Annotated in this window: 224 protein-coding genes, 1 tRNA gene, 3 pseudogenes and 3 riboswitches (1 of these 231 only partly in view); of the genes and pseudogenes, 116 read left to right on the top strand and 112 right to left on the bottom strand. The window is 67.5% G+C overall.

Annotated features, from left to right (window positions below; genetic code table 11):
• On the top strand, window positions 1–1209 hold the 3' portion of the coding sequence (locus ACOI2T_RS16700) for a cytochrome P450 (protein WP_409505727.1). Its footprint begins 60 nt before the window's first position; the window shows 1209 of its 1269 coding nt (coding positions 61–1269); the start codon falls outside the window, past its left edge; its stop codon occupies window positions 1207–1209.
• Here ACOI2T_RS16700 and ACOI2T_RS16695 read toward each other — a convergent pair.
• Window positions 1148–1504, bottom strand: a complete 357-nt coding sequence (locus tag ACOI2T_RS16695) for a hypothetical protein (RefSeq protein WP_084356910.1) — start codon at window positions 1502–1504, stop codon at window positions 1148–1150. The genes ACOI2T_RS16700 and ACOI2T_RS16695 overlap by 62 nt on opposite strands.
• A gap of 92 nt (window positions 1505–1596) precedes the next feature.
• Between ACOI2T_RS16695 and ACOI2T_RS16690 the strand changes: the two genes are divergently transcribed.
• From ACOI2T_RS16690 to ACOI2T_RS16680, 3 genes are all read left to right on the top strand, one after another.
• Window positions 1597–2388, top strand: coding sequence for a helix-turn-helix domain-containing protein (locus ACOI2T_RS16690; RefSeq protein ID WP_409505726.1), 792 nt, complete (start codon window positions 1597–1599; stop codon window positions 2386–2388).
• 64 nt (window positions 2389–2452) lie between these two features.
• Window positions 2453–3175 (top strand): FadR/GntR family transcriptional regulator, encoded by a 723-nt coding sequence (locus ACOI2T_RS16685; RefSeq protein WP_409505725.1) that lies wholly within the window; start codon window positions 2453–2455, stop codon window positions 3173–3175.
• Window positions 3172–3828: a sterol desaturase family protein gene (locus ACOI2T_RS16680; protein WP_409505724.1), complete on the top strand. Its 657-nt coding sequence runs from the start codon at window positions 3172–3174 to the stop codon at window positions 3826–3828. Before ACOI2T_RS16685 ends, ACOI2T_RS16680 begins: the two co-directional genes overlap by 4 nt.
• Here the strand turns inward: ACOI2T_RS16680 and ACOI2T_RS16675 are convergent.
• The 4 genes from ACOI2T_RS16675 to ACOI2T_RS16660 all read right to left on the bottom strand — a co-directional run bounded on the left by ACOI2T_RS16675 (window position 3812) and on the right by ACOI2T_RS16660 (window position 6706).
• A complete protein-coding gene (locus ACOI2T_RS16675; protein ID WP_409505723.1) occupies window positions 3812–4591 on the bottom strand; it encodes a L,D-transpeptidase in 780 nt (259 codons plus the stop codon). The genes ACOI2T_RS16680 and ACOI2T_RS16675 overlap by 17 nt on opposite strands.
• A 126-nt stretch (window positions 4592–4717) precedes the next feature.
• On the bottom strand, window positions 4718–5320 hold the full coding sequence (locus ACOI2T_RS16670) for a Pr6Pr family membrane protein (RefSeq protein WP_409505722.1): 603 nt from the start codon (window positions 5318–5320) through the stop codon (window positions 4718–4720).
• A 22-nt stretch (window positions 5321–5342) separates the two neighbouring features.
• Complete coding sequence (locus ACOI2T_RS16665; RefSeq protein WP_421877055.1) at window positions 5343–5855, bottom strand: hypothetical protein; 513 nt, start codon at window positions 5853–5855, stop codon at window positions 5343–5345.
• A complete protein-coding gene (locus ACOI2T_RS16660) occupies window positions 5801–6706 on the bottom strand; it encodes a DUF7159 family protein (protein ID WP_421877052.1) in 906 nt (301 codons plus the stop codon). The genes ACOI2T_RS16665 and ACOI2T_RS16660 overlap by 55 nt, the downstream gene beginning before the upstream one ends.
• Before the next feature lie 258 nt (window positions 6707–6964).
• On the opposite strand from ACOI2T_RS16660, the gene ACOI2T_RS16655 reads away from it, so the two are divergent.
• Complete coding sequence (locus tag ACOI2T_RS16655; RefSeq protein ID WP_409505720.1) at window positions 6965–8422, top strand: peptide MFS transporter; 1458 nt, start codon at window positions 6965–6967, stop codon at window positions 8420–8422.
• Here the strand turns inward: ACOI2T_RS16655 and ACOI2T_RS16650 are convergent.
• Window positions 8419–9366: a threonine ammonia-lyase gene (locus tag ACOI2T_RS16650; protein ID WP_409505719.1), complete on the bottom strand. Its 948-nt coding sequence runs from the start codon at window positions 9364–9366 to the stop codon at window positions 8419–8421. The genes ACOI2T_RS16655 and ACOI2T_RS16650 overlap by 4 nt on opposite strands.
• Window positions 9367–9465: 99 nt before the next feature.
• Here ACOI2T_RS16650 and ACOI2T_RS16645 point away from each other — a divergent pair, with 99 nt between their 5' ends.
• Complete coding sequence (locus ACOI2T_RS16645; protein WP_067855890.1) at window positions 9466–9888, top strand: acyl-CoA thioesterase; 423 nt, start codon at window positions 9466–9468, stop codon at window positions 9886–9888.
• Between the two features lie 56 nt (window positions 9889–9944).
• Window positions 9945–10982: an agmatinase gene (gene speB / locus ACOI2T_RS16640; RefSeq protein WP_409505718.1), complete on the top strand. Its 1038-nt coding sequence runs from the start codon at window positions 9945–9947 to the stop codon at window positions 10980–10982.
• 19 nt (window positions 10983–11001) lie between these two features.
• On the opposite strand, the gene ACOI2T_RS16635 is transcribed toward speB (ACOI2T_RS16640), so the two are convergent.
• Window positions 11002–11889 (bottom strand): cyclopropane mycolic acid synthase family methyltransferase, encoded by an 888-nt coding sequence (locus ACOI2T_RS16635; RefSeq protein ID WP_409505717.1) that lies wholly within the window; start codon window positions 11887–11889, stop codon window positions 11002–11004.
• A gap of 174 nt (window positions 11890–12063) precedes the next feature.
• Between ACOI2T_RS16635 and ACOI2T_RS16630 the strand changes: the two genes are divergently transcribed.
• Window positions 12064–12276 (top strand): Rv3202a family protein, encoded by a 213-nt coding sequence (locus ACOI2T_RS16630; protein ID WP_409505716.1) that lies wholly within the window; start codon window positions 12064–12066, stop codon window positions 12274–12276.
• Between the two features lie 16 nt (window positions 12277–12292).
• Complete coding sequence (locus ACOI2T_RS16625) at window positions 12293–12619, top strand: hypothetical protein (RefSeq protein WP_110775435.1); 327 nt, start codon at window positions 12293–12295, stop codon at window positions 12617–12619.
• Here ACOI2T_RS16625 and ACOI2T_RS16620 read toward each other — a convergent pair.
• The 3 genes from ACOI2T_RS16620 to ACOI2T_RS16610 all read right to left on the bottom strand — a co-directional run bounded on the left by ACOI2T_RS16620 (window position 12561) and on the right by ACOI2T_RS16610 (window position 14972).
• Entirely contained in the window at window positions 12561–13460 is a 900-nt protein-coding gene (locus ACOI2T_RS16620; protein ID WP_409505715.1) for a cytochrome c biogenesis CcdA family protein, read from the bottom strand. The two genes, ACOI2T_RS16625 and ACOI2T_RS16620, sit on opposite strands and share 59 nt — an antisense overlap.
• A 7-nt stretch (window positions 13461–13467) precedes the next feature.
• Window positions 13468–13986 (bottom strand): disulfide bond-forming protein DsbE, encoded by a 519-nt coding sequence (gene dsbE / locus ACOI2T_RS16615; RefSeq protein ID WP_409505714.1) that lies wholly within the window; start codon window positions 13984–13986, stop codon window positions 13468–13470.
• A 104-nt stretch (window positions 13987–14090) separates the two neighbouring features.
• Window positions 14091–14972 (bottom strand): TIGR03854 family LLM class F420-dependent oxidoreductase, encoded by an 882-nt coding sequence (locus tag ACOI2T_RS16610; RefSeq protein WP_409505713.1) that lies wholly within the window; start codon window positions 14970–14972, stop codon window positions 14091–14093.
• Between the two features lie 87 nt (window positions 14973–15059).
• Here ACOI2T_RS16610 and ACOI2T_RS16605 point away from each other — a divergent pair, with 87 nt between their 5' ends.
• Window positions 15060–15491, top strand: a complete 432-nt coding sequence (locus tag ACOI2T_RS16605) for a DUF6188 family protein (protein WP_067855911.1) — start codon at window positions 15060–15062, stop codon at window positions 15489–15491.
• Between the two features lie 49 nt (window positions 15492–15540).
• Window positions 15541–16002 carry an SRPBCC family protein gene (locus tag ACOI2T_RS16600; RefSeq protein ID WP_067855914.1) on the top strand — a complete coding sequence of 154 codons (462 nt, stop codon included), beginning with the start codon at window positions 15541–15543 and terminating at the stop codon, window positions 16000–16002.
• Here the strand turns inward: ACOI2T_RS16600 and ACOI2T_RS16595 are convergent.
• Window positions 15999–16451, bottom strand: coding sequence for a hypothetical protein (locus ACOI2T_RS16595; protein ID WP_067855917.1), 453 nt, complete (start codon window positions 16449–16451; stop codon window positions 15999–16001). The genes ACOI2T_RS16600 and ACOI2T_RS16595 overlap by 4 nt on opposite strands.
• 169 nt (window positions 16452–16620) lie before the next feature.
• On the opposite strand from ACOI2T_RS16595, the gene ACOI2T_RS16590 reads away from it, so the two are divergent.
• Window positions 16621–18075: a glycosyltransferase family 39 protein gene (locus ACOI2T_RS16590; RefSeq protein ID WP_409505712.1), complete on the top strand. Its 1455-nt coding sequence runs from the start codon at window positions 16621–16623 to the stop codon at window positions 18073–18075.
• 39 nt (window positions 18076–18114) lie between these two features.
• Window positions 18115–19389, top strand: coding sequence for a cytochrome P450 (locus ACOI2T_RS16585; RefSeq protein WP_409505711.1), 1275 nt, complete (start codon window positions 18115–18117; stop codon window positions 19387–19389).
• On the opposite strand, the gene ACOI2T_RS16580 is transcribed toward ACOI2T_RS16585, so the two are convergent.
• A complete protein-coding gene (locus ACOI2T_RS16580) occupies window positions 19386–20699 on the bottom strand; it encodes an FAD-dependent oxidoreductase (RefSeq protein WP_409505710.1) in 1314 nt (437 codons plus the stop codon). The genes ACOI2T_RS16585 and ACOI2T_RS16580 overlap by 4 nt on opposite strands.
• Before the next feature lie 53 nt (window positions 20700–20752).
• On the opposite strand from ACOI2T_RS16580, the gene ACOI2T_RS16575 reads away from it, so the two are divergent.
• The gene (locus tag ACOI2T_RS16575) at window positions 20753–21394 is read left to right on the top strand and encodes a TetR/AcrR family transcriptional regulator (RefSeq protein WP_421877042.1); all 642 of its coding nucleotides are present in this window, start codon (window positions 20753–20755) and stop codon (window positions 21392–21394) included.
• Window positions 21395–21460: 66 nt separating this feature from the next.
• Window positions 21461–22579, top strand: a complete 1119-nt coding sequence (locus tag ACOI2T_RS16570) for an Rv2629 family ribosome hibernation factor (RefSeq protein ID WP_409505708.1) — start codon at window positions 21461–21463, stop codon at window positions 22577–22579.
• Here ACOI2T_RS16570 and ACOI2T_RS16565 read toward each other — a convergent pair.
• Together ACOI2T_RS16565 and ACOI2T_RS16560 are read right to left on the bottom strand one after the other, a co-directional pair.
• Window positions 22572–22955, bottom strand: coding sequence for a cupredoxin domain-containing protein (locus tag ACOI2T_RS16565; RefSeq protein WP_409505707.1), 384 nt, complete (start codon window positions 22953–22955; stop codon window positions 22572–22574). The two genes, ACOI2T_RS16570 and ACOI2T_RS16565, sit on opposite strands and share 8 nt — an antisense overlap.
• Before the next feature lie 105 nt (window positions 22956–23060).
• Window positions 23061–24485: an APC family permease gene (locus ACOI2T_RS16560; RefSeq protein WP_409505706.1), complete on the bottom strand. Its 1425-nt coding sequence runs from the start codon at window positions 24483–24485 to the stop codon at window positions 23061–23063.
• A gap of 141 nt (window positions 24486–24626) precedes the next feature.
• Between ACOI2T_RS16560 and ACOI2T_RS16555 the strand changes: the two genes are divergently transcribed.
• Window positions 24627–24956 (top strand): MmcQ/YjbR family DNA-binding protein, encoded by a 330-nt coding sequence (locus ACOI2T_RS16555; protein ID WP_409505705.1) that lies wholly within the window; start codon window positions 24627–24629, stop codon window positions 24954–24956.
• Between the two features lie 3 nt (window positions 24957–24959).
• Here the strand turns inward: ACOI2T_RS16555 and ACOI2T_RS16550 are convergent, their stop codons facing one another.
• A complete protein-coding gene (locus ACOI2T_RS16550) occupies window positions 24960–26084 on the bottom strand; it encodes a glycosyltransferase (RefSeq protein ID WP_409505704.1) in 1125 nt (374 codons plus the stop codon).
• 221 nt (window positions 26085–26305) lie between these two features.
• On the opposite strand from ACOI2T_RS16550, the gene ACOI2T_RS16545 reads away from it, so the two are divergent.
• On the top strand, window positions 26306–27391 hold the full coding sequence (locus ACOI2T_RS16545) for an IS110 family RNA-guided transposase (RefSeq protein ID WP_479681027.1): 1086 nt from the start codon (window positions 26306–26308) through the stop codon (window positions 27389–27391).
• 518 nt (window positions 27392–27909) lie between these two features.
• On the opposite strand, the gene ACOI2T_RS16540 is transcribed toward ACOI2T_RS16545, so the two are convergent.
• Window positions 27910–28830, bottom strand: a complete 921-nt coding sequence (locus tag ACOI2T_RS16540; protein WP_409505417.1) for a dienelactone hydrolase family protein — start codon at window positions 28828–28830, stop codon at window positions 27910–27912.
• Window positions 28831–28897: 67 nt separating this feature from the next.
• On the opposite strand from ACOI2T_RS16540, the gene ACOI2T_RS16535 reads away from it, so the two are divergent.
• The 3 genes from ACOI2T_RS16535 (at window position 28898) to ACOI2T_RS16525 (ending at window position 32145) form a co-directional block, all read left to right on the top strand.
• A complete protein-coding gene (locus ACOI2T_RS16535; RefSeq protein WP_067859442.1) occupies window positions 28898–29824 on the top strand; it encodes an SDR family oxidoreductase in 927 nt (308 codons plus the stop codon).
• 100 nt (window positions 29825–29924) lie between these two features.
• The gene (locus tag ACOI2T_RS16530; RefSeq protein ID WP_409505416.1) at window positions 29925–31712 is read left to right on the top strand and encodes an N-acyl-D-amino-acid deacylase family protein; all 1788 of its coding nucleotides are present in this window, start codon (window positions 29925–29927) and stop codon (window positions 31710–31712) included.
• Window positions 31702–32145 (top strand): nuclear transport factor 2 family protein, encoded by a 444-nt coding sequence (locus tag ACOI2T_RS16525; RefSeq protein ID WP_409505415.1) that lies wholly within the window; start codon window positions 31702–31704, stop codon window positions 32143–32145. Before ACOI2T_RS16530 ends, ACOI2T_RS16525 begins: the two co-directional genes overlap by 11 nt.
• Window positions 32146–32157: 12 nt before the next feature.
• Here ACOI2T_RS16525 and ACOI2T_RS16520 read toward each other — a convergent pair whose 3' ends face one another.
• The 5 genes from ACOI2T_RS16520 to bfr form a co-directional block, all read right to left on the bottom strand.
• Window positions 32158–32523: a VOC family protein gene (locus ACOI2T_RS16520; RefSeq protein WP_409505414.1), complete on the bottom strand. Its 366-nt coding sequence runs from the start codon at window positions 32521–32523 to the stop codon at window positions 32158–32160.
• A 40-nt stretch (window positions 32524–32563) separates the two neighbouring features.
• Complete coding sequence (locus tag ACOI2T_RS16515) at window positions 32564–33934, bottom strand: type I glutamate--ammonia ligase (protein WP_067859455.1); 1371 nt, start codon at window positions 33932–33934, stop codon at window positions 32564–32566.
• Window positions 33935–33963: 29 nt separating this feature from the next.
• Window positions 33964–34446 (bottom strand): carboxymuconolactone decarboxylase family protein, encoded by a 483-nt coding sequence (locus tag ACOI2T_RS16510; RefSeq protein WP_409505413.1) that lies wholly within the window; start codon window positions 34444–34446, stop codon window positions 33964–33966.
• Between the two features lie 41 nt (window positions 34447–34487).
• On the bottom strand, window positions 34488–36545 hold the full coding sequence (locus ACOI2T_RS16505) for an MFS transporter (RefSeq protein WP_409505412.1): 2058 nt from the start codon (window positions 36543–36545) through the stop codon (window positions 34488–34490).
• Window positions 36546–36702: 157 nt separating this feature from the next.
• Window positions 36703–37182, bottom strand: a complete 480-nt coding sequence (gene bfr / locus ACOI2T_RS16500) for a bacterioferritin (RefSeq protein ID WP_067859523.1) — start codon at window positions 37180–37182, stop codon at window positions 36703–36705.
• A 240-nt stretch (window positions 37183–37422) separates the two neighbouring features.
• Between bfr and ACOI2T_RS16495 the strand changes: the two genes are divergently transcribed.
• Window positions 37423–38055, top strand: a complete 633-nt coding sequence (locus ACOI2T_RS16495; RefSeq protein ID WP_067859461.1) for a fatty-acid--CoA ligase — start codon at window positions 37423–37425, stop codon at window positions 38053–38055.
• A gap of 12 nt (window positions 38056–38067) precedes the next feature.
• On the top strand, window positions 38068–38286 hold the full coding sequence (locus ACOI2T_RS16490; protein WP_067859463.1) for a (2Fe-2S)-binding protein: 219 nt from the start codon (window positions 38068–38070) through the stop codon (window positions 38284–38286).
• Here the strand turns inward: ACOI2T_RS16490 and ACOI2T_RS16485 are convergent.
• Together ACOI2T_RS16485 and ACOI2T_RS16480 are read right to left on the bottom strand one after the other, a co-directional pair.
• Window positions 38283–39047 carry an enoyl-CoA hydratase/isomerase family protein gene (locus ACOI2T_RS16485; protein WP_409505411.1) on the bottom strand — a complete coding sequence of 255 codons (765 nt, stop codon included), beginning with the start codon at window positions 39045–39047 and terminating at the stop codon, window positions 38283–38285. The genes ACOI2T_RS16490 and ACOI2T_RS16485 overlap by 4 nt on opposite strands.
• A gap of 25 nt (window positions 39048–39072) precedes the next feature.
• Window positions 39073–39813 (bottom strand): hypothetical protein, encoded by a 741-nt coding sequence (locus tag ACOI2T_RS16480; RefSeq protein ID WP_409505410.1) that lies wholly within the window; start codon window positions 39811–39813, stop codon window positions 39073–39075.
• A 115-nt stretch (window positions 39814–39928) separates the two neighbouring features.
• On the opposite strand from ACOI2T_RS16480, the pseudogene ACOI2T_RS16475 reads away from it, so the two are divergent.
• Window positions 39929–41925 (top strand): annotated as a pseudogene (locus ACOI2T_RS16475) (FUSC family protein).
• 3 nt (window positions 41926–41928) lie between these two features.
• Here the strand turns inward: ACOI2T_RS16475 and ACOI2T_RS16470 are convergent.
• A complete protein-coding gene (locus ACOI2T_RS16470) occupies window positions 41929–42558 on the bottom strand; it encodes a PaaI family thioesterase (protein WP_067859472.1) in 630 nt (209 codons plus the stop codon).
• 19 nt (window positions 42559–42577) lie between these two features.
• Window positions 42578–43276, bottom strand: coding sequence for a DUF5701 family protein (locus ACOI2T_RS16465; protein WP_409505409.1), 699 nt, complete (start codon window positions 43274–43276; stop codon window positions 42578–42580).
• A gap of 201 nt (window positions 43277–43477) precedes the next feature.
• Here ACOI2T_RS16465 and ACOI2T_RS16460 point away from each other — a divergent pair, with 201 nt between their 5' ends.
• Genes ACOI2T_RS16460 through ACOI2T_RS16450 form a run of 3 tightly spaced genes read left to right on the top strand, consistent with a single transcriptional unit; the run spans window position 43478 to window position 46907 of the window.
• On the top strand, window positions 43478–45079 hold the full coding sequence (locus ACOI2T_RS16460) for a tetratricopeptide repeat protein (RefSeq protein ID WP_421877326.1): 1602 nt from the start codon (window positions 43478–43480) through the stop codon (window positions 45077–45079).
• A 26-nt stretch (window positions 45080–45105) separates the two neighbouring features.
• On the top strand, window positions 45106–45588 hold the full coding sequence (locus tag ACOI2T_RS16455) for a nucleoside deaminase (protein WP_409505407.1): 483 nt from the start codon (window positions 45106–45108) through the stop codon (window positions 45586–45588).
• Window positions 45585–46907, top strand: a complete 1323-nt coding sequence (locus tag ACOI2T_RS16450; RefSeq protein WP_409505406.1) for an alpha-amylase family protein — start codon at window positions 45585–45587, stop codon at window positions 46905–46907. Before ACOI2T_RS16455 ends, ACOI2T_RS16450 begins: the two co-directional genes overlap by 4 nt.
• 4 nt (window positions 46908–46911) lie before the next feature.
• Here ACOI2T_RS16450 and ACOI2T_RS16445 read toward each other — a convergent pair whose 3' ends face one another.
• Window positions 46912–47355 (bottom strand): DUF1810 domain-containing protein, encoded by a 444-nt coding sequence (locus tag ACOI2T_RS16445; RefSeq protein WP_409505405.1) that lies wholly within the window; start codon window positions 47353–47355, stop codon window positions 46912–46914.
• Window positions 47356–47445: 90 nt separating this feature from the next.
• Between ACOI2T_RS16445 and ACOI2T_RS16440 the strand changes: the two genes are divergently transcribed.
• From ACOI2T_RS16440 to ACOI2T_RS16430, 3 genes are all read left to right on the top strand, one after another.
• Complete coding sequence (locus ACOI2T_RS16440; RefSeq protein ID WP_409505404.1) at window positions 47446–49614, top strand: adenylate/guanylate cyclase domain-containing protein; 2169 nt, start codon at window positions 47446–47448, stop codon at window positions 49612–49614.
• Window positions 49611–51011 (top strand): mechanosensitive ion channel domain-containing protein, encoded by a 1401-nt coding sequence (locus ACOI2T_RS16435; RefSeq protein ID WP_409505403.1) that lies wholly within the window; start codon window positions 49611–49613, stop codon window positions 51009–51011. The genes ACOI2T_RS16440 and ACOI2T_RS16435 overlap by 4 nt, the downstream gene beginning before the upstream one ends.
• A gap of 159 nt (window positions 51012–51170) precedes the next feature.
• Window positions 51171–52190: an esterase family protein gene (locus ACOI2T_RS16430; protein WP_409505402.1), complete on the top strand. Its 1020-nt coding sequence runs from the start codon at window positions 51171–51173 to the stop codon at window positions 52188–52190.
• Between the two features lie 74 nt (window positions 52191–52264).
• Here ACOI2T_RS16430 and ACOI2T_RS16425 read toward each other — a convergent pair whose 3' ends face one another.
• Both ACOI2T_RS16425 and ACOI2T_RS16420 read right to left on the bottom strand, forming a co-directional pair.
• Entirely contained in the window at window positions 52265–53008 is a 744-nt protein-coding gene (locus tag ACOI2T_RS16425; RefSeq protein WP_409505401.1) for an SDR family oxidoreductase, read from the bottom strand.
• Window positions 53005–53931, bottom strand: coding sequence for an NADP-dependent oxidoreductase (locus tag ACOI2T_RS16420; protein ID WP_409505400.1), 927 nt, complete (start codon window positions 53929–53931; stop codon window positions 53005–53007). Before ACOI2T_RS16420 ends, ACOI2T_RS16425 begins: the two co-directional genes overlap by 4 nt.
• 178 nt (window positions 53932–54109) lie before the next feature.
• Between ACOI2T_RS16420 and lon the strand changes: the two genes are divergently transcribed.
• Window positions 54110–56434: an endopeptidase La gene (gene lon, locus ACOI2T_RS16415; protein WP_409505399.1), complete on the top strand. Its 2325-nt coding sequence runs from the start codon at window positions 54110–54112 to the stop codon at window positions 56432–56434.
• 10 nt (window positions 56435–56444) lie between these two features.
• On the opposite strand, the gene ACOI2T_RS16410 is transcribed toward lon, so the two are convergent.
• Window positions 56445–58061, bottom strand: a complete 1617-nt coding sequence (locus ACOI2T_RS16410; protein WP_409505398.1) for a PucR family transcriptional regulator — start codon at window positions 58059–58061, stop codon at window positions 56445–56447.
• 90 nt (window positions 58062–58151) lie between these two features.
• Between ACOI2T_RS16410 and ACOI2T_RS16405 the strand changes: the two genes are divergently transcribed.
• From ACOI2T_RS16405 to ACOI2T_RS16300, 22 genes are all read left to right on the top strand, one after another.
• Entirely contained in the window at window positions 58152–59513 is a 1362-nt protein-coding gene (locus ACOI2T_RS16405) for an MFS transporter (protein WP_409505397.1), read from the top strand.
• Window positions 59514–59555: 42 nt separating this feature from the next.
• Entirely contained in the window at window positions 59556–60587 is a 1032-nt protein-coding gene (gene speB, locus ACOI2T_RS16400; RefSeq protein WP_409505396.1) for an agmatinase, read from the top strand.
• 87 nt (window positions 60588–60674) lie between these two features.
• Window positions 60675–60773, top strand: a riboswitch (glycine riboswitch).
• A gap of 160 nt (window positions 60774–60933) precedes the next feature.
• Window positions 60934–62397, top strand: coding sequence for a D-serine/D-alanine/glycine transporter (cycA, locus tag ACOI2T_RS16395; protein ID WP_409505395.1), 1464 nt, complete (start codon window positions 60934–60936; stop codon window positions 62395–62397).
• A 134-nt stretch (window positions 62398–62531) separates the two neighbouring features.
• Window positions 62532–62623, top strand: a riboswitch (glycine riboswitch).
• A gap of 198 nt (window positions 62624–62821) precedes the next feature.
• Window positions 62822–65617: an aminomethyl-transferring glycine dehydrogenase gene (gene gcvP / locus ACOI2T_RS16390; protein WP_421877323.1), complete on the top strand. Its 2796-nt coding sequence runs from the start codon at window positions 62822–62824 to the stop codon at window positions 65615–65617.
• Complete coding sequence (gcvT, locus tag ACOI2T_RS16385; RefSeq protein WP_409505393.1) at window positions 65614–66729, top strand: glycine cleavage system aminomethyltransferase GcvT; 1116 nt, start codon at window positions 65614–65616, stop codon at window positions 66727–66729. The genes gcvP (ACOI2T_RS16390) and gcvT overlap by 4 nt, the downstream gene beginning before the upstream one ends.
• Before the next feature lie 14 nt (window positions 66730–66743).
• The gene (gcvH, locus tag ACOI2T_RS16380; protein WP_409505392.1) at window positions 66744–67148 is read left to right on the top strand and encodes a glycine cleavage system protein GcvH; all 405 of its coding nucleotides are present in this window, start codon (window positions 66744–66746) and stop codon (window positions 67146–67148) included.
• A complete protein-coding gene (glyA, locus tag ACOI2T_RS16375) occupies window positions 67145–68413 on the top strand; it encodes a serine hydroxymethyltransferase (protein WP_409505391.1) in 1269 nt (422 codons plus the stop codon). Before gcvH (ACOI2T_RS16380) ends, glyA begins: the two co-directional genes overlap by 4 nt.
• Before the next feature lie 2 nt (window positions 68414–68415).
• Window positions 68416–69798 carry an L-serine ammonia-lyase gene (locus ACOI2T_RS16370; protein WP_409505390.1) on the top strand — a complete coding sequence of 461 codons (1383 nt, stop codon included), beginning with the start codon at window positions 68416–68418 and terminating at the stop codon, window positions 69796–69798.
• Between the two features lie 61 nt (window positions 69799–69859).
• Window positions 69860–70708 carry a pyridoxal 5'-phosphate synthase lyase subunit PdxS gene (gene pdxS, locus ACOI2T_RS16365; RefSeq protein WP_421874179.1) on the top strand — a complete coding sequence of 283 codons (849 nt, stop codon included), beginning with the start codon at window positions 69860–69862 and terminating at the stop codon, window positions 70706–70708.
• Between the two features lie 3 nt (window positions 70709–70711).
• On the top strand, window positions 70712–71635 hold the full coding sequence (gene lipA, locus ACOI2T_RS16360; protein WP_409505388.1) for a lipoyl synthase: 924 nt from the start codon (window positions 70712–70714) through the stop codon (window positions 71633–71635).
• Window positions 71632–72999 carry a dihydrolipoyl dehydrogenase gene (lpdA, locus tag ACOI2T_RS16355; protein WP_409505387.1) on the top strand — a complete coding sequence of 456 codons (1368 nt, stop codon included), beginning with the start codon at window positions 71632–71634 and terminating at the stop codon, window positions 72997–72999. The genes lipA and lpdA overlap by 4 nt, the downstream gene beginning before the upstream one ends.
• A gap of 19 nt (window positions 73000–73018) precedes the next feature.
• Complete coding sequence (locus ACOI2T_RS16350; protein ID WP_409505386.1) at window positions 73019–73408, top strand: nitroreductase/quinone reductase family protein; 390 nt, start codon at window positions 73019–73021, stop codon at window positions 73406–73408.
• Window position 73409: 1 nt separating this feature from the next.
• Complete coding sequence (locus tag ACOI2T_RS16345; RefSeq protein WP_085150574.1) at window positions 73410–73742, top strand: TfoX/Sxy family protein; 333 nt, start codon at window positions 73410–73412, stop codon at window positions 73740–73742.
• Between the two features lie 40 nt (window positions 73743–73782).
• Complete coding sequence (locus tag ACOI2T_RS16340) at window positions 73783–74442, top strand: endonuclease (protein WP_409505385.1); 660 nt, start codon at window positions 73783–73785, stop codon at window positions 74440–74442.
• A gap of 76 nt (window positions 74443–74518) precedes the next feature.
• Window positions 74519–74743: a hypothetical protein gene (locus ACOI2T_RS16335; RefSeq protein ID WP_409505384.1), complete on the top strand. Its 225-nt coding sequence runs from the start codon at window positions 74519–74521 to the stop codon at window positions 74741–74743.
• A 15-nt stretch (window positions 74744–74758) separates the two neighbouring features.
• Window positions 74759–75634 (top strand): oxygenase MpaB family protein, encoded by an 876-nt coding sequence (locus ACOI2T_RS16330; protein ID WP_409505383.1) that lies wholly within the window; start codon window positions 74759–74761, stop codon window positions 75632–75634.
• A gap of 53 nt (window positions 75635–75687) precedes the next feature.
• Window positions 75688–75894 (top strand): hypothetical protein, encoded by a 207-nt coding sequence (locus ACOI2T_RS16325; protein ID WP_409505382.1) that lies wholly within the window; start codon window positions 75688–75690, stop codon window positions 75892–75894.
• 104 nt (window positions 75895–75998) lie between these two features.
• Window positions 75999–76568 carry a hypothetical protein gene (locus ACOI2T_RS16320; RefSeq protein WP_409505381.1) on the top strand — a complete coding sequence of 190 codons (570 nt, stop codon included), beginning with the start codon at window positions 75999–76001 and terminating at the stop codon, window positions 76566–76568.
• An 8-nt stretch (window positions 76569–76576) separates the two neighbouring features.
• Entirely contained in the window at window positions 76577–77305 is a 729-nt protein-coding gene (locus ACOI2T_RS16315) for a DUF72 domain-containing protein (protein WP_409505380.1), read from the top strand.
• Window positions 77306–77316: 11 nt separating this feature from the next.
• Window positions 77317–78543: an NAD(P)/FAD-dependent oxidoreductase gene (locus ACOI2T_RS16310; protein ID WP_409505379.1), complete on the top strand. Its 1227-nt coding sequence runs from the start codon at window positions 77317–77319 to the stop codon at window positions 78541–78543.
• Window positions 78544–78700: 157 nt separating this feature from the next.
• Window positions 78701–79309 carry a hypothetical protein gene (locus ACOI2T_RS16305; protein ID WP_409505378.1) on the top strand — a complete coding sequence of 203 codons (609 nt, stop codon included), beginning with the start codon at window positions 78701–78703 and terminating at the stop codon, window positions 79307–79309.
• Window positions 79309–82446: a helicase HerA domain-containing protein gene (locus ACOI2T_RS16300; RefSeq protein WP_409505377.1), complete on the top strand. Its 3138-nt coding sequence runs from the start codon at window positions 79309–79311 to the stop codon at window positions 82444–82446. The genes ACOI2T_RS16305 and ACOI2T_RS16300 overlap by 1 nt, the downstream gene beginning before the upstream one ends.
• 80 nt (window positions 82447–82526) lie before the next feature.
• Here the strand turns inward: ACOI2T_RS16300 and xypA are convergent, their stop codons facing one another.
• The 10 genes from xypA to ACOI2T_RS16250 are packed head-to-tail and all read right to left on the bottom strand — an operon-like array spanning window position 82527 to window position 92941.
• Complete coding sequence (gene xypA / locus ACOI2T_RS16295; protein ID WP_409505376.1) at window positions 82527–83576, bottom strand: sugar ABC transporter xylitol/L-sorbitol-binding protein XypA; 1050 nt, start codon at window positions 83574–83576, stop codon at window positions 82527–82529.
• A 42-nt stretch (window positions 83577–83618) separates the two neighbouring features.
• A complete protein-coding gene (gene thpA / locus ACOI2T_RS16290) occupies window positions 83619–84668 on the bottom strand; it encodes a sugar ABC transporter xylitol/D-threitol-binding protein ThpA (protein ID WP_409505375.1) in 1050 nt (349 codons plus the stop codon).
• Window positions 84669–84726: 58 nt separating this feature from the next.
• A complete protein-coding gene (locus tag ACOI2T_RS16285; RefSeq protein ID WP_409505374.1) occupies window positions 84727–85764 on the bottom strand; it encodes an ABC transporter permease in 1038 nt (345 codons plus the stop codon).
• Entirely contained in the window at window positions 85761–87293 is a 1533-nt protein-coding gene (locus ACOI2T_RS16280) for a sugar ABC transporter ATP-binding protein (protein WP_067851840.1), read from the bottom strand. The genes ACOI2T_RS16285 and ACOI2T_RS16280 overlap by 4 nt, the downstream gene beginning before the upstream one ends.
• Entirely contained in the window at window positions 87290–88354 is a 1065-nt protein-coding gene (locus tag ACOI2T_RS16275; protein WP_409505373.1) for a zinc-dependent alcohol dehydrogenase, read from the bottom strand. The genes ACOI2T_RS16280 and ACOI2T_RS16275 overlap by 4 nt, the downstream gene beginning before the upstream one ends.
• Entirely contained in the window at window positions 88348–89139 is a 792-nt protein-coding gene (locus ACOI2T_RS16270; protein WP_085150598.1) for an SDR family NAD(P)-dependent oxidoreductase, read from the bottom strand. The genes ACOI2T_RS16275 and ACOI2T_RS16270 overlap by 7 nt, the downstream gene beginning before the upstream one ends.
• Window positions 89136–90176 carry an NAD(P)-dependent alcohol dehydrogenase gene (locus ACOI2T_RS16265; RefSeq protein ID WP_409505372.1) on the bottom strand — a complete coding sequence of 347 codons (1041 nt, stop codon included), beginning with the start codon at window positions 90174–90176 and terminating at the stop codon, window positions 89136–89138. The genes ACOI2T_RS16270 and ACOI2T_RS16265 overlap by 4 nt, the downstream gene beginning before the upstream one ends.
• Before the next feature lies 1 nt (window position 90177).
• The gene (locus ACOI2T_RS16260) at window positions 90178–90822 is read right to left on the bottom strand and encodes a beta/alpha barrel domain-containing protein (RefSeq protein ID WP_409505371.1); all 645 of its coding nucleotides are present in this window, start codon (window positions 90820–90822) and stop codon (window positions 90178–90180) included.
• Entirely contained in the window at window positions 90819–92312 is a 1494-nt protein-coding gene (locus ACOI2T_RS16255) for an FGGY family carbohydrate kinase (RefSeq protein ID WP_409505370.1), read from the bottom strand. Before ACOI2T_RS16255 ends, ACOI2T_RS16260 begins: the two co-directional genes overlap by 4 nt.
• Window positions 92309–92941 (bottom strand): SIS domain-containing protein, encoded by a 633-nt coding sequence (locus ACOI2T_RS16250; RefSeq protein ID WP_409505369.1) that lies wholly within the window; start codon window positions 92939–92941, stop codon window positions 92309–92311. Before ACOI2T_RS16250 ends, ACOI2T_RS16255 begins: the two co-directional genes overlap by 4 nt.
• Window positions 92942–93095: 154 nt before the next feature.
• Here ACOI2T_RS16250 and ACOI2T_RS16245 point away from each other — a divergent pair, with 154 nt between their 5' ends.
• A complete protein-coding gene (locus ACOI2T_RS16245; RefSeq protein WP_409505368.1) occupies window positions 93096–94043 on the top strand; it encodes a sugar-binding transcriptional regulator in 948 nt (315 codons plus the stop codon).
• Window positions 94044–94069: 26 nt separating this feature from the next.
• A complete protein-coding gene (gene dthD / locus ACOI2T_RS16240) occupies window positions 94070–94843 on the top strand; it encodes a D-threitol dehydrogenase (protein WP_409505367.1) in 774 nt (257 codons plus the stop codon).
• Here dthD and ACOI2T_RS16235 read toward each other — a convergent pair whose 3' ends face one another.
• Complete coding sequence (locus ACOI2T_RS16235; protein ID WP_409505366.1) at window positions 94844–96319, bottom strand: acetyl-CoA acetyltransferase; 1476 nt, start codon at window positions 96317–96319, stop codon at window positions 94844–94846. It abuts the gene before it with no gap.
• Window positions 96320–96513: 194 nt separating this feature from the next.
• Here ACOI2T_RS16235 and ACOI2T_RS16230 point away from each other — a divergent pair, with 194 nt between their 5' ends.
• Entirely contained in the window at window positions 96514–98895 is a 2382-nt protein-coding gene (locus tag ACOI2T_RS16230; RefSeq protein WP_409505365.1) for a phosphoketolase family protein, read from the top strand.
• Window positions 98896–98933: 38 nt separating this feature from the next.
• On the top strand, window positions 98934–99698 hold the full coding sequence (locus ACOI2T_RS16225; protein WP_409505364.1) for a CPBP family intramembrane glutamic endopeptidase: 765 nt from the start codon (window positions 98934–98936) through the stop codon (window positions 99696–99698).
• A 1-nt stretch (window position 99699) separates the two neighbouring features.
• On the opposite strand, the gene ACOI2T_RS16220 is transcribed toward ACOI2T_RS16225, so the two are convergent.
• Complete coding sequence (locus tag ACOI2T_RS16220; protein WP_409505363.1) at window positions 99700–100290, bottom strand: CGNR zinc finger domain-containing protein; 591 nt, start codon at window positions 100288–100290, stop codon at window positions 99700–99702.
• A gap of 120 nt (window positions 100291–100410) precedes the next feature.
• On the opposite strand from ACOI2T_RS16220, the gene ACOI2T_RS16215 reads away from it, so the two are divergent.
• On the top strand, window positions 100411–100893 hold the full coding sequence (locus ACOI2T_RS16215) for a hypothetical protein (RefSeq protein WP_409505362.1): 483 nt from the start codon (window positions 100411–100413) through the stop codon (window positions 100891–100893).
• Window positions 100894–100989: 96 nt separating this feature from the next.
• On the opposite strand, the gene ACOI2T_RS16210 is transcribed toward ACOI2T_RS16215, so the two are convergent.
• Together ACOI2T_RS16210 and ACOI2T_RS16205 are read right to left on the bottom strand one after the other, a co-directional pair.
• Complete coding sequence (locus tag ACOI2T_RS16210; RefSeq protein WP_409505361.1) at window positions 100990–102003, bottom strand: zinc-binding alcohol dehydrogenase family protein; 1014 nt, start codon at window positions 102001–102003, stop codon at window positions 100990–100992.
• A gap of 13 nt (window positions 102004–102016) precedes the next feature.
• Window positions 102017–102319, bottom strand: a complete 303-nt coding sequence (locus tag ACOI2T_RS16205) for a GlsB/YeaQ/YmgE family stress response membrane protein (protein ID WP_409505360.1) — start codon at window positions 102317–102319, stop codon at window positions 102017–102019.
• 448 nt (window positions 102320–102767) lie between these two features.
• Between ACOI2T_RS16205 and ACOI2T_RS16200 the strand changes: the two genes are divergently transcribed.
• Window positions 102768–103025, top strand: coding sequence for a CDGP domain-containing protein (locus ACOI2T_RS16200; protein WP_067851853.1), 258 nt, complete (start codon window positions 102768–102770; stop codon window positions 103023–103025).
• Between the two features lie 12 nt (window positions 103026–103037).
• Here ACOI2T_RS16200 and ACOI2T_RS16195 read toward each other — a convergent pair whose 3' ends face one another.
• The 3 genes from ACOI2T_RS16195 to ACOI2T_RS16185 form a co-directional block, all read right to left on the bottom strand.
• A complete protein-coding gene (locus tag ACOI2T_RS16195) occupies window positions 103038–104027 on the bottom strand; it encodes an alanine and proline-rich secreted protein Apa (protein WP_409505359.1) in 990 nt (329 codons plus the stop codon).
• Window positions 104028–104261: 234 nt separating this feature from the next.
• The gene (locus ACOI2T_RS16190; RefSeq protein WP_409505358.1) at window positions 104262–105347 is read right to left on the bottom strand and encodes a sulfate/molybdate ABC transporter ATP-binding protein; all 1086 of its coding nucleotides are present in this window, start codon (window positions 105345–105347) and stop codon (window positions 104262–104264) included.
• On the bottom strand, window positions 105344–106138 hold the full coding sequence (locus ACOI2T_RS16185; protein ID WP_409505357.1) for an ABC transporter permease: 795 nt from the start codon (window positions 106136–106138) through the stop codon (window positions 105344–105346). Before ACOI2T_RS16185 ends, ACOI2T_RS16190 begins: the two co-directional genes overlap by 4 nt.
• Before the next feature lie 196 nt (window positions 106139–106334).
• On the opposite strand from ACOI2T_RS16185, the gene ACOI2T_RS16180 reads away from it, so the two are divergent.
• The 3 genes from ACOI2T_RS16180 to ACOI2T_RS16170 all read left to right on the top strand — a co-directional run bounded on the left by ACOI2T_RS16180 (window position 106335) and on the right by ACOI2T_RS16170 (window position 109425).
• Entirely contained in the window at window positions 106335–107009 is a 675-nt protein-coding gene (locus ACOI2T_RS16180; protein WP_409505356.1) for an SDR family oxidoreductase, read from the top strand.
• A gap of 18 nt (window positions 107010–107027) precedes the next feature.
• Entirely contained in the window at window positions 107028–107954 is a 927-nt protein-coding gene (locus ACOI2T_RS16175; protein ID WP_085145557.1) for an LLM class F420-dependent oxidoreductase, read from the top strand.
• 97 nt (window positions 107955–108051) lie between these two features.
• On the top strand, window positions 108052–109425 hold the full coding sequence (locus ACOI2T_RS16170; RefSeq protein ID WP_067851859.1) for a type II NADH:quinone oxidoreductase Ndh: 1374 nt from the start codon (window positions 108052–108054) through the stop codon (window positions 109423–109425).
• Here the strand turns inward: ACOI2T_RS16170 and ACOI2T_RS16165 are convergent.
• The 8 genes from ACOI2T_RS16165 to ACOI2T_RS16130 all read right to left on the bottom strand — a co-directional run bounded on the left by ACOI2T_RS16165 (window position 109422) and on the right by ACOI2T_RS16130 (window position 115182).
• A complete protein-coding gene (locus ACOI2T_RS16165) occupies window positions 109422–110075 on the bottom strand; it encodes an urease accessory protein UreD (RefSeq protein ID WP_409505355.1) in 654 nt (217 codons plus the stop codon). The genes ACOI2T_RS16170 and ACOI2T_RS16165 overlap by 4 nt on opposite strands.
• Window positions 110075–110761 (bottom strand): urease accessory protein UreG, encoded by a 687-nt coding sequence (gene ureG / locus ACOI2T_RS16160; protein WP_067851861.1) that lies wholly within the window; start codon window positions 110759–110761, stop codon window positions 110075–110077. Before ureG ends, ACOI2T_RS16165 begins: the two co-directional genes overlap by 1 nt.
• 18 nt (window positions 110762–110779) lie before the next feature.
• Window positions 110780–111415, bottom strand: coding sequence for an urease accessory protein UreF (locus ACOI2T_RS16155; protein WP_085145555.1), 636 nt, complete (start codon window positions 111413–111415; stop codon window positions 110780–110782).
• Window positions 111416–113137 (bottom strand): urease subunit alpha, encoded by a 1722-nt coding sequence (locus ACOI2T_RS16150; protein WP_409505354.1) that lies wholly within the window; start codon window positions 113135–113137, stop codon window positions 111416–111418.
• Window positions 113134–113448 (bottom strand): urease subunit beta, encoded by a 315-nt coding sequence (locus tag ACOI2T_RS16145; protein ID WP_409505353.1) that lies wholly within the window; start codon window positions 113446–113448, stop codon window positions 113134–113136. Before ACOI2T_RS16145 ends, ACOI2T_RS16150 begins: the two co-directional genes overlap by 4 nt.
• 47 nt (window positions 113449–113495) lie before the next feature.
• Window positions 113496–113798 carry an urease subunit gamma gene (locus ACOI2T_RS16140; RefSeq protein ID WP_067851865.1) on the bottom strand — a complete coding sequence of 101 codons (303 nt, stop codon included), beginning with the start codon at window positions 113796–113798 and terminating at the stop codon, window positions 113496–113498.
• A gap of 52 nt (window positions 113799–113850) precedes the next feature.
• Window positions 113851–114255 carry a PaaI family thioesterase gene (locus tag ACOI2T_RS16135; RefSeq protein ID WP_409505352.1) on the bottom strand — a complete coding sequence of 135 codons (405 nt, stop codon included), beginning with the start codon at window positions 114253–114255 and terminating at the stop codon, window positions 113851–113853.
• Window positions 114256–114411: 156 nt separating this feature from the next.
• Window positions 114412–115182 (bottom strand): iron reductase, encoded by a 771-nt coding sequence (locus ACOI2T_RS16130; RefSeq protein WP_067851867.1) that lies wholly within the window; start codon window positions 115180–115182, stop codon window positions 114412–114414.
• A 224-nt stretch (window positions 115183–115406) separates the two neighbouring features.
• Between ACOI2T_RS16130 and ACOI2T_RS16125 the strand changes: the two are divergent.
• The 4 genes and pseudogenes from ACOI2T_RS16125 to ACOI2T_RS16110 all read left to right on the top strand — a co-directional run bounded on the left by ACOI2T_RS16125 (window position 115407) and on the right by ACOI2T_RS16110 (window position 119829).
• Window positions 115407–115824, top strand: a pseudogene (locus ACOI2T_RS16125) (BlaI/MecI/CopY family transcriptional regulator).
• A gap of 14 nt (window positions 115825–115838) precedes the next feature.
• On the top strand, window positions 115839–116795 hold the full coding sequence (locus tag ACOI2T_RS16120) for a M56 family metallopeptidase (RefSeq protein WP_067851869.1): 957 nt from the start codon (window positions 115839–115841) through the stop codon (window positions 116793–116795).
• 51 nt (window positions 116796–116846) lie between these two features.
• Window positions 116847–118301: an NADP-dependent phosphogluconate dehydrogenase gene (gene gndA, locus ACOI2T_RS16115; protein WP_409505351.1), complete on the top strand. Its 1455-nt coding sequence runs from the start codon at window positions 116847–116849 to the stop codon at window positions 118299–118301.
• Window positions 118302–118392: 91 nt separating this feature from the next.
• Entirely contained in the window at window positions 118393–119829 is a 1437-nt protein-coding gene (locus ACOI2T_RS16110) for a GuaB1 family IMP dehydrogenase-related protein (RefSeq protein WP_409505350.1), read from the top strand.
• On the opposite strand, the gene ACOI2T_RS16105 is transcribed toward ACOI2T_RS16110, so the two are convergent.
• From ACOI2T_RS16105 to ACOI2T_RS16095, 3 genes are read right to left on the bottom strand one after another with little or no spacing between them, the layout of a single operon-like run.
• Window positions 119812–120864 (bottom strand): ABC transporter ATP-binding protein, encoded by a 1053-nt coding sequence (locus tag ACOI2T_RS16105; protein WP_421877003.1) that lies wholly within the window; start codon window positions 120862–120864, stop codon window positions 119812–119814. The genes ACOI2T_RS16110 and ACOI2T_RS16105 overlap by 18 nt on opposite strands.
• Window positions 120857–122392 (bottom strand): ABC transporter permease, encoded by a 1536-nt coding sequence (locus ACOI2T_RS16100; protein WP_409505348.1) that lies wholly within the window; start codon window positions 122390–122392, stop codon window positions 120857–120859. Before ACOI2T_RS16100 ends, ACOI2T_RS16105 begins: the two co-directional genes overlap by 8 nt.
• Before the next feature lie 4 nt (window positions 122393–122396).
• Window positions 122397–123440: an iron ABC transporter substrate-binding protein gene (locus ACOI2T_RS16095; RefSeq protein WP_409505347.1), complete on the bottom strand. Its 1044-nt coding sequence runs from the start codon at window positions 123438–123440 to the stop codon at window positions 122397–122399.
• A gap of 348 nt (window positions 123441–123788) precedes the next feature.
• Between ACOI2T_RS16095 and ACOI2T_RS16090 the strand changes: the two genes are divergently transcribed.
• Genes ACOI2T_RS16090 through ACOI2T_RS16070 form a run of 5 tightly spaced genes read left to right on the top strand, consistent with a single transcriptional unit; the run spans window position 123789 to window position 131765 of the window.
• Complete coding sequence (locus ACOI2T_RS16090; RefSeq protein ID WP_409505346.1) at window positions 123789–125162, top strand: hemolysin family protein; 1374 nt, start codon at window positions 123789–123791, stop codon at window positions 125160–125162.
• Window positions 125155–126207, top strand: coding sequence for a hemolysin family protein (locus ACOI2T_RS16085; RefSeq protein WP_067851876.1), 1053 nt, complete (start codon window positions 125155–125157; stop codon window positions 126205–126207). The genes ACOI2T_RS16090 and ACOI2T_RS16085 overlap by 8 nt, the downstream gene beginning before the upstream one ends.
• 19 nt (window positions 126208–126226) lie before the next feature.
• Complete coding sequence (locus ACOI2T_RS16080) at window positions 126227–127123, top strand: 3-methyladenine DNA glycosylase (RefSeq protein WP_409505422.1); 897 nt, start codon at window positions 126227–126229, stop codon at window positions 127121–127123.
• Window positions 127124–127174: 51 nt separating this feature from the next.
• Window positions 127175–129403, top strand: coding sequence for a malate synthase G (locus tag ACOI2T_RS16075; RefSeq protein ID WP_409505345.1), 2229 nt, complete (start codon window positions 127175–127177; stop codon window positions 129401–129403).
• A gap of 46 nt (window positions 129404–129449) precedes the next feature.
• Complete coding sequence (locus tag ACOI2T_RS16070; RefSeq protein ID WP_409505344.1) at window positions 129450–131765, top strand: substrate-binding domain-containing protein; 2316 nt, start codon at window positions 129450–129452, stop codon at window positions 131763–131765.
• A 68-nt stretch (window positions 131766–131833) separates the two neighbouring features.
• On the opposite strand, the gene gcvP (ACOI2T_RS16065) is transcribed toward ACOI2T_RS16070, so the two are convergent.
• From gcvP (ACOI2T_RS16065) to secA2, 11 genes are all read right to left on the bottom strand, one after another.
• The gene (gene gcvP / locus ACOI2T_RS16065; protein WP_409505343.1) at window positions 131834–134665 is read right to left on the bottom strand and encodes an aminomethyl-transferring glycine dehydrogenase; all 2832 of its coding nucleotides are present in this window, start codon (window positions 134663–134665) and stop codon (window positions 131834–131836) included.
• A gap of 155 nt (window positions 134666–134820) precedes the next feature.
• Window positions 134821–134919: riboswitch (glycine riboswitch) on the bottom strand.
• A 92-nt stretch (window positions 134920–135011) separates the two neighbouring features.
• Window positions 135012–135632 carry a MerR family transcriptional regulator gene (locus ACOI2T_RS16060; RefSeq protein ID WP_067851881.1) on the bottom strand — a complete coding sequence of 207 codons (621 nt, stop codon included), beginning with the start codon at window positions 135630–135632 and terminating at the stop codon, window positions 135012–135014.
• A gap of 249 nt (window positions 135633–135881) precedes the next feature.
• Window positions 135882–136376 carry a bifunctional nuclease family protein gene (locus ACOI2T_RS16055; protein WP_036439829.1) on the bottom strand — a complete coding sequence of 165 codons (495 nt, stop codon included), beginning with the start codon at window positions 136374–136376 and terminating at the stop codon, window positions 135882–135884.
• A 96-nt stretch (window positions 136377–136472) separates the two neighbouring features.
• Window positions 136473–137216, bottom strand: a complete 744-nt coding sequence (gene ftsR / locus ACOI2T_RS16050; protein ID WP_409505342.1) for a transcriptional regulator FtsR — start codon at window positions 137214–137216, stop codon at window positions 136473–136475.
• 5 nt (window positions 137217–137221) lie between these two features.
• Window positions 137222–137704, bottom strand: coding sequence for a glycogen accumulation regulator GarA (garA, locus tag ACOI2T_RS16045; RefSeq protein ID WP_067851884.1), 483 nt, complete (start codon window positions 137702–137704; stop codon window positions 137222–137224).
• A 186-nt stretch (window positions 137705–137890) separates the two neighbouring features.
• On the bottom strand, window positions 137891–138286 hold the full coding sequence (gene gcvH, locus ACOI2T_RS16040) for a glycine cleavage system protein GcvH (protein ID WP_067851885.1): 396 nt from the start codon (window positions 138284–138286) through the stop codon (window positions 137891–137893).
• 44 nt (window positions 138287–138330) lie between these two features.
• Window positions 138331–139077: a DUF881 domain-containing protein gene (locus ACOI2T_RS16035; RefSeq protein WP_409505421.1), complete on the bottom strand. Its 747-nt coding sequence runs from the start codon at window positions 139075–139077 to the stop codon at window positions 138331–138333.
• A 142-nt stretch (window positions 139078–139219) separates the two neighbouring features.
• Entirely contained in the window at window positions 139220–139552 is a 333-nt protein-coding gene (locus tag ACOI2T_RS16030; protein WP_036439818.1) for a small basic family protein, read from the bottom strand.
• Window positions 139553–139581: 29 nt separating this feature from the next.
• On the bottom strand, window positions 139582–140481 hold the full coding sequence (locus tag ACOI2T_RS16025; protein WP_409505341.1) for a DUF881 domain-containing protein: 900 nt from the start codon (window positions 140479–140481) through the stop codon (window positions 139582–139584).
• A gap of 28 nt (window positions 140482–140509) precedes the next feature.
• Complete coding sequence (locus ACOI2T_RS16020) at window positions 140510–141139, bottom strand: CDP-alcohol phosphatidyltransferase family protein (protein WP_085145538.1); 630 nt, start codon at window positions 141137–141139, stop codon at window positions 140510–140512.
• 11 nt (window positions 141140–141150) lie between these two features.
• Complete coding sequence (secA2, locus tag ACOI2T_RS16015; protein ID WP_409505340.1) at window positions 141151–143496, bottom strand: accessory Sec system translocase SecA2; 2346 nt, start codon at window positions 143494–143496, stop codon at window positions 141151–141153.
• A gap of 97 nt (window positions 143497–143593) precedes the next feature.
• On the opposite strand from secA2, the gene ACOI2T_RS16010 reads away from it, so the two are divergent.
• Entirely contained in the window at window positions 143594–145525 is a 1932-nt protein-coding gene (locus ACOI2T_RS16010; RefSeq protein ID WP_409505339.1) for an ABC transporter ATP-binding protein/permease, read from the top strand.
• Window positions 145526–145549: 24 nt separating this feature from the next.
• The gene (locus ACOI2T_RS16005) at window positions 145550–147460 is read left to right on the top strand and encodes an ABC transporter ATP-binding protein/permease (protein ID WP_409505338.1); all 1911 of its coding nucleotides are present in this window, start codon (window positions 145550–145552) and stop codon (window positions 147458–147460) included.
• On the opposite strand, the gene ACOI2T_RS16000 is transcribed toward ACOI2T_RS16005, so the two are convergent.
• The 5 genes from ACOI2T_RS16000 to ACOI2T_RS15980 are packed head-to-tail and all read right to left on the bottom strand — an operon-like array spanning window position 147457 to window position 151168.
• Window positions 147457–148932, bottom strand: coding sequence for an FAD-binding protein (locus ACOI2T_RS16000; RefSeq protein WP_409505337.1), 1476 nt, complete (start codon window positions 148930–148932; stop codon window positions 147457–147459). The genes ACOI2T_RS16005 and ACOI2T_RS16000 overlap by 4 nt on opposite strands.
• Window positions 148929–149423, bottom strand: a complete 495-nt coding sequence (locus ACOI2T_RS15995) for a VOC family protein (RefSeq protein WP_409505336.1) — start codon at window positions 149421–149423, stop codon at window positions 148929–148931. The genes ACOI2T_RS16000 and ACOI2T_RS15995 overlap by 4 nt, the downstream gene beginning before the upstream one ends.
• Window positions 149424–149467: 44 nt before the next feature.
• Window positions 149468–150106 carry an SRPBCC family protein gene (locus ACOI2T_RS15990; RefSeq protein ID WP_409505335.1) on the bottom strand — a complete coding sequence of 213 codons (639 nt, stop codon included), beginning with the start codon at window positions 150104–150106 and terminating at the stop codon, window positions 149468–149470.
• Window positions 150099–150446: an ArsR/SmtB family transcription factor gene (locus ACOI2T_RS15985; protein WP_409505334.1), complete on the bottom strand. Its 348-nt coding sequence runs from the start codon at window positions 150444–150446 to the stop codon at window positions 150099–150101. Before ACOI2T_RS15985 ends, ACOI2T_RS15990 begins: the two co-directional genes overlap by 8 nt.
• 38 nt (window positions 150447–150484) lie before the next feature.
• The gene (locus ACOI2T_RS15980; protein WP_409505333.1) at window positions 150485–151168 is read right to left on the bottom strand and encodes a TetR/AcrR family transcriptional regulator; all 684 of its coding nucleotides are present in this window, start codon (window positions 151166–151168) and stop codon (window positions 150485–150487) included.
• A 109-nt stretch (window positions 151169–151277) separates the two neighbouring features.
• On the opposite strand from ACOI2T_RS15980, the gene ACOI2T_RS15975 reads away from it, so the two are divergent.
• Entirely contained in the window at window positions 151278–151718 is a 441-nt protein-coding gene (locus ACOI2T_RS15975; protein ID WP_409505332.1) for a nitroreductase/quinone reductase family protein, read from the top strand.
• On the opposite strand, the gene ACOI2T_RS15970 is transcribed toward ACOI2T_RS15975, so the two are convergent.
• The 6 genes from ACOI2T_RS15970 to ACOI2T_RS15945 form a co-directional block, all read right to left on the bottom strand.
• Entirely contained in the window at window positions 151715–152419 is a 705-nt protein-coding gene (locus tag ACOI2T_RS15970; RefSeq protein ID WP_409505331.1) for an Rv1815 family serine proteinase, read from the bottom strand. The genes ACOI2T_RS15975 and ACOI2T_RS15970 overlap by 4 nt on opposite strands.
• Window positions 152420–152595: 176 nt before the next feature.
• Window positions 152596–153222: a LysM peptidoglycan-binding domain-containing protein gene (locus tag ACOI2T_RS15965; RefSeq protein ID WP_409505330.1), complete on the bottom strand. Its 627-nt coding sequence runs from the start codon at window positions 153220–153222 to the stop codon at window positions 152596–152598.
• A gap of 109 nt (window positions 153223–153331) precedes the next feature.
• Window positions 153332–154738, bottom strand: a complete 1407-nt coding sequence (locus ACOI2T_RS15960) for an NAD(P)/FAD-dependent oxidoreductase (protein WP_409505329.1) — start codon at window positions 154736–154738, stop codon at window positions 153332–153334.
• A gap of 59 nt (window positions 154739–154797) precedes the next feature.
• Window positions 154798–155943: a cation:proton antiporter gene (locus ACOI2T_RS15955; protein WP_067851901.1), complete on the bottom strand. Its 1146-nt coding sequence runs from the start codon at window positions 155941–155943 to the stop codon at window positions 154798–154800.
• A gap of 4 nt (window positions 155944–155947) precedes the next feature.
• A complete protein-coding gene (locus tag ACOI2T_RS15950; RefSeq protein WP_409505328.1) occupies window positions 155948–156457 on the bottom strand; it encodes a cation:proton antiporter regulatory subunit in 510 nt (169 codons plus the stop codon).
• Window positions 156458–156531: 74 nt separating this feature from the next.
• Window positions 156532–158085 carry a carboxylesterase/lipase family protein gene (locus tag ACOI2T_RS15945; protein ID WP_409505327.1) on the bottom strand — a complete coding sequence of 518 codons (1554 nt, stop codon included), beginning with the start codon at window positions 158083–158085 and terminating at the stop codon, window positions 156532–156534.
• 170 nt (window positions 158086–158255) lie between these two features.
• On the opposite strand from ACOI2T_RS15945, the gene ACOI2T_RS15940 reads away from it, so the two are divergent.
• Window positions 158256–158591, top strand: coding sequence for a DMT family transporter (locus ACOI2T_RS15940; protein WP_085145766.1), 336 nt, complete (start codon window positions 158256–158258; stop codon window positions 158589–158591).
• The gene (locus ACOI2T_RS15935; protein ID WP_067851905.1) at window positions 158591–158914 is read left to right on the top strand and encodes a DMT family transporter; all 324 of its coding nucleotides are present in this window, start codon (window positions 158591–158593) and stop codon (window positions 158912–158914) included. The genes ACOI2T_RS15940 and ACOI2T_RS15935 overlap by 1 nt, the downstream gene beginning before the upstream one ends.
• Here the strand turns inward: ACOI2T_RS15935 and ACOI2T_RS15930 are convergent.
• The 3 genes from ACOI2T_RS15930 to ACOI2T_RS15920 are packed head-to-tail and all read right to left on the bottom strand — an operon-like array spanning window position 158864 to window position 161636.
• A complete protein-coding gene (locus tag ACOI2T_RS15930) occupies window positions 158864–160102 on the bottom strand; it encodes an MFS transporter (RefSeq protein ID WP_409505326.1) in 1239 nt (412 codons plus the stop codon). The two genes, ACOI2T_RS15935 and ACOI2T_RS15930, sit on opposite strands and share 51 nt — an antisense overlap.
• Window positions 160103–160122: 20 nt before the next feature.
• Window positions 160123–161031, bottom strand: coding sequence for an SDR family NAD(P)-dependent oxidoreductase (locus ACOI2T_RS15925; RefSeq protein ID WP_421876985.1), 909 nt, complete (start codon window positions 161029–161031; stop codon window positions 160123–160125).
• Window positions 161028–161636 (bottom strand): TetR/AcrR family transcriptional regulator, encoded by a 609-nt coding sequence (locus ACOI2T_RS15920; protein ID WP_409505324.1) that lies wholly within the window; start codon window positions 161634–161636, stop codon window positions 161028–161030. Before ACOI2T_RS15920 ends, ACOI2T_RS15925 begins: the two co-directional genes overlap by 4 nt.
• Before the next feature lie 82 nt (window positions 161637–161718).
• Between ACOI2T_RS15920 and lysA the strand changes: the two genes are divergently transcribed.
• The 7 genes and pseudogenes from lysA to ACOI2T_RS15885 all read left to right on the top strand — a co-directional run.
• Window positions 161719–162984 (top strand): diaminopimelate decarboxylase, encoded by a 1266-nt coding sequence (lysA, locus tag ACOI2T_RS15915; protein ID WP_421876982.1) that lies wholly within the window; start codon window positions 161719–161721, stop codon window positions 162982–162984.
• A 33-nt stretch (window positions 162985–163017) separates the two neighbouring features.
• Window positions 163018–165168, top strand: a complete 2151-nt coding sequence (gene malQ / locus ACOI2T_RS15910) for a 4-alpha-glucanotransferase (RefSeq protein WP_409505322.1) — start codon at window positions 163018–163020, stop codon at window positions 165166–165168.
• A 79-nt stretch (window positions 165169–165247) separates the two neighbouring features.
• Window positions 165248–165658, top strand: a complete 411-nt coding sequence (locus tag ACOI2T_RS15905; RefSeq protein ID WP_067851980.1) for a hypothetical protein — start codon at window positions 165248–165250, stop codon at window positions 165656–165658.
• A 140-nt stretch (window positions 165659–165798) separates the two neighbouring features.
• The gene (locus tag ACOI2T_RS15900; RefSeq protein ID WP_085145760.1) at window positions 165799–166698 is read left to right on the top strand and encodes a metal-dependent hydrolase; all 900 of its coding nucleotides are present in this window, start codon (window positions 165799–165801) and stop codon (window positions 166696–166698) included.
• Window positions 166699–166703: 5 nt separating this feature from the next.
• Window positions 166704–167810, top strand: a complete 1107-nt coding sequence (locus ACOI2T_RS15895) for a PDR/VanB family oxidoreductase (protein ID WP_409505321.1) — start codon at window positions 166704–166706, stop codon at window positions 167808–167810.
• Between the two features lie 79 nt (window positions 167811–167889).
• The gene (locus ACOI2T_RS15890) at window positions 167890–168765 is read left to right on the top strand and encodes an LLM class F420-dependent oxidoreductase (protein WP_409505320.1); all 876 of its coding nucleotides are present in this window, start codon (window positions 167890–167892) and stop codon (window positions 168763–168765) included.
• Window positions 168762–169106, top strand: a pseudogene (locus ACOI2T_RS15885) (nuclear transport factor 2 family protein); the annotation flags it as partial. The gene ACOI2T_RS15890 and the pseudogene ACOI2T_RS15885, both read left to right, overlap by 4 nt.
• Window positions 169107–169176: 70 nt before the next feature.
• Here the strand turns inward: ACOI2T_RS15885 and ACOI2T_RS15880 are convergent.
• Window positions 169177–169698 carry an NUDIX hydrolase gene (locus ACOI2T_RS15880; protein WP_409505319.1) on the bottom strand — a complete coding sequence of 174 codons (522 nt, stop codon included), beginning with the start codon at window positions 169696–169698 and terminating at the stop codon, window positions 169177–169179.
• A 73-nt stretch (window positions 169699–169771) separates the two neighbouring features.
• Between ACOI2T_RS15880 and ACOI2T_RS15875 the strand changes: the two genes are divergently transcribed.
• The 3 genes from ACOI2T_RS15875 (at window position 169772) to ACOI2T_RS15865 (ending at window position 171839) form a co-directional block, all read left to right on the top strand.
• Complete coding sequence (locus ACOI2T_RS15875; RefSeq protein ID WP_409505318.1) at window positions 169772–170392, top strand: LmeA family phospholipid-binding protein; 621 nt, start codon at window positions 169772–169774, stop codon at window positions 170390–170392.
• Window positions 170393–170655: 263 nt separating this feature from the next.
• On the top strand, window positions 170656–170955 hold the full coding sequence (locus ACOI2T_RS15870) for a hypothetical protein (RefSeq protein ID WP_067851916.1): 300 nt from the start codon (window positions 170656–170658) through the stop codon (window positions 170953–170955).
• Window positions 170956–171068: 113 nt separating this feature from the next.
• Entirely contained in the window at window positions 171069–171839 is a 771-nt protein-coding gene (locus ACOI2T_RS15865) for an SGNH/GDSL hydrolase family protein (protein ID WP_409505317.1), read from the top strand.
• Here ACOI2T_RS15865 and ACOI2T_RS15860 read toward each other — a convergent pair.
• Genes ACOI2T_RS15860 through ACOI2T_RS15850 form a run of 3 tightly spaced genes read right to left on the bottom strand, consistent with a single transcriptional unit; the run spans window position 171836 to window position 173667 of the window.
• Window positions 171836–172222: a DUF732 domain-containing protein gene (locus ACOI2T_RS15860; protein WP_067851918.1), complete on the bottom strand. Its 387-nt coding sequence runs from the start codon at window positions 172220–172222 to the stop codon at window positions 171836–171838. The two genes, ACOI2T_RS15865 and ACOI2T_RS15860, sit on opposite strands and share 4 nt — an antisense overlap.
• Before the next feature lie 26 nt (window positions 172223–172248).
• On the bottom strand, window positions 172249–172812 hold the full coding sequence (locus ACOI2T_RS15855) for a hypothetical protein (RefSeq protein WP_067851919.1): 564 nt from the start codon (window positions 172810–172812) through the stop codon (window positions 172249–172251).
• A 60-nt stretch (window positions 172813–172872) separates the two neighbouring features.
• Complete coding sequence (locus ACOI2T_RS15850) at window positions 172873–173667, bottom strand: nuclear transport factor 2 family protein (protein ID WP_409505316.1); 795 nt, start codon at window positions 173665–173667, stop codon at window positions 172873–172875.
• 77 nt (window positions 173668–173744) lie between these two features.
• Here ACOI2T_RS15850 and ACOI2T_RS15845 point away from each other — a divergent pair, with 77 nt between their 5' ends.
• The 3 genes from ACOI2T_RS15845 (at window position 173745) to ACOI2T_RS15835 (ending at window position 176414) form a co-directional block, all read left to right on the top strand.
• Window positions 173745–174158, top strand: coding sequence for an Rv0313 family protein (locus ACOI2T_RS15845; RefSeq protein ID WP_409505315.1), 414 nt, complete (start codon window positions 173745–173747; stop codon window positions 174156–174158).
• A gap of 92 nt (window positions 174159–174250) precedes the next feature.
• On the top strand, window positions 174251–174670 hold the full coding sequence (locus ACOI2T_RS15840) for a hypothetical protein (RefSeq protein WP_085150786.1): 420 nt from the start codon (window positions 174251–174253) through the stop codon (window positions 174668–174670).
• A 79-nt stretch (window positions 174671–174749) separates the two neighbouring features.
• Window positions 174750–176414 (top strand): acyl-CoA synthetase, encoded by a 1665-nt coding sequence (locus ACOI2T_RS15835; RefSeq protein ID WP_409505314.1) that lies wholly within the window; start codon window positions 174750–174752, stop codon window positions 176412–176414.
• 72 nt (window positions 176415–176486) lie between these two features.
• Here the strand turns inward: ACOI2T_RS15835 and ACOI2T_RS15830 are convergent, their stop codons facing one another.
• Together ACOI2T_RS15830 and ACOI2T_RS15825 are read right to left on the bottom strand one after the other, a co-directional pair.
• Entirely contained in the window at window positions 176487–176765 is a 279-nt protein-coding gene (locus tag ACOI2T_RS15830; protein ID WP_409505313.1) for a hypothetical protein, read from the bottom strand.
• A gap of 13 nt (window positions 176766–176778) precedes the next feature.
• Window positions 176779–178500: a sodium:solute symporter family protein gene (locus ACOI2T_RS15825; protein WP_409505312.1), complete on the bottom strand. Its 1722-nt coding sequence runs from the start codon at window positions 178498–178500 to the stop codon at window positions 176779–176781.
• 139 nt (window positions 178501–178639) lie between these two features.
• Between ACOI2T_RS15825 and ACOI2T_RS15820 the strand changes: the two genes are divergently transcribed.
• From ACOI2T_RS15820 to ACOI2T_RS15805, 4 genes are all read left to right on the top strand, one after another.
• The gene (locus ACOI2T_RS15820) at window positions 178640–179431 is read left to right on the top strand and encodes a DeoR/GlpR family DNA-binding transcription regulator (protein WP_409505311.1); all 792 of its coding nucleotides are present in this window, start codon (window positions 178640–178642) and stop codon (window positions 179429–179431) included.
• The gene (gene galT, locus ACOI2T_RS15815) at window positions 179428–180510 is read left to right on the top strand and encodes a galactose-1-phosphate uridylyltransferase (protein ID WP_409505310.1); all 1083 of its coding nucleotides are present in this window, start codon (window positions 179428–179430) and stop codon (window positions 180508–180510) included. The genes ACOI2T_RS15820 and galT overlap by 4 nt, the downstream gene beginning before the upstream one ends.
• The gene (locus tag ACOI2T_RS15810; protein ID WP_409505309.1) at window positions 180507–181595 is read left to right on the top strand and encodes a galactokinase; all 1089 of its coding nucleotides are present in this window, start codon (window positions 180507–180509) and stop codon (window positions 181593–181595) included. The genes galT and ACOI2T_RS15810 overlap by 4 nt, the downstream gene beginning before the upstream one ends.
• Window positions 181596–181736: 141 nt before the next feature.
• Window positions 181737–183239, top strand: coding sequence for an AMP-binding protein (locus tag ACOI2T_RS15805; RefSeq protein ID WP_409505308.1), 1503 nt, complete (start codon window positions 181737–181739; stop codon window positions 183237–183239).
• On the opposite strand, the gene ACOI2T_RS15800 is transcribed toward ACOI2T_RS15805, so the two are convergent.
• Window positions 183162–184187 (bottom strand): esterase family protein, encoded by a 1026-nt coding sequence (locus ACOI2T_RS15800; RefSeq protein WP_409505307.1) that lies wholly within the window; start codon window positions 184185–184187, stop codon window positions 183162–183164. The genes ACOI2T_RS15805 and ACOI2T_RS15800 overlap by 78 nt on opposite strands.
• A gap of 130 nt (window positions 184188–184317) precedes the next feature.
• Entirely contained in the window at window positions 184318–185358 is a 1041-nt protein-coding gene (locus tag ACOI2T_RS15795; protein WP_421876971.1) for a DUF7159 family protein, read from the bottom strand.
• A 299-nt stretch (window positions 185359–185657) separates the two neighbouring features.
• Here ACOI2T_RS15795 and ACOI2T_RS15790 point away from each other — a divergent pair, with 299 nt between their 5' ends.
• The 6 genes from ACOI2T_RS15790 (at window position 185658) to ACOI2T_RS15765 (ending at window position 192134) form a co-directional block, all read left to right on the top strand.
• Complete coding sequence (locus ACOI2T_RS15790) at window positions 185658–186575, top strand: LysR family transcriptional regulator (RefSeq protein WP_409505305.1); 918 nt, start codon at window positions 185658–185660, stop codon at window positions 186573–186575.
• 136 nt (window positions 186576–186711) lie between these two features.
• Window positions 186712–188043: an MFS transporter gene (locus ACOI2T_RS15785; protein WP_421876965.1), complete on the top strand. Its 1332-nt coding sequence runs from the start codon at window positions 186712–186714 to the stop codon at window positions 188041–188043.
• Window positions 188044–188070: 27 nt separating this feature from the next.
• Window positions 188071–189315: a M20 family metallo-hydrolase gene (locus tag ACOI2T_RS15780; protein ID WP_409505303.1), complete on the top strand. Its 1245-nt coding sequence runs from the start codon at window positions 188071–188073 to the stop codon at window positions 189313–189315.
• A complete protein-coding gene (locus tag ACOI2T_RS15775; protein ID WP_421876963.1) occupies window positions 189273–190583 on the top strand; it encodes an amidase in 1311 nt (436 codons plus the stop codon). The genes ACOI2T_RS15780 and ACOI2T_RS15775 overlap by 43 nt, the downstream gene beginning before the upstream one ends.
• Window positions 190580–190771, top strand: a complete 192-nt coding sequence (locus tag ACOI2T_RS15770; protein ID WP_421876959.1) for a hypothetical protein — start codon at window positions 190580–190582, stop codon at window positions 190769–190771. The genes ACOI2T_RS15775 and ACOI2T_RS15770 overlap by 4 nt, the downstream gene beginning before the upstream one ends.
• A gap of 55 nt (window positions 190772–190826) precedes the next feature.
• Window positions 190827–192134 carry a spinster family MFS transporter gene (locus tag ACOI2T_RS15765; RefSeq protein ID WP_409505302.1) on the top strand — a complete coding sequence of 436 codons (1308 nt, stop codon included), beginning with the start codon at window positions 190827–190829 and terminating at the stop codon, window positions 192132–192134.
• Here ACOI2T_RS15765 and ACOI2T_RS15760 read toward each other — a convergent pair.
• Entirely contained in the window at window positions 192097–192501 is a 405-nt protein-coding gene (locus ACOI2T_RS15760) for a DUF4267 domain-containing protein (RefSeq protein ID WP_085150761.1), read from the bottom strand. The two genes, ACOI2T_RS15765 and ACOI2T_RS15760, sit on opposite strands and share 38 nt — an antisense overlap.
• 124 nt (window positions 192502–192625) lie before the next feature.
• Between ACOI2T_RS15760 and aceA the strand changes: the two genes are divergently transcribed.
• Genes aceA through ACOI2T_RS15740 form a run of 4 tightly spaced genes read left to right on the top strand, consistent with a single transcriptional unit; the run spans window position 192626 to window position 197248 of the window.
• Window positions 192626–194923 carry an isocitrate lyase ICL2 gene (gene aceA / locus ACOI2T_RS15755; protein WP_409505301.1) on the top strand — a complete coding sequence of 766 codons (2298 nt, stop codon included), beginning with the start codon at window positions 192626–192628 and terminating at the stop codon, window positions 194921–194923.
• Window positions 194924–194931: 8 nt separating this feature from the next.
• Complete coding sequence (locus ACOI2T_RS15750; RefSeq protein ID WP_409505300.1) at window positions 194932–195546, top strand: hypothetical protein; 615 nt, start codon at window positions 194932–194934, stop codon at window positions 195544–195546.
• Window positions 195547–195593: 47 nt separating this feature from the next.
• Complete coding sequence (locus ACOI2T_RS15745) at window positions 195594–196664, top strand: catalase family peroxidase (RefSeq protein ID WP_409505299.1); 1071 nt, start codon at window positions 195594–195596, stop codon at window positions 196662–196664.
• On the top strand, window positions 196661–197248 hold the full coding sequence (locus tag ACOI2T_RS15740) for a cytochrome b (RefSeq protein ID WP_409505298.1): 588 nt from the start codon (window positions 196661–196663) through the stop codon (window positions 197246–197248). The genes ACOI2T_RS15745 and ACOI2T_RS15740 overlap by 4 nt, the downstream gene beginning before the upstream one ends.
• Here ACOI2T_RS15740 and ACOI2T_RS15735 read toward each other — a convergent pair.
• Complete coding sequence (locus tag ACOI2T_RS15735; protein WP_409505297.1) at window positions 197171–198478, bottom strand: acyltransferase family protein; 1308 nt, start codon at window positions 198476–198478, stop codon at window positions 197171–197173. The two genes, ACOI2T_RS15740 and ACOI2T_RS15735, sit on opposite strands and share 78 nt — an antisense overlap.
• A gap of 115 nt (window positions 198479–198593) precedes the next feature.
• Between ACOI2T_RS15735 and ACOI2T_RS15730 the strand changes: the two genes are divergently transcribed.
• The 6 genes from ACOI2T_RS15730 to ACOI2T_RS15705 all read left to right on the top strand — a co-directional run bounded on the left by ACOI2T_RS15730 (window position 198594) and on the right by ACOI2T_RS15705 (window position 202881).
• Window positions 198594–199199, top strand: a complete 606-nt coding sequence (locus ACOI2T_RS15730; protein WP_409505296.1) for a hypothetical protein — start codon at window positions 198594–198596, stop codon at window positions 199197–199199.
• 90 nt (window positions 199200–199289) lie between these two features.
• Window positions 199290–199865: a VldE C-terminal domain-containing protein gene (locus ACOI2T_RS15725; RefSeq protein WP_409505419.1), complete on the top strand. Its 576-nt coding sequence runs from the start codon at window positions 199290–199292 to the stop codon at window positions 199863–199865.
• Between the two features lie 313 nt (window positions 199866–200178).
• Window positions 200179–200823 carry a VldE C-terminal domain-containing protein gene (locus tag ACOI2T_RS15720; RefSeq protein ID WP_409505295.1) on the top strand — a complete coding sequence of 215 codons (645 nt, stop codon included), beginning with the start codon at window positions 200179–200181 and terminating at the stop codon, window positions 200821–200823.
• A gap of 95 nt (window positions 200824–200918) precedes the next feature.
• Window positions 200919–201827 (top strand): TIGR04222 domain-containing membrane protein, encoded by a 909-nt coding sequence (locus ACOI2T_RS15715; RefSeq protein WP_409505294.1) that lies wholly within the window; start codon window positions 200919–200921, stop codon window positions 201825–201827.
• On the top strand, window positions 201824–202690 hold the full coding sequence (locus ACOI2T_RS15710) for an MbnB/TglH/ChrH family RiPP precursor modification enzyme (RefSeq protein WP_409505293.1): 867 nt from the start codon (window positions 201824–201826) through the stop codon (window positions 202688–202690). Before ACOI2T_RS15715 ends, ACOI2T_RS15710 begins: the two co-directional genes overlap by 4 nt.
• Window positions 202687–202881, top strand: a complete 195-nt coding sequence (locus ACOI2T_RS15705; protein ID WP_409505292.1) for an SCO6045 C-terminal-like domain-containing protein — start codon at window positions 202687–202689, stop codon at window positions 202879–202881. Before ACOI2T_RS15710 ends, ACOI2T_RS15705 begins: the two co-directional genes overlap by 4 nt.
• 7 nt (window positions 202882–202888) lie before the next feature.
• Here ACOI2T_RS15705 and ACOI2T_RS15700 read toward each other — a convergent pair whose 3' ends face one another.
• Window positions 202889–203575: a TetR/AcrR family transcriptional regulator gene (locus ACOI2T_RS15700; RefSeq protein WP_421876952.1), complete on the bottom strand. Its 687-nt coding sequence runs from the start codon at window positions 203573–203575 to the stop codon at window positions 202889–202891.
• An 86-nt stretch (window positions 203576–203661) separates the two neighbouring features.
• Here ACOI2T_RS15700 and ACOI2T_RS15695 point away from each other — a divergent pair, with 86 nt between their 5' ends.
• The 6 genes from ACOI2T_RS15695 (at window position 203662) to ACOI2T_RS15670 (ending at window position 208331) form a co-directional block, all read left to right on the top strand.
• A complete protein-coding gene (locus tag ACOI2T_RS15695) occupies window positions 203662–205119 on the top strand; it encodes a cytochrome P450 (RefSeq protein ID WP_409505290.1) in 1458 nt (485 codons plus the stop codon).
• A 76-nt stretch (window positions 205120–205195) separates the two neighbouring features.
• The gene (locus ACOI2T_RS15690) at window positions 205196–205624 is read left to right on the top strand and encodes a VOC family protein (protein WP_409505289.1); all 429 of its coding nucleotides are present in this window, start codon (window positions 205196–205198) and stop codon (window positions 205622–205624) included.
• A gap of 4 nt (window positions 205625–205628) precedes the next feature.
• The gene (locus ACOI2T_RS15685; protein ID WP_409505288.1) at window positions 205629–206012 is read left to right on the top strand and encodes a hypothetical protein; all 384 of its coding nucleotides are present in this window, start codon (window positions 205629–205631) and stop codon (window positions 206010–206012) included.
• Between the two features lie 12 nt (window positions 206013–206024).
• Entirely contained in the window at window positions 206025–206750 is a 726-nt protein-coding gene (locus ACOI2T_RS15680) for a hypothetical protein (protein WP_409505287.1), read from the top strand.
• 600 nt (window positions 206751–207350) lie between these two features.
• Window positions 207351–207794 carry a DUF2971 domain-containing protein gene (locus ACOI2T_RS15675; protein ID WP_409505286.1) on the top strand — a complete coding sequence of 148 codons (444 nt, stop codon included), beginning with the start codon at window positions 207351–207353 and terminating at the stop codon, window positions 207792–207794.
• 108 nt (window positions 207795–207902) lie between these two features.
• Window positions 207903–208331 (top strand): hypothetical protein, encoded by a 429-nt coding sequence (locus ACOI2T_RS15670; protein WP_409505285.1) that lies wholly within the window; start codon window positions 207903–207905, stop codon window positions 208329–208331.
• Between the two features lie 230 nt (window positions 208332–208561).
• Here ACOI2T_RS15670 and ACOI2T_RS15665 read toward each other — a convergent pair whose 3' ends face one another.
• The 4 genes from ACOI2T_RS15665 to ACOI2T_RS15650 all read right to left on the bottom strand — a co-directional run bounded on the left by ACOI2T_RS15665 (window position 208562) and on the right by ACOI2T_RS15650 (window position 212153).
• A complete protein-coding gene (locus ACOI2T_RS15665) occupies window positions 208562–208951 on the bottom strand; it encodes a DUF4352 domain-containing protein (protein ID WP_409505284.1) in 390 nt (129 codons plus the stop codon).
• A gap of 1089 nt (window positions 208952–210040) precedes the next feature.
• Window positions 210041–210117: transfer RNA gene (locus ACOI2T_RS15660), tRNA-Pro, on the bottom strand.
• Between the two features lie 80 nt (window positions 210118–210197).
• Window positions 210198–211139, bottom strand: a complete 942-nt coding sequence (locus ACOI2T_RS15655) for a sulfite exporter TauE/SafE family protein (protein ID WP_409505283.1) — start codon at window positions 211137–211139, stop codon at window positions 210198–210200.
• 246 nt (window positions 211140–211385) lie between these two features.
• Entirely contained in the window at window positions 211386–212153 is a 768-nt protein-coding gene (locus ACOI2T_RS15650; protein ID WP_084357042.1) for a sulfite exporter TauE/SafE family protein, read from the bottom strand.
• A gap of 72 nt (window positions 212154–212225) precedes the next feature.
• Here ACOI2T_RS15650 and ACOI2T_RS15645 point away from each other — a divergent pair, with 72 nt between their 5' ends.
• Entirely contained in the window at window positions 212226–213212 is a 987-nt protein-coding gene (locus tag ACOI2T_RS15645) for a threonine ammonia-lyase (RefSeq protein WP_409505282.1), read from the top strand.
• Here the strand turns inward: ACOI2T_RS15645 and der are convergent.
• Genes der through ACOI2T_RS15615 form a run of 6 tightly spaced genes read right to left on the bottom strand, consistent with a single transcriptional unit; the run spans window position 213178 to window position 218514 of the window.
• Window positions 213178–214578, bottom strand: a complete 1401-nt coding sequence (der, locus tag ACOI2T_RS15640; protein ID WP_085150708.1) for a ribosome biogenesis GTPase Der — start codon at window positions 214576–214578, stop codon at window positions 213178–213180. The two genes, ACOI2T_RS15645 and der, sit on opposite strands and share 35 nt — an antisense overlap.
• A complete protein-coding gene (cmk, locus tag ACOI2T_RS15635) occupies window positions 214575–215261 on the bottom strand; it encodes a (d)CMP kinase (RefSeq protein ID WP_409505281.1) in 687 nt (228 codons plus the stop codon). The genes der and cmk overlap by 4 nt, the downstream gene beginning before the upstream one ends.
• Window positions 215258–215998 (bottom strand): pseudouridine synthase, encoded by a 741-nt coding sequence (locus ACOI2T_RS15630; protein WP_067859234.1) that lies wholly within the window; start codon window positions 215996–215998, stop codon window positions 215258–215260. Before ACOI2T_RS15630 ends, cmk begins: the two co-directional genes overlap by 4 nt.
• A 1-nt stretch (window position 215999) precedes the next feature.
• A complete protein-coding gene (scpB, locus tag ACOI2T_RS15625) occupies window positions 216000–216746 on the bottom strand; it encodes an SMC-Scp complex subunit ScpB (RefSeq protein ID WP_409505280.1) in 747 nt (248 codons plus the stop codon).
• 8 nt (window positions 216747–216754) lie between these two features.
• A complete protein-coding gene (locus ACOI2T_RS15620) occupies window positions 216755–217576 on the bottom strand; it encodes a segregation/condensation protein A (protein WP_409505418.1) in 822 nt (273 codons plus the stop codon).
• 32 nt (window positions 217577–217608) lie between these two features.
• Window positions 217609–218514 carry a ParA family protein gene (locus ACOI2T_RS15615; RefSeq protein ID WP_234791057.1) on the bottom strand — a complete coding sequence of 302 codons (906 nt, stop codon included), beginning with the start codon at window positions 218512–218514 and terminating at the stop codon, window positions 217609–217611.
• Between the two features lie 95 nt (window positions 218515–218609).
• Between ACOI2T_RS15615 and ACOI2T_RS15610 the strand changes: the two genes are divergently transcribed.
• Window positions 218610–219362 carry an O-methyltransferase gene (locus ACOI2T_RS15610; protein WP_409505279.1) on the top strand — a complete coding sequence of 251 codons (753 nt, stop codon included), beginning with the start codon at window positions 218610–218612 and terminating at the stop codon, window positions 219360–219362.
• A gap of 18 nt (window positions 219363–219380) precedes the next feature.
• On the opposite strand, the gene xerD is transcribed toward ACOI2T_RS15610, so the two are convergent.
• The 9 genes from xerD to ACOI2T_RS15565 all read right to left on the bottom strand — a co-directional run bounded on the left by xerD (window position 219381) and on the right by ACOI2T_RS15565 (window position 228784).
• Window positions 219381–220337, bottom strand: a complete 957-nt coding sequence (gene xerD, locus ACOI2T_RS15605) for a site-specific tyrosine recombinase XerD (RefSeq protein ID WP_085150700.1) — start codon at window positions 220335–220337, stop codon at window positions 219381–219383.
• Window positions 220334–220954: an NUDIX domain-containing protein gene (locus ACOI2T_RS15600; RefSeq protein ID WP_409505278.1), complete on the bottom strand. Its 621-nt coding sequence runs from the start codon at window positions 220952–220954 to the stop codon at window positions 220334–220336. The genes xerD and ACOI2T_RS15600 overlap by 4 nt, the downstream gene beginning before the upstream one ends.
• A complete protein-coding gene (locus tag ACOI2T_RS15595) occupies window positions 220947–222713 on the bottom strand; it encodes a CTP synthase (protein WP_067859290.1) in 1767 nt (588 codons plus the stop codon). The genes ACOI2T_RS15600 and ACOI2T_RS15595 overlap by 8 nt, the downstream gene beginning before the upstream one ends.
• Before the next feature lie 143 nt (window positions 222714–222856).
• Window positions 222857–223798, bottom strand: a complete 942-nt coding sequence (locus ACOI2T_RS15590; protein WP_409505277.1) for a copper transporter — start codon at window positions 223796–223798, stop codon at window positions 222857–222859.
• 15 nt (window positions 223799–223813) lie between these two features.
• Complete coding sequence (gene steA, locus ACOI2T_RS15585) at window positions 223814–224998, bottom strand: putative cytokinetic ring protein SteA (RefSeq protein WP_409505276.1); 1185 nt, start codon at window positions 224996–224998, stop codon at window positions 223814–223816.
• A 103-nt stretch (window positions 224999–225101) separates the two neighbouring features.
• On the bottom strand, window positions 225102–226865 hold the full coding sequence (recN, locus tag ACOI2T_RS15580; RefSeq protein WP_409505275.1) for a DNA repair protein RecN: 1764 nt from the start codon (window positions 226863–226865) through the stop codon (window positions 225102–225104).
• Window positions 226866–226871: 6 nt separating this feature from the next.
• Entirely contained in the window at window positions 226872–227795 is a 924-nt protein-coding gene (locus ACOI2T_RS15575; protein WP_067859260.1) for an NAD kinase, read from the bottom strand.
• Entirely contained in the window at window positions 227792–228601 is an 810-nt protein-coding gene (locus tag ACOI2T_RS15570; protein WP_409505274.1) for a TlyA family RNA methyltransferase, read from the bottom strand. Before ACOI2T_RS15570 ends, ACOI2T_RS15575 begins: the two co-directional genes overlap by 4 nt.
• 6 nt (window positions 228602–228607) lie before the next feature.
• On the bottom strand, window positions 228608–228784 hold the full coding sequence (locus ACOI2T_RS15565; RefSeq protein WP_110775447.1) for a hypothetical protein: 177 nt from the start codon (window positions 228782–228784) through the stop codon (window positions 228608–228610).
• Window positions 228785–228812: the final 28 nt, after the last annotated feature.

Here is a 228812-nt window from a genome sequence, read left to right as displayed (position 1 = left end):
GCCGAACGGTTGCCCGTCGAGGAACTCGCCGAGATGCGCAAGCTCGCACCGATCTGGTGGAACGAACAACCCCTGGGAACCGGCGGTTTCGACGACGGTGGGTTCTGGGTCGTGACGAAACACAAGGACGTGAAGGAGGTGTCGCTGCGCAGCGACGTGTTCTCGAGCCTCGAGAAGACCGCACTTCCCCGCTACCGCGAGGGCACCATCCCGCAGCAGATAGACCAGGGCAAGTTCGTGCTGCTCAACATGGACGCTCCGCACCACACCCATCTGCGCAAGATCATCTCGCGCGCCTTCACACCCCGAGCGGTCGAACGCCTGCGCGATGACCTTGCCGAGCGGGCACGCACCATCGTCCGGACCGCGGCTGCCGAGGGCAGCGGAGATTTTGTCGAACAGGTGTCGTGCGAACTGCCACTGCAAGCGATCGCGGGACTGATGGGTGTCCCTCAGGAGGACCGCAAGAAGTTGTTCGACTGGTCCAACCAGATGGTCGGCGACCAGGATCCGGAGTTCGCGAGCAACGACGCCATGAGCGCATCGGTCGAATTGATCATGTACGGCATGAACATGGCGGCCGAGCGGGCGAAGAATCCCGGTGACGACCTCGTCACCAAGCTCGTGCAGGCCGACGTCGAGGGCCACAAGCTGTCAGACGACGAGTTCGGATTCTTCGTCATCCTGCTCGCGGTGGCCGGGAACGAGACGACGCGCAACTCGATCACCCAGGGCATGATGGCGTTCACCGACCATCCCGATCAATGGGAACTGTTCAAGCGCGAGCGGCCCGCCACGGCGGCCGACGAGATCGTGCGATGGGCGACGCCGGTGACATCGTTTCAGCGCACCGCACTCGAGGACACCGAACTGTCCGGAGTACCCATCAAGAAGGGCCAGCGGGTGGTCATGTTCTACCGCTCGGCGAATTTCGACGAGGACGTCTTCGAAGATCCGTTCTCCTTCAACATCTTGCGGGACCCGAATCCCCACGTCGGCTTCGGCGGCACGGGCGCGCACTACTGCATCGGCGCGAACCTCGCGCGGATGACGATCGACCTGATGTTCAACGCGATCGCCGATGAGATGCCCGACCTCACGCCGCTGTCGCCCCCGGAACGGCTGCGGTCGGGCTGGCTCAACGGCATCAAACATTGGCAGGTCGACTACCGGGGCGAGGCCGGCGCGAAATGTCCTGTCGCACACTAGTGCTCGGATAGTCGATGATGGATCGCCAGTAGTCTTCCGGGATTTCGGTGTTCGACCGGAGCACCATCGCGAGCCCGGTCGCCATCGCGATGCCGAGCAACCCGAGCCACAGGCCGGCCAGGGCGATCACGATCCACAAGACCGTCGTCAGCGTCGGCCACGGCGATACCACCGCGAGAACCGGTGCGAAGAAGAACCCGGTGCCCACGTACCACGCCGAGCCGGACCGATCCGCGGCCATCACGAACCGAAGCCAGCGGGGAATCGGACGTGTGGATTGCTGTGCCGCTTGCATCGTCGCCTCCTCATATTCGTCGACGACTCCACCGTCCCGCTCCGGGGTAATCAGCACAATTACCCGAGAGGTAGTGGCAGCCCCGACCGCGGATGGGTGACACTCAGCTGGTGACCACCATCGCCCCCCAGACACCGATCGGTCCGCTCATGCGCGAGTGGCGGCAGCGCCGCCGGATCAGTCAGCTCGACCTGGCAATCGAGGCAGACGTCTCGGCGCGGCATGTCAGCTTCATCGAGACCGGTCGGTCCGTCCCGAGCCGCGCGATGGTGCTGCGTCTCGCCGAAGTGCTCGAAGTGCCGTTGCGCGAACAAAATCAACTGCTGCTGGCGGCGGGCTTGGCACCGGTGTACACCGAGCGGACACTCGACGACCCCGACATGGCCGCCGTGCGGGAAGGCGTCAGTCGCGTGCTGGAGGCCTACAACCCATATCCCTGCGTGGTGATCGATCGCGGATGGAATCTGTTGCAGGCCAACGCCGGTGCCGGGGTCATGCTGGAAGGGGTCGCACAGCACCTGCTGGCCGAGCCGAATGCACTGCGCATCACCTTGCATCCCGAGGGCATGGCACCGCGTATTCGCAACCTTGCCGAATGGCGTCACCATCTCATCACCCGGCTGCGCCGCGAGGTGGCGGTGAGCGGTTCGGCCGAGCTGGCCGACCTTCTGGCCGAAATCGAGTCCTACCCGGGCGGGATGGCGCCGGTGCGCGATCTGGGCGGCGTGGTGGTGCCACTGGAGTTGGCCACACCTGACGGAGACACCCTCACCTTCCTCTCGACTGTGACCACCTTCGGCACCGCGCTCGATCTCACCGCCGCTGAGCTCAGCATCGAGGCGTTCCTGCCCGCCGACGAACAGACCGCTGCCGCGTTGCGCTGATCGGCAGTTCGAATAACTGGTCTGACCACTTGACCTCTTACCGGCAAGGCTGCACCATGAGTCCATGGCCCTGCAACCGGTGAACCGGCGATCCGTCCCCGAGGACGTATTCGACCAGATCATTTCCGAGGTACTGAGTGGCGAGATGCAACCCGGCGAGTCGCTGCCGAGTGAGCGAAAGCTCGCCGAGGTTCTCGGAGTGTCGCGCCCCGCGGTACGCGAGGCCATCAAGCGGCTGACCGCCGCAGGCCTGGTCGAGGTGCGCCAGGGGGACGCCACGACGGTGCGGGACTTTCGCCGGCATGCCGGACTCGACCTTCTACCGCGCCTGCTCTTCCGGGCGGGTGAACTCGACATCTCGGTGGTCCGGAGCATTCTGGAGACTCGGCTGCACAATGGCCCCAAGGTCGCCGAGCTCGCCGCGCAACGCAGGCAGCCCGAGATGCCCGACCTTCTGAACGAGACGCTCGGTGCCCTCGAGTCCGAACCGGACCCCATCGAACAACAACGTCATGCGATGACGTTCTGGGATCACGTGGTCGACGGCGCGGATTCGATCGCATTCCGGTTGATGTTCAACACTCTTCGCGAGACATACGAGCCGGTGCTGCCGGCACTCGCCACGCTGATGGCCGAGGAGGTAGGCCGGCCGGAGGCGTACCGACGCGTCGCTGACGCCATCGCGGCGGGCGACGCCGCCGCGGCCCGGCAAGCCGCCCACGAACTTCTCGAACCGGCTACCGGCGCACTGCTGGGCGCCCTGGAGGCTTTGGAGGAAATCCGATGACACGCAAGGGATTCACGCTGGGCGATGCCGCTCGCGAGTTCATCAGGCACCCCTCCCCCTGGATGATCGGTGGCACGCTGATGGTTTCGGCGACCGCGCGCATCGCTCTCGGCGACTGGCAGTTGACCGACGCCGTCGTGCCCGTGGTGATGCTTGCGGTGTTCCCCCTGTTCGAATGGATCATTCACGTATTCGTATTGCACTGGCGCCCACGGAGATTCGGTCGTATCACGGTTGACTCGATACTCGCGCGCGACCATCGTAGGCACCACGTCGACCCGCGCGACATCCCGTTGATCTTCATCCCGTGGCGAGCCCTGCTGTGGGTGTTGCCGCTTGCGGTGGCGATTGCGGTGCTGGCGTTCCCTCGGCTGGAACTCGGCCTGACATTTCTGACGTTCTTGACGGTTCTAGGGCTGGGATACGAATGGTGCCACTATTTGATCCACAGCGACTACAATCCCAAAACCGCGGTTTACCGGGCGATATGGCGCAATCACCGAAATCACCACTACAAGAACGAGCACTTCTGGTTCACCGTGACGAGCACGGGCACCGCAGACCGGATACTGGGCACCTACCCCGACCCGGCTACCGTGGCCACCTCACCGACAGCCAAGAACCTGCACGCGGCCGCTACGCCCGCACGATGATCGGATCGCCCACGCTGACCGTGTCGAAGTACCAGGCTGCGTTGTCCGGGCTGAGGTTGATGCACCCGTGGCTGACGTTCGCATAGCCCTGCGATCCCACCGACCACGGCGCACCGTGCACATACACCCCGCCCCACGTCACGCGCACCGCGTCGTTGACAGTGAGTTTGTAGCCCTCGGGATCGCTCAGCGGAATGCCGATGGTCCGTGAATCCATCACCACGACAGGTTCTTTGGACAGCGCGGTGAACGTGCCGGTGGGTGTCGGGAACTTGGGCTTGCCCATGGATGCCGGCATCTCGCGCACCACCTCGTCATCGATACTGACGGTGAAGGTGTGCGCGTCGATGTCGGCGACGCCAACCACCGCGGCACCCGTCTCGAAGCTCGTCTTCGCGCCGCCCGCGGCGACGGAGATGGTCGAATGCGCCGGCCAGAACTGATCGGGTGTCCACTGCATGACATCGTCACTGAGCCAGGTGAACTCCCCGGTCGGGGTGCTCGTCGAGGACACCCGCAGGCTCTTCTCGGCTGCTCGGCGATCGGTCACCGGCGCGGTGAAGGTGACGGTCACGGGGTGTGCGACACCCACGACGTCGCCCGCAGCCGGCTCGATCTTGGCTGCGGTGGCGCCGGTGCTGACACCGGCTTGTGCGACGTTAACCGAGGCTGCGAGAGCGAGGACGGCGACGCCGACCGCCGCAAACACCTTCAGTACCGAGACACGAACTGTCCTCGTCGTGGGCGATGGTGTGCTCAGCATTCCTCCAGTGTAGGTCGTGGCGCGATCGGCACCGGTCAGGCGCGACTCGGCACCGGCCGGCGCGACGTCAGGATCACGGCGGGAGCTGCCCATGGTCACTTCATCGACACGTCCTGCCAGAACGTTTCATCCAAGCTCGACCCGCGCTCGGGCGGCACTGCGGCCGTGCGCCATCAACGCATATCCGAAGCCGACGAAAACCAGCCCGAGCAGGCCGACGTTGGCCAGTACACCGAGGTTGCCGACGGCATCCGGATCGAGGAAGTAGTACGGCACCCGGCGCCCGGCGCTGCTCAACACCAGCAACGCAAGCCCGACGTAGGCGGCGGGATAGAGCAGCCAGATCAATGGTTGCCACCATCGAATACTGCCCTGAGCGTCACCGACCAGAAGCCACTCGGCGACGGCCAGCAGGGGCACCAGGACGTGCAAGAGCAGATTGGCCGGGGTGTATCCCATGCTCGCCTCGGTGAGAAAGAGATTCCAGATGACGCCGGCCACCAACACGTAGACCACGACCGCGCCGCGCAAACCCGCTCTGGCGTCGGCCCGCCGCGAGACCAGCGTCCAGACATAGAACGCGGCCGCAAGCAGATTGGCCTGGTAGGTGAAGGTGATGAGCCGCCACAAAACCCCCGACCGCGTCGTGGTCTCGACCAGCACGATGGCCGCCACCACAGCTGCGACGATGCAGATCCGCAACCCCGTCCGCACCGCAGCTGGATTCACCGAATCGACAATAGCCGCTGTTTCACGGCACGGGCGGCGGCGGCGCCGGCGGTGGCAGCGGTGGGGGCATGGCCTCCGGCGGCGGCATCTCCGCTGGGGGTGGTGGCGGCGGCGGGGCCGGCTCCGGACCGACCGGGGGTGGGGCTTCGACCGGTGGTGGCACGGCCCCGGGCGGAGGCGCGTTCGGCGCCGGTGGCACCGGGCCTATGAAAGGTTGCTGTTCGGGCACATCGGGGCCGCCGCGCAAGCGGTCACGAATTCTGGTGAGCAGCGGCTTCTTGGTCGGGATCGGCGGCGAGAGAACCGGCGGAACAGCCTCCGGCGCAGGCGTCGGGGGAACAACGACCGGCGGCGGGATGTCGGCGGGAACCGCCCCCGCTTCGGGTTCGGTGATGAACTCCGGCGCGGCGGGCTCGACGGCGGCGGGCGGCTCGACGACGACCGGCGCGACCCCCGGGATCGATGTCGGCGCAGGCGGAATCACGGCCGCGGGGATGTGCTGGGTCGCGGCGGGCGCGCCGGAGACATTGACCACCGGACGCGTCTGGCGCGGGCCGGCTTCCGGTTCGGGCGCCGCGACGTGATGACTGATGGCCAACGACAGCGACACCACGAACGTGATGACGCCGACGGCCAGCATGACCGCCGGCGCGAGCTCGCCGGCCCCCAATGTCTGGGTTCGGGGCCTCGCGCGGGTTCGGTGAACATGAAACGGCCACGGCGCGCGGACGCCAGCGCCGCACCGCGGGCCAACGCGACGCCCTCATCGGCCGGCGTGAATACCGGAACCTCAAGGGCGGCTTGGAGTTTCGGCATTACGGCGTCGAAATCGACAGCCGACCCGACCACCACGAGGGCATCCGGCCGTGAGGTGGCTGCCGCGAACAGGCCACACAGCCAATCGGCCAGGCCCTGCACGGTCTCGATGCCATGGACCTGGGTGGTCTGCACCGGCCCGTCACCGGGACTCGCAGTGAGCGCCAGGATCAATTCGGGCTCGATCACGCAGACGACGGTGGTGTCGAAACCCACGACACCGGCGATGCCGCGTGCCAGTGTGTCTGTCGCCTGCGGGAAGCGGATGGGTAACACGTTCGCGAAACCCGCGTCGGACAGCGCCGACAGCAGCTGAGAGGCCTCGATATCGGCGCCGTCGCTCCACGTGACGCCGATGGATTGCAGGCGGTTGCCCCGTCCGGCGGTGACCGCCTCGGCACGGGCGACCGCGGCGACGACGCGGTCGGTGACTTCGGCCAACGCCAACGGTTCGAGGTCACGAATGTCGTAAGTCTCGTGGTTGACGGTGGCCCCATCGGCCTCGTGCCCTTCGACCAGGACGAGACCGACGGTGGACGGAGTCAGAGAGACGCCGAGCACCGCGTCCACACCCACCCCCTCGGAGCTGTGGCCACGAAACGGTGGTCCGCCACCGAAGCATCGGATCGGACCGGAAAGTGTGGCCGTCGTCCACCTTGTTCGGCAGACCTTACCGGTGACCAGGACCTCGAGTACACCTGCGGCCCCCACCCTCGATCACCCGAAATGTGCTGTGCCACAGAACGCGGTGAACACAGCGCAACATCGGTTTGCCGAGGAACCGACGAAAATCCCCGCCGCAGCCCGCCGGAGTGGCAGGGTGACCGCATGGCTGCTGTGCAGGACTCACACACCCGGCGCACGTTCTTCGGCCATCCCGTCGGGTTGGCGAACCTCTTCGGAGTCGAGCTCTGGGAACGGTTCTCCTTCTACGGGATGCTCACGATCCTCGGCTACTACCTGTATTACACGGCCACCGACGGTGGACTCGGTTTACCCAAGGCCACCGCGACCGGCATCGTGGGCGCCTACGGCGGGTTGGTGTACCTGGCGACGGTGCTCGGCGGCTGGATCGCCGACCGTGTCCTCGGCATGGAGCGGACGGTGTTCTACGGCGGAGTCGTGGTCATGGCGGGCCACATCGCGCCGGCGGTGATTCCCGGTTTGACGGGTGTGGGCCTCGGCCTGGTGCTCGTGGCGCTCGGTTCAGGGGCATTGAAAGCCAACGCCTCGTCGCTGCTGGGCACCCTGTACGAAAAGGGTGATGCGCGCTGCGACGGCGGTTTCACGCTGTTCTATCTCGGCATCAATCTGGGCGCCTTTGTCGGCCCGCTGGTCACCGGGTTGCTGCAGACTCGTCTCGGCTTTCATTACGGATTCGGCGCCGCCGCAGTCGGTATGGGGTTGGGGCTGACCCAGTACGTATTGTTCCGGCGCAACCTCGGCACGCACGGACGTATCGTCCCGAACCCGTTGCCGTCCGGTGCAATCGGCAAGGTCGTCGCGGCCGTTGCCGCGCTGGCGCTCGTCGCCGCCGCCTTGTTCCTGTCCGGAGTGGTCACGTTGGCGAACCTGTCGCAGGCCACGACGGTGGTGATCGTCGTCGCCTCGCTGATGTACTTCACGGTGATGTTGACCAGCGCCAAGGTCACGCCCGTCGAGCGCACCCGAGTCCGGGCATTCATACCGCTCTTCATCGCCAACGCGGTGTTCTGGTCGCTGTTCCAGCAGATCTTCACGGTTCTCGCGGTGTACTCCGACGAACGGATGAACTGGTCGATCTTCGGCTGGACCGCGCCGTCGAACTGGATCGGTTCGATCGAGCCGGTCTGGATCATCTTGCTGTCACCGCTTTTCGCGATTCTGTGGACGCGGCTCGGAAATCGTGCGCCGACCACGCCGCGCAAGTTCGCCTACGGCGTGATCGGCATGGGCGCGGCGTTCCTGTTGTTCCTGCCGATGGCGGGGACAACCGGGCGAGCGGTTCCGGCACTGTTGGTGACCGGCATCATGGCGGTGTTCGCGATTTCCGAACTGCTCCTGTCCCCCATCGGCTTGTCGGTGACGACGAAGCTTGCGCCAGAAGCATTCCGGGCGCAGATGATGGCGCTGTACTTCTTCTCGGTGGGCCTGGGAACCGCGATGTCCGGCGTACTCGCACAGCGTTACGATCCCGCGCACGAATTCGCCTACTTCGGCATCCTGGGTGCCGTCGCGATCTTTGCCGGTGTGGTGGTGTTCGCGATGTCGGGATGGATCACCCGCCTGATGGAGGGCGTGCACTAAACCGACAGGATCTCGCGCAACATCGGCGGCTCGACGTTGCCACCGGAGACCACGACGGCGGTCGGGCCGGCCGGCGTGGCCGCCTTTCGGTAGCCGGCAAGCGCCACCGCTCCGCTGGGTTCGGCGATCAGATGGGCACGGTACGCCAATTCCCGCACCGCCGACCGGATCTCGTCTTCGGTGACGACGATGACGTCGTCCAGAACCTGCTGCAGGTGCGCGAAGGTCAACTCGGACGGGGTCGATCGCAGACCGTCCGCGATCGTCCGGTTGCGCTGCGCCACGGGCCACTCGACCCGGCGCCCGAGAGCCAGGCTCTCGGCCGTGTCGGCAGCGAGTTCGGGTTCGACGCCGAACACCTTGGCGCGCGGGCACAACGCCCGGATCGCGGTGCCGATTCCCGATGCCAGGCCGCCACCGCTGATCGGGATCAGAACGGCCGCAACGTCGGTGAGGTCCTGCGCCATCTCCAGTCCGATGGTGCCCTGACCGGCAATGATGTCGGGATGGTCGAACGGCGGTATCAGAACGCCGCCCGTGCGGATGACCAGTTCGTCGGCCACTTGTTCGCGCTGCCCGGCACCGCACAGCACTACCTCGGCCCCGTGTCCGCGGGTCGCCTCGACTTTGACGTTGGGCGTCTCCTCGGGCATCACGATGTGCGCGGTCACGCCGTACGCCGCTGCGGTGTAGGCGACGGCCTGTGCGTGGTTGCCGCTGGAATACGCCACCACTCCCCTGGCCCGGACGTCCGGATCCAACCGCCCGAGCGCGTTGAACGCACCGCGAATCTTGAATGCGCCGATCGGTTGCAGGTTCTCCGGCTTCAGCCACAGTGGCCGGTCCGGATCTCCCCAGCCGGCGGGCAACAACGGGGTGCGGACGATGTCGGCGGCGATTCGTTGCGCGGCGTCACGGATGTCATCGATGGTCACGAGTTTCACGGCGTCAAGTCTCGCGCGTGTCGGCGGACGGTCAAAGTACCGCCGGCCACGCCGGTATTACGGTGGAGCGGCAATGCAGGCGACAACGGAGGCAGTCACGTGGGCGGGTTCACCTTTCCGATCGTTCCGCGCTACGCCGAGATCGATCAGCAGGGTGTCGTGTTCAACGGCCACTACCTCACGTGGTTCGACGAGGCGCTCACCGGGCTGCTCGACCACCTGGAGGTGACCTATCCGGGACTCATCGCCTCGGGGTACGACCTTCAGGTTGTGCACAGCGAGATCGACTTCCTGGCCTCGGTGCGGTGGCGCGACACCGTTCGGGTCGCGGTGTGCTGCGAGCACATCGGGACGACGAGCTTCGCCCTGGGTTTCACGGTGCTGGGTTCCAACCCCGCCACGCCGGAGCGACCGGCGGTGCGCGGCCGCAACGTCTACGTCGTCTTGTCGACAGCAGACTGGGCCAAACGACCGGTCCCCGAACCACTTCGGAGTGCGCTCAGTTCCGTTGCCGCCCAATGAGGTAGCGATTCGACAGACCCGGCCCGGTGTCGCGGCGACGGCGGTAGGGTCGGGCCATGGGCGCGGATCACGAGGACAGGCCGAGCCGCGAGTTGCCGCCGGGCCTCGCCGAACAACTCGACCTGCCGTATTCGGGGATGGTCTCGTTCGGACACCGTCCGTTCCTGACCGAGACGGATCAGCTCGACGCCTGGCGGCCGGACGTGGCGATCGTCGGGGCACCGTTCGACATCGCGACCACCAACCGGCCCGGCGCCCGGTTCGGGCCACGGGCCATTCGCGCCACCGCATACGAACCCGGCACCTATCACCTCGATCTCGGCTTGGAGATCTTCGACTGGCTCGAGGTGGTCGATTTCGGCGACGCCTACTGCCCGCACGGGCAGACCGAGGTCTCACACGCCAACATCCGGGAACGCGTCCACACCGTGGCGTCGCGTGGAATCGTCCCGGTGGTGCTCGGCGGCGACCACTCGATCACGTGGCCATCGGCGACCGCGGTGGCCGATGTACACGGCTACGGCAACGTGGGCATCGTGCATTTCGACGCACATGCCGACACCGCTGACAACATCGAGGGCAATCTCGCCAGCCATGGCACGCCGATGCGCAGGCTGATCGAATCCGGGGCGGTCCCGGGTACCCACTTCGTTCAGGTCGGTCTGCGTGGTTACTGGCCACCGCAGGACACGTTCGAATGGATGCTGGAACAGGGCATGACGTGGCACACCATGCAGGAGATCTGGGACCGGGGTTTCAAGGAAGTGATGGCCGACGCGGTCTCCGAAGCCCTCGCTAAGGCCGAAAAGCTCTATGTCTCAGTGGATATCGATGTGCTCGACCCGGCACATGCACCCGGCACGGGGACGCCGGAACCCGGCGGGATCACGAGCGCCGACCTGCTTCGCATGGTCCGGCAGCTCTGCTACCGCCATGACGTCGCGGGCGTCGACGTGGTCGAGGTCGCGCCGGCCTACGACCACGCCGAACTCACCGTCAACGCCGCACACCGAGTGGTGTTCGAGGCACTGGCCGGGATGGCCGCCCGGCGGCGCGACGCCGCGCAGGAGAAGCCCGGCCCACCGGCCCGCTGAACGGCCTCGGCGCGATCGGTCAGGACGACTTGACCAGGGTGAACTGGCAGACGTCGGTGTAGCCCTCGCGGAACAGTTCGGCACAGCCGGTCAGGTACTTCATGTACCGCTCGTACATCTCTTCGGACTGCAGAGCGATCGCCTCGTCTTTGCGGTCGCGCAACGTGGCCGCCCAGATGTCGAGCGTCTGCGCGTAGTGCGGACGCAGGGACTGAACCCGGTCGACCCGGAAGCCCGCGCGCCGAGCATGCTCCTCGACTTGGGCGACGTACGGAAGCTCACCCCCGGGGAAGATCTCGTCCATGATGAATTTGAAGAACCGCAGCCGGCGCATGGTCAACGCGAGGCCGCGGGCGGCGAACTCTTCGCCGCTGGGCTTGACGATGGTGTGCAGCATCATCACCCCGTCGTCGGGCAGCGCGGTGTAGGCCATCCGGAAGAAATCGTCGTAGCGGTCGGCACCGAAATGCTCGAACGCACCGATCGAAACGATCCGGTCCACGGACTCGTCGAACTTCTCCCAGCCCTCCAACAGAACCCGGCGGGTCCGGTCGGTGGCGAGATCCTCGAAGCTGCGCGCGACGTGCGCCTGCTGATTGCGGCTGAGCGTCAGGCCGACGACGTTGACGTCATAGCGCTCGACCGCGCGCCGCAGTGTGGCTCCCCATCCGCAGCCGACGTCGAGCAGCGTCATCCCCGGCTGCAGCCCCAGTTTGCCGAGCGACAGGTCGATCTTGGCCAGCTGCGCCTCCTCCAGCGTCATGTCGGGACGCTCGAAGTAGGCACAGCTGTAGGTCTGGGTCGGATCCAGAAACAGCCGGAAGAATTCGTCGGACAGGTCGTAATGGGACTGGACGTCCTCGAAGTGCGGCTCGAGAGCCACGAAATGTGTGGTTTTCTCTGGCACGGCAGCCTTTGACAGTTGAAGGTGCTTCTTTAATTGGCGTTCCCCACTACCAGGGAACATCCCCCGTCGATCGTGCAGGTCTCGGACAGTACCCCATGGACCTGAGAACGTTGAATCACCAGATTACAGGTAGGACAATCGGACGGGACGAGCATTGACATACCGGGGGTGATCATGACGCAAGCCGGCGACCGCGCGTTCGACGACGTCGTGTCCGAAGCCGACGCGGTCGAACAGCTGACCCCGGTCGGGGTCGATGACGACGAGTACGCCACGCTCGACGCCGTTCGGGTGCGTATCTCCACCCATGCCGATGCCAGCGAAGCCGATCTCATCGAACAGGCGATGGTGGTTCCGGTTGACGACGAACTCGATTTCGACCGCTGACCGAAAGGACATCTACATGCGGCTGCCCGAGGCGCTCGAGGACCTGCCCGTCGATCCCGAGACGACCCGGGTATTCGGTGACCCGCACCAGACTCCCGACGGGTCGACCGTCATACCCGTGAGCAAGGTGCGCCGCCGCGCCGACGGCCGCGTCTCGGCGCGACCGCTCGGAGTCTTCGTCATACATGGCGGCAAGTCCACCTGGGTACCCGCCGTGGACACGACGCGGATCGCGTTGCTCGGCGAATTCATCGGTTTGGTGGCAGCCACGCTGGCCACCGCCGCTATGGTGCGTCGGCCACCGTGGCCGGATGTGCGCGCCGTCGTCTCTCGGCGTATCTGATCGCCAGTCGCCACGTCAGCCCAAGCACGACGAGCCCGGCCAGGATCAGCATCCACGGCCATGCCCCGTGCTGGTGAACCCAGCCGGCCACCGCGCCCTGGATGCGCCCGGCCGCGGCGATGACCGGGTCCTGCGGATTTCCGGCGGGGGTGAACAGGCGGATCTCGTAAACGCCGTAGTAGCTGACGTACGCGCCGACCGCGACCAGTAGCACACCACTGATCCTGTTGATGTAGGGGACAATTCGGCGCATCCGGTCGACCACGACTGTGCTCGCCAACGCCGCCGCGACCGCCAGCACCCCGACGATCAACGCGAAACCCGCGGCGTAGGCCGCGAACACCGGCACTCCGCGCAGCGGCGTAGCCGATTTCAGCCCGGCACCGGTCACCGCCAGAAACGGGCCGACGGTGCACGACAACGAGGCCAGCGCATAGCCGACGCCGTACCCCAGCATCGAGCCGAGGCGTGCGGTCGGCGCCCATGATCCGTTGCGCGTCAGGGCTTTCGGGACCAGAAGCCCCAGATGCCGACCGGCCAGCAGCCAACAGCCCAGCCCGATCAGGATCAGGCCGATCACCACCGTGATGTAGGGCAGATAGCGTTGCACGGTCGAGGCGGCCGCGATCGTCAGGGCGCCGAAAGTGGCGAACACCGCCACGAAACCGGCCGCCATCGCGACCGTTGCCAGCAGCGCACGCCCCAGCGCCGCGGGCGTTCCCGGCGTGGTTTCGCCGCGCACCACCAGCGCGAGGTAGGCGGGCAGCATCGCGAATCCGCACGGATTCAGTGCGGCCACCAGGCCCGCGCCGAACGCCAACCCGAGCAGATCTTGCTCCACGCCCGGATCAGCCGCCGAGTGCGGCCACCCGGTCGGCCAGTTCCTGTTGCGACATCGCCGACGTCGGGTTGTTGACGAACGTCGAGGATCCGTCGGAGCGGTAGAACACGTAGGCGGGCTGCCACGGCACGTTGTATCGGGCCCAGATCGATCCGTCGGCGTCGTTCAGATTGGGAAAGCCGAGGTTGTATTTGTCGACGAAGCCCTGCATCGCGGCGACATCGGAACGTGCGGCGATGCCGACGAACGCGACCTGCGGATTTGCGGCCGCCACCCGGCTCACCGACGGCGCCTCCGCGTTGCAGAACGGGCACCACGGCGTCCAGAACCACAGCACCGCGGGCTGGCCCGCCAAACTGGCCCCGTCGAACGGCGCACCCGACAGCGTCGTGCCGGTGAACTGCAAGCGGTCGTCGGCAACCGCGGCGGGTGCGGCCATCAGGGCCAACGCGACCGCTGTCGCGGACAACACCCCGGTGAGGCCGATCGTGAACGGTTTGCGCAGCCTCCGGAATCGCATGCTCATGGCACCATCTCCTTTGCTCAGGGCTCGGCGCGCGTGCGGTGTTCGCACTCCCCTGACACGACGTTAGGCACCGTAGGGTTCACCCGTCGCCCGATTGCACACCTTCAGTTCTGCCGAGGCAGGAGTTCCTCGACGAACCGCGCCAGGAACGCGTCGCGATCAGTCGGTCCGGCCGCACGGATGACGAATTTCGTCAGTCCGGCGGCAAGGTAGGCATCGAGTTGGCGGTGCAGTGCCGGCCAGTCCGTGGCGATGAGCTCTGCCGGGTCCACGTCGGGTCTGCGGCGGCGCACCGCCGCGACCGTATCGGCGGGCAGCCGGCCGTCCGCGACCGCGAGGCTGATGCCGTAGTGGTCCGGTTCGACCGCGCGCCCCGCGGCCTCTGCCGCGCGCTCGATCCGCTGTCGTGCCGCGGCCGCTTCGGGCGGCGTGAGGAAGCTGCCGAGCCAGCCGTCGCCGAATCTGCCGATCCGGGTCAGTGCCGACGGTGCCGAGCCGCCCAGCCAGATGTCGAGCGGATGCGCGGGAAGCGGCTGGACATCTGCGGCGGGCACGCTGAAGAACTCGCCCTCGAACGAGACGTCGCGCTGCCGTAGGACCGCCCGCAGCAGCTGCAACGATTCGTCGAACACCGCTGCCCGACGCCCCGGTGGCACCGCGAACACCGCGCGCTCGGCGGTCAGCGCCGACTGGAGTCCGAACACCGGCAGCACGCGCTTGGGCGCGAGCGCCGCAAGGGACGCAAGCTGTTTGGCGACCAGGACGGGATGGCGTCCGGGCAGGATCGCGACCGATGTCCCAACCTTCAACCGGGTGGTGCGGGCCAGCGCGTAGGCCATGCCGATGAACGGGTCCACCGCAGGCGTGTAGACGAGTTCGGAGAACCAGACCGAGTCCACCCCGGCGCTCTCCAGCTCATCGACGATGCCACCCAACGCCTCCGGTCCCGTGTCTGCGCCGAGTCCAACGCCGAACCGGACCTTCATCGAACATCTCCTGTGCGTGCCATACCCAGTGCCAACACCGTCCGGCCGCCTCTTGTGCCCGGTCTGTCAGCGGTTCAGAGTAAGAAAATGACCGAACAATGGATTGAGGGTTGCTTGGTCCAGCGGATCATGTTTCGCGACGGGCTGGTACTCAACCTGAATGACTACAACGAACTCGTCGTCGCGGTGCCCTTCGAGCTGACGTTGCCCGCGACCGAACACGACGATTCGGAGGTGGTGTCGATCGACCCGAGAGCGTTGACCGATGAGGTTCGCCCGCTGTTCGACTTCGCGGGACAACGCTGCACCCACGCCGACTGGGACGACACGGGTGGTCTGCACCTGACGTTCTCCGACGGCCACCGCATCGACGTGCGCCCCGACGATCGCCGAACGTCATGGGAGCTCTACGGGAAACACCACGGCTACGCGGCCTGCCTGCCGCACGGCCGGGTGCGCGTCGTACGCCACGATCTGGACGACGCCGAAGCCGATTACGACAACCGCGAAAGCGGCTGACCCGCACACCACTCTGGGCGGGCACGCACATCACGAATACTGTGACCCCATGCATGCCTCAGTCACGGTGTCGATGGCCGCGCCGGCCGAACGAATCTGGGATCTGGTCGCCGACGTGCGCAACACCGGCCGATTCTCGCCCGAGGTGATGGAGGCCGAATGGCTCGACGGCGCCGCGGGCCCGGCCCTCGGCGCCCGGTTCCGCGGTCATGTGAAGCGCAACGAGATCGGGCCCGTGTACTGGACGACGTGCCGGGTCACGGCCTGCGATCCGGGCCGAGAGTTCGGCTTCGCCGTGCTGCTCGGCGACAAGCCGATCAACAACTGGCACTACCGGTTCACGCAGCGGGCCGACGGCACCGACGTCACAGAATCGTTCCGGCTCAGCGAATCAGTGCCGAACCGGCTGTTCTGGGCGGTGGCCGGCCCGCTGCGCAAACGACGCAACATCCGCGACATGCGCAAGACGCTCGAACGCATCAAGGCCGTCGTGGAGTCGGACGCGGCTTAACGGAAGCCCACCCCGAAGATCGGGACCCAGACTCCGAAGAACCACACGCCCCACTGGCGGAAACCGTTGTCCCAGACGGGATTCAGGTTGTATCCCCAGTAGTTGATCGTCGGCGGCAACGGACCGTTCCAATGCACCGGCGGCGGTGGTCCCCAGCCCCACGGTGGCGGACCCTTACGGTCGTCCCACCAGTCGTGCCGGTTGTTGGCCCACCAGGGTCCCTTGTCGTCCCAGTGGTCGTCCTTCCAGTGGCCGCGATCGAAATCGCGACCTGGCCCGCGGTCACAGAACGGGAAGCAATCGTCGTTGCCGTGTCCTGGCTTGAGCGGAGCCGGCGCGATCGGGCTTGCCGAAGCCACCGGTGAACCGAACGCCGTGACGCCGAATCCGAGCGCACCGACCGTCAGCGTCGCCGCCACGGCCGTGCGCAACGTCTTGCGCGTATTCATCCACTACCTCCTACTGTGGTGACCCTGGCGCCGGCCATCCCCCAATGGCACGGCGCCGCAACGTCTTGCGACACCACGCGGCGAGACGTTCACCCCGATGAGTTATCGGCTGGCGACACCGGCGCGTTACTCGCCGGCGCCTCCGGCGGTCCGGGCTAACCTGGGGCGGATGGCGGACCTACGTGTCGACGAATCGACGCGACCGACACCGGTGTTCGCTGCGGCGACCATTCTGCCGATCGCGGCCTTGACGGCGTTAGCTCATTGCGCCGCAGCGCTGTTGGGAACGGGTTACTGGTTCGACGAGGTGTACATGCTGGCCATCGGCCGCCATCACCTGGACTGGGGCTCGGCCGATCAGCCTCCCGTCACGCCTGCACTGGCCGCGCTGCTCGACGCGGTCGCCCCGGGTTCCGTGTTCGCCATGCGCCTGCCCGCCGTTGTGGCGACGGCGGGCGCAGTGGTGTTGGCCGGCCTGATCGCCCGGGAGCTCGGCGGCGACCGGCGCGCCCAGACGCTGACCGCCGCGGCGCAGGCCACGGCCCTGTGGACGACGCTGACCGGGCACTGGCTGACGCCCTACACCCTCGAGCCCATGCAGTGGCTGCTCATCGTGTGGTTGATGGTCCGGTGGATCCGGGTTCGCGACGACCGGCTTCTGCCGGCATGCGGTGTGGCGGTCGGCGTGGCGGCGATGACGAAGTTTCAAGTGGTGCTGCTGTGTGCGGTGTTACTCGTGTGCGTGGCGGTGCTCGGCCCCCGCGAGCTGCTGCGCCGTCCGGCGCTGTGTGCGGGTGCGCTCATCGCGGCCGTGATCGCGGCGCCGACACTGCTGTGGCAGCACGCGCACGGCTGGCCGCAATTGCAGATGATCACCGTTGTGGCGGGCGAAGCCGACGCCCTCTACGCCGGACGCGCGGGTATAGCGGTGCAGCTGATCGTCTACGCCGGGGTGCTCGGCGTGGTTCTCGGCGGCTATGGCGCGTGGCAACTGCTGCGCGTGGCACAACTGCGCGACTACCGGTTCCTGCTCGCCACCGCCGTGTTGCTGTACGTGCTGTTCGTCGTCACGCAGGGCCGCCCGTACTACCTCGCCGGGCTGTATGCACCGCTCGCGGCCGCCGGGGCGATCGGCCTGCAGCGCCGATGCGAGTCAGGGCAGCCGCGGCGGCGCTGGCTGGGCCGGTCGGTGGTCGGGCTCGCGGTGGCGACAGCGGTCGCGATCCTGGTGTTATCGGTGCAGATCACGCGCTCCGACGTCGGCGAGCAGATCGCACGTCAGACGGCGCAGGCCTATCGGGCGCTGGCGGGCCACCAACGCGACCACACCGCGTTGATGGGCGAGTCCTACATCGTTGCCGCTTACCTCGACGGTTACGCGACCACGTACGGACTGCCTGCCGCCTACAGCCCGAACCGCAGCTACGGCTATTTCGATCCTCCGCCCGACTCCGTCGACTCGGTGCTCTACGTCGGTTCGGAGCCCGACGCGGTTCGTCCCTACTTCACGACTGTCCGCACTGTCGGAGCCGTCGGTGACGACATGCACATATACCTGCTGACCGGTAGGCAGCAACCGTGGCAGTCGATATGGCCGCGGCTTCGGTCGTCGACCGTGTCCTGATCGGGCCCGGCGAAGCGGATTCGCCCCTACCCTGGCGGTGTGGGTATCGCACCGCGGGTCAACGGAGCGCCGCCGCCTGACGTGCCGCTGTCCGACATCAACCTCGGGTCATGGGACTTCTGGGCGCTGGACGACGACATCAGGGACGGGGCGTTCACGACGCTGCGCGCCCAGGCGCCGATCTCGTTTCAACCCGCGTTCGAGCAGGTGGGCTTCCCGCAGGGAAACGGCCACTGGGCGGTCACCCGCTACGACGACGTGTTCTACGCGAGCCGCCATCCCGAGATCTTCAGCTCCGCCGCCGGCATCACCATCGGCGACCAAACCCCGGAACTGGCAGAGTATTTCGGGTCGATGATCGCGATGGACGATCCGCGCCACACGCGCCTGCGCAACATCGTTCGCAGCGCGTTCACGCCCAGAGTGCTTGCCCTGATCGAGGGTTCCGTGCGGGACCGCGCGCGCCGGCTCGTCGCCGATATGGTGTCGCACAACCCCGACGGCCACGCCGAACTGGTGACCGAACTCGCCGGGCCCCTGCCGCTCCAGATCATCTGCGACATGATGGGTATCCCCGAGGACGACCATCAGCGGATCTTCCATTGGACCAATGTGATTCTCGGCTTCGGCGATCCGGATCTGACCACCGACTTCAACGAGTTCATCGCTGTCGCCATGGAGATCGGTGCCTATGCGACCGCGCTGGCGGATGAGCGTCGGGCGGTGCCCGCAGACGACCTCACGACGAGCCTGGTGCAGGCCGAGGTGGATGGCGAGCGGCTGACTTCGGCCGAGGTGGCGTCGTTCTTCATCCTGCTCGTCGTGGCGGGCAACGAGACGACGCGCAACGCCATCAGTCACGGCGTCCTCGCACTCACCCGCTACCCGGATCAGCGCGACGAATGGTGGTCGGCCTATGACGAAGTCGCGCCGACGGCCGTCGAGGAGATCGTGCGGTGGGCCTCGCCGGTGAGCTATATGCGCCGCACCGTGACTCGGGACACCGAACTGGGCGGAGTTCCGCTTGCTGCCGGTGACAAGGTCACCCTCTGGTACGGCTCGGCCAATCGCGATGAGTCGAAGTTCGCCGATCCGTGGCGGTTCGACGTGCGGCGCCATCCCAATCCGCATGTCGGATTCGGTGGCGGCGGAGCGCATTTCTGCCTCGGCGCCAATCTCGCGCGGCGGGAGATCACCGTGGCGTTCGAGGAACTGCACCGCCAACTGCCTGCGATCGCCGTCACCGAGGAACCGGACCGATTGCAATCGGCGTTCATTCACGGCATCAAACGGTTGCCCGTCGCCTGGCGCTAGGCGGCACGCTCGGCGCAGATCGCCGCCAGTTCGTCGCGCGACGGCCCGGGCGGGACATCCGGGCGCCAGCCGCTCGCGTACAGCTGCCTGGCACGTGGTTCGGCCGCGAGCAGGGTGTGCGGCAGTGCGGTCATGTGCGCATATGGCTCGATGATGGCCCACAGGCCCGGATCGGCCGCCGCAGCCGCGACGATCAGATCCGAAGGCAAGCGCCGGCTCACATCGACGTCACCGCCCGACCACCGTCGTATCCGGTCGGCATCGGCGACCACGTGGTCGGCAAACCACGGTTTGATGTTGCCGACGCACCACGCGTCGAACTCGGCTGTGGCACTGGAGATATCGACTCCACACCGCTCGACGGCACTCACCAGCGCGCGGGCCTGCAGCAATCCGAGCGCGACCCCGCGGCCCGCCAACGGCGTGGTGGTACAGACCGCGTCGCCCACCGAGATCAACCCCGGCAGGACGGGCCGTCCGGTCTCGTCGAGCTGGCCGCGATAGCTGTTGTAGAGCCGGCCGCCCGGCAGCACCGGCGTGATGGGGTGCGACCGGTTGGGGTCCACCCATTCCCCGAGCCCGGGAATCGCCAGAACCGAGGTTTCGAAGGCGCCTGCCTCGCGCAGGCCGCGCAGTCGAGGATCGGATCCGTCATGGTTGATGGTGACCGAGAACGTGCCGTTGTCGTGCAGGAAGGCGATCGCGAGATAGCCGGGATAGCTGAGCGACAGCCCGATCGGTGAGTTCACCGGTCCCCGTTGGGCATTGGGATGTAGGCGGTACTGCCGGGTGACGTAGACGGCACCGCAATCGCCTCCCTCGGCCGGGGGTCGCAGGCTCCGGGTGAAGCGACTGGCCCGGCCGGAAGCGTCGACGATCAGGTCGGCGGCGAGCCGGTTGTCACCCGAAGCGACCGCGACGGCACGGCCGTTCTCCATCACGACGCGGTCGACGTGCCCGGCGTGTACGACGACATTCGGATGTGCCGCTGCGGCTGCACGCAATGCGTACTCGAACGTCGACCGCCGACACAGCAACGCGGCGGTCTGTCCGTTCGGGCCCACGGCGACCTCGGCACCACGCACCACGAGATCGTCGAGGACGTCCGGCATCTCGGCGCGGAGCGCATCGACGACCTGGCTGCGAAAAGTGTGTGCGTGATGGAACTGCATCACGCCCTTACGCACCCACGGACCGTGTGGCGGCGGTCCGCCGTCGCGGTCGACGACGGTGATCTGGTGGTTCCGGTCGGCCAGCGCGATGGCACAGAAAAGTCCGACCGGCCCGGCCCCGACGATGACGATCCGCATTCAACCCATTTCAGGTAGATTGTCGTGTAATGACTACACCAAGAGTCACCTGAATGGGCGACACTGTCAAGCGGCCCTACCGGTCGGAGCTGCGCGCGGCGCAGGCGGCCGAGACCCGGCGCGCCGTGGTGGCAGCCGCCGCGCGGCTGTTCGTCGAACACGGCTATCGCGCCACGACCATCGACGCGGTGGCAGCCGCGGCCGGGGTGAGCCGCAAAACCGTGTTCAGTTCGGCCGGCGGAAAGGTCGACCTGTTGAAACTGGCCGTGGACTGGGCGGTCGCGGGCGACGACCAACCCGTCGGCCTCGCCGACCGTGACCCGATCACGCGACTGTTCGACCTCGACGACCCGGTGCGACTTCTTCGCGGCTGGGCGCGGCTGCTCGCCGATATCGACGTACGCACCGCACGACTGTTTCGCGCCGTCGAAATCGCCGCCGACGAGGATCCCGACGCGGCCGGCCTGCTTGCCGAACTGCACCGGCAGCGTTTGAGCGGGGCCCGCCGGGTCGTCAAGCACCTGCGCGAGCGTAACGCGCTGACCGCACACCGCCACCCAGGCGATGCCGTCGACGTCGCCTGGCTCGCGACGGATCCCGTGCTGTTCGATCGCCTGGTGCGGGAGCGCGGCTGGACCGTGCGTCGATTCGCCGACTGGCTCGGCGAGACGCTGATCCGCGAGCTACTCGGGTAGCGGTGGTTTGTCCGGCCGTCGGCGGGGCACTCCATTCAGAGCTGTACATCTAGAGGACGGAGGATCATGCACTCCGAACACTTCCGAACCCTGCTGACGGCAACGGGGCCTTACGGATCGATCTACTTCGACGATTCCCATGACACCGAGGACGCGGCCGCACAGACCGACCTGAAATGGCGCGGGATGGCCGAGGAACTCGCGCGACAGGGCGCCGGGCCGGAATTGATCGACCGGTTGGCCGAGGCCGTCACGGCGAGTCCGGCCCCGGTCGGGCGGGGCGGGCGCGTTGTCGTCGCGAACGCCGACGGCGTGCTGGTCGACGAGCGTGTGAGCCGCGCGGACGGCCCGCCGGTGGTTCGCGTCTCCGAACTGCCCTACATCGTGCCGGTGCTCGCGCACGGCGTTGAGCAACCCACCTACCTCGTGGCCATCGTCGACCACGCGGGCGCCGATATCGAACTGCACCGCGATGGCACGATGACCACACACACCGTCGAAGGCGAGGGCTACCCCGTGCACAAGGCCAGTGGAGCCGAAACACCCGGCTACGGGGACCCCCAACCACGCACCGAGGAAAGCCGCTCGAAGAACATCCGCGCCGCGGCCGACCGCGTCACCGCGATCGTCGACGAGGAGGCGCCCGAACTCGTGTTCGTCGTGGGTGAGGTGCAATCGCGCAGCGACTTCGCCGCCGCCCTGCCCGACCGCGTGTCCGAACGGCTGGTGCAGCTCCAGGTCGGCGCCCGGCACAGCGGATTCGACCGCGAACATTTGCACGATGCGATCGGCGAGCACCTGCAACGACGCCACGCCGACGCGATCAACGCGGCGGCGCAACGCTTTTCGGCAGAGCTCGGGCGCCACTCCGGCATGGCGACCGAGGGTTTGAACGGGGTGTGCGCCGCACTGCGGGAAGGTGCGGTCGAGACGTTGATCGTCGGCAGCATCGGCGATGCGACCGTCGTGGCCTCCGACGACCTGGCGACCGTGGCCCCCAACGCCAATGTGCTGTCCGAGCTGGGCGCCGCGCCGACACACACGCTGCGAGCCGACGAAGCGCTGCCGTTGGCCGCGGTCTCGATCGGCGCGGAACTGATCGGCGCGGCCGAGGGTCAATCGCCTGCCGACGGTGTCGCCGCGGTGTTGCGTTACGCGCCGCGGACCGCGGCGACGGTCAGCTGACCGTCAGCGTCCCGATCATCGCGGGATGGTAGACGCAATAGAACGCGTACTCCCCCGGTTCCGAGGGCGCGGTGAGAGTTGCGCGCTGCTTACCGTCGACATGCACGTCGAACGCATCACCGGTGCGCGCGGTCACCGAGTGCTCGACCTCGTCATTGTTGACGATCGTGATCTGCGTGCCCGGAGCAACGGTGAGCCCGCCGCTGAACCCCATGCCCTCGATCGTGATGGTGGGCCCATCCGGGGCCGGTTCGGTCGTCGGGCTCGCCGTGAGGATCGCGGTTCCGGTGCCGCGAACCGAATCGTCGGACTGTCCGCAGGCCACGAGTACGGTCAGTAAACCGGCCAGCGTGCAGAACACCGCCATCAGCTTCATCCGGGCCCCCTGATCGTCGTCGGTACCCGATGCCGATTATCGATCCGGACGCGTTCACTTTTGGCGGGTTCGGCCGATGTGCCGCTCAGAAGTCTCCGTCGGCGGTCATGAGGCGTTGCGTGTCCGGCTTCCGATCGCGGCGCCCGCGGCGAAGGCGCTCACCAGGACTCCGACGATCACCCAGGCCAGCACGCTGGAGCCACCGACGAGGTCGCTGAGATTGGCGAGGATGAGCACCAGTGCACCGGACAGACCGGCCAGCCCGAGTGCGGGCGCGATCCTGACCCGCCACAGTGAGTAGCCGCGCCGGTCCCGGCTGAAGTACACCAGCACCGCGACGCTGGTCGCGATCATCAGCACGACCACGCCGACCGTCGTCGCACCGGCGAACCACGTATAGAACTGCGTGGCCGGGTCCAGGCCGAACACGACCGCGAGCAGCACGCTCAACGCCACCACCGCGGAGATCCACAACGATGCCCGGTGCGGCGAGCCGTGGCGGCCGTGAGGCCGGCTCAACGCCGGGGGCAGCACGTCGCGTTGCGACAGCGCGAACACATAGCGCGAGGCCACGTTGTGGAAGGCCAGAATGCACGCGAACAGGCTCGTGAGGTACAGCACCGTGATGATGTCGGCGCCCACAGCGCCGAGGTAGCGCTGTGCCGTGTCGCCGAGGAACGTGCTGCCCGAGTCGGTGGCCCGGGCGATGGCGTCGTCGTCACCCCAACCCGAGATCAGCGCCCAGCTGGTCACCGCATAGAACACCCCGATCAGGACGAGCGCGACGTATGTGGCGCGCGGGATGGTGCGCTCCGGATCGCGGGCCTCGTCACGGAAGATGGCCGTCGCCTCGAATCCGACGTAGCTGATGATCGCGAAAAGCAGTCCGATGCCGAGCGATCCGGAGAAGATCGCGGTCGGGTCGACGATGCCCGACGACAGGCCGTGGTCGCCGCCCTGCACGACGATGACCAGATCGAGCACCAGCACGATCGCGATCTCGGCGGTCAGCAGAATGCCCAGAACCCGGCTGGACAACTCGATGTTGCGGTAACCGAGATAGGTCGTCACCGCAAAAGCGAGCGCCGCGAACAGCCACCACGGCAAGGTCGGCCCGCCCACCAACTCGACCACCCCGACACCGGCGGGCCCGAGCAGACCGTAGACGCCTGCCTCCAGCGCGACATAGCTCACCAGCGCGACGAACGCGATACCGATGCCCACCGGAAAGCCCAGCGCCTGGCGCACATACGAGAAGAACGCGCCCGCCTCCTCCACATGCGGGGTCATGGCGGTGAAGCCGACCGCGAACAGCAACAGCACCACCGTGGACACGATGAAGGTGGCCGGAAAGCCGGCCCCGTTGCCCGACGCGATGCCCAGTGGCACCACGCCGCCGATCACGCCGAGCGGTGCGGCAGCGGCGACCACCATGAAGACGATCGACGCGACGCCGAGATTGCCGCGCAGGTGCCTCCCACCCGGCGGCCGACCGTCCAAAGAATCTGGAATCGTGGTGATTTCGGACATGCTCGACCGTCCTTCGGCGACGTGGCTGTTGAGATGACCCGCGGACCATAGGGCCGTCGCGCCACCGGGCACCAGATCTGGCGTCACCATGCGCAAAAGTCGTACGGCTAAACTACGAAATTCCGACCGGAGGTCAACCCTGTGCTCGACGCCGACGATGTGCGCCGCATCGCGCTGTCCTTCCCCGAGACCACGGAGAAGGAACGTTGGAACCACCCCACGTTCGATGTGGCGGGCAAGATGTTCGTCACCGTTCCCGACGACGAGAGCTCATTTGCCGTGCGCTGCCCCAAGTTCGAGCGCGACGAACTGATCGCCGCGGAACCGCACAAGTTCTGGGTGCCTGCGCACGAGGCGCTGTCCGCCTGGGTGCGGGTTCGGTTGGCCGCGTTGGAGGATTCGAACGAACTGCACGATATTCTGCTCGACTCGTGGCGGCAGGCCGCCCCGACGAGGCTCACGGCCGGTTAGGGCTCACGCGCCTGCTGCGCGTCCGGTGTCGCCCAGCACATCGAGCATCCCGGCCGCCGCGCGGGTCCAGGTGAACTGCTCGGCGCGCTGACGGGCGCTGCTACGCCGCTGTGGTTCCGGCCGACTGATCACCGACGTGACGGCGTGTGCGATGGCCTCGGGATCGTTGTCGGCGGTGGCACCGCTTTCGGACGTCAGGATCTCGGCGAGCGCCGACGTGCGCGACACCACCGCGGGAGTTCCGCAGGCAAGCGCCTCAAGCGCCGCGAGACCGAAGGTCTCGTGCGGGCCGGGCGCCAATGCGACATCGGCCGAGGCCAGGATCGTCGCGACGGTGTCGCGACAACCGATGTAGCCGGTGAACGCGACCGGCAGCCGCGATGCCTGACGTTCGAGCCGGGCTCGCAGCGGCCCCTCCCCGACCACCACCAGCCGGGCATCGACTCCCGAATCACGCAGTGCGGCAACGGTATCGATGCTTCGGTGGGCGTGCTTTTCCACCGACAGCCGCCCGCAGTGCACCAGCAGGGTCTGCTGCGGGTCGGCCCAGCGGCTGCGCATCTGCACCGACCGGCGGCTCGGGTGAAACTGGTCCAAGTCCACCCCAAGCGGCACCGTGGCAACGTTCTCGGCGCCGATCCGGTCGAATTCCTCGCGCGCGAACGCCGTCGTGCACACCACCGCGTCGTAGTTCGCCGCGGTACGCCGGTTGGCGAAGTTGGCCACCGCACGCGCCATCGACCGCGGAAGCACCTGCCCCACAAGCCGATCCAGCCGCTCATGCGAGATCATCACGGTGGCCACGTCATGCCTGCGGCCCCACGGTCCGAGTGAACGCAGCGTGAGCCGATCCGACACCTCGAGCGCGTCGGGTTCGAGCCGCCGCAGCAATGACGTCACCGGGCCGGGCAGCACCGCACGGTAGCCACCGGTGAACGGGATCAGTCTGGCCGGCAGCGAAATACGCACCACACCGCTGGGCAGCACATGACGCTCCGGATGGGATCCGGGCACGATCAGGTACACCTCGTGGCCGGCCGAACAGTACTCCGCGCCCAGGCGGTCCACCGCGGTGCGCAGTCCCCCCGAACGCGGGCCGTAGAAGTTCGCGACCTGGACAACCCGCATTGCACGATCAGAACCGGGCCGTGTGTGCGGTCAACAACGCACTCGCAACGGGTGTCTGAACACGCGCTGAACTCCGCGCCGGGACGCTGCGCCGGGTGGTCGGCGCCCGCCGTTGTCACACCAGACGGTATGGGGGGCTGGGGCCTCGCTCACATGTGAACGTGGGTTGCCGACAGGAAACGGGTCCTGGCCGGTAGAGCCACAAGATGTGGGAGGCCCCAGTGATACGTCAGCGTACGAGTGTTGGTTTGGATGTGCACGCACGATCGGTGTTTGGGTGTGGGTTTGACGCTGAGACCGGACAAGTCCTCGAGCGGCGGTTGACCCCTGATCATGGCGAGATCATCGCGTGGATACGGTCGTTGCCACCGCCGGTGATGGTGGCTTATGAGGCGGGTCCGACCGGGTTCGGGTTGGCCCGGGCATTGACCGCGGCCGGGATCGAGGTGGTGGTGGCTGCCCCGTCAAAGCTGCAGCGTCCTGCTGGGGATCGGGTCAAAACCGATGCCCGCGATGCCCGGCATCTGGCCCGCCTGGTGCATCTGGGCGAAGTGGTCGGAGTGGAGGTGCCCAGCCCTGAGCGTGAAGCCGCCCGGGATTTGGTGCGGGCGCGTGAGGATTGCCGTGGTGATTTGATGGCGGCCCGGTTGCGGTTGTCGCACATGTTGTTACGCCACGGCATCGTCTACTACGGCGGCAACGCCTGGACTGGCAAGCATGAACTGTGGCTACGTGCTCAGCGCTTCACCACCCCCGGGCTGCAGGACGCCTACGACAGCGCCTTCGACGCGATGCTGGCCAACGCCGACCGCCGTGACCGGCTTGATGCGGCGATCACCCAGATGGCCGCCGATTCGGAGTTCACCCCGGTGGTGACACGGTTGGGGTGCATTCGCGGGATCTCGACGCTGAGCGCCTTCGGGCTCGCCGTCGAGATCGGCGATTGGCACCGGTTGACCGGCCGCTCGATCGGGGCCTACCTCGGCTTGGTGCCCACCGAATACTCCACAGGCGCCACCCGCTCGCAAGGGTCGATCACCAAGACCGGCAACAGTCACGCCCGACGGTTGTTGATCGAGGCGGCCTGGCATCACCGCAAGCCTTACCGGCCCAGCCAGGTGATGCGGCGACGCTGGGATGCGGCCAGCCCGGCCGCCCGTGCTCGTGGTCAGGCCGCTAACCGGCGCCTGCACACCCGGTGGAAACACTTCGATCAGCGCAAGAAGCGGCCGGTGGTCGCCAACGCCGCCATCGCCCGCGAACTGGCCGGCTGGTCGTGGTCACTGGCCGTCCTCGACGACAACTAAACACCCCTCCCCACGTCCAGGTGGCGTCAGGTCAGTTGCCGGCACACGAAAACACCCGAGTGATCCGCGCCCACTCTGTGAGCAAATCCTTCTGTCCCGCAGGATGATTCACGCTCGTTCTTGCCAGACAAGCGGCCCACTCAGCCGAAAGTACCGTCCTGCTGGTAACCAACCCGCGCATATCAGACTGACCAAACCATTCGCGTCGAGAATCCCCTTCGACACGCCGCAACCCGACCCAATCCTCACCTGGCCGACGAAGCGGCGGGCCGCGACGACGGTTACGGCCCGCCGCTTCACCCTGCTCCCTTGACAAACTGGCCTCCATATCAGAGTGACGCTGGTCTTCGCGAGCCACTCTCGCGTGACAACAGTGGTGGCCGGCGCCGCCGTTGTCACACCAGAGTGACGCCGGCGTTCGCGAGCCACTCTCGTGTGACAAACGTGGGGTCGACACTCGCCGTTGTCACACCAGAGTGACGCTGGCCTTTGCCAGCCACTCTCGCGTGACAAACGTGTCAGGCGAGGTGGGTGGCGAACCAGTCCTGGACCCGGCGCCACGCGTCGGCGGCCGCGGCGGCGTTGTAGCGATCGCCGGTGTCGTTGAAGAACGCGTGGTTGGCGTCGGGCTCGGTGACGAGTTCGTGCACCAGCCCGGCCTTTTCCAGTGCGGCCCGAGCCACGGGTTCGGTGGCGTTCACGCGCTGATCGAGCGCGCCGTAGAAGCCCAGCACCGCCACGTCCTTGGAGCCGGAGAAGTCGGGATTTTCCGGCGTGGGTCCGTAGAACGGCACGGCCGCGGCCAGTTGCGGGGTCCCGCCGGCCAGCAACCGCCACACCAGGCCCCCGCCCATGCAGAATCCGACCGCGGCGATCTTGCGGTCCGGCACGCGCCGCTGCAGTTCGTCGATGCCGGATTTCAGGTTGGCGACGGATTCCTCGGGTGCGATCTTGCTCAGCGCGGCGGTGGCGTCGGCCGGGTCGGCGAACTTCGCGGTTCCGCCTTGCGCCGACAGCAGATCGATCGCGAGTGCGGAGTATCCGATGCCGGCGAACCGGCCCGCGACCGATCTGATGTAGTCGTTGAGGCCTTTGTTCTCGTGGATGACCAGTACTCCGCCCTTGGCGTCCGGCGCCTCGGCCCATGCGCCCTGAAGTTCACCGGCGGGCCCGGCCCAGGTGACGGGTTCGGTCGGCAGCGCGCCCTCGGAACCCGGGGGCGGACCGGAGGCCGCCGGGCCCGAACCGGTCGCGGTCTCGGTCGCCGACGTCTCGGTGGTCGGCTGCTGGGTCGAACTGCATGCGGCAATCAACGAGGTGGCCGCCGCGGTGCTCAGGCCGAGCAGGGCCAGCCTGCGCAGTGCTTCACGGCGCGACAGCAGGCCGTCGAGATGATCGGTGGCGATTTCCTCGGCAATGTACCGCTGCAACGGAGTCACGGTGCCGAGTATGCGCCGAAATGCTGAACTGCAGTGGTCGAACGGCTTGCGGCGCGATACTCGTCGAATGGGGTGGACACCGGAGCCAGATGCCTTGCGGGGGCGTGTCGCGGTGGTTGCCGGCGCGACGCGCGGTGCGGGCCGCGGTATCGCCGCGGCACTGGGCGAAGCGGGCGCGACGGTCATCTGCACCGGCCGCAGCAGCGTCGCCGGAAACCGCACGTCCGACTACGACCGACCCGAAACCATCGAGGAAACCGCAGACCTGGTATCCGATCTCGGCGGGTTCGGGGTGGCGATCCAGGTCGATCACCTCGACGTCGGCCAGGTCCGTGCCCTGGCCGGCCGGATCACCGCCGACCACGGCCGCATCGACATCCTGGTCAACGACCTGTGGGGTGCCGAGATACTCAAGGGCGCGCCACCCACGTGGGGACGGCCGATGTGGCAGCACGACCTCGACGACGGGCTGCGCATCCTGCGCCTCGGCATCGATACCCACCTCATCACCTCACATTGCCTGCTGCCGCTGCTGGCCAGGGAGCCAGGCGGACTGTTGGTCGAGATATCCGACGGGACAACGGCATTCAATATCGACAACTATCGGTTGTCGGTGTTCTACGACCTGGTGAAGAACGCCGTGAACCGATTGGCGTTCAGCCACGGGCACGAACTCGCGACCTTCGGTGCGACCGCGGTGGCCATCACGCCGGGCTGGCTGCGCTCCGAGATGATGCTCGACAACTACGGCGTCACCGAAGCCAATTGGCGTGCGGCGCTCGACCCGGTGCGAACCGACGGTTATCCGATGGCGCCGCCCGGGTTCGCCGAGTCCGAGACACCCCGTTTTGTCGGGCGAGGGGTGGCCGCGATCGCCGCCGACCCGGACCGCGCACGCTGGAATCAGCGGTCGGTGAGCTCGATCGAGCTGGCGAGGGAGTACGGGTTCACCGACCTCGACGGACGGCAACCGGACGCATGGGCGCCGATATAGTCGCAGCTCAGCGTCCCGCCGCGACAGTCAGTAGACATTTTTTCAAATCTGTTCACCGATTTCGTTGACACCTGGACGTCGCCGGTTGTTCTATGACGGGGTGACCTTCGACACAATCATCCGTAACGGCCGCTGGTTCGACGGCACCGGTGGACCGTCCGCTGTGCGTGACATCGGGATTCGCGACGGGCACGTCGTCGAGATCTCGGCGCACGAACTCGACGCGACGGACTGCCCGCAAGTGATCGACGCGACAGGCAAGTGGGTGCTGCCCGGGATGCTCGACATCCACACCCACTATGACGTCGAGGTCCTCAACGGCCCGTCGCTGTCGGAATCGCTGCGCCACGGCGTGACGACGGTGATGCTGGGATCCTGCTCGTTGTCGACCGTGCACGTGGGCGGCGTCGACGCGGGTGACCTGTTCGGACGCGTCGAAGCCATCCCCCGCGAGCACGTGATCGCGGCAGTCGACGCCAACAAGACCTGGACGAACTGCGAGGAGTACATCGCCGCCCTCGAAGGGTTGCCGCTCGGACCCAATCTGGCCGCATTCATCGGGCATTCCGATATGCGTACCGCGGTGATGGGTCTCGACCGCGCCACGCGTAAGGATCAGCGCCCCACCCGGGCCGAGCAGGCCAGGATGGAGCAGATGCTCAAGGCGGCCCTCGATGCCGGGTTTGTCGGAATGTCTTCGCAGCAACTGCTTTTCGACAAGATCGACGGCGAGGTGTGCCGCTCGCGGACGTTGCCGTCGACGTATGCCAAACCACGCGAGTTGCGCCGGCTGAAGTCGTTGCTACGTCGCGCCGGGCGAGTCCTGCAGTCGGGGCCCGACATTCAGAATCCGCTGAATCTGGCCTCGCAGGTCGCACAGTCCCTCGGGATCTTCCGCAACCCGCTCAAAACCAGCCTGCTATCAGCGGCCGACATCAAGGCCAATCCGTACGCGATCCTGATGATGGGGCCGCTGGCCCGGGCCGTGAACGCGCTGGGCGGCAACTTCCGGTGGCAGCATCTGCCGGTTCCGTTCGAGGTGTATGCCGACGGTATCGACCTCGTGGTGTTCGAGGAGTTCGGCTCGGGAGCCGCGGCCCTGCACCTGCGCGACGAGGTGGAGCGCAACGAGTTGTTGCGCGACGAGTCCTATCGTCGCCGTTTCCGAAAGGACTACGACGCCAAGTTCGGTGTGCGGGTGTGGCATCGCGACTTCTTCGACGCCGAGATAGTGGCATGCCCCGACGAATCGGTGATCGGCAAGTCGTTCGGACAGGTCGGCGTCGATCGCGGCGTCCATCCCGTCGACGCGTTCCTCGACCTCGTACTCGAATACGGTACCGCGGTGCGCTGGCACACCACGATCTCCAATCACCGCCCGGAGGTCCTCAAGAAGCTGGCCCGCGATCCGGGTATCCAGATGGGCTTTTCCGACGCGGGCGCGCACCTGCGCAATATGGCGTTCTACAACATGGGCCTGCGCCTGCTGCGCCATGTGCTGGACGCCGAGAAGGCCGGCACGCCGTTCATGTCCGTGGAGCGGGCCGTGCATCGGCTCACCGGCGAACTCGCCGACTGGTACCGCATCGACGCGGGCCATCTGCGCGTCGGGGACCGTGCCGACGTGGTGGTGATCGATCCGGCGCGCCTCGACGATTCACTCGACGAGTACGCCGAAGACACCGTCGAGTCCTACGGCGGGCTGTCCCGGATGGTCAATCGCAACGACGACACCGTCAACGCCGTGCTGGTCGGCGGTCGCGCCGTATACCTCGACGGCACGCTGACCGAGCTCGTCGGGACACAGCGGACCGGCCGGTTCCTGCGGGCCGCGCACCGCTCCCCCGCCCTGCCCTCCGAGAAAGGCGAACTCACAAGTGTCCGTTGAAAATACGATTCTCGGGATGTGGAAGGCGCTGTCCGGCCGGGATTGGGACCTGCTGAAAACCTATCTGGCCGAGGACTGCATCTACCTCGACATGCCGGTCGGCCCGGCCGCTGCCGCCAAGGGTCCCGAAGACATCGTCAAACGCCTCAAGATCGGCCTCGAACCGCTCGCGTCCTACGAGAACTTCGACGGGCTGCTCATCGCCGCCGGCCAGGACGCCATGTACGAGCACCACGAGGAATGGCATTGGCAGACCGGTGAATCCGCGGTGCTGAAGTTCGTCAGCGTGCACCGCGTCGAGGACGGCAAGATCACGCTGTGGAAGGACTACTGGGACATGGGGGCACTCGCCAACCACGCCCCGCCGACCTGGATGGCCGACTTCGCCAACGCGGACATGTCGTGGGTGTACGACGCGACCGGGCAGGTGTGACCGGGCGCCCGATCAGTCGATCCCCCACACCAGACAGAACGGGTGCCCGGCCGGATCGCGGAACACCCGGAACATCCCGTCCTCGACGGCGCCGTCGACCCGCGTGGCGCCAAGGGCAAGCACCTGCTGCTGGGCGGTGTCGGCATCGCCGACCTGGATGTCGAGGTGGAACTGCTGAGATCCGCTCGGATCCGGGAAAGTCGGTGGCTGGTGGCGCGGTGAGTACTGACATGCCAGCCGTCGACCTGCCGGATCGGTGACGACGACCCAGGTGTCGTCTTCTTCGGAGACTTCTCCGCCGAGCACTTCGGCGTAGAACGCGGCCAGCTTGCGCGGATCTTGGCAGTCCAGGACGACAGAACGTAGCTTTCCGATCATGGCATCGGTATTGCCGCCTGCCGTTCGGGGCAAACCGACGTCAGACGCTCCACGCCATTCGGAACCTGTCGGCAAGCGATTCTGGGTCGAGATCACCGAATTTCTCGTGCTCGTAGCGCCGCACCGCAAGAACGGCGTCGACCACCTGATTGCCCAGAATCCCGCGGATCAGTTCCGACTCGTCGAGGGCGGCCAACGCATCGATCTGGCGGCTCGGCAGCAGTGCGACATTCTGCTCGGTGCGCTCGTCGTCGCTCAGACTGCTCGGGTCGACCGACACCTCGGACGGCAACGGCAGGTTCTTCTCGATGCCGTGGTGGGCCAGGCCGAGGATCGTCGCCGTCGCGAGGTACGGGTTGGCCGACGGGTCGATGACTTTGACCTCGACATTGGCGCCATACGGGTTGCTGGGTCCGCCGATGAGGAATCGCACTGCGGCTTCACGGTTTTCGGTGCCCCAGCAGTTGTGCGCGCCCGCCCAGTGGCCGGGCTGGATGCGCAGACCCGACACCACCGAGCCGCACAGCACGCCCTGCGCGGCGGGCAACCCGGCGAGCAGACCGGCCAGGGCCGACTCCCCCTCCGGGGTCATACCGCGCGCCGCCGATCCACCCGAGAACACCGGGACGTCTCCGCGGCCCAGCGAAAAGTGTTGATGCGAGCCGGAACCCACACTGTCGGCGAACGGGACGGGTGACAGGCTCACGCGCATGCCGTATCGCCTGGCGACTCGGCCCACGATGATGCGCATGAGGACCAACTGGTCGGCCGCGGCGACGGGCTGTTGCGGAGACAGCGAGATCTCGAACTGGTTGGCGCCGTACTCGGGATGGAACTGCTCGATCGTCACGCCGGAACTGGTGGCGGCGTTCATGACATCACGCACGAAGCCCTCGAATTCCAGTAACCCGGCCAGCCCGTACTGGGCCCATGACACCGAGGGCAGGCGGCTGCCGTCTTCGCCCACCAGGACGAATTCCAGTTCGTGACCCACGAGTGCGGTGAGGCCGGCAGCGTCGAGCCGGTCGGCCACGCGCTGCAGGACACCGCGGCTGCAGTACGGATCCGGTGTCCCGTCCTGGTTGTAGAAAGCGCCTGGCGCCCAGGCCAATCCGTCACCGAGGATCCGCAGCGCACCGAGGTCGATCCGGATACGCTGATCGCCCACCACACTGATCGCGTCGCCGAACACGATGCCGGTCTGGTCGATGGTGAAGGCGTGGAACACCGGGCTGGCGCCGAGCCCGGGGTCGGCGAATATCCCCATGCGGCGTAGCGGAACGGTTTTCGCGTGCGTCAGCCCGGCCGGATTGACGACCGTGCCGATGAGTGTCGCGACCCCGTCCGATTCGAGCTGGGCGATGGCCGCTGCCGCGAGGGGTTTGCCTGTCCTGGATGTCCCAGCTGTCACAACCTCATTGTGCGCCGCGACAGTGCGGCCTACAGCGTGATCTTGCAGGTTTGGCCGATGTCGAGGGTCCGCAGCATCCGGCCCATTCCGAGCCACATCGCGCACGACAACGCCAGGTCGGTCAGCAGCTCGGCATCGAAGTGCTCGGCGGCGCGCTCCCAGAAATCCTCGTCATCGCGAAGTTCGGTGTGTTCGGTGGCGAACCGGTGCGCGAACTCGGCGGCGATGCGCTCGGCGGGACTGTAGCCCGGCCACGTCTGCCATTCCGCGGCGTGGTCGTAGAGATCCTCGTCGACGCCGGCCGCCGCACCCTCGCCGTCGCGGGTGTTCTGGCACACCATGCATTCGTTGTCGAGCGCGATCACCATCCGGGCGAGTTCGCGGACCCGCAGCGGCAGGCGGCCTTTCGTGTACACCGCGTTGGTGAAGTTCGCCATGGCGGTGCCGATGTCCGGCGATCGCAAAATCCAGCCGGCCACGTCGTCGTCGGGGAAGTCTCCAATGCGGCTCATGGCCGAATCGTACGCGCGCGGGCGAAAATCTGGAACAAGTTCTAGTTTTTCTCTGCCGCCCCGACGGTGGCCAGCTCCTCGCGGTCGTCACCCCAGTCGCGCTGCAGCAGGACGCGATGCGCGATGCGCTCGAGCGCCGCCTCCACCTGGGCGCGATCCGGGCGGCCGTCGAACGACGACGACGCGGCGAGCTTGTCGACGATGCGCCCCACGAGCGCGGCCGACACGGCGTCGACCTGTCGGATACCACTCTGGGTCAGCCACAGTTGATCGCCGGTGCGCAGCGCGTATCCGTCGGTGACGAGTCGGTTGAACGTGGGTTCGAGGACTTCGTACGGGACGCGTAACCCGTCGGCGATCTCGGTTAAGCGGGCGGTCCCGAACACCTGGCTCTGCCGGTATATCCGCAGCAGCGCCCACAGCCCCGCCACGTCGAGTTCGCAGCCAGGGCACCCGGCGACCGTGCGCAGCCGGATCTCGGGCGAATGGCGCATCAAGCGGCTGATCGCGGTCTCCAGCACCTTGTCGGGGGATTCGGTGCTCGGCATGCCGAAACCCTCGCCGAGGTCCATCGCCAGCGCGGCCTCCGTCTCACGCAACGGCACCTCTTTGAGGAACAACGCGACGACGAATCCGATCAGCGCCACCGGCGCGGCACACAGAAACACCAGATCCAGCGCATCGGCATAGGCGTTCACGATCGGCGCGGCGGCCTCGTGCGTGAGTTCGTGCAGCGCCTTGGGTGAGTCCGCCGCGACGGGCGGGGCGCCGCTAGCGGCGAGCGCACCGGGCAACCGGTCCGACAGGAAGCCGGCGAACAACGAGCCGAAGACGGCGGCGCCGAACGAGCTGCCGATGGTCCGGAAGAAGGTCACGCCCGACGTCGCGACACCCAGATCGTTGAAATCCGCGGTGTTCTGCACGATGAGGACGAGCACCTGCATGCACAGGCCGATGCCGGCACCCAGGATGAACAGGTACAGGGACTGCAGCGCAACGGGCGTCGCGGCGTTCATCCGCGACAGCAGCACGAACCCGACCAGCATGATCGCCGTCCCGGCGACCGGGTAGATCTTGTAGCGGCCGGTACGCCCGACGAGGCTGCCGCTCACCGTGGACGTGATCAGCAACCCGATCACCATGGGCATGGTCCGCAGCCCGGATTCGGAAGCCGAGACGCCGCCGACGAACTGCATGAAGGTGGGCATGAACGTCAGCGCACCGAGCATCGCGAAACCGACGACCAACGACAGCACGCAGCACACCGAGAACACCGGGTTGCGGAACAGCCGCATCGGCAGAATCGGTTCGACCGCCTTGTTCTCGGCTCGCACGAACAGCGCCAGGGCGATGACGGATACGACGATCAGCCCGATGAGGGTCGGCGACGTCCACCCCAGCTCGCCGCCCATGCTCGTCGCCAGCGTCAGGCCGGATGCCCCGATCCCGACCCAGGCGATTCCCGCGTAGTCGATCACCGGGCGCGCGGGACGCGACGCCCGCGCCGGAATGGTGGCCGCGGCGACCGCGAGGACGACGATGCCCACCGGGATGCTGAGCCAGAAGGCCCACCGCCAGCCGAGGTGATCGGTGACGAACCCGCCGAGCAGTGGCCCGGCCACGGTCGTGACGCCGAACACCGCACCGAGGGCGCCCTGGTAGCGACCGCGGTCCCGTAACGGGATCACCTCACCGATCAACGCCGTGGAGGTGACCATGATGGCGCCACCGCCGATGCCTTGCAGCGCACGCGCCGCCACGAGCATCGCCATCGACCCCGACAGCCCGCTGAGGACAGAACCGGCAAGAAAGCACAGGACCGCCACCTGGTACACGGCTTTGCGGCCGAAGATGTCGCCGACCTTGCCGACCACGGCCGTCACGACGGTGGACGCGAGGAGATAGCTCGTCACGACCCAGGACTGATGGCCCGCACCACCGAGGTCGGCCACGACAGTGGGAAGCGCGGTCGCGACGATGGTCTGGTTGAGCGACGCCAGGAGCATGCCGAGCAGGACGGCGACGAACACCAGGTTGCGTCTGCGCACGCTCAGCAGCACGCTGTCGGACGACTGTTCGGCAGTCGGTGTGCTCGTCATGACTTCCTTTCGCCGGCCTGTTGATTCCGTGAAAGATATCGTTAGACAAGCTATGAAAGTTACAGCGCGAACGAAACCGCCCCGGGCAACCGGCGTTTGACCGGCTACCCGGGGCAGCGTGAGCCGAAACCCGGCCTAAGGGGCCACTACGAGACCGCTATTGGGGTGGGCGAGAGACGCACTGCGCGGCGTAGAGCTGCTCGCCGAGCTTGTCCATCAGCTCGAGCTGGGTCTCGAGGTAGTCGATGTGACCCTCCTCGTCCTTGAGGATGCCCTCGAACAGATTCGCGCTCACCGCGTCCTGCTTCTCGCGGCACATCAGGATCCCGGGTTTGAGTCGGGCCACGACCTCGTACTCGATCGCGAGGTCGGCCTCGAATTGTTCACGCAGCGTCTGCCCGACCCGCAACGAAAACAGCCGCTGGTAATTCGGCAATCCGTCCAGCAGTAGAATTCGGTCGGTAATTGCCTCGGCATGGCGCATTTCTTCGAACGATTCGGACCGCGTGTGTTCGGCCAGTTCGGTGAATCCCCAGTTATCTTGCATCTTGGAATGAAGGAAATACTGGTTAATCGCCGTGAGTTCGCTCGTCAATTGCTCGTTGAGCAATTTCAGAACCTCCGGGTCGCCTTGCATGGTCACTCCTAAACACCTTGAGGGCTGATCAAGTGTCGCTGTTTGCCGTGCACTTCCAATGTAGTGCAGAAAGTGCTCGGCGGCGCAATAGATAAGCCCATTCTCGGCATGTTCTTGCAGTGTTGTCGGACAGCGGGACCGCCACTGCCCGAACCGTGGCCACGAAGGCTGGACTGCCTGTCCTAACTAAGGTTAGACTGCGCTAACATGTCGCCAAGTCAGCGGGAAAGGCCGGTAAAAATGGGTGAGTACGATTTGCACTCGCTCATTCTTTCCTGCGATTTTCGCGTCGACGATGTCGAACAGATGTGGAAATGGATGAAGAAACATCGTTCGGGATTGTTGTCGATAGGCGCGCACCATGTGGTGCTGTACAAATCGATTTGGGAGCCCGGCCGGGTGCTCGTGACCATCGGCATCCGGCATGCCCGATCCATTCGTGATGTGTTGCGTTCACCGGCGATATTCGAATGGTTCGACATATCCGGGGTCGAGGATATTCCGCCGATATTCGGTGGCGAGGTCGTCGAGAAGATCGACCTGGCCGAGCCGACGCCAGAAGAATATGTCGCTGGCGTCATTGTCGGCGCGGTCGCGGCGGTCGACGACGTACCTACTCTCATGCGGAAGGTGCACGACGGGCTCGGCCGCTTCGAGCACAGCGGCATCCGCAAGATCTGGGTGTACCAGGCGCTCGACGACGGCCGCGAAGTGATGATCTTGCAGGAGATCGAGAACGAGGTCAGCGCGCGGCAATGGATCGATCACCCGGACGCCGCCGCCGAGTGGATGACCAAAGCGGGATTCGGGGCCTATCCGAGCCTGTTCGTCGGCAAGTTGGCCCACATCATGACCGTCGAAGACCAGGAATAGCCGGGTGCGCTGATGTTTGTCTGTTTGTGCACCGGAGCGACGAGTCACGTCGTCAACGAAATCGTGGCGGCCGGTGCCACAACGTCGAAAGAGGTGGCCGAAGCCTGCGGTGCGGGCGCCGACTGCGGCCGGTGCCGGCGCACGATCCGCGCGATCATCGCCGCCGCACAGTCGCAGCCGGTCGGTGGCCGCGCTCAATTCAACGGCTGCCCGTCCCGGACGGGCACCTAGGCGCCGGACCCCTTCCGGTCCGCGAACGCCGCGAGGGCGTCGGCGTTGGCGGCAGCGCCCACCAGTTCCACGAACAGCGCCTTCTCCCGTTCGGTCGCGGCCACGATGGCATCGCGGAGCGGCGCGACCATGGTCTGCTTGACCGCTTGCAGACTCGAAATCGGCTTGGTGGCGAGGATTTCCGCGTGTCGCCGCGCTTCGGTCAACAGGTCGTCGGGTTCGCACACTTTCCACACCAAGCCCATCTCGCGGGCTTCGGCGGCGCTGACCCACTCCGACGACATGAGCAGCCAGGCCGCGTTCTGCCTGCCGAGCAGGCGTGGCATGAGATACGACGAGGCCGCCTCAGGGGCGACGCCGAGGCTCGTGAACGGGCACTTCAAGCGCGCCGTCGCCGACATGAACGCGAGGTCGGCGAACCCGAGGATCGTGGTGCCGATGCCGACCCCGACGCCGTTGACCGCGCAGATCAACGGCTTGTCGAACGCTGTCAGCGTCTCGATCATCCCGTAGAAGCCGTGCTCGCCGGGCGTGAAATCCGGGTTGGTGATACGCGTCTGCATCTCCACGAGGTCGTTGCCCGCGGAGAACGCGCGACCCGCACCGGTCAGCAGGACGACGGCCACCTCGGGATCGTCGGCGGCCGCTCGCAACGCGTTCGTCAGTTCGTCGTACAGCGCCTCGTTGAACGCATTGAGCGCCTCGGGACGATTGAGCGTCAGGGTGCGTACCCGGTGGGCGTCGTGGATCTCGAGCGTCACGCGTGCAGCGTAACTAGAACACGTTTCACTCGGTGCGGCCGGGTGTGGCGAGCGGCGGCACGACTCGGCCGGCGAACGGGCTGGAGTACACGTAGCGACTCGTCGGAACGGTATCGATGTTGCTGCTGGCGCCGAAGGCGTCGGTGCTGGCCACCATCCGCTGCATGCGGTCGGCCAGGTCCGCGTCGTCGGCGGCGCCGAAGAAGGCGTGCAGGTCCGACACGGCAGGCAACGGGAACAGTTCCTCGACGATCGCGGCCAGCACCGGGGCGTCGGGGGTGAGCCCGCGTACGACCGTGTTCTGCGTGTAACCGAACGTCGCCTGGGTCTCGATGGCCACCGGGGTGTGGTCGATGTGCCACCGGTGCAGCCAGGTCCGCTCGTCCAGGTCGCTGGGCCGGCGCAGCAGCGCGATGTTGGCCAGTCCGTCGGTGCGCTCACCCGGCGCGGTCACCGGTGCGGGCAGCGGCACCGACTCGGTGACCAGATAGGCTGCGGCAACGTCACATTCGCCGGCAAGCAGATCGATCGCGGCCCGCGCCTGGGGACCGTAGTACTGCTGGACCCACATGCTGACCACCGCGACGACCGGCGGATCGAGCGTCGTCAGCGTCATCAGGGAATCGCGCACCGCGGCGTCTCGGACGTTGAGCGTCAACCCGGCAGGCCCGATGTCGAGCAGACTGTCCCGCACCCGCGAAAGCAATCGCGCGCACCAGGTTTCGTCGGCCTGTGCGGCCCGCATCGTCACGATGACCTTTTCCACGATCAGAACCTACAACGCGGCCGTTCTTCGCCGTCGCACGCCGGGCGGACGCGCGGATGCGCGCCACGTGGCGTGGTTGGCCACCTACCCGGCCTCGCCGAGCAAGAATGGGCTGGTGCAGACCGGTGGACAGGCAGCCGACGCCCTGCGGCTGAGCACCCCCGATGCCGGTGCGGTGATGCGCAGCCTCATCGGCGTCCTCGTGGTGACGCTGATGGCGTTGACGTGGGCGTCCGGCCCGACTGCCATGTGGACACTGGGTGCGGGTGTGATCGCGGGCGCCATCGCCTTGCAGCGCAGCCCCGGTGGCCGGGTTCCGCTGGTCGTCACCGCGTCACTCGAGCTGTCGGCCGTGGTTCTGCTCGGTGTCCTCACGGGCGGGCACAGCGTGTTGTTCGTCGCGGTCGTCGCGGCGTGGTGCTTCGCCGCGGGCATGCAGTGGTCGCTCGGCGCGAATGCCGGCCTGGTCGCGTCGGCGGCCAGCGCGTTACTGGTCGTCGCCCCGCCCGTCGGACCGACGCTGCGCGACGCGCTGCTGGCTCCGACACTGGTATTCGTCGCCGGCCTGCTGCAGGCCGTGCTCATCGCGGTGTGGCCGCCGCGGCGGTGGCGCGCGCAGCGCGACGGACTCACGCGGGCATACCGGTCGTTGGCCACCGACACCCGCAATCTGGCCGCCGACCGGTCCGCCGATGTCGACGATGCCCCGCTCACCTGGTTGCGAGAGGTGTTCGCCGACACCCAGGTCAGCCAGCGGCCGCGGGCCTATCACGGCGGATACCGGCTGCCCGAACGGCTTTCGGCCACACTGGCATCCTTGCGGTCCACCGCCGAGGACAACCCGGACAGTGGTCTCACGCCGCTGTTGACCGCGGCCGCGGGTCTGCTCGATGCGATCGCCGACCACGGGCATACCGCCCGACGCGATGCCGAACATGCGCTGGCCCGGGTGGAAACCGCCGCGGCCGCGGTGACCGGCACCGAAGCGGCGCTCGCGCAGCGGTTCTCCGAGCAACTGCGCGAGGCGGCAGTGCTGCGGTTCGGCCAGCTGCACCGACCGGATCTCATCGGCTCGCTGGCGTCGGCGCCCGCGGTCGTCCGCTCGCATCTCACCCGGACCTCGCCGATCCTGCGGCACGCCATTCGGTTGTCGGTGACCACCGCGCTCGCGGTGGCAGCAGCGCGGTTCGGCGGGCTGGAGCACGGGTACTGGATGGCGTTGACGGTCGTCGTCGTGCTGCGACCGGAGACCGCGCACACCTACACGCGGTGCGCGGGCCGCATGGCGGGACTCGCCGCCGGAATCGTCCTCGCCTCGCTTGTGACGTTGGTGTGGCAACCGGGTGGTGTCGGCTCGGCGGTGTGTGCGCTGGCATTCGTCGGGCTGGGTTATGCGGTGTCGCGGTTCGGATATCTCACCGTCGGCGTTGCGGTGGGCGCCATGGCGGTGTTCGTGATCGGCGCCGGCGGCACGGCCGACTGGCCGGGTGTCGCCGACCGGTTGTTCGGCGTGCTCATCGGAGGCGGGCTCGCGGTGATGGCCCACGTGGCGTTGCCCGATCATGCGCTGATCCGGCTGCGGCAACGCGCGGGCGAACTGCTGATGACCGAGATCGACTATGCCGCACTGGTCGTGAAGTCATTCGTGCACGAGGTCGACCACACGGCCGAAACCCTGTCGGCGGCCTGGCAGCGGGCGTTTCGGGCCAGGGCCGCGTTCGAGGCGGCGTGGGGGGCCGCTCGGCTCGACTCGCCGACGCTGCGCCGGTGGTTGCGGTCCTATCGCACCGCGTTGAATGCGGTGACCAGCGCCTGCACCACGCTCGAGAACAGCCTGCCGAGTCATCCGTCGTCGGCGCTGCACGATGAGTTCGTCGCTGCGGTGGACGATTACATCGAGGCACTGCGCGGCGCGCCACCCAGCCCAGCCGTTCCGTGGAGCTTGAACACCGCCGAATGTCGGCAGCACTGCAGCGCGTCCACGATGTCGCGACGACGCTGGCTGCCGACAACGGCGCCGCGCGCATCCTGGTCGCAGAACTGTCGACCATCACGCGCAGCCTGGTCGGAATCTCCATCGACCGGATAGAACCGGCCGAAGGTGGCCGTTAGCGATCAGCCGCGCGCCCACTTCGGCAGGATGAACACGCCCTCGGCCTCCGCGGTGATTCCCTCGGCATCCGAAACATGCCCAGCGGCAAAAGCTTTGATGCCGTCCGTCCGGGTGATCCGGCCTTCGGCGTGCAGGTCGCCGAGCGGCGTGGCGCGCAGATAGCGGATCGTCAAGGTGCCGGTGAACCGGGGGCTCGTCGGGTCACTGGCCGCCACCTCGCCCAGCACATGATCGAGCACCATCGCGACGATGCCGCCGTGCACGTGGCCGGGTGGGCCCTCATAGGCCGCACCGAGACGAAAGTCGGTGGAGATGGTGCCCGATCCGTCCTTGACGATGACCAACGGCGGCGAGATCGGGTTCTTGATTCCGATCGCCGGGTTGCCCCATGGCATTCGGGCGCCGTCGGAGGTGTAGCGAACGCCGAACGGCCCGTCGATCTGCTTGGCGCGTAGCCGCGCGGTCGCGGCGTCGATCTCAGCGATCGCCGCGGCCACCTCGGCGGCGTCCACCTCCGAGCGGATCGTGGCGTCGATGAGTTCCCGGACCGATTCGGCCAACGGCTCGTACACCGACCGAAGCCGCTGCACGTCGGCAGCGCTGAGATGCTCGACATGGGTGAAGCCCGCCATGCGGAGAACTAGAACACGTTCAGCTCGCCGGTGTCGAGTTGTCTCCCCCGCCCGCACCGGCGGTCCTGGCCCCGGCCGACGCGAATCCGAGCCACGTGTGCCGATTGCCGGCCCAGCACCAGCCGACCTTCGGGGCGTTGCGGTTACCCGGCCCATCCCGCCCGGTGCCGTTGCTGATCCACAGGGCCGGCGTACGGGCGTCGGTTGTGCCGTCCGGTTTGCGCCGGCGCGAGCCGATCGTCATGAAACAGTGCCCCCGCTGCAGAACGTCCGGTTGCTGCAGCACCCAGTACAAACCCTCGGTGAGCGTCAACGGCGTCCGCCCGGCGGCAACTATCGCGGGCAGCGCCTCATCGGGCGACCAGTTCGCCATCGCGTCCCCGCGGTCGAGTCCGGACATGAGGTAGGCAGGCCGATCCGGCACGGCGACGGAGTCGATCGCGGTGAACTCGTCGACATCGTCCATGTCGCTCACCACGAAGCCCGGCCTGGCGTTGACGGTGAGAAGCGGCGCGAGCGTGCGGACCGATATCAGGTCGGGATGCAGGACCAAAAGCGCCCTCGGGTCGCCGGACGCGCCTGCCGCGGCTCGCAAAGCCGGCGCACCGAGCCCTGCCGCGGTGTGCAGCCCGAGCGATATGAGTCGTTCGGCTTGTTCCAGCGGGCTCGGAAGGATGGCCGTGTCGGTCGACGTGGGGGGTTGCGCAGTGTTCGGCACCCTCCCCCAACGATGCATTCGCGCAGCTTGTTCCGGGGCTCGCGGACTCGGGCGATTCGGCTCAGCGATTTGTGCAACGCTTCGCACCGGTACCGACGCTGAACTATCGTGCGACCCGTGACGGCTGCAGCCTCGACCGAACCGTACTACCGGCTCGGGTCTTACCACCGGACGGTTGACACGCCCGCGCCGCAGGCCCAGATCTGGTTCGACCGCGGCATGGTGTGGGCCTACGCGTTCAATCACGAAGAGGCGATTCGCTGTTTCGAGCGGGCGCTCGAACTCGACCCCGGCCTCGCGATCGCGCGCTGGGGCATCGCGTACGCGGTGGGCCCGAATTACAACAAAGCCTGGGACGCCTTCGATCCCGTCGACTTGGACGCCTCGCTGCGGCGCGCCCGCACCGAACTGGACCTGGCCGCCGACGGCCGGGCCTCGGCAGTCGAGCGTGATCTGATCGCGGCGCTGCGGGAGCGGTTCCCGACCGGCGACCCCGGCGACACCGCGGCCTTGGTCGCCGGGCATGCCGATTACGCCGACACGATGGTGTCACTCGCACGGCGGTATCCCGACGACACCGACGTGCAGACCCTGGCCGCCGACGCGCTGCTCAACGTGACCGCGTGGGCCCTGTGGGACGGCCGTACGGGCGAACCCGCGCCGGGCTCGCGGGTCCGTGCGGCCAAGGAGATTCTCGACGGCGTGCTGGCCACCGCGGCTGGGCGCGAGCATCCCGGGGCGCTGCACCTCTATATCCATGCCATGGAGATGTCGAGCAGCCCGCAGGACGCGCTGCCTGCCGCCGATCTACTGCGCGACCTGGTGCCCGACGCAGGCCACCTGCAGCACATGGCGAGCCACATCGACGTGCTGTGTGGCGACTACCGAAGCTCGGTGACATCGAATCTGGCTGCGGTGCAGGCAGATCGGAAATTCGTCGAGCGGCAGGGCCCGTTGAACTTCTATTCGCTCTACCGCGCACACGACCTGCATTTCGTGGTGTACTCCGCGATGTTCGAGGGAAGCTCACAGATCGCGCTGCGCGCTGCCGACGAACTGTCCCGGCAATTGACCCCGGAACTCCTGTCGGTGGCGTCACCGCCCATGGCGGACTGGCTGGAGGCCTTCGTCCCGCTGCGCGTACATGTGCTGGTGCGGTTCGGCCGCTGGGACGAGCTGATCGCCGAACCGGTGCCGAGTGATCCCGAGCTGTACTGCACCACCACCGCCACCGTCCACTACGGTCGCGGCGTGGCATATGCCGCACTGGGACAGCTCGACAAGGCCCGCGCGGAACGCGACGCGTTCGACGCCGCCTACCGGCGCATCCCGGACAGCCGCTATCTGTTCAACAACACCAGTCTCGACATCCTGGCCATCGCAGGTGAGATGCTCAACGGCGAGATCGCTTACCGCGAAGGCGATTACGACACGGCCTTCGCACACCTGCGGCGGGCGATCGAGCTGGACGACGCCCTGCCCTACGACGAACCGTGGGGCTGGATGCAGCCGACCCGGCATGCGTACGGCGCGCTGCTTCTCGAGCAGGGCCGCGTCGAGGACGCTGCGCAGGTGTATGCCGCCGATCTCGGCCTCGATCCCACGCTGAGCCGGTCGTGCCAGCATCCGAACAACGTGTGGAGCCTGCACGGCTATCACGAATGTCTGCGGCGGCTCGGCCGGGACGCCGAGGCCACGATCATCGGTAAGCAGCTCGAGGTGGCGCTGGCACGCGCCGACGTGCCGATCACGGCCTCGTGTGCGTGCCGCCTCGACGTCGCGGATCCGTGCTGCGGCAGCTGAGCGCCCATCCCGCGTAAACTCCGGCTGTGGCCATCAGCGACGACGATCTATCGCACCTGCGCCGATGTGTTGAGCTAGCGGCGGAAGCCCTCGAAGACGGCGACGAGCCGTTCGGCTCGATTCTCGTCGACGAATTCGGCGCGACGTTGTTCGAGGACCGCAACCGGGTCAAGGACGGTGACGCCACCCAGCATCCCGAATTCGCGATCGCCCGCTGGGCCGTCGACCGGCTCGATCCCCCGCAACGTGCCCGTGCCACGGTCTACACATCAGGCGAGCACTGCCCGATGTGTGCGGCCGCCCATGCCTGGGTTGGCCTGGGCCGCATCGTCTATGCGACCTCGTCGGAGCAACTGACGGGATGGCTGTTGGAGTGGGGTGCACCCCCGGCGCCGGTCGCGGGCCTGCCGATCACCACGGTCGCCCCTGGCGCTCAAGTCGAAGGACCGGTCGACGAATTCGCCGAACCGATGAAGGCCTTGTACGCGGCGAAATTCCAGCCGTCATGACCGAACCGGGATGGGTCGCCCACGCCATCTGGTGGCAGGTCTATCCGTTGGGCTTCGTGGGTGCCTTTCCGGCAGACCCGGCGCCCACCGCCGACGAACACCGGCTGCGCCGGGTCGTCGAATGGCTCGACCACGCAGTGGAACTCGGTGCGTCCGGCATCGCGCTCGGCCCGTTGTTCGATTCACGTACGCACGGCTACGACACCACCGACCACTTCCGCATCGACCCAAGGCTGGGCGACGACGCGGATTTCGATCACCTGACGGCCGAGGCCCATCGGCGCGGGCTGCGAGTGCTCCTCGACGGTGTGTTCAACCATGTGGGAACCGATTTCGAGCGGTATCGCCAAGCCCTCGACGGCGGGCCGGACCACCCGGCGTCGGCCTGGTTCCGCCGGCACGGCGCGCAGTCGGAGTTCGCGACGTTCGAGGGGCACGGCGAGCTGATCGCCCTCAACCATGACAACGCCGACGTCGTCGAGTACGCCGCGACGGTCATGCGGCACTGGCTGGCCCGCGGTGCCGACGGCTGGCGACTGGACGCGGCATACGCCGTACCGGACCGATTCTGGGCCCGGGTGCTGCCCGAGGTCCGCCGCGAGTTTCCCGACGCGTGGTTCGTCGGGGAGGTCATCCACGGTGACTACTCGGCCACCGTGGCTGCGGCGACCTTCGATTCGGTCACGCAGTACGAGCTGTGGAAGGCGATCTGGAGCAGCCTCAACGACGGCAACTTCCACGAACTCGACTGGGCGCTGCAGCGGCACAACGACTTTCTCGGTGCCTTCGTGCCGTTGACGTTCATCGGCAACCATGACGTGACCCGCATCGCAAGCCAACTGGAGAATCCGCGACATCTCGAGCACGCGCTCGTCATCCTGCTCACCACCGGTGGGACCCCGAGCGTGTACGCGGGCGACGAGTCGGCGTATCGCGGTGTCAAAGAGGACCGCCGCGGCGGAGATGACGCGGTGCGCCCGGAGTTCGGCTCGCCGTCCGCTGATCCGACGCAACCGGGCGCCGATGTACTGCGGCTGCACCAGTACCTCATCGGGTTGCGTCGCCGCCACCCGTGGCTGCACACCGCGACGACGTCCGCGCTCAGCCTGACCAACACGCAATACGTCTACCGGGCCGACGGTGACGGCGGGGCGCTCATCGTGGCGCTCAATGTCGACGACGCACCGCTGCGGCTTTCACTGCCCGAGTATGGCGTGCCGTCCGGGCGCGTGGTCGCCGGTTCCGGCGCGCCGCCACCGGACGAGGTCACCCATCCCGAGGTGGCCGGCCACGGATGGCTCATCATCGAGCCGCACTGATCGGTCAGCCCAGCAGGCCGAGGGTGGCCGCGTCGGGCATACCGTCGTAGAGCCGGTCGAGCACGGCCACGAACTCATCGTCCTTCTCGCCGGAGTTGGAAGCCACCTCAGCGAACAAAGTCATCGAGGAACGCACCTTGAGCCAATCGGGCCAGCCGAAGATCTCCTCGGCGGTCCGGTCCTCGATTTGTGCTACCACACCGGCACATTCGCGCAATCGGGGGCCCAGCGTGGGGTGCCGGAGGTAGGCGAGCGCCTCCGCACGCGAGGAGATACCGAAATAGTGTGCGGTCGGGCTTCTGCCCAAGCCACGCAGCTGCGGGAATATGAACCAGATCCAGTGGCTGCGTTTCCGGCCCGTGCGCAATTCCTCGAGTACCGTCGGGTAAATGCGGTCCTGCGCTTCGGTGAAGCGCTGTAGATCAAACGGATCATCCTCGGTGACCACAACGTCAAATATTCCATAAACCGGGCCGCGCACAACGATTTCGCCACAAAGTACTCGGTCAGCGCAATGCCCAGCTAATCTTTGCTTTCGATGACAACGACAAGCGAGCCTGCCGTATCGGTCGAATCGGCGCCGAAGTCGAAGAAACTGCGGCGCCGGATGCTGTCGCGTATCAGCATCCAGTCGAAGTTGTTGGCGATGCTGCTGATCACGAGCGTGTTGTCGGCGGCGGTGGTGGGATTCATCGGTTACCAGTCCGGCCGGAGTTCCCTGCGCGACTCGGTATTCGATCGATTGACCGAAGTGCGTTCCGCGCAGGCCAGGCAGCTGGAATCCGAGTTCCAGTTCCTGCGCAATTCGCTCATCATCTACACCAGGGGCACAACGGCGACCGAGGCGGCCGAGGCGTTCACCGCCGGGTTCGATCAACTCGGCAACGCCACGATCAGCCCGGCACAGCAGAAGTCCATCACCGACTGGTACGAGAACCAATTCGTCAAGCCCGAGGACATTCAGAACGGAAACGAAACCGATGTCGCCGCAGTGCTCCCGACATCGAATGCGCAGAAATATCTGCAAGCCAATTACATGACACCGTTCACCGATTGGGACGAGGCGATCAAGTTCGACGATGCGGGCGACGGCAGCGCATGGTCGGCGGCCAATGCGCGCTTCAATGATTTCTTCCGCGAGATCGTGACCCGGTTCAACTTCGAGGACGCGTTATTGCTCGACACCCGCGGCAACGTGGTCTACAGCGCATACAAGGGCCCCGATCTCGGCACCAACGTCTACACGGGCCCGTACAAGGGCGGCAACCTCACCGAGGGTTACAAGGAGGCCCTCGAATCCAATGCCGTCGACTATGTCGCGATCACCGATTTCGGCCCCTACCAACCGGCGGACACCCCGACGGCCTGGTTGATGTCGCCGATCGGTACCGGCGGCAACATCAAAGGCGTTCTGGCCCTGCAGTTCCCGATCACCGGCATCAACCGGCTGATGACGATGGACCAGAAGTGGGAAGAGGCCGGGATGGGCAAGACCGGCGAGACGTACCTGGTCGGCCCGGACGGTCTCATGCGCTCGGATTCCCGGTTGTTCCTGGAGAATCGGGACCAGTTCAAGCAGGAGGTGATCGACGCGGGCACACCGCCCGATGTCGCCGAGGAATCGATCCGGCAGGGCGGCACCACCCTGGTGCAGCCGGTCAACGACGAGGCGTCGAAAATGGCCCAACGCGGGCAGTCGGGTTCGATCATCGAAGCCGACTATCTCGGCAAGGAAACCCTGCAGGCGTACGCGCCGGTCGATCTGCTCGGGCTCGATTGGGGCGTCGTCGCCAAGATCGACACCGCCGAGGCGTTCGCGCCCGTCACGAAATTCACCCGCACGCTCGTGTTGTCGACGGTCGCGATGATATTCGCGGTCTGCATCGCCGCGATTCTGCTGGCAAGGTTCTTCGTCCGACCGATCCGCCGGTTGGAGGCGGGCGCCCAGCAGATCAGTGCCGGCGACTATGGCATCTCGTTGCCGGTGCTCTCGCGCGACGAATTCGGGGATCTGACCGTCGCTTTCAACGAGATGAGCCGCAACCTGCGAATCAAGGAGGAACTGCTCGAGGAGCAGCGCCGGGAGAACGACCGCTTGTTGCTCTCGATGATGCCCGAGACGGTGGTGCAGCGGTACCGCGAAGGCGAGGAGACCATCGCGCAGGACCACCAGAACGTCACCGTCATATTCGCCGACCTGATCGGGCTCGACGAATTGTCGGCCACAATGAGCTCGGACGAGCATCTGGCCATCGTCAACAAGCTCGTGCGCCAATTCGACGCCGCCGCGGAGAATCTCGGCATCGAGCGCGTCCGCACATTGCACAACGGTTATCTGGCCAGCTGCGGGCTGACCGTGCCCCGGCTCGACAACGTGCGTCGCACCGTGGATTTCGCCGTCGAGATGCAGCGCATCGTGGACCGCTTCCGCGGCGAGACGGGATACGACCTCAAACTGCGGGCCGGCATCGACACCGGCACCGTCAGCAGTGGATTGATCGGGCGGTCCAGCCTCGCCTACGACATGTGGGGCTCCGCGGTCGACCTGGCCTATCAGGTGCAGAGCGGTGCCCCGCAACCCGGCGTGTACGTCACGGATTCGGTGCACGAGGCCACGCGCGACATCCGCCAGTTCACCGCGGCCGGATCGGTCACGGTCGGCAGTGACGACCGGCCCATCTGGCGGTTGGCGGAGCGCCAGGCATGAGGGGCGTTCTCGAAACCGGCTGGTTCTATTGGGCGCTGGCTGTCGCGATCGGGTTGCCGATCGGCCTCGTGCTGCTGACCGAACTGCACAACACGTTGGCTCGACGCGGCAGCTACCTCGCCCGGCCGATCGGCCTCCTGCGCAACTACATCCTGCCTCTCGGTGCACTGCTGATCCTGCTCGTGAAGGGCAGTGAGATATCGGCAGAGGCCACCACGGTGCGGGTCGTCGCCACCGCATTCGGGTTCGTCGTGATGATCCTGTTGCTGTCCGGGCTCAATGCCGCCCTGTTCCAGGGCGCCCCGGAAGGCAGTTGGCGCAAACGTATTCCGTCGATCTTCCTCGACGTCGCCCGGTTCGCGTTGATCGCCATCGGGATCGGCATGATCCTGGCTTACGTGTGGGGCGCCAACGTCGGCGGCCTGTTCACCGCGCTCGGCGTGACCTCGATCGTTCTCGGTCTGGCGCTGCAGAATTCGGTCGGCCAGATCATCTCCGGTCTGCTGTTGTTGTTCGAGCAGCCGTTTCAGCTCGGCGACTGGCTCGACACTCCGTCGGCACGTGGCCGGGTGGTCGAAGTCAACTGGCGGGCAACGCATATCGACACCGGAAGCGGTATGCAGATCATGCCGAACTCGGTCCTGGCGGGTGCGTCGTTCACGAATCTCAGCCGGCCCGAATCGGCGCACTCGCTGTCGATCGTCACCGCGTTCACTTCCGCCGATCCCCCGGACGCGGTGTGTGCGCTACTCGTCCGCATCGCGACCCAACTGCCGCAACGGCGTGCGAACGCCGCACCCAAGGCCGTGCCGGTCGGCGGCGGCGAGTACAAGACGTCGATCCCGCTGCGCACCCCGGCCGACGACACCGCGGCACGGGCGACCTTCTTGCGGTGGCTCTGGTATGCGGCGCGACGCGCCGAACTCCATCTCGACGGGGCCGACGACACGTTCGCCACGCCCGAGCGCATGGACAAGGCCGTGCGGCAGATGGCTCCGACGTTGCGGCTCAGCCATACCGAGCAGCAGGAAGTGCGAAACCACGCCACCTTGACCCGCTACGGCGCCGACGAAGCGATCCAGGTTGCCGGAGAAGTTCCGCCGCGCATGAGTTTCATTGTCTCGGGCCGTGTTTCATTGACGGTGCTCGGCAAGGACGGTGCGGTCATCCCGGTCCGCACCCTCACCGAGGGCGACTTCCTCGGGCAGACCACGTTGACGCGCGAGGGTGCCCTCGCGTCGGCGCATGCCGTTCAGGAGACCACGGTGCTACAGGTCGAGCGCCACTTCCTCGAAGAACTGGTGCTGCGTAATCCGCTGCTGCTGCACGAGCTCGGCCGGATGATCGAAGAGCGCCGGACCGCCGCGCAACAGGCTCTGACGGCCTCCGCGAAGTGATGCGACAGGTCTCAGCGCCGAGTCGTAATCGTTAGCCAACCGCGATCTGCCCCACCGGCGCTGTTACGCGTGTGACTGGTGTGACGCATGATTTGCTAAGCACCACACAGCGACGGCAATTGCTTGTGGCATGCGAAGAAAGGTGGGTTGGTTGCCGTTATGAAGTTCATCAGGAAGTTGCGTGGCACTTCTAACGAGTCGCGAGCATGGAACGGCTTGCGCCGCTTCATGGTCGGGGCGCTTGCGGCATTGGCACTGCCGGGGTTGATCGGGTTCGCCGGGGGGTCGGCGAGCGCGGGGGCCTTCTCCCGGCCGGGTCTGCCCGTCGAGTACCTCGATGTGTTCTCACAAGCCATGAACCGCAACATTCGCGTCCAGTTCCAGGGCGGCGGGCCGCACGCGGTCTATCTGCTCGACGGTCTGCGCGCCCAAGACGATTACAACGGCTGGGACATCAACACGCCCGCGTTCGAGTGGTACTACCAGTCAGGCCTCTCCACCGTGATGCCGGTGGGTGGACAGTCCAGCTTCTACACGGACTGGTACCAGCCATCGAAGGGCAACGGGCAGGACTACACCTACAAATGGGAGACGTTCCTGACCCAGGAGCTGCCGGCGTGGCTGGAGGCCAACCGCGGGGTGTCGCAGACCGGCAACGCCGTCGTCGGCATCTCAATGGCGGGCAGCGCGGCCCTCACCTACTCGATCTACCACCCGCAGAAGTTCATCTACGCCGGCACCCTGTCAGGCTTCCTGAACCCGTCCGAGGGCTGGTGGCCGATGCTCATCGGTCTGGCTATGAACGACGCCGGTGGCTACAACGCCGAGAGCATGTGGGGCCCGTCGACCGATTCGGCCTGGAAGCGAAATGACCCGATGGTCAACATGAATCAGCTGGTCGCCAACAACACGCGGCTTTGGATCTACTGCGGCACCGGAACCCCGTCGGATCTGGACGCCGGATCCTCGGGCGGCAACCTGATGGCGGCGCAGTTCCTCGAAGGGCTCACCCTGCGGACCAACATCACGTTCCGGGACAACTACATCGCGGCCGGTGGCACGAACGCGGTGTTCAACTTCCCGCCGAACGGCACGCACGCCTGGAACTACTGGGGTGCACAGCTGCAGCAGATGAAGCCCGACATCCAGCGGGTGCTGGGCGCACAGTCCGCCACCTGACCGATCCACCCACCCAGGGAGCCTGCCGTTTCCCCCCGACGGCAGGCTCCCTGCTCTATGTCTGGATGTGGGCCTCAGCCCTGGACAGTCGGCCGGATGGTGATGTCTCCGATCTCGACATCGTGCGGCTGCTCTATCGCGAAGGCGACAGCGCGCGCCACTGCGTCGGGGTCGAGGCCGAACGCGTCCATCGTCGAACGGATCTGGGCACGCAGATCGGGGTCGGTGATCGACGATGCCAGCTCGGTGCGGACGTAACCCGGCGATATCGACGTGGTCCTGATGACCCCGTCGGTCGACTCTTGGCGCAACGCCTCCAGCACCGTACGGACCGCGTTCTTCGTGCCCGCGTAGACAGCCATGTCCGGCACGATCTTGAGCCCGGCCGTCGATACCGTCGTCACGAAATGGCCCCGTCCCTGCCGCCGAAATACCGGTGTGGCAGCAGCGATTCCGTACAGAACGCCCCGTAGGTTGACATCGATCATCGCCGACCAGCCGTCCACGTCACCATCGGCGATCGGACCGATCCTGCTGATGCCCGCATTGTTCACCAGAACGTCGAGCCGACCGAATTCGCTTACCGCCGTTTGGACGAGGCGCTCCAGATCCTCGCGGCGCGTGACATCGGTGGGCGCCACGGCCGCCGACGCTCCGTGAGTCCGGACCTCCTCGGCGAGCATGTCCAGTCGCTCGGCGCGGCGTGCACCCAACACCAGCCGGGCGCCGCGCGCGGCAAGCAGACGTGCAGTCGCCTCGCCGATCCCACTGCTTGCCCCGGTGATCGCGACAACGGTGCCCGACAGTCGGCCCGTCACGGGCGCAACACCAATTTGCCTGTGGTGTGGCGCTTTTCCAGCTCGCGGTAGGCGGCCTGCACGTCATCGAGGGCGAATACTCCGGCGATCGGCACCTCGAGTTCGCCGGTGGCAGCGAGGTCGGCCAGCTCCGCGACGACACCGATGTCGGACGCGTCGGCGTTGCCGGCACCCTGCACACCGAACTGTTCGATGGCGGCGAAATCGATGATCGTGTCGACGCGCTCGGGTGCGACACCCAGCTCGTCGACCGCCATCGCCACATATCCGCCGCCGAAGAAATCCAGGAAAGCATCGACACGGCCCGACGGCGATGCCGCGCGCAGCCGCTCGGCGAGCCCGTCACCGTAGTTCACCGGTGTCGCGCCGTGCGTCGTGAGCCATTCGTCGTTGGCCGGCCCGGCGATCCCGAGCACCGTCGCGCCGCTACGGGTGGCGAGCTGCACCGCGATGGAACCGACGCCCCCTGCGGCGCCCGCGATTGCGACGACATCGCCGTCGGTCAGCTTCACCGCACGAACCGCCGCGTAGGCGGTGGTACCGGCCACGTACAGGGATCCGGCGACCTCCCACGGCACGGCGACGGGCTTCGCGGTGACCTGGCGGGCCGGCACCGCGACGTAATCGGCGTGGCTGGACCGGCGCTCGGAGAAACCGATCACCTCGTCGCCGACCTCGAACTCGGTGACACCCGGCCCGACCTCGGCCACCACACCGGCCAAGTCGCTGCCCTGACCGGACGGGAATGTCGCCGGAAATCGGTCGTGCAGTGCGCCGCGACGGATCATGGCCTCGCCCGGGTTGATACCCGCGGCTCTGACCTGCACCAGGACCTCGCCCGACGCGGGCTCGGGCCGCGGCACATCACGCACGCGCAAGACCTCGATGCCGCCGTATTGATCGAAGTGGACTGCTCTGCTCATGGCAGCTACGACCGGGCTCGGACGGACCATATTCCCCTGTCACCGACATTCACAGACGACGCCCAGACCGGCCGCGGCCGATTCCGCTCTCAGCGATGCGGACAGACCGGCAGCCGACGGGGGGAACAAAACGACATGCCACAAGGTTGAGCGCATCAGACTGAACTTTGGAGGGTTGATGTCCGAACCAATTGCTGTGCCGGTCCTGTTTGTCAGTGAGCCGATCGTGCTGCCCGGCATGGTCGTGCCGATCGAACTCGACGATGCGGCCCGCGCCGCGGTCGACGCCGCGCAAGCCACGGAGTCCGGAAAGCTCCTGATCGCCCCGCGGCTCGATGACCGGTATCCCACGTATGGCGTGCTGGCCTCGATCGTGCAGGTCGGCCGGATCGCCGGCGGTGGCGGTGCGGCCGCGGTGATCCGCGGCGAGAACCGCGCACACATCGGAACCGGCACCACCGGGCCGGGTGCGGCGCTGTGGGTCGAAGTGACCGAGGTCACCGAAGCACCGGCCGATGACGACACGAAAGCACTTGCCGCCGAATACAAGAAGCTGCTGCTGGCCATGTTGCAGCGGCGTGAGGCCTGGCAGATCGTCGACGTCGTCAACAAGATCAGCGATCCGTCCGCCCTGGCCGACACTGCCGGTTACGCGTCGTATCTGACCGACGTGCAGCGTCGGCAGCTGCTGGAAACCGAGAACGTCACCGATCGGCTCCGCGTGTTGATCGACTGGACCAGCGAGCATCTGGCCGAGGTCGAGGTCAACGACAAGATCGCCGAGGACGTGCGCTCGGGTATGGAGAAGCAGCAGAAGGAGTTCCTGCTGCGCCAACAGCTGAACGCGATTCGCAAGGAACTGGGTGAAGGCGAACCCGAGGGTTCAGATGACTATCGGGCCCGCATCGAGGCCGCCGACCTGCCCGAGAAAGTGCGGGAGGCCGCGCTGCGCGAAGTCGGCAAGCTGGAGCGGTCCAGTGAGCAGAGCCCCGAGGGCGGCTGGATCCGCACGTGGCTCGACACGGTGCTGGATCTGCCGTGGAACGTGCGGACCGACGATTCGACGGATCTCAAGGGCGCCCGCGAAATTCTGGACGCCGACCACCACGGTCTGGACGACGTGAAGGATCGCATCGTCGAATACCTGGCGGTGCGGGCCAGGCGCGCCCAGCGCGGCATGGCCGTGGTCGGCGGTCGCGGATCCGGTGCGGTGATGGTGCTGGCAGGCCCGCCCGGCGTCGGCAAGACGTCGCTCGGCGAGTCCGTGGCACGCGCACTCGGCCGCAAGTTCGTGCGGGTCGCCCTGGGCGGCGTGCGCGACGAGGCCGAGATCCGCGGCCACCGGCGCACCTACGTCGGCGCGCTGCCCGGCCGGATCGTGCGGGCCATCGGCGAGGCGGGATCGATGAATCCCGTTGTGCTGCTGGACGAGATCGACAAGGTCGGCTCGGATTTCCGCGGCGACCCGTCGGCTGCGCTGCTCGAGGTGCTCGATCCCGCGCAGAACCACACGTTCCGCGACCACTACCTGGACTTGGACCTGGACCTGTCCGACGTGGTGTTCCTCGCGACGGCCAACGTCATCGAGAACATCCCTTCGGCGCTGCTGGACCGCATGGAACTGGTGCAGATCGACGGCTACACCGAGGACGACAAGGTCGCGATCGCACGCGATTACCTGCTCCCCCGGCAGGCCGAACGCGCGGCATTGACCGAGTCCGAGGTGACGGTGACAGACGCCGCGTTGCGCAAGATCGCCGCCGACTACACCCGTGAGCCGGGTGTGCGGCAGTTCGAGCGGTTGCTGGCCAAGGCGCTGCGCAAGGTGACGACCAAATTGGATTCCGCGGCTGCGCCCATCACGATCGATGAGCCGGATCTCGTGGAATACCTGGGTCGTCCGCGGTTCACGCCGGAATCCAGCGAGCGTACGGCGGTGCCGGGCGTCGCGACGGGCCTGGCGGTGACCGGCCTGGGTGGCGACGTGCTCTACATCGAGGCCAACTCGAACGAGGGCGAGCCGGGTCTGCAGCTCACCGGTCAGCTGGGCGACGTGATGAAGGAGTCGGCGCAGATCGCGCTGTCCTACGTGCGTGCACACGCCGAGCAGCTCGGCGTCGACCCCACGGCGCTCGACCGGCGCATCCACGTGCACGTGCCCGCGGGGGCGGTGCCCAAGGACGGCCCGTCGGCCGGCGTCACGATGGTGACGGCGCTGGTGTCGATGGCGACCGGGCGGCAGGTGCGCGGTGACGTCGGTATGACCGGCGAGGTCACGCTGAACGGCCGGGTGTTGCCGATCGGCGGGGTCAAGCAGAAGCTGTTGGCAGCCCAACGAGCCGGACTATCAACGGTTTTCATCCCGCAACGCAACGAGCCCGATCTGGACGATGTCCCTGCCGAGGTGCTGGCGGCACTTGAGGTCAAGCCGATGACCGACGTGGCCGACATCATCGCCCTGGCGCTGGAGCCCGCGGCTCAGGCCGCCACCGCCGCGGCCTGAGCCGCGCGCGTCAGACGCCGGGCAGCCGCCGCGATGCGCTCACGTCGCGGCGGCGCATGTCCTCCTCGGCGTCGAGCAGCTCGACCGCCCGCAGTGCGAGCCACAGCTCGGCCAGCGAATCGGTTTCGGCCAGATCGAGTTTGGTGATCTCGGCGACCCGCCGCATCCGGTACATCACCGTCTGCCGGTGGACGTGCAACGTCTGCGCCGTCTGCTGCCACGACCGTCGGTTTCGCAGAAACGCATCGAGAGTCTCGACGAGATCGGTGTTCTGTTCGCGGTCGTACTCCTGCAGCGGGCGCAGCACGCGGTCGACGAGGGCTTGTGCGTCGCCGACGCTCGACAGTCCCAGCCAGGACGGCCCGCTGCCGTACCGCGACACTGCGACCCCGCGCCGCTGTGCGAGCGAAAAGGCCCACGACGCTTCGCGAATCGATTCCTGAAGGCGGTTGATGGAACCCAGACGCTGGCTGATTCCGATTCGGGCCGTGGGCCCGAGTGCCCGCGCCAGCACGTCGTCGCACGGCGAGTCCTCGGGCACCACGGCGTAGAGAATTCCTTCGCGTGTGGTGCACACGTACGGAATCGCATGGCGCCACAGCGAGTTGTGCACGTGGAGCACGCGGTCGTCGTCGGAGCTGTGCGCGGCGATCAGCACCACGGTCGCGGGATCCAGTCCGAGATCGGCGAGTTGCCCGGCTGCGGTCGGACCGTCGATGCGGCTCTCCAACAGGCGCTCCAGGAACGCCGAACCCTGGCGCCGACCGTGTTCGAGCATCAACTGCGTCTGCGACAACTCCAGGCTGACGACTGTCGCCGCGTGCTGGAGCTGAATGGGGTCGACACGCCCGCCCTCGGCCGTGACGGCCACCAGCGCGGCGCTGGGATGGCGCTGAATGTCGGTGAGCAGGGCCGTGTTTCCGGCGACGGCGGGCAGGCCGAAGGCGCCCGCCGCGACATTCGTGAGGCTGTCGGACAATGCGACGACCGCGTCCCGCGTGGTGGCGTCCAACTCGGCTGCTTGGGGAAACCACGGCTCACCGGTGTGTCGATCGCAGACGTGGAGCCGGCAACCCAGTTCGCGTTCCAGTGCGGCGAACAGCTCCGCCGACGTGGTGGCGCGCGCGATGTGGCGGCGAACCAGGTCGTAGATCCGCACTGTTCGGGTGAGGCGGCTGGATTGATCGAGCAGCGTGGCTTCGGCGACCGCCCGGGAGATGGCCACGAACGGAAGCGGATAGCGGATGTTCAGAATCGGCAGCCCCAGCCGGTCGCTGGCCGAAATCACGTCGTCACTGAGGTCCGGGCAGTACATCTTCTCGCCGATCGCCAGCCCGGACACGCCGGCCTCGTTCAATCGCTCGACGACAAGCACCTGCTCGGCCGGTCCCGCGGGAAACGACAACCCGTTGGTCATCAACAGCTCGCCGCCGGTGACCCAGCGCCACGGTTCGGGGAGGTCCGACGTGTGTGTCCAGGAGATCTCCCGGCTCAGGCCCGATGCCCCGGCGAGGACCTCCAAGCCCAGGTGGGGTATTTCCGCCAGCTCACCGACTGTGATCGCGATGGTGCCGCCTCCGTTCCGGTTTAGCCGATCGCACAAACCATAGGCGCGTGTTTTGCGCATCGTCTACTCGCGGACAGGCCGTGCCTGCCGCCATGCTGTGTCTCGGCTCACACCTCCCCCGTTCGAGAGCCCCGTCACGCAGGAGCTTCCATGTCCCAAGCCGGCCACCTCATCGACGATGCGCCGCTCACGTCGTTCCACAAGAAGTTGACGCTGTTCTCGTCAGGCGGACCGTTCATCGACGGTTACGCGCTGTCCATCATCGGCGTCGCCCTCATCACGCTCGAACCCGCGATGAGCTTGTCGGCCACCGAGATCGGGCTGATCGGCGCCGCCAGCCTCATCGGCATCTTCGTCGGCGGCGGGGTGTTCGGATACGTCACCGACAAGGTCGGTCGCCACCTGATGTACATCGCCGACCTGATCGCGCTCGCCGTGTTCTCCGTGCTCTCGGCATTCGCCACCGAAGCGTGGCAGCTCATCCTGCTGCGGTTTCTCCTCGGCGTCGCGATCGGCGCGGACTACCCCATCGCCACATCGCTGCTGGCCGAATTCCTGCCGAAGAAACAACGCGGCAGGCTCCTCGGGGCGATGTTCGTGGTGTGGGCCGTGGGTGCCGCGGCCGCCTACGTCGTCGGTTTCCTTCTCCGCGATTACGGGCCCGATGCCTGGCGCCTGCTGTTGGCGAGCCCGGCCGTGTTCGCCGTGATCACCCTGCTGGCCCGGATGGGTACCCCAGAATCGCCGCGCTGGCTGCTCAGCAAGGGGCGAGTCACCGAGGCCGACGCCGCGATCAAGCAGGCCTTCGGACCGCAGTTCGGCGTGGGCGACCTGGACCAGAATGACGGCGAAACCGCCAGGACCACTTCGTTCGCACAGGTTTTCAAGCGGCCGTACCTCAACCGCACCATCTTCGTCGCGGTGTTCTGGACCGCCCAGGTCATCCCGCTCTTCGCGGTCTACACGTTCGCACCCGACCTGTTGGCGTCCTTCGGACTCGAGGGCGACGCCAACCTCTACGGCGGATCACTGTTGATCTCACTGCTTTTCGTGGTCGGTGGCATACCGGGCCTGTACCTCGTCGAGAAGATCGGCCGCCGGGCACTGCTGATCGGGTCGTTCGCCGTGATCGCGGTCGCGCTCGCCATACCCGCCCTCATACCGGGGATTCCGCCCGTCGCGTTCTTCCTCGCGCTGGCCGTGTACGCGCTGGCCTCGGGCGCCTCGAGCTTCCTCGAAATCGTCTATCCCAACGAGCTTTTCCCTACCGAGGTCCGCGCGACCGCGGTCGGCGTGGGCACCGCGGTGAGCCGCATCGGCTCCGCGGGCGGCACGTATCTGATGCCGCTTGCCCTCACCGCACTGGGCGCCGGTGGCGCGCTCGGGGTCGGGGCCGCGGTTACCGCAGTGGGTTTGGTGGTCGCGATCTTCATGGCGCCCGAAACCCGCGGCGTCGCACTGACCGAGAGCGCGGCGCCGTCACCTGCCGAAGAACAACTACCCGCGTCCTGAGCCGTCCCCACAATCCCGCACTCAACGAAAGACAGGAAACCAGTGAGCATTCGAAACACCGTTCCAACCGTCGACGCACGTCCCGGCCTCGTCGGGGCGGTGCCCGCCACCGAGGTACCCCGCTACGCGGGCAAGAGCACCTTCGCCCGCATCGCCGATGTGCACGAGGTGAGCGACTACGACATCGCCATCCTCGGAATCCCGTTCGACGGCGGCACGTCGTACCGACCGGGCGCGCGATTCGGTCCGCTCGCCGTCCGCCAGGCCGCGCGCACCATCCGCCCGGGCTATCACGTCGAACTCGGGGTCGCGCCGTTGCAGACCGTTCAGGTCGTCGACGCGGGCGACATCTCGGTCACGCCCTATGACATCGCCGCCGCGTGCCGGCAGATCCAGGACCACACGGCCGACATCCTCGGTGACGGCGATCGCCGCATCGTCGCAATCGGCGGCGACCACACGATCGCGCTACCGAATTTGCGTGCGCTGCACGCCAAGTACGGGCCGGTGGCCCTCGTGCACTTCGACGCCCACCTCGACACGTGGGACACGTATTTCAACGCCCCGGTCACCCACGGCACGATCTTCCGCCGGGCATTCGAGGAAGGACTGTTGATTGAGGACCACTCGATCCATGTGGGTATCCGCGGGCCGATCTACGACCAACTCGACCTGCGGGACGACGCCGACATGGGATTCAAGATCATCCGGGCCGGTGATCTCGACGTGATCGGTACCGACGCCGCGGTCGACATCGTCCGGCGCCGCGTCGGCGACGTGCCGGTGTACCTCTCTATCGACATCGACGTGCTCGACCCGGCGTTCGCACCCGGCACCGGCACCCCGGAAGCAGGCGGTTTCACGTCCCGCGAACTGCTGCGCATGCTGCGCAAGCTGGGCGGGCTGAACATCGTCGGCGCCGATGTCGTCGAGGTCGCCCCGGCTTACGACCACGCCGAGATCACGTCGGTTGCTGCCGCGACCATCGTGTTCGACCTCGTGTCGCTCATGGCCGCGGACCATACGACGCAACCGGAGGTGCAGGCGGACGAGGCCGCGATGGCCCCGTCCTGATCGGGGGGTGCGCAATCTGGATCCGACTGATAACGTGACGCGCGGCACACTCCCAGTTCGGGAGTGGCTCATAACTCAAAACGCCGTTGAGTCGCGGCGGGAGAGCCCCGCCCCATCCAGTTGGCGGGCGCCGCAGGAGCAAATCCTCCCCAGGAATCTCTCAGGCACCGGTACCGCCGCGACTAGGCACCTCTGGAAAGCAGCCGAGCACACCGTGTTCGGCTCACCGAAGGGGCAAGCGATTCGTCGGTGACAGCGGATCGTGAAAACTCTCAGGTTCAAGCGACAGAGTGGGGAGGCGCCCGCAGCCCGCGCTCCCCTTCGCGCCTGAGATCCTTGAGGTGTTATGTCCCAATCCAGTGACCTGACCGCTCCCGAAGCGGCTTCGACTCCGTCATCGGCCGAGCCACGGCTCGACCGGCAGCTGTCCAACCGGCACATTCAGCTCATCGCCATCGGCGGCGCCATCGGCACCGGGCTCTTCATGGGCTCGGGCAAGACGATCTCGCTCGCCGGCCCGTCGGTGATCTTCGTCTACATGATCATCGGCTTCATGTTGTTCTTCGTGATGCGGGCCATGGGCGAGTTGCTCTTGTCCAACCTGCATTACAAGTCGTTCGCCGACTTCGCGGCCGATCTCCTGGGGCCGTGGGCGGGCTTCTTCACGGGCTGGACCTACTGGTTTTGCTGGATCGTCACCGGTGTCGCCGACGTGGTCGCCATCTCGGGTTATGTGAGCTACTGGTGGGGTGACCTGCCGCTGTGGATACCGGCGCTCGTCACGGTCGGCGTGCTGATCGGGTTGAACCTGCCGACGGTCCGCGCGTTCGGCGAGACCGAGTTCTGGTTCGCACTGATCAAGATCGTCGCGATCGTCGCACTCATCGTCATCGGTCTCGTCATGGTGTTCCGCCATTTCGAGGCGCCCAACGGCGAGGTGGCGAGCTTTGCGAACCTGTGGAACGACGGCGGCTTCTTCCCGACCGGTCCGATGGGATTCGTGGCAGGATTCCAGATCGCCACATTCGCGTTCGTCGGTATCGAACTGGTCGGCACGACCGCGGCCGAGGCCAAGAACCCCGAACGCAACCTGCCGAAGGCCATCAACTCGATCCCGGTACGCGTGATGCTGTTCTACGTCGCCGCGCTCGCGGTGATCATCTCGGTGACGCCGTGGCGCGAGATCAGCCCGGACAACAGCCCGTTCGTGGCGATGTTCAGCCTCGCCGGGCTCGGCATCGCGGCATCGGTGGTCAACTTCGTCGTGCTGACGTCGGCGGCGTCGTCGGCCAACTCGGGTATCTACTCGACCTCCCGGATGGTGTACGGCCTGGCCCAGGAAGGTGACGCACCCAGCCGGTTCGGCAAGCTGACGTCACGGCGGGTGCCGGCCAACGCGTTGTTCCTGTCCGGGGTGTTCCTGCTGTCGGGTGTGGTCATGGTCGTCGTGGGCGACTCGATCATCGAGGCCTTCACGATCGTGACGACGATTTCGTCGCTGTGCTTCATGTTCGTCTGGTCGATCATCCTGATCAGCTACCTGACCTACCGCAAGCGCAGGCCCGCACTGCACGAGGCGTCGAAGTTCAAGATGCCCGGCGGCATCGTGATGTGCTACGTGGTGCTGGCCTTCTTCGTCTTCCTGGTTTGGGCATTCACCCAGAAGCAGGACACGCTGCAGGCACTGCTGGTCACGCCGGTCTGGTTCATCGTGCTCGGTGTCGCCTGGACGGTGTTGCGGCGGCGTCCGGGTCACCTGGCCCGTGAAGCCAAGTTCCGCGCCGATCTCGAAGCGGCAGAACAGGACTGATCGCACCAGCGCTGGAGCGGCGTCCCCGCCATCGGGACGCCGCTCCGCCCTGCGTGTTCGAAAGTTGTTGCACGCCAACGGTTTGCAACATCGCGTCGATCATGTAGGGTGTGGTGAACAACTCAATACGCCGTTGACCCGCAGCGGGAGAATCCTCCAATCCGGAGGCGCCGTAGGAGCAACTTCCTCCCCGGGAATCTCTCAGGCTCAATACCGCTGCGTCGAGGCAACTCTGGAGAACAGTGCCGATTTTCCGGCACTTACCGAAGGTGTACAGCGCAACCGCGCCCAGACTCTCAGGTTTCAGGACAGAGCGGGGAGGTGTCCCAGTTGACGTCCGGCCCCCGGACGCTACCGAAACCGGAGTCACCTCGTGAACTTCCCCGCCCGCCATATCGGCCCCGACGCCCGCGAGACAGCTCACATGCTGCGCCGCCTGGGCTACCGCGATCTCGATCAGCTCATCGATGCCGCGGTGCCCGACCAGATCCGCATCACCGAACCGCTGGATCTGCCGGCCGCCCGCGATGAGGACCGCGTCCTGAGCGACCTGCGTACGCTGGCCGACCGCAATCGGCCGCGCGTGCAGATGATCGGCCTGGGCTACTACGACACCGTCACGCCCGCCGTCCTGCGCCGCAACATGCTCGAATCACCGGCCTGGTACACCGCATATACGCCGTACCAGCCGGAGATCTCCCAGGGCCGGCTCGAGGCGCTGCTGACGTTCCAGACGATGATCCAGGACCTCACGGCACTGCCGATCGCCGGCGCATCCCTGCTCGACGAGGCCAGCGCCGTGATGGAAGCGGTGCTGCTCATGCGACGCGCCAACAAGACGAAGTCCAGCCGCGTGATCCTCGACGCCGAGTGCCTGCCGCAGACGATCGCCCTCGTGCGCGGCCGCGCCCGAGCGGTGGGCATCGACGTCGAGGTCGCCGAACTGTCGGACGGCCTACCCGAGGGTGACGCGTTCGGTGTGGTGCTGCAGGCCCCGGGGGCCAGCGGCGTGGTGCGGGACCTGGCGGAGCTCATCGCCGACGCCGCCGCCCGCGGAATGCTGACAACCGTTGCGGCCGATCTGCTTTCGCTGACGCTGTTGCGCGCACCCGGTGAGCTGGGCGCCGACATCGCCGTCGGGTCGGCACAGCGGTTCGGTGTGCCCCTGTTCTTCGGCGGTCCGCACGCCGGTTACCTGTCGGTGCGCGCCGGACTCGAACGCATGCTGCCCGGCCGACTTGTCGGGGTCTCTCTGGATGCCGAAGGCAAGCCGGCCTACCGCTTGGCGCTGCAGACCCGCGAGCAACACATCCGCCGCGACAAGGCCACCAGCAACATCTGCACGGCACAGGCTCTGCTGGCCAACGTCGCCGCGATGTACGCCGCCTACCACGGCCCGGACGGCCTGCGCGCCATCGCCACTCGCATTCACCGGCACGCCTGCGCCATCGCGGCCGGTCTGCGCGCGGCCGGGCACGATGTTGTCCACGAGCGGTTTTTCGACACGGTCCTGGTGCGCACCCGCGGTGCGGCACAACGATTCGTCGCAGCCGCCGAGGCCGACGGCATCAACCTCAGGCTCGTCGACGCCGACCATGTCGGCATCGCGTGCGACGAACGCACGACCGACGACGTCGTGGCCCGGGTGCTCGCGGTGTTCGACGCATCCGTCCAGCCCGCCGTAACCACCGGATTCCCCACGGAACTGCTACGCACCTCGACCTACCTCCACCACCCGGTGTTCCACGAGCACCGGTCCGAGACGGCGATGCTTCGCTTCCTGCGCGAGCTTTCCGACAAGGACCTCGCCCTGGACCGCACCATGATTCCGCTCGGCTCGTGCACGATGAAGCTCAACTCGGCCGTCGAAATGGAGCCGATCAGCTGGCCCGGCTTCGCCGGTATCCACCCATACGCACCGGCCGAGCAGACCGAGGGATACCTGGCGCTGATCGCCGACCTCGAGGGTTGGCTCGCCGAAATCACCGGCTACGACCGGGTTTCGCTGCAGCCCAACGCCGGGTCGCAGGGCGAGCTGGCCGGGCTGCTGGCCATCAAGGCCTATCACTCCGCACGCGGCGAATCCCACCGCGACGTCTGCCTGATCCCCCAATCCGCACACGGCACCAACGCCGCATCGGCAGTGCTCGCGGGCATGCGGGTCGTGGTGGTCGGGACGGCGGCCAACGGCAACATCGACATCGCCGACCTGCGGGCCAAACTCGCCGCCCATGACGGCTCGGTCGGCGCCATCATGCTCACCTACCCGTCCACCCACGGCGTGTACGAGAACGACATCACCACCGTGTGCGATCTGGTCCACGCGGCGGGCGGCCAGGTGTATGTCGACGGGGCCAACCTCAACGCCCTGGTGGGCCTCGCCAAGCCGGGCCGGTTCGGCGGCGACGTGTCACACCTGAACCTGCACAAGACGTTCTGCATCCCACACGGTGGCGGCGGTCCGGGCGTCGGCCCGGTGGCCGTGCGCGCGCACCTGGCGCCGTTCCTTCCGGGCGATCCCCTGTCCGAGGACGGGCCGGCACCCGTCTCGGCCGCGAACTACGGTTCGGCGGGCATTCTTCCGATCACGTGGGCCTACTTGGCGCTCATGGGCCCCGATGGCCTCACCGCTGCCACCAAGTCCGCGGTGCTGGCCGCCAACTACCTGGCCGATGCGCTTACCGAGCACTACCCGGTGCTCTACACCGGTCCGGCCGGACTCGTCGCGCATGAGTGCATCCTCGATCTGCGCGCCCTCACGAAGGCGACCGGAGTGACCGCCGAGGACGTCGCAAAGCGCCTGATCGACTACGGGTTTCACGCACCGACGTTGTCGTTCCCGGTGAACGGCACTCTCATGGTCGAACCGACCGAGTCGGAGAATCTCGCCGAGCTCGACCGGTTCATCGAAGCGATGATCGCGATCCGCCACGAGATCGACCAGGTCGGCTCGGGGGTCTGGCCGCTGGAGCAGAGCCCGCTGCGTCAGGCCCCGCACACCGCCGAACAGGTGACCGCACCCGACTGGGATCTGCCCTACGACAGGCAGTACGCGGTGTACCCGGTTGATGCGGTGCGCCGCAACAAATATTGGCCGCCGGTGCGCCGTATCGACGGCGTGCACGGGGATCGCAACCTGGTGTGTTCGTGCCCGGCCCCGGAAGCCTTCGAGATCACCGACGCCCCAGCCGTATCCGACCGTGAGGAAGTTTTCGCATGACCAGCACCGCACCAACCACCGCGTCACCGCTGCTCGGCGAGCACCGCGAACTCGGCGCGACGTTCACCGACTTCGCGGGCTGGCAGATGCCGCTGAAGTACGGCAGCGAACTGACCGAGCACCACGCGGTCCGCCGCACCGCCGGGTTGTTCGACCTGTCGCACATGGGCGAGATCGAGGTCAGCGGTCCGCAGGCCGGCGCGGCGCTCGACTTCGCGCTCGTGGGCGAGCTGTCCAAGATCGCGGTCGGCCGTGCAAAGTACTCGCTGATGTGTGACGCCGACGGCGGCGTGATCGACGATCTGGTGGTGTACCGTCTGGCCGACGAGCATTTCCTGATCGTCGCCAACGCGGCCAACGCGCCGACCGTAGCTACCGAATTCGCTATGCGGGCACAGGGTTTCGAGGCCACCGTGACGGATCGGTCCGGCGACACCGCGCTGATCGCGGTGCAGGGGCCTGCCTCGGCCTCGATCGTGCAGTCGCTGGCGCCCCAGCAGCTCGCCGACACCATCGCCGCGCTCAAATACTACGCGGTGACCACCGCCGAGGTGGCCGGTCTCGAGGTGCTGCTGGCCCGGACCGGCTACACCGGCGAGGACGGTTTCGAACTGTACGTACCCGCCGGGCACGCCGTGGCGCTGTGGCGGGCCTTGGCCGACGCGACCGCGGGTGCGGACGGGAGCCCAGCCGGCCTGGCGTGCCGTGACACCCTGCGCCTGGAAGCCGGCATGGCGCTGTACGGGCACGAACTGACCTTGGCGACCAACCCGTACGAGGCGGGCCTGGGCAAGGTCGTGCGGTTGACCAAAGACTTCGTCGGCCGCGATGCGCTGCAACGTCTTTCCGAGCAGCCCGCGCAGCGGACCCTGGTCGGGCTCAAAGGCGCCGGGCGGCGGGCCGCGCGCGCCGGATACTCCCTGCATCAGGCCGACAACGCCGAGCCGGTCGGTGTGGTGACCTCCGGTGCGCTCTCCCCCACCCTCGGATACCCGATCGCCCTGGCCTACCTCGACGTCCACCTCGCCGAACCCGGAACCGCGCTCACCGTCGACGTGCGCGGCAAACGGGAACCGTTCGAGGTCACCCCATCCCCCTTCTACCGCCGCTAGCCGAGAGGAAACCGATGTCTGCCACCCCCATTCCCGACGACCGCAGCTACACCGAGGAACACGAGTGGGTACTCATCGCACCCGGTGCCGCCGTGCCCGACGAGCCGGTGCGGATCGGTATCACCGCCGTCGCCGCGCAGGCCCTCGGCGATCTCGTGTACCTCGACCTGCCCGAGGTGGGTGCGACCGTGACGGCCGGCGAGGTCTGCGGCGAGGTCGAATCCACCAAGACGGTCTCCGAGCTCTACCCGCCGGTCAGCGGTGAGGTCACCGAGGTGAACACCGCGGCCATCGACGACCCGAGCCTGGTGACCTCCGATCCCTACGGCCAGGGCTGGCTGTTCGCAGTCGTCCCCACCGACACGGCCGTGCTTCTCACCGCCGCCGAATACGCTGACAAGAACGGAGTTCCGGCATGAGCGTGCTCAATGACCCCCTGGTCGAATTCGATCCCGAGATCGCCGAGGCGATCGACCTCGAACTGCAGCGCCAACGCGTCGGGCTCGAGATGATCGCCTCGGAGAACCATGCCCCGCTTGCGGTGATGCAGGCGCAGGGTTCGGTGCTCACCAACAAGTACGCCGAGGGATATCCGGGGCGGCGCTACTACGGCGGATGCGAGCACATCGACGTCATCGAACGGCTCGCGATCGGCCGGGTCAAGGAGTTGTTCGGCGCCGAATTCGCCAATGTCCAACCGCATTCGGGCGCGCAGGCCAACGCGGCCGTCATGCATGCGCTGATCAAGCCGGGCGACACCATCCTCGGGCTGTCGCTGGACTGCGGCGGCCACCTCACCCACGGCATGCGGCTGAATTTCTCCGGCAAGCTCTACAACGTCGCGGCCTACGGCGTCTCCCCGTCCGACTACCTCATCGACATGGACGAGGTCGCCAGGATCGCACGGGAATGCAAGCCGCAGTTGATCATCGGCGGCTGGTCGGCCTACCCGCGCCAGCTCGACTTCGCGCGCTTCCGGGAGATCGCCGACGAGGTCGGCGCCTACCTGATGGTCGACATGGCCCACTTCGCCGGTTTGGTGGCCGCGGGCCTGTACCCTTCGCCGGTGCCCCACGCGCACGTCGTCACCTCGACGACCCACAAGACACTCGGCGGTCCGCGCGGCGGGATCATCCTGACCAACGAGGCCGAACTGGCCAAGAAGCTCAACTCGGCGGTGTTTCCCGGTCAGCAGGGCGGCCCGCTCGAACACGTCATCGCCGCCAAGGCCGTCGGCTTCAAGATGGCCGCGCAGCCCGAGTTCGCCGAACGTCAGCAGCGCGTCCTGCGGGGCGCCCGGATCCTGGCCGACCGACTGAGCCAGCCCGACGCCAAAGAGGCCGGCATCACCGTGCTGACCGGCGGCACCGATGTGCACCTCGTGCTGGTCGATCTGCGTGACGCGGCGATCGACGGCCAGCAGGCCGAGGACCGGCTCGACGCGATCGGTATCACGGTCAACCGCAACGCCGTGCCGTTCGATCCGCGGCCGCCGATGGTCACCTCGGGCCTGCGGATCGGTACGCCGGCGCTGGCGGCCCGCGGGTTCGGCGATGACGACTTCAGCCGTGTCGCCGACCTCATCGTCCGCGCCCTGGTCGCGGCACCGGGCGCCGACGTCAGCGATCTGGCCGCCGGGGTCCGCGCGCTCGCCGACAAGTACCCGCTCTACCCGGGACTGTAATCATGACCATCAGCGTGTTCGAGCTCTTCTCGGTCGGCATCGGGCCGTCGAGCTCGCACACCGTGGGACCGATGCGGGCGGCCGCGCGATTCGCCGAGGATCTCAGCAGGGACGGGCTGATCGGCGAGGTCGCCGCTGTCGATGTCGATCTGTACGGTTCGCTCGCGGCCACCGGGGGCGGCCACGGCACGATGCCGGCGATCCTGCTGGGTCTCGAGGGGTACCAGCCGGAAACGATCGAAACCGACGAGATGGAACGCCGCCTGCGGGAACTGCGCACCAGTGGGCGCATCAACCTGGGCGGACGCGTGCCGATTGCGTTGGCGGAGGACGACATCCGGCTGCATCCGCACACCGTGCTGCCGCGCCACCCGAACGGGATGACCATCACGGCGTACGACGGCAGCGGGCGCGAGGTGGGATCGGAGACATACTTCTCGGTGGGCGGCGGGTTCGTGGTCAGCGCATCCGAACCCGAACAGAACCGGAGTGCGTCGCACAACGCATGGTCGTTCGGCTCGGCGGCCGAACTGCTCGATCTGGCCGACCGGCACGGCCTGCCGATCAGTGCCGTGATGCTCAATCACGAGATGGTGACGCGGTCTCAGCCCGAAATCCGCGAGCGGCTGCTACACATCCGCGACGTCATGGCGGCCTGCCAGCGTCGCGGTATCACGCGTGACGGCGACCTGCCCGGAAACCTGCGGGTGCGCCGCCGCGCCCGCGACTGGTACGAGCGACTCGACGCCGAAGACCCGAACCGGGACCCGGCGTTCGCCGAGGACTGGGTCAACCTCGTGGCGCTCGCGGTGAACGAGGAAAATGCCTCGGGCGGAAGGATTGTCACGGCACCGACCAACGGCGCCGCCGGCATCATCCCCGCGGTGCTGCACTACGCGCTGCACTACACCGCGGCAGGAAAGTCCGATCCGGACGGCACCGCAGTGGCGTTCCTGCTCACCGCCGGCGCCATCGGCTCGCTCTACAAGGAGCGCGCGTCGATCTCCGGCGCCGAGGTCGGATGTCAAGGCGAGGTCGGCTCGGCCGCGTCGATGGCCGCCGCCGGCCTGGCCGAGATCCTCGGTGGCACACCGCAACAGGTCGAGAACGCCGCCGAGATCGCGATGGAACACAGCCTGGGCTTGACGTGCGACCCGATCGGCGGGCTCGTGCAGATCCCGTGCATCGAACGCAACGCCATCTCGGCGGGCAAGGCCATCAACGCCGCGCGCATGGCTCTGCGCGGTGACGGGACGCACCGGGTGACGCTCGACCAGGTGATCGAAACCATGCGCTGCACCGGGCTGGACATGAGCGCCAAGTACAAGGAGACCTCGACCGGTGGCCTCGCCGTCAACGTGTCGGTGAACCTTGTCGAGTGCTGAATCAGATTGAGGGAGAATCATAGTGAGCAATGAGACGGGTACCGCGCGGGTTAAGCGTGGTATGGCTGAGATGCTCAAGGGCGGCGTGATCATGGACGTCGTCACTCCCGAGCAGGCTCGCATTGCTGAGGGTGCGGGCGCGGTCGCTGTGATGGCGTTGGAGCGGGTGCCTGCCGACATCCGCGCCCAGGGCGGGGTGTCGCGGATGAGCGATCCCGACATGATCGAGGGCATCATCGATGCGGTCACCATCCCGGTGATGGCCAAGGCCCGCATCGGCCATTTCGTGGAGGCCCAGATCCTGCAGAGCTTGGGTGTGGACTATGTCGACGAGTCGGAGGTGTTGACCCCGGCCGACTACACCAACCACATCGACAAGTGGAAATTCACCGTGCCATTCGTGTGCGGGGCGACCAATCTGGGTGAGGCGTTGCGCCGGATCACCGAGGGCGCGGCGATGATCCGTTCCAAGGGCGAGGCCGGCACCGGCGATGTCTCCAACGCGACGACGCACATGCGCAAGATCGGCGGCGAGATCCGCCGGCTGACCTCGATGAGCGAGGACGAGTTGTATGTGGCGGCCAAGGAACTGCAGGCACCCTATGACCTCGTGGTCGAGGTGGCGCGGGCCGGCAAGCTGCCGGTCACGCTGTTCACCGCCGGTGGCATCGCCACCCCGGCCGATGCGGCGATGATGATGCAGCTCGGCGCCGAGGGGGTGTTCGTCGGGTCGGGCATCTTCAAATCCGGCAACCCCGCGCAGCGGGCGGCCGCGATCGTCAAGGCCACCACGTTCTACGACGATCCCGATGTGTTGGCCAAGGTGTCACGCGGTCTGGGCGAGGCCATGGTCGGCATCAACGTCGAAGACATCGCCCAGCCCCACCGCCTCGCCGAACGCGGCTGGTAGCCGATGACCGTCATCCCACCGGGCCGCCGCATGCTGCGGCTGGAGGTCCGTAACGCCGCGACGCCGATCGAACGCAAGCCGCCGTGGCTCAAGACCCGTGTCCGCACCGGCCCCGAGTACCGCGACCTCACCGCGCTCGTCGAGCGGGAGAACCTGCACACGGTGTGCCAGGAAGCCGGTTGTCCCAACATCTTCGAATGCTGGGAGGCCAGGGAGGCCACGTTCCTGATCGGTGGCGACCAATGCACGCGGCGCTGCGACTTCTGCCAGATCGACACGGGACGGCCCGCGCCGCTCGATCGCGACGAGCCGCGCCGCGTCGCCGAATCGGTGGCCACGATGGGATTGCGGTATGCGACCATCACCGGCGTCGCACGTGATGACCTGCCGGACGGCGGCGCGTGGCTGTATGCCGAGACGGTCCGCGAAATCCACCGCCGCTGTCCGGGCACCGGGGTGGAACTGCTCATCCCCGACTTCACCGGCCGCCCTGACCAACTCGCCGAGGTATTCGACTCGCGGCCCCAGGTGCTCGCCCACAACCTCGAAACCGTGCCACGGGTGTTCCGCCGGGTTCGCCCCGGATTCAGCTATGCCCGCTCGCTGCAGGTGATCACCAGTGCTCGGGACGTCGGACTCATCACGAAGTCCAATCTCATCCTGGGTCTGGGCGAAACACCCGACGAGGCCGTACAAGCGCTGCACGACCTCCACGAGGCGGGTTGCCAATTGGTGACCATCACGCAGTACCTGCGCCCGAGCCCGCGCCACCATCCGATCGCGCGATGGGTCGCACCGGACGAGTTCGCCGAGCTCGGCGGCATCGCCCGAGACATCGGATTCGCCGGTGTGCTGTCCGGTCCACTGGTCCGGTCGTCGTACCGCGCCGGCCAGCTCTACGCCCAAGCCCAGAAGGAGATTTCATGACTAGCACGTCGGCAGACGTCGTCGTTCTCGGCGGCGGTCCGGGCGGATATGCCACCGCACTACGCAGCGCCCAGCTGGGGCTGTCGGTGATCCTCATCGAGGAAGGCGAGGTCGGTGGGACGTGCCTGCACCGCGGCTGCATCCCCACCAAGGCCCTGCTGCACGCCGCCGAGATCGCCGACAATGCCCGGGCGGCAGCACAATTCGGGGTGCACGCCACATTCGACGGCGTCGACCCGCAACAGCTGCACGCCTATAAGGACAGCGTGATCGCGCGCCTACACAAGGGGCTGCAGGCCTTGCTGCCCGCGCAGGGTGTCACGGTGGTCAACGGTCACGGCCATCTCACCGGACCGAACACCGTCGACGTCGCCGGCCAGACAGTCACCGGCGGCGCCATCGTGCTCGCGACCGGCTCCGCACCGAAACCGCTACCCGGAATCGAGACCGGTGACCGGGTGATCACCAGCGACGAGGCGCTCGAGCTGCGGTCGATCCCGCAGCGTGCGGTGATCCTCGGCGGTGGTGTCATCGGCGTCGAATTCGCCAGCCTGTGGGCATCATTCGGCACCGCGGTCACCGTCGTCGAAGCCGAGCCCCGGCTGGTCCCGCACGAGGACGAGACCGTCTCCAAGCACCTCGAACGTGCCTTCCGCCGCCGCAAGATCACCGCCAAGACCGGCGCCCGCGTCACCGGTGTCGACCAGACGGACGAGGGCGTGACAGTCACCCTCGAGAACGGCGCTGTGATCGAGGCCGACCTGCTGCTGGTCGCCGTCGGACGCATACCGCGCACCGATGGGCTGGACCAGGCTGGCATCACGCTCGAACGCGGCTTCGTCGTCACCGACGACCGGCTGCGCACGACGGTGCCCACCGTGTACGCCGTCGGTGACATCGTGGCGGGCACCCAACTCGCGCACCGTGCCTTCCAACAGGGCATCTTCGTGGCCGAAGAACTCGCGCAACGCAATCCGGACCCGATCGACGAGACCGGTATTCCCCGCGTCACCTACTCGCGCCCCGAGATCGCCTCCGTCGGCCTCACCGAGGCCCAGGCGCGAACCCGGTTCGGCGACAACGTCGAGACGGCGAGCCACGACCTCGCGGGCAACGGTAAGAGCCAGATCCTCAAGACATCGGGCACGGTGAAACTCGTCCTCGCCCCGTCCGGCGCGGTGGTCGGCATTCATCTGGTCGGCGAACGCGTCGGCGAACTGATCGGTGAAGCCCAGCTGATCTACAACCTGCAGATCAAGCCGGGCGAGGCGGCCAAGTTCGTGCATGCGCACCCGACGCAGAACGAGGCGCTCGGCGAGGCGCTGATGGCTGCTGCCGGAATGCCGCTGCACGGCCACGGCTGACCGCATAGATTGGGGCGGCATGATCGATCTCACGGATCTGAAACGCCGCATCGTGCACGGCACCCAGGGCCGCATCGTCAATCCTGTCGGCAGGCAGCTACCGATCACCATGCTCGAAACGATCGGCCGCAAGTCCGGTCAACCCCGCCACACCGCAGTCGGCGGAAGGGTGATCGACAACCAGTTCTGGATGGTGTCCGAACACGGCGACCGCTCGCACTATGTGCTCAACATCAAGGCGAATCCCGCTGTGCGGGTGCGGGTCAACGGCAAGTGGCGCACCGGTGTCGCCCACCTGCTGCCGGACGACGACGCGGTGGCCCGGTTGAAGGAGCTTCCCACGGTCAACAGCGCGGTGGTCCGGGCCATGGGCAGCAATCTGCTGACCATCCGCGTGGACCTCGACTGACATGGCCTTCGACCCCGAACTCGCCGACCGCATACGCGAATTGATCGCCACCGAACGCGGCGTCGACGAGAAGCGGATGTTCGGCGGGCTCGCGTTTCTGGTCAACGGCAACATGTCGGTGGCCGCGACCCGGGAGGGCGGCCTGATGGTGCGGGTGCCGATCGAGGAATCGGCACAACTGCTGCGCCGGGACCATGTCGAGCCGATGGTGATGGGCGGCCGGGAAATGCGCGGCTGGTTGCGCGTGGGCACCGACGGCCTGAAGACCAAGCGGCAACTACAGGGCTGGGTCACCCGAGGGGTCGGCTTCGCCAAGACGCTGCCGCCCAAGTGAAGAGGTTTCCACCGCAGGACAGCCGGGTAGGCGCAGTGACATGTCGACCACGCAGCGGGATCTGGCTCGCCGGCTGCTGAGCGCCGCCGGGCACACCTACGCCGAGCAGGCAGGCATCCGGATGGCCGACAAGCCCATGCCGCTGTTCGAACTGCTCGTGCTGTGCATGCTGGCGAGCAAACCGATCGACGCCGGCATCGCCACCCAGGCCGGCCGCGAACTGTTCCGCAGTGGGCTGCGCACACCACATGCGGTTCTCGGCGCCGAGCGGCGCGACATGATCCGGGCCTTCGGCCGCGCGCATTACGTGCGGTACGACGAAAGCTCGGCCACCCGACTGACCGAGATCGCCGCGACGGTCGATGACCACTACCGTGGTGACCTGCGGCGGCTCGCCGACGCGGCTGAGCGCGACACCGCCGCCGCGAGACGACTTCTCAAAGAGTTCAAGGGAATCGGTGACACCGGCGCCGACATTTTCCTGCGCGAGGTACAGGACACCTGGACGTGGGTAAGGCCGTTCTTCGACGACCGTGCGCTGGGCGCCGCACGCGACCTCGGGTTGCCCGGCGACCCGGCAGCCTTACAGCGGCTGGCACCTGGCAAGACAGCGCGGCTGGCCGCGGCCCTGGTCCGTGCGTCGCTGGACGACGAGCTGCGTGCCGCACTGTTACGACCACCCGCCCACGCCACCGCCTGAGTTCGACCGTTTACCACCATGCGGGCAGAATCGTCATTAACATAGGGGCGCCTGGCAAGAAGGGTGGCACTGGTACATGCTGACCGCGGTACGAAAAGTTCTGAGCTTCCAGATGACGATCGCCGAATGGATCGGCACGGCGATCATCCTGGCGGTCCCCTATCTGATCATCGGGATGGTCTGGTCGCTGACCCATACCGAGCACCTGCACGGGATGAGCCGGGCCGATGCAGTGGTGTCGTTCCTCGGCTCCATCGTGTCGTGGCCGGTCCTGCTGTTCACCAACGTCTGCATGAGTTGACGGGACGAGCCGCGCATGTCTGTCGGGGACACCACACACGCCAACCGAATCTCGGTCACCAGACGCACCGCACGGTGGGATGACGGCCCCGTCACCGTCGCCGACGCCATGGATTTCTGGGCCTTCGCCGCCGGGGCCGCGAACGTCATCATGCAGCTGTCCCGACCCGGCGTCGGGTACGGCGTCGTCGAGAGCAAGGTCGACTCCGGCAATCTGCTCAAGCACCCGTGGAAACGGGCCCGCACGACCTTCCAGTACCTCGCCGTGGCCATCCTCGGCCGCCCTGAAGACCGGAAAGCCTTCCGCGACGCCGTCGACGTGGCCCACCGCCAGGTGAGGTCGGGTCCGGCAAGTCCGGTGCGGTACAACGCGTTTGACCGCGACCTGCAGATGTGGGTGGCGGCCTGCCTGTTCGTCGGGTTGGAGGACACCTACCAGCTGCTGCGCGGCGCGATGACGGCCGAACAGGCCGAACAGTTCTACGCCTCCGCCGCCACGCTCGGCACCACGTTGCAGGTCAGTGCCGAGCAGTGGCCCGCCACGCGCGCCGAGTTCGACGCCTACTGGAACACCGCATGCGAGCAGGTCGACATCGACGACGTGGTCGCGCGCTACCTGCACGATCTGGTGAACCTCAAGATGATCAACCCACTGCTGGGCCTGCCGTTCCGGCCGCTGCTGAAGTTCCTCACCGCGGGCTTTCTGGCCCCGGTTTTCCGCGATGCGCTGGGCCTCGGCTGGGGCCGCGGCCGTCAACGGCTGTTCGAATGGCTTTTTCTGTTGGTCGCGTTCGGCAACCGGTTCCTGCCGATCTTCATAAGGCAGGGCGGCAGCTTCCTGCTCCTGGCGGACGTGCGCCGCCGGGTGCGCACCGGCAAGCCCCTGATCTGAGCGGCGTCGGCAGCATGCGACGGATCCTGAGCCGGAAAGTCAGCCTCGAGCAGATGATCGAGACAGCGCTGTGGCTCGCGCTCTCCTACATCGTGATCGGCCTGCTGTGGACGTTCTTCCATCCCGAGCAGGTGCAGTTGATCGAATCCGAACTGCTGACCCGCATACCGGCGGGAGCCAACCTTATGGCTTTCGGTCAGGTCACGCTGTTGTGGCCGCTGCTGTTGGTCGGCGGCGACATCTGCGTGGCGGCGGCCTGAGAACCGCAACCTGGCCGCCACGTTCACCGCCAGTCAGAAATTCTGGACGCTACCGTCATCGCGGCAGCCGCGGTTGGCTAGGGTCAGGCGCCGTGAAAGCTTGCATGGCGATACGAACGGCGGTCCTCGTCGCGGCGACGGCGACCCTCGCCGCGTGTACCTCCGGCACGGTCGTCAACACCGGCGACACTCCGCAGCAGACCGCGCCGCCCACGTCGGCGCCGGTGCCGCAGTTCGGCACCGCGAACCTGGTGAACGCCGCCGACTATGCGGCACCGGTGGACGGCCGCACGGCCTATTACTTCAGCACCCCGAGCGGACGCTGGCACTGCGCGATCCTGCCCCGCGACCGCGCCGGTTGCGAGTCGGCGGACGGCTTGAACTCCGGTATCGGCATCACCGGAGCACCCGACGTCATCGTCGACGGCGAGCCCACCACGCCCAACGCGATCGTCGTGGACCGCGATCACGACGCCGCGTTCGTGGTGCTGCCGCAGACGCAGTTCTCGCTGGACACCGCGGCGGTTCTGCCGTTCGGCAAAGTGCTTGCGGTGGCGGGTTTTCGGTGCAATGTGCAGGAGGAGCACGGGGTGTCGTGCGTGCGGGAACTCACCGGCAAAGGTTTCACCTTCTCCGGCGACGGTTACACCCTGCAGTACACCGACGTCCCTTAGCGAGGCTCATGATCCGGATCGGCACCTCGGGGTGGTCCTACGACCACTGGAACGGCGTGCTCTACCCGCCCGGCACGCCGACCGCGAAGCGGCTCGACCGATATACCAATGCCTTCGACACCGTCGAGCTCAACGCGAGCTTCTACCGCTGGCCCAAAGACACGACCTTCGCCGGCTGGCGGCAACGGCTACCCGACGGTTTCACGATGTCGGTCAAAGCGCACCGCGGTTTGACGCACTACCGCCGGTTACGCTCGCCCGAACCCTGGATCGAGCGGTTCGAGCGCTGCTGGACCGAACTCGGTAACCGCGGCGAAGCCCTTCTGGTGCAACTCCATCCCGCCATCGAACGCGACGACGATCTGCTCGCCGGGTTTCTGACGGCGATGCCCGACCGCATCCCGGTGGCGATGGAGCTGCGACACCGATCCTGGAACGATCCGGCCGTGTACGCGCTGTTGCACGCGCATCGGGCCGCGTACGTGGTGATGAGCGGGCCCGGCCTGGTGTGTGAACCGGTCGCCACGAGCGATCTGGTGTATGTCCGCCTGCACGGACCCGAACAGGGCGCGATGTATGCCGGCTCCTATCCGGATGAGCAGTTGCGATGGTGGGCCGAAAAGATCGGGCAGTGGGATGCCGACGGCCGTCGCGTCGTCGTGTACTTCAACAACGACCTCGGCGGTCACGCCGTGCGGAACGCCGGAAAGCTCAAGGAGTTCCTGGCGCGCGAGTAGGCTGAGTCGGCATGACAACTTCGTCCACATTCGCGATCATCGGTGGCGGCCTCGCCGGCGCCAAGGCTGCTGAAGCGCTGCGGGACAACGACTTTGACGGCCATGTCGTGTTGTTCGCCGCGGAGGACAAGCTGCCCTACGAGCGGCCGCCGCTGTCCAAGGAATATCTGGCCGGCAAGAAGAGGCTGGCGGATTTCACCGTCGATCCGGCTGCGTGGTACCGCGACCACAATGTCGAACTCCGGCTGGGCACCGAGGTCACCGCCGTCAACCCCGCCGACCACACCATCACCCTGCCCGACGACAGCACCGTGAGCTACGACAAGTTGCTGCTCGCCACGGGCTCGGCGCCGAAACGCCCGACCATACCCGGCGCCGACGCGGCAGGCGTGCACTATCTGCGCACCATCGACGATGCCGCCGCCCTGAATTCCGCACTGACGGAAGGTTCTTCATTGGCGGTCGTCGGCGCAGGCTGGATCGGCATGGAGGTCGCCGCCAGTGCCCGTCAGCGGGGCGTGAACGTCACGGTCGTCGAAACCGCTCGTCTTCCTCTGCTCGGTGCGCTCGGCGCCGAGGTCGGTGAGGTGTTCGCGCGCCTGCACCGCGAGCACGGCGTCGACCTACGCCTCAACGAGACCGTGCAGGAGATCACGACCAGCGGTGGGACCGCCACCGGACTGCGACTCGGGGACGGGTCCACCGTTCCCGCCGATGCGGTGCTGGTGGCGGTGGGCGCGGCGCCCAACATCGGCCTGGCCGAACGCGCCGGCCTCGCGACCGCCGACGGTGGCGTACTCGTCGACGCCGCGTTGCGCACGAGCGATGCCGACATCTATGCGGTCGGTGACATCGCCGCCGCGCAGCACCCGCTGTTCGGTGTGCGTATCCGCACCGAGCACTGGGCGAACGCGCTCAAGCAGCCCGCCGTGGCCGCCGCCGGAATGATCGGCAGAACGGCCGAATACGACGACCTGCCGTATTTCTTCACCGACCAGTACGACCTCGGCATGGAGTACGTCGGCCACGCCCCCAGCTACGAGCGTGTCGTGTTCCGCGGCGATGTCGCGGGCCGCGAATTCGTCGCGTTCTGGCTCGACGCCGACAATCGGGTGCTCGCCGGCATGAACGTCAATGTGTGGGATGTGCTCGACGACGTCAAAGCCCTGATCCGGTCGCGTGTCGCCGTCGACCCCGAACGTCTCGCCGACACCGGCCAACCACTCGACGCCGGGTAGCTGTGCAGGCAAAACGCACGCACTGCGAATGCGAGTGCGGTTCAACAATATTGTCGTCACCGTAGCGGTCGGCTGTAACGTGCAGGAGGCGCCGTGGCGCGGCGCGCAGAGCGAAGCCGCGCCAGAATGAGCCGACAGTCAGGAAGGTGAGTCTGCAGTGAACGTTGCCCCCGACGAGCTGACCGGCACCGAACAGGCGGTACTCCTGGTGTTGATGGCCGAGTCGCGACCCGTGCCCAACCCGGAACTGGAACGCCTGGGCCCCAAGCTCGACAAGCCGGGTCGGGTTCGGCTCAACGAGCTGCGCTTGATCGAAACGACGACCGGCAGGCCCCTCGTGCACGAGCTGACCGACTCCGGCTGGGCACTGTGCCGCGAATTGCTCGGCGCAGGCGCCCCGGCCCGCTCCTCGGGCCAGGGCAGGGCGCTCTACACCGTGCTGAATTCTCTCGGCCGCTACTTCGACCGAGCCGACCTCGCCCCGGCTGACGTGTTCCTGCCGCCCGCTCAGGCCGAAGAGCAGTTACGGACCGCCTACACCCGGCTGGCCGCCCGGCCCGGTGGCTGGGTAAGCCTTGTCAGCCTGCGTGAAGCAGTGCCCGGACTGGCCCGCGCCGAGGTGGACGCGGCGCTGGTGAATCTGTACCAGCAGCCGGGCGTCAGTCTCATCCCCGAGGAGAACCAGAAGGTGCTGACCGCCGCCGACCGGGCCGCCGCCGTACAGATCGGCGACCAGAACAAACATCTGATGGCGATCGAGTCCTGATGGAACTACAAGAACGCGAAGCACTCAGCGCGCTGCGCCTCACGTGGGCGCCGACCGCCGACGATCTGTGGCATTCACAGGGCGCCCTGCACGTCGGCGGACTGCACGACCGGCCGATGGCCGACGTCATGGCCGCATTCGGCGATGCCGCGCGCGACGCCGATTCCAGCCCGCTCGGCGTCGTGGTGCGCGGGCCCGCCGGCTCGGGCAAGACCCATCTGCTCGGCCAGGTACGCGAACAGGTGCAAACCGCCGGCGGATTCTTCTTCCTGGTCGAACTTCTCGACGCGGCCAGCTTCTGGCAGTCGGCACGCGCCGGGATCCTGGAGAGCCTCGGCAGGCCCGGCTCGGAGCGCGAAACCCAGCTCAAGGATCTGCTGTGGGAGCTGTCGTCGATCGCCCACATCTCCCGGGCCAACCGCAGGGCGATCATCGGCGACGACGAGCTGACACCCGACGTCCTCACCGATTTCGTCAACGCACTGCACAAGGCGCGTCGCCAGACCGTCAAGCGGGCCCACCACACGTTGCGCGCGATGGTGCTGCTCGCGGCAACCGATCTCGACCTGCAGGACATCGGCGAGGCGTTCCTCACTGCCAACGACGACTTCGGCCGCGGCGAACGCGACGTGTGGGGTCTGCCCGCACCGAGTCTCACGCCGCAGGAATCGGTACGCGACATCTCGCGGCTGATCGCATTGGCGGGACCTGCCGTACTGGCGCTCGACCAGATCGACACGCTGTTGGCGCAATCGCCCGAACGCACCGACAACGCCGGAGACCAGTCCGAGTCCGACAACCGCGACCTGGAGCACGTCGCGCACGGGCTGATGTCGGTGCGGCAGACGATGCGCCGCACCGTGCCGGTGGTGGCCTGCCTGCCCGCCGCCTGGGAGGCGATCCAGGACCGGGCGACCGCCACCGTGCAGGACCGGTTCCGGGCCACCGGGCTGTTGCAGGGTTTGCCGACCCCGGACGTCGGCCGCGCGATCCTGGAGCGCCGATTCACCGCCAGCTACAGCGCCGTGGGTTTCACCGCGCCGTACCCGAGCTGGCCGATCCTGCCGTCGGCGTTCGACGAGGCGACGCAGTACACGCCGCGGCAGCTGCTCAAGCGGGCCGACGCGCACGTGCGTCGCTGCCTCGAACGCGACACCATCGAGGAGCTCGCGCGGCTGACCGGTGAGGTCGCCGAGCCGCACGAACCGAACGCGGGTGACACGCCGCGCGGCGACACCGGCGAACTCGACCGCCGGTTCGCCGAGTATCGCCGGCGCGCGGTGCCTGCCGCGGCGCTGGATCCCGACGGTGAGGACACCACGATGCCCGGCCTGTTGTCGGCCGCGCTTGAGGCCTGGATCACCGAACTCGGTGAAGCCGAACAGGCATTCCGCCCCGATCCGCCGCCCGGCCAACGCGTCGTGCTGCACGCCCGGCTCCGGCAGAGCCTCGATGCCGCCACCGACGACGAGCGGCACTGGGCGTTTCGTGCGGTGTCGTCGGGCAACGCCGTCGCGGTCCAGAACCGCATCCGGAAGGCTTGGGAGGCAACGGGTTCCAACCCGGACCGACGCAGGCTGTTCCTGTTACGCAACAACCCATGGCCCAAGGGCGCCAAGACGGCCGCGATGATCGCCGAGTTCGAGTCGGCGGGCGGGCGCGTCCTTCCGATGAGCGACGACGATCTGCGCACGATGACGGCGCTGCGCGACCTGATCGCCGACAACCACCCCGATCTGCCCGAGTGGTTGCGAAAGCGCAGGCCCGGCCACGGGATCGCGCTGCTTCGCGCCGCGCTCGGCGACGTCGCGGGCGACGAGCCGCCTCCGGTGCCCGAAATCGTCGACGTGCCGGTCCATGACGAGGAACCGGCCCCGCTCGTGGTCGACCACTCGCCGACCGCGGTCACCCTTGGCGTCGACGCGACCACCGGGCAACCGGTCTCGGTCGACCTGGCCGCGCTGCGCAAGCACACCGCGATCTTCGCCGGATCTGGCTCAGGCAAGACCGTGCTGATCCGGCGGCTCGTGGAAGAGTGTGCGCTGCGCGGTGTTTCGTCGATCGTGCTCGACCCGAACAACGATCTGTCGCGGTTGGGCAGCCGGTGGCCCGAGCCGCCACCCGGCTGGAATCCTGCCGACGACGCACGGAGCGACGAGTACCTGTCCAACACCGAGGTGGTGGTGTGGACGCCGCGCCGGGCGACGGGGCGGCCGTTGGCGTTCCAGCCGCTGCCCGATTTCGCCAGTGTGCTCGACGACGCCGACGAGTTCTCCGACGCCGTCGAATCCGCGGTCGCTGCGCTGGAACCACGTGCACTCATCGTCGGAAACACCGCCAAGGCCAACCGGTCCCGAGCCGTTCTGCGGGAGGCATTGCGGTTCTACGGCGCCGGGCGTTCGGTGACGTTGAGTGGTTTCATCGATCTGCTGAGCAACCTGCCCGACGGCGTCAGCGCACTGGGCGGTGCGCATAAGCTGGCCGCCGAACTCGGCCAGAACCTGCGTGCCGCAACGGTCAACGACCCGTTGTTCGGCGGCGCCGGCACCGCGGCCGATCCGGGTGTCCTGCTGAGCCCGTCACCGGGTTATCGCGCGCGGGTGTCGGTGATCAGCATGGTCGGCCTGACCAACGAGCAACAACGCGAAGGCTTCGTCAACCAGTTGCAGATGGCGTTGTTCGCATGGGTCAAACGCAACCCGGCGGGCGATCGACCGCTCGGCGGGCTCCTCGTGATGGACGAGGCGCAGAACTTCGCGCCGTCGACCCACATGACTGCCTGTACCCACAGCACGCTGGCGTTGTCATCGCAGGCCCGCAAGTACGGGCTCGGTCTGGTGTTCGCGACACAGGCTCCGCGGGGTCTGCACAACCACATTCCGGGTAATTCGGCCACCCAGTTCTACGGGCTGCTGAACTCCCCCGCCCAGATCGCGGTGGCCAGAGAGATGGCCCGGGTGAAGGGCGGCCTGGTGCCCGACATCAGCCGGCTGCGCTCCGGCCAGTTCTATCTGGCATTGGAGGGCAACGCATTTCACAAAATCCAGACGCCGTGGTGTCTGTCGTTCCACCCGCCGAGCCCACCGACGACCGATGAGGTGCTGACCCTCGCGCAGCGGGAGCTGGCCGCGCGGTAGGGTGCCCGCGACGAGCGTGGGCCCCGTGCACGCAAATCTTCGAAAAAGCGTGCACGAGGCCCACAGTCGTATGCGGCGGGTCAGGGCTGAGTCTGCCCCGGAATGCCCTCGTAGGCGATGTCGCCGGTCTTGAGGTTCTGCTCGGTGAGCTCGACCAGACCGTCGAGGAACTTCTGCCGTTCGGTCACCACGTGCTGGATCGCGACGTCGACGTTGTCCTTGGTGATGGCCGGCATGACGTAGACCGGGTCGGTCTTGACCTGCTCGCCCTTGACCAGCGCGTCGGCCACGGCAAGGCCGGCGGACAGCTCGACGGTGCCGTTCTGCAGTGAGGTGCCGATGAATTCACCGCTCTTGACGGCGTTCAGGCCGTCCTCGATGCCGTCGATCCCGACGATCGGCACGCCGGTGCGGCCGGCCTCCTTGAGCGCCTGCAGTGCGCCCAGCCCCATGTCGTCGTTCTGCGACACGACGCCGTCGATCTGGTTGCCGAACGACGAGATCCAGTTCTTCATCTTGTTGACGGCCTCGTCGCGCTTCCAGTTCGCGGTGTCCTTGGCCAGCACCTTGATGTCGGGGTACTTCGCGAGGACCTGGTCGATACCCTTGCCGCGGTTGATCTCTCCCGATCCGCCGAGCGGGCCCTGCAGGATGACGATGTTGCCCTTGCCGCCGAGGCGATCGGCCATCATCTGCATCTCCTGCGCACCCGCCGCGACATCGTCGGGCTGGACGTTGCCCGCCAGATCGGGTGTCTCCAGTGCGGCGTTCACCGCGAGCAGCGGAATGTTCTTGGCCTTGGCCGATGCGACCTGCGGCCCGAGCGAATCCGCTTGCACCGGAACGACGATGATGGCATCGACACCCTGGTTGATCAACGAATCGACCTGGCTGGCCTGGGTGGACACATCGTTGTTGGCCGAGTTCCACACGAGCTCGATGTTCTTGGCCTTGGCGTAGGCATCCATGCCTTCTTTGCCTTCGGTGATGAACGAGCTCATGTCATACACCGTGACGCCGATACGGGTGGAGTCGCTGTTGGCCTCGGGGTCACCTGCACCGCATGCCGTCATTCCGAGGCCGAGCACCCCGGCCGAGGCAATCGCGGCGACCTTGGTCGTGAATCTCATCTGTCTGGTTCTCGCTCTCATATCGCCAGTGGAAATCAGTGGTTACGGCTGCTTCTGGCCCGGGATGCCCTCGTAGGCGATGTCGCCGGTCTTGAGATTCTGGGCGGTGAGCTCCGAAAGCCCGTCGAGGAACTTCTGCCGTTCGGTCACCACGTGCTGGATCGCGACGTCGACGTTGTCCTTGGTGATGGCGGGCATGATGTAGACCGGTTCGGTGTTGACCTCTTCGCCCTTGGCGAGCGCGTTGGCGACGGCCAGACCCGCGGACAGCTCGACGGTGCCGTTCTGCAGTGAGGTGCCGATGAATTCACCGCTCTTGACGGCGTTCAGGCCGTCCTCGATGCCGTCGATGCCGACGATCGGGACCCCGGTGCGGCCGGATTCCTTGAGGGCCTGCAAAGCGCCGAGGCCCATGTCGTCGTTCTGCGCGACCACGCCGTCGATCTGCGGTCCGAAACCCGAGATCCAGTTCTTCATCTTGTTGACGGCCTCGTCGCGCTTCCAGTTCGCGGTGTCCTTGGCCAGCACCTTGATGTCGGGGTACTTCGCGAGCGTCTGCTCGATACCCTTGCTGCGGTCGAGTTCACCGGACTGTCCGAGCGGGCCCTGCAGGATGACGATGTTGCCCTTGCCGCCGAGACGGTCGGCCATCATCTGCATCTCCTGCGCACCTGCCGCGACATCGTCGGGCTGCACGTTGCCCGCCACATCGGGGCTGTTGAGCGCGGCGTTGACCGGAACCAACGGAATGCCCTTGGCCTTGGCCGATGCCACCTGCGGCCCGAGCGAATCCGCCTGCACCGGAACGACGATGATGGCGTCGACACCCTGGTTGATCATCGAGTCGACCTGGTTCGCCTGGGTGGACACATCGAGATTGGCCGAGTTCCAGACCAGTTCGATGTTGTTGTCCTTGGCGTAGGCCTCCATGCCTTCTTTGCCCGCGGTGATGAACGAGCTCATGTCGTACACCGACACGCCGATGCGGGTGGTGTCACTGTTGGCCTGGGGGTCGCCCGCGCCACACGCTGTCATCCCGAAGCCCAGCACGGTGGCCGAGGCAACCGCGAACATCTTCGTTCCCAGTTTCATGTGCCTTCTTTCCTTTGTTTCCAGTGGTGTCGGATGCGTGATGCCGGATGCTGCGCCGTCAAGTTCGGCGCCGGGACGACCACACGTCGACGGCGACGGCCGCGACGATCAGCACGCCCTTGATGACGTCCTGCCAGTAGGCCGGGACGACGAGAATGTCCAGGCCGTTGTTGAGTGTCTGGATCATCAGCAGGCCCAACGCGGTTCCCCAGATCGTGCCGCGCCCGCCCATGAGGCTCGCGCCGCCGATCACGACCGCCGCGATCGCGTCGAGCTCGTAGCCCTGTCCGAGGTTGGGCGGTCCGGAGATGACGCGCGATGCGAGCATGACACCGGACAGGCCGGCCAGCAGGCCCGAGAACGCGTACACGCTGAACAACACGTTCTTGGCGTTGATCCCGGCGATCTCGGCGGCGTTGCGATTGCCGCCGACGGCATAGACGCGCATGCCGTAGGTGGTGCGTTTCATGATGATGGCGAGCGCGACGATGCCGACGATCATCAGCAGCACCGGAATCTGCAGCCCGAGGATCTTGGTGTTGGCGATCGCGCCGAATTCGGCGGGCAGCCCGTTGATGGGTGCACCGCCGCCGATCACGTACGCCATACCCGAACCCGCGGTCAATGTGCCCAAGGTCGCGATGAAAGGTGGAACGTTGATGCGCGACACCAGGAAACCGTTGATGCAGCCGACGGCGAGCCCGACGAGCATCGCGACCACAACCGTGAGCCAGACCTGGCCGGGGTTGGCCTTGGCGGTCGCCGCGCCTGCCATCGCCGACACCGCGATCACGCTGCCGACCGACAGGTCGATGCCGCCGGTGAGAATGACCAGGGTCTGGCCGAGCGCGATCAGCGCGAACGGGGCCGCCGCGACCAGGATGGTGACCAGGTTGTCGGGTGTGGCGAATCGTGCACTGCGGTAACTGAAGTACGCGATGACGAGCAGCATCACGAAAACCATCGCGTAACGCACCGCGATGCCGGCGAACCAGTCCTTGGAGAACAGGCGGACCGGTTCGCCGGTGGTTGCCGAGACGACCGTGGCTCCGGACGAATCCGGCACCGCGTCTTCGGGTTTGAGTTGTGTGGTCACGATCCGATCTCCTGGCTTGTCTGTTCTTCTTTGGCATCGAGGGCGGTGGCCAAGCGGAACACCGACTCCTGAACCTCGGGATGGTCGAGGGCGTCGCGGTCGAGCTCACCGACGAGCAGCCCGCCCCGCATGACGAACGCGCGGTGCGACAGCCCCACCACCTCCGGCATGTCCGAGGACGCCATCACCACCGCCATGCCTTGTGCGGCGAATTCGGTGATGATGCGGTAGATCTCGCTGCGCGCGCCGACGTCGACGCCGCGGGTGGGCTCGTCGAGCAGCAGGACGTTGACGTCCCCGGTCAGCCAGCGGGCCAACACCACTTTCTGTTGATTGCCGCCGGACAGCGTCCCGACTTCCTGTCCGAGGCCCCGGCTGCGCAGCCGCACCGAGGACATCACGTCCGACACCGCCTGGGTACGGGCCTTGCCGCGCAACCACCCGGCCACGCTGAACGACGACAGTCGCGGCAGCGTGCCGTTGTCGAGCACGCTCATCGACAGCACGGCCCCCGACAGCTTGCGATCCTCGGGCACCATCGCCATACCGGCGGTGATGGCCGCGGCCGGCTGGTTTCGCTTGATCGCGCGGCCCCGCACGATGACGTCGCCCGCCGAGCTGTGGCGTGCCCCGAAGATCGCCTCAAGCAGTTCGGTGCGTCCGGCGCCGACCAGGCCGGCCAGCCCGACGATCTCACCGGCCTTGACGGTGAAGGACACTGGGCCAGAAGCGCCTTCGACCTGAAGGTCGCGCACCTCGAGCACGGTGTCGGTGCCGGGTTTCGGACGTTCGGGGAAAAGCGTGTCGAGTTCGCGGCCGATCATCGCGGTGACGATGTCGTCGTCGGACACGCCGTCGATCGGCTTGTCGAGGATCAGCCCGCCGTCGCGCAGTACCACCACGCGGTCGGCGATCGCGCGGATCTCGGCCATCTTGTGGGTCGTGTACACCATCGCCACGCCGCGGTCCCGCAGCTGGCGCACAATCTTGTAGAGGCCTTCGACCTCGCGCTCGGAGATCGCCGACGTGGGCTCGTCGAGCATCACCACCTTCGCGCCGGTGCGCGCGGCCTTGACGATCTCGACGATCTGGCGCAGACCGACCGGCAGGCTGCCCATCCGCGCGGTCGGCGAGATGCCCACGTCGAACACCGCGAGGGTTTCCTTGGCCTCGGCGATCATCGCCCGCCGGTTGAGGAACGGCCCGCGTTTGAGTTCGCGTCCGACGAAGAGGTTTTCGTAGACGGTCATGTCCTCGATGGAGGCGAGCTCCTGCGGGACGATGGCCACACCGTGTTTGACGGCGTCTCGCGTGTTGCCGGTCGAGAGGTGGTTGCCCTGCACCGAAACCGTGCCGTGGTCGGCGCTGTACTGACCGGAGACGATCTTCATCAGCGTCGACTTGCCTGCCCCGTTCTCGCCGGCCAGCGCGGTCACGGTGCCCGGTTCGAGCTGCAGCGTGATGCCTTTGAGGACCGGGACACCGCCGAAACTCTTCTGAATGTCGGTGCACTCGAGCAGGGCTGTCATGCCGAACTCCCCACGGTGACGAGAACTTTCACGTTCTCCGCATCGGCGGACGCGGTGAACGCCTTGGCGGAATCTTCGAAATCGAACTCGGCGCTGATGATCTCGTCGACCGGCACCGCACCCGAGGACAGGAGCTCGACGGCAGCCGTGAAGTCCTCCCGGACGTACATCAGGTTGCCGATCAGCGCCAGCTCGCGGTCCTGGATCAGCCCGAGCGGCACCGGGGTCGCACCCTCCGCCACCCCGACGATCATGACCGCGCCGCCCTTGTCGACCAATTCGACCGCCTGGGCGACCGAACTCTCGCGGGACACGCAGTCGATCACCACCGCGGCCGGTCCACCGAGTAGCTCCAGCGCCGTGTCGACGGCATCGGGCGCCGCCGGATCGAATGTGCCGATCGCGCCGAGGCGCTGCGCCCTGGCACGTTTGGATTCGAGGAGGTCGGCGACCACGACGCGGGCGCCCGCGTGCCGCGCCGCCAGCAGCGTGAACAGGCCGATGGGGCCGGCGCCGATCACGACGACGGGCCGGTCCCGGAGATCGCCGACAACCTCGGCGGCGCGCCGGACGGTGTGGACGGGCGTGGCCAACGGCTCGATCAGGATCGCGTGACGATCGTCGAGGTCGTCGTTCAGCGCGACCAGACGGTCCGCGCCGATGACAAACGAATCCGCAAGGGCTCCAGGTGTCTGGCAGCCGAACACCAGCAATTCACGGCAGATGTTGTAGCGGCCGGCCAGGCACTGGGTGCAGTGGCCGCAGGCCAGATTCGGCTCGATCGTGACGCGGGCGCCTATCCAGGATTCGTCCACGCCGGGGCCGACGGCCTCGACAACGCCGACCGCCTCATGCCCTGGCCGGTACGGCAGTTCGATGAACGGATGGCGGCCGCAGGCGGCGTGCAGATCGGATCCGCAGATACCGACCACCGTGGTGCGAACCCGCGCCTCCCCTGCGCCGGGTTCGGCTTGTTCGACCGTCTCGATGTCGACGTCGTCGAGCGAGTTGACGACGACTCTTCTGTTGTCGCGACTTGTGTCGATGCCGGTCGCTACCATGCGGTGTACCCGCCATCGGCGACCAGCACCGAACCGGTGATGAACGAGGCCGCGTCGCTGGCGAGGAAGACCACGCTGGGCGCGATCTCCTCGGGCATCGCATACCGCAGCATCGGGGTGTCATCGATCCAGTGCCGCTTGAACTCGGGCTTGTCGACCGGTGCCATCTCGGTTTTGCAGTAGCCCGGTGCCAGCGCGTTGACCCGGATTCCCAGCGGACCCCATTCGGCGGCAAGCGATTTGGTGAGGTGGTGCACCGCGGCCTTGGACGCGTTGTAGGCCGGCTGCATCTGCGGGCGGTTGACGATCATGCCCGACATCGACCCGATGTTGATGATCGATCCGCTGCCGCGTTCCCGCATGTGAGCGCCCACGGCCAACGAACACGCCCACAGTGCCTTCACATTGAGATCGAACACGTCGTCCCACTGCTGCTCGGTGACCGACCAGGATTCGCCGTGATAGCACGTGCCCGCGTTGTTGACGAGGATGTCGAGATGCCCGAGCGCCGAGATCGCGTCGGCAGTCATGTTCTCGACGTCGGCCGCGCGCGTGATGTCGGCGGTGATGGCGTGGAAGGCGAAGCCGGCTGCTGCAGCTTCACTGACGACCTTCTCATTGCGCTCGGCGCTGCGGCCCGCGATGGCGACCTGCGCGCCCGCCTCGGCGAGGCCGAAGGCGAACGCAAGTCCGAGGCCCTGGTTGCCGCCGGTGACGAGGGCGGTGCGGCCGGTGAGATCGAAGGGCGAACTCCGCACGCGTGGAGCATTGGAGATATCTGTCATGACGGATTCACAATCGACTTGAGGCTGGCGGGGTCGGTGTCGCTGTCGAGCGCCTCGGCGACATGGTCGAGGTCATAGCGCCCGGTGACGAGCGCGTCGAGGTCGACGGCGCCGGACGAGACGAGATGGATTGCGGCAGGCCAGGTATCGGTGTACCGGAACACCCCGGTGACGGTGATCTCCCAGTTCTGGATGTAGCCGACGGGCAGCGATACGTCGTCGGCACCCATACCGACGAGCACCACCTTGCCCGCCGGTCCGACGGCTTTGATACCGCTGACCACGGCCGGTGCGGCACCGCTCGCGTCGACGAATGCGTCCACTTTCGGATCGAGTGCGGCGACGTCGTCGACCGTGGGGTCGAGCACCTCGGTCGCGCCGAACTGCAGGACGCGTTCGCGGCGCGATGCCACCAGATCGGACACCACGATGCGCGACGCGCCGAACGCCCGCGCGGCCTGTGCGCAGATCACGCCGATCGGGCCGGCGCCTGCGATCAGGATGGACGAGCCCGGGACGATGCCGGCTTTGCGCATCGTGGCGATCGCCACCGACAGCGGCTCGAGCAGCGCAGCGGCGTCGTCGGACATGGAATCCGGTACGGGGTGGGCCATGTCGTCGTCGATCGTGACGTAGCGGCAGAACGCGCCGTCGACGGGCGGCGTGGCGTAGAACTTCATCTCGGGGCACAGGTTGTAGCGCCCCGCCGTGCACTGCTTGCAGCGACGGCACGGATGCTGCGGTTCGACCGCGACGCGCTGGCCCACGCGGCCGGGGTCGACGCCGTCGCCGACAGCGGCGATGCGCCCGGACAGTTCGTGCCCGAGGATCATCGGGTCCTCGACCACGAAATCGCCGATGCGACCGTGGCGGTAGTAGTGCACATCGGATCCGCACACCCCGACCGCGGCGACCTCGACCAGCACCTCGCGCGGTCCCGGTGTCGGCACCGGACGGTCCTCGACGACGAGCGTTCCCACACCGGTCATCACGCTGGCGCGCATGGTGCCGGGAGAACCGGCTGCGACGGCGTTCATGTCATATCCCTTTCTCTATCCCAGGGGTTTCGGCGAGCAGCGCCCGTCCGACCACCATGGCCTCGACGCCTGCCGTGACGCACAGCGGCGCAATCTCTTCGGTGACTCCTCCATCGACGATCACCGGCAACCACACCGCACACGCCGCGGCGACATCCAGTCGCTCGGTGCGGCACCGGTCCTTGGTCCCTGGCTCGATCAACATCACGAGCGCACCGTCGGGGCTTGCCGGCCACGGCGGCGGCAGCCCGTCGCCCCAGCCCGACCATTCCTCCCAGACCGCGATCCAGGCCGCGCTGCCCGCATCCCGGATGGCGGCCGCACGCTGCTCGGTGAACGCCGCCCATGGCAAAAACACGCGGCCGGGGCGCATGGCGAGCAGTGCGGGCAACATCTCATCGGCGAATTCGGCCGATCCGATCAGATGCACATCGCATCGCGACGGACCCAAGCTGCTCGAAATACCCTCGAATTCAGTGAGACTCACGCCGACCGGCAGACCAGCGCCGGGGTCCATGACGTCGACGTGCACCGCCATGCCGGCGTCGGCGAGTGCGCGCGCGAACGCAGTGCGTTCCGATGGCGGTGCCGCATAGACCGATCCGGTCAGCAGCCCGGGATACCGGGTGTGCCATGACGCGATCACGGTTGCCGCCCGGAATCCAGCAGCGGCGACGACGCCACCGCGGCCCAGCGCTCCCGGACCGCGGACAAATCCCGTCCCGTGCGGCGCGGTCCGATACGCGTGCGAATTTGCGGCTGCCAACGCTTGGCCAGATCGGTCAATCCGGCGATGTCCGACTCCCCCACGACCGCGGCGGCCTGCACGCAGGCGCCGCGCGCGGTCGCCTCGTCGGCGTCGAGCACGCACACCTCGTCGCCCAGCAGATCGGCCAGCAGCTGCAACGTGGCCGTCGAACGCGCCCCACCGCCGACCGCGACGGCGCCGCCGCTGACGTCGACACCGCAGGCGCGCAGGCTGTCTCGGGCGCTCATCAACGACAGCAGCGGACCCTCCACGAACGCGCGGGCCAGTTCCTCGCGCGTGGTGTGGGAGGTGAGGTCGACGAACGCGCCCCGTGCCGACGGGCGATCGGGCTTGCGCTCGCCGTCGAGGAACGGCACCAACACCGGGCCCGGGTTGTCGCCGGCGGTGAGCGCGAGCTCGGCCAGACCGGCGAGATCGGTGCCGAGCAGGCGCGCCGCGACATCGCTCACGCGCGCCGCGTTGAGCGTGCTCACGAGCGGCAGGTAGCCACCGGTGAGGTCGGCTACCCCATCGACCATTCCGCTCGGATCGAAAACCGGTGTGCGGGAAGACGTCGCGACGACACCGGAGGTACCGATCCCGATGTACTGATCGCCGTCGTTGAGGCCCAGCCCGAGATAGGCGGCATGCTGGTCACCGCCGCCAGGGCCGACGATCACGTCGACATCGGGGTCCAGCCCGAGCTCCTGGGCGGCCACCGGCCGCAGCGTCCCGGCCGGCTCGCACGGGCCGAGCACCGTCGGCAACATCTGCGACCAGTTCCGAGGCCCGCCGGCCAGCTCAAGGTATTCGCTGATCCATTGTCCGGCTTCGGTGTTGAAGTAGCCGGTGCCGGAGGCGTCGGAGCGGTCGGTCACCCGGGCGCCGGTCAGCCAGTACGTCAGGTAGTCGTGCGGCAACAGCATCGACGCACTGCGTTCGAGTACGCCGGGCTCGTGTTCGGCGATCCAGGCGAGCTTGGCGATCGTGAACGCCGCCGTCGGCATCGAGCCGATGCTGTTGATCCACTGCTGCGCGCCGATGCGGTCGACGAGCGCGGCCAGCTGGGGCGCGCCGGTGGTGTCGTTCCAGAGCTTGGCTTGCCGCAACGGATTTCCGTGCTCGTCGAGGAGCACCAGACCATGACATTGCGCGGCGACCGAGATCGCCTTGATGACGGGTACCCGTGCGCAGCGGCCCAACGCCGTGCGGGTCGCGGACACGAAGGCCGACACCCACTCAAGCGGATGCTGTTCGCTGCTGGGCGGGAAAGCCGGCGGATGCCCGGCCGAGCCGTATCCCAGCAGGCGGCCGCCGGCGAGCTCCCGGACCTCGACCTTGCACGACTGCGTGGACGAATCCACCCCGAGCACAGCGAATTCCGTCATGTGCGCACCACCGGGGCATCGTCGGCCGCGTGACCGCGGGCTCCGACCCCGCCTGCGGGGTGGCTGTCGACGACATCGCGCATGGTGTGGCCGCGCAACGCCATCGCGACCACCGCAAGCGCGTCGCCCCAGGCGCCGACCGCAAGCGTGCTCGCCATGGCGATCATGTCGCCGGGATCGGCGTCGGGTGCGGTCGGCGGCAGGGCGACGACCGTGCCTGCCGCACCCGCGAAAGGCGACTCGGGACTCTCGGTGATCGCAACCACCGCGACACCTCGGCCGGTCAGCCGCTCGGCCAGCCGGGTCAGCTCGCCGGACTGCCCGGTCTTGGAAATGGCGAGCACGAGGTCGTTTTCGGTGATCGCACCCATACCGCCGTGCAGCGCGTCCATCGAGGGCAGGTAGACAGCGGGAGTGCCGCACACCGAGAGCAGATGAGCGAGCCGCTCGGCCATGATGCCCGAGGTGCCCGAGCCCGTGGTCACGACCTTGCCGGTGATCGCGAGCATGCGTCGAGCGATCGCGACGACGTCCGATTCGACGCGTCCGGTCAGCGCGGCGACCGCGGCAGATTCCCGGGATAACACCACGCCGGCCAGCGTTGCCAGGTCGGTGTCATCGGACTGCATGCGCGTTCTGCCTCCTCCGCGGGGTCGCTCATCTGTCACCCCGCCGACTCATCTGATCGTTTGTGATGTGGATCATGCAATGCTCTATGCTCATATGTCAACGCGACTGCACATATGTGCACACAGCATCGGGGTGGACGGAAGGGGACGCGGCATGGGCCCGGACGAGCTGTTCCAGCGCGCGGTGATCGCGCGGCGCTACTACCTCGAAGGACGCACCCGAATCCAGATCGCCGAGGAGTTCGGGATCTCGCGGTTCAAGGTGGCGCGGATGCTCGACGAGGCGCTCGAATCCGGAATGGTCGAGATCAAGATCCACAACCCCGGCGCGATCGACGTCGACCTGTCCACCGCGCTGCAACGTCGATATGGACTCGAACATGCCTATGCCGTCGTCTGCGGATCCGACAACCAAGCCGGGTCGGCCGAATCGGACAACACCGCGGAACGGGTTGCGGCCGTGGCCAAAGCGATGGCCGAACTGCTGCAATCGATCCTGCGCGACGGCGATGTGGTGGGCGTGGACTGCGGCCGCACCCTGGCCCACATCGCCGACCATCTGACGACGCTGCCGCAGTGCGACGTCGTGCAACTGACCGGTATGGCCGGCGCCATCAACCACAACGGCGCCGACCTCGTGCGCCGCATCAGCGAGGTCAGCGGCGGACGGTCCTGGCCGATGTACGCCCCGCTCGTGGTGTCGGACGCCCGAACCGCCGCGAGCCTGGCCGGCACCCAGCAGATCCAGGAGACGTTCGACCAGCATCCGAAGGTCAGTTGCGCGATCGTGTCGCTCGGCGCGTGGACCGAAGGCGCATCGCAGGTGTACGGCTCACTGACGAGTGAAGAGGTACGCCAGCTCGACGCCGCCGGGGTGTGCGCCGAGACCTGCGCACTGTTGCTCGACTCCGAGGGAAACCGGCTCGCCGGCCTCGACGACCGGCGCATGGGCATCGACGAGGCCACCCTGCGCGCGATCCCGACCGTCATCGCCATCGCGACGGGTCCGGAGAAGATCGCGGCGACCCGCGCCGTGCTGCGATCGGGCATGGTCTCGTCACTGGTCACCGACGTCGATATCGCCGCCGCGGTACTCGACTAGCGACAAACCGAAAGGACCGTTTCTCGATGACGCAAACACAGCCGCGCGCAGTGGATTTCGACTTCCGGCTGGACGGCAAGACGGCGCTGGTGACCGGTGCCGCCTCCGGTATCGGCGCGGCGATCGCCGCGGCCTACGTCAAAAAAGGTGCACGGATCGCCGCTCTTGACCTCAACACGTCGGGCGCCGAGCAGGCCGCTCAGGAACTCGGCGCAGGCAGTCGTGGATTCCACTGTGACGTCGCCGATCCGGACTCGGTGCGCGAGGCCGTCGGGTCGGTTGTCGACGCGTTCGGGCGCATCGACATCCTGGTCAACAGCGCGGGCATCGCGCGTCTGGCGCCTGCCGAGGAACTGTCACTGTCGGACTGGGACACCACGATCGACGTCAACCTGCGCGGCACATTCCTGATGTGCCAGGCGGTGGGCAACCAGATGCTGCAGGCCGGTGGCGGGTCGATCATCAACATGGCCTCGCAGGCCGCCACCGTCGCGCTCGATCAGCACGTGGCCTACTGCGCCTCGAAGTTCGGCGTCGTCGGCGTCTCGAAAGTCCTTGCCGCCGAATGGGGTGGCCGCGGCGTGCGGGTCAACACCATCTCGCCGACCGTGGTGCTCACCGAATTGGGGCACCGCGCCTGGGACGGCCCCAAGGGCGACGCACTCAAGAAGCTGATTCCGACCGGGCGTTTCGCCTACCCCGATGAGATCGCGGCTGCCGCGGTCTTCCTGGCATCCGATGCGGCCGAGATGATCAACGGCGCCGATCTTGTGATCGACGGCGGCTACACGATCAAGTAGCTACAGCAACGACGCGGTGCCGTCGGGGTGCACGCGCACCTGCGCGCCGGCGATGTCTTCCGCCACGGTCGCGGCCGCCTCGGACCCGTCGGTGATGCGCGCGAGCGTGCGCGCATCGTCGGGGGTGCGGACGGCCAGGAAGGCCTTCTCCGGAAGCCCTTCGCGATTGAACGGCGTGGTCCACGATTCCACGGTGCCCGTGCCGGACCACTCGACCGCCAGCTTGCGGACCGGTTCGGCGTCGACCGTGGATTGCACATCCTCCCAACGGAATCCGTGCTGCGGCGGCTCGGTTCCGTACACACCGAAGCTGTGCTTGGTCAGATAGCCGCCGTTGGCGGTGATCAGGCCGCGCGCGCCGGGGTTCGCGACGAGCCTTTCGGCCATGGTGGCGATCGAATGGCTCACATAGTTGTTCCACGGTCCCCCGGCGAAGGTCAGGCCGCCCGTGACGGTGAGCGAACGCGCGGGATCGGACAGCGGCAACCCGAGTTCGTTGGCCGCGACCTGAACGGCCGACGGGAAGCACGAATAGACGTCGATCAGATCGATGTCGTCGACACCGACCTCGGCGAGCTCGAGCACCCGCCGGCCGGCGATCCGGATCGCTGGGGACCGGTGCAACTCGGCCCGTTCGCCGATCGCGTAAGTGTCGTGCGAATCGGTCCCGGCGTACGGGAAAACCCAACGGTCCCTCGGGATCTGAAGGTAGCTCGCCTTCTCCGCGGTGGTCAGGATGAGGACGGCGCCTTGATCGACCATGTTGTTGGAGTTCATCAGCTTGGTGTAGGGCCAACTGATCATCCGGTTGTCCGGGCCCGGCTCGGAAATCTGCTCCGCGGTCAACCGATCCCGGCTCCAGGCGTGGCCGTTCCCGGCCGCGACCGCACTGAATCCCGACCACAACTCGCCGATCCGGCGCCGGTGCTCATCGGGCGTCTCCCCCGCCGCGATGCGCAGCGCCTGCTCGAACATCGGGTAGACGAAGGCCGGGCGGTCCAGGTTGATGCGCAGCTCGGCATCGCCTGCCATCGGCACGCCCTCGTGCGCGCCGGGCGCCTCCGGCACGGAGTCGTCCTGACGCGTCCACTCCGGCCTGGCGCCGCGGGCCCGCAGCCGGCTGCGGGTCCGCCATGTCTCGGCGCCCGCGATCAGCACCACCCCGGCGCGACCGGCGATGAGGTCCAGGCACGCCTCGTTGACCAGCGTCTGCGGCACGTTGCCGCCGACCCCGGTGTAACGGGTGGTGGCATGCTCCGCCCGGATGCGTTGCGCAAGTAGCAGACCCGGATCGCGGTAGTGCCACGACAGCAGATTGACCACGCGCACGGAATCGACCGCCTGCAACACCCGCGGATCGGCCGCCGCCCTGGCCGCCGCGGCCATCAGGTCGACGGGCTCCACATCGGGGTTGTCGTCGTGCTGGTTGATCTGGCCGTAGCCGACCAGCACCGGCGTCGTCGGGTCGATTGACATGCAGTAGAAACTAGCCGACGCGGCACACCGGCGATTGCGCGGTCGAGTGCCGTCGACGGCATTCAACTGCACCATTGCGCCAGAACGTCATTGGCCGCCGAACCCCGACCCCGACCCCGCGAGTTGGTTATCCGGCGTGCGTTCGGGTACTCCGATCGCACGCAGTATTCACCCGCAACCGTCACCATGGAGCTATGAGCGACGCGACCCTATCCCCGGCCCTGACCGACAAGGAACTCGAACTGCTCGATGCGTACTGGCGCGCTGCCAACTACCTGTCGGTCGGCCAGATCTACCTCTTGGACAACCCTCTGTTGTCCGAGCCGCTGTCGCCCGAGCACATCAAGCCGAGACTTCTCGGCCACTGGGGTACGACCCCGGGGCTCAACCTCATCTACGCCCACCTCAACCGCATCATCCGAGATCGGGATTCCAACGTCATCTACATCACCGGACCGGGTCACGGCGGCCCCGGCCTGGTGGCCAACGCCTACCTCGAGGGCACCTACAGCGAGGTCTACTCCGGCATCGGCCAGGATGCCGATGGCATGCGAAAGCTGTTCCGCCAGTTCTCTTTCCCCGGCGGAATCCCCAGCCACGTGGCGGCCGAGACACCGGGGTCGATCCATGAGGGCGGCGAACTCGGGTATGCGCTGGTGCACGCGTATGGTGCGGCGTTCGACAATCCGGATCTGGTGGTGGCCTGCGTCGTCGGCGACGGCGAGGCCGAAACCGGTCCGTTGGCCACGAGCTGGCACTCCAACAAGTTCCTCGATCCGGTCACCGACGGCGCGGTGTTGCCGATCCTGCACCTCAACGGCTACAAGATCGCGAATCCCACGGTGTTGGCCCGCATTCCGCAGGAGGAGCTCGAATCGCTGTTCTACGGCTACGGGTACCGCCCGATCACCGTTGCCGGCGACGACCCGGCAAACGTCCACCAGCAGTTGGCCACCGCGCTGGACGAGGCCTTCGATCAGATCGCGGCGATCCAGCGCGCCGCGCGCCTCGACGGCGAGCAGGGCCGGCCGCTGTGGCCCATGATCATCATGCGCACGCCCAAAGGCTGGACCGGCCCGGCAACGGTGGACGGTAAGAAGGTGGAAGGGACGTGGCGTTCGCATCAGGTGCCGTTGGCGGAAACCCGCACCAACGCCGAGCACCGGGCGGCGCTCGAACAATGGCTGCGCAGTTACCGCCCCGACGAGTTGTTCGACGACACCGGCGTGTTGCGCCAGGAACTGCGGGCGCTCGCCCCCGCGGGTGATCGCCGGATGAGTGCCAACCCTCATGCCAACGGCGGGTTGCTGCTGCGTGATCTCGACCTACCCGACTTCACCAATTACGCGGTCGACGTCGACAAGCCCGCGACCGGCACGGCTGAGGCGACAAAAGTCCTCGGCACGTTCCTTCGGGACGTGATCGCGCGTAACCCCGACCGCTTCCGGCTGATGGGTCCCGACGAGACCGCGTCCAACCGGCTCTCGGCGGTTTTCGAGACCACCGACAAGGCCTGGCAGGCCGAGACCAGTCCGGACGACGAGAACCTCGCGCCGGACGGCCGGGTGATGGAGGTGCTCTCCGAGCACATGTGCCAGGGCTGGCTCGAGGGTTATCTGCTGACCGGGCGCCACGGGCTGTTCAGCTGTTACGAGGCGTTCGTGCACATCGTCGACTCGATGCTCAACCAGCACGCGAAATGGCTTTCGAGCAGCTCGCATCTGTCCTGGCGCCGACCCATCGCCTCGCTGAACTACCTGCTGACGTCGCATGTGTGGCGGCAGGACCACAACGGCGCGTCGCATCAGGACCCGGGCTTCATCGACCACGTGGCCAACAAGCGGCCCGAGGTCGTGCGGGTGTACCTGCCGCCGGACGCCAACACGCTGCTGTCGGTCGCCGACCACTGTCTGCGGAGTCGGCAGTACGTCAATGTGATCGTCGCGGGCAAGCAACCGGCGTTGACCTACCTCACCATGGACGAGGCCGTCGCCCACTGCACGCGCGGCATCGGTATCTGGGAATGGGCGAGCAACACCACCGGGGAGCCCGACGTGGTGCTCGCGTGCGCCGGGGACATTCCGACGTTGGAGACCCTGGCCGCGGCCGACATCCTGCGCCGCCGGCTGCCCGACGTGAAAGTCCGCGTGGTCAACGTCGTCGACATCATGCGGCTGCAGCCCGAGTCCGAGCATCCGCACGGGCTGTCCGACCGCGAGTTCGACTCGATCTTCACGACCGACAAGCCCGTCATCTTCGCCTATCACGGCTATCCGTGGCTGATCCACCGGCTGGCCTACCGGCACGCCAACCATGACCAGCTCCACGTGCGCGGGTTCAAGGAACGCGGCACCACGACCACACCCTTCGACATGGTGATGCTCAACGACCTCGACCGGTTCCATCTGGTCATGGACGTCATCGACCGGGTCGAGGGGCTCGCCGCGAGCGCAGCGACCCTGCGTCAGGAGATGGTCGACGCCCGCCTTGCCGCCCGTAGCTACACCCGCGAGCACGGCGAGGACGATCCCGCGATCTCGGGCTGGACCTGGGATTCACAGTGGAAAGCTGACTGATCTGGGCGGTTGCCGATCACCGGTAGACTGCCGGGGTTATGTCTGACTCGAGCGCCGTGGCCGCGCACCCTCACCCGCTGGTCGCTCAGCTGTCGGCACTGCACCATTTCCGGATCTACGCCGACATCGGCATCGTCGTCGTCATCCTGACGCTCACCAACCTGATCGCCCACTTCACGACGCCATGGGCAAGCGTGGCGACCGTCCCGGCAGCCGCGATCGGCCTGCTGATCCTCGTGCGGGCCCGCGGCCTGGGGTGGGCCGAGCTGGGGCTGGGTCGCGAGCACTGGCGCTCCGGCGTCGGCTATGCGTTGGCGGCGGTGGCACTCGTGGTCTCGGTGATCGCCATCGGCACGATGCTGCCGTGGACGCGGCCGATGTTCATGAACGACAACTACGCGACCATCTCGGGTGCGCTGCTCGCGTCGATGGTCATCATCCCGCTGCAGACCGTGATCCCCGAGGAGTTGGCGTTTCGCGGTGTCCTGCACGGGGCGCTGAACCGGGCCTGGGGTTTCCGCGGGGTCGCGGCAGGCGGATCACTGTTGTTCGGCCTGTGGCATATCGCCAGTTCGCTCGGGTTGACGAGCGAGAACGTCGGCTTCACCCGGCTGTTCGGCGGCGGCGTCTTCGGCATGATCGCCGGGGTGGTGCTGGCCGTGGTCGCCACCGGGGTCGCCGGTTTCGTGTTCACGTGGTTGCGCAAGCGCAGCGGCAGCCTGATCGCGCCGATCGCGCTGCACTGGTCGTTGAATGGCATCGGCGCATTGGCCGCCGCGCTCGTCTGGCATCTGTCGACCTGAGTCAGCCCGCGGCGCGGCGGCTCTCGGCGCGTCTACGAGCCCGGAAATCGCGGTTCTTCAGTTTGTTTCCGCAGTCGGCCATGTCGCACCACGTACCGCCGTGGTTGCGGGACCGGTCATAGAACGCCCAGGCGCATTCGTCGTTCGCACAGGCCTTGAGGCGCGCCCAGGTCCCGTCCCGCTGAGCGTCGCGCATCACGAGCAGCAGCTCCACGAGCCGCTCGCCGACGGTGTCGCCGGCGGCGAAAAGCTCCACCGTGTCGCCGTCGGCGAGCTCGGCGCGGATTGCCCCGCCCGCCGCGACGCGGCGCAGGGTGTCGAGCGACTCGTTGTCCGGCGGCGGCCCGCCGGCATTGTGAACCAGCAACGCGCGCAAGGCCTCCCGAACCTCACGCACTAGGCGCAGTTCGGCGTCCGTCGGGCTTTCACCGTCACCGAGGAGCCCGTTGCCGACCAGCCACGGCGTCGCGTTTGCGGTGTCGATGAGGCGATCGGCACCGTCGGGGCGTTCGACGGTGTTCACGAGGGCTTGGATGCGCGACAGCGGCTCCGGAGCGGGCTTGGTCTCGGAATCGCCTGGCCACTGTGTCATGCGCACAGTTTAGCGCCACGTGACCGCCTAAATCGTTTGACCAGTCACTCATGACCGGCGTAGGGTTTTAGATAGTCACGATCTTCGGATCGGACAACCAGAAAATACGAGGTAACGGCGATGAACGACAACCGAATTTCGGCAACTCCCGCCACCACACACAACCGAGCCATCGACGGACGTATCGACTGCCGCCCCTCGTTGCGATGCCGCGCCATCGCTCGGCTTCGGGCCGGCCAACTCGATGCTCAACTGGCCGTCGGCGCCCCGACACCGCCGGGCAGTCCGATCGCCGTGCGCGCCACCCGCCTCACCTCGATCTCCGAGCGTGAAGCCATCGCACGCACATTGCGCCGAGCTCTACATGACACCGCGGACGGCCGGCTGGTGTTCTCCTCACGAATTCCCTTGCATCGCAAAAACATCGAAGCCGCTGAGCCGGTCATCGACGCCATCACGCTGCGTCTGCATTCACCGCTGCCGGTGAGCGCGCGCGGCATGGCCCGGCTGGTCCGATTGCTGCGCGACGGCACGGGACCGCTGTACGCCTACGGCCGCGGCGACCTGACCGGTCGGCTGGGTGCTGCGCTCGCCGCTTTGTGAAGTGACCTTCCGCCGCGATTGTCACGCTGGAGTGGCTGTCGGCGTCGGCAGCCACTCCAGCGTGACAATCGTGCCCGGGGCGACTGGGCAGAACGGTTAGGGCAACAGCACCGCCGCGCCCGCGATGCGGCCGGCGCTGAGGTCGGCGAGCGCCTGGTCGGCGCGGCCCAAGCCGTACTCGGGCGTGGTGACCTGGACACGATGGTCGGCCACGAACGCCAGGAAATCGCGAGCGTCCGCGCGGGTGTTGGCGGTGACCGACCGGATCTCGCGTTCCTGGAACAGGTGCTTCTGGTAGTTCAGGCTCGGGATGTCGCTGAGATGGATGCCTGCGATCGCCAGCACGCCGCCGCGATCGAGGGCGGCAAGCGCGGGAAGCACCAGATCACCGACGGGTGCGAACAGGATGGCGGCGTCGAGCGGTTCGGGTGGCATGTCCGCACTGCCCTGCGCGGACGCGACGCCGAGCGCGAGCGCGAGTTCGCGAGCCCGCTCGCCGCGCGTCATCACGTGCACTCTCGCGCCCTGCGCCAGGGCGACCTGCGCGGTCAGGTGCGCGCTCCCGCCGAAACCGTAGATTCCCAATCGCCCGCCGCCGGGCAGGTCGGTGCGCGCGAGGGCGCGATAGCCGATGATCCCGGCGCACAGCAGCGGCGCCAGCTCGGTATCGGTGTAGCCCCGCGGCAATCTGTGCGCGAATGCCGCAGGGACGGTGGCGAATTCGGCGTAGCCTCCGTCGGCATCCCAACCCGTGTAGCGGGATCGGGGGCACAGGTTCTCCCGACCGCGGGTGCAGTAGTCACACTCACCGCACGTGTGGCGCAGCCAGGCGATGCCGACCCGGTCACCGGTGCTGAAGCCCTCGGCGTCGGGGCCGACCGCGACCACCTCGCCGACGACCTCGTGCCCCGGTATCACCCGCGGCCGGTGCACGGGCAGATCACCTTCGGCGACGTGCAGATCGGTCCGGCAGACGCCACACGACCGAACCGCGACGAGCAACTCGCCGGCCGCGGGATCCGGCCTGGGGACCGTGACACGTTCCAGCGGCCGCGTCTCGACCGGGCCGGGGCGCACCACCTGCCATGCGGTCATGGTCTCCGTCGTCATGACCGCAACGCGGCTACGTGCGATTGGTCACCAAGCCCACGATCCACAACAGGATCACCGATCCGAGGATCGCGGTGAACAGCGTGAACCACCAGCCTCCGCCCGCGGTGTCGAGGAAGAAGCTGAGCAGAAAACCGCCGATGAGCGCGCCCACGATGCCGATGACGATGTTCATCAGGATCCCGGAGCCGCCGCCTTTGACGATCTTGCCTGCGATCCAGCCCGCGATCGCGCCGATGATGATGTAGCCGATCCAGCCCACACTGGTCAACGTCGTGGAACGGGCGAGGATCTCGGTAGCTGCCATTACATCCATTGCAGGTCTCCTACCTGTCACTGGGTATGCCCAGCAGGGCTCGCTGAGCCACTTCTCAGGTCTACCCGCCGAACGTAACAATTCAGTTGGCGAATTGGGAACGATCAGCGTTCGGCCCAGGTCGTCAGCCGTCAGCGAACAGCGGGCCGGGCAAACCGATATCACATTGTCGCCACGCCGTTACCTAGCTACGCTCGTCAATATCTGGCAACTCGCTGTGGATACGCGCGGCGCCGACCGGGTCTGACGCCGCCGGGTTGGGAAAGGTTGCGATGTGCAGCGCAGACGCACCGGTGGCCGGGACGGCTCCGCAGCCCACATCGGGCCGTCCCGCCGACGCTGATCTGTCGCCGGCTATCTCACATCAGCACCTTTTGCCCCATTGGCCACACCAGCCACAGCAGCCTGCCAGCAAACACAAATAAGGCCTTTGACGCAGGAGGCATCGATGAAGGCACTGATTGGATTGGCGGTCGGCGTACTGGCAGCGAGCGGCATCGCGTTGGCGACCGCGTCACCGGCGAGTGCCGGATGCCAGGGCGGCTGGACGCCGTGGGGCGGCGGCACAACGTGTGACGGCCCGATCGCGCAAGACGGCACGTTCCAGCGCTGCGTGACAGCGGGCGCGATGGGCTTCGGTGGCACCAACTGCTACCTGCTCAACGTCAACAACCTCGCCGGCAACGTGCCGTACGTCGGGCCGTAGGACCCCGGCGGATCAGGCCGGGGGCAACATCTCCGGCGGCGCGTCGGTGACCGGAACCGGGACACCGACGCCGGGCCGAGCCGGCGGCGCGTTCGGGTCGGCGGGCGGCGGTGGCGGCGCGTTCGGATCGGCCGGCGGAGGCGGCGGAGGCGCCCACGGCCGGATCGAATTGGCCAGCGCCACCGCGGCACCCTTGTCGACGGGGTTGGTGGCCGAGCCGAGCCACACCACGAACCACCGCTCGGGCGCGCGCTGACCGCGCGGCGTTCCCGGCGGCGTGGGTGCGCCGACGACGCCGGCCCAGATCTGCCCGTTGGGCTTGTTGGCGTCGGTGAACTTCACCTCGTAATACGAAGCGACGCCGGGCATTCCGTTCGCATCGAGGGGGACCGTCTCCTGGTTCACCCGGGTGCCGGGGAACGGCATGAAGAACTCACCCATGTCGGATGCCAGGCGAACGGCGGCCTTGCTGTTGTCGGACTCCGCGCCGGCGAACAGCTTCAGGTCCAGCCGGCCCAACAGCACGCTGGTGTCGTTGGGCGGTTCCGGCGTGCCCTCCGGCGGAATCTTGGTCAGCAGCGCCTGACCGTAGGACAGCTGGGTCGCGTCCGAGACCTTCCAACCGGCAGGCACGACGTAGCTGAACCCGCCCGCGGCGTTGTCCACCCGACCCGGTTCCGGAGCGGGCGGTGGCGGCGGGGCGTTCGGATCGGCGGGCGCAGGTGCGGGTGCACCGGGAGCGCCGGGCGCGGGGGCAGACGGCGGCGCGGGAGCAGGGGCACCGGGAGCCGCAGGCGCCGGCGGGGCCGCGTTCGGGTCGGCGGGCGGCGGAGCCGGCAGGAAGGTGTTGCCCGGCGCCGGAGGAGGCGGGGGCGGGGCGGGCTCCGCATGCGCCACCGACGGCAGCGCAACGGCCACCGCGGTCGCGCCGGTCATCGCGGCCAGGGTCAGCTTCTTCGACAGGCCTCTGCGTCGATGAGACATCGCGTCCGACTCGTCCATGGGGAAGAAACTACCGTGTTACCGCCGTGACGCAAGTGTGAGTTGCTCTTAGAGTGTTTTTCTGGACGATTGCTGTGGGCGCCAAACCCACACATCAACAGCGATCACCGAAATTGCTGGCACGACAAGGCCTCAGGCGCCACGCCCGAGCCCCGCAACAGTGGCCCGCAACACCTTAACGTCGATGAATCTGCCAGGAACATCGGCGCCCGGCGGCGTCCCGTTACGCACCCCTCAGGGCGCCGGATGGACGGCCACTTCCTGAGCCTTGACCGAGAAGAACACCCGCTCCCCCGGTGCCAGACGCAGCTCGGCGGCCGACTCGGCGGTGATGTCGGCGGCAAGCCCCGGCGCACCGTCCGGCTGCTCATCGGCGCGCACCCGGATGCCCGGGCCGCGGCTGTCGAGTTCCGCGACCGTCACCGCGATGGTGTTCCGCGGACTGCCGTGCGGCTCCTCGCGATACACCGCCACCGCCGACGGTGCGAACACCGCGACCGCACGCGCACCCGCCATCACGTCGTCGGCAGGCGTGCCGTGCCAGTGCGCGTTCCACGCCGTGGTGAGCACACCACCTTCGGCCGCCGTGCCGCCGATCAGGTTGACGCCGGCGAAGCGGGCGGCGAAGTGGCTGCGCGGCGTCGCGAGAACCGTTGCCGTCGTACCGTTTTCAACGATCTTGCCCGACTCGAGGACGAGCACCCGGTCGGCGAGTGTGAGCACGTCGAGCAAATCGTGGGTGATCAGCACCGCGCACCGGGACTCGCGGGTCAGCACCCGGCGCAGCACCTTGCGCATCGCGCTGGCCGCCGCCACGTCCAGCCCCGTCAAGGGTTCGTCGAGCAACAACACGTCGGGATCGGCGGCCAATGCACGGGCCAGCGCCACCCGTTGCGCCTGCCCGCCCGAGAGCTGACGCGGACGGCGCCCGGCCAGCTCGGCGGCGTCCACCTCGGCCAGCCACCGCTGCGCGGAATCGCGAGCGGCGGTTCGCGACGACCGGCGCATGCTGCGGGGGCCGAACGCGACGTTCGCCTCGACGGACAGGTGCGGAAACAGCAGCGGATCCTGCAACAACAGGCCGACCCGGCGGTCATGCGTGGCGATCTGCACACCGGCCGCGGTGTCGGTGAGCACCCGGTCCCCGACTCGGACCCGGCCGGCGTCCGGGTCGATCAGGCCCGCGATCACGTGCAGCGTGGTCGACTTGCCCGCGCCGTTGGCGCCCAGCACCGCCAGCACCTCGCCCGCGGCCACGTCGAAATCGATGTCGAGGCCGCGCTGCTCGACGACGGCACGCACCTGCAGACGCTGGGTCATGTCCAGCCTCCGGCCCGCAAGCGCCTGCTGCCCAGGCCGATCACCACCACGGCCGCGACCGCCACCAGCAGCACCGACAGTGCCACGGCCGCATCGGCATCGCTTTCGCGCTGCAGATAGACCTCCAGCGGAAGCGTCCGGGTGACCCCCGCGCGAGATCCGGCGAACGTGAGTGTGGCGCCGAACTCCCCGAGCGCACGCGCGAACGCCAACACCGCACCCGACACCAACCCCGGTCCGAGCAGCGGCAGCGTCACCCGCCACCACACCGACCCGGGCCGGGCGCCCAGCGTCGCCGCGACGACCTCGAAGTCCGACCCCGCGGTGCGGGCCGCACCCTCGAGCGAGATGACGAGGAACGGCAACGACACGAACGCCTGGGCCAGCACGACGGCCGCCGTCGTGAACGCGATCTGCACACCCGCGGCCTCCAGGTACCGCCCGATCAGCCCGAGCCTGCCGAACGCGTAGAGGAGCGCGATCCCGCCCACGACCGGGGGCAGCACCAACGGCAACAGGATCAGCGGCCGGGTGAGCCGGACCAGCCTGCCGTCGTTGCGCGCCAGCACCAGTGCCAGCGGCACGCCCAGAAGCAGGCACAGCACGGTGCTCGCCGCAGCGGTCTTGAGACTCAGCACCAGCGCCGCGGTGGACGTGTCACTGGAGATCAGTGTCCAGAACCGCGGCCAATCCACCCGGGCGGCCATCGCCACCAGTGGCAGCACCACGAACGCCGCGCCGAGCGCGGCGGGTAGGTAGATCCAGCGCGGCAGGCCGGGCGAAGTCCTCAACGTCCGATTGAGCCGACGACGGCCGTGGTCAGGGCAAGGGTTTGCCTCATTGGACAAACCCTTGCACACGCGCGGGCGAACTCGCCGGACAAGGCAGGGCGCGTCGAATTTCGCGACCTAGCTACTGTCCAGTAACATCGGTCGTTGATCGCTCCCAAACCGGCGCGGCGATCCCGGCAGTACATGGAGGTACATCATGGCGGAGGTGCTTGTCACCGGCGGCGATACCGAACTCGGTCGCGTGATCGCGGCAGGCTTCCGGGACGCCGGCCACAACGTGGTCATCGCAGGCGCCCGCCGTGACGATCTCGAAGTGGCCGCCAAGGAACTCGACGTCGAGTCGATCGTGTTCGACAACACCGACGCGGCGAGCCTCGAAGCCGCCCGCGCCCAGTTCCCGCACCACCTCGACACCCTGGTGAACGTGCCTGCCCCGCTGTGGGAGGCCAAGGATCCCCGCACCTACACGCTGGCCGATCTGGCCTCGGCCTGGCGCAACAACCTCGACGCCACCGTGGTCTCGGCCGCGCTGACGGTGCAGATCGTCGGTGACCATCTGCGCTCGGGCGGCTCGATCATCAACGTCCTGCCCGACAGCCCGCGCGAAGGCAGCGCCGAAGCCGCGGTCAAGGCGGCCCTCTCGGATTGGACCGCCGGACAGGCGAGCTACTTCGGCACCCGTGGCATCACCGTGAACGCGGTCGCCGCCGGACGCAGCGCCGAACCCGGCTACGACGGTCTCGGCACCACCCCGCCGTCGGTCGCCGACGAGTTCGCCCGCCTCGCAATCTTTTTGAGCACGTCGGCGGCACGCCACATCACCGGGCAGACGCTGCACGTCAGCCGCGGTGCGCTCGCGACTTTGGGATAACGCGTTAGGGTCGGAGAAGTGACAATCCGACTCGGACTCCAGATTCCCAATTTCTCCTACGGCACCGGCGTAGCCGAGCTCTTCCCGACGGTCATCGCGCAGGCTCAAGAAGCCGAGAACGCAGGCTTCGATTCCGTCTTCGTGATGGACCACTTCTATCAGTTGCCCGGCCTCGGCACACCCGACCAGCCGATGCTGGAGGCCTACACCGCACTCGGCGGGCTGGCCACCGCGACCCAGAAGGTGCAGCTCGGCACCCTGGTCACCGGCAACACCTACCGCAACCCGACCCTGCTGGCCAAGGCGATCACCACGCTGGACGTGATGAGCCAGGGCCGCGCGATCCTCGGCATCGGCACCGGCTGGTTCGAGCTCGAACACGACAGCCTCGGCTTCGAGTTCAACACGTTCACCGAACGGTTCAAGAAACTCGACGAGGCGCTGCAGATCATCGTGCCGATGCTCAAGGGCGAACGCGTCACGGTCGACGGCGCCTACTACCGCACTCAGGAGGCGTTCGCCGAACCCCGGTTCCGCGAGCACATTCCGTTGATGATCGGCGGCAGCGGCGAGAAGAAGACCATCCCGATGGCGGCGCGGCACTTCGACCACCTCAACATCATCGCCAACTTCGACGAGCTGCCGCGAAAGCTCGACGTCATCCGGCAGCAGTGCGAGCAGATCGACCGGGATCCCGCGACGCTGGAGACCAGCATGCTGGTGATCGCCCTGATCGGCGAGAACTTCACCGCCGACGCCATCCCGCCCGACTTCAAGCAGCGCGCGGTGTTCGGCAGCCCCGAGCAAATCGTCGAGCAACTCAAGACCAAGCTCTTCGACGTCGGCGTGGACGGGGTCATCCTCAGCCCGGTCACCATCGGCGGCTACGTGCCAGGCGGTGTCACCGAGGTGGGCGAAGCGTTGAAACCGCTGATATCCGGGTAAACATTCAGTGCGGTTGCCTACGTCACCGCGCTGACCGGAATCGTGCCGACTAACCTATCGGTTGTATCAAGTGGGAAAACGTCCGCGAGGAGCAGCAATGAGCCATCCCGGAGCTACGGCGTCGGATCGGCATAAAGTCGTCATTATCGGATCGGGTTTCGGTGGTCTGACCGCCGCCAAGACCCTCAAACGCGCCGACGTCGACGTCAAGCTGATCGCCCGCACCACCCATCACCTGTTCCAGCCACTGCTCTACCAGGTGGCGACGGGGATCATCTCCGAAGGCGAGATCGCGCCTGCCACGCGCGTGATCCTGCGCAAGCAGAAGAACGCACAGGTGTTGCTGGGCGACGTCACCCATATCGATCTCGAGAAGCAGACGGTGGATTCGGTCCTGCTGGGTCACACCTACTCGACGCCGTACGACAGCCTGATCATCGCGGCAGGCGCGGGGCAGTCGTACTTCGGCAACGATCACTTCGCCGAGTTCGCGCCCGGCATGAAGTCGATCGACGACGCCCTGGAGCTTCGCGGTCGCATCCTCGGCGCGTTCGAACAGGCCGAGCGGTCGAGCGACCCCGTGCGCCGGGCGAAGCTGCTGACGTTCACCGTCGTCGGTGCCGGCCCCACGGGCGTCGAAATGGCCGGGCAGATCGCCGAATTGGCGGATCAGACGCTGCGGGGCAGCTTCCGCCACATCGATCCGACCGAGGCCAGGGTGATCCTGCTCGACGCCGCACCCGCCGTGCTGCCGCCGATGGGTGAGAAGCTCGGCAAGAAGGCGCAGGCCCGGCTGGAGAAGATGGGCGTCGAGGTGCAGCTCGGCGCCATGGTCACCGACGTGGATCGCAACGGTCTGACGGTCAAGGATTCCGACGGCACGATCCGGCGGATCGAATCGGCCTGCAAGGTGTGGTCGGCCGGCGTGTCGGCGAGCCCGCTCGGCAAGGATCTCGCCGAGCAGTCCGGGGTCGAGCTCGACCGGGCCGGCCGCGTCAAGGTGCAACCCGACCTGACCGTTCCCGGCCACCCGAACGTGTTCGTGGTCGGCGACATGGCGGCGGTCGAGGGGGTTCCCGGCGTGGCCCAGGGCGCGATCCAGGGCGGCCGCTATGCAGCCAAGCTGATCAAGCGCGAGGTCAGCGGCACCAGCCAGAAGATCCGGGCCCCGTTCGAGTACTTCGACAAGGGCTCGATGGCGACGGTGTCGCGGTTCTCGGCAGTGGCCAAGGTCGGCAAGGTCGAGTTCGCGGGTTTCTTCGCCTGGTTGTGCTGGCTGGTGCTGCACCTGGTGTACCTGGTGGGTTTCAAGACCAAGATCGTCACCCTGCTGTCGTGGACCGTGACGTTCCTGAGCACCAAACGCGGCCAGCTCACGATCACCGAACAGCAGGCGTACGCCCGTACCAGGATCGAGGAGCTCGAAGAGATCGCGGCCTCGGTACAGGAAACCGAGAAAGCGGCGTCCTAGCTCGCGTCGTCGGCCGGCAGCCGGTCACCTTGCCAGGTGGCCAGGCTGCCGCCGCGCGCCAGCGCGAGTAGGGTTCCTGCACCGTCGAAAGACGCTGCGGGATAACGCATTTCGCTGATACATGCCCGCGGTGCGGCCAGTTCGTCGTTACCCACTGCCCCGCTGCCGAGCTCGATCCGGTGCCGAAGCAGCGGCACGGGCGTATCCGTGCCGACGTCGGCGTGCAACGCACCCGACCAGAACCCCACCCGCTCCCCCGACCTGCCGATCTGGATGCGTTCGCGTATCCGCACCTCGGCGGTGTCGGCGAGCTGTAACCGCGTAGTGGTCCGGTGATCGGAACCGCCTGCCACGACCGTCGGCTGGGGGTCCAGATCGAGGTGGCCGGCGACTTCGATCGTCCAGCACGCCTGCGATTGCCGCGTGTGCGCACCGGGCAGCACCAATGTCGCAGCGGCAGTCCGGACCCGCAGCGTGGCCCCGGCCTCGACGACCACCCGCACCGCGAGTGTGTCGCCGCCGAGCGGCGTGGCGGCGGTCGACACCAGATGCACGGTGTCGGGCTCGGTGCAGCGGGCCGTGAGGCCGCCGGTGGCCTCGATGCGCGGCAGGTGCCCCGGCCGCGCGACGATGACGAGGTCGGAGTGCATCAGACCGACTGTGCCCGGGCGACCTCCAACTGTTCGCGGACCCAGGCCAGCACCGGCCCCGCCGCCGGGTCCTCGGTGAGTGAGATCAGCACGGTCGGCCGGTCCTGGCGGACTTTGGCCGCATCGCGGCGCATCACGTCGAGATCGGCGCCCACCAGTGGGGCGAGGTCGGTCTTGTTGACCACCAACAGGTCTGAGTACGTCACTCCCGGCCCGCCCTTGCGGGGGACCTTGTCGCCGCCCGCGACGTCGACGACGAAGATCTGTACGTCCACCAGACCCGACGAGAACGTCGCGGTGAGGTTGTCACCGCCGGATTCGACGAGGATCAGATCCAGTGCGGGGTTGCCCTCGATCAGATCGTCGATCGCGTCGAGGTTGGCGGTGATGTCGTCGCGGATCGCGGTGTGCGGGCAGCCGCCGGTCTGCACGGCCGCGATCCGCTCGTCGGGGAGCACGGCGTGCCTGCGCAGGAAGTCCGCGTCCTCGGTGGTGTAGATGTCGTTGGTCAGCACGGCCAGTGACAGTTCGTCACGCAACTGCCGGCACAGTGCGGCCACGAGTGCGGTCTTGCCCGAGCCAACCGGACCGCCGATGCCGATGCGCAACGGCTCGCCCGGTTGCCGTATCCGTTTCGGGCGTTCGGTATGAGCGTGCGGTTCACCGTCGAGGAAATGCGGTGGCATGAGGGGCCTTTCGTGATTTCAGGAAACGAACAGGGGACGTTCGCGTTCGGTGTGGCGCTGGGCCAGCACATCGAGCAGCGGATCGGACAGGTCGGCGAGGCCGGCGGTGGCTTCCCCGGCGACCGAGTCACACAGCGCGGACAGCGCGAAAGTCACTGCGGCGACGTCGCCCGGGTCGAGGGCGAGCAGGCGCTGCGCGGCGGTCGCCGAACCGGTCATCGTCGTGTAGACCACAGAAAGCGCCGTCTGGTCGGCTCGCAACCCGGCGGCGGCACCCGCCGCGCCTGCCGCGACCGCGAGATGAGGTCGCGGGCCCAACGCGGCCCACCGCTCCCCCGGCCACACCCGCCGCGCCAACCGGACCAGGCCCCGGCCCTGCGCCCGCGACGCGTCGCGTGCGGCCGGAGCCGGTGTGCGGGCATCGGTCTCGGCGTCGGCCGCATCGGGAGTCAACGCACCGGAATGCACGGCGACCGCCAGCGAGGCGGCCACGAGGCCGTGACTGCGGATACGCCGGACCAGGTAGGCGTGCAACGTCGGGATATCGGTGAGCAGACCGCTGGTCACGGCCTCCTCTACGCCACCGGAATGGACATGCCCGCCGGTCGGCAATCGCGAGTCGGCCAGGGTGAGAAGTGTTGCGAGACTGCTCATCTAGAACAGGAAGTATCGCTGTGCCATGGGTAGCTCGGCCGCCGGTTGTTCCTGCCACACCTCACCGTCGATGCGCACCGTGAACGTGTCGGGCTCCACCTCGATGTGCGGCAGCGCGTCGTTGAGTGGCATGTGGGCCTTGCCGACCTGCCGAACGTTCTTGGTGGCCACGAGTTTCCGGCGGATATCGAGGCGACCGGCGAGACCGTCGTCGATCGCGTGTTCTGAGACGAAGTGCACCGAGGTCGCGGCCGCCGCCGCGGGTGCCGCGCCGAACATGGGTCGCGGCAGCACGGGCTGCGGCGTGGGGATCGAGGCGTTGGCGTCGCCCATCGCGGCCCACGTGATCATGCCGCCCTTGAGCACGGCATGCGGGCGGACGCCGAAGAACGCCGGTTCCCACAGCACCAGGTCGGCGAGCTTGCCCACCTCGACCGAACCGATCTCGTCGTCGAGCCCGTGCGCGACCGCCGGGCAGATCGTGTACTTCGCGACGTAGCGGCGCACCCGATTGTTGTCCGCGCGGCCGTCGCCCTCCAGCGCACCGCGCCTGCGCTTCATGACATGTGCGGTCTGCCAGGTGCGCAGAACGACCTCCCCGATGCGGCCCATCGCCTGCGCGTCACTGCCGATCATCGAGATCGCGCCGATGTCATGCAGCAGATCCTCGGCGGCGATCGTGGACGGGCGGATCCGGCTCTCGGCGAACGCCAAGTCCTCCGGCACAGCGGGGTTCAGGTGGTGACACACCATCAGCATGTCGAGGTGCTCGTCGAGGGTGTTGACGGTGTGTGGGCGCGTCGGGTTGGTCGAACTCGGTAGCACATTCGGATGGCCGGCCACGGTGATGATGTCGGGCGCGTGGCCGCCGCCGGCTCCCTCGGTGTGATAGGCGTGGATCGCGCGGCCCTTGATGGCGGCCAACGTGTCCTCGACGAAACCGGCCTCGTTGAGGGTGTCGGAGTGCAGATTGACCTGCACGCCCGCCGCGTCGGCGACGGTCAGGCACGCATCGATCGCCGCGGGCGTCGTGCCCCAGTCCTCGTGCAACTTGAATCCCGCTGCGCCGCCTCGCAATTGCTCCCACATCGACTCGGCGCTGACGGTGTTGCCCTTGCCGAGCAGGGCCACGTTCAGCGGCCATGAGTCCAGTGACTCGAGCATCCGGGCCAGGTGCCACGAACCGGGTGTCACCGTGGTGGCCTTGCTGCCCTCGGCGGGGCCGGTGCCGCCGGCGACGATCGTGGTGATGCCACTGCCGAGCGCCTCCTCCATGACCTGCGGACAGATCAGGTGGACATGGCAGTCGATCGCGCCGGCGGTCAGGATGCGGCCGTTGCCTGCGATGATCTCGGTGGACGGGCCGACCACGAGATCGGGATGCACGCCCGCCATGATGTCCGGATTGCCCGCCTTGCCGATGGCGGTGATGCGCCCGTCGCGAATGCCGATGTCGGCCTTGATGATTCCCCAGTGGTCGATGATCACCGCACCGGTGATGACGGTGTCGGGCGCGCCGTCGGCACGCGTCGCCCTCGACTGTCCCATCGATTCCCGCAGCACCTTGCCGCCGCCGAAGACCGCCTCGTCACCGGCCAATGCCGGCCCGCCGCTGCGGTCCTCGGTGATCTCGACGAACAGGTCGGTGTCGGCCAACCTGATCCGGTCACCGGCGGTCGGCCCGAACAACGCGGCATAGCGGGCCCTGGAGAGTTGCGTCATGAGGGGTCCAATCGGCCCGGAGGGTTGAGACTGATGCCGTGCACCTCACGCGCCCCGGCCAACGGCACCAGCGAGACACGATGGGCCACACCGGGTTCGAAGCGAACCGCGGTACCGGCCGGGATGTCGAGCCGGTGGCCATGCGCGGCGGCCCGGTCGAAGTCCAGCGCGGCATTGGCCTGCGGCAGATGCACATGGCTGCCGACCTGCACCGGCCGGTCACCGGTGTTCACGATGTCGAGGGTCAGCCGTGCCGCACCGCGATTGAGTTCGATCACACCGTCCCCGAACAGGATTTCACCTGGAATCATGCGCGATCCGCCTTCGGCTACTCGCTGAGAAATCATGCGCGGCCGCCTCAGGCGATCGGCTGGTGGACGGTCACCAGCTTCGTGCCGTCCGGAAACGTCGCTTCGACCTGGACGTCGGGCAGCATTTCGGGAACCCCCTCCATGACCTCGTCCCGGGTCAGCACACTGCGGCCGCTCACCATCAATTCGGCGACCGTGCGGCCGTCGCGCGCACCTTCGAGTAGATGGTCGGTGATCACCGCGACCGCTTCGGGATGATTGAGCCGCAGCCCGCGAGCCTGCCTGCGGCGCGCCAGCTCTGCGGCATACGAGATCAGCAGCCGGTCCTGTTCATGCGGCGTTAAACGCATAGTGGGCGATACTGCCACGCCACCCGCACCGGCGCGCGCCGTACCGAAGCGGCTAGGCGGCCGGCATGTTCTGCAGGCGCACCTGACCGCGAGCCACCAGCCGGTCGTTCTCGTCGGTGATGGTGATGAGCCACAGCTGCTGACGGCGCCCACGGTGGATCGGCGTGGAAACCGCTGTCACAGTTCCTGATCCGATCGCACGCAAAAAGTCGGTGTTGTTGTTGACGCCCACGACGGTGCCGCCGCCGTTCTCGGACAGCCAGATGTGACCGGACACGCTGGCAAGGCTCTCGACGATCGAGCAGTACACGCCGCCGTGCACGATTCCCCACGGCTGCAAGAGCTTGTCGTGGATCTTGAGCTCGGCGCGCCCACCATCCGGGGTGAGCTCGAGATAGGTCAGGCCGAGTTCGGTGTCGAATCCTTTACCCAGCCCTTCGGGCGCTTCTGTCGTCACAGTCCTCGTGTCTACACGGCGGGCCGCCATAAAGATGCGGGCGGGTCCCGTGCAATTCGCACGGGACCCGCCCTCGAGTGGACCGGGGGTCTCTGCAGCCCTCAGGACTCCGGCGCGGTCCGTTAGCCTCGTACCGAAAGAATAGGCAAGGCTGCCCTAATTTAGCAAGACCTTCCCTGCGCGACTCGCGCCGCGGACCGGCAGACCGAAGCCCACCAGCGCATCCAGCACCGCCTGACCGCGACGCATGCTGACCAATTCACTGCAGCCGGCCAGCAGCGGCACCTGCGTCGCCGCGCTCACGACGGCCGCGCCGACCATGTGCCACATGGCCGCAACGGACATCGCACCGCCGCTGATCTCCACCAAACGGGTGAAGAGCGGCTCCAGCGCACGGTGGCTGCGGTGCGCCACCCACGTCGTCAGCGCGGCCTCGCTCGGCAGCGCGACAATTCCGTCGTGCGCGGCGTCGGCGATGCGAGTCACGCCGGCGCGGAAATGCGGATCGTCGGGCAGGGCGCGCAGAATCGGATCGACGACACCGACCCAGTCGATCGCGCCCTCGGAGTCCACGTGCACCCACAGGTTCTCCAGGCCGGTATCCCAGGCCCGGCCCTCCAGCACCAGCAGTGGCACCACCCGGCCGATGACGACGTGGGCCAGCGTGGCGGCCAACTGCTGGGCCACCGCGGCGCGGTTGTCGGTCTCGGCGATCGCGGTGTCGAACATCAGCTGCAGCCGATCGCCGCTCAGCGCCTCGGCCAGCGGCCACCACCGCCGGCGCGACAGGTCGCCCATGACGGCAACACCGTAGACCCGTGGACACTCCGGATACAGCTCACGCAGGCGCCGACTGGACTCGTGCAGCGGCAGTGCCCGCTTGATGGCCATACCCGCGATCAGGGGGTCCTCGATCAAGACCGTCATGACACCTCCGAAGGCTCCAATGTGACTTAGGTTAGCCTTACTATAGTCACGAGATGATCGAGGGCTATCTGCTGTGACTCGATTCACAACAGACCCGTGAATGGTCGTTGACCTTGAAGTACACGCCCGCCGACAACGGCGGGACACTTGCTCGTTGATGGATACGACACGCGGTAGTAAGCCCGTAGTACGCTGGCCTTACTGCTCAGGAGAGTGAACGGAACATGGCCAAACTGACGCGTCTTGGGGAATTGGAGCGCGAGGTGATGGATCACCTCTGGTCCGCACCGGAACCCCAAACTGTGCGCCAAGTCCACGAGGCGCTGGCCGCCCGCCGCGACTTGGCCTACACCACGATCATGACCGTGCTGCAGCGCCTGGCGAAGAAGAACCTGGTCGTGCAGCACCGCGATGACCGTGCACATCGCTATGCGCCCACGCATGGCCGCGATGAACTGGTCGCCGGCCTCATGGTCGACGCCCTCGACCAGGCCGCCGATTCCGGCAGTCGGCAGGCCGCGCTCGTGCACTTCGTCGAACGTGTCGGCGCCGACGAGGCCGCGGCGCTGCGCCGGGCCCTCGCCGAGCTCGAAGAGCAAGCACCGGATCCCACCACCGACTGGTAATTCCAGCACCGCCTGAGAGAGACTTACGGCGTGTCCGCGCTGGCTTTCACCCTCGTCGCGCTGGCCCTGGTTGGACCAGTGCCGGCGATGCTGGCGCGGGCGTCATGGCCGCTGCGGGCACCGCGCGCCGCGATCGTGCTGTGGCAGTCGATCGCCCTTGCGGCCGTTCTCTCGGCGTTCTCCGCGGGCATCGCGATCGCGAGCCGGCTGTTCGTCCCCGGACCGGACGGGCGGCCCACGGCGACCATCACGAGTGAGATCAAAGTCCTGGGCTGGCCGCTGTGGCTGCTCTATGTCGTGGTCTTCACCCTGACCCTGCTGATCGGCGCGCGGCTGTGCGTCGCGGTGATCCAGGTGGCCGTCGCGACCCGCAGGCGCCGGGCGCATCACCGCATGATGGTCGACCTGCTGAGCAGGTCGCGCGATGCCGTGCCGACCCACCTCTGTACCTCGGCCAGTGGCTTGCGCATCCTGGATGTGGCGCAGCCCCTGGCCTATTGTCTGCCCGGGGTGCGCAGCCGGGTCGTGGTCAGTGAAGGGACACTGAACACGTTGTCCGACAACGAGGTCACCGCGATCCTGACCCATGAGCGAGCCCATCTGCGCGCCCGCCACGACCTCGTCCTCGAGATGTTCACCGCCGTGCACGCCGCCTTCCCGCGGTTCGTCCGCAGCGCCAGTGCGCTCGATGCCGTGCGTCTGCTGATCGAGCTCCTCGCCGACGATGCCGCCGTGCGGACCGCCGGGCCCACTCCCCTGGCCCGGGCGCTGGTCGCATGCGCGGGCGGTCGCACACCGTCCGGAGCGCTGGCCGCCGGCGGGCCCACGACGGTGATCCGCGTGCGACGCCTCGGCGGCAAGCCGAACAGTCTGGTCCTGTCCGCGATCGCCTATCTGGCAGCGGTAGCCGTACTCGTCGTCCCCACTGTCGCGGTCGCCGTGCCCTGGCTCACCGAGTTGCACCGCCTGTTCTCCGGTTTGGGATAAGGCCATACCGGTCGGGCGTTCATCTACAACAAAACAACGAAAGGCTCCTGCATGACCAACACGAGCACTTCCGGCACGGCGCAGATCGGCGTGACCGGCCTGGCGGTGATGGGTTCGAACATCGCGCGTAACTTCGCCCGCCACGGCTACACCGTCGCTCTGCACAACCGGTCAGTGGCCAAGACCGATGCGCTGCTGGCCGAGCACGGGTCAGAAGGAAAGTTCGTGCGCAGCGAGACCATCGCCGAATTCCTCGACGCGCTGGAGAAGCCGCGCCGGGTCCTGATCATGGTCAAGGCCGGCGAGGCCACCGACGCCGTGATCAACGAGCTCGCCGACGCCATGGAAGAAGGCGACATCATCATCGACGGCGGCAACGCCCTCTACACCGACACCATCCGGCGCGAAGCCGCGATGCGTGAGCGTGGGCTGCACTTCGTCGGCGCAGGCATCTCCGGCGGCGAGGAGGGTGCCCTCAACGGGCCCTCGATCATGCCCGGTGGCCCCGCCGAGTCCTACAAGAGCCTCGGCCCGCTGCTCGAAGAGATCTCAGCCCACGTCGACGGAGTGCCCTGCTGCACCCACATCGGCCCCGACGGCGCCGGGCACTTCGTCAAGATGGTGCACAACGGCATCGAATACTCCGACATGCAGTTGATCGGCGAGGCCTACCAACTGCTGCGCGACGGCCTCGGCAAGAGCGCAGGCGAGATCGCCGACGTGTTCGACGAATGGAACAAAGGCGACCTCGACAGCTTCCTGGTCGAGATCACCGCCAAGGTGCTGCGCCAGACCGACGCCAAGACCGGCAAGCCGCTTGTCGACGTGATCGTCGACGAGGCCGAACAGAAGGGCACCGGACGCTGGACGGTGAAGTCCGCACTCGACCTCGGCGTGCCGGTCACCGGCATCGCCGAAGCCGTGTTCGCCAGGGCCCTGTCGGGTTCGGTGCCCCAGCGTAAGGCCACCGTGGGCCTGGCCTCCGGCGACCTCGGCGCCGCACCCGCCGACGCGGCACAGTTCACCGAGGATGTGCGCCAGGCGCTCTACGCCTCCAAGATCGTCGCCTACGCCCAAGGGTTCAACCAGATCCAGGCCGGCAGCGCCGAATACGACTGGAACATCACCCCCGGTGACCTCGCGACCATCTGGCGCGGCGGATGCATCATCCGGGCCAAGTTCCTCAACCGGATCAAAGAGGCCTACGACGTCGAGCCGGACCTGGCCACGCTGATCGCCGCCCCGTACTTCCGCAGCGCCGTCGAGTCGGCGATCGACAGCTGGCGGCGCGTCGTGGTCACCGCCACGCAGCTGGGCATCCCGATCCCCGGATTCTCCTCGGCGCTGTCCTACTACGACGCACTGCGCACCGAGCGGCTGCCAGCGGCATTGACCCAGGGCCTGCGTGACTTCTTCGGCGCACACACCTACGGCCGCATCGACGCCGAACCCGGCCAGAAGTTCCACACCCTGTGGAGCGGCGACCACAGCGAAGTCCCCGCCTGATTTCTCCCCGCGAGCAGACACGGAATCGCGCTACCAGGGCCTGGTTCGTGCGACTCTGTGTCTGCTCGGCGTCCAACTAGACTCGGCAACGATGAGATTTCTTGACGGGCACACACCGCCCTACGACCTGACCTACAACGACGTCTTCGTCGTCCCGGGCCGGTCGGATGTGGCGTCACGCTTCGACGTCGACCTGTCGACCGTCGACGGTTCGGGCACCACGATCCCCGTGGTGGTGGCCAACATGACGGCTGTGGCAGGCCGGCGCATGGCCGAGACCGTCGCGCGGCGCGGCGGCATCGTGGTGCTGCCGCAGGATCTGCCGATCACCGCGGTCAGCGAGACCGTCGAGTTCGTCAAGAGCCGCGACCTGGTGGTCGACACCCCGGTGACCTTGGGCCCCGACGACTCGGTGTCGGACGCCACCGCGCTGTTGCACAAGCGTGCACACGGCGCGGCAGTCGTGGTTTTCGAAGGCCGGCCGATCGGGCTCGTGACCGAGGCCAGCTGTGTCGGGGTGGACCGATTCGCGCGCGTGCGGGACGTGGCGCTGTCCGATTTCGTCACCGCGCCGGTCGGCACCGACCCCCGCGAGGTGTTCGACCTGCTCGAGCACGCGCCGATCGACGTGGCCGTGATGACCGAGCCCGACGGCACCCTGGCCGGGGTGCTCACCCGCACCGCCGCGATCCGCACCGGCATCTACGCGCCCGCGGTCGACGCCGCCGGACGGCTGCGCATCGCCGCCGCCGTCGGCATCAACGGCGATGTCGCGGCCAAGGCCAGGGCACTGGCCGAGGCCGGCGTCGACCTCCTGGTCATCGACACCGCACACGGTCACCAACTCAAGATGCTCGACGCCATCAAGGCCGTGGCGTCACTGGATCTGGGCCTGCCGCTGGCGGCGGGCAACGTGGTGTCGGCCGAGGGCACGCGCGACCTCATCAGTGCCGGCGCCTCGATCGTCAAGGTCGGTGTCGGCCCCGGCGCGATGTGCACGACGCGGATGATGACCGGGGTGGGCCGGCCGCAGTTCTCCGCCGTCGTCGAATGTGCTGCGGCAGCAAGGCAACTCGGCGCGCATGTGTGGGCGGACGGCGGCGTGCGGCACCCGCGCGACGTGGCACTGGCACTCGCCGCGGGCGCATCCAACGTGATGATCGGCTCGTGGTTCGCCGGTACCTACGAATCTCCTGGCGATCTGTTGCACGACCGCGACGACCGGCCGTACAAGGAGAGCTACGGCATGGCGTCCAAGCGTGCGGTCGCAGCCCGCACGGCCGGTGACAGTGCGTTCGACCGCGCGCGCAAAGCCCTGTTCGAAGAAGGCATTTCGTCTTCGCGCATGGGTCTCGACCCGGCCCGCGGCGGCGTCGAGGATCTGCTCGACCACATCACGTCGGGCGTGCGCAGCACATGCACCTATGTCGGCGCATCGAACCTCGCCGAGCTGCACGAGAAGGTCGTGCTCGGTGTGCAGTCGGCGGCCGGATTCGCCGAAGGCCATCCGTTACCCAGTGGCTGGTGACGGGTAGGCCAGCACGTCGCCGACGACCTCGACGGTGACCGTACTGTCGGTGGCGACGCGAGCGTCTCCCGGGCTGCGCGACCGCAGGGCGGTTCCGTCGCGCAGCACGACATGCACCACGGTGTCCGCACCGTAGAACCGGCTCGCGCACACGCGGGCCACGGCATCGGCGTCACCGTCCGGCGCGCGCATCCGTAACTGCTCGGGCCGCAACACCACCACAGCCGATCCATCGGCTACCGCGATGCGCACGGGATGGGCGCCGAGCGCGGTGTGTGCGACACCCGCGTGGCATGTCCCCGCCAATTCGACTGTGGCGCCGACGAATCGGGCGGTCGCGAGGTTGGCGGGCCGCCCGTACAGGTCGGCAGGCGCGGCGTGTTGGGCCACCGCGCCGTCGATCAGCAAGGCCACCGAATCCGCGAGCGACAACGCCTCGGTCTGGTCGTGCGTCACGAGGACGGCGGTAGTGCCTGCGGCACGCAGGATTTCGGCGATGTCCTCGCGGACCCGGGTCCGCAGCCCCGCATCCAGCGCGGCGAACGGCTCGTCGAGCAGCAGGACGCGGGGCCGGGCGGCCAGGGCCCGCGCGAGCGCGACCCGCTGTTGCTGTCCGCCGGACAATTCGTGCGGGCGAGCATCGGCCAGCCCGGGCAGGCCGACGACGTCGAGCCAGTGGGCCACCTCAGCGGCCACGCCGTTGCGCGCGGCGAGACCGAACGCCACGTTGCCGCCGACCGTCAGGTGCGGGAACAGCGCGCCTTCCTGCGGCATGAGGCCGACCCGTCGCCGATGTGCCGGCACCACCGGCCCCCTACCGATCATCGGCTCGCCCGCGATGTGCACCGTTCCGGCGTCGGGGTCATCGAATCCGGCCAGGATGCGCAGCAACGTGGTCTTGCCGCAGCCCGACGGTCCGAGCACCGCGGTGATCGTGCCGGCCGGGACCTGAAGATCGGCCCCGGCGAGCACGCGCCGCCTGCCATACGACTTGTGAATGCCAAGTGCCGCAACCCCTGCCGTGCCGTCAGTCACTGCGGACCCCGCTGCGTCCCGCGCTGAAGAATCCGAGCGCGGCGGTCGGGACGGCGGCGAACACCACAAGCGCCGCGGCGTACGGTGCGGCGGCGGCGTAGTCGCTGACCGAGCTGTAGCCCCACAGCCGCGTCGCGAGCGTGTCTACACCGGTCGGGTGCAGCAGCAGGGTCACCGGCAGCTCCTTCATGCACGTCAGCAGGATCAGTGCCGCGCCTGCCCCGATACCCGGAACCGAAAGGCGTGCGGTGACCGCCCCGAACGCGCGTAACGGGCTGCGCCCGAGCGACTGTGCGACCTCCTCGAGCCGCACCGGCGTCGTCTCGACGGCCGCCCGCACCGAGCCGACCGCCAACGGCACCAGCAGCACCGCATACGCCAGGATCAGCAGCGACGCATGCTGATAGAGCGGTCGCAGCAACAGCACCCCGAGCGACACCATCGAGATACCGATGACGATCGCCGGAAGTCCGTGCGCCACATAGCTCGCGCCCTCCAAGACTCGAGTGGCCCGGTTCCGGTAGCGCGCCGCGAGCACACCGAGCGGTAGCGCGGCGACAGTGCACACCACCGCCGCGATGACCGACAGCCACACCGTCGCGGCGAGCGCGGCAACCCATTCCCCGCCGTCCCACCGCGCACCTGCGGTCAGCAACCAACGCACCAACGCGAGCGTCGGTACCCCGATCGCGGCGGCCAGCACCGCCATCGGGACCAGCAGGGCGACCGGCCACCACCGCCGTAACCGGTTGAGCGGTGCGGGCCGCGGTGTGCCGCCGCCGATGCGGGCGGCGGCGATCCCGCGCGCCCGCGCTTCGGCAAGCACCAACACCAGCGCCAGTACGAGCAACACGAGCGAAAGCACCGCCGCGCGCGACGGATTGAAGCCCGACCGGTAGGCGCCGTAGATCACCCAGGTGAACGCCTCGTAGCGCATGGCGGCGACCGCGCCGAAGTCGCTGAGCACGTAGAGCGCCACCAGCAGGGCACCCGCCGTGATGGCACCCCTGGCCTGCCGCAGCGTCACCCGGAACAGCACCGAGAGACCGCCGTGGCCGAGTGAGCGGGCCACCTCCTCCAATGCCGGGTCCACCCGCGACAGCGCCGCGACGGTGGTGAGGAAGACGAGCGGATAGCTCACCAACACCAGAACCAGGCAGGCACCCCAGAATCCCTCGGCCGCCGGGTAGACCGAAACCCAAAGGTAGGCAAGCAGATAACTGGGGATGGCCAGCGGGAGCGTCAGCGCGACGGCAAGGCCGCGCCTGCCTCGCAGATCGGTACGCGACACCAATACCGCAAGCCCAACCCCGAGCACCACGCAGATCGCCGTGACCACGACGACCAGGGTCAGCGACCGCCCGACCAGCGCCGCGGTGCGTTCCTGCCAGAGTTCGTCGACGACGAAGCCCCACCCCCGCTCCACGGCACGTTCACCGAGATAGACCAACGGCACCAAGGTCGCGAGTACGACCAGCGCCGCGGCACCCACCAACGGCACCGGAGCACGTCGGCCACGTCCGCTCATCGAGTCAGTTGGTCAGCAGGCCGGTTTCCACCAGCAGTTCCTGTGTCGCTTCCAGGTCCGACAGCGCCGACAGGTCGACGGGCGGCGGCTGCAGGTCACTCAGTGGCGGCATCTCCCCCGACGGCGCCACCCCGGCGATCAGCGGATACTCCATCGTCTCGCCCGCGAAGTACTCCTGCGCCGACTTGCCGACCAGATACGACGCAAACTCTTGTGCACCTTGGGGGTTCGGCGCGGATTTGAGCACGCCGACCCCGGCCACGTTGATCAGCCCGCCCGGGTCGCCCGGGGCCATGAACTTGTTGCGTGCGGTCACCGCCTGCGCACCCTTGGCGTCGATCAGCTCATACAGGTAGTAGTGATTGGCGAGGCCCAGCGGCAACTGGCCGGAGTCGACCGCGTCGCGCACCGCGACATTGTTCTCGTAGGCCTTGGGCTCCTGAGCCTTGAAGGCCTGCAACCATTGCCGGGCCCCGTCGTCACCGCGGATCACCCGCAGGCCGGTGACGAACGACTGCCACGACGCATTGCTGGGCGCGAACCCGATCTTGCCCTTCCATTCCGGCGCCAGCAGCCCGTCGATGGTGTCCGGGGCGTTGGGCGCGAGGGTCGGGTTGTACACCACGACGCGAGCGCGGCCGGAGACTCCGACCCAGGTGCCGTCGGCAGCCGAGAACTTGGCGGGCACGGCCTTGAGCGTCTCCTCCTCGATCGGTGCGAACAGCCCCGCCTGGGTGACCGCGCCGAGCGCGCCGGCGTCTTGCGACAGGAAGACGTCTGCCGGTGATTTGTCGCCCTCGGTGATCAGCTGCGCGGCCAGTTCGCCCGAGCCGGCGTACCGGGTTTCCACCTCGATGCCGGTGTCGGTCGTGAACTGTTCGATCAGCGGTGCGACGAGTTCCTCACTGCGGCCCGAATACACCACGATCTTGTCGGCCGATTCCGCCGGCTGCGACCCGCACGCGCTCAGCGTGACCACCGCGGCAACGACGCCGAGCACACCGGCCAGGCGGACAACCTGCTTGGATCGAGCCAGGAAAGACGTCATGGAGGACCTGCCTTCGGCTGCCTGACGGGATGGGATGACCCTACCCGCGCAACTTTGGTTAGGCTGCGTAAACCGCAGGACAAGGCGCCATTTTGCAGGCACGACGTGGTGGTTGGCCGCGGCGACCGGCTACGTACGCGTTAGTATTGAGCTTCACTGCATCCATGGCCGGCCACGTCCGATGGCCGGCGCGAAAGAAAGGGTTCACGTGCCGCAGGCACCGACTGAGGCCTCCGGTTCTGAACCGGCCTTCCGGGCGGAGCAGCAATCAGTCCTGAACGCCGAAGCTGACGACCCCTCTCCTAGTTGGCCGGGCCTCGTGCCCGGCGCCCTGCGGGTGAGATCCCGATGAGTTCGAGCGTCGTTTTCTCGCTGTTGTCGATCTTGGCGGTCGTGCTCCTGACCGCCGGCACCGCGGTGTTCGTGGCCGCCGAATTCTCGCTCACCGCCCTCGAACGCAGCACGGTCGAGGCCAACGCCCGCGACGGCGACCGCCGTGACCAATTGGTCCGGCGCGCCCATCGCACCCTGTCCTTCCAGCTGTCCGGCGCGCAGGTCGGTATCTCGATCACCACCCTGGCCACCGGTTACCTCGCCGAGCCCGTCGTCGGACGGTTGATCCAGCCCGGCCTCGACGCGATCGGCATACCGGCCAACCTCACCGGTGGCCTGTCGCTGTTCCTCGCGGTGCTGATCGCGACGTCGCTGTCGATGGTGTTCGGCGAGCTCGTGCCGAAAAACCTCGCGGTGGCCCGGCCGGTGCCGACGGCACGTGCCGCCGCGCCGTTCCAATTGCTGTTTTCGATGTTGTTCACACCGGTGATCCGGTTGACCAACGGCACAGCCAACTGGATCCTGCGCAGGCTCGGCATCGAACCGGCCGAGGAACTCCGCTCGGCACGCTCGGCTCAGGAGCTCGCATCGCTGGTCCGGAACTCGGCACGCAGCGGATCACTCGATCAGACGACGGCGTTGCTCGTCGACCGCTCACTGCGGTTCGGGGAGCGCACCGCCGAGGAGTTGATGACGCCACGGTCGAAGATCGAGGCGCTCAATGCCGACGACACCGTCGCCGACCTGATGACCGCCGCGATCGACACCGGATTCTCGCGGTTCCCGATCGTCGAAGGAGATCTCGATCAGACCATCGGCGTCGTGCATGTCAAGCAGGTGTTCACGGTGCCGCTCGACGAGCGGGCCCGGACCCGGCTGGCAGGCCTGGCCCAGCCCGTCGCAACCGTGCCGTCCACACTCGACGGTGACGCCGTGATGACCCAGATCCGCGCCAACGGTCTGCAGACCGCACTCGTCGTCGACGAGTACGGCGGCACCGCGGGCATGGTGACCGTCGAGGACCTGATCGAGGAGATCGTCGGCGACGTCCGCGACGAACACGACGACGCGACGCCCGACGTCGTGCCCGCCGGTCAGGGCTGGCAGGTGTCGGGGCTGCTGCGCATCGACGAAGTCGCCGCCGAGACCGGGTTCCGCGCCCCCGAAGGGGAATACGAGACGATCGGCGGCCTGGTCCTGCAGGAGCTCGGCCACATCCCCGAGACGGGCGAGGCGGTCGAGCTCACGGCATTCGACCCGGACAGCGGAGCCGACGAGCCGGCTCGTTGGCTCGCGACGGTGGTCCGGATGGATGGCCGCCGCATCGACCTGCTGGAACTGACCGGCTTGGGCAACGGCAGCGGCAACGGAGGTGAGCACGGTGGGTGACATCTTCGGCGTGCTGCTGACCGTGCTGCTGCTCGCGGCCAACGCGTTCTTCGTGGCCTCGGAGTTCGCACTCATCTCGGCCCGCCGGGACCGGCTGCAGGCGCTGGCCGAGCAGGGCAAGCGAAGCGCCGTCACGGTGATCCGGGCCGGCGAGAATCTGTCGCTGATGCTGGCCGGCGCCCAGCTGGGCATCACGATCTGCTCGATCCTGCTCGGCCGTGTCGGCGAGCCCGCTGTCGCGCACCTGCTGGAGAAGCCGTTCGGGCTGCTCGGCGTGTCCGACGCGGTGCTGCACACGGTGTCGTTCTTCGTCGCGCTCGCCATCGTCGTGATCCTGCACGTCCTGCTCGGCGAGATGGTCCCGAAGAACATCGCGATCGCCGGGCCGGAGTCCGCGGCGATGCTGCTCATCCCGGCCTATCTGCTCTACATCCGGGCGGCGCGGCCGTTCATCGCGTTCTACAACTGGTGTGCCAACACGACGCTGCGGGCGTTCCGCGTCGAGCCGCGCGACGAACTCGAATCGGCCGTGTCCACCGTCGAGCTGTCGGAGATGATCGCCGAATCGGTTTCGGAGGGCCTGCTCGACCCCGAGGAACACCACCGGCTGACCCGTGCCCTGCAGACCCGCACGCGCACCGTGGCGGACGTCGCCATGCCGCTCGACGAGATCCACGCGGTCCAGGTTGCCGCGCAGGACACCGGACCGACGGTCGGCGCCGTCGAGCGGGCCCTCACCGAGACGGGTTACTCGCGATTCCCGGTGGTCGACATGTTCGGTGTGTTCATCGGCTATCTGCACATCAAGGATGTGCTGCCGCAGGTCAATGAACCCGACGCCGTGGTCGACCGCGCAATGGTGCGCCCACTCCCGCAGTTGCCGGCCACCCTGCCGCTGCCCGACGCCCTGTCGCGATTGCGCCGCAGCAACAGCCACCTGGCCCTGGCCACCTCGCCCGACGGCGCGGTGACCGCGATGGTCGCGCTCGAAGACCTGGTCGAAGACCTCGTCGGCACCGTCCGCGACGGAACGCACCGTGTCTGAGCTGGCGCCCGTCGCCACCCTGGTCACCCGGATTCTCGACGAATCCGAGTGGACCGCGGCCGAACAGCGTCATCGCGAGCGGGTCGAGACGTTTCTCGCGCCGCACGTGCGCCGCCAGGAACGCGGAGAAGCCCACCCGGTGTGGGACTTCCTGTTCACCTACTACAGCCTGCGGCCCCGTCAACTGCGTCGTTGGCATCCGGGGTTCGGGGTGGTGCTGTCCGGCCCGTCCGCACGCCGCTATCTCGACGCGAGCGGGTACGGCCGCTGCGCCGACGGCGTCACCGTCACCCGCGACCACCTCGCGGCCCGCACGGAAACAGTGCGGTTCATCGCGTCGCTGTTGCGCGCCACAGCCGCGCGCCCGGCCCGGCTGAACTGCTTCGGGCTGCACGAGTGGGCCATGGTGTACCGCACCGGCGCGGTTCGCCACGCCCAGGTTCCGCTGCGGCTCGGCGCGGCCGACACCGACGCCGTGGTCGACTCGATGCCGTTGCGGTGCAGCCACTTCGACGCGTTCCGGTTCTTCACCGAACCGGCCGCCGTCCGCAACGACCGCCAACTCAGCCGAGAAGCGCAGCTCAGCGCCGAGCAGCCGGGCTGTATCCATGCGGCGATGGACCTGTACAAGTGGGCGTACAAACTGGGCCCGCTGGTGTCTTCTGAACTGGTGATCGATGCGCTCGAGCTCGCCGCCGACGCGCGGGCGGTGGACATGTGCGCGAGTCCATACGACCTGAGGCGCTATGGTTTCGAGCCGATCCCCATCGAAACACCGGCCGGGCGTGCCGAATACGTCCGGGCCCAACAGGAGATCGCCGAGAGGGCCGCCCCGCTGCGGGCCACTCTGGCAAACCGATGTGAGCTGTTACTCATCAGCGCGGACGGTGAAAAAGCCGACGTTACCGATGGGTAAGCTGGATAAACGGCAGGCGCCGCGCGGTGTCTGGAGCCGAGGGAGGAAAGCATGACCAGCGATCGTGTGACGGTCGGAAATCTGCGCGTCGCGCGCGTATTGCACGACTTCATCACGAATGAGGCGCTGCCCGGAACCGGCATCGACCCCGACACCTTCTGGTCCGGCGTGGACAAGGTGGTCGCCGACCTCACCCCGCAGAACCAGGACCTGCTGGCCCGTCGCGACGAACTGCAGGCCCAGATCGACAAGTGGCACCGCTCGCACGTGCTCGAACCGGTCGACCCGGCTGCCTACAAGCAGTTCCTCACCGATATCGGCTACCTGCTGCCCGAGCCCGACGACTTCACGATCACCACGGCCGGTGTCGACGACGAGATCACCACCACCGCGGGCCCGCAGCTCGTGGTGCCGATCCTCAACGCCCGGTTCGCGCTCAACGCCGCCAACGCGCGATGGGGCTCGCTGTACGACGCGCTGTACGGCACCGACGTCATCTCTGAGGAGGACGGCGCGGAGAAGGTACGGCCGGGTACTGACGGCGGATACAACACTGTGCGTGGCGACAAGGTGATCGCCTACGCCCGCAAGTTCCTCGACGAGGCCGTGCCGCTCGCGGCCGGTTCGTGGAGCGAGGCGACCGGCCTCAAGATCGACGACGGGCAGTTGCTCGTGACCTACGGCGACGACCTGTCGAGCGGGCTCGCGGCGCCCGAACAATTCGTCGGCTACACCGGTGAGCTCGGCAAGCCCCAGTGGTCGGTGCTGCTGCGCAACCACGGCCTGCACATCGAGATCCTGATCGACCCCGACTCCCCCGTCGGCGCCACCGACGCCGCGGGCATCAAGGACGTGGTGCTGGAGTCCGCGATCACCACGATCATGGACTTCGAGGACTCGGTCGCCGCGGTCGACGCCGACGACAAGGTGCTGGGCTACCGCAACTGGCTTGGCCTGAACCGCGGCGATCTGTCCGAAGAGGTCAGCAAGGGTGACAAGACGTTCACCCGCGTCCTCAACGAGGACCGCACCTTCACCACACCGGACGGCGAGGGCGAGCTCACGCTGCCCGGCCGCAGCCTGCTGTTCGTGCGCAACGTCGGTCACCTCATGACCAACGACGCGATCGTCGACGCCGACGGGAACGAAGTGTTCGAAGGCATCCAGGACGCGCTGTTCACGAGCCTGATCGCGATGCACGGCTTGAAGGACGGCGCGGACAACGACGGGGCCAACGGCCCGTTGCGCAACAGCCGCACCGGCTCGGTGTACATCGTCAAGCCCAAGATGCACGGCCCCGACGAGGTGGCGTTCACCTGTGAGCTGTTCAGCCGCGTCGAAGACGTGCTCGGACTGCCCGAGGCCACCCTCAAGGTCGGCATCATGGACGAGGAACGCCGCACCACGGTCAACCTCAAGGCGTGCATCAAAGCCGCCGCCGACCGCGTGGTCTTCATCAACACCGGGTTCCTCGACCGCACCGGCGACGAGATCCACACCTCGATGGAGGCTGGCCCGATGGTGCGCAAGGGCACCATGAAGAGCCAGCCGTGGATCAAGGCGTACGAGGACGCCAACGTCGATGTGGGTCTGGCGGCCGGCTTGTCCGGCAAGGCCCAGATCGGCAAGGGCATGTGGGCCATGACCGACCTGATGGCCGACATGGTCGAACAGAAGATCGGACAGCCCAAGGCCGGTGCCACCACGGCGTGGGTGCCGTCGCCGACCGCGGCGACCCTGCACGCGATGCACTACCACCAGGTGGACGTGTTCGCGGTGCAGAAGGAGCTGGCCGGCAAGAAGCGCGGCAAGCTCGAAGATCTGTTGACGATCCCGCTCGCCGACTCGTCGCTGACGTGGTCGCCGGAAGAGATCCACGAGGAGGTCGACAACAACTGCCAGTCGATCCTCGGCTACGTGGTGCGCTGGATCGACGCAGGCGTCGGCTGCTCGAAGGTGCCCGACATCCACGACGTCGCACTGATGGAAGACCGCGCCACGCTGCGTATTTCGAGCCAGCTGCTGGCGAACTGGCTGCGCCACGGCGTCATCACGGCCGAGGACGTCAAGGCGAGCCTGCGCCGGATGGCCGCGGTGGTCGACGAACAGAACTCGAAGGATCCCGCCTACCTGCCGATGGCGCCCAACCCGGAGGCCAGCATCGCCTTCGCCGCGGCGCAGGAGCTGATCCTGTCCGGCACCGAGCAGCCCAACGGCTACACCGAGCCGATCCTGCACCGGCGCCGCCGCGAGTTCAAAGCGAGCACCGCTGCCCAGTGATTAGACTTCGGCGGGGCCGGATGAGTGACGAGTCGAGGGGTTAGGAATGGGTAGGCACAGCATTCCCGACCCCGAAGACTCCGCGGACGAGCCCGATTTCGGGCCCGGCCACGACGCCGGGTACGAAACGCCGGGCCGTCACGAGTCGTACCGCGAGCCCGGGTACGAATCCGACTACGACCGGGGCGGCTACGGTCCGTCCGACTACGGGCGTTCGGAGTATCCGCAGGCCGACGAACCCGACCATGGGTACGAGCGGGAGGCGGGGCATCGACCCGATCCCGGCTATCGGGAGGATCGCGGCTACCAGCCGCCGCAGCCCGAGTATCCGAGCGATCGTGGGTACCGTCCGGAACCCGGGCGCCGCCAGCACCGGTACGCCGATGACACCGACGATTATTCGGGCGGCGACTCCGACTATCCGGATTACTCGGATTCGGACTACACCGACGACTATGCCGACGAGTACGGCGATGATTACGCCAATGAGTATGCCGACGAGTATGCCGACGGCTACCCCGAAGACGACGACCGCGACGCTCCGACCGCGAAGCTGAGTGCGGCCGGACCACCACCTCCGCCGTCCACGCCGTCCCGCCGGGCACGTGGCGGCGACTGGGACGGCGAATGGACGGGTAGCCACCGAGCGGTGGCGTCGGGACGCCGCGGTGTCAGCGTCGGGGTGATCGCGGCTCTCGTCACCGTCGTGGCGGTGGTCGCCGGGGTGATCCTGTGGAAGTTCTTCGGCGACGTCCTGTCGGATCGCAGCGACGCCGCGGCGGCACGCTGTGTCGCCGGTGAACTCGGCGTGGCCGTGATCGCCGATCCGACCATCTCGTCGCACGTCGAAACCTTGGCCAACAAGTACAACGAATCGGCGAGCCCGGTCGGTGACCGCTGCGTCAAGGTACGGGTGCAATCGGCCGAATCCGACCGCGTGGTGAGCGGTTTCGCGAACACCTGGCCGAGCGAACTCGGTGACCGACCTGCGTTGTGGATTCCGTCGAGCAGTATCGCCGCGGCCCGGCTCGAAGCCACCGCGGGCGCCGAGACCGTCAGTGACAGCCGGTCACTGGTCACCTCACCGGTTCTGCTCGCCGTCTCCCCTCAGCTCAAAGACGCTCTCGGCCGGCAGAACTGGGCGAAGCTGCCGGAACTGCAGAGCAACCCGGCCGCGATGAACGGGCTGCGGCTGCCGGGCTGGGGAACGCTGAAACTGGCCCTGCCCAACCGCAACAACGGCGATGCGGCGTATCTGGCCGCCGAAGCCGTCGCGACGGAGTCCGCCCCGCCCGGGTCACCCCCGACGGCAGGCATGAGCGGGGTCAACACGCTCCTGGGCGGACAACCCAAACTCGACGACGGTGAACTGGGGACCGCCTTCGACGCGATGCTCAACGCGTCCGATCCCGCGGCCGCTCCGGTCCACGCGGTGGCCACCACCGAGCAGCAGTTGTTCACGCATGCCGCCACTCTCGGCGACGCCAAGGACTCGTTGGCCGGCTGGGTGCCGGACGGGCCGACGGCCGTCGCCGATTACCCCGCCGTGCTGCTGGCCGGTGACTGGCTCGAGCAGGAACAGGTCACCGCCACCAGTGAGTTCGCCCGCTACCTGCGCAAGCCCGAGCAACTGGGCGAACTCGCCAAAGCCGGCTTCCGGGCCGAGGGCACCACGCCGCCCTCCAGCGATGTCACCGACTTCGGGCCGCTCGCCGCGCCGCTGTCGGTCAGCGACAACTCGATGCGGGTCACGCTGGCCAACGCGACGGCCGCCCCCGCCGAGAGCCCGGCCGTGACGATCATGCTCGACCAGTCGATGCCGACCGAGGAAGGCGGCAAATCCCGGCTGGCGAACGTCGTCGCGGCACTCAACAGCCGGCTCAAGGCACTGCCCGCGACATCCGAGGTGGGCCTGTGGACGTTCGACGGCACCGAGGGACGCTCCGAGGTGTCGCTGGGACCGCTGGCCGAACCCGTCAGCGGGCGCGCGCGGTCACAGGTGCTCAGCTCGACCCTCGACGATCAGTCCGCGTCGAGTGGCGGGGCGGTTTCGTTCACCACGCTGCGGCTCGTCTACAACGAGGCGATGGCGAATTACAAAGAAGGCCGGGCCAATTCGATCCTGGTGATCACCACCGGCCCGCACACCGACCAGAGCCTGGACGGTGCGGGGCTGCAAGAATTCGTGCGCGGCGCGTTCGAACAGGCTCGCCCGGTCGCGGTCAACGTCATCGACTTCGGCGGCGACTCCGACCGTGCCACGTGGGAGGCCGTCGCCCAGATCAGCGGCGGCAGCTACCAGAACGTGGCCAGCTCGGCGTCGCCCGAACTGACCACCGCGATCACGACCCTGTTGGGCTGACCGCTTCCGCAGACGCGGTCCGGCCTACCTCGGCACAACGCGCCGAGGTAGGCCGGAAACAGCCGTCGCTACGCGAACGCCTCGACGGGCGGGCACGAGCACACGAGATTGCGGTCGCCGTAGGCTCCGTCGATGCGGCGCACCGGCGGCCACACCTTCGGCCGGAAGCCCTTGCCCAGCGGGTAGGCGGCCTGCTCGCGGGTGTAGGGGTGATCCCAGTCCGACACCAGAAGGCACTCGGCCGTGTGCGGGGCGTTGCGCAGCGGGTTGTCCTCCGCCGGCCACTCGCCCGAGCCGACGCGGTCGATCTCGGCGCGGATCGCGATCATCGCGTCGCAGAACGCGTCGACCTCGGCGAGGCTCTCGCTTTCCGTTGGCTCGACCATGAGCGTGCCCGCGACCGGGAAACTCATGGTCGGAGCGTGGAAACCGTAGTCCGCCAAGCGCTTTGCCACGTCGTCGACCGTCACGCCGGTGGACTTGGTGATGGCGCGCAGATCCAGGATGCACTCGTGGGCGACCATGCCGTTCTCGCCGGTGTAGAGCACCGGGTAGTACTCGTCGAGGCGGCGGGCGACATAGTTGGCCGACGCGATCGCGGTCAACGACGCCGCGCGCAGCCCGTCGGCACCCATCATCCTGATGTAGGCCCAGGTGATCGGCAGGATCGAGGCCGATCCGTACGGCGCGGACGACACGGTGTGCTCATCGGGTAGTTCGTCGGCCAACGGATGGCCGGGCAGATACGGCGCCAGGTGCGAGCGCACCGCGACCGGCCCGACGCCGGGGCCGCCGCCGCCGTGCGGGATGCAGAACGTCTTGTGCAGGTTCAGATGGCTGACGTCGCCACCGAAGCGGCCCGGGCGGGCGAGCCCGACGAGCGCGTTCAGGTTCGCACCGTCGACGTAGACCTGGCCGCCCGCGTCGTGCACCGCGGCGCAGATCTCGGCGACGTCGTGTTCGTACACGCCGTGCGTGGACGGATACGTGATCATCAGTGCCGCAATGCGATCCGCGTGCTCGGCTACCTTGGCCCGCAGATCGTCGAGATCGACGTCGCCGTTCGACCGGCACGCGACCACGACGACGCGCATACCGGCCAGCGCCGCCGAGGCCGCGTTGGTGCCGTGTGCGCTCGACGGGATCAGGCACAGGTCGCGGGCGTGATCGCCGCGGGCATCGTGGTAGGCCTTGATCGCCAGCAGCCCGGCGTACTCCCCCTGCGAGCCAGCGTTGGGCTGCAGTGACACCTCGTCGTATCCCGTGATGCCACTCAGCCAGGTCTGCAGATCGGCGATCAGCTTGCGCAGGCCCGGATTGTCGGATGCCGGCGCGAACGGGTGTTGGCGAGCGAACTCCGGCCAGGTGATGGGTTCCATCTCGGCCGCGGCGTTGAGCTTCATGGTGCACGAGCCGAGCGGAATCATGCTGCGGTCCAAGGCGATGTCCTTGTCCGCCAGCGACCGCAGGTAGCGCATCATCTCGGTCTCGGTGCGGTAGCGGGTGAACGCCGGATGGGTGAGGAACTCCGACGTACGCGTGACGATGCCGGCGCAGCGCGGTTCGGCGGCGCTGACGCCGAACGCGTCGAGCACCGCGGCGACGTGGTCATCGGTCGTCGCTTCGTCGCACGACACCGAGACATGATCGGCGTCGACGCGCCACAGGTTGATGCCCGTAGCTTTTGCGGCCGCGATCACCTCGTCGGCGCGTCCGGGGACGTTCGCGAGCACGGTGTCGAAGTACTTGTCGTGCACGAGCGCGTCGCCCAGTGCCGCCGCGATCGCCTCGGCATGACCGTGGACACGGCGCGCGATGGCCGTGAGCCCCTCCGCACCGTGGTAGCTGGCATACATCGCGGCCATCACCGCGAGCAGTACCTGGGCAGTACAGATGTTGCTGGTGGCCTTGTCGCGGCGGATGTGCTGCTCGCGGGTCTGCAACGCCAGTCGATATGCCGGTGCCCCGTCGCCATCGACGGACACGCCGACGAGGCGGCCCGGCAACTGCCGGGCGTGCTTTGCGTGCACGGCCAGATACCCGGCGTGCGGTCCGCCGAATCCCATTGGCACACCGAACCGTTGGCTCGTGCCGAAGGCGACGTCGGCCCCGATCTCGCCGGGCGGGGTGATCACGGTCAATGCCAGCAGGTCGGCGCCGACCGCGACCAGGGCACCACGTTCGTGCGCCGCGCTGATCAGACCCGACCAGTCGTCCACGCGTCCGCTCGCGCCGGGCAATTGCACGATCACGCCGAAGAACTCACCGTCGGGCAGTCCCTCGCGGAGGTCGGCGGTGACGATCTCGATGCCGAGCGGTTGTGCGCGCGTGGCGAGCACCGCCGCCGTCTGGGCGTAGACGTCCACGTCGACGGCGAGGCGGTTCGCCGGGCCCTTCACGGCGCGGTGCATCAGAGTCATGGCCTCGGCCGCGGCGGTGCCCTCGTCGAGCATCGAGGCGTTCGCCACCTCGAGCCCGGTCAGGTCCGACACCATGGTCTGGAAGTTGAGCAGGGCCTCCAGCCGGCCCTGGCTGATCTCCGGCTGGTACGGGGTGTAAGCGGTGTACCAGGCCGGGTTCTCGAGGATGTTGCGTCGCAGCACCGGCGGCGTCAGCGTGTCGAAATAGCCTTGGCCGATCATCGACACCGCGATGGTGTTGGAGTCCGCGAGCGCATGCAGCTCGGCCAGCGCCTGTTCCTCGGTGGCCGCGGCAGGCAGCTGCGCGAGCCCGGGTGCGCGCCCCTCGCCGTCGAGGCCGTCGAGGATGCCTGCGGGCAGCGCCTTCTCGGCCAGCTCGTCGAGGGAGCTGACACCGATCACGTCGAGCATGGTGGCGACGGCGGAGGCGTCCGGACCGATGTGACGATCGACAAAACGCGGCAGATGCTGGTCGGACAAGATCTCTCCCCTGATCGAGGCGTAGACGTACGAGACGTACTACCGTCCCTCTCCCTCTGTCGTCGACCCGCACGGGCGCCTGAGAGATTCGGCCCAGGTCGTGGGCCTTTCCCCATGGGCGGGCGCCGCAACGGCACCGCTTTCCAGAGGCATCGGGGCCTGGCGCGGTCCTGGGTGCCTGAGAGGTTGACGGAGAGGTGTTGCTCCTTCGGCGTCCGTGACTGGCGATCACGGAACTCTCCCGCACAAGGGCGATGCGCTGCTGATTCTACCGGTCCGCCCGCGCAGAGCGGGAAACGTCGGCCGCAACGCCGGAAGCGTTACCGCTCAGAGAGTTTGCGCGGGCTCAGCCGATCTTGCGGTCGCGGCTCTTGCGCCGGGAGGCCAGTTCGTCCTCGGGGGTCGCGATCGACTCGCCGCCGTCGGCACGCTCGCCGGGGAAGTCGGCGATCGCGCCGGTCAACTCCCGCATGGCACCCGACACCGCGATGCCGAACACGCCCTGACCACCCTGCAGGAGGTCGACGACCTCTTCTGCCGACGTGCATTCGTACACCGTGGTGCCGTCGGAGAACAGCGTGATGTTGGCCAGATCCTGGACTCCGCGCTGACGCAGGTGATCGACCGCGACCCGGATGTTGTGCAGGGAGATCCCGGTGTCCAGCAGGCGCTTGACGATCTTGAGGACGAGGATGTCCTTGAAGGAGTACAGCCGCTGGCTGCCCGAACCGGCCGCGCCCCGGATCGAGGGCACCACGAGCGAGGTGCGGGCCCAGTAGTCGAGTTGCCGGTAGGTGATGCCGGCGATCTGGCACGCGCTCGGGCCGCGGTAGCCGACGAGTTCGTCCGGAACGGAGTCATCGGGGAACAACCCGGCTTGAACAGGTTCGCTGGACACCCTGACGGGCGGCTCCGCCCCACTTCCGGTGGTCAGATCCAGCTCTTCCTGCCGTGGCGTGTCACCCACTGTGAATCCTCTCGCCGTTCGAACTCGCCCGCGGTCTACCGCAACGACCTGCACTGCGGCGGTTTGCTACAAGCCCGAGTGTGTCGAGCATACGCTTCCCGTCGAGCCATGACTGCTCGCTGCAACCAAAGTATGGCTGCCGGATTCCCCGTTGGATGACTCCCGCGCCGCGTGTCGACACCGATGAGGCCAGTTGAGACGTATCCGTGACCTCAACCGGCACAGCCGGCTCAGCGACGCGGGGCGAGCTCATGTCGCCTTGAAATCGTCCGGCGACACGCTGTCGAGGAACTCCTTGAACTTCTCGACCTCGTCCTCGCGGACGGTGCCTGCCGCTTCCTCGTCGTTCTCGTCGGGGATCAGCAGCCCAGCCTCGGCCAGCACTGCCTCCTCGACGTAGATCGGCACGCCGACCCGCAGGGCGATCGCCACCGAGTCCGACGGCCGGGCCGACACCTTGATGTCGCGGTCGAAGATCAGGTCGGCGTAGAACGTGCCTTCCTGCAGGTCGACGATGCGCACCTCTTTGAGCGAATGCCCCAGCGCGGCAATGAGATCTCGGATCAGGTCGTGCGTCAACGGCCGGGCGGGCTCGACGCCCTGCTGTTCCAGCGCGATCGCGGCGGCCTCCGACTGGCCGATCCAAATCGGCAGGTAACGGTCACCATTGGACTCGCGAAGCAGCAGCACCGGCTGGTTCTGCGGCTGCTCCACGCGAATGCCGACAACCCGAACCTCAGCCATCTGTGCCTACCCTCCGCACCGCTGTGCTGTTTCGTCCGTGATTCATCCGAAGCGGACCTGACCTTGACGAAGTAGCCGTCAAAACGAGTCTAATCCTCAGCGATCCAGAACGTCGCGTACGGCCGACTTGATCAGCGACGTGTGCAACGTGATCGCCAGCGCCGCCACTTCGCGGGCCAGATCGTCGGCCCGGTCCCTGGCGCCCGCCTTGTCCGCCTTGACCACCGGTCCGGCGATCTGGGCGATGAGGTCCGACTGCCGGTCGGCGGCCGAACGGAAGGCCCGCAGATGCCGGGGCTCCACCCCGTAGTCGGCCAGTGCTCTCGCGCATTGGGCGATCACCACCGAATGCTCGTCGAACAGGCCGGCGGGCCCGGTGGTGATGACGCCGTTCTTGACGAGGGCGCCCAAAAGCTCCTCGTCGACGCCCGATCGGGCCAGCAGATCTTCCCGTGACAGCCGCACCTGGGTCGGCGCCACCGCCGACACGCCCGGCGTGCCGTCGCCGTCGGTCTCGCCGGCGACCGTGACCAAACGCGGTACGGCATAAGCGGATCCGGCTTGCGGCAGCTCACCGTCCGGTTGCGCGTCCAGCTGTGCCTTGATCACCTTCAGCGGCAGGTACTGGTCCCGCTGCGCGGTCAGGATGAACCGCAGCCGGGCGCAGTCGTAGGCGGTGAACCGCCGGTAACCCGACGCGGTGCGCTCCGGCGTGACCAGTCCCTCGGCCTCAAGGAACCGGATCTTGGAGATGGTCACATCCGGAAAGTCGCCTCGCAGCAGGTCCAATACCGCGCCGATCGACATCCCGGCCAGTGCAGGTCTGTCGGGGGCAGTCATTTCGGCTAGGCGGTCGAGCCGCTGTCGTCGTCGGACTTGGGGCCGGTCAGGAACACCAGGCGGAACTTGCCGATCTGCACCTCGTCGCCGTTGGCCAGCACCGCGGAATCGACCGGCTCGCGGTTGACGTAGGTGCCGTTGAGGCTGCCGACGTCCACCACCTGGAATTCACCGCTCTCCAGCCGGAACTCCGCGTGGCGGCGGCTGACGGTGACGTCGTCGAGGAAGATGTCGCTGTCCGGGTGCCGCCCGGCCGACGTGGTCGGCTGGTCGAGAAGGAAACGCGACCCCGCATTCGGTCCGCGCTTGACGACAAGCAAAGCCGACCCCGACGGCAGGCCCTCGACGCCGGATACGGCGCCCTCGGTTCCCGCCGCGGCGGGGGCATCCAGTTCGTTCAGGAAGTCCGCACGGAAGACCGACGTGGTCTCCACCGTTACATCTTCCGACGTCTGATCAGCCCCCAGATTGCTGTCTTTGTCCGTCACCCGCTGCTCCTCACTGGCTGCTGTGGCGTTGCCCGGCGGGGCCGCAGCCCTCGCCGGTCTCACGTCGACCGTACCGCGCAACAGGCGTCGCTGTATCCACCACCGCCGGATCCGATGGGGTAGATATCTGCGCGCCGGGCATGGTCGATCCGGTCATCGAACCGGCCCCGAAACCCTAACAATCCCTCATTCGGTCACGACCGCGCGGTAGCCGTCGGCGTCCAGCAAACCGGATAGGGCGTCTTCGACGGCACCCTCCTCCAGCCGCAGATCGACCAGCCAGCCCTCACCGTACGGATCGGAATTCACCAGCTGCGGGCTGCCGTCCAGATCCCCGTTGACCGCAACGACTTTCGCGGTGACCGGGGCATAGAGGTCCGACACCGACTTGGTGGACTCGACCTCACCGAACGCGTCACCGGCCGCGAAGTCGGCACCCACGTCGGGCAGTTGCACGAACACCACATCGCCCAGCGCCGACTGGGCGTAGTCGGTGATTCCGACGCGGACCGTGTCGTCACCGGTGCGCAACACCCACTCGTGTTCGGAGGTGTAGTACAGGTCGGCTGGGATCTCGCTCACGACGCTCCTTGCGGGTCAGGGTCGGTGGTCAGATTAACGGGCAATCACTTGACGGGCTGAGAGTATTGGCGCGGTTTCGGTTGCCGCAAGGCGGTGACGTCGACACGCTCGGCCTGTCGTACCACCATCGTGCCGCCCACCCGCTTCACACTGTCCATCGCCCCGCCGGGTATGTTCATCGCCGCTGCGAGCGTGGGCGGATCGCCAATGGCAAGAACCGAATACGGCGGACGCAACAGGACGTTGTCGACCGTCAGTTCGCCGGGGGCGCCGACGATCCAGGTGTCGACCCCGACGCGCACCGCCGTTTGCTGATCGCGGATCTCGATCGCTTCGGCGCCCGCGGCCCGCAGTTCGTTGATGACATCGAGCATGATCTCGGCCGCGACGCCCGGCCCGTTGTCTTCTATGGTCAGCGTCACCCCCGGCCCGGTCGCCCCGACCGTGCCGATCTGGATGGACAACGCCGCCAACCGGTCTTGCGCGTTCTCGATCGCGGCTTGATCGCTACTGCCGGACGCCTGCAATTGCTGCAGGGTCCGCTGCAGGTCGGCGACCTCGGTGTTCAGCGAAGCCTCACGCTGCTGCAGCGAATCCAGCAGGATCAGCAGATCGGCCGGGCGTGCGGTCTCCAGTGAGTCACCGGACTCGTTCTGGCGTACCTGAGTGACGATCGCCACACCGAGCAGCACGCACAACAGCGCCCCCAGCGCACCGAACATCAGCTGTGAGCGGGTGCGCCGGAAGACGCGGAGATGACGGAACCGCCGCGGCGACACGTCGTCCGGCATCTCGTGACGGCCATGATGCTCTGCCGGCCCGCCGGCGTGGTGCTCTGCCGGCCCGCCGGCGTGGTGCTCCGCCGGCCCACCGGCGTGATGGTCCGGCGGCCGCTCTGCGGCCCCCTTCTGATCGGGATCGGATTCAGTCATGTCATGCGCCGAACAGCCTGCGCCGCAACGCGGCGGCGTTTCCGAAGATGCGGATACCGAGCACCACGATGATCGCGGTCGACAACTGGGTACCCACCCCGAGCTGATCTCCCACGTACACGATCAGGGCGGCCACCAGGACGTTGAAGACGAACGACACGACGAACACCTTGGAGTCGAAGATCCGCTCCAGATAGGCACGCAGACCGCCGAACACCGCGTCCAGCGCGGCAACCACGGCGATCGGCAGATACGGCTCGACGAACTCCGGCACGCTGGGGTGAAACACCAGCCCCAGCACGATTCCGACGACAAGTGCGGCGATCCCGATCATCTAGCCGATCAATCCTGTGCTACCCACTGTTATCCAATCTGCTTGGCGAAGTTGACATCTCGTACACCGACCGCGGGCACATCGAGCCCGTCCCCGGCGCTGACGTTCACCCCGACGCCGTACGAGGTCTCGAGCAGTCGTAGGCGCTGCAGCCCGGGACTGCGGTCGAACGCATCCGACATCCCGTTCGGCGGGCCGATGGCCACGATGACATATGGACTCGTGATCGGTTGATTGTCGACCAGAATCCCGCCGCCGGCCTGTCGAATGGTGACCCCGGCCCCCACGCGCACGCCGCCGACCGAAATCGCCTCGGCACCGCTTGCCCACAGCGAATTGACCACCAACTGCAGATCACGGTCGAGGATGACCTGCTGGCTGCCCGCCACGCGCTGTTTCGACACGTCGCTGAGATCCTTGGAGACACCGGGATCGGTCACCGTCACGGTGAGTCCCGGACCGATCATCGGGACCGCCGCCGCGGCGACGTTCGCGGTGTCGAGGCTCGACAGCAGCTGCTGGCCGTCCTCGTCCATGCCGAGCCGGGCCCGCCGCTCGGCGTCGACCTGGTCGATGAGCGCACCGCGTTCGGCACTGGCCTTTTCGGCGCCGGCCTCGGCGGCGCGCACGCGGCCGGCCAGTGCGTGCTGGGCCTCGCGGGCGGCCGGCGCCGCGGTCTGTGCCTGCGCGGCGGCCACCGCGAACACCGTGGCGATCGCCAGTGCCGCCAGGATCTGCCAGCCAAACTCCCAAACCCGGGGCCGCGCCCGCCCCGTGGACTCCCGCTCCGCCGCGGCAGCGGCATATCCCGGGTCGAGATGATCGGACAGCAGGGACCGCAGCAGCGAGGGCACCGGGATGCGTTTGGGCGCATCGGCCTCGTGGTGGTTGAGGCCGGCGCCCGACTCGTAGCCACCGAGCAGGCTCATCGGTACGGTCTCTCTTCGCGCAAGCGGCTCATCGCACCACCGGCATGCGGCGCACCACCAGCACCACCTGGATCAGGTACAGCACGGCCGACCACAGGTACAGCGCCAGGCCCCAGATCAGAAACGCCCAGCCGCAGGCCAGGATCACCCTGCTCCACAACGCATCCCACTGCCCGAGCAGGATCAGCGGGAACCCGGACATGAGCGCGAACGTCGCCGCTTTGCCGATGTAGGTGACGGGCAGTGCGGCCAGCCCGCGGCTGCGCAAGATGGGCAGCGTGGCGGCCAGCACCGCGTCGCGTCCCAGCAGGGTCAGCACGATCCACCACGGCACCGCGCCGTAGAACGCGAGCGCCACCGGGACGGTGACCATGTAGATGCGGTCCACCAACGGGTCGAGCAGTTCCCCGAGCCGCGACGACTGGTTGGCCACGAGCCGGGCGATCTTGCCGTCGGCCCAGTCGGAGAAACCGCTGAACATCAACACCGCGACGGCCCAGCCCTGCGCGTGCGCCACGAACAGCAGATACAGGAACACCGGCACCAACACGAGCCGCACCAGACTCAGCGCGTTGGGCACCGTCACCACGCGGTCACGGGCAGATGACTCACCACCCGACACTGCGCTCCTGCCCTGCGGAGCAGGCGCGTCCTCCATGGAACTAAAACTTAGCGGAACACCCCGGGCAGGCTCAGCGCAGACATCGTGTCGTCGGCGAGCGGATTGTCGTGGACCATGTAAGTCCACGTCGACGTCGGCCGCGCGAGCTTCGACAGGTCGATGCCCGGTTCCTCTTCGATCGACTCGGCCGTTTCGAAGGTCTGCTGCGCCGCCTCGATCGCGTCGGCGGCCAGCGAGGCGAACGCGTCGACGGCCATCCGGTGGAACTCGTCGAGCGGGTTCTGCCTGCCCAGCGCCCGCAGGTGGATGCTCTCGCGGATGTCGGCCAGATAGGCCAGGTGCTCACACCAGCCACGGTCGAGGTGGTAGAGCATGATCAACCGGCAGATCTTCTCCAGCCGCTCCTCGGCGTCCTCCCCCAGGTCCTCGGCCAGCTTCTCGTAGCGCTCGGGCGAGCGCTCCTTGAGTTCGTCGCGCGCGGTCGCGGTGCGCAGCAGCGTTTCGCGGCGCTCGACGATGATCGCGCGCTGCTGGGCGATCAGCTGGTTGTACCGCCAGGTGTTGGCGTGTACGTCGAGCAGCCTGCCCTCGGCGACGCGCTGCGCATGGTCGAGCAGCCCGGCCGCTTTCGGTGCGACGATCCGCCCGTCCTCGTCGGTCTCCATCGGCAGCTTGCTGCGCTCGAGGTGCGCGGCCACCACCTCGTCCTCCCAGCTGGAGAAGAACACCGTCGAGCCGGGGTCGCCCTGCCGGCCTGCGCGCCCGCGCAGCTGGTTGTCGAGGCGCTCGGTGTGGTGGCGGCCGGTTCCGACGACGTGCAGACCGCCGAGTTCGGCGACCTTCTCCTTTTCGGGGGCCTGGTCGCCGACGTCCGAACCGCCCAGCCGGATGTCGGTGCCGCGCCCGGCCATCTGCGTCGAGACGGTGACCGCGCCGAGCTTGCCCGCCTCGGCGATCACCGCGGCTTCCTCGGCGTCGTTCTTGGCGTTGAGCACCACCGCCGGAACGCCGGCCTTCACGAGTTTCTCGTGCAATTCCTCGGATTCGGCCACGTCGTGGGTGCCGACGAGGACCGGTTGACCCGTCTTGTGGATCTCGGCGATGTGCTCGACGATCGCGTCGTTCTTGGCCGCCACGTTGATGTACACGCGGTCGGTTTCGTCCTCGCGGATGTTCGGCTTGTTCGGCGGGATGGGCGAAACGCCGAGCTTGTAGAACTGCCGCAACTGCTCGCCTGCGGCGAGCGCGGTGCCGGTCATCCCGCACACCGTGGGATACCGGTTGATCAGCGCCTGCACGGTGATGGTGTCGAGCACCTCACCGGTCTCGGTGGTCTCGATACCCTCCTTGGCCTCGACGGCGGCCTGCAGCCCGTCCGGCCAGCGCTGCAGCGCGGCGATGCGGCCACGCGACGCGTTGATGAGCTGTACGGCGTTGTCCCGCACGATGTAGTGCACGTCGCGCTGCAGCAGTACGTGCGCGTGCAGGGCGACGTTGACCTCGGTGAGGGTGGTGACGACGTGTTCCTCGGAGTACAGGTCGATGCCGCCGAGTTTGGCCTCGATCGCGCGGGCGCCCGCATCGGTGAGGTGCACGTTGCGGCTGTCGGCGTCGGTGTCGTAGTGCTTGCCCGGGGTCAGCTCACCGACCATGCGGATGATCTCGACCCGGGGCTGCTCGCGGTGGCTGGTGCCGGCCAGGACGAGCGGTACGAGCGCCTCGTCGACGAGCACCGAGTCGGCTTCGTCGATGAGCGCGACGTCGGGGTTCGGCGACACCAGGTCCTCGACGTCGGTGACCAGCTGATCGCGCAGCACGTCGAAGCCGATCTCGTTGACCGAGGCGTAGGTGACGTCGCACTGATACGCCGCGCGGCGTTCCTCGGCAGTCGAGTCGGCGGTGATCCAGCCGACCGACAGGCCCAGCGCCTCGATGAGCGGCCCCATCCATTCGGCGTCGCGGCGGGCCAGGTAGTCGTTGATCGTGATGACGTGGACGTTGCGCCCGCCGATCGCGTAGCCGGCCGCGGCGATCGCGCCGGCCAGGGTCTTGCCCTCACCGGTCGCCATCTCGACGACGTCGCCGGCGAGCATGCGCAGCGCCGCGAGCAGCTGGACGTCGAACGGACGCAGCCCGGTCGTCCGCTCGGCGGCTTCCCGCGCGAGGGCGAGGAACTGCGGGATGTCGGCGGCAGCGGCCAGATCCTCGAGCTGCAACAGTTTGGCGGCCTTGGTCAGCTGTTCGTCATCGAGCCCGGCGGCCTTCTCCTCGAAGTCCGCCGCCCCTTTGACCTCCGACAGCGAACGGGCCTGATTCCGCTCGGTGCTGGCACCCAGAAGCTTCCAGAACTTGCTGCTCAAGCGCCCCGGTTTGGCGCTGGACGTCTTTGGCACATGTTCACGGTACGCGGAGGACCGCAGACGCCGAACGGGACCGGTTGCACGGAGCCTCCGCGACGCCATCCGCAGGATTGCGGGGTACCTTGCCCGCATGGAGATGTTCACCCCGACTCTCGACTGGGGCAACGAGCTTCTGACATCGCTGGTGTGGATCGCCAAGGGCTGGGTCATCGCGGCGGTGTCGACGATGGTGATCCTGTTCCTGATCGCGCGCTTCACCGAGTGGGGCAGGCAGTACTGGCGCGTCAGCAGCGGTTACTTCACCGGTCCGGACAGCGTCAAGGTGTGGCTCTGGCTGGCCGCGCTGTTGCTGTCGGTGATCACCGGCGTGCGGCTCAGCGTGTTGTTCAGCTTCCAGGGCAACGACATGATGACGAGCTTCCAGGTCATCGCCTCGGGCATCTCCAGCGGCAACGAGGCCGTGCGGGTATCCGGCCGGGACGGCTTCTGGATGTCGCTGGGAGTCTTCACGATCCTGGCGGTCCTCAACGTCGCCAGGATCATGCTCGACCTGTACATGACGCAGCGCTTCATGCTCCGCTGGCGCGCGTGGCTCACCGACCGGCTCACCACGGACTGGCTCGACGGCAAGGCGTACTACCGGGCCCGCTTCATCGACGACACGATCGACAACCCGGATCAGCGAATCCAGACCGACATCGACATCTTCACCGGCAGCGCCGACTCGTTGCCGAACCGGCCCAACAACACCTCGACCGCGACCCTGCTGTTCGGCGCGATCAGCTCGATCGCCTCGATGATTTCGTTCACCGCGATTCTGTGGAATCTGTCGGGTGAGGTGACGCTGCCGCTGATCAATGTCGACCTGCCCCGTGCGATCTTCTGGATCGGCATCGTCTACGTGTTGTTCGCGACGGTCATCGCGTTCTGGATCGGCAGGCCGATCATCTGGCTGTCGTTCAACAACGAGAAGTACAACGCCGCGTTCCGCTACGCCCTGGTGCGCCTGCGCGACGCGTCGGAGGCGGTCGCGTTCTACCGCGGTGAGATCGCCGAACGCACCGGCCTGCGGCGGCTGTTCGCCCCCGTCGTCTCGAACTACAAGCGCTACGTCAACCGGATGACGAAGTTCCTCGGCTGGAACCTCTCGGTGGACCAGGCGCAGGAACTGATTCCGTACGTCGTGCAGTTCCCCCGCTTCTACAGCGGCGAGATCACGCTCGGTGCGCTGACGCAGACCGCGAGCGCGTTCCGCAGCCTGCTCGACGGCCTGTCGTTCTTCCGCAGTGCGTACGACAACTTCGCCGGCTACCGGGCCGCGATCATCCGTCTGCACGGTCTGGTCGTGGCCAACGACGAGGCCCGCGAACTGCCCGAGGTGACGACCACACCCTGCGTCGACGGCACGGTCAAGCTCAGCGAGGTCGAGGTCCGCACCCCGGACGGCAGGCAACTGATCAAGCCGCTCGACATCTCCCTCGACGTCGGCGACACGCTGGTGATCACCGGACCGTCGGGCAGCGGCAAGACCACGCTGCTGCGCAGCCTGGCCGAGTTGTGGCCGTTCACGTCGGGCACGCTGACCCGGCCGTGCGGACCCAACGAGACGATGTTCCTGTCCCAGCTGCCCTACGTGCCGCTCGGCGATCTGCGCGCGGTCGTCACCTATCCGGGCGAAGAAGGCTCCGTCGACGACGAGACCCTCAAGCGCACGCTCAACGACGTGGCACTGGCGCACCTCGTCGGCCGGCTCGACGAAGTCCAGGACTGGGCCAAGGTGCTCTCCCCCGGCGAACAACAGCGAATCGCGTTCGCGCGCATCATGCTCGTCAAACCCAAGGTGGTGTTCCTCGACGAGTCGACATCCGCGCTCGACGAGGGCCTGGAGTTCATGCTCTATCAGCTGGTGCGCACGGAGCTGCCGGACACCATCCTGGTGAGCGTCAGCCACCGCACCACCGTCGAGCAGCACCACACCCACGAACTTCAGCTACTCGGCGACGGCGAATGGCGGCTGGGTCGCGTGGAGGGCGAGGAAGACTCGAAACCCGCTCTGGTGTAACCCGGCCACGGTAGCTTGCCGGGCATGGAGATGTTCACCCAGTCGCTGGACTGGGGCAACGAGATCCTGGCGTCGCTGTTGTGGGTGGCGAAAGCGTGGGCCGTCGGCGCGCTCTCGATGGTCGTCGTGCTGGCCGGGCTGGCCCGGTTCACCGTATGGGGCAGGCAGTTCTGGCGCGTCACGAGCGGCTATTTCACCGGGCGCCAAAGCATTCCGGTGTGGGCGCTGTTGGCCGTGCTGCTGTTGTCGGTGATGGTTTCGGTGCGCATGGACGTGCTGTTCTCCTATTACGCCAACGACCAGTTCACCGCGCTTCAAGTGGCTTTCGAGGGGGCGGGAGCGGGCAACGACGAGGTGCGCGATTCGGGCATCGCCGGTTTCTGGAAGTCCATCGTGATCTTCGCGATGCTGGTGACGGCCGACATCACCCGCACGCTGCTCGACCTGTATCTCATGCAGTACTTCATCATTCGGTGGCGCGTGTGGTTGACCGACCGGCTCACCGGCGACTGGCTCGACGATCGGGCCTACTATCGCGGCCGCTTCCTCGGTGCGTTCGGTGGCCGGCCGATCGACAACCCGGATCAGCGCATCCAGCACGACATCGACGTCTTCACCACCGGCACGGGACCGGAGACGAACAACCCGACGGTCGCGACGTCGCAGACGCTGCTGTTCGGTTCGGTGTACGCGCTCGTCTCGGTTGTCGCGTTCACCCCGATCCTGTGGAATTTGGCCGGGCCGTTGACGATTCTGGGCGTGACGGTGCCCAAGGCGCTGTTCTGGATCGCGTTGTTGTGGGTCGCCGTGACGACGGTCGTGGCGTTCTGGATCGGCAGGCCGATCATCCGGCTCACGTTCCGCAACGAGCTCACCAACGCCGCGTTCCGCTATGCGCTCGTGCGCATCCGCGATTCCGCCGAGGCCGTCGGCTTCTACCGCGGTGAGCGCACCGAACGCGACACGCTCGGGGTGCGATTCGCCCGCATCATCGCGAACTATCGCAGGCTCGTGTTGCGGGGCGTGGCGTTTCTCGGCTGGAACCGGTCCATCAACCAGATCATCGAGCCGCTTCCGACGATCATCCAGGCGCCCCGGCTGTTCGCCGGTGAACTCCAACTGGGCGATGTCACCCAGTCGGCGAGTGCGTTCAACCGCGTGCAGAGTTCGTTGAGCTTCTTCCGGTCGGTGTATGACGCGTTCGCCGGATACCGCGCCGCGATCATCCGCCTCGACGGATTGGTGACCGCCAACGAACAGGCCAGGGCACTGCCGCGGTTGGCGTCCGGGGTCAGCGACAACGGTGGCGTCGAGCTCGCCGACGTCGAAGTGCGTTCTCCCGCAGGCGAACTGCTTCTGGACAACCTCGACATGGAGCTGACGCCCGGCGACCGGCTGGTCATCACCGGCCCGTCCGGCACCGGCAAGACGACGCTGCTGCGCAGCCTCGCACAACTGTGGCCGTACGGTTCGGGCACCGTGCGATACCCCGAGGGCACGGTGATGTTCCTGTCGCAGTTGCCCTATGCCCCGCTGGGCGACCTGCGCGAGGTGGTGAGCTACCCGGAGCCGGCCGGCGCGTTCGGCGATGACGAGATCCGGCGAGCGCTGAGCGCCGTGACCCTGGGCCACTTGTCGTCGCGGCTCGACGAGGAAGCGGACTGGTCGAAGATACTGTCGCCCGGTGAGCAGCAGCGGATCTCGTTCGCCCGCGTCCTGCTGGCCAAGCCGAGCGTGGTGTTCCTCGACGAGTCGACGTCGGCGCTCGACCCGGGTCAGGAGTTCGCGATGTACGAGACTCTGCGGACCGAGCTACCCGACTGCATCGTGGTCAGCGTCAGCCATCGCGAAAGCGTCAACCGGCATCACGAGAAGCAGCTCGCGCTGCTCGGCGATGGGCGCTGGCAGCTGAGCGCCATCGCCGAACAGGCCTAGCGCGCCGCGGCGTGCGCGCCGGCGCGGCGGCCGAAGAACGATCCTTCACCGAGCTGCGTGCCGCTGGCATAACCCTTTCCGTCCTGCGCGATGTTGGAGGCGCACGCCCCCGCCGCGTACAGACCGGGCACGGCGGTGCCGTCCGCCCGCAACACCTCACCGTCGATCGAGACCGCGAGGCCGCCCATGGTGAAGCCCGAGTACATCGCGCGGCCCAGCGACAGGTCGAACGCCGCCCACGGCCCGCTGTCCTGCACCGCAACGTATTCCGGCTGCTTGTGGAAGTCGGGATCCTCGCCCTTGGCCGCGTTCTCGTTGTAGCGCTGCAGCGTCGCCGCCAAGTTGCCCTTCGGGATACCGAGCGCGGTCTCCATCTCCTCGATCGTCTCGTAGCCGTCGATGAACCGGATCAACGGCATGGCAGGCATCTCCATGTGCGCCTCGTCGACGACGAGATAGGCCTCCTGATCGGCCTGCTCGAGCACGAAAGCCGATGTGCGCGAATGGTAGGAGTCCTCGGCGACGAAGCGCTGGCCCTGGTTGTTGACGATCACGCCGGTGAGCAGGATCTCGGGCGGATAGGCCGCGGCGGTGATGAACAGCTGATCGAGGTCCTTGGCGACGCCGCCGGCCGAGACGCCCATCCGAATTCCCAGACCGTCGTCGTTGGGATTGCCGAGGATGTAGGGCTCGACCTCACCGTGGTGCTTGGTGCGCCGCTTGGTGCCCAGCGCGGGCGTGTACTCGGCGACCATCTCGGCGTTCATCGCGAAACCGCCCGCCGCGATGACCACCGATTCCGCTCTTACACAACCGGTTTCGCCGAAGTGCTTCCACTTCACGCCGACGACCGACCCGTTTTCGACCACCAGGTTCGTCGCGCCGACCTCGTAGCGGATCTCGACCCCGAGCGCATCGGCGCGCTTGAGCAGCAGGTCGATGACCATCGCCGCACCGCCCAGCTCGCCCGGCACCGGTACCGAATGGCCGCGCGGCGCCGGCTTGGCCTGTTCGCAGAACGGCCACACCTTCTCGTTGCCGGTGTAGGACAGCCCTTCGGTGCCGGGCGGGACGACCACCTTGCCCGGGTAGAAGCTGCGCTCGAACTGAAAGCCCAGCGATTCCAGCCAGTTGAAGTGCTCGACGCTGCCGTCGCAGTACGCGCGGATCTTTTCGAGATCGGGGTCGCGGGCCACCGAGACCAGGTACTTGTACATCTCCTCCGGGGTGTCGGGGTGCCCGGTGGCCTCCTGCACCGCGGTGCCGCCGCCGAGGTAGAAGTGCCCGCCTGCCATCGACGTGGTGCCGCCCGCAGCGGCCGCACGCTCGAGTACGAGAACCCGGGCTCCGGCCGCGGCCGCACTGACCGCCGCACATCCGCCCGCGATGCCGAAGCCGATCACGACGACGTCGACCTCGTCGGACCAGGACGCGACCTCGGCGGCGTCGACAACCTCGGGGATCTCTTTCACTGCTGCTCCTGTTTCACATGGTCGAAGAACGCCCGGATCTCGGGCGGGATGTAAGCGACTTCCAGATACGGCACCCCGGCCCCCGGCGCCGACAGATAGGCGAATCTCATGCCGCCGGGCATCTCGCCGTGACACACCGCGGGCGTGCCGTCGCGTTCGGCGTCGCGCAGGCGGGCCTCGAACGCCGCGGGGTCGGGCGCCTCGACGCAGACGTGGTGCAGTCCTGGGCCGCTGCGATCCAGGAACTCCGAGTACACGCTGTCACCGCGGACCGGCGCGATCAGTTCGAGCTGTGTGTCCCCGGCGTAACTCAGCGAGATGTCGGCCACGAAATCGGCGGGCCTGCCGCGATGGAAGCAACTGTCGGGGGCGAAGTGGACTGCGGGCATGCGCACCCAACGGCGCGCGCCGAGCAGGGTGGTCAGCGCCTGTTCAGTCGCCGCCAGGTCGTCCGTCACCCAGGCAATCTGGACAGGTGTCTGATTCAGCACGACACGAGGATATCGCCGACCGCGCGGGATGGCTAGAACGCGTTCTAGTTCTGCGGTTCGCCCTGGTAAAAGGCGGCACAACGCTGCGTCGCGGCGCGGGCCCACTCGGGATCGGCGCCGCAGGCCACCAGGGCCCGCTGCCATTGCCCGGCCGCTTCGGTCACGAACCGCTTGCCGTCATCGCTCGCCGACCACGTCTCCTCGAAGCCGGCTTCGATCGCCTCACCGGTCTCCAGGTGAATGGCCAGCCCGACGAGTCCGAGATCCCAGCCGATGCCGACCGCGGCCGGTCCGTACTGGCGCCAGGTGTCGTCGTCGACGTGCGCGATGTGGTCGAGTTCGAATCGGGATCGATCCGGCCTCTCATCGAAGACGCGGACCTCGATCCAGCTGACGTCCCCGCCGAACTCCCACGTGGCGGTGAACTCCCGGGGTGGGTCACAGCTCAGCACCGTGCCGTTGGCATTGCCCTCCAGCTGGTACTGGCCACCGACCCGCAACTCGCCGGTGATCGGCAGGAACCAGCGCGGGATGCGCTCGATGTTGGTCAGCGCGTCCCACAGATCGGCGGCGTCGGTCGGATATGTCTGGCCGAGCGTGATGACGTGCGCCTCCCCCGCTTCGAGCACTCGGGTGCCGACCGTGCGGCGCACGGCGTTGACCTGGTGGGTTACGTCAATCATGGTGTTTCCATTCGATTCTGCGTTGCCTTTTGCCGCGCGCGATCTCGGTTGCCAATGCGTCCAAATGCGGCGTCCAGAACCGCCGGAAGGTGTCCAGCCACTGGTCGATATCACGCAGCGGCGCACTGTCCACCGAATACAGCCTGCGCTGGCCTTCGGCTCGAACATTGGCAAAACCGTTGTCCCGCAATACCTTCAGATGCTGCGACACCGCCGGCTGGCTGATGCCGAACTCCGCTTGGACCTCGGCCCCGATCGCGCCCGCGGTCAGTTCACCGTCGGCCAGCAATTCCAAGATGCGCCGTCGCACCGGGTCGCCCAGGACGTCGAACGTGTGCACGGCTCAAACATAAAAGCTATTACTTATATAAGTCAAGATTAATGTACGGGTCGCGCCAACGTATCGATCAACAACCCGATCTGAAGCTCGAACATCTGCGCCGGATCGGTCAGGGTGTCGGCACCGTACTGCCCGAACACTTCGAGACTGACCGCGCCGACCAGGCCCGCCCACACCAGAAAGCACTTCGCCACGACCGCGTCGTCGCCGGTGAAGGCGAACTCGGCCCGAATGCGCTCAAGGTCGGACGAGAGCGGTTCCGCCACAGCTTCTTTCGTCGCCATGATGTCGCCGGCCGCGATACCGGCGGCGACTGCCGCGAACAACGCACCGACCACCCGCGTGCCGGGCCCGACCGTACGCTCGGCCGGGGCGTGATAGCCGGGCACCGGGCTGCCGTACAACAACGCCCAGCGTGCCGGCTGGTCGATGGCCCAGTCGCGCGTCGCGTGTGCGATGGCGCGGATGCGCGCACGCCAATCGGATTGCGTTGCCGCGCCGTCGACCGCATCGGCGAGTTCGGTGTAGGCGTCCACGACGAGCTGGGTCAGCAGCTCGTCGCGGCTCGCCACGTAGCGGTACACCGCCGACGACACCATGCCGAGGTCGCGGGCTATCGCACGCAGCGACAAGCCCGCCGCACCCTCGGTGACGAGGTGTTGCCGACCGATCTCGATGATCGCGGCCTCGATCCGCTCGCGACTCTCCTGACGCTTTCCCACAGGGCGAGTGTGCCAGAACCGAGATCACTGCTCTTGAAATTCGTGCCCACCCGTGCAACTCTTGAAAGAGAGCACTGCTCTCGAAATGTTTCCCTGCGAAGGAGCCACGATGACAACGCGATACGACGCACCCGGCCCGGTCGCTCGCGCCGGCAACGACCTGATTCGCCACCTCACCGAACTCGGCATCAGCATCGCCGGTACGACGGCGCTGCGGGTACGCGGGCGGCGAACCGGCAAACCGCACGCCGTTGTGGTCAACCTGCTGTCGGTGGACGGCGAGAAGTTCCTGGTGTCACCGCGCGGCAACACGCAGTGGGCCCGCAACGCGAGAGCGGCTGGAGCCGTCGAGATCGGCCCGCGGTGGCGTCGCCGCACCGTGCCGATCACCGAGGTGCCCGATGACGGCAAGCCCCCGCTGCTGAAGCGTTACCTCGACCGGTGGTACTGGGAGGTCAAGGGGCATGCCGCCGGTTTGACACCGCAATCGACCGATGCCGAGCTTCGGGACGGCGCGCGCTCGATCCCGGTCTTCAAATTGCTCGATTAGGGCTGCGGCACAACAGCGTTCGCGATGTCACCGGACGCCTGCACCACCGCATTGCGGGCCTGCCCGCTCGCGCTCTGCCACGACACCGCCGCTGGGTACTGACCCCACGTGCTGTTGAACATCCCGACGATCGCAGCACGGCCGTCGGGAGTGACGACGTACACCGGCCCGCCGGAGTCGCCTTTCTGACTGACCACGCCGTGCGCCATCGTGAACCAGCCGTTGTTGACGGCTTCGATGGTTCCGCAACTCTCGCCGGTGACCACACCGAAGTGGCACACCGGCAGACCCGGCGCGGGCACGACCGCCGGGTCCTCGACCAGCAGGCGACCACCCGGCAGGATGTTGTTGATCGCGACGTCGCCCGCGAGTTGGATCGTTTCCCAGTCGGAGATCATGTGATTCGTGTCGATCGTCGCACCGTCGGGCGTGTTGTCGCGGAATGACGTCTGCTGGCCGATGAAGTTCCCGTTCCGGTCCCCCACGGGGCCGCTGCCCCGGCAGTGGCCTGCGGTGAACCCGATCCGGCTGACCGGGTCGACGTAGCCGAGCGTGCACACATTGGTGTCCTGGCGGATTTCCATGCCGGGGTACACGAGCACACCTGGCATGGCCTGCGCCGTCGGGGCCGCATGCAGCAACACCGCCAGTGGGGCCGCCAGCACGAGTGATCGCAGCGCGCGAAGCCACGGGTGGCGCACGGGCGGCCTCCCATCGGTTTGCGGTCGTGGTGATTTCCAAGGGTACCGGGGCGATGGCCGGTTGCGCGCCGGTTCACCCGCATGAGCGGCGCTGGCTCGCGAATCATCCCGCGGCACATCGGATGAAGCGACGACGGCCCGGACCGCTGAGGTCCGGGCCGTCGGTTCGGTGCAGGTCAGGGAATCGTCAAAACCTGTCCGGGATGGATGAGGTCAGGATTGGAGATTCCGCTGGCATTCGCGATCTGCTGGTACTTGCTGCCGTCGCCGTAGAACCGCTCGGCGATCGCCCACAGCGTGTCGCCGGAGACAACGGTGTAGGTGCGCGGTGCCGGTGGCGGCGGAGGCGGCGGCGGGGCGGCCGGCGCAGCGGCAGGCTCGGGGGCGGGCTCGGGCGCCGGTGCGGGTTCCTCAACCGCGGCCGGGGCGACCTCGGGCTCGGCCGCAGCAGGCGGCGGCGGTGGCGGCTCGGTCGTGTCGGTCTTCGAGGACCACGCCGGTCCGTCCTTGGCGTACAGCACCAGGTTGCGGTCGTCCTGGAGAACCAGTTTGACGTCCTTCTTGCCCTTGGTGTCGGTGTGCCACACCGGCTTCTCCGGTGTGTACAGCACGAAGTTGCCGTCGGTCTGCACTTCGGCGCGGACTACGTCCTGGCCGTTGGTCTCCGTGGACCAGACCGCTTTGTCGCGCGCGTAGAGCACGAGGTTGCCGTCGTCCTGCAACGTGAGCGTGTAGGCGCCGTTGTTGGAAGTGAGCGACCCCCCTTTGTCCAGCTTCTGTCCTTCGGTAAGTGTGTCTCCCACGCAGCTCCCCTTTCTTGACGTTCGACCTACCCGGCCGAGCCTACTGATCTTGGCTTTGCTTGTGTGCGGTTCTGCTCGGCTGAATTCAAACGCTGAAAGAACTTTTGGATTACGAATCGAATCCGAGCCCGAGCGCATCGAGAGAGCGCAGCAGCAGGTTGCGCTGGCCCGCGGCATGGTCGGCCCGGTCGAGTGACCACCGGGTGGCCTGTATTCCCATGCTGGCCAACGGTTCCGGCGGAAACGGCAGCGGCCGTTTGCGGACCATCTCCAGTTCGGTGCGCTCGGTCGGTGTGCCGTCGAGCAGGTCGAGGCACACGTCGGCGGCGAACCGGGCCGCGCCGACACCCAGACCGGTGAACCCGTTGACGTAGGCGACGCGTCCGTTGCGCGCCATCCCCCAATGGGCACAGAAGCGCGTGTTGGTGTCGATCGCGCCGGCCCACCGATGACTGAAGGTCACGTCGCCGAGTTGCGGGAACGTCACGAAGAAATGTGCCGCGAGTTTGCGGTAAGTCGTCGGTCGGTCCTCATAGCCGGCCTTGACCTTACGACCGAAGTGATAGACGGCGTCGTAACCGCCCCACACGATGCGGTTGTCCATCGTGAGCCGGTAGTAGTGGAACTGGTTGGCACAATCGCCGACGCCCTGGCGGCCGTGCCAGCCGATCCGAGACAGCTGCGCATCGGTCAGCGGTTCGGTCGCCAGCACATAGTCGTAGACCGGAACGACGTGAAAACTGTTGCGGCGCAGCAGGCTCGGAAACACATTGGTCGCGAGCACCGCCTGCCGCGCGGTGATGACGGCCTGCGGGGTCTCGATGCGCAGCACCGCTCCCCCGGAATTGATCGAGCGCGCGGCGGTGTGTTCGTGGATGTGCACCCCGGCGTCCGCGCATGCGCGGGCGAGCTCGATCGCCAGTTTGGCGGGGTGCACCAGGGCGCAGGTGTCCCGTTCGAACAACCCGGCCTGATACGTCGGCGAATCGACCTGCGCCCGTACCGCCTCGCGGTCGAGAAACGCGCCCTCGCCTGCGGCGGCCGCCTGTGCGAGCCAGTCGATCTGGTGCGGCTCGGTGGCCACCGTCAGCATCCCGGTGCGCTGCCAGTCGGTGTCGAGGCCCAGCCGGGCGATGTCGGCCTGCATGCCGTCCAGGTTGTCTCGGCCCATCGCGTCGAGCTTGTCGATCTCGTTGGGCCAGCGCGTCTTTCCGTTGTTTTCGCCGTGCGTGAGGCTCGCGTCGACGAATCCGCCGTTGCGGCCGGACGCCGCCCAGCCGACCCGGTGGCCGTCGATGAGCACGATCCGCCAGTCGGGATGACGTTCGGCGGCGTGCAGCGCCGTCCACAGTCCGGTGTAGCCCGCGCCGATCACCGCCAGATCGCAGCTGGCCGAACGGGTCAGCGCGGGATGACGCGGCCTCGGCATGTCGAGCCAGACCGACCCGAGGCTGCTGGCGGCCAGCGCCCGGTCGATCAGTGCGGGATCGACTTCGGCGTCGAACACGGTGCGCACGCTGCGGACCTTACGGGGTCGGGCTCTGCCCGCGCGGGGCATTCGGCGGCACCGTCGCCTCAGCCCCGGATCACGGGCCGTGTGCCGACGTAGCGGGTCAGCACCGGACCGACGATCGCCAGGATGAACACGTACGGGGTGGCGATCGCCTCGAGCTGTTCGTAGGTGGAGCCGACGAGACCGATGATGACGAGGGAGAACTCGCCGCGCGCGATCAGCGCGGTGCCGGCCCGCAGCTGGCCGGGCCGGGCAACGCCTTCGCGCCGTGCGGCGAAACGGCCGGTGAGCACCTTGGTGACCGCGGTGACGGCCGCGAGCGCGAGCGCCGCGGGCAGCATCGGCACGAGATCTGCTGGATCCACCGAGATCCCGATGGCCAGAAAGAAGATCGCCGCGAACAGGTCCCGCAGCGGGCTGAGCACCGTGCGGGCCCGCTGCGCGGAATCACCGGTGAGCGTCAGGCCGACCAGGAACGCCCCGACCGCGGCCGAGGCGTGGATGAACTCGGCGAGCGCCGCGACGATGAGGGTCAGCCCGAGTACCCGCAGCAGCAGCTGCTCGTTGTCCGGATGGGCGACGAACCGGGTGACGTGTTGTCCCCACCGGTAGGACACCACGAAGGCGACGACCAACGCCGTGATCGCAATGGTCATGCCGACCAGCGCATGCAGCAGCGTGCCACCGGCGGCGAGCACTGCGAGCAGCGGCAGGTAGGCCGCCATCGCGAAGTCCTCCAGCACCAGGATCGACAGCACCGCGGGCGTCTCGCGGTTGCCGAGCCTGCGCAGATCGCCGAGCAGCCGGGCGATCACACCCGACGACGAGATGTAGGTGACGCCCGCCAGGGCGAGGATTCCGACACCGGACAGCCCGAGCAGCCAGCCGGCGATCGCGCCGGGAATCGCGTTGAGCAGCAGGTCGACCCACGCCGACGGGAGATGTCTGCGCAAGCTCGTGGCGAACTCCCCGATGGAGAATTCGAGCCCGAGCGTCAGCAGTAGGAGAACCACGCCGATCGATGCGCCGGTGCTGACGAACTCGCCGGCGGCGGGCACCGGGGCGATGCCACCTTCGCCGAGGGCCAGGCCGGCCACCAGATACAGCGGGATGGGCGACAGCGCGAACCGGCGTGCGGCGGTGCCGAGCACGGTGAGCACCGCGAGGATGATGCCGAGCTCAAGGAGAAGCGCAGCCGATACAGCCACCGAGTCAGCCCTGTGCCGGCGCGCCGGGCACGTCTCCACGGGCGACGATCTGCTCGACGCCCGCTATGCCGGAGTCGGTCCCGATCACCACCAGGACGTCGCCGGCGTGCAACAGGTCGGCGGGGCCGGGCGACGCGAGCACCTCCTCGTCGCGCACGATCGCCACGATCGACGCACCGGTGCGGGTGCGGGCTTTCGTGTCGCCCAGCGGGTGGTCGGCGAAGGGACTGCCCGGCCGGATCGTGACCTGACCGGCGTTGAGGCCGGGCACTTCCCTGGTGAGGTCGGCGAACCGCTCGGCGATCCGCGGCGCGCCGAGGATCTGCGCCAGCGCGTCGGCCTCCTCGTCGGACAACCGGAACACCTGTTGGGCCTGGTCGGGATCTTCGTGCGGGTACACGACGACCTCGAAGTTGCCGGTCCGCAGGGCGATGACGCCGATCCGGTCACCGTCGTGGTTCTCGAACTCAAACCTCAGGCCGACACCGGGCAGCAGTACCTCTTTGACGTCCATGCCTCAATACTGCTGCGTCGGCAGCCCGATCAGGTGGGTACTCGGGCAGTTCGGCCGGCCACGTGTCACGACGGTCACCGGAAGTTGAGCACCTCGTCGCCCCACGCTGTGTGGAGGTCGCGGTCGAGATCGGTGACGGTCTTGTCCTCCTTGTCGATCACGAGGGCGGACCGGTCGTCGCGGCGGTATGCCCGCCAGACCGGTTCGCCGGGCGCTCCGGTGGGCTCGCCGGTCGCGGCGAAGTTGACCCAGCGCCGCCGCATTCGTTGCGACACCGCGCGGCCGTGCTTGAGCCCCCCGAGCTTGAATGTCGGATCCTTCGGCCCCGCAACGAGATTGCCCCAGACGTACGGCAACTCGGTCGCGTGAGCGGCGCCCAGGCGCAGCAGCCGCAGCATCGGGGTGGAGAAGTCGAACCGGTAGAGATGGACGGGCGCCACGGCGCTATGCCCTTCGGCGAACCACAACGACGGCATCCGGAAGCCGATGTCGCGTGCCACGCCCATCCCGATCGCCTTGGTGCGCAGACCGGCATAGGCCGAGGTGATCTGCGCTTCGGTCGGCAGCTGCAAGCCCGGTTGCTCCGCGGCGATCCCCTCGAACATCGTCCTGATGGCCTCCGGCGTGATGGGCATCAGCGGCGACTTCATCCAGCGGAACAGCGCCGCTTCGTGTTTGTTGGTGCCGATGATCAACGGCACCGCGTGTGTGCGGCCCTCCCGGGCCAGCTTCACCGGATAGTCCGGTACCAGGTCTCCGTCGACGACGGGCGCGAACGCCAGCGTGCCGGGCGATTGCGCCGGAACGTCGTTGAAGATCGCCTGCGACGCGGCGAGGATCGCGGCCGGCGGGGTGTGCGCGAGCCGGCCCGCGTCGCCGGGCTCGATGCCGAGCCGGTCGAGGAGCTCGCGGGCAACCTTGCGCGAGCGGGCGGCGTCGTAGATCGACGTCGCCGGTGAGCTCTGCGCGATCGCGGCGGTGAACAGCCCATCGGCTTCCGGGCTGGCGAGCAGGGTCGTCACGATTCCCGCACCCGCCGATTCCCCGAACAGCGTGACGCGGTCGGGATCGCCGCCGAACGCGGCGATGTTGTCGCGGACCCACCGCAGTGCGAACAGCACATCGCGCAGGCCGACGTTGGTGTCGAAGCGCATGCCGACGGTGCTGAACTCGGAGAGGTCGAGGAAGCCGAACGCGCCGAGCCGGTAGTTGACGGTGACGACGACGACGTCGCCCTCCGCGGCGAGCACCCGGCCGCGATACAACGGCTGGTTGGCCGAGCCGAGCACATAGGCGCCGCCGTGCGCCCACACCATGACCGGTTTCCGGTCCCCGGGCGCACTGCCCGAGGGCGCCCACACGTTGAGGACGAGGCTGTCCTCACCCTGTTGCCCGCCGAGGTCGAGCGGGATCCTCGGATCGGTCGGCTGCGGGCATACGAGGCCGACCTTCGTGGCGTCGGCGGCCTCACGCCATGGTTGCGGCGGCTCGGGCGCGCGCCACCGCAACTCGGCGAGCGGGGCCCGGGCGTAGCGAACTCCCAACCACGCCTTCGCCGTTCCGTCGTCGGTACCGCGAACCGGGCCGTATTCGGTCTCGACGACGAGGGTGCGCATCGGGTCGGTCATGCATCTCCTCCGTGTCGGGTGATGTGCGCGCAGCGAACTTCTCCACGGTACGCACGGGCAGCGTTCTCGGTGTCGACAAGCCCCGGTGGCCGGCCGCGCGGAACCTGACGTGAACGTTCGCCGCACGGCCTGGCCACAACCGCTCCCCGCCCGTCACATAGCCTTGTGCCGTGCGGAAGTGGGCGTTGCTGGGCGCGGCCATCGGCACCGAAGTCACCGCCACACTGTCGCTGCGCGCGTCCCAGGACCACGCCGCCTGGCTGGTGCTCGTGGTCGCCGGTTACTTGTCGTCATTCCTGTTGTTGACGTTGGTGTTGCGCGCCGGCATGGCCGTCGGCGTCGCCTACGGCATCTGGGGTGCGATGGGCACTGCGACGACGGCGGTGCTGGCGGCGGTGTTGTTCGGCGATCCGTTCACGTGGCCCATCGTGGCCGGTATCGGGTTGATCATCGCCGGCGTGCTGCTCGTCGAACTCGGATCGCACCCGCGCGAGGTCGAATCGTGATGTGGCTCGCGCTCGCGGGAGCGATTCTCGTCGAGGTGTTCGCGACGCTGTCGCTGCGCGCCTCGGAAGGGCTGCGCCGCAAGGCCTGGGCCGTTCCGGTGGTCGCCGGCTATGCCACGTCGTTCTATCTGCTGTGGGTGGCCCTGTCACTCGGAGTGCCCGTCGGGATCGCCTACGGAATCTGGACGGCCTGCGGTGTCGCGCTCGTCGCGCTGATCGCGAAGTTCGTGTTCAAAGATCCACTCACGCCGGTGATGATGCTCGGCATCGCGCTAATCGTGTCGGGTGTGTTCACGATCGAGGTCGCCGGCGCCACGCACTGACGGCGCCCGTCTCAACACGCCGGCCAACAGCATCACCAGCACACCGACGATCGGCACGACGACCAGTCCGACCCGCAGTCCGGCCGCGTCGGCGATCATGCCGACCAGCAGCGGTGCCCCGAAGAACCCGATTCGCATCAGCCACGTCACGGCGGTCAGCCCGGTGCCGGGCCGCAAGCCGGGCAGCTGGTCGGCGGCATGCATGGCCGCCGGGATCAACGTCGCGACCCCGAGGCCGGCGGCGGCGAAACCGGCGATCGATCCGGCGATGCTCGGGAACGCCAGCGCGGCACCCATCCCGGCGGCGGTGATCAGGCCTCCTACGCGCACCACGGTCGCCTCGCCGAACCGGTCGACCATCCGGTCGCCGATGAGCCGGCCCACGAACATGAACCCCACGAGGGCGATGTAGCCGAACACCGCGACCGCGGGCGGTGCGTGCAGGGTGTCGCGCAGATAGAGCGTGGCCCACGAACTTCCGGCGTCCTCGACCGTGGCACCGGCGATGGCGATGAGCACGAGCGCGAGCAGGATCAGGTAGACGCGCGGGCCTGCCTTGGTGCCGGCGGGCGCCAGGGCAGCCGGATGATCGTCGTGGTCCGGGCCCGGCAACAGATACCGGTAGGCGACCAGCACCACCACGCTGAACACCACGGCGATGGCCGCGAGATGGATACCACGCGGCACACCGAGCGCGATGGTGGCCGCGCCCGTGAGCCCGCCGATGATCGCACCGACCGCCCACACCGCGTGCAGCGAGTTGATGATGGACCGGCCGTAGTCGCGTTGCAGTCGCAGCCCGTGCGCGTTCTGTGCGACGTCGACGACCGCGTCGCACGCTCCGGCGATGAAGAGTGCCGCGGCGAACATCACCGGCGATGCCGCCAGACCGGCCGTCACCACGAACGTCCCGAGCGCGATCGTGCCGATCACCGCGACGCGCGAACTGCGGAACCGCCGGATCAGCACACCCGCGGTCAACCCTGCGACGAGTGCACCGCCCGAGAACGCCGAGACCGCAGCGCCGTACACCGCGTTGCTCAGGCCGAGGTCGGTCTTGATCTCCGGATAGCGCGGCAGCAGATTGGCGAATATCGCGCCGTTGGTGAGAAACAGCGCCGCGACCGCGATACGGGCCCGCCGCAGGTCGACGGATTCGCGCTGTCCTAGGGCCGGTCTGGGTGGCACTGCGGCCACACTACCGCCGGTCAGCGCACGGCTGCGACGAGGCGTTCGCTGAGCTGCCAGAGGTCGGCGGCTTTGGCTTCGTCGTAGGACTCCCGCGAAGACCGGATCCGGCGGGTGCCCGCGAAGTATGCGCCGCTGACCCCGTCGAGTGCGGGGTCGGCGACGAGCCTCGCGAGGTCGGCCCCGGAGCGGCGCGTGCTGTTCACGCCGGGCAGCACCCGAAGCGCGGGCATGAGAACCCGCCACGCCAACCGCTGGGCGGGTGAGTAGTCCCGGGCCAGACCCGACCCGGGCATCAGGCCGGGGTCGAACGCATTCACCGTCACGCCGTGGTGGCCGTGCCCGAGCCGCCGATCGAGTTCGTAGGCGAACAGCATGTTGCACAGTTTGGATGTGGTGTAACGACGCCGGCCCTCTTCGGCGGTCAGTCCGCCGGCCTGCGGATAGGCGAGTTTGTCGGCGGTGGTGTAGCGCGGCGCGGGCATCCCGGTGAACTTGTCGGGGTCGTGCGTGCCGCTGCTGACGACCACGATCCGCGCGGGCTTGGCCAACTGGTCCAGCGCCTGCGAGACGAGCGCGAAATGGCCCAGATGGTTGACGCCGAACGTCATCTCGTAGCCTTCTGCCGTCGTCTGCGCTCCCGAGACCATCTGCAGTCCGGCGTTGCACACGACCGCATGCAGCGGCGGCACATCGAGTTGCGGCAGCCGGCCGGCGAAGTCGTGCACCGACCGCAGGGCCGCGAGGTCGATGGCGCTGACGGTGGTGCGGCCGGGGTGGCCGAGGCGGGCCGCGGCGTCGGTGCCTCGGCCGGTGTCCCGTACGGCAAGCACGACGTGCCAGGACGGATCGGAATCCAGAAGGCCGCGTGCGCATTCGAAGCCCAGCCCGGCGTTGGCGCCGGTGATCACTACGGTTCGGTCGGTCACTGTTCCTCCAGAAGTATCGGGACGAGGGCGGTGACGGCCTGCCACAGCCGCCGGTACATACGTGCGACGTCGATGTCGTCGGGCTCGAGGTGTCTGGCGAAGAACACGCCGTCGGACTGGGCCACCGCGAATGCGGTCAGCTCGGCGGTCACGCGCTCGGCGCGATCGGGCGCGAGCCCGGGCGGCAGCAGTCGCCGCACCGCACCGGCGAACCGGCTGATCGCGGTGTCGCGCACCCGGCGCACCACCTCGGTCACGGCCGGATCGTCGCTGCGTTCCAGGGACAGCAGGTAGAGAAACCGCAGGAACTCGGGATGGTCTGCCTGCAGCGCGGCCAGGACCGCCAACTGTTCGTCGATCGACGCGTCGGCGGGGATGGCGGCGAAGAAGCGGTCGGCGCCGCGTTCCATCACCGCGGCGAGCACGCCGTCCTTCGAACCGAAGTGCCAGTAGATCGAGCTCGCGGGAAGCCCGCACGCGTTGCGGATGTCGCTGATCGACGTGGCGGCGTAGCCGCGGGTGGCCATCAGACGTTCGGTGGCGTCGAGGATTTGTTCGCGCGAGTTGACGCCCTGCTGCTGCCGTCTGGTCAGTGGTGCACCCATGTCCCCCCTCTCTGTAGGGATCGTTACAGACAGGCTAGCAGGATCGACCGCCGAACCCGCCCGCGAATGGCACGCTGAGCTGATGACCACCACCGCGGCCGACCTGATCGGGCTGTTTCCACCGGGCTCGCGGCCCGATACGGACGGCACCCTGATGGTCGGCGGATGCCGCCTCGACGCGATCGCCGAAGAGTTCGGCACACCGGCGATCGTGGTGAACGAAGATGCGTTGCGCCGGCGGGCTCGCGATTACCTGGCCGCATTCCGCAGCCGCTGGCCCCGCAGCGATGTGGCGTTCGCGTCGAAGTCGTTCCCGTGCACGGCAGTTCAGCGGGTCATGGCCGAGGAAGGGCTGCATCTCGATGTCGCGGGCGGCGGGGAGATCCTGACCGCGATCAAGGCGGGGGCCGACCCTGCCCGGCTGGTGTTGCACGGCAACGCCAAGACCGACGAGGAACTCAAGATCGCCGTCAGGCACGGCGTCGGGCTCGTGGTCGTCGACAACTTCGACGACATCGACCGGCTCGAACGCATCGTCGGCGCCGGCCGCAGGCAGGCCTGCCTGGTTCGCGTCATTCCCGGCGTCGAGGCCACGACGCACGCCTCGCAGGCCACGGGCCACGCGGCATCGAAGTTCGGCTTGTCACCGGAGGACGCGCGGGCGGCGATCGCCCGCATCGAAGCCGGCTCGCGGCTGCGGTTGGACGGCGTGCACACCCATGTCGGTTCGCAGTTGCTCAACGTCGACCAGCTCGCGGCGGCCGTGGAGCCGATCGCACGCCTCGGCACGTTCGAGGTCTATGACCTTGGTGGCGGGCTCGGCGCCCGCTACACCTATGACGAGCATCCGCCCGGACTCGACGAGTACGCCGACGCCATGACCACGCAGGCCCGCGCGCTGTTGCCGAGCGGCAGCCGCATCATCGTGGAGCTGGGCCGCAGCATGGTGGCGGCCAGCGCGTGCACGCTCTACCGCGTCACGACCGTCAAACGCGGGGTCGTCACGCACGTCGCGGTCGACGGCGGGATGGGCGACAACCTCGAGGTGTCGCTGACCGGGCAGCGGTTCGAGGCGACCATCGTCAACCGCGTTGGCGGCGGCGAGCCGGTCAGCGTCGTCGGCAGGCACTGCGAGTCGGGCGACCAACTGGTCGACCGCGTCGCGCTGCGCGATCCGGTCGTCGGGGATCTGCTCGCGGTCCCGGTCACCGGCGCGTACTGCTACACGATGTCGAACCAGTACAACGGCGCCCGCCGGGTCCCGGTGGTGTTCACGCGCGACGGCGACGCGCGCCTGGTCGTGCGGCGGGACACGTGGGACGACCTGCTGGTCCGCGATGTCGACTGACGCGATCGCGCGCTGGGCCCCAAGATTGGGGTCATGACTGCACTGTCCCCGGCTCTGCTGGAGTTGGCCCGTCGGTACGGCGTGGCCACGGAGTACGAAGACTGGACCGGTCAGCGCATCGAGGTGCCGGAGTCCACCTTGGTGGCGGTGCTCGACGCCCTCGGATTACCGGCGAGCACCGAGCAGGGCCGCGCCGAGGCACTGGCCGCTCATGACCGCGAGTACTGGCAGCGGTCGCTGCCGCCGATCGTGCTCGGCCGGGCGGGCACGCCGTCGAGTTTCTGGGTGCACGTCACCCATGGCGATGCCGTCGACGTCACGCTCGCGCTCGAAGACGGCACCGAACGCACTGGCCTGCGCCAGCTGGAGAACAACCGGGCGCCGTACGAGCTCGACGACCGCTGGATCGGCGAGGCCACGTTCGAACTTCCCCCCGATCTACCGCTCGGGTACCACCGCCTGCGGTTGCGGGTCGGCGACTTCCACACCGAGACGCCGGTCGTGGTCTCCCCCGCCGTCCTCGCCCTGCCCACGCGGCTCGGGGAACGGCGAGCCTGGGGGCTGGCGGTGCAGCTCTACAGCGTGTGCTCCGAGAACTCTTGGGGAACGGGCGATCTCACCGATCTGACCGATCTCGCGGTGTGGTCCGCGACCGCGCACGGCGCGGGTTTCGTGCTGGTCAATCCGCTGCACGCGGCCGCCCCCACCGCGCCGATGGAACCGTCGCCGTATCTGCCGACCTCGCGGCGCTTCGTCAATCCGCTCTATCTTCGGGTCGAGGCCATACCGGAATTCGCCGCCGTGCGCGGCCGGGGTCGGATACGCAAGCTCCGAACCGGGGTGAGCGAACGCGCGAACCGTCGTGAGCTCATCGACCGCGACAGCGCCTGGAAGGCCAAACGTGCTGCGCTGCAACAGGTTTACCGCACACCTCGCTCAGCGGGCCGGGAGCTCGCATACCGCGCGTACCGGGCCAGGGAGGGCCGCAGCCTCGAGGACTTCGCGGTGTGGTGCGCGCTCGCCGAGCAGTACGGCAACGACTGGCACGGCTGGCCGCACGAACTGCAACATCCGCGCAGCCCCGACGTCGCGGCATTCGCGGCGGCCAATCCGGCGGCCGTGGACTTCCACCGGTGGCTGCAATGGCAGCTGGACGATCAGCTGACCGTCGCGCAGGCGACGGCGCAGCAGGCCGGCATGGCGCTCGGGATCATGGGCGATCTCGCGGTCGGCGTCGACCCCGACGGCGCCGACGCGTGGGCCTTGCAGGATGTGCTCGCGCTCGGCGTCACCGCGGGCGCCCCGCCGGACGAGTTCAACCAGCTCGGCCAGGACTGGTCGCAGCCGCCGTGGCGGCCGGACCGGCTGGTCGCGGCGGCCTACGAACCGTTTCGCGCGTTGGTGAACATGGCGTTGCGGCACGCGGGCGGCGTGCGCATCGATCACATCATCGGCATGTTCCGGCTGTGGTGGATCCCGAAGGGCGCGGCGCCGACCGATGGCACCTACGTGCGCTACGACCACGACGCGATGATCGGCATCATCGCCCTGGAGGCACACCGGGCGGGTGCCGTCGTGGTCGGCGAAGACCTCGGCACGGTGGAACCGTGGGTCCGCGATTACCTGCGCGAGCGAGGTCTGTTCGGCACGTCGATCCTGTGGTTCGAATCCGACGGCTCGGGCGGGCCGCTGCCTGCCGAACGCTGGCGCGAGTACTGCCTGTCGTCGGTCACCACCCACGACCTGCCCCCGACGGCGGGTTATCTGGCCGGTGAACATGTCCGCTTGCGCGAGGAACTGGGGCTGCTCACCCGGCCGGCCGAACAGGAACTCGAAGAGGATCGGGCCGCGCAGGCCGCGTGGTTCGACGAGTTGCGCCGGGTCGGTCTGCTCGGCCCCGATCCCGACACCGACGAGATCGTCACGGCGCTGCACCGCTATCTGGGCCGGACGCCGTCGAAGCTGCTGGCGCTGTCGCTGGCGGACGCGGTCGGCGACCTGCGCACGCAGAACCAGCCGGGCACCACCGACGAGTATCCGAATTGGCGTGTGCCGCTGAGCGGTCCGGACGGCCGCAGGCTCGTGCTCGAGGACGTGTTCGACGACGCCAGGGCGAACGCGCTCGGTGAGGTCATGGCGGACGTCGTGGCGGGCAGGGCGCAGCCACGTATCGGGAACGTGTAACACACCGGCGTTGTTCTCCGGTTTCACATTCGTCACCGCTGCGATATGTTCGCACCGCACCCTGACTGACGGAGATCACGTGAAGAAGCTTGTTGTGCTCGGCGGCGGACTCGTCGCTGCCGGCTCGATCGCCCTGTTCGCCGCGGGGACGGCGACCTCGGAGCCCACCGCCGCCTCGATCAACGTCGTCGGCGAGCCCTATATGAAGGCGCTGTCGATCCTGAAGAGCCAGGGCGTCAAGGCGACCTTCGGTGGTTCGTTCGGCAGTGCCCTGCCGCAGGCCGAGTGCCTCGTCGACTCTCAGAAGGTCAATTCCAGCGGCAAGATGATCCTGATGCTGGACTGCAGCGCCGAGGCCGCCGAGCAGGCGGCCGACAACGCGGTGTCCGGCGGCCCCCGGGTCGGCGGCAACGGCGTGACGACGGTGACGCCGACACCTGTCGTGCCGATCGCGGGCGCGCCCGGAGCGGGGACCCCGCCACCGGCCTGATCTCGCCGATACGGTTCGTCGGGCCCGCGATCCCCTGCCGGATCGCGGGCTCGCTGCTTTCGACACGGCACCCACCCGGTACCCGCGTTCCCACATAATCCGTACACTGCATGAGACCACTCATCTCAGGGAGGCTCTCGATGCTGCGTCCGTTGCGGTTCGACAAGGAAATCGACCCGGGCCCGGTACAGATCCAGGCACGCAAGGTCCACTTCGATCTCAGCGGTATCCCGTTGCACTGGATCCCCGGCCATCCCGTCGCATCGACCATGGTCAACCTGTTCAACGTGGTGCTGCCGGCCGCCGAGCACTGGTTCGTCGCAACGTTCAACGAGGCACTGCCGTACGTACGCGATCCCAAACTTGCCGACGACATGCGTGGGTTCATCGGGCAGGAGGCCACGCACGCCGAAACCCACGACAAGGTGCTGGAGGAATTCCTCACCACGCACGGCGTGGAGTACGAGCCGATCCTGGCCATGGTCGAGCACGTGTTCAAGAAGATGCTCGCGCCGACGACGGCCACCGACCCACAGCGTCGGCTCAACGACCTGTGTGACCGGCTGTGGCTGATCGCCGCGATCGAGCACTACACCGCGGTGTTGGGCGACTTCGTGCTCAATTGCACGTGGGAGGACTACGGCGCCGATCCGACGCTCACCGACCTGTTCCGCTGGCACGGCGCCGAAGAGGTCGAGCATCGCAGCGTCGCCCACGATGTGGCGGTGTACTTCCAGGACAGCTACTTCAGCCGGGTGCGGGCGATGTCGATCGCGGCGACCGCGGTCTACATGTTCTTCCAGCGCGGCACCTGGGAGCTGCTCAAGCGCGACCCGTCGGTGGACATCGGTTGGTGGCGGATGAACCGGATGCGCATGCGGGATTCGAAACTGGGTCTGCTCCCCAAGTTCTCGAAGATGTTCGGCTCCAACACCCTGATGTACTGCCGTCCGTCGTTCACACCGGACGAGATGGGTTCGACGGCGCAGGCGGTCGCCTACCTCGCCAGCTCGCCCGCGGCCCGGGCCGCGCACCTGTGACGGCCATGCCGATCCTGTCCCGCTATCGCGAACTGCCGCCGAGCGCGTCGGGCCGATTCCGCCACGATCCGATGCTCGGCATGGCCGAGGTCGCGATCGCCACGATGTGGGGCCTGACGCGCCGGATCCGCAAACCCGCCCCGCCGCCGGAGCTCAACCGCGTCATCGAGCTGTGCGTGGTGGGCCGCGAGGTGGTGGCTCACGATCAGGACGTCATCGCGTTGACCTTCGCCGCGGCCGACGGTCAGCCACTGCCCCGTTGGTATCCGGGCGCGCACATCGATCTGCACCTCGCGAGCGGGCGCGTCCGGCAGTACTCCCTATGCGGGGATCCCGCGGTCGCCGACACCTACCGCATCGCGGTCCGCCGCATCCCCGGCGGGGGCGGTGGCTCGATCGAGGTGCACGACACGCTGCGGGTCGGCACCCGGCTCACCACGCACGGGCCGCGCAACGCGTTCCCGCTCACGGTCCCCGGCTATGGCTCGCCGACCCAGCGGTTCCGGTTCATCGCGGGCGGTATCGGCATCACGCCGATCCTGCCGATGCTGGGGCTCGCGCAGCGGCTGGGCATCGACTGGTCGATGACCTACGTCGGCCGTAATCGCGAGAGCCTGCCGTTCCTGGACGAGCTGACCCGCTTCGGGAACCGCATCGAGATCCGCACCGACGATGTCGACGGCTTGCCGACGGCGACCGACCTGCTGGGCGACTGCCCGGACGGCACCACGGTGTATGCCTGCGGACCGGCCCCGATGCTGACCGCCATCCGCACCGAACTCACCGGCCGCGACGACGTCGAGTTGCACTTCGAACGGTTCGCCGCCCCGCCGGTCGTCGACGGTGCCGAGTTCTCGGTGTCGATCGCGTCGACGGGCGCCATCGTCGAGGTGGGCGCCGATGAGACGCTGCTCGCCGCGTTGGGACGTGCCGGGGTGTCGGCACCGTATTCGTGCCAGCAGGGGTTCTGCGGAACCTGCCGGGTTCGCGTCCTCGACGGTGAAGCCCAGCATCGCGACACGCTGCTCACCGATCCCGAGCGCGCCGCCGGTTACCTGCTGACGTGTGTGTCGCGCGCCGACGAGGGCCATCGACTGACCCTCGATCTCTGAGCGGCGGCGGTACTATTCGGCGCATGCCGTTGGCCGCTGGTGCGACGTTCGCCGGTTGTTCGATCGTGCGACCGCTGCCGTGAAATATGCAGTGGTTGCGCCCGTCGCGGCCGGGGTCACCGCCGATCCGGTGTGGATGTCGGCCTTCGCGCGGCACACCGAGGCCTGTGGATTCGAATCGATCGTGGTCGTCGAGCACACCGTGTTGATGGCCGAGTATTCCAGCGTCTACCCGTACGACACGTCCGGCCGGGTCGAGCTCGCGGCGGACTGTCCGGTGCCCGATCCCCTTGACCTGCTGGCGTTTCTGGCCGGCCAGACCTCCCGGCTCGGTCTCGCGACCGGTGTCCTGGTGTTGCCCAACCACCATCCGGTCGTGCTGGCCAAGCGGGCGGCGACCGTTGACGCACTCAGCGGCGGGCGGCTTCGGCTCGCGGTCGGCACCGGCTGGCTCAAGGAGGAGATCGAGGCGTGCGGCGCTGCGTTCGCGAGCCGCGGCCGCCGCGCCGACGAGCAGATCGCGGTACTGCGCGCCCTGTGGGCGGACCGGCCGGCGGGCGTTGAATTCCACGGCGAGTTCTTCGATTTCGCGCACGCGATGAGCTACCCGAAACCGGCCCGGCCCATACCGATTCACATCGGCGGGCACAGTCGCGCGGCGGCGCGCCGCGCGGGCCGGCTCGGCGACGGGTTCCAGCCGCTGGGCGTTGCCGGTGCCGAACTCGCCGAGCTGTTGGCGATCATGCGGGCCGAGGCCGACGAAACCGGCCGCGACCCTTCGGCTTTGGAATTGTCGCTGGGACATCTGGTCACCAAGATCGATGCCGACCGGGCCGGACGGCTGGCGGATCTGGGTGCCGACCGGCTGGTGCTGGCGATGCCACCGCTCGGCGACATCGCCGAAGCGTGCGACGCGCTCTCGGCGTGCGCGCAGCGATTGGGGCTCACGGCATGACCCTCGCCGTGGCCGACCGCCTCGCCCTGGCCGACCTGGTGCACCTGTACGCGGCCGCGGTCGATGACCGCCGCTTCGGCGATGTCACGGAATTGTTCACCGAGACAGCCGAATTGCGGCTACCCGAGCCGCCGGCGCGCTTGGATCCGGTGCGGCGCTGGGATGGCCGCGACGGCGTGCGCACGGCATTGTCGGCGCTGACCGAGGTGGTGCGAACACAGCATGAGATCGTCGGCGAGGTCTACGCGCCGGGCACCGACGCCGGATATGCGCTGGGCCGCATCACCGCCGTCGCCCACCACTGGTCCTTCGGCCCCGATCATCCGACCGACCTGGTGTGGCACGTGCGTTACGACGACGAGTATCTGCTGACGCCGAAAGGCTGGCGTATCCATGGGCGCGCGTTGACTATCAACGCGATCGAGACCCGGCCGCTGCGTCGCCTGCGTCCCCACCCTCATGGCAACCCGCCAGATCCGGCGCGGCCATCAGCTGATCGAGTAGCGGGCGCTGCCCGGCCAGCATCTTCGTCCGGGCAACGGCCACCGGAAGCCACGCAACGCGGTCGATTTCGGGAAACTCCCTGACTTTCCCCGAGCCCTTCGGCCACTCCAGGGTGAACGTATTGCTACGCGCGTGCGTCACATCGAAATCCGCGCGCACCGCGAACGCGGTGACGACCTTGCCGCCGGCCTGCCGCACCGGGACGAGGTCCAGTCGCGGACCCGCGGGTGGCGGCGCACCCAATTCCTCGCCGAACTCGCGCTGGGCGGCCGCCCATGGATCTTCGTCGTCGGTGTATTCGCCCTTCGGCACCGACCACGCTCCGTCATCCTTGCGTGCCCAGAACGGCCCGCCCGGATGGGCGAGCAGCACCTCCACGGTGTCGTCGACGACGCGGTAGAGCAGCAACCCGGCACTCAGTTTGGCCATTCCGAGCACGTTACGCGCGGCCGGAGTCGGGGCGGGCGCGACACCGGCGGCGGCGATGGCGGATGCTGGTGCGGTGACACATCCGGTACGGCTGAGGATGCGACGGCTCCTGGTCGGCCGCCGGCTCACGGTACGGCTCGGCGGTGACACCGTGGCCCTGACGGTCACCGATTTCGAATCTCGACTCGACGCCCGCACGTTGGCGGCGGGCCAAGTGGGACGCGTCCACCTCGGCGCTCGCGACATCCGTTGGGGCGACCTCCGTTTCGCACGGGCCACGGTGACACTGCACAACGTGCACATCCGGCCGTCAGTACCGCCGGTGGTGGTGGCCACGCCGGTCGAACTGACACTCGAGGCCGCTTCGCCCGCGCTCGACGAACTGCTCGCCCGCACCGTCCCGCGGCTACGGGTCCAGGTGGGCGGCGACGGTTTGGCCCGGGTGCGGTTGGCCCGCCGCCCCCGGCTGGGGCATGTCGAGTTGGATGTGCGCCTCGACGGGTCGACGCTGCGGTTGATCCCCACGCGTCTGGTCGTCGGGCGACGGCGCTGGGCGGTGCCGCGGCGCACGCCGTCGTATCCCGTCCGCCTGCCCGAGCTGCCGCACGGGCTGCAGGTGACCGCCATCCGGTTCGCGCCGCATCTGCTGCGGGTCGAGGCGACCCTGCCCGAGTGGCAGGCGCGCCGGCCGTAACCGTCATCACTTTGCTGGTTTGGTATGAAGCAGGTCACTTACAAAAGTGAGACGGCCGTCTCACATGCCCCTTTGAGTGGAACTCAACCACATAAATTAGGCCGCTGACAACAAATTCGCGCAGTTGGAATGAAATCCCTGAACTGGGTGTTTAACAGGACGTAACCCTCTGGGAACTTAGCGATGAGCACTGGGTGAACGCACGGCGTCTGCGCCACACCTCGACTCGCGAGACAACCGAACAATGAAAGAAGGCACGAAAGATGAAGAAGCTCGGATTTGCTACCGCACTCGCGGGTGGAGCTGTTGCGGCTGTGATCGGCCTCGCCGCACCGGCGCAGGCCGCGCCGACCGGACCGGGTAACGCCCAGGAGACCATCAGTGAACTCCAGTCGCAGGGCTACACCGTGATCGTCAACCGGACCGGCTCGACCCCGCTCGACAAGGCCACCGTCGTCGCGGTCCGCCCGGGACAGACGTTCTCACGTACCGATTCCGGTAATCCTGGTGACAGCTTGCAGACGACCGTCACCGACAAGACCGTTTACGTCGACGTGAAGTAACGCCAAACTTCTCCCAAACATCATGGAGGGGCGCGCTTTTCGGGCGCCCCTCTTGTCGTTTGCCTGCCGGGTCGCCGGCCTGTCCGCGTCGGCGCGGCGCTAAAGTCGCCAGAGTGCGAAGCTTTACCCGGTATGTCGCGCTGGGCGACAGCCAGACCGAAGGACTGTGGGACGGCGACGACACCGTCGGCCTGATAGGGTTCGCGGACCGCCTCGCGCTCGAACTCGACGGACACTATCCGGGCCTTGGCTACGCCAATCTCGCGGTGCGCGGCCATCGGATCAGCGATGTGTTGTCCGACCAACTCCCGCAGGCGTTGTCCATGCGCCCCGATCTCGTCACCATCTGCATCGGCATGAACGACGTCACCCGGCCCGGGCGGTCGTTCAACCGGGCGCTCGACGATCTGGATCGGATCTACGCCGCGCTCTCCGCGTCCGGTGCCACGGTGGTGACGACGACATTCCCCGACATCACGCAGATCCTGCCGGTGGGCCGGCTGCTCGGGAAACGGGTGCTGCACATCAACGCCGCCATCACCGCGGCCGCCGACCGGTACGGGTTCCGGTTGGTCGATTTGTACTCGGCGGCGTCGATGCGGGAGGCCGGGACCTGGAGCCCCGACCGGGTACACGGCTCGGCCAAGGGCCACATGCTGTTCGCCGCTGCCGCCGCCGAGGCCTTGGGATTGCCTGGCAGCAGCCATGATTGGGCCCATGCCGGCGGCGCGGCCGAACCGCAGTCGTTTCGGTCGCGCGCCTATTCGCAGGCGTTGTGGACCCAGAACATGCTCATGCCGTGGATCTGGCGCCACCTGCGCGGCCGCTCGGCCGGCGCGGGCCGCGCACCGCGCCGCCCGGTGCTGCTGAGCCTGAGCGCTTAGAAACCGAGAATCGAGAGCGGGAGGTTCGCCAGATCGGCCGGCGCACCCTCGCCCATCCTCGCCACCATCGCCGGGCAGAACGTGGATATCGCGACCCCGGTGAACATCGTCGCCGGCCCGATCGGCATGCCGCCGGTGTCGGCGACCTTGGCGGCGACATCGGCAACGGTCTGCCCCGGCTCCGCGAGCATCGGGCACACCGACTGCCCGACGGTCATCGCCTGAGCGGGATCGGCTGCCGCGACGCCGGCCTGGCCGAGCGCATCGATGAACGCCGGGTCGACCGGATCGGCGCCGGCCGGTGCGGCGGCGACGGCCCCTCCGGTCGCGATCGCTGCCGCGGCGGCGAGCACACGGATGGCCAGGACGGTTCTGCGCTGCATGCTGTGAATCGTACGGGCTGGCGCGATCAGATCCCGGTCCAGGCCGAGTCGAGCTCTCTGGCGACGTCGATCACCTTGGCCTTCTCGGATTCCGGGCTGTCGATCTCACCAGCCACGTGGGCCGCGATGAAGCGTTTGATCTCGTCATCCACGCCGGCCAGGATGCGCAGCACCTCGGCACGCAACGACTTCGACGTCACGTGGATCGAGATGTCGGACGGGCGCGGCTTTTTCACGTCGAGGATCAGCAGCAGCGGCTCGGCGGCCAACGCCGTTGCCCGCAGGTCGATCTCACCGAACACCATGAACTGCGGCCGGTCGATCCGCAGATCGATCACCATGTCGATCTCCAGCGGTATCCGGATGGAGAAGCTGATTCTGTCGCCGACCTGACGGCTCACCCTGGGCTTCTGGATCTGCACGCGCGCCGTGACCTTGGCGATCTTGCCCGGTCCCTGGCCGATCGGACCCATCTCGAACGCATCGCCCGCGATGGCCCCGATGGCGTCGCCGACCCGATCCTCGGATACGGCGATCTCGAAGAATCGGCGCCCGAATTCCTCGTAGGTGATGTAGTCGTGGTCAGCCATGGTGTAGATACCGTCTCACGCCGGCTGCCCGTGGCGATACAACCGGGCCGGTATGGCCGATCACTCGGCGAAGTAGCGCAACCTTTCGACGGCGACCGGTTTCGCGGTCAGGTCGGCGATGAGCACGGCCCGCCGCCCGCCCGAATCGAGGCCGGCCACGAAACTGTGACCCGACGCGATCACCTTGCGCCAATTCGCCCCGGCTGTCTGTTCGACGAGCCGCGATGCCGTCAGCGGGGCGGTGTCGCCCGCCAGAACCGCGGTGTCGCGATTCAACCTACGGCGCAGCGCCACCTCATCACCCGCGCACAGGTCGGCGAGCAGCCCGGTGAACAGTTTCCGGCCCCGCCGTCCCGCGCCGCGGAACCCGCTCGCAAAGCCGACGGCGCCCGCCGGACCCTGGTTTCGCAGCAGCGCGCCGGTCAGCTGCAGACCGGCCGGAACCGCACCGAGGCCGTTGCGGGCGAACTGGCCGACCATCGCGGGCAACTCCCAGTAGGCCTGCAGTTCGGCGATCTGCGGGCCGTCGGTTCCGGCCCGCAGTACATATCGCAGGTACGCCGGAATCCTCATGGTGACCGTTGAGCCCATCGCCACCTCGAGTTCGAGATCGCGGATCACCGTGGTGCCGTCGACGATGTCGACGTCGCGGTGGAACGTGATGTCACGCGGGCCGATGAAGGTGTCGTAGAAGCGTGCGATCCGCTCGCGACCGATGTGCGGCCGCGAGCCCACCGGGTCCTCGACCTGTCCGCCGTCAGCGAACAGCCCGACCCACCCGTCGCGGTCGTGGGCGCCCGCGGCCTGCGGCGATCGTTCCGCCGCGGCCAGTAGCTCGGCACGTGTGAAGCTCATATGGTTCGTTTACCATCCCGCATCGCGCCGGCTGCGCGCACACTGGTAGTTGACTGCGGTTTGACTAGGAGGTCGCGATGAGCGGCAACGGACCTTTCGGATTCGATCCCGAGGACTTCGATCGTGTCGCCCGCGAGGCCGGCGAAGGGCTGCGCGACGCGCTCGAGGGCATGACCAGGTTTTTCACCACGTCCGGTGAGCGTGCCGGGTGGGCCGGGCTGCTCGACGAGTTCAGCCGGATGTCGCGTCCCCGCACCGAGCCGGAGACCACCGGCGAGAAGGGCGACGGCGTGTGGGCGATCTACACCGTCGACGACAACGGCGGCGCCCACATCGAACAGGTCTTCCCCACCGAGCTCGACGCACTGCGCGCGAACGCCACCAACACCGATCCGGTGCGCCGGGTGCGGTTCCTGCCGTACGGCATCGCGGTCAGCGTGCTCGACACCGACACCACCCGCGCCGATACCGACACCGACACCACCGAGTAGGCCGGTCGGCAAAAGCCGACGGCGCGCGGGCGTCACCGGTTAGGCTTCGGGCCCAGGACAAACGACCTGGCCGGCAGACCTGAGGGTGAGACATGATTCGCGAACTGTGCGTCGCCGCGGCGATCACGGGAGCCGCACTGGCAACGGCGGCCGGTGCGGCCGCCGACGACAACATGTATTTCGACGAGCCGGGCCGGTATCCGACCGATGTGCCTGGCATGAGTTACGAGGCGCATCAAGGCGCCCCGTGCTTCAGCTGGGAGCGCAACGTCTTCGGCCGGGGCCCCGGCGGGGAACCGTTGCAGTGCCGGTGGATCCCCAATCAGTGGCCGCCCGTCACGACCGGCTTCTGGACTCACGCCTATCCGCTGCACGGGGTGCAGGAGATCGGCTCGCCGTGTCCCGGCCCGCAGGCAGCCGCGCAGTCACCCGATGGCCGGCCGATGCTGTGCCTCGGCGCACGCGGCTGGCAGCCCGGCGTGTTGACGGGCAACGGGTTCTTCCCCAGCTGATTCACATCCGGCACCCGGCCATACAACTATGTGACCGGTGTATGGTCGTGGCACCAAAATCCATGCACACAGGAGTGCCATGAGCGGTGATGTGACGTTCGACCTGTCCACAGTCTTCTCCACGGTGGCCCGCGCCATCCCCGATCAGACCTTCCTGGTGTGGCGGGACCGCCGGTTGAGCTATTCGCAGTTCGACGCGCGCGTCGACGGTTTCGCTCACTACCTGGTGTCGGCCGGGTTGGGCGCGCACACCGAGCGCGCTGCGCTGGCCGGGCACGAATCGGGGCAGGACCACCTCGGGATCTATCTGCGCAACGGCAACGAGTACCTCGAGTCGATGATCGGCAGTTACCGGGCGCGGGTCGCCCCGTTCAACGTCAGCTACCGCTATGTCGAGGAAGAACTCCTCTATCTGCTGACCGATTCGAATGCGCGCGCCCTGATCTACAACGCAGAGTTCGCGCCGCGGGTAGCCGCGATCCGCGACCGGCTGCCGAATCTGGCGGTGCTCATCCAGGTCGCCGACGAGTCGGGGCACGAGTTGCTGCCGGGCGCGGTGGACTACGAGACGATCCTGACGACGCCCGCGCCCGCGGACATGCCGACCCCGTCCGGCGACGACCTCTACATCCTCTACACGGGCGGCACCACCGGCATGCCCAAGGGCGTGCTGTGGCGCCAGCACGACATCTTCCTGTCCTCGATGGGCGGGCGCCCGTTCGGCAGCGACACATTCCTGAGTTCGTACGACGAACTCGCGGACAAGGCGCGCGCGTCGGCGGGCGCGATGTCGATGCTCATGATCCCGCCGTTCATGCACGGTGCCGCGCAGTGGGCGGCCTACAACGCCATCACGATGGGCGGGCGGCTTGTCATTCCCGACGACGTCGTGCGGTTGCAGCCCGACGCCGCGCTGCGCCTCGCCGAACGTGAACGGGTGCTGAGCATTCCGGTGGTCGGCGACGCGATCGCGCGGCCACTGCTCGACGAGATCGAGACCGGCGACTACGACCTGTCGGGCCTCGTGACGATCAGTAACGGCGGCGCCCCGCTGTCACCGACCGTGCGCGAGCGCATCCTGACCGCGCTGCCGCATCTCATGTTGCTCGACGCGGTCGGGGCGTCGGAGTCCGGCGCCCAGATGAGCACGTACGCAACCGCGGGTGCCGAGACCGATGTCGCCACGTTCAACCCGCAGTCCGACACCGCCGTGGTCGCCGAGGACCTCAGCCGGGTGCTCGGCCCAGGCGAAGGCGGGGGCTGGCTGGCCCGCCGCGACCTCATCCCGCTCGGCTACCTCGGTGACGAGGCCAAGACCGCGCGCACCTTCCCCACCATCGACGGCGTGCGCTGGTCGGTGCCGGGTGATCGCGCAAATGTCTTGCCGGACGGGCGGATTCAGCTGCTGGGCCGCGACTCGGTCACCATCAACTCCGGCGGTGAGAAGATCTTCGTCGAGGAGGTCGAACGCGCGGTGGCCGCGCATCCGGCCGTCTACGACGTCGTGGTCGTGGGCCGGCCGTCGGAACGCTGGGGCAGCGAGGTCGTCGCGGTCGTGCAGTTCGCCGACGGCGCGTCGGCCAGCGACGAGGAACTCGTCGAGGTGTGTCAGCGTTCGATCGCGCGCTACAAGATCCCGAAGGCGTTCATCCGGGCGCCGAAGATCGTCCGCTCCCCTGCCGGGAAAGCGGACTATCGCTGGGCCAAGTCGGTCGCCACCGAGAGCGCCGACAGCTCCGCGTAACGCTACCGAGAACGACGAAAAGGTCGATCTCCCAATGAAACTTCGACCATTTCGTTGTTCTCGACGCCGCGATCACCCCTGTTCGTCGTCGACGGCCACCGGTCGCAGGTAGGCCCACGCGAAGAAGACGGCGGCGACGACGAGCAGACACACGCCGACCCACCAGTTGGCGTCGGTTCCGATGTAGAGGTCGACGCGATTGTTGGTCGTCTCCTCGTGACGGTCGGCCAGTACGGCCGGCACGAGGCCCGCGATGAGCAACACCACGCCGTAGATCTCCAGCAGCGCACCGATGATGTTGCGGATGTCGAACAGCCGAAACTGCGGCTTGGTCCTTGCAGTGCTTGACATTCGGGCTCCCGGCTCAGTGGAAGATGATGTTGAGGATCACGGTGAGGGCCAGCGCGACGCCGGCGAGCGGCGTCGCACGCAGATACCACGGTTTACCGGCGCTCTCGGGGTCGTGGAAGATCTCGCGCGGCGTCTCCGAATAGACCAGGCCGACCAGTTCAGCGGCGGGTTTCGGCCTCGTCGCCATGCTGACGACGACGCTGACGACGATGTCGACGACGAAGGCCGCGGCCGCCGCCACGAACGGCATGCCCTGGCCGGGCAGGTTGATCACGCCCACTTCGGACAGGATGAAAACGAATACGGCGGAAAGGGTTCCGGCCACCAACCCCATCCAGCCCGCGGTGGGGGTCATCCGCTTCCAGAACATGCCGAGGATGAACGTCGCGAACAGCGGCGCGTTGAAGAACCCGAACAACGTCTGCAGATAGTCCATCAGGTTCGAGTAGCCCGCGGCGATCAGCGCGGTGAAAATCGCCAGTACCGTGGCCACGACCGTCGCGATCCGCCCGACCAGGATGTAGTAGCCGTCGGGCCGGTCCTTGACCACGTACTGCTGCCAGATGTCGTAGCTGAACACGGTGTTGAACGCCGAGATGTTGGCGGCCATGCCCGCCATGAACGACGCGAGCAGACCCGTGACCGCGACGCCGATCAGGCCGTTCGGCAGGATGTCGCGGATCATCACGAGCATCGCGTCGTTGTAGGTGATGTCGCCCGTGCCGGTGGTTTTCAGGTTGATGACGTCACCGATCGCGGCCGCCGCGATCATGCCAGGGATCACCACGACGAACGGGATGAACATCTTCGGGAACGACGCGATGATCGGTGATCGCCTGGCGGCCGAGATCGAGTTCGAGGCCATGGCGCGCTGTACCTCGACGAAGTTGGTCGTCCAGTAACCGAAGGACAGCACGAAGCCGAGGCCGAAGACGATGCCGATGACCGACCACAGCGGACTGTCGAAGCCCGACAACGCTTGTCCTGGCCAGGTCGTGAGCTGTTCGTGTACCGAGGCGGTCACCGTGCCGTCGGTCGTGGTGTCGATGACCTTCTCCTTGAGGCCGCTCCACCCGCCGACCTTGATCAGGCCGAACACCGTGAGCGGCACGAGCGCGGCGAGGATCACGAAGAACTGCAGCACCTCGTTGTAGATGGCGGCTGAAAGCCCGCCCAGCGCAGTGTAAGTGAGCACGATGACGGCGGCGACGATCAACGACAGCCACCGGTTCCAGCCGATCAGCACATTGATGACGGTGGCCAGCAGGAACAGGTTGACGCCCGCGATCAGTACCTGAGCGACGGCGAAGCTGATCGCGTTCACGAGGTGTGCGCCAGGCCCGAAGCGCCTGCGCATGAACTCGGGCACACTGCGGACCTTGGAGCCGTAGTAGAACGGCATCATCACGACGCCGAGGAACAGCATGGCCGGGACGGCGCCGATCCAGTAGTAGTGCATCGTGGACAGGCCGATCTCGGCTCCGTTGGCCGACATGCCCATGATCTCGATGGCGCCGAGGTTGGCCGATACGAACGCCAGGCCCGTCACCCAGGCGGGCAGCCGGCGACCGGACAGGAAGAAGTCCAGGCTCGTCGAGATCTGGCTGCGGGCGATATAGCCGATTCCCAGGACGAAGACGAAGTAGATCGCGATCAACAGGTAGTCGAGCGCGCCGACGGACAGGCGCAGAACACTGTCAGCCGCGAGGGTGGTCGTCGCCAAATCTGTGGTCATCCACACCTTCTGAGGTATCAGGTTCCAACGAAAACAACCAGAAGGTAACAGGGATGGGGCGAGAATATGAGGCATTCGGTGAGAATTTGTTTGTTACTGTTCGTTTGCCGCATCTACTCGAAGGAGGTGCCACCGCCGAATGTTGGCCGCTGAACGCCGACGCGCGATCCTGCGTGCACTGAACTCGGGTGGCGCGGTGCGCGTGGCCGAGCTCGCCGCTCAGCTGGCGGTGTCGGAGATGACCGTGCGCCGCGACCTCGATGCCATGGACGCCGAGGATCTGCTGCGCAAGGTGCATGGCGGCGCGGTCACCCGGCACAACCGCGGCGAGGAGCCGTGGTCGTCGGTCAAGGCCGCCCAGCAGCGGGCCGAGAAGGCCGCGATCGCCGATGTCGCGGCAGGCATGGTCGCCGACGGCGTCACCATCGCGATCAGCGCGGGCACCACGACAACCGAATTGGCCCGCAGGCTCCGGCACCGGCCGTCGATCACCGTGGTCACGAACTCCCTCACGGTCTTCGATGTGCTCACCGCACCGTCGACCGACGGCGCCGACGCTCCGCAGGTCTATCTCACCGGTGGCACGCGTACGCCCTCCGATGCGCTGGTGGGCCCCATCGCCGACGCGGCACTCGCATCGTTCCGGGTCGACGCGACCTACCTCGGCGTGCACGGGTTCGATCCGCAGGCCGGGTTGACCTCACCCAACATCGCTGAGGCGCAGACGAACCGGACGCTGATCGGGATCGGCGCCCAGCTCGTGGTGCTGGCCGACCACACCAAGTACGGCGAGATCGGCACGAACGTCTTCGCCGGCCTCGGGCAGGTCGACACCCTGATCGTCGACGACGGGCTGGCCGACGAGGATCGCGCCGCATTGGCGGGCCTGGTCGGCAATGTGGTGATCGCCCAGGTGGCGGGACAGTCATGACCGAGCCCCTGCGCTGGACATTGGCCGACGGCCGCGAGCAACTGTACTTCTCGCTGCCGGGCCACACCCCGGACCCGGTACCGGATCGCCGCCCGTTGCCCGCGCGCGGAAAACAGATGTCGCAGTTGCGTTTCGACCGCCAGACCGGCCAGTGGGTGGTCATCGCGGCACTCCGGCAGGATCGCACCTACCTGCCGGCCGCCGACCAGTGCCCGCTGTGCCCGGGACCGTCCGGCGAGACGAGCGAGATCCCCGCACCGGACTACGACGTCGTCGTCTTCGAGAACCGCTTTCCCAGCCTGTCCGGTGACTCCGCGTTCTCGTTGCCCGATACCGGCGGCACCGAATTCGCCGCGGCGCCCGGACACGGTCGCTGCGAGGTCATCTGCTTCTCGAGCGACCACACCGGTGCGTTCGCGCAGCTGCCGCTCCCCCACGCCCGGCTGGTGGTTTCGGCGTGGCGGCACCGCACCGCGGACCTGTTGAGCCGCAGTGCGATACAGCAGGTGTTCTGCTTCGAGAACCGCGGCGAGGAGATCGGGGTGACCCTCAACCACCCCCACGGCCAGATCTACGGTTATCCGTATCTCACGCCGCGTACCGAGCAGATGTTGCGCGCCGCGCGCGAGCACCGGGCCCGCAACGGCACCAACCTGTTCGCCGATCTGCTGGCCCGCGAGCTCACCGCGGGCGTGCGTGTCGTCGCGCGCACCGAGCTGTTCACCGCGTTCGTGCCGTTCGCGGCCCGCTGGCCGGTGGAGGTTCACATCTATCCGAACCGTTTCGCACACAACCTGACCGAGCTCGGCGACGACGAGCTGGACGGCTTCGCCGAGATCTACCGCGACATCCTGCAGAGGTTCGACCGCATGTATCCCACGCCGCTGCCGTATATTTCGGCGCTGCACCAGTACCGCGACCGCGACGACCAGCGGGAGGGCTACTTCCACGTCGAGCTGATGTCGGTGCGGCGCAGCGCGACCAAACTCAAGTACCTGGCCGGTTCGGAATCGGCCATGGACGCCTTCATCAGCGACGTGACGCCCGAGAGCGTCGCGGCACGGCTGGCGGAGCTGTGATGGTCACCTACGCGGCTCCCGGCCGCATCAACCTGATCGGCGAGCACACCGATTACAACCTCGGTTGGGCGTTACCGATCGCGTTGCCGCAACGCGTCGTCGTGCAGTACCGGCCCGATGATTCGGACTCGATCACGGTGCGAAGCGATCGCGAATCGGGCCAGGTGGACATACCGCTCGGCACCGCTCCCGGAGACATCACCGGCTGGGCGGCCTACATCGCGGGGGTGATGTGGTCCCTGCGCACGGCAGGCCACCCGATCACCGGCGGCGACATGACCATCACCAGCGATGTCGAGATGGGCTCGGGCCTGGCGTCGTCGGCCGCGCTGGAATGCGCGGTGCTGGCGGCGCTCACCAGCGGACAGTCCATCGACCGGGTCGAGCAGGCCCGCATCGCGCAACGGGCCGAGAACACCTACGTCGGCGCGCCGACCGGCCTGATGGACCAGCTCGCCTCATTGTTCGGCCAACCGCAGCGCGCGATGCTCATCGACTTCCGCGACCTCACGGTGAAACCGGTACCGTTCGACCCCGATTCGGCGGGCATATCCCTGTTGGTGATGAATTCCCGTGCCGCGCATCGTCATGCCGGCGGCGAGTACGCAGCCCGCCGGGCGTCGTGTGAGCGGGTCGCCGCTGCGCTGCAGGTCGATTCGCTGCGCGAGCTGCAATCCCGCGGGTTGGCCGCCCTCGACGGGCTGGCCGACCCCGAAGACACCCGACGCGCTCGCCATATCCTCACCGAGAACCAGCGGGTTTTCGATTTCGTTGCGGCGCTTGAGGTTTCCGACTACGCCCAGGCCGGCGAGATCCTCACGGCCTCGCATGCATCGATGCGCGACGACTTCGAGATCACCACCCCCCACATCGACTTGATCGCCGACACGGCGGTGCGTGCCGGTGCGCTCGGGGCGCGGATGACCGGTGGCGGATTCGGCGGATGCGTGATCGCGCTGGTTCCCACCGACCTGGCGGACACGGTCGGCGGTACCGTGCGCGACGTGGTCACCGGCGCCGGCTACCCCGAACCGACGATCGCGCCCGCGCACGCCGCGATCGGCGCCGAACAGGTGCAAGGCTGACTCAGCCCACGACAATGCGCAGCCGCTCCCAGCCGCCGCGCACGGCCAATTTTTGGGCGATCGCTCAACTGCATAAGCTGAGGCCATGTGTAGCAGTCCGCGCGCCGTGAGGTCAAGGGTGCCCACCCGGTGTGAGCAGCCATGAACGTGCTGCACGAGCTGATCGCGGAAGCCGCGCGTACCGCACCCCACCGCACGGCGCTCATCACCGATGACGGTACGACGACGGGATTCGCCGAGTTCGATCGCCAGATCCGTTCCGTGGCCGCGTGGACCGCCTCACGTACCGATCCGGCCGACCGGGTCGCCGTCATCGCCGACAACGGCGCCGCCTATGCCCTGCTCTATTACGGAGTCCCGCGCAGCGGCCGGGTGCTGACCCTGATCAATCAACGGCTGAGCCCCGCCGAGCAGGCTGCGCAATTGGACGCCACCCGTCCCGCGCTCGTGCTCGGTGACGCGAAATACCTGTCGGCCCTGGACAACACCCCCGGCGATTCGCACCTCGTGACCTTCGATTCGCCCGCCTGGCGGAATGCGACAACGGCTGACCCGCAATACCCCGATGCCGCGGGTCCGGATGATCCGGCGTGGCTGCTGTTCACCAGTGGCTCCACCGGCGCCCCGAAAGGTGTTGTGCACAGCCATCGTTCGATTCTCGCTGCGGTCCGTGGAACTGTCGCCGGCCGCTCGGTGCAACCGGGCGGGGTGTATCTGTTGCCGTTCCCGATGTGTCACATCGCCGGCTACAACATGCTCGTACACCACGCGACCGCCTCGACGGTCGTGCTCACCGCACAGTTCCGCCCGGAAGCCTTCGCCGATCTGGTCCGCACGCACGCCGTGCGATCGTGCTCGCTGGCCCCGACCATGCTGCACTCGTTACTGGGCCATCTCGAACGCACCGGTACCCGACTGCCGACCCTGCAAGCCGTCGCGTACGGGTCGGCCGCCATGCCGCTGGATCTACTGCGCCGCGCGATCGACCTGCTCGGCGTCGACTTCCACCAGGGCTACGGCATGACCGAAACCGGCGGCAACATCACGTTTCTCGGCCCCGACGACCACCGCGCCGGAGCGGCAGGCGATACCCGGCTACTCGTGAGTGCCGGCCATCCGCATCGCGGCGTCGAAGTCGGCATCGTCGGCGCGGACGGCATGCCGCTGGCCGTCGGCGAGGTCGGTGAGATCGTGGTGCGGGGCGACCAGGTCGCACCCCGGTACTGGCCGGCCCAGCCCAGTACGACCGACGGGTGGCTGCGCACCGGCGATGTCGGGCGCCTCGACGCCGACGGTCGGCTGTTCGTGGTGGACCGGCTCAAGGACGTCATCGTCACCGGCGGGGAGAACGTGTCCTCACGGGAGGTCGAAGACGTGTTGTCCGGTCATCCCGATGTCGACATGGTCGCCGTCGTGGGGGTCCCCGACGACTACTGGGGCGAGGCGGTGTGTGCGGTCGTCGTGCCGGCGGCGGGCCGCGAGCCGTCTGCCGACGAGCTGATCGAGCATGTGCGCTGTGCCATCGCGGGTTTCAAACGCCCGCGCGTGGTGCTGTTCGTCGACGCGCTACCGCTGACCGGAAACGGCAAGGTCGCCAAGGACCGGGTCCGCGAGTTCGCTCGGTCGGCCGTCCTGCGGCACTGACCCGACGACCTGCAGCAGGTCGGGTTTCATCCGCTGCAGTTCCTGCTCCCAGTACCCCCAACTGTGTATCCCGTCCGGGAAATCGAACACGCCGTTGCGACCGCCTGCCGCGATGTAGGCGTCGGTGAAGGCCCGGTTGGAATCGATCGCGAACCCTTCGAGGAATCCGAGCCCGCCGATCGGCGCGTCGGGACTCGCCAGCGCCGGGTCGCGCGGTGTGCCGTTGCCGCAGTAGATCCAGATCCGGGTGTTGTTGGCGACGAGCTGCCCGACGTTGACCGTGGGATCGTTGCGCGCCCAGGCCGGATCACCCGGCGGGCCCCACATCGCGTCGGGGTTGAAGCCGCCGTTCCACATCATCGCGATCCGCACCTTGCCGGGCCAGTCCCCCGCCGACAGGTTGAGAAAGCCCGACAGCGAGCCGGCGTAGACGAACCGGTCCGGGTGGTGCGCCGCGAGGACCAGAGCCGCCGATCCGCCCATCGAGAGCCCGACGACCGCGTTACCCGACGCCGCGACATCCCGGTTCGCGGCAAGCCACGCCGGCAGCTCCTGGGTCAGGAACGTCTCCCATTTGTAGGTGACGGTCCCCGCGTTCCCGACGGCCGGTGCATACCAGTCGCTGTAGAAGCTCGACTTGCCACCGACCGGCATCACGACCGAAAGCCCGGACCCGTCGAACAGATCGAATGCGGCGGTGTTGATATCCCACCCGTTGCGGTCGTCGCCCGCCTCCATGCTGTCGAGCAGATACAGCGCGTGCGAACCCGGTCCGCCGCTGAGGAATTCGACCCGGATATCGCGGCCCATTGCAGACGAGGGCACGTCGAGAAATTCGATCGGCGCATTCGAGTACGCATGGGCCGGGTGTGCGACCAGGACCCCGGGCGCTAACGCGGCCGCCAATGCGACGGCCGCGTAACGCCGTATGGTCGCAACGATTGCCATCCGCGGCCAACCCCTCGTAACGGCCCCGACCATGCGGAACAATACGCCTTATTCATGCCGCGAATTGGATTTTCGGCGAACACGAAAACGCAGCAAATTAACGCAAACAGAAATTGAATGCGCAAATTTGTCAGGGCAGCCCGGCCAGGAAGGGATTGACGAATATCGGCGGGGGCGGCGGCGCGATGGCCGGTGCCGGTTCGGCAACAGGTGCCTGCGCGACGCCGGGTGCTTGCGTGACAACAGGTGCCTGCGGCGCGGCCGCGGCCGGAGCGGTTGCCGCGGCAGGCACGGGCCCCGGCGCGAACAGCTGCGGGCCGGCCGGTCCGGGCAAGGCGGCGACCGGGAGATGTGCGACGACGGCCGACGCGGGCTCGGGTGTGCTCACCGGCGGCTCGATCGTCGCGGCGGGCTGCGCGGCCTGAACCACCGGACTGGACTCCACGACCGCGGTGTCGAAGGTTTCCGTCGGCTCGTACACGGGCGTGCGGTCCGCCCGCTCGGCCGACTCGGCCGCACCGGGTTCGACCACAGCGGGGCGCTTGGTGCCGACGAGCGGTACCGCGACGCTGACGACCTGCGGATTTCCGGCCGACGCGGGGGTGGGCGGCTCGGGCGCGGGCTGCAGAGCTTCGGGAACGGATTGCGATCCCACCACCAGCACGGCGATCACCACCGCCGCGGCAGCGGCACCACCGACGCGAAGCCCCGTGAACCTTCTGGCCTTGACGGCCGAGCCGACGTCGGGCCGCGTGCGCTGGACGGCGACGGCACCGGTCGCGACCGCGCGGGCCGCAGCTTGTGCGAGCGACAACTTGGGCTCGTCATCCTCGTCGACTTCATCAGTGTCGTCGGTGTCGTCTGCATCATCAGCAGCCGGCACCACGCGCACATCGGTGAAGCCCGCGGCCGCAAGCGCTGCGATCAGTTGTCTGGCCTCGGCGTCGACGTCCTCGGACCACGTGACGCCGACGGCCCGGACCTCCTGTCCGCTGGACGCGGCGATGGAGCGCGCGCCCCGTGCGGCCGCGGCCCCGCGGTCGGCGAGTTCGTCGGCGGTGTCGACGTCGAACGCGTCGTCGTCCAGCGGAGTGCCGTCCGGTGCATCGCCGTCGACAAGGACCCAGCCGACGCCGTCCGACGTCACTGACAGTCCCAGTACCGTCTTCACCCGTTTGGCCCCAATTCCTGTACTCCCCGACGAAATGCCGCGACGATCATATTTTGCTCGCCACGGAACGGCATCTTGTGCAAAATCCGATTTTCGGTGACTCGAGCCTTCTACCGACGGCCTTACCGACGGTGTTACCAGCGTGATGACCTCGAAAGACCGGCTCGGCGGCCGCGCCAATTACCCGGCAGTCATCCGAAGTTCATTAGCTGATCAACAATTAAGAATCGGTGAGAACGCTGAACCGTCGCCTTATTCGACGGCAACGTGCGCGGACCGGCTCAAGGCATGATGCGGTCATGGCGAAGTCGTTCACCTTGGTCCAGCTGAGGTACTTCACGGTCGTCGCGAGGCTCGAGAACATGCGGGCTGCCGCGTTCGAACTCAACGTCACGCAGTCGACGCTCTCGGCCGCCATCCATCAACTCGAGCGCGAGGTGGGTGTCCAGCTGTTCCATCGCCGGTCGAACCGCGGCCTGCGGCTCACCGCCGAGGGCAGGCGGCTGCTCATGGGCGCCAGGACCGTGCTGGAAGACGCCGATCAGCTCTACCACTCGGTGCGCGCCGAGCGGGAGGAACTGGCGGGTGACCTGGTCGCGGGGATCTTCTCGCCGATCGCGCCGTTCCTCGCACCCAAGATTCTCACCGCGTTCGAGCAGCACCACCCGGCGATCAAGCTCAGCTTCCTCGAAGCCGACCAGGAGACGCTCATGAGATCCCTGGCCGAGGGCACGTGCGAAACCGCATTGATGTACGACCTCGGCCTGGGCACCGATTACGAATACCGGGTGCTGCAACGCGTGCCACCCCACCTGTTGGTGGCCGAGAACCACCCGCGCGCAGCGCATCCGGATGTCGCCGTCCACCTGAAGGAATTCGAGGACGAGCCGTTCGTGCTGCTCGACCTCAAGCACAGCCGCGAGTACTACCTCGACATCTTCAAACGTCTCGGCCTGCGTCCCCGCATCAGGCACCTGGTCTCGGGATACGAGACCGTCCGTTCCTACGTCAGCATGGGTCACGGTTACTCGATGCTGAACTGGCGCTTGACGCGCGACGTGACCTACGCGGGCGGGCGGGTGATACCGCTCGAACTGGCCGACGAGCTACCGCCCATCGAGCTCGTTCTGGTGCGCATGAAGGGCGGGCGCCCGACGCGCAAGTCGATCGCGTTCGAGGAAATCTGCATTGAGCTGCAAAGCGAGGGACGCGGATGAGACGGAGCCGATCGTTTTTACCGATCGATACGACCAATCTTTTTCGTTGGACTCGTTCGGTGGTCGTCACCATGCTGGAAGCACTGTGACGCCCGACACCGCCGGCCCCGGCCGCATCACCGAGAAGAGAACCTCCATGACAGCGCAGGAACTGGTCATGAAAACCGAACCCGAAGCACCAGATCAGCCGAAGCGCAGCTCCGGTATGCAGAAGCGGGTGCTGGCCGGCGGCAGCATCGGTCAGTTCATCGAGTTCTACGACTTCACTCTCTACGGACTGTCGGCGGTCACCCTCGCCAACCTGTTCTTCCCCAGCGAGAACGCGCTGGCCGGTCTGCTCGCCACGTTCGCGACCTTCGGCGTGGCCTTCCTGTTCCGGCCACTGGGCGGCCTGTTCTTCGGGGCGCTCGGCGACCGCATCGGCCGCCGCAAGGTCCTGTTCATCACGCTGCTGTCGATCGGCGCCGCCACGACCATGATCGGGCTGCTGCCCACCTACGGCACCATCGGCGTGCTAGCCCCGATCCTGTTGATCCTGTGCCGGCTGGTCCAGGGCTTCTCGGCGGGCGGCGAATCGGTGGGCGCACCGGCATTCGTGTTCGAGCACGCACCGCTGGACCGGCGCGGGTTCTGGATCAACGTCACGCTCGCCGCCACCGCGCTGCCGTCGGTGGTCGGCGGCACCCTGATCCTGGTGCTGTCCTCGACGATGTCGTCGGAGGCCTTCACCTCCTACGGGTGGCGCATCCCGTTCCTGATCGCCCTGCCGCTGGCGTTCTTCGGCCTGTGGATCCGCGCGAAGACCGAGGAGTCCGAGGCGTTCAAGCAGGTGCTGGCCAAGCATGAGCACAAGGAGTACAGCCCCATCCGGGAAGCGTTCCGCGAGAACAGAATCCGGATGCTGCAGGTCATCTTCGTGATGGCGCTGACCGCGATGGGCTTCTATTTCCTCTCCGGGTACTTCGTGTCCTACGTGCAGGTCACCGGCAACCTCAGCCGCGAGCAGTCACTGCTGGCCAATGCGGTCGCGATGGCGATGTATGCCGTGCTGCTCCCGATCGGCGGCATGATCGGTGACCGGGTCGGCCGCAAACCGATGCTCATCGCGGGCTCGGTGGCCCTGGCGCTGCTGTCGGTTCCGTGCTTCATGCTGGTGACGAGCGGGTCGCTGCCCCTGGCGATCGCCGGACAGCTGTTGTTCGTCGTCCCGATGTGCATCTATGGCGGCGGGTGCTACACGTTCTTCGTCGAGATCTTCACCACCGAAACCCGATTCACCTCCGCCGCCATCAGCTACAACGTCGGCTATGCCGCATTCGGCGGCACCGCACCGTTCATCGGCACGATGCTGGTCTCGAAGACCGGCCTGAGCGCCGCACCGGGCGTGTACATGGCCGCGGCAGCCGCCGTCGTCGCCCTCCTGCTGGTGTTCACCAAGGTGCCCGAGACGCGCCGCCGCATCGGCTAAACACTTTCGAAGCCAAGGAGTTCCATCATGGATGCCAACGCATTCCTCACCGATTTCCATCATGTCGCGACGTTCGGCGCGACGCCGAACAACGGCGTCGACCGGCAGGCCGCGACCGCCGAGGACAAGCTGAGCCGCGACTGGTTCGCCGAGTTCGCCGCCCAGCGGGGCTGGGAGTTGCGCGTCGACGCCATCGGAAACATGTTCGCCCTCATCGAGTTCGTGCCCGGCGCACCCTACGTGCTCATCGGCTCGCATCTGGATTCGCAACCGCTGGGCGGCCGGTTCGACGGGGCTTACGGCGTCATCGCCGCATTGCACGCCGCGCAACGGGTCGCCGCCCGGGTCGGTGAACACGGCGCCCAGGTGACCTACAACCTCGGTGTCGTCAACTGGTTCAACGAGGAGGGCGGGCGGTTCGCGCCGTCCATCATGGGTTCGTCGGTGTTCGCCGGCCTGATGGACGAGAACGAGATGCTCCAGGTTCGCGACCTCACCGGGGTTTCGGTCGCCGAGGCACTCGACGCCATCGGCTACCGCGGAACCGATCCGCGTCCGGACACCGCCGGCTACGCCGAGATCCACATCGAGCAGGGGCGCATCCTCGAGCGCGAGAACATCAACCTCGGTGCCGTCGAATCATCGTGGTACACACAGAAACTCGATATCGAGGTGCTCGGCGAGCAGTCGCACACCGGCGCGACCGCGATGGCCGACCGGCACGACGCGCTGGTCGCCGCCAGCAAGGTGGTGCTCCTGGTCCATGACGTCACGCGAAAGTTCGAGGACGAGGCCATCGTCTCGTCGGTCGGCCGGTTCACGGTTGAGCCGAACTCGCCGATCGTCGTGGCGCGTCGCGTGCATCTGGTCGCCGATCTGCGTTCGGCCTCACCGGAAATCGTCGCGACGGCCCGCGCCAGCCTGCGCAGCGATATCGAAGCCATCGCCCGCGAACACGACATCGCGATCAACGTGCGCGATTTCGATGTCCGCGACATCCAGTACTTCCCCCAGTCGGGTATCGAACTGACCGAGAAGGTGGCCGCCGACCTCGGGCTGAGCGTCCGCCCCATCCGCACCATGGCCGGCCACGACTCGGTGCCGATGAACCGGATCGTGCCCACGGTCATGATGTTCATCCCGTCGGTGGACGGCGTGAGCCACTGCGAACGCGAGTTCAGCACCGACGAGGACATGGTCGCCGGCGTCGACGCGTTGACGAACGTGGCGTGGGAGATGGTCAACGGTTCGCTCGCCGAGTCGGCCGCCTGATGGAGACGACCTCGACAACCGAGTTGGCCTACCTGAGCGCCACCGAAGCGCTCGCGGCGTTCCGGCGGCTCGAGCTCTCGCCGCTTGAGGTGCTCGAAGCCCAGATCGCCCGGATCGAAGCACACAACGGCGACCGCGCCACCGGGATCAACGCGTTCACCGAGACGCTGTTCGACGAGGCCAGGCCCGCGGCCCGCCACGCCGCCGACACCTACGCCCGTTGCGCCCGCACCGGTGAAACGCCGCCCGCACTGCTGGGGTTGACCGTGGCGACCAAGGAGAAGCACGGAATCGCCGGGCGGCTGCTCGAACAGGGTTTGGTGGCCAAGCGCGGTCAGTTGGCGCAGCACGATCATCCCGTCGTCGAACGCATCAAGGCGGCAGGCGGAATCATCCACGCGCGCACCACAAGTCCGGAGTTCAGCTGCGCGACCGTGACCCATTCGCCGATGTGGGGTGTCACCCGCAACCCGTGGAACCCGCAGACCTCCCCCGGCGGCTCGTCGGGTGGCGCGGGTGCGGCGCTGGCCGCCGGGTTCGCCACGCTGGCCACGGCTTCCGACATCGCCGGTTCGACGCGGATCCCCGCGGGGTTCACCGGCACGGTCGGCTACAAGGCACCGTACGGCCGCATCCCGGGCCTGCCGCCGTTGGCCGCGGACTGGTACCGGGGCGACGGGCCGATGGGCCGCACGGTGGCCGACGTGGCGTTGTTGTCGTCGGTCATGTCGGGCCGGCATCCGGTCGACCACGGTTCGTGGGGTCCCAACGGCCAACCGATCCCGCTGCACGGCGGCGTCGAGGGGCTGCGGATCGGGCTGTCGGTGCGGCTCGGCGACTTTCCCGTGGCCCGCGAGATCGTCGAGAACACCCGTGCCGTCGCCGCGGCACTGACCGCTGCCGGCGCCGACGTCGTCGACGTGGAACTGCCGTGGACGACGGCCCTGATCCGGGAGACGATCTTCGCGCACTTCGGCCACATCCTCGGGCCGGCCGTGGCGCGCGAAACCGCGGGCACCGAGGATCAGCTCGCGGCCTACACGCGGCGCTTCGTCGCCGATGCGGCTGCGGCGGCGCAGCGGTACACCCTGGTCGATTCCCTGGCCATGGACGCGCGACTGCAAGCCGATCTGGCGGCCGCGATGCGTGGCATCGACGTCCTGCTGTGCCCGACCTCGGCGGTGACCTCGCTGCAGGCCGACGGGGATTACCTGGACGGCATCGACACGGCAGGCCGGACCTCGAGCACTACTGGGAAGGTCACTTGACCAGCCCGTTCAATGTCGCCGACCGCTGCCCGGCGCTGTCGGTGCCCAGCGGGTTGTCCGCCGAGGACGTTCCGACCGGTGTGCAAGTGGTCGGCCATCCGCACGATGAGGCGATGACGTTCCGGGTGGCGCAAGCCGTGGAGACCCTCGTGGGGTTCGAGATCGAGGCCGGCAGCCTGCGCGTCTAGCCATCTGCCCCGGCGTTCTGGCAGGCTACGGCGAGCGTTCGAGCAGGAGGAGCCGATGCCGTCACCGCAGGCGATGATTCAGTTGGACCCTTCTGATGCGCATGGGCCACGACGGGCGTGGGCCGCGGTCGCAGTGCTGGCGCTCGTCGGCACGCTCAATTACGTCGACCGGTTCCTGCCCGGGGTGCTCGCCGAGCCGATCAAGAACGATCTTGCGTTGTCGGACACCGCGATCGGCGTCATCAACGGCTTCGGCTTCCTGATCGTGTACGCGGTGCTCGGGATCGTGATCGCGCGCGTCGCCGACCGCGGCGCGTTCGGCGCGGTGATCGCGGGCTCGCTGACGCTGTGGGGTGCCATGACGGTGCTCGGCGGCGCCGTCCAGTCCGGTTTCCAACTGGCCCTGACGCGGGTGGGCGTCGCGGTCGGCGAAGCGGGCAGCACGCCGGCCGCGCACGCCTATGTGGCACGCAATTTCCCGCCCGAGCGACGCTCGGCGCCGCTTGCGGTCATCACGTTCGCGATCCCGCTGGCGTCTGCCGCCAGCATTCTCGGTGGCGGGCTTCTGGCCGAGAACCTGGGCTGGCGAACGGCCTTCGTCGTCATGGGAGCGATCAGCGTCGCGCTCGCCCCGCTCGTCCTGCTGGTGGTCGGCGTGCGTCAGACGCTGCCCAAACCGACTGTGCCCGAGCAGGATACGAAGATCAACTGGTGGGATCTGCTGCGCAAGCCGAGCTTCCTCGCCATCATCGGCGGCACCGCGTGCATCTCGGCGGCCGGATACTCGCTGACGACGTTCGCGCCCGCGTTCCTGATGCGCACGCGCGGCATGTCGCTCGGTGAGGTCGGTCTGGAGTACGGACTGGCCACCGGGCTCACCGGAGTCCTGGGGCTGCTGATCGTGGGACGCCTGGCCGATCGTCTTGCCACACGTGACCCGCGCTGGCTGCTGATGATCGTCGTCGTGCTGACAGTGATGCTGCTGCCGGCTTCGGTGCTGGCGTTCGTGGTGGACAACCGGGCGCTGTGCGTGTGGTTCCTCGCGCTCAGCTACGTCATCGGCACGGCGTATCTGGCTCCGTCCATCGCCGCGGTGCAGCGTCTGGTTCTGCCCGAGCACCGTGCGACGGCATCGGCGATCTTTCTGTTCTTCAACGCGGTGTTCGGCGCAGTCGGCCCGTTCTTGACGGGCGTGATCAGCGACGCGCTGACCGCCGATCTGGGCGCGCAGGCATTGGGACGGGCCCTGCTGATCCTGGTGCCCGCCCTGCAAGTCGTCGCCATGGGCTGCTATTTCGTCGCGGCCCGCCGGTACCGCAACGACATCATCGAGGTGGCGGCCAGCCCGTCGGCGCCGGCTTAGGCCGGCGTCGGGTCGCGCCCCACAGGCCGACCCCGATTCCGACGACGGCCCCACCGAGACCGATGATCTGCTGACTGCGCCGCATCTCGCCGTGCACGCCGAGCCCACCCAGCAGATCGGCGGCATCGGCTCCGCCCGAGGCGAGGAACCAGCCGCGCGTGTCGGCGCCGCGCAGCCCGGCCGCCACGAGCAGCCCGCCGATCAACGCGTCGCGGTACCCCATCGACCGCAGCAGCAGCTGCGCCGTCGCGTCGGGTTTGTCCGGTGAACCCCACAGCCGGTTGGCGCGCAGCGGGTCGACGAGAAACGAGATCCCCGAGGCGAGTCGGATGGTGCCCGCGGCGAGTGCCGCCCGGTCGATCGACATGGCCTGCAGCCTATGACGCGACCCTCAGCGGGCGTCGTATGTCCTGAGAAAACTCCCAACCCGGCTCCAGCGACCCGGCTGTGCGGCAATGATTGGAGGTACCCGAGTTCAGGAGCGGACACCCATGGCCACGATCGAAGCCAACGCACAGACCAACTCGTCAATCGAGCAGGACTTTGAACACGATGTAGCCGCCACGCAAGCCTATTTCGACAGTTCCCGCTTCGACGGCATCATCCGGCTGTATTCGGCACGCCAGGTCGCCGAACAGCGCGGCACCATCCCTTCGGACTATCCGGTGGCACGCGAAGCCGCGACCGCGTTCTACCCCTACCTGCGCGAGCTGTTCGCCAAGAAGAAGAGCATCACGACGTTCGGGCCGTATTCGCCCGGTCAGGCCGTGGTGATGAAACGGATGGGCATCGGCGGGATCTACCTCGGCGGCTGGGCGACCTCGGCGAAAGGTTCGATCAGTGAGGATCCGGGCCCCGATCTGGCCTCCTATCCGCTGAGCCAGGTGCCCGACGAGGCGGCCGGGCTGGTGCGCGCGCTCCTCACCGCCGATCGCAACCAGCAGTACCTGCGCCTGAAGATGTCCGAGGAGCAGCGGGCCGCGACGCCCGCCTACGATTACCGGCCGTTCATCATCGCCGACGCCGACACCGGCCATGGCGGTGATCCGCACGTGCGCAACCTGATTCGCCGCTTCGTCGAGTCCGGCGTGCCCGGCTACCACATCGAGGACCAGCGGCCCGGCACCAAGAAATGCGGTCACCAGGGCGGCAAGGTCCTGGTGCCGTCCGACGAACAGATCAAGCGGCTCAACACCGCGCGGTTCCAGCTCGACATCATGCGGGTGCCCGGCATCATCGTGGCGCGCACCGACGCCGAGGCCGCCAACCTGATCGACAGCCGCGCCGACGAACGCGATCAGCCGTTCCTGCTGGGCGCCACGAACCTCAAGATCCCGTCGTACAAGTCCTGCTTCCTGGCGATGGTCCGCCATTTCTACGAGTCGGGCGTCGCCGAACTCAACGGGCACCTGCTCTACGCACTGCCCGAAGGCCAGTACTCCGCGGCCGAAGAGTGGCTGCAACGACACGGCATCATGGACGCGGCCACCGAGGCCACCGCGACCTGGAAGCAGAGCGGCGGATCGGTCGACGCGTTGTTCGACAAGGTCGAGTCGACCTTCGTCGATGCCTGGCAGGACGATGCCGGGCTGAACACCTACGGCGAGGCCGTGGCCGAACTGCTCGAGTTCCGTGAACGCGAGGGCGAGCCCGCCGACATGAGTGCCGCCGACTGGCGTGCATTCGCCACGCGCGCACCCCTCTATACAGCGCGGGAAAAGGCCAAGGAGCTGGGCGCCGACGTCGCATGGGACTGCGAGCGGGCCAAGACACCGGAGGGCTATTACCAAGTCCGCGGCGGCATTCCGTACGCGATCGCGAAGTCGCTCGCGGCGGCGCCGTTCGCCGACATCCTGTGGATGGAGACCAAGACCGCCGATCTCGCCGATGCCAAGCAGTTCGCCGATGCGATCCACGCCGAGTACCCCGACCAGATGCTGGCCTACAACCTGTCGCCGTCGTTCAACTGGGACACCACCGGCATGACCGACGACGAGATGCGGGCGTTCCCCGAGGAACTCGGGAAGATGGGATTCGTCTTCAACTTCATCACCTACGGCGGCCACCAGGTCGACGGCGTGGCATGTGAAGAGTTCGCGACGTCGCTCCAACAGGAGGGCATGCTCGCGCTGGCCCGTTTGCAACGCAAGATGCGCCTGGTCGAATCGCCTTACCGCACACCGCAAACCCTGGTCGGCGGTCCGCGCAGCGATGCGGCACTGGCCGCGTCCTCGGGCCGCACGGCGACCACCAAAGCGATGGGCAAAGGCTCGACCCAGCACCAGCACCTGGTGCAGACCGAGGTGCCGAAGAAGCTGCTCGAGGAATGGCTGGCGCTGTGGAGCGAGCACTATCAGCTACCCGAGAAGCTCCGGGTTCAGCTGCGGCCGCGGCGCGCCGGGTCCGATGTGCTCGATCTCGGCATATACGGCGACGGTGACGAGCCGTTGGCCAACGTCGTCGTCGACCCGATCAAGGACCGGCACGGGCGCAGCATCCTCACGGTGCGCGATCAGAACACGTTCTCCGAGCAGCTGCGCAAGAAGCGGCTGATGGACCTCATCCATCTCTGGCTGATCCACCGCTTCAAAGCCGAGATCGTGTACTACGTGACGCCGACCGAGGACAACATCTATCAAACCGAAAAGATGAAGACCCACGGCATATTCAGCGACGTCTACCAGGAGGTGGGCGAGATCATCGTCGCCGACGTCAACAAGCCCCGCATCGAGGAGTTGCTCGCGCCCGACCGGCAGGCGCTCGGGCGACTCATCCGCAAGGAGGACTGACCGACCGCGTGCCACTGCAGAACCGGGTCACACCCGGTGGAGCGATCATCGCGACCAGTGCCCGCGGCACGTTCATGGGCAATCGCGGCATCCTGCACGACGACAACCGGCGGATCATCCGGAGCTCGCGCAACGCGATGTGGCTGATCTGCGAGCTCGAATTCAAGGGCCGCAGGCGTGAACTCATGCGTCCCGGCACCTACACCGAGCTCTTCTTCCTGGATGAGGCGGTCGCCCTGGCGGCCGGTCACCGGCCGTGCGGCGAGTGCCGCCGCACGGCCTACCGCGCCTACATCGACGCGGCCAACGTCGGCAATGACCATGCCATCGGCTCGGCCAAGGAACTCGACAGCCAACTCAGAGCATCCCGGCAGGAGCCGGGTATCACGGCGGAGATCGGCACACTGCCCGATGGTGTGTTCGTCACGTTCGGCGACAACGACTTTCGGCTGATCTGGCAAGGCACGGCGTACCGATGGTCACCGGAGGGCTACACCGATCCCGTTGTTGTCACAGCTGATCGGCAGGCGCGCGTGGTGACGCCCGGATTGTCGGTGGATGCGCTGCGGCACGGCTACCCGGTGCAGGTACATCCGTCCGCCGAGAGCGTCACAATTCGGTAATCACTGCGCCGGTCGCAGATCGGGTGAACCGTGCGTTAATCACATCGATGCCCAAACAACAATGGCCGGTGCTCGATCGGCGCAAGGTTCTGCTCGGCGCGGCCGCTGTCGGCGGCTTCCTGGCGCTCGACGTGGGTGCGTTGCTGTTGGCCACCAACACCGTCGGGCCGCGCCGCCTCACACCCCAGACGTTCGTGGATGCGTTCCGGACGGTCTTCGGCCACCATGCCGGATACCGCGTGAACCATGCGAAGGGCGTCGCGGTGTCGGGTTACTTCGACAGCAACGGCGACGGTCAGCAGTTGTCCAGCGCCGCCGTCTTCGCACGCGGTATCACACCGGTGCTGGGCCGGTTCTCGTTCGGCAACGGAAATCCCCGGGTGCCCGACGATCCGTCACTGGCACGGGGACTCGGCCTGGTGTTCGGTTTCCCGTCCGACGAGCAGTGGCGGATGGCGCTGTTGAATCTGCCCGTCTTTCCCGACAATTCGCCGCAAGGATTCTATGACCGGCTGCTCGCGGGCAAGCCTGTGCCGGCCACCGGAAAACCGGATCCCGCGGCGATGGCGCGGTTCCTGGCCGATCATCCCGAGACGGCGCGCGCCATGCAGATCATCAAGGCCAACCCGCCGACGCCGGGCTTCGCCGACAGCACCTACCGCAGCCTGATCACGTTCTATTTCGTGAACGCCGACGGTGTGCGCACGCCGGTACGGTGGTCGCTGGTGCCCATGCAACCGGCCCGCCCGGCATTTCGGGGCGACAACGGCATGTTCGACGCGTTGATCGCGTCGATGCGCACCGGCCCGCTGCGCTGGCGGTTGCTGCTGACCGTCGGCGCGCCCGACGATCCCGTCGCCGACGCGACCCTGCCCTGGCCGCCCGATCGGCGCACCGTCGACGCCGGGGTGCTGACCCTCGACACCGTCGAGACCGAACGCCCGGGAAACAGTCGCGACGTGAATTTCGATCCGATGGTGCTGCCCGACGGGATCGAACCATCCGACGATCCGCTGCTGAGTGCCCGGTCGGCGGTCTACGGGGCGTCGTACCGGAATCGCAGCCGGGAGGCCCAGACCTCACCGCCCGAGGTGCAGGTCGACGAGGTGCAGACGTGACGGCCGCACGCCACGCGGTGTCGACGCGCGTATTTCACTGGCTGACCGCGCTGCTCGTGTTCGCGGCGTTGTTCGTCGGGTTCGTGATGGTCAACTCGATCGCGAGTTATGCCACCCTGCTCGTCGTTCACAAGACGCTCGGCGTGACGATCCTGGTGGTCGTCGTGTTGCGCATCGGCAACCGGCTGTTTCACCGCGGCCCGCCGCTGCCGCCCACCGTCGGCACGCTGGAACGCAAAGTCATTGTGATGTCGGAGTTCTCGCTGTACGGACTGCTCGTGGTCCAGCCTCTTGTCGGCTGGGCGATGCTGTCGGCGGCAGGCAACCGCGTGACCATCGGTGGCGTCACGCTACCGCGCATCGCCCCGTTTTCCGGTGACCTCTACGGCCTGCTCCGCCAAACCCACACGGTGATCGCGTACCTGCTGATGGCGGTGATCGCCGCGCATGTGTCAGCCGTGCTGTTGCACACCGTCACGCTGCGCGACGGGATGTTGCAGCGCATGTCATTTCGGCTGCCGTTGCGCGCTGCCCACGCTCAGCCGCGCAGCGGCAGCCGCGACGACGAACCCGCCGAGCGCTGACCAGCCTACGGTGCCGTCGAGCCCGTTCTTGGCCATCAACGTCAACGCCGCACCGGCAAGGCAGATCAACGCGCCGGCTATGATCGACCGGCCACCGGTCACGCGTACCGACCCGTCCCACCACGGCAGCGGCCGGTGTTCGAGCGGTGACAGGAGCCGGAACGCCACGGCCATCAACACCGCGAACAACGCCGCACGCAACGCGAGCAGACCCCAGAAGCCGGGCGCGTGCGGATCGAACGCGTCCAGGCCGATGGCGTGCAGGCTGAATGCCGCGACGGCGATGACCGGGATGTGCCACAGGTAGATCGTCATCGCTCCCCTGTTGCCGACCGCGACGACGTACCACACCCGCGGCCGCTGCGCCCAGCGCTGTATCGCGCCGGCCGCCGCCACGAACAGGCACGACACCCACGTGCAATGCAGCGCGAGCAGCAGCGTGGGCGGCGAGACGTTCGACACCCGCTCCGTCCCGGTGACCACGAGCGACACATCATAGGGACCGAACACCACGAGCAGGACTGCCGCGGTGAACGCCGACACCGCCACGCCAATGGCGACCCGGGCCTGGACCAGGCGGCGGGCGTAGGCGACCCCGATCACCATCGGGATGAGCCACACGACAATCAGATTCGGAGTGGCGACGGCGGCCGAATCCCATTGGAACCGCAGCACGTCGAACACCGTGGACACCGCGATGAGCAGCGCCACGATCGCTGCCGCCGACCGTCCCGTCGACAGCCGCGTCAACGCAGGCACGAACGCCAGCGTCACCAGATACACGCCGAGAAACCACAGCAGCGCCACGCATTCGCGCCCGAGCGCATCCGCGGATTCCTCGCCCATCGTGGCGTGCACCGCCACCAGGGCGACCGTCCACACCGCGAGATACCAGAACACCGGCCGGCACAGTCGTTGCGCCCGCGTGAACAGCCAAGCGCCCCAAGGATTGCCGCGATGCCAGCTGTATGCACCCGCGGCACCGCCGGCGAGGAAGAACAACGGCATGACCTGCAGCACCCAGGTGATCGGGGTGAGCGCGGGAATTTCCCCGAGAATGTTGCCGACCCGTACGCCACCGGAATCGATCGTGGCGAGCAGCATCGCGCAGTGTCCGAACATCACGACCACGAGCGCGCCGAGCCGCGCGACGTCGACCGCGCGGTCCCGGTCGGGCTTGGTCTCTGCAGCCACGGTGTCCGGGGACGGCACGACCTCAGGCGTATGCATGCCTTCAGTCTGCCGGTCCAGGGGCCTGCGCGGATGGGTAGTTATACCCACAAGTTCGGGCATAACGGACATACGAACGGCAACCAACCGCAATAATCCAGCGGGGGTGAGCCGGATGTCGAAACGGGTTCTGGGCCGAGTCAGCGCCGCGATGGTCGCTGCCCTGGCCGCTGTGCTGGCGAGCGTCGCGGGCCCCGCCGCCGCCACTCCGAACGGCGTCCCACCGACGCTGCCCGCGTTCGTCCCCTACCAGTCGAACTGGTCCCCGAACTACACGGTGTTCCCCTACAACGTGTGGCAGAACCGGGTCACGCCCGAGCAGATCACCGCACAACGCGATTCCTGCCAATGGTTCAACGCCCAGTACGACACCTTGATGGGTCAGGTCTTCGGGTTCCAGCGCTTCCTGGGCGATCAGGATGACGAGTGGACCGCGCCCGGTGTCCAGCCCGCGGGCGACATCGTCATCGCGAACCTCGATCAGTCCGCGCGATTTCTCGATCCGCGGGCACATACCTTGTACATCACCAATTACCCGGACCAGAGCCAGTATTCGCCGCTGTACAACGGTGATTCGATCTACCGGCTGTGGTATCAGTTCACCCAGATCAGCGACAAGATGAAGCAGAAGCTGCCGTCCGGGGTCATCAACGCCAACATCGCCACGGCGAATGTGTACGGAACAGTGATCCGAGATTCCGGTGTGTGCGCGGGGGCGTGAAGTACATTGCTGAGCGTGCGCGGGAACTTGTTCGCCAATGGCCGAGGCCGCTGGCTGGCATTGGCGACGTCGATCGCCGTCGCCGCCGCGATGTTCTACGCGCAACGCGCCGAGGCTCCGTGCTGCGCTGAGGCTCCCGTGGCAACTCCGCCCAGCCAGCAAGCCGCGACACCCGCCACGAGTCCGGCCGAAGCCGAGCTGTTGGCGGCGAGTGCCCCGGTCGCCGCGCGCGACTTCCAGCTCGCGTTGCCGCCCGGCGTCGCGCCCGAGTCCGGTCTGCAGATCAAGACCATCTGGGCGGCCCGGGCCATCAGCGTGATGTTTCCCGAGATCACCACGATCGGCGGGTACCGGCAAGATCCGCTGAAGTGGCATCCCAACGGGCTCGCGATCGACGTGATGATTCCCGACTACCACTCCGACGAGGGCATCGCACTCGGCAATCAGATCGCCGGGTTCGCCCTGGCGAATGCCAAGCGGTGGGGCGTGCTGCACGTCATCTGGCGGCAGGGCTACTACCCGGGCATCGGTGCGCCGAGTTGGACCGCGGACTACGGGTCGGAAACCCTCAATCACTTCGACCATGTCCACATCGCCACGGACGGCGGCGGATACCCGACGGGCGAAGAAACGTACTACATCGGCTCATTGAAACGGCCCAATTAACCGGCGTCTAAACATGAATGTGGTAAACGCCATAGATTTTGCCTGCGGCGCCACATGTCACTAGAACTTCGCGGCTGCTGCTAGTCACCAGTAAACCGTCACAGTGCACATGGACGTGCTCAAGGAAAGCCGCGGGATAGCAGCTGAGCTGGCAGTTCACGCTCGCGATGCGACAGAACACCGTCCACCCTCAGGAAACCTCGCGGCGTCAACCCACGATTGACGGCTGACCGCTGATTCGTTGCCATTGCTGAATGCAGGTAACGCCGCCGATGGCAATGATCGTCATTTCCGCCGGTAGGGTCCGGACCTCGTGGGAAGACACCGTCTAGCTGAGAGACGGCGCAGCCGTCGGTCGGCCGTCGTCGGTGCCGTCGTCATACCTGCTGCGACGATTCTGATCGCCGGCGCAGACACGGTGCCGACTTTCAATCCTGATGTCCGATGCTGCGCGGAGGTCAAGCCCGCGGCGGCTGTCGCGCCGCCCGTCGCCAAACCCGCGCCGGCTCCGCTGCCGCCGCCGGACGCCCGCGCCGCTCGTCGCGACATCCGGGTCCCGCTGCCGGTCGGCAAGGCGCCGGAGAAGGGCCTGCAGGTCGAGACGATCTTGGCGGCCCGCGCTGTCAGTGCGGCCTTCCCCGAGATCCTGACCATCGGCGGGGTCCGGTCCGACCCGCTGAAGTGGCATCCCCATGGGTTGGCGATCGACGTGATGATCCCGCACTACGCCACTCCCGAAGGCAAGGCCCTCGGCGAGCGAATCGTTGCCTATGTCCTCGACAACGCGGATCGATTCGGCGTCAACCACGTCATCTTCCGGCAGACCCTCTACCGGCACGACGGTTCGAAGAAGCGCATGTCGGATCGAGGCGGAGACACCGCCAACCACTACGACCACGTACACATCGCCACCAACGGTGGCGGCTACCCGACGGGTCACGAAACCTACTTGCGATAGAGCGCATCTCGTCGTGTCCGCCACGCCGGAAAATTGTGACCGGTAGTGGCGCACACCTGACACGCTGATCCCACCTGAACACGGGAGGTGAGGCGTTGTCGATCGGTAATGTGATCGAGGGCTATGCCGGCGCGGTGACCGGTGGAGTCAAAGGCTATCTGATCGTCCTGGGCGCGACCGCGGTGTTCGCGGTGCTCTGGCGGATCGCAGCGGCTCCGCGGCGGCCCGCTCGCGCTCAGCCGATCAGCGCGACCGAGCTGGCCTTCTTGCGTTCTGACATCGCTCCGGTGGTGACGGCGCTTGCCGGCCTGCGCGCGAGCGGCCGGATCACCGGACGCGACCAGGTGGACCACACCGCGCCGGCCGGACCGGAGGTCGACCGGTTCACCGCACGAGTGCTGGAACGCGCGGCCACCGATCCCGTGCACACCGTGCCCACGTTGTTCGCGGCGTCCCAGCCCGACCTCGCATCGCTGGAGGCACAACTCAGTGCGCGCGGGCTGGTGCGGACCCGCGCCGAGCGGGCGCGCATGCGCTGGGGCACGGCACCGTCGATCGCGGTCCTGCTCGTCGGCGTCGCCTCGTGCGTCTATCTGGTGACGCAGGTGTCGCACCGCGCGCAAGATGTCGTGCCGTTGGCGGTGATGGTGTTCGCCGTTGCCATGTTCGGGCTGGTGGTACTCCCCCGACTACTCACCGTGAATCGGCTGACCCGCGCGGGCCGGCGCCTGCTTGCGGCCGAGCAGGAGCGGCTGGCCTACCTGGAGCCGGCAAAGCGGCCCGCGTTCGCCACGTACGGCCCCGCTGCGGTGGCTTGGTCGGTGGCGCTGTTCGGCACGGGTGCACTGTGGGCGGTCGACGCCGACTACTCGACCGCGGTGCAACTGGCCGGGTCTGCCTCCGGCGGCCACGACGGCGGCGGCTGCGGCGCGTCGTGCGGGGGTGACGGCGGCGGTGGCTGCGGTAGCGGCTGCGGTGGCTGTGGCGGAGGGTGCGGCGGATGAGCAGCTTCTGCCGTGCCGTGCCCGCGCTGGGAGATGTCGGCATCGGCTGGCGGCGCGAGATCGCCGGGGTGATCGCCGATCTGCGGCCGGGGTTCTGCGAGGTGATCGCCGAGTCGATACCGGTACGCCGCCGCAAAGCCCGGCCGGACCCGCTGCTGGCCGGCCTGGCCGCGCGCGGTGTGCCGGTGATCCCGCACGGCGTGGCTCTTTCCCTCGGCGGCGCCGAACCCGTGCAGCTCAAGCGAATTCGACGGCTGGCGGCATGCGCGGAGGCGCTCGTCGCCCCGGTGGTCAGTGAGCACATCGCGTTCGTGCGGGCAGGCGGGATCGAGGCCGGGCATCTGCTGCCGGTGCCTCGCACCCGGGAGGCACTGGACGTGTTGGCGGCCAACATCGAACGCACCCGACGGGAATTGCCGGTGCCGCTGGCTGTCGAGAACATCGCGTCGTTCGTGGAGTGGCCCGAATCGGATCTCACCGAATCCGAGTTCCTCACCGAACTGCTCGAACGCACCGGCGTCCTGTTGGTCCTCGATGTCGCGAACGTATATGCCAACGCGCGCAACCGAGGCCGCGACCCGCAGCACGAGCTCGCGCGGTTACCGGTCGAGCGGGTGGCCTACAGCCACGTCGCGGGCGGACACGAGGACGGCCGCTTCTACCACGACACGCACACCGACCGGACTCCGCGTGAGGTGCTGGATTTGGTTGCGGCACTGCGGGAACGGGTCGACGCCCCGTTCATGCTCGAGCGCGACGGGCGCTACCCGCCGACCGCGGAACTGTTCGACGAGCTCGATGCGATCGCCGCGGCTTCGGGCTCCGCGCCCATCACGACCGCGGCCAGGGAGGTGTGGGTATGACGGATCGCGGCAACTTGGCGCGCCGCCAAGAGGCATTGGTCCGCGCCCTGGTCGCCAGTGGGCCGGTGCCGCCGGGCTTCGATCCGGACGCGGTGGCCGCGGCAGGCGCGGTGTGCCGACACAAGCGCGACGCCCACGCACATGCGCTCGCTCGTCGGCGCCGCCGGTGGTTTCGTCTTTGGAGACGATGATCTCTGGCTAGTTCGCGTGCCGAGTCCGTGCGACATCGGCGGCGCCATTGCCGGTGACGAGCCACAGGGTGGTCAAGCTGTCCACGAGATCGGCGAGCGACACCCGCGCGCGCCCGTCCACGTACGCGAGGATCGCGTCGGCCGTCCCACCCACGATGAACGCCGGCGCGACCTGCGCGAGCGGATCGGTCTCCAGCTCCACGCCGTGCACCATGCGGGCGTGCCCGACGAGCACAGCAGTCAGCCCGCGCATCACGGTGTCTCGGTGTTGGTGCAGCGCCGGCGAACTCGCCACCCCGCCGAGAAGCACCCGCGCGTGCCGCGAGTCGTCGATGAGCGTGTGCACCACCGCCTCGACCGCGGCCCGCGCCTGCGCCGCAAGGGGTTCCGTGGCCGCACCGGCCACGGCGGTGAGTGTGGCAGCACTGACGTTGGCGGCGATGTCGTCGACCGCCGCGGCGGCCACCGCATCCAGATCGCTGAAGTTCTCATAGAAGTAGCGCTTGTTCAGCCCCGCCACCGCGCACAGTTTGTCGACGGTGATGGTGCGCCACTCGTTGCCGCACATGGCGTCGACGGCGGCGTCGAGCAATCGCGCGCGCCGCACCTGGCGGCGTTCCTCGGCGGATTGGCCGCCGTAGCTGCGCTGCGACTCGGACGCCACCCGATCGTTGTTTTCTCGCGAATTCGCCATTGACAACCGCCGACTCTCTCTGGCACCGTTTCGTACCAGATTATCTGGCACAGCCCCGTACCACAATTGGTCAAGTGGAGGAGTCGATGACTGTCCTCTCATCGGATACCGCGGCCGAAGCCAAGCTCCGATTACAGTGCGTGGCAGCAGAATTCACCTCCCGCTACCCGAGCCGCGAGCGCGCACTGGCGCAACCCCCGACCGGGTCGACCCTCAAGCCGGTACCGGGCAACTACGGCTTTCCGGTCATCGGGCACATCATGAGTACGATCGTCGAGCCACTGGAGTTCGCCCGGCGCCGCTACGACCGCTACGGGCCCGTGTCCTGGGCCGGCGGCGTGGGTTTCCGGGTCGTGCAACTCATGGGTCCGCAAGCCTTGGAGACCGTCTGGATCAACCGCGACAAGGCATTCTCCAGCACCAAGGGTTGGGCGCCGGTGATCGGACCGTTTTTCCACCGCGGGATCATGCTGCTCGATTTCGAGGAACACCGCGACCATCGCCGCATCATGCAGCAGGCCTTCACCCGCAGCGCCTTGGACGGCTATCTCGACCTGATGCGACCCGGCATCGCCCGCACGATCGCCAATTGGCCTGCCGCGCACCGCTTTCCGTTCTGCACCTCGGTCAAACACCTGCTCCTCGACCAGGCGGCAGAGGTGTTCGTCGGCGCCGAGCTCGGCGCCGAGTCCGACCGGCTGTCGGCAGACTTCCACGACACCGTGTGCGGCGGTCAGGCGATGATCCGCGCCGACATCCCCGGCGGCATGTGGGCGCGCGGGCTCCGCGCCCGTGAGCGTCTCGAGCGCTACTTCGCCGCGCAACTGCCGGCCCGGCGGGCCGGTACCGGCACCGACCTCTTTTCGATGCTGTGCCGCAGCCGAAGTGAGGACGGCGACCGGTTCAGCGACGCCGACATCGTCAACCACATGATCTTTCTGCTCATGGCCGCCCATGACACGAGCGCCATCGCGATCTCCATGCTCGTCTACGAGCTCGGGCGAAACATCCGCTGGCAGAACGTACTTCGTGACGAAGCCCAAGCCGATCCCCGCGATCACCTCACGACCGCCGACCTGGCCGACGCCTATCCCCTGCTCGATGCGGCCTTCAAGGAGATCCTGCGGATGTACGCGCCGGCCGGCACGCTGTTTCGCCAGGCCATCAAGGACACCGAAGTCGCCGGGCACTACATCCCTCGCAAGACCCAGGTGGCGATCAACGTCTACGCCTCCATGCGGCTCGCCGACTGGTGGCCCGAGCCGGACCTCTTCGATCCGGCCCGCTTCCTTTCCGGCGCCGGCGCCGACGCCTCCGCCGTCCACCGCTACGCATTCGCGCCGTTCGGTGGCGGCGTCCACAAATGCCTCGGCCAGCAATTCGCCGACATGAACGTCAAGGCGATCATGCATCAGTTGTTGCGCCGCTTTCAGTGGCACGTACCCGCGGGCTATCGGCCCCGCATGACATGGGGAACCGGGCCGACCCCGGCTGACGGACTGCCGATTGCGTTGGAGCGGTTGCCATGTGTGGGCACCCGATGAGTTCCGGTGGCGCGCCGAGTCTGCCCCTGTGACGGCGCTCGTTCCCGGGCGCCCCGGACTGTAGGAGCCATCCGCCATGATCTTTGTGAACCTGCCCGTCGCCGACGTCGAGCGCTCACGGAAGTTCTTCGCCGACCTCGGCTACACCTTCAACGAGGCGTTCAGCGGCGACACAGCGGTGACGGTGGTGCTCGGTGAGAACCAATTCGCGATGCTGATCCAGCATGACACCTTCGACTCCCTGCATCCCCTTGAGACCGCGGACGCCTCCAAGGTGAAGGAATGCGTCATCTGCCTGAGCGTCGACAGCCGCGAGGACGTGGACGGGTTGGTCGACCGCGCCCTCGCATTGGGCGCCACCGTCGGCGACACCGAGGATCAGGGCGACATGTACGGCCGCAGCTACAACGACTTGGACGGCCACTCCTGGCAGATCTTCTGGGTGAATCCTGTTGCCGCTGCCGCTGCCGCGGGCAGCGAGGAAGTCGACGCGGCGGTGGGGTGACGGCGTGGTCGGCTTCCTTGAACTCCAGGCCCGAGGGATGAAGAAAATCGAGCTGAGAGGGCCGCCGAACGAGCGCGAGGTCGAAATCGTCGGCGAGCCAGGCGCGCGGGCACGAGTTCGAACTGAGCTGATCAAAGGAGAGCGGCTAACGCCGGAACACGTCGGCCGGCTGGTGACAGAGGGACGGGACGGCTACAACATCATGGGAAGGATCCGCGATCTGACGCGGGTAATCACGGACCCGGCGGAATCATGGCTCGTCACCGTTCACTGGGCGGCGCTTCCTGGGCAGCAGCAGCCGCGCGTCGACCGCCGCCGGGTCCGCTTCAGCGATGACGTCGAGCTAGTCGAGATCGTCGACGACGACGCCGAGCCGGCAGCCAAATAGGGACAGCGGTCGATGCGTGTACGTACAGCCGTCGCGATCGGCGTCAGCGTCGTCGCGGCGAAGGCGGCGCTGACGTGGCTCGCGCTGCAAGCCTGGGCAGCGCTGCCGCAGCGTCCGGCGTTCGTCAGCCATTGGCGGATCCAGCTCGGCACGGTCGGCGAGTGGTTTGCCGCATTCGCAACCACGGCAGCGGTCGGCGTGGCGCTCTACATCGCCGGCCGGGACCGCAGCGAACGCAACGCTGAACGTCGCGACGAGCAGAGGACACACGCTCGGCTGGTGCAGCTCTCGACACACTCAGAGTCCAACCGGTCAGCCTCGGTAGTGATCGAAGCGCGCAACTTTGGACCTCTTCCAGTGATAGACGTCGACGTCGTTGACGCGACTTGGAGTAAACATCCCGACGCGCACTGGGTTCCTCGCGATAGTCATTGGGTCGGCCGTGGCCGGCCGGCGACCAACACCCACCGGCCGATCCTCAAGCCGAGCCAAGGGGTCGAAGACACGTACGACACGCTGGCCTACTTCGTCGTGATGTTCCATGATCCGGCCGACCCAGAACGGCCGCTGGGCACGGTCGAGCCGCGGACCGCCAGCTACCAGGTACCGAGCTACATACCGCTCGATATGTCGGAAGTAGTTGTGCATGTGCGTTTTACGACAGCTGACGGCATTCGTTGGGAGACGCCGACGAAGGGTCTTGGATCCGGCGAGCCGACGCGCGTCCGAGCGGAGTAATCGCCCGGTCGCCGGCGAACGCCGGCTGCTTCCGCGTCGGCGGTGTCCTTGGCCCGCACCTTCGTCATCGAGCCGATTGCGGCCCGGCCGCGCGTGCCCGAGCTACGTCTGCGTCGCCGGCCCGCTGCTGACCCGGACCGTCATATGGCCGCGCTGACGCCGTCGCCTTCTATAAGAAGGTCGCCGAAAATGATGTGGTCGTTGTGCGTGAGGGGCAAGCGATTCTCGGCGTATCGCGGATCGACGAGGTCGATTCTCCGAGGCCGAGAAACTTCGTAAGCGGTGTCCAGTTTGTGGGCGCATCGGTGTGGAGTACCGCAAACGGACTGACGAATATGTCTGCACGTATGCCTGTTGTCGCGCGCGGTTCCTGGAGCCAGACGAGAAGCAAGAGGCAGTTACGAATACATCGCCCGATATCGATGAAACCCATCTTCCTTCGATCGCTTCTGCCGACCGCTTTTGCGTCCGAGACGTCAGACCACCGGCTTGAAGAGCTCGGCCGATAAGAGACGACGAGTGGCGCCGCCGTCGCATTTCGATAAGGCACGCGCTCGGACGATGACGGGCGGCTGGCAGCTGGCGCTCTAGGTTTGTGGCATGGCAATCGTCTACCACTACACGGACGCCCAAGGCTTCAAAGGTGTGGTCGAGAAGGCTGCAGTGTGGGCCACCGACTTTCGATACCTCAATGACTCTCGCGAGCTGATCTACACCTGGGACGCATTCGTCGAAAGGCTCGACCAACTCGTTGCGCAGCCTGGCGAACACTCCGAGGCATATCGAGCGCAAGTCGAAGCGCTCAGGCTGATGAACGCGAGAGACCTGATGCACTTCGACGACGCCATGTTCGTAGCGTGTTTCAGCGAGCACTCCGACGCGCTCAGCCAATGGACCCGCTACGGCAGCAACGGTCATGGCCTCGCCCTTGGATTCGACTCCGACAAGATCGGCATGCTGAGCGTTCCCCAGTACCACCACGGGTCGAACGGGCAACTGATCCCAGTGAGAGCGATCGTCGGCGGAGGCCCCGCGGAGGGTTAGACGGTCGAGTTTAAGTGGGGTGCGTTCCTGCAGAAAGTTGCCTATGGCGATGCCGCGCGGGACCTGGTGGTCCGCGGCCTGATCGATTCCGTGCAGAGGATCGGTGAGGTGAACGAGGGCGGATCCTTCGACACCAACGTGGCTAACTGCATCTCCCAGACCCATGCGCTTGTGCACCGTCTACCCCTTGTGAAGCATTCGGACTTCAAGGACGAGCAGGAACACCGCATCACCATCACCGAACACTTCGGCGGTAGGAGTCTGTCGCAGAAGCGAGCGCTAACTAGCCTAGGCGAACCGTTTACCTTCTATGCGCAGGGAACGCTGGAAACGGTCGACGTTCAGTTTCGCTCCGATGGACTGAGGATGTTCAAGCCCTATATCCAACTGCCATTCGAACGTGAAGCACTCGTCAACGTAATCACGGGGCCGCTTGTGAAGCACCAACTCGTCGAGGCCACAGTGCGGAGAGTGCTTGATCGGAACGGCTTCCGGCACACAACGATTCAAGCGTCTAAGTCGCCGTTGCAAGCGTGAGCGTGAGCCACGGCCAAGCACCGACCTACTTCGATCACCCATACAGTCCGTCCATCGAGGATCCATTTGTCGCGCACGCGCGGCAAGGTACCGCTGCATCGCCGTCCCGCAATTGACTCGAATCCTCATTATCCGCCGATACCTGCGCATCCACAGCTTCGCGAGGACCAGCGACCGGCCCCGACGTACGGGTTCGCGTCGCCAGCGTCGCCGAATCAGTCTGCGTCGAATCAGGAGATCTGAACGCCGGCGAGGTCCACGACAACCCCGCCCGGCTCGCCTATGTCGCTCAGCACGATCGACTCGGGCACCGATCCGACGGGCACGTCGAAGGGCGTCTCGATGTCGACGGCTAAACCCGGCGTGATGTAATCCGCAGACTGCGGATCGAGGTAGACGGCCGCGAGTATGTCAGCTGGATTCTGGCGACCGCCAATCACCAGCGACTGACTATCGGTGAAGTACTGAGTCGGCTCGACACCGACATTCGCGACGGTCAACGCAACGATGAGGTACTCACCCTGGGCGTCCTGGGTTCCCGCCGGAGTCGGCACCGAACTCGCCCGGCGAACGCCGTGCACGGTGAACTCAAGCGGACCATCTCTTACGGGGACACCCACACCAGCAGACTGGGGTTGCGGCTGTGGAGCCCCAGAGGACAAATCCGCCACGTTCGCCCCGCTTGGCGCGGTGACCGTCACGGTGCGCTCAGACACTGTTGCTGCACCACAACCCGCCGTCGCGACCGCACCGACAAGTAGTGCCACTCCAATGAGGAACCCCGGCGATGAGAACTTCTGCGGCGTTGCGCCGTTCATCGATTCGCCAGGTTGACCTACGGCAGCGCATAGCAATTCTTCCCCCATGGCCGGGAGTGTAGTTACGGGCAATGAAATCCGCGGATCTGTTCGCGCCGAGGTTTTTTGTGAGAAACCAGGGGGGCGACGCCTGTGCCATGGGGTGCCATTGGGGGTACCTAGGCAGCAGTCCCCCTGGGTAGTCATGTCCGCTCGATCCAGGTTTGTAGGGGTCTGTCGTCTTGGCGGGTCGGCGCAGTGGTTGTAAAGAAGCGTCGTAAAGAAGCGTCACGGTGGTGTCTTGCCGGGTGGGTACAGTCCGAGTTGAGCCCATGATGATGCTTCATTGTGGGGGTCGGGCTTTTATGTCTTTGTCCTGTTCTCCCAGTCGTCCTGGGTATAAGGCGGATTGCCCATCTCGCATGTCACTTCGTACTTCCTGGCTCAGAGTCGCGCAAGTCTTTCGGAATCGCAAGTGACACGGCTTGAGACGTACAGCGCTTCGATCAATGCCGATCGTCCGCGCCAGCATTTGAGTGGTCTGGTTTATCGGGTGGTCGTTGGTGCAACACGGCGCCGTAGACCTGGACGCGGCCGATCTCGATGACGAGTTGGTGGTATTAGTTGGCCTGTTGTTGTAACCACGGAACGCGATCGTCGATGTAGCTGAATCGGAAGCCGACTCGCTCTGGGATGGACTCGGAGATGCGCTCGGATTGTGATCGCGGTATGCAAAGGTGGTACGACATGAAAAAGGCGGCTCCCGAATCTCGGAAACCGCCTTTGACCTCTGTCCGGCTGACATGACCCGCCGGCGCGACCGCCTCGTACCTCGGCGGGCGCCCCGGCTCCCAGCATCATGTCAGCCGACCAAGAAAAAACTCGCCGGCTTCCGCCGGCGAGTTCTTTTCATGGTCGGGCTGACAGGATTTGAACCTGCGACCACTTGACCCCCAGTCAAGTGCGCTACCAAGCTGCGCCACAGCCCGCTTGCTTCCGGTTTGCACCGGCAGCGAGTCGAAAGCTTACCGTAGGGGTCGGCCTCCGCCCCAATCGATACCCCTGCGCGTCATCGCACCGCGGTATCGGGCTCGTCGGCGAGCTCTTCTTCGGCCGGAGCCTCCGAATCGAGGGCCTCGGGCAGGTATTCCGGCGCCCGCGAAGTCCGCCACGCGTAGACGACCAACCCGGCCCACACGACCGCGATCGTGGTGTAGATCGCCGTCGAGGCGGCACCGTGGATGCCGAAGTACTTGAGGAGTTTCTGGGCGTTCGTGAGGACGATGACGCCGCCGACCGCGGTGCCCAGGAGCGCGGGGCTGACCTTGGACACGAGCCAGGCCGCCAGGGGCGCGGCGATGACACCGCCGGCCGCGAGGCCCAGCACGATCGGGATGTTGTGCAGGAAATCCTCGCGCAGCCCGACGAGGAAGCCGAGCGATGCCGAAACCGCGACCAGGAACTCCGAAGCGCTCACCGAGCCGATGACGGTGCGTGGTGCGGTCTTGCCGCGCGACAGCAGCGTGCTCGTGGTGACCGGGCCCCAGCCGCCGCCACCCGAGGCGTCGATAAAGCCGCCGAACAGACCCAGCGGCGTCAGGAACTTGGCAGTGTGCGGGGTGCTGCCGGACCGGAAGGCCGGCGGCGTGCGCAGCGAGAACCGCAGCAACACGTAGACACCGATCGCGAGCAGGATCCCGGCCATCAGCGGCGCGGCGTCCTCGGTGGACAGTGAGGAGAGCACCGTCGCGCCGAGGAAGGCGCCGATCGCGCCGGGCACGCCCAGCTTCAGGACGATCTTCCAGTCGATGTTCTTGAACCGCCAGTGCGACAGGCCCGAGGCCAGGGTCGTCCCGACCTCAGCCAGGTGGACCGCGGCGCTGGCCTGTGCAGCCGCGACGCCGCTGAGCACCAGCAGGGTCGATGCCGTCACACCGAAGGCCATACCGAGGGCGCCGTCGACGATCTGGGCTCCAAGGCCGACGAGCGCGAAGATGATGAGCGACCGCATGAATTCGGCTGCTTTCGAATAATGGTCACCAAGACATGGGCGACCTGACGGACTGACGGGCGCGGATCAGATGCGCGCGCGACACCATTCGTCGAAAGCCATCAACCGGCGCGAGGGCCAGAACGGCTCGAGAGCAGCAAGGGCAGACGGCGCAGTGCGGTAAGCACGTTCAGCCACCGGTCGCCCCTCCCTTTTCAGACAGATTCAAAAAGCTTACAAGAGGCGCTCAGCGATTGCATCGCAGCCTTACACCGCCAACAACCGGTACAGCCCGATTAGTCCCACCACCACGATCACCGCGCGCAGCGCGTTCGGCGACAGCCGGCGTCCGTAGTGCGCTCCGAGGAATCCGCCGATCAGCGAACCGACCGCGATCAAGCCCGCGGCTTCCCAGCTGATCCGGTCGAACGCCACGATCGTGTACGCCAGCGCCGCGACGATGTTGACCAGCAGCGACAGCAGGTTCTTCGCCGCGTTCATGCGCTGCATCGACTCCGGCAGCAACGCGCCCATGACGGCGATCAGCAGGATGCCCTGGGCGGCGGTGAAGTATCCGCCGTAGACGCCGACGGCAAGCGTCCCGAGCACCAGCACAGCCATTTTCCGTGAGCTCACGTGCTCGGCGGACTGGCCGGACGCTTCGGCGCGTCGTCGTGCCCATGCCTGGATGCGGGGCCCGATCACGACCAGGATCAGTGCCAGGATCAGCAGAACCGGGACCACCGCGACGAACACCTTCTCCGGAAGGTGCAGCAGCAGCCACGCGCCTGCGCCCGCGCCGATCAACGACGCCGGGATCTGCCAGCGCAGCCGCTTCCACTGACCCTTGAGCTCACGGCGATACCCCCACGTGCCGGACACGCCGCCGGCGACCAGACCGACCGCGTTGGACATCGTCGACGTGACCGGCGGATAGCCGAGCGCGACCAGTGTGGGAAACGTGATGAGCGTGCCCGATCCGACGACCGCGTTGATCGCTCCCGCTCCGACACCGGCCAATGCGATCAGGATCATGTGGGTCACGGACACTCGGGCCACCCTATCGTCCGACCGGTGGACCCACCACGCCGGGATTACGCTGCTGTCGTGCCGGATACGCGCCTCGACCTCGCACGGATTCAGGCGGCCCGCACAATGATCGATCCCGTTTTTCTCGACACGCCTCTGTATCGCTGTGAGGCGTTGGAGCCGGCCCTCGGGTGCGCCGTGAGCATCAAGCTCGAAACCGCGAATCCGGTCCGCAGTTTCAAGGGACGCGGCACCGAGGTGGTCGCGAGCCTGCTGGCCATCGCCGGCTCGCGAGCCGTGGTGTGCGCCAGCGCGGGCAACCTGGGCCAGGCGCTCGCATGGTCCGGCCGCGGCCGCGGACTCGACGTCACGGTCGTGGCATCCCGGTTTGCACCTGCGGTCAAGCTTGATCGCATCCGCGCCCTCGGCGCCACGTTGAAACTCGTGGACGGCGACCACGAAATGGCCCGCGACCGCGCTGCCGCGATCGCACGCCACGATGGCATCCGGTTGCTGGAAGACAGCTTGGACATCGAGACCTGTGAGGGCGCCGCGACCATCGGGCTGGAGCTCATCGACGCCGCGCCGTCATTCGACGCGGTGCTGATCGCGCTCGGCGGCGGGGCGCTGGCCACCGGTGTCGGGCACGTCCTCAAAACCTGCGCGCCCGATGTCGACGTGATCTGCGTCCAGCCGCTGGGTGCACCCGCGATGACGCGGTCGTGGCACGAGCGGCGCGTGGTCACCACCGAATCGACCGACACCATCGCCGACGGAGTCGCGGGACGACGTCCGATCGCAGCCGTGCTCGACGACCTCCTTCAGGTCGCCGATGACGCGGTCCTGGTCCGGGAGTCGTCGATCATCGCGGGAATGCGGCTGCTGCTCGACCACGCCGGGTTGGTCGTCGAACCATCCGGCGCACTCGGCATCGCCGCGGTCCTCGAGAACCCGGACCGTTTCGCGGGCCGGCACGTCGCCACCATCGTGTGCGGAAGCAACGTCGACGCCGCCGCATATCACCGTTGGGTCAGCGCTTCGCCGAGCGCTTCTCGCGAACCCTGACGTTGATCCGAATCGGGCTGCCCTCGAACCCAAAAGTCTCGCGCAGCCGCCGCTCCAGGAACCGGCGGTAGCCGGCTTCGAGGAAGCCCGAGGTGAACAACACGAACGTCGGCGGACGCGATGTCGCCTGCGTGGCGAACAGGATTCGTGGTTGCTTGCCGCCGCGCACCGGCGGCGGTGTCGCCGCCACGACCTCTTTGAGGAACGTGTTGAGCCGGCCGGTCGGGATCCGGGTGTCCCAGGACGCCAGTGCGGTCTCCAGCGCGGGCACGAGCTTCTGCACGGCTCGCCCGGTCTTGGCGGAGATGTTGACCCGCGGCGCCCACTGCACCTGCACGAGTTCGCGTTCGATCTCGCGGTCCAGCAGGTAGCGCCGGTCCTCATCGACCAGGTCCCACTTGTTGAACACCAGCACGAGGGCGCGTCCGGCTTCGATCACCATCGACAGCACGCGCTGATCCTGTTCGGTCAGCGGCTGCGATCCGTCGATCAGCACCATCACGACTTCGGCCGCGTCGATCGCACCGTGCGTGCGCACCGAGGCGTAGAACTCGTGCCCGCTGGCTTGGCCGACCTTGCGGCGCAACCCGGCGGTGTCGACGAAACGCCAAGTCTTGCCGCCCAATTCGATCAGCGAGTCGACCGGGTCGACAGTCGTGCCTGCGACATCGTGCACGACCGAACGCTCGTCGCCGGCCAGCCGGTTCAGCAGAGAACTCTTGCCCACGTTGGGCTTTCCGACGAGTGCGACGCGTCGCGGCCCGCCGCCGCCACCGGCGAGCTCGGAGGTCTCGGGCAAATCCTCGATCAGCCGGTCCAGCAGATCGGCCACCCCGCGGCCGTGCATGGCGCTGATCGGATGCGGCTCCCCCACGCCCAGCGACCACAGCGCCGCCGCGTCCGCCTCGCCCCGCTCGGTGTCAACCTTGTTGGCGGCCAAGAAGACCGGCTTGCCGGACTTGCGCAGCAGGCGTGCGGCGGCTTCGTCGGCAGCGGTCGCGCCGACGACGGCGTCGACCACGAGGATGATCGCGTCGGCCGTGCGCATCGCGACCGACGCCTGATCGGCGACGAGCTGTTGCAGACCCTTGGCGTCCGGCTCCCATCCCCCGGTGTCCTGCACGACGAACCGGCGGCCCAGCCAGTTCGCGTCATAGGACACCCGGTCGCGCGTGACGCCGGGGATGTCCTGCACCACCGCTTCGCGACGGCCCAGGATCCGGTTCACCAGAGTGGATTTGCCCACGTTGGGCCGGCCGACGACCGCGACGACGGGCGGCGCGATGGCCGCCTCCTCGACAGCTTCGGCGACGTCGGCGGGAAGTTCCCACTCGCTCTCGTCAGACCACGTACCGTCCTCGCTCATCGCCGCACCCCGGCATGCTGAGTGACGAGATCGAGCAGGTGCGCGATCACCTGGGTCTCATCCATGTCGCTGGTGTCGACCACCAGCGCATCATCGGCCGCCCGCAGCGGCGAGACCGGCCGCGTCGAATCGAGATGGTCGCGGCGCTGCACGTCGGCCAGCACCGTCTCATAGTCGTCGGGCAGGCCGTTGGCGATGTTCTGGGCGTTGCGCCGGCGCGCGCGTTCCTCGGCCGACGCGGTGAGAAAGATCTTCACGTCGGCGTCGGGCAGCACCACGGTTCCGATGTCACGGCCTTCCACGACGACACGCCCGCCGCCCGCGGCAAGTCCGCGCTGCAGGTCGACCAGCCGGGCCCGCACCGCGGGGACTGCCGACACCGCCGAGACCGCGCGGGTCACCGCATCGCCACGGATCTCGGCCGAAACGTCTTCTCCGGCAAGGTATGCGCGGTCTTCGTCGGGATCGGACCCGACATTGACCGCGACGTCTGCGGCCGCCCGGTCGATCGCCTCGGGATCGCCGAGGTCGGCCCCGGCACGCAGCACCGCGAGGGTCGCGATCCGGTACATCGCGCCCGTGTCGAGGTAGCGCGCACCGAGCGCACGGGCCAGCCCCCGAGACACCGAGGACTTGCCGGTGCCGGCCGGGCCGTCCACCGCAACCACCAAAGATCCGCTCACAACCCCACCGCCTGATACAGCTCGCCGATCTCTTTTCGGCTGAGCGCTCGAATACTGCCCGGACGTTGATCGCCCAGCGACACCGTGCCGATGTCGGTACGCACCAGCTCCTGGACCGGGTAATCCACCGCTGCCAGCAGCCGCCGCACAATACGGTTACGCCCTTCGTGCAGGGTGACTTTCACCAGCGTCTTGCCCGGAACCGTGTCGACCACCGCGAAATCGTCCACGTGCGCCGGCCCGTCGTCCAGTTCGACGCCGGCCCGCAACTTCTTGCCGAGGCCGCGCGGCACCGTGCCGATCACGGTCGCGACGTATGTCTTCGGCACCTCGTAGGACGGGTGCATCAACCGATGTGCGAGCTCCCCGTCGTTGGTCAGCAACAGCAGCCCTTCGGTGTCGGCGTCGAGGCGCCCGACGTGAAACAGCTTCTTGTTGCCCCGCACGCGGTGTTCGACGAGATCGCCCACACACGGCCGGCCCCGGTCGTCGGACATCGTCGAGTGCATGCCGCGCGGCTTGTTGATCGCGAGATACACCAGGGTGTCATCGAGCACGATGCGGGAGCCGTCGACGCGGATCTCGGCGACCGCCGGATCGACCCGGGTGCCGAGCTCGGTGACCACGCGGCCGTCGACCTCGACGCGGCCGTCGGTGATCATCCGCTCCGCGACCCGTCGCGACGCGATTCCCGCCTGCGACAAGACTTTCTGGAGTCGCACACCTTCGTCGGCCATGTCAGTCCTTGTCCACATCGAAGGCGGCCGGCTGGTCGCCCGAGGGCGTCCCGCCGTTGAGTTTCGCGAAACGCGGTTCGTCTCCGAGGTTTTCGCTCAGGTCGTCGATCACGTCGACGTCGGGCAGCAGCGGCGCGATGTCGGGCAGGTCGGTCAGCGAGGAGAGGCCCAACCGTTCCAGGAACAGCTCCGTCGTCGCGAAAGTCGTCGCCCCCGAATCGGAATCGGTGCCCGCCTCGGTGATGAGGCCGCGCGCCAGCAGCGTCCGCATCACCGCGTCGACGTTGACACCACGCACCGCGCTCACGCGGGCACGGGTCACCGGCTGCCGGTAGGCCACCACCGCGAGGGTTTCCAACGCCGCGCGGGTCAGCTTGGTCCTCGCGCCGTCGAGCAGCAGCCGTTCCACGTACGGCGCGTACCGCGCGCGGGTGTACATCCGCCAGCCACCACCGGCCTCGCGCAGGTCGATGCCGCTGTCGCGGGCGGCCAGCTCGTCGGCCATGAGCCGCAGTTTGGCCGCGATGCGGTAGGCCGGCTGTTCGGTGGCCGAGGCCAGCGCATCGACGGTCACCGGGGTGTCGACCACCAGCAGCAGTGCCTCCAGCACCGCGCCGAGCTCGCCGTCCTCCAGGTCCGGGACGAGGGCGACGTCGACGCCCAGATCCTCACCGAGGTCGACGGGCGGCAGCTGAGCATCCATCCCGGCGCCGGGCTCGGCACCGGGATCGGAAATCTCGTCAGTCATCGTTCTCGCTATTCTTCCGCGTCGGCGGTTGCCAGGTGTTCGCTGGTCGGTCGATCCCCGGTCCACGAAACCTGGAGCACACCAAGCGGTTCTGATTGCTCGAATGCTACCGCCCTGGCCCGGAACAGCTCGAGCAGCGCCAGGAAACGGCCCACGATCTCGATGCCGGCCGTGCAGTCGGCCACCAGTTCGGTGAATGTCGCCCACTGCCCGACCCCACGCTGTTCCAGCAGGCCAAGCAGCCGCTCGGCCTGCTCGGGCACCGACACCTTGGGCGCGTGAATGTGATCGGTGCCGACCGTCGGCACCGGGCGCGGGGTGAATGCCGCCGCGGCGATTGTGGCGAACTTCTCGGCATCGACGCCGAGCATCACCTCCGGCAGCAGGTCGGAATAGCGGTCCTCCAACGACACCGCGCGCGGATAGCTGCGCAGCGCCGCCGCCTCGAGTTCGGCGAACATCTCGGCGACGTGCTTGAACGCGCGGTACTGCAGGAGCCGGGCGAACAGCAGATCCCGCACCTCGAGCAGGGCCAGGTCTTCCTCGTCCTGCACCTCGCCGGCCGGCAGCAGTCGTGCGGCCTTGAGGTCGAGCAGCGTGGCCGCGATCACCAGGAACGCCGTGGTCTCGTCGAGTTCGAGCTGCGCGCCGATCTCCTTGGTGTAGGCGATGAAATCGTCGGTCACCTGATGCAACGCCACCTCGGTGACATCGAGCCGGTGCGCGAAGATCAGCTGCAGCAGAAGGTCGAACGGACCCTCGAAATTGGTCAGCCGAACCTGGAAGCGGTTCTGCTGACTGCCGCCCGATGCGGTATCCGATGCCGCCACGGCCTGCGCGGCATCGGTACCCGCGACGTCGTTCACACGCCGAACCGGTAGATGACTTCCCGCGCGAGCGACCGGTAGGCGATGGCGCCACCGGACTTGGGCGCCCACGTGGTGATCGGCTCGCCGGCGACGCTGGTCTCCGGGAACCGCACGGTCCGGGTGATGACGGTGTCGAATACGAGGTCGCCGAACCGCTCCACCACGCGGGCCATGACCTCACGCGCGTTGACCGTACGCGGGTCGTAGCGGGTGACCAGGATGCCGCTGATGGACAGTTTGGGGTTGAGCCGGTCGTGCACCTTGTCCACGGTGTCGGTGAGCAGCGCCAGGCCGCGAAGCGAGAAGTACTCGCATTCGGTCGGGATGATGACGCCGTCCGCGCACGCCAGACCGTTGACGGTCAGCAGGCCCAGCGATGGCTGGCAGTCGATCAGCACGTAGTCGTAGCGGTCGAGAACGGGATAGAGCGCCCGCGCCAGGGACTGCTCGCGGCCCACCTCGTTGACCAGCTGGATCTCGGCGGCCGACAGGTCGATGTTGCTCGGCACCAGGTCCATGCCGCTGACCCGGGTCTTGATCAGCACGTCGTCGATCGACACCCGCGGCTCGACGAGCAGGTTGTGGACGGTGTGCGCGAGCTCGTAGTGCGGCACCCCGAGGCCCGCCGACAGGGCGCCCTGCGGATCGAGGTCGACGAGCAGGACCCGTCGGCCGTACTCGGCGAGGCTCGCGCCCAGGTTGATGGTCGAGGTGGTCTTGCCGACCCCGCCCTTCTGGTTGCACATCGCGATGACCTTGGCCGGGCCGTGCGTCGATCGGGGTTGCGGCTCGGGAATGTCGCGCGGGGGGCGCCCGGTCAGGCCCAGTTCGGTCCCACTGTGCTCGAACAGACCATCGTGTCCGTGGTCGTCAGTCAACGCGACCACCACTGGCGTCATATCGCGAAGACTTGGCGAACATCCGGGCAAGTTTAACGTCGTCACGCTGCCAGGACGGGCAGACCCGCGGGCAATCGAGCCATATGGTGAAGGTCATGAGTCTCAAGCAGCGGCTGCCGCTGTTGCGGTGGTCGTTCATCCGCATGGGGATCGGCGCCTGGCACTTCGCCAAGACCGGGCAGTGGGGCGACGGTCGCGAGGCTGCCGCCGCGGACTACGTCGTGGCCAATGCCCGGCAGGGCGATCTCGACGATGTCCTCGCCACGATCGACAAGTTCGCGTACGAGAAGTCTTTTCTCATCAACGTCGGCGACGAGAAGGGCGCACTACTCGACGCCGCCGTCCGGCGGGCAGAAACGCAGTTGGCGCTGGAACTCGGCACGTACTGCGGCTACGGCGCCATGCGCATCGCCCGCGCCGCACCGGCCGCCCGCGTGTTCTCCGTCGAGTTCTCCCCCGCCAACGCCGAGATCGCCCGCCGCGTCTGGGCGCATGCCGGCGTCGCCGACCGGGTGACGTGCGTCGTCGGCACCATCGGTGACGGCGGCAAAACGCTCGACGCTCTCACGCAGAGCGGCTTCGCCCCGGGCGGGCTGGATTTGGTGTTCCTCGACCACGACAAGAACGCCTACCTGCCCGACCTGCACAGCATCCTGGACCGCGGCTGGCTGCACCCGGGGTCGATCGTCGTCGCCGACAACGTCAAGCTGCCCGGCGCACCGAAGTACCTCGCCTACATGCGCGAGCACCAGGGCACGGTCTGGAACACGACGGAGCACAAGACGCACGCCGAATACCAGACGCTGCTGCCCGACCTGGTACTGGAGTCGGAGTACCTGGGCGGCTGACAGATCGCTCAGGATCTTCTAGCGTGCGCGCGGATGCGCCCCGGCCCACACTTCGCGCAGCGTGTGCACGGTGACCATGGTGTAGATCTGCGTCGTGGTCACCGACGCGTGCCCGAGAAGCTCTTGCACGACGCGCACATCGGCGCCGCCGTCGAGCAGGTGGGTGGCAAAGGAGTGCCGCAGGGTGTGCGGTGACACTGCCGATGCGATGCCTGCCCGTTCCGCGGCGTCCTGCAGCACCTGCCAGGCGCTCTGCCGCGACAGCCGGCCGCCGCGGGCGTTGAGGAAGATCGCCGGGGTACCGCGGCCGCGTCGGGCCAGATCCGGCCGTCCGCGCACCAGGTAGGCGTCGAGCGCGCTGACCGCCGGGCGGCCGATCGGCACCAGCCGCTGCTTGCCGCCCTTGCCGTGCAGCAGCACCGAGCGGGCGTGCGTGTCGATGTCGTCGACGTCGAGCCCGACCGCTTCCGAGATGCGGGCGCCGGTGGAGTACAGCAGCTCGAGCAGCGCGCGGTTGCGCAGGGTCAACGGCCCGTCGGCCTCGCTGTCGCCGCCCGCGGCTTCCAATAACGCCAGCACCTCGTCGAGGGTCAGGCTCTTGGGTAGCCGACGGCTCGGCGTCGGTGGTTTGACCGCACGGGCGACGTCGACATCGGTGAGCCCCTCGGCCGCGGCGAACCGGTGCAGGCCGCGCACCGCGACGACGGCCCTGGCCGCCGAAACCGCCGACAGCGCAACCACACCCGCCTCGGGGTCACCGCGGCGCAGCGCCACCAGGAAATCGCTGACATCGGTCTCGGCGACCTTGGCCAGATCGTCGATGCCGCGCTGCGTCAGGTGTTCGGCATACCGGCGCAGGTCGCGACGGTAGGAACTCAGCGTGTTGGCCGCCACTCCCCGCTCAATCGTGAGGTGATCGAGGTAGCCCTGGATCTGGTCGTCCAGGGCCGTGCGGAGCGGCGACGATGTCGTCACTGCAGGCCTTTGCGCCGCCAGAACGCCGTCGGGCGGTCCACCCACGGTGCGTCCACGGGCCGCAACGACTCCGCATCGCTCATCGCGTGCGCAGCCAGAATGCCCGCCACCGCAATCGAATTCACGATCTCACCGGTGAACACCCGCGACACCGCCTCGGCCAGCGGAACCCGCTCGATCACCATGTCGGCTTCTTCGTCGTGCGCCTCGGGCCGTCCGATGTCGGTCAGCCCGGTCGCCAGGAAGATCCGCACGCTCTCGTCGGAGAATCCCGGCGCCGAGATGATGTCGACGAGAACGCGCCAGTTCGCGGCGGCCAGGCCGACTTCCTCCTTGAGTTCGCGCGCCGCGGTCACCTCGGGAGGCTCGCCGCCCAGGTCCAGCAGACCGGCGGGAAGCTCCCACAACCGGCGGCCCAGCGGGTGCCGGTATTGGTACACCAGCACCACATTGCCGTCGTCGTCCAGCGCGACGACGGCGACCGCACCGTAGTGTTCGACGACTTCACGCCGTGCCGTGCGCCCGCCCGGCATACTGACCTCATCCGCACGCAGCGCGAAAATCTTTCCGACGTATACGGTTTCGCTTGCCAGCGTCTCGAAGTCGTGTTCAGCCACGGACGTCGGATTTCTCCAGGGATCCGTCCAGGGCGTCATCTGACTGCTCGACGCCGTTGGAGAACTGCTCGGGCAGGTCCATACCCGGCAACCGCTCCTCGGCCTTGTAGCTCAGCGCCGCGCCGATGAACGACGCGAACAACGGATGCGGCCGGGTGGGCCGGCTCTTGAGTTCGGGGTGGGCCTGCGTGCCGACCAGGAACGGATGCACCTCGGGCGCGTATTCGACGAACTCCACCAGATGCCCGTCGGGCGAGGTGCCGGAGAACCGCAGCCCGCTTTCGGCGATCCGGTCCCGGTAGGCGTTGTTGACCTCGTAGCGGTGCCGGTGCCGTTCGGACACCTCGGTGGACTGGTATGCCTCGGCCACAATGGAATTCGGGGTCAGCACGGCCGGGTAGGCACCGAGCCGCATGGTGCCACCGAGGTCTGCCTCTCCTGCCACGGCGTCGCGCTGGTCGGCCATGGTGGAGATCACCGGGTCGGTGGTCTTCGGATCGAACTCGGCCGAGTTCGCCCCGGTGATGCCGACCGACCGGGCGGCCTCGATGACGATGCACTGCAGGCCCAGGCACAGCCCGAGCACCGGAAGCCCGCGCTTGCGCGCGAACGAGATGGCGCCGATCTTGCCCTCGATGCCGCGGATGCCGAACCCGCCGGGGATCAGCACGCCGTGCACGTCGGCGAGCGCCGCGGATGCCCCGTTGTCGGTCTCGCAGTCATCGGAGGCCACCCACCGCATCTCCACCTTGGCGCGGTGCTTGAATCCACCCGCGCGCAGCGCCTCGGCAACCGACAGGTACGCATCGGACAGGTCGATGTACTTGCCCACCAGCGCAATTCGCACGGTCTCCTGCGGTTCGTGGACGCGGCGCAGCAGATCGTCCCACTCGGTCCAGTCGACGTCGCGGAACGGCAGATTGAGCCGGCGCACCACATACGCGTCGAGTTCCTCGCGGTGCAGCACCTTGGGGATGTCGTAGATCGAGGGCGCGTCCGGCGTCGAGATCACGCCGTCGACGTCGACGTCGCACATGAGCGCGATCTTGTTCTTGAGCGGCTCCGGGACGTCGCGGTCGCAGCGCAGGATCAGCGCATCCGGCGTGATGCCGATGCTGCGCAGCGCGGCCACCGAGTGCTGGGTCGGTTTGGTCTTGAGCTCACCGGACGGCGCGAGGTACGGCACCAGCGACACGTGCAGGAAGAAACAGTTGTCGCGGCCGACCTCGTGGCGCACCTGGCGGGCGGCCTCCAGGAACGGCAGAGATTCGATGTCGCCGACCGTGCCGCCGACTTCGGTGATCACGACGTCGGGCCGGTTACCGGACGCGTCGGGTTCGGCCATCGCCAGGATGCGGCTCTTGATCTCGTCGGTGATGTGCGGGATCACCTGGACGGTGTCGCCCAGGTACTCGCCGCGGCGTTCCTTGGCGATCACCGACGAGTACACCTGGCCGGTCGTCACATTGGCCGAGCCCGACAGGTTGCGGTCCAGGAAGCGTTCGTAGTGGCCGACGTCGAGGTCGGTTTCGGCACCGTCCTCGGTGACGAACACCTCGCCGTGCTGGAACGGGTTCATGGTGCCCGGGTCGACGTTGAGATACGGGTCGAGCTTCTGCATGGTCACCTGCAGGCCCCGCGCGGTCAGCAACTGACCGAGGCTGGACGCGGTCAGACCCTTACCGAGTGACGAAACCACACCACCAGTGACGAAGAGATGTTTGGTGGCGGTTTGCGGGTGCTTGCGTAACGCGGGCAAAAGCATCCTCCGTGACGACGGGCAGGGAATCGCTGAAACTAGCTGTGGCCTGCCAACCCACGGAATCTCACCTTAACACTGACACCGACAAGCCGTCGCTGACGCGCCGCGCACGCGAGGAGCAAGACAGCAGAGGTTCGGTGCTATTGCGGGACGGTTACGGACGCGGCGCCCGGTCCGGTGCCGTACTGCCCGGGCCGCCCGCCGGCGGCGAGGTCGCCGAGCGCCAGCACCGCGGTGATCTGACCGGCGCTGGAATCCACGTCGTCGACGGTGCTGACCGCCGCGGTGAGTGCGGCATCCGACCTGGTCACGGCCACGGCGCCGGTGCCAGAAGCCGCGCCCTGTCTGCCGACCAGGACGGTGCCGGAGCCGTGCGGGGCCAGGCCCGACGCGAACCGGGCGACGGTCGCGCCACGGTTGCCCGCGTCGTCGCCGAGCCCGCCGCCGGTCACGATGAGCGCGGTGTTGGCCGCACCGATGTGCTGATCGTCATAGGTCAGGAAGCCGGTGTCGCGCAGTGCGGTGAGCACCGTCGCGCGCTGGGTGTCGTCCACCGGGGCGGTGGCGGGGTTCTTGTCGATGAGCAGCGCGATGCCCAACAGGTCGCCGGCTTGTGAGCCCTGGTCCACCGCGGCGGTGTTGAGCTGTTTGCCGGCCGGCACGATCGGCGAGTTGACCACCGAGAGCAACTTGTCCGCCGAGTTGGCTTCCACGAACTCCGGGGTGAGCGACACCGTGCCGGTGACGGTGCCGCCGGCCTGGCCGATGAAGCGTGCCATCGCGTCGACGTCGCCGTCGGCGGCATCGGGTGTCCGGAACACCACCACCGACTTGTCCTTCAACGCGTCGCGGACCATGCGCGGCGCCATCTGCGCATCGAATTCGCTTGCCGCGTTGAGCCTTTCGTTCAACGCGTTCTTGTCGTCGGTGAGCGTGTCGATCTGGTGCTGCAGTTGTTTCTTGTCGTCACGCAGCCCCGAGAGCACGGTGTTGGACAGCAGGCCCGACCCCAGTGCCACCCCGATCGCGAGTGCGAGGAACACCGCCGCCAACGAAATTGCATGTGCACGTAGCGTTATCACGGCTCACCTGCCCATTCAGCTGACGAGGCCCTGCACCCACAGCGTGAAACGGTTCCAGTACTCGGCAACCCAGTCGAGCACCGCGGCATCGGCGCGCGACACCCACAGCGCGACGATGACGGCCACCAGCATGGCCAGCACCAGCAGGGCGATCGCGCCGCCGGACACCCGGCTGCGGTACAGCGTGGCCACGGCCTTGGCGTCGACGAGCTTCTCCCCCACCTTCAACCGGGTCAGGAACGTCGAAGGGTTGCTGCGCTGCCGCGACCGGTCGAAGAACTCCTCGATGTTGGCGGTGTGCCCGGCGGTGACGATCAACGCCGCACCGTGGTGATCGCACAGCAGCAGCGCCAGGTCCGCGGCCGAGCCGGCGGCGGGGAATGTCATCGCGCCGACACCGAGATCCTGGATGCGCTCGAGCCCGGCGGCGTGCCCGTCGGCGTCGGCGGGCAGGATCACCTGGGCTCCGCTGCGCAGCACCTCGACGCTCATCTTGTCCGGGTCGCCGACGATGAGCGCCGGCCGATATCCCGCCTTGCGCAGCACATCGGCGCCGACGCCCACCCCGACCAGGACGGGCTGATACTCCTTGATGAACGGTTTGAGGGCCTTGAGGTCGTCGGCGGCATTGGACTCCTCGGCGACGATCACGACATGCCGACGGCGCAGGTCGACATCGATGTTGGGGATGCCGATGCCGTCGATCAGCAAGGGGCTCTCGCTGCGGATGAACTCGATGGTGTTGCCCGCGAACGCCTCGAGGTGGGCCACCAGGCCGCTCTTGGCCTCATGCATGAGCTCGTGGATCTCTTGGTCGTTGCGCTCGACACCGTGGGCGATCCGGCGGTCACCGGAGTAGACGCCGCCGTTGTGCAGACGCACGCGGGCACCGTCCTTGACCTTCTTGAAGACCTCCGGACCAGCCTCGTCGATGAGCGTGACCCCGTTGGCGACGAGAACCTCGGGCCCCAGATTGGGGTACCGCCCGGAGATCGACGGGGACGCGTTGACCACGCCGGCGACGTTCGCCTCGACCAGCGCGTCCGCGGTGATCCGGTCCAGGTCCTGGGCATCGAGGACGACGATGTCGCCGGGGCCGACGCGTCGCAGCAGTCGATCGATGTCGCGGTCCACGCGGGCAGTGCCCGTGACACCCGGGCGTGAGGTGGCATTGCGAGTGAGCAGCGCTGACATCTTCATGCGCCGATTCTGTCGAGAAACCCTCAAGTGGAGGTGGAGGCGCGCCGTAACACCAGCCTCACAAGTTGGCTTTAGTCACACCAGTAACAGGCCTACCTGGCGGTCAGTCGCCGTTGCGCTCCTGCTGCGCGGCGTCCAGTAGTTCCCTGGCGTGTGCCCGGCCACTGTCGGACTCGCCGAGCCCGGCCAGCATGCGCGCGAGTTCGGCCACCCGGTCGTCGTCGTCGATACGGCGCACACCGCTGGACTTGCTGCGCCCGTTGCCGCTGTCGACCACCAGATGGACGTCGGCGTAGGCCGCCACCTGTGGCAGGTGCGTGACGACGATGACCTGATGCGTGCGGGCGAGCCGGGCGAGCCGGCGCCCGATCTGCACCGCGGCGCGCCCGCCGACTCCCGCGTCGACTTCGTCGAACACCATCGTGGTGCCCTCGGCGGACGCCGCGAGCACCACTTCGAGCGCGAGCATCACGCGCGACAGCTCACCGCCGGACGCGCTCTTGGTCAGCGGCAGCACGTCGGCGCCGCGGTGTGCGGTGAAGCCGAACTCCACCGCGTCGACCCCGTCGTGCCCGGCGTGGACGACGCTGCCGTCGGGCAGCTTCACCGGCGCCGAATCATCGGCACGCGCGGGCAGCGGTGCGACCGTGATGCTGAAGATCGCGTTGGCCATCGCCAGGCCGGCCAGCTCAGCGGTCACGGCTTTCGCCAGCCCCTTGGCCGCCTTGCTGCGGGCTTTGGTGAGCTCGGCGGCCGCGGCCACGAGCTGCGTTTCCAGCTCACCCACCTGACGCTCGAGTTCACTCAGGGTCTCCTCTGAGACGTCGAGCGCGGCCAACCGCTCGGCGGCCTCGCGTGACCAGGCGAGCACTCCGTCGATGTCGGCGGCGTACTTGCGGGTCAGTGTGCGCAGCTCGGCCTGCCTGGCCAGTTTGGTTTCCAGAGTGCTGGCGTCGCTTGGTAATTCGGCCAGATAGTCGCCGAGTTCGGCGGTCACATCGGTGATCACCGCCGCCGCTTCGGCCAGCCGCACGCCAAGGGCGCGCAGCGCGGCATCGTCGGTGCCTTCCAGCGCGGCCTTCGCTTGCCCCACCCCGTCGGCCGCCGAGACGGAATCCGGTGACGGATCGTCGAGATCACCCGACAACGCGGTGCGCGCGGTCTGTGCGGCCTCGCGCAGCGCGTCGAGTTCCGAGAGCCGCCGGATGTCGGCGACGATGGCCTCGTCCTCGCCGGGCTGGGGTGCCACCGTGTCGATCTCGTTGATACCGAAGCTGAGCCGGTCGGCTTCCTGTGCCAGCTCACGGGCGCGCAGCCTGCGGTCGGCCAGATCCCGACGAGCCACCAGCCACTGCTCACGGATCTTGCGGTAGCGGGCCAGGGGCTTGTCGACGTCGGCGAACCGGTCGAGCGCCGCCCGCTGCTCGTCGGGTTTCATGAGGCGCAGCTGATCGTTCTGCCCGTGCAGCGTGAGCACCTCGGCGGTGAAACTGCTCAGCGACTTGGCAGGCACGCTGCGCCCGCCCAGGTAGGCGCGCGACGGCCCGGCCCGGCTGACCGAGCGTGCGGCGATGACGCTGCCGTCGTCGTCGCGCTCGGCTCCGGACGAATCGAGGATCTCCTCGACGCGTCCCGCCACGTCGGCGCCCAATTCCGTTGTGCTGAACCGGCCTTCCACCACGGCCCGGTCAGCACCGGAGCGAACCCGCGTCGCGTCGGCACGAGCGCCACCGAGCAGGTGCAGGCCGGTGACGACCATCGTCTTACCGGTGCCGGTCTCGCCGGTCAGCACGGTCAGGCCGCGGTCGAACTCCGCGGTTGCGGCGCTGATCGCGCCGAGAGACTCAATTCGGATTTCAGCGAGCACGTGCGGCTACTGCCCCCGCCATCCGGTGACCGGCAGCCGGAATTTGCGCACCAGTCGATCCGTGAACGGTGCGCTGTCGATGCGCACCCATTTCAGCGGCGTGCCGCAGCGCGTCACCTCCAACCGGCCGCCCGCGGGCACGACCATTTCGCGCCGACCGTCGCAGAACACGAGAGCGTCGTTGCCCCTGGCCTCGATCTCGATGGCGATCGACGCCTCCGGGCTGGTCACCATCGGACGCGCGAACAGGGCGTGAGCGTTGTTGGGCACCACCAGGATTGCCTCCAGATCCGGCCACAGCACCGGCCCGCCCGCCGAGAACGCGTACGCCGTCGATCCCGTCGGTGTCGAGACCAGCACACCGTCGCAGCCGAACGCCGATACCGGTCGCCCGTCGACCTCGACCACCACACCGAGCACGCCGAGGCGTGGGCCCTTCTCGAGGCTGGCCTCGTTGAGCGCCCACCCCTGGTTGACCACCTCGGTGCCGACGCGGACGACCACGTCGAGGGTCATGCGCTCCTCGATGCGGTAGTCACGGTTGATGACATGCTCGAGGACCCGGTCGATGGCCTCCGCCTCGGCCTCGGCGAGGAATCCGATGCGGCCCAGGTTGACGCCGAGCACCGGGATCTCCACGTTGCGGGCGAGTTCCGCGGCGCGCAGGAAGGTTCCGTCGCCGCCGAGCACCAGCACGAGTTCACAGCCCTCGGCCGCCCGTTCATCGGCATCGACGACCTCGATCTCGACCCCGAGCGCACGCATATCGTCGGGCGCCAGGTGCAGTGGCCCGCGGTCGACGGCCTCGGCGGACAGTACGCGCAGCGCAATGTCGTTGTCGCCGAGGACCTTCTCCACGCGGCGCGCGACCTCGGTGGCTTCTTCCCGGCCGGTGTGGACCACCAGCAGGATCATGCGTTCAGCCGTCATTGCGGCCCCTCCTCGACCGCCCGGCGCACAGCCCGCTCGAGCGATTCGCCGTGTAGCGGCGCATCCGTCTCGCGGCGCAGGTGCAGGAAGTACTCAACATTGCCCGATGGCCCCGGAAGTGGGCTGGCCGTCACATCGACAGCATGCCATTGCAGTTCGGCGGCCTTGCGGGCGACCGTGCACACGGCGTCGATCCGCAGTTCCGGATCGGACACCACCCCGCCGGCGCCCACGCGGTCCTTACCGACCTCGAACTGGGGCTTCACCATGGGAACGATATCGGCGTCGGCGGCCGCGCAGGCGGTCAGCGCGGGCAACACCGTGGCCAGGGAGATGAACGACAGGTCAGCCACGATCAGTTGCACCGGCCCGCCGATGGCATCGGCCGTCAATTCCCGGACGTTGGTGCGCTCCTGCACGACCACCCGAGGATCCGAACGCAATGACCACGCGAGCTGCCCGTAGCCGACGTCGACCGCGACCACCTCGGCCGCCCCGCGATCCAGGAGCACTTCGGTGAAGCCGCCGGTGGATGCGCCGGCATCCAAACAGCGGCGTCCTTCGACGCTCAACGCGAACGCGTCGAGCGCGCCGATGAGCTTGTGCGCCCCGCGCGACACCCAACTGCGTTCGTCGCTGTGGGTGACGACGATGTTCGCGTCGACGGCGATGGCCGTCGCGGGCTTCGCCGCGGGCATCCCGTCGATGCGGACGCGTCCGGCGCCGATCAATTCCGCCGCCTGCTGACGCGACCGGGCCAGCCCACGTCTCACCAGCTCGGCATCAACACGAGCGCGCCGCGCCACCAGTGCTCACCCTTTGTCGACCGACTCGAGCGCGTGCACGAGCACCTCGTGTGCCTGCTCAAGCCGGGACACCATCAGATCGATGTCGCCATCGCCGAGTTGGTATCCGTCCGCGGACGTGTCGGGCAGGTCGGCGAGTACCTCGGCGACCTCTGCCCGGAGTTGGTCAGGATCGGTAGTCATAGCGGTATTCACGCTAGCCGATCGTGCG

Origin of the sequence: Mycolicibacterium wolinskyi str. Jessa 2025 (assembly GCF_049241375.1) — a bacterium.
Taxonomy (GTDB): domain Bacteria; phylum Actinomycetota; class Actinomycetes; order Mycobacteriales; family Mycobacteriaceae; genus Mycobacterium; species Mycobacterium wolinskyi.
Note: the sequence above shows the minus strand (reverse complement) of the source record. Positions and strands in the feature narration are given on the sequence as shown.

Bases quoted from the DNA above. Each gene is read 5' to 3' on its own strand.
- ACOI2T_RS16695 (WP_084356910.1), bottom strand. From the start codon at position 1,504: ATGCAAGCGGCACAGCAATCCACACGTCCGATTCCCCGCTGGCTTCGG.
- ACOI2T_RS16690 (WP_409505726.1), top strand. From the start codon at position 1,597: ATGGGTGACACTCAGCTGGTGACCACCATCGCCCCCCAGACACCGATC.
- ACOI2T_RS16685 (WP_409505725.1), top strand. From the start codon at position 2,453: ATGGCCCTGCAACCGGTGAACCGGCGATCCGTCCCCGAGGACGTATTC.
- ACOI2T_RS16680 (WP_409505724.1), top strand. From the start codon at position 3,172: ATGACACGCAAGGGATTCACGCTGGGCGATGCCGCTCGCGAGTTCATC.
- ACOI2T_RS16675 (WP_409505723.1), bottom strand. From the start codon at position 4,591: ATGCTGAGCACACCATCGCCCACGACGAGGACAGTTCGTGTCTCGGTA.
- ACOI2T_RS16655 (WP_409505720.1), top strand. From the start codon at position 6,965: ATGGCTGCTGTGCAGGACTCACACACCCGGCGCACGTTCTTCGGCCAT.
- speB (WP_409505718.1), top strand. From the start codon at position 9,945: ATGGGCGCGGATCACGAGGACAGGCCGAGCCGCGAGTTGCCGCCGGGC.
- ACOI2T_RS16630 (WP_409505716.1), top strand. From the start codon at position 12,064: ATGACGCAAGCCGGCGACCGCGCGTTCGACGACGTCGTGTCCGAAGCC.
- ACOI2T_RS16625 (WP_110775435.1), top strand. From the start codon at position 12,293: ATGCGGCTGCCCGAGGCGCTCGAGGACCTGCCCGTCGATCCCGAGACG.
- dsbE (WP_409505714.1), bottom strand. From the start codon at position 13,986: ATGAGCATGCGATTCCGGAGGCTGCGCAAACCGTTCACGATCGGCCTC.
- ACOI2T_RS16610 (WP_409505713.1), bottom strand. From the start codon at position 14,972: ATGAAGGTCCGGTTCGGCGTTGGACTCGGCGCAGACACGGGACCGGAG.
- ACOI2T_RS16605 (WP_067855911.1), top strand. From the start codon at position 15,060: ATGACCGAACAATGGATTGAGGGTTGCTTGGTCCAGCGGATCATGTTT.
- ACOI2T_RS16600 (WP_067855914.1), top strand. From the start codon at position 15,541: ATGCATGCCTCAGTCACGGTGTCGATGGCCGCGCCGGCCGAACGAATC.
- ACOI2T_RS16595 (WP_067855917.1), bottom strand. From the start codon at position 16,451: ATGAATACGCGCAAGACGTTGCGCACGGCCGTGGCGGCGACGCTGACG.
- ACOI2T_RS16590 (WP_409505712.1), top strand. From the start codon at position 16,621: ATGGCGGACCTACGTGTCGACGAATCGACGCGACCGACACCGGTGTTC.
- ACOI2T_RS16580 (WP_409505710.1), bottom strand. From the start codon at position 20,699: ATGCGGATCGTCATCGTCGGGGCCGGGCCGGTCGGACTTTTCTGTGCC.
- ACOI2T_RS16575 (WP_421877042.1), top strand. From the start codon at position 20,753: ATGGGCGACACTGTCAAGCGGCCCTACCGGTCGGAGCTGCGCGCGGCG.
- ACOI2T_RS16570 (WP_409505708.1), top strand. From the start codon at position 21,461: ATGCACTCCGAACACTTCCGAACCCTGCTGACGGCAACGGGGCCTTAC.
- ACOI2T_RS16565 (WP_409505707.1), bottom strand. From the start codon at position 22,955: ATGAAGCTGATGGCGGTGTTCTGCACGCTGGCCGGTTTACTGACCGTA.
- ACOI2T_RS16560 (WP_409505706.1), bottom strand. From the start codon at position 24,485: ATGTCCGAAATCACCACGATTCCAGATTCTTTGGACGGTCGGCCGCCG.
- ACOI2T_RS16550 (WP_409505704.1), bottom strand. From the start codon at position 26,084: ATGCGGGTTGTCCAGGTCGCGAACTTCTACGGCCCGCGTTCGGGGGGA.
- ACOI2T_RS16535 (WP_067859442.1), top strand. From the start codon at position 28,898: ATGGGGTGGACACCGGAGCCAGATGCCTTGCGGGGGCGTGTCGCGGTG.
- ACOI2T_RS16520 (WP_409505414.1), bottom strand. From the start codon at position 32,523: ATGATCGGAAAGCTACGTTCTGTCGTCCTGGACTGCCAAGATCCGCGC.
- ACOI2T_RS16510 (WP_409505413.1), bottom strand. From the start codon at position 34,446: ATGAGCCGCATTGGAGACTTCCCCGACGACGACGTGGCCGGCTGGATT.
- ACOI2T_RS16505 (WP_409505412.1), bottom strand. From the start codon at position 36,545: ATGACGAGCACACCGACTGCCGAACAGTCGTCCGACAGCGTGCTGCTG.
- bfr (WP_067859523.1), bottom strand. From the start codon at position 37,182: ATGCAAGGCGACCCGGAGGTTCTGAAATTGCTCAACGAGCAATTGACG.
- ACOI2T_RS16495 (WP_067859461.1), top strand. From the start codon at position 37,423: ATGGGTGAGTACGATTTGCACTCGCTCATTCTTTCCTGCGATTTTCGC.
- ACOI2T_RS16490 (WP_067859463.1), top strand. From the start codon at position 38,068: ATGTTTGTCTGTTTGTGCACCGGAGCGACGAGTCACGTCGTCAACGAA.
- ACOI2T_RS16470 (WP_067859472.1), bottom strand. From the start codon at position 42,558: ATGGCGGGCTTCACCCATGTCGAGCATCTCAGCGCTGCCGACGTGCAG.
- ACOI2T_RS16450 (WP_409505406.1), top strand. From the start codon at position 45,585: ATGACCGAACCGGGATGGGTCGCCCACGCCATCTGGTGGCAGGTCTAT.
- ACOI2T_RS16440 (WP_409505404.1), top strand. From the start codon at position 47,446: ATGACAACGACAAGCGAGCCTGCCGTATCGGTCGAATCGGCGCCGAAG.
- ACOI2T_RS16435 (WP_409505403.1), top strand. From the start codon at position 49,611: ATGAGGGGCGTTCTCGAAACCGGCTGGTTCTATTGGGCGCTGGCTGTC.
- ACOI2T_RS16430 (WP_409505402.1), top strand. From the start codon at position 51,171: ATGAAGTTCATCAGGAAGTTGCGTGGCACTTCTAACGAGTCGCGAGCA.
- ACOI2T_RS16420 (WP_409505400.1), bottom strand. From the start codon at position 53,931: ATGAGCAGAGCAGTCCACTTCGATCAATACGGCGGCATCGAGGTCTTG.
- lon (WP_409505399.1), top strand. From the start codon at position 54,110: ATGTCCGAACCAATTGCTGTGCCGGTCCTGTTTGTCAGTGAGCCGATC.
- ACOI2T_RS16410 (WP_409505398.1), bottom strand. From the start codon at position 58,061: ATGCGCAAAACACGCGCCTATGGTTTGTGCGATCGGCTAAACCGGAAC.
- ACOI2T_RS16405 (WP_409505397.1), top strand. From the start codon at position 58,152: ATGTCCCAAGCCGGCCACCTCATCGACGATGCGCCGCTCACGTCGTTC.
- cycA (WP_409505395.1), top strand. From the start codon at position 60,934: ATGTCCCAATCCAGTGACCTGACCGCTCCCGAAGCGGCTTCGACTCCG.
- gcvP (WP_421877323.1), top strand. From the start codon at position 62,822: ATGCTGCGCCGCCTGGGCTACCGCGATCTCGATCAGCTCATCGATGCC.
- gcvT (WP_409505393.1), top strand. From the start codon at position 65,614: ATGACCAGCACCGCACCAACCACCGCGTCACCGCTGCTCGGCGAGCAC.
- gcvH (WP_409505392.1), top strand. From the start codon at position 66,744: ATGTCTGCCACCCCCATTCCCGACGACCGCAGCTACACCGAGGAACAC.
- glyA (WP_409505391.1), top strand. From the start codon at position 67,145: ATGAGCGTGCTCAATGACCCCCTGGTCGAATTCGATCCCGAGATCGCC.
- ACOI2T_RS16370 (WP_409505390.1), top strand. From the start codon at position 68,416: ATGACCATCAGCGTGTTCGAGCTCTTCTCGGTCGGCATCGGGCCGTCG.
- pdxS (WP_421874179.1), top strand. From the start codon at position 69,860: ATGGCTGAGATGCTCAAGGGCGGCGTGATCATGGACGTCGTCACTCCC.
- lipA (WP_409505388.1), top strand. From the start codon at position 70,712: ATGACCGTCATCCCACCGGGCCGCCGCATGCTGCGGCTGGAGGTCCGT.
- lpdA (WP_409505387.1), top strand. From the start codon at position 71,632: ATGACTAGCACGTCGGCAGACGTCGTCGTTCTCGGCGGCGGTCCGGGC.
- ACOI2T_RS16350 (WP_409505386.1), top strand. From the start codon at position 73,019: ATGATCGATCTCACGGATCTGAAACGCCGCATCGTGCACGGCACCCAG.
- ACOI2T_RS16345 (WP_085150574.1), top strand. From the start codon at position 73,410: ATGGCCTTCGACCCCGAACTCGCCGACCGCATACGCGAATTGATCGCC.
- ACOI2T_RS16340 (WP_409505385.1), top strand. From the start codon at position 73,783: ATGTCGACCACGCAGCGGGATCTGGCTCGCCGGCTGCTGAGCGCCGCC.
- ACOI2T_RS16335 (WP_409505384.1), top strand. From the start codon at position 74,519: ATGCTGACCGCGGTACGAAAAGTTCTGAGCTTCCAGATGACGATCGCC.
- ACOI2T_RS16330 (WP_409505383.1), top strand. From the start codon at position 74,759: ATGTCTGTCGGGGACACCACACACGCCAACCGAATCTCGGTCACCAGA.
- ACOI2T_RS16325 (WP_409505382.1), top strand. From the start codon at position 75,688: ATGATCGAGACAGCGCTGTGGCTCGCGCTCTCCTACATCGTGATCGGC.
- ACOI2T_RS16320 (WP_409505381.1), top strand. From the start codon at position 75,999: ATGGCGATACGAACGGCGGTCCTCGTCGCGGCGACGGCGACCCTCGCC.
- ACOI2T_RS16315 (WP_409505380.1), top strand. From the start codon at position 76,577: ATGATCCGGATCGGCACCTCGGGGTGGTCCTACGACCACTGGAACGGC.
- ACOI2T_RS16310 (WP_409505379.1), top strand. From the start codon at position 77,317: ATGACAACTTCGTCCACATTCGCGATCATCGGTGGCGGCCTCGCCGGC.
- ACOI2T_RS16300 (WP_409505377.1), top strand. From the start codon at position 79,309: ATGGAACTACAAGAACGCGAAGCACTCAGCGCGCTGCGCCTCACGTGG.
- xypA (WP_409505376.1), bottom strand. From the start codon at position 83,576: ATGAGATTCACGACCAAGGTCGCCGCGATTGCCTCGGCCGGGGTGCTC.
- thpA (WP_409505375.1), bottom strand. From the start codon at position 84,668: ATGAAACTGGGAACGAAGATGTTCGCGGTTGCCTCGGCCACCGTGCTG.
- ACOI2T_RS16280 (WP_067851840.1), bottom strand. From the start codon at position 87,293: ATGACAGCCCTGCTCGAGTGCACCGACATTCAGAAGAGTTTCGGCGGT.
- ACOI2T_RS16275 (WP_409505373.1), bottom strand. From the start codon at position 88,354: ATGGTAGCGACCGGCATCGACACAAGTCGCGACAACAGAAGAGTCGTC.
- ACOI2T_RS16270 (WP_085150598.1), bottom strand. From the start codon at position 89,139: ATGACAGATATCTCCAATGCTCCACGCGTGCGGAGTTCGCCCTTCGAT.
- ACOI2T_RS16265 (WP_409505372.1), bottom strand. From the start codon at position 90,176: ATGAACGCCGTCGCAGCCGGTTCTCCCGGCACCATGCGCGCCAGCGTG.
- ACOI2T_RS16255 (WP_409505370.1), bottom strand. From the start codon at position 92,312: ATGACGGAATTCGCTGTGCTCGGGGTGGATTCGTCCACGCAGTCGTGC.
- ACOI2T_RS16250 (WP_409505369.1), bottom strand. From the start codon at position 92,941: ATGCAGTCCGATGACACCGACCTGGCAACGCTGGCCGGCGTGGTGTTA.
- ACOI2T_RS16245 (WP_409505368.1), top strand. From the start codon at position 93,096: ATGGGCCCGGACGAGCTGTTCCAGCGCGCGGTGATCGCGCGGCGCTAC.
- dthD (WP_409505367.1), top strand. From the start codon at position 94,070: ATGACGCAAACACAGCCGCGCGCAGTGGATTTCGACTTCCGGCTGGAC.
- ACOI2T_RS16235 (WP_409505366.1), bottom strand. From the start codon at position 96,319: ATGTCAATCGACCCGACGACGCCGGTGCTGGTCGGCTACGGCCAGATC.
- ACOI2T_RS16230 (WP_409505365.1), top strand. From the start codon at position 96,514: ATGAGCGACGCGACCCTATCCCCGGCCCTGACCGACAAGGAACTCGAA.
- ACOI2T_RS16225 (WP_409505364.1), top strand. From the start codon at position 98,934: ATGTCTGACTCGAGCGCCGTGGCCGCGCACCCTCACCCGCTGGTCGCT.
- ACOI2T_RS16220 (WP_409505363.1), bottom strand. From the start codon at position 100,290: ATGACACAGTGGCCAGGCGATTCCGAGACCAAGCCCGCTCCGGAGCCG.
- ACOI2T_RS16215 (WP_409505362.1), top strand. From the start codon at position 100,411: ATGAACGACAACCGAATTTCGGCAACTCCCGCCACCACACACAACCGA.
- ACOI2T_RS16210 (WP_409505361.1), bottom strand. From the start codon at position 102,003: ATGACGACGGAGACCATGACCGCATGGCAGGTGGTGCGCCCCGGCCCG.
- ACOI2T_RS16205 (WP_409505360.1), bottom strand. From the start codon at position 102,319: ATGGATGTAATGGCAGCTACCGAGATCCTCGCCCGTTCCACGACGTTG.
- ACOI2T_RS16200 (WP_067851853.1), top strand. From the start codon at position 102,768: ATGAAGGCACTGATTGGATTGGCGGTCGGCGTACTGGCAGCGAGCGGC.
- ACOI2T_RS16195 (WP_409505359.1), bottom strand. From the start codon at position 104,027: ATGGACGAGTCGGACGCGATGTCTCATCGACGCAGAGGCCTGTCGAAG.
- ACOI2T_RS16190 (WP_409505358.1), bottom strand. From the start codon at position 105,347: ATGACCCAGCGTCTGCAGGTGCGTGCCGTCGTCGAGCAGCGCGGCCTC.
- ACOI2T_RS16180 (WP_409505356.1), top strand. From the start codon at position 106,335: ATGGCGGAGGTGCTTGTCACCGGCGGCGATACCGAACTCGGTCGCGTG.
- ACOI2T_RS16170 (WP_067851859.1), top strand. From the start codon at position 108,052: ATGAGCCATCCCGGAGCTACGGCGTCGGATCGGCATAAAGTCGTCATT.
- ACOI2T_RS16165 (WP_409505355.1), bottom strand. From the start codon at position 110,075: ATGCACTCCGACCTCGTCATCGTCGCGCGGCCGGGGCACCTGCCGCGC.
- ureG (WP_067851861.1), bottom strand. From the start codon at position 110,761: ATGCCACCGCATTTCCTCGACGGTGAACCGCACGCTCATACCGAACGC.
- ACOI2T_RS16155 (WP_085145555.1), bottom strand. From the start codon at position 111,415: ATGAGCAGTCTCGCAACACTTCTCACCCTGGCCGACTCGCGATTGCCG.
- ACOI2T_RS16150 (WP_409505354.1), bottom strand. From the start codon at position 113,137: ATGACGCAACTCTCCAGGGCCCGCTATGCCGCGTTGTTCGGGCCGACC.
- ACOI2T_RS16145 (WP_409505353.1), bottom strand. From the start codon at position 113,448: ATGATTCCAGGTGAAATCCTGTTCGGGGACGGTGTGATCGAACTCAAT.
- ACOI2T_RS16140 (WP_067851865.1), bottom strand. From the start codon at position 113,798: ATGCGTTTAACGCCGCATGAACAGGACCGGCTGCTGATCTCGTATGCC.
- ACOI2T_RS16130 (WP_067851867.1), bottom strand. From the start codon at position 115,182: ATGACGGTCTTGATCGAGGACCCCCTGATCGCGGGTATGGCCATCAAG.
- gndA (WP_409505351.1), top strand. From the start codon at position 116,847: ATGACCAACACGAGCACTTCCGGCACGGCGCAGATCGGCGTGACCGGC.
- ACOI2T_RS16110 (WP_409505350.1), top strand. From the start codon at position 118,393: ATGAGATTTCTTGACGGGCACACACCGCCCTACGACCTGACCTACAAC.
- ACOI2T_RS16100 (WP_409505348.1), bottom strand. From the start codon at position 122,392: ATGAGCGGACGTGGCCGACGTGCTCCGGTGCCGTTGGTGGGTGCCGCG.
- ACOI2T_RS16095 (WP_409505347.1), bottom strand. From the start codon at position 123,440: ATGACGTCTTTCCTGGCTCGATCCAAGCAGGTTGTCCGCCTGGCCGGT.
- ACOI2T_RS16090 (WP_409505346.1), top strand. From the start codon at position 123,789: ATGAGTTCGAGCGTCGTTTTCTCGCTGTTGTCGATCTTGGCGGTCGTG.
- ACOI2T_RS16075 (WP_409505345.1), top strand. From the start codon at position 127,175: ATGACCAGCGATCGTGTGACGGTCGGAAATCTGCGCGTCGCGCGCGTA.
- ACOI2T_RS16070 (WP_409505344.1), top strand. From the start codon at position 129,450: ATGGGTAGGCACAGCATTCCCGACCCCGAAGACTCCGCGGACGAGCCC.
- ACOI2T_RS16055 (WP_036439829.1), bottom strand. From the start codon at position 136,376: ATGGCTGAGGTTCGGGTTGTCGGCATTCGCGTGGAGCAGCCGCAGAAC.
- ftsR (WP_409505342.1), bottom strand. From the start codon at position 137,216: ATGACTGCCCCCGACAGACCTGCACTGGCCGGGATGTCGATCGGCGCG.
- ACOI2T_RS16035 (WP_409505421.1), bottom strand. From the start codon at position 139,077: ATGCCGGACGACGTGTCGCCGCGGCGGTTCCGTCATCTCCGCGTCTTC.
- ACOI2T_RS16030 (WP_036439818.1), bottom strand. From the start codon at position 139,552: ATGATCGGGATCGCCGCACTTGTCGTCGGAATCGTGCTGGGGCTGGTG.
- ACOI2T_RS16025 (WP_409505341.1), bottom strand. From the start codon at position 140,481: ATGAGCCTGCTCGGTGGCTACGAGTCGGGCGCCGGCCTCAACCACCAC.
- ACOI2T_RS16020 (WP_085145538.1), bottom strand. From the start codon at position 141,139: ATGGAGGACGCGCCTGCTCCGCAGGGCAGGAGCGCAGTGTCGGGTGGT.
- ACOI2T_RS16010 (WP_409505339.1), top strand. From the start codon at position 143,594: ATGGAGATGTTCACCCCGACTCTCGACTGGGGCAACGAGCTTCTGACA.
- ACOI2T_RS16005 (WP_409505338.1), top strand. From the start codon at position 145,550: ATGGAGATGTTCACCCAGTCGCTGGACTGGGGCAACGAGATCCTGGCG.
- ACOI2T_RS15990 (WP_409505335.1), bottom strand. From the start codon at position 150,106: ATGATTGACGTAACCCACCAGGTCAACGCCGTGCGCCGCACGGTCGGC.
- ACOI2T_RS15975 (WP_409505332.1), top strand. From the start codon at position 151,278: ATGACAACGCGATACGACGCACCCGGCCCGGTCGCTCGCGCCGGCAAC.
- ACOI2T_RS15950 (WP_409505328.1), bottom strand. From the start codon at position 156,457: ATGGACGTCAAAGAGGTACTGCTGCCCGGTGTCGGCCTGAGGTTTGAG.
- ACOI2T_RS15945 (WP_409505327.1), bottom strand. From the start codon at position 158,085: ATGACCGACCCGATGCGCACCCTCGTCGTCGAGACCGAATACGGCCCG.
- ACOI2T_RS15935 (WP_067851905.1), top strand. From the start codon at position 158,591: ATGTGGCTCGCGCTCGCGGGAGCGATTCTCGTCGAGGTGTTCGCGACG.
- ACOI2T_RS15920 (WP_409505324.1), bottom strand. From the start codon at position 161,636: ATGGGTGCACCACTGACCAGACGGCAGCAGCAGGGCGTCAACTCGCGC.
- lysA (WP_421876982.1), top strand. From the start codon at position 161,719: ATGACCACCACCGCGGCCGACCTGATCGGGCTGTTTCCACCGGGCTCG.
- malQ (WP_409505322.1), top strand. From the start codon at position 163,018: ATGACTGCACTGTCCCCGGCTCTGCTGGAGTTGGCCCGTCGGTACGGC.
- ACOI2T_RS15900 (WP_085145760.1), top strand. From the start codon at position 165,799: ATGCTGCGTCCGTTGCGGTTCGACAAGGAAATCGACCCGGGCCCGGTA.
- ACOI2T_RS15895 (WP_409505321.1), top strand. From the start codon at position 166,704: ATGCCGATCCTGTCCCGCTATCGCGAACTGCCGCCGAGCGCGTCGGGC.
- ACOI2T_RS15880 (WP_409505319.1), bottom strand. From the start codon at position 169,698: ATGGCCAAACTGAGTGCCGGGTTGCTGCTCTACCGCGTCGTCGACGAC.
- ACOI2T_RS15870 (WP_067851916.1), top strand. From the start codon at position 170,656: ATGAAGAAGCTCGGATTTGCTACCGCACTCGCGGGTGGAGCTGTTGCG.
- ACOI2T_RS15860 (WP_067851918.1), bottom strand. From the start codon at position 172,222: ATGCAGCGCAGAACCGTCCTGGCCATCCGTGTGCTCGCCGCCGCGGCA.
- ACOI2T_RS15855 (WP_067851919.1), bottom strand. From the start codon at position 172,812: ATGGCTGACCACGACTACATCACCTACGAGGAATTCGGGCGCCGATTC.
- ACOI2T_RS15850 (WP_409505316.1), bottom strand. From the start codon at position 173,667: ATGAGCTTCACACGTGCCGAGCTACTGGCCGCGGCGGAACGATCGCCG.
- ACOI2T_RS15845 (WP_409505315.1), top strand. From the start codon at position 173,745: ATGAGCGGCAACGGACCTTTCGGATTCGATCCCGAGGACTTCGATCGT.
- ACOI2T_RS15840 (WP_085150786.1), top strand. From the start codon at position 174,251: ATGATTCGCGAACTGTGCGTCGCCGCGGCGATCACGGGAGCCGCACTG.
- ACOI2T_RS15835 (WP_409505314.1), top strand. From the start codon at position 174,750: ATGAGCGGTGATGTGACGTTCGACCTGTCCACAGTCTTCTCCACGGTG.
- ACOI2T_RS15830 (WP_409505313.1), bottom strand. From the start codon at position 176,765: ATGTCAAGCACTGCAAGGACCAAGCCGCAGTTTCGGCTGTTCGACATC.
- ACOI2T_RS15825 (WP_409505312.1), bottom strand. From the start codon at position 178,500: ATGACCACAGATTTGGCGACGACCACCCTCGCGGCTGACAGTGTTCTG.
- ACOI2T_RS15820 (WP_409505311.1), top strand. From the start codon at position 178,640: ATGTTGGCCGCTGAACGCCGACGCGCGATCCTGCGTGCACTGAACTCG.
- galT (WP_409505310.1), top strand. From the start codon at position 179,428: ATGACCGAGCCCCTGCGCTGGACATTGGCCGACGGCCGCGAGCAACTG.
- ACOI2T_RS15805 (WP_409505308.1), top strand. From the start codon at position 181,737: ATGAACGTGCTGCACGAGCTGATCGCGGAAGCCGCGCGTACCGCACCC.
- ACOI2T_RS15800 (WP_409505307.1), bottom strand. From the start codon at position 184,187: ATGGCAATCGTTGCGACCATACGGCGTTACGCGGCCGTCGCATTGGCG.
- ACOI2T_RS15790 (WP_409505305.1), top strand. From the start codon at position 185,658: ATGGCGAAGTCGTTCACCTTGGTCCAGCTGAGGTACTTCACGGTCGTC.
- ACOI2T_RS15785 (WP_421876965.1), top strand. From the start codon at position 186,712: ATGACAGCGCAGGAACTGGTCATGAAAACCGAACCCGAAGCACCAGAT.
- ACOI2T_RS15780 (WP_409505303.1), top strand. From the start codon at position 188,071: ATGGATGCCAACGCATTCCTCACCGATTTCCATCATGTCGCGACGTTC.
- ACOI2T_RS15765 (WP_409505302.1), top strand. From the start codon at position 190,827: ATGCCGTCACCGCAGGCGATGATTCAGTTGGACCCTTCTGATGCGCAT.
- ACOI2T_RS15760 (WP_085150761.1), bottom strand. From the start codon at position 192,501: ATGTCGATCGACCGGGCGGCACTCGCCGCGGGCACCATCCGACTCGCC.
- aceA (WP_409505301.1), top strand. From the start codon at position 192,626: ATGGCCACGATCGAAGCCAACGCACAGACCAACTCGTCAATCGAGCAG.
- ACOI2T_RS15745 (WP_409505299.1), top strand. From the start codon at position 195,594: ATGCCCAAACAACAATGGCCGGTGCTCGATCGGCGCAAGGTTCTGCTC.
- ACOI2T_RS15735 (WP_409505297.1), bottom strand. From the start codon at position 198,478: ATGCATACGCCTGAGGTCGTGCCGTCCCCGGACACCGTGGCTGCAGAG.
- ACOI2T_RS15730 (WP_409505296.1), top strand. From the start codon at position 198,594: ATGTCGAAACGGGTTCTGGGCCGAGTCAGCGCCGCGATGGTCGCTGCC.
- ACOI2T_RS15725 (WP_409505419.1), top strand. From the start codon at position 199,290: ATGTTCTACGCGCAACGCGCCGAGGCTCCGTGCTGCGCTGAGGCTCCC.
- ACOI2T_RS15710 (WP_409505293.1), top strand. From the start codon at position 201,824: ATGAGCAGCTTCTGCCGTGCCGTGCCCGCGCTGGGAGATGTCGGCATC.
- ACOI2T_RS15705 (WP_409505292.1), top strand. From the start codon at position 202,687: ATGACGGATCGCGGCAACTTGGCGCGCCGCCAAGAGGCATTGGTCCGC.
- ACOI2T_RS15700 (WP_421876952.1), bottom strand. From the start codon at position 203,575: ATGGCGAATTCGCGAGAAAACAACGATCGGGTGGCGTCCGAGTCGCAG.
- ACOI2T_RS15695 (WP_409505290.1), top strand. From the start codon at position 203,662: ATGACTGTCCTCTCATCGGATACCGCGGCCGAAGCCAAGCTCCGATTA.
- ACOI2T_RS15690 (WP_409505289.1), top strand. From the start codon at position 205,196: ATGATCTTTGTGAACCTGCCCGTCGCCGACGTCGAGCGCTCACGGAAG.
- ACOI2T_RS15680 (WP_409505287.1), top strand. From the start codon at position 206,025: ATGCGTGTACGTACAGCCGTCGCGATCGGCGTCAGCGTCGTCGCGGCG.
- ACOI2T_RS15675 (WP_409505286.1), top strand. From the start codon at position 207,351: ATGGCAATCGTCTACCACTACACGGACGCCCAAGGCTTCAAAGGTGTG.
- ACOI2T_RS15655 (WP_409505283.1), bottom strand. From the start codon at position 211,139: ATGCGGTCGCTCATCATCTTCGCGCTCGTCGGCCTTGGAGCCCAGATC.
- ACOI2T_RS15650 (WP_084357042.1), bottom strand. From the start codon at position 212,153: ATGATCCTGATCGCATTGGCCGGTGTCGGAGCGGGAGCGATCAACGCG.
- der (WP_085150708.1), bottom strand. From the start codon at position 214,578: ATGAGCGAGGACGGTACGTGGTCTGACGAGAGCGAGTGGGAACTTCCC.
- ACOI2T_RS15630 (WP_067859234.1), bottom strand. From the start codon at position 215,998: ATGGCCGACGAAGGTGTGCGACTCCAGAAAGTCTTGTCGCAGGCGGGA.
- scpB (WP_409505280.1), bottom strand. From the start codon at position 216,746: ATGACTGACGAGATTTCCGATCCCGGTGCCGAGCCCGGCGCCGGGATG.
- ACOI2T_RS15615 (WP_234791057.1), bottom strand. From the start codon at position 218,514: ATGACGCCAGTGGTGGTCGCGTTGACTGACGACCACGGACACGATGGT.
- ACOI2T_RS15610 (WP_409505279.1), top strand. From the start codon at position 218,610: ATGAGTCTCAAGCAGCGGCTGCCGCTGTTGCGGTGGTCGTTCATCCGC.
- steA (WP_409505276.1), bottom strand. From the start codon at position 224,998: ATGAAGATGTCAGCGCTGCTCACTCGCAATGCCACCTCACGCCCGGGT.
- ACOI2T_RS15575 (WP_067859260.1), bottom strand. From the start codon at position 227,795: ATGACGGCTGAACGCATGATCCTGCTGGTGGTCCACACCGGCCGGGAA.
- ACOI2T_RS15565 (WP_110775447.1), bottom strand. From the start codon at position 228,784: ATGACTACCGATCCTGACCAACTCCGGGCAGAGGTCGCCGAGGTACTC.